The 230,686-nt window shown below is 72.8% G+C and carries 146 protein-coding genes and 3 pseudogenes (2 of these 149 running past the window's edge); 85 read left to right on the plus strand and 64 right to left on the minus strand.

The features are described 5' to 3' along the window. Positions 1-816, plus strand: the 3' end of a protein-coding gene (locus AC4BDD_RS25980) for a mycolysin (protein ID WP_490687872.1). It extends 1,341 nt beyond the left edge of the window; 816 of the gene's 2,157 nt are visible here — the last part of the coding sequence; the start codon falls outside the window, past its left edge; its stop codon occupies positions 814-816. On the opposite strand, the gene AC4BDD_RS25985 is transcribed toward AC4BDD_RS25980, so the two are convergent. From AC4BDD_RS25985 to AC4BDD_RS26000, 4 genes are all read right to left on the minus strand, one after another. Beyond that, positions 702-2,054, minus strand: coding sequence for a PH domain-containing protein (locus AC4BDD_RS25985; protein WP_490687873.1), 1,353 nt, complete (start codon positions 2,052-2,054; stop codon positions 702-704). The genes AC4BDD_RS25980 and AC4BDD_RS25985 overlap by 115 nt on opposite strands. 78 nt (positions 2,055-2,132) lie before the next feature. Beyond that, complete coding sequence (locus tag AC4BDD_RS25990) at positions 2,133-4,088, minus strand: APC family permease (protein WP_490687874.1); 1,956 nt, start codon at positions 4,086-4,088, stop codon at positions 2,133-2,135. A gap of 223 nt (positions 4,089-4,311) precedes the next feature. Next, positions 4,312-5,199: an endo alpha-1,4 polygalactosaminidase gene (locus AC4BDD_RS25995; protein WP_490687875.1), complete on the minus strand. Its 888-nt coding sequence runs from the start codon at positions 5,197-5,199 to the stop codon at positions 4,312-4,314. Between the two features lie 114 nt (positions 5,200-5,313). Beyond that, entirely contained in the window at positions 5,314-6,033 is a 720-nt protein-coding gene (locus AC4BDD_RS26000) for an SDR family NAD(P)-dependent oxidoreductase (protein ID WP_490687876.1), read from the minus strand. A 76-nt stretch (positions 6,034-6,109) separates the two neighbouring features. On the opposite strand from AC4BDD_RS26000, the gene AC4BDD_RS26005 reads away from it, so the two are divergent. Together AC4BDD_RS26005 and AC4BDD_RS26010 are read left to right on the plus strand one after the other, a co-directional pair. Further along, the gene (locus AC4BDD_RS26005; protein ID WP_490687877.1) at positions 6,110-6,655 is read left to right on the plus strand and encodes a MarR family winged helix-turn-helix transcriptional regulator; all 546 of its coding nucleotides are present in this window, start codon (positions 6,110-6,112) and stop codon (positions 6,653-6,655) included. A gap of 101 nt (positions 6,656-6,756) precedes the next feature. Continuing rightward, positions 6,757-9,753, plus strand: coding sequence for an AfsR/SARP family transcriptional regulator (locus tag AC4BDD_RS26010; RefSeq protein ID WP_490687878.1), 2,997 nt, complete (start codon positions 6,757-6,759; stop codon positions 9,751-9,753). Between the two features lie 10 nt (positions 9,754-9,763). On the opposite strand, the gene AC4BDD_RS26015 is transcribed toward AC4BDD_RS26010, so the two are convergent. From AC4BDD_RS26015 to AC4BDD_RS26040, 6 genes are all read right to left on the minus strand, one after another. After that, positions 9,764-11,968: an outer membrane protein assembly factor BamB family protein gene (locus AC4BDD_RS26015; RefSeq protein WP_490687879.1), complete on the minus strand. Its 2,205-nt coding sequence runs from the start codon at positions 11,966-11,968 to the stop codon at positions 9,764-9,766. Next, the gene (locus AC4BDD_RS26020; protein WP_490687880.1) at positions 11,965-14,223 is read right to left on the minus strand and encodes a protein kinase domain-containing protein; all 2,259 of its coding nucleotides are present in this window, start codon (positions 14,221-14,223) and stop codon (positions 11,965-11,967) included. The genes AC4BDD_RS26015 and AC4BDD_RS26020 overlap by 4 nt, the downstream gene beginning before the upstream one ends. A gap of 20 nt (positions 14,224-14,243) precedes the next feature. Next, positions 14,244-15,020 carry a hypothetical protein gene (locus tag AC4BDD_RS26025; RefSeq protein ID WP_490687881.1) on the minus strand — a complete coding sequence of 259 codons (777 nt, stop codon included), beginning with the start codon at positions 15,018-15,020 and terminating at the stop codon, positions 14,244-14,246. Positions 15,021-15,140: 120 nt separating this feature from the next. Continuing rightward, complete coding sequence (locus AC4BDD_RS26030; protein ID WP_490687882.1) at positions 15,141-16,718, minus strand: class I adenylate-forming enzyme family protein; 1,578 nt, start codon at positions 16,716-16,718, stop codon at positions 15,141-15,143. Continuing rightward, positions 16,702-18,657, minus strand: coding sequence for an ABC transporter ATP-binding protein (locus tag AC4BDD_RS26035; protein WP_490687883.1), 1,956 nt, complete (start codon positions 18,655-18,657; stop codon positions 16,702-16,704). Before AC4BDD_RS26035 ends, AC4BDD_RS26030 begins: the two co-directional genes overlap by 17 nt. After that, the gene (locus AC4BDD_RS26040; protein ID WP_490687884.1) at positions 18,657-20,426 is read right to left on the minus strand and encodes an ABC transporter ATP-binding protein; all 1,770 of its coding nucleotides are present in this window, start codon (positions 20,424-20,426) and stop codon (positions 18,657-18,659) included. Before AC4BDD_RS26040 ends, AC4BDD_RS26035 begins: the two co-directional genes overlap by 1 nt. Before the next feature lie 430 nt (positions 20,427-20,856). Here AC4BDD_RS26040 and AC4BDD_RS26045 point away from each other — a divergent pair, with 430 nt between their 5' ends. The 21 genes and pseudogenes from AC4BDD_RS26045 (at position 20,857) to AC4BDD_RS26145 (ending at position 43,266) form a co-directional block, all read left to right on the plus strand. Further along, positions 20,857-21,531: a helix-turn-helix domain-containing protein gene (locus tag AC4BDD_RS26045; protein WP_490687885.1), complete on the plus strand. Its 675-nt coding sequence runs from the start codon at positions 20,857-20,859 to the stop codon at positions 21,529-21,531. 126 nt (positions 21,532-21,657) lie between these two features. Then, positions 21,658-23,082 (plus strand): condensation domain-containing protein, encoded by a 1,425-nt coding sequence (locus AC4BDD_RS26050; protein ID WP_490687886.1) that lies wholly within the window; start codon positions 21,658-21,660, stop codon positions 23,080-23,082. Between the two features lie 118 nt (positions 23,083-23,200). After that, a complete protein-coding gene (locus tag AC4BDD_RS26055) occupies positions 23,201-24,589 on the plus strand; it encodes an aldehyde dehydrogenase family protein (RefSeq protein WP_490687887.1) in 1,389 nt (462 codons plus the stop codon). Then, positions 24,586-25,131 carry a hypothetical protein gene (locus tag AC4BDD_RS26060; RefSeq protein ID WP_490687888.1) on the plus strand — a complete coding sequence of 182 codons (546 nt, stop codon included), beginning with the start codon at positions 24,586-24,588 and terminating at the stop codon, positions 25,129-25,131. The genes AC4BDD_RS26055 and AC4BDD_RS26060 overlap by 4 nt, the downstream gene beginning before the upstream one ends. Then, a complete protein-coding gene (locus AC4BDD_RS26065; protein WP_490687889.1) occupies positions 25,128-26,069 on the plus strand; it encodes a dihydroorotate dehydrogenase in 942 nt (313 codons plus the stop codon). Before AC4BDD_RS26060 ends, AC4BDD_RS26065 begins: the two co-directional genes overlap by 4 nt. Further along, complete coding sequence (locus tag AC4BDD_RS26070) at positions 26,045-26,794, plus strand: creatininase family protein (RefSeq protein ID WP_490687890.1); 750 nt, start codon at positions 26,045-26,047, stop codon at positions 26,792-26,794. The genes AC4BDD_RS26065 and AC4BDD_RS26070 overlap by 25 nt, the downstream gene beginning before the upstream one ends. A 36-nt stretch (positions 26,795-26,830) precedes the next feature. Further along, the gene (locus AC4BDD_RS26075; protein WP_490687891.1) at positions 26,831-27,964 is read left to right on the plus strand and encodes a hypothetical protein; all 1,134 of its coding nucleotides are present in this window, start codon (positions 26,831-26,833) and stop codon (positions 27,962-27,964) included. 51 nt (positions 27,965-28,015) lie between these two features. Further along, entirely contained in the window at positions 28,016-29,335 is a 1,320-nt protein-coding gene (locus AC4BDD_RS26080) for a nucleotide sugar dehydrogenase (protein WP_490687892.1), read from the plus strand. Further along, positions 29,328-30,311, plus strand: a complete 984-nt coding sequence (locus AC4BDD_RS26085) for an NAD-dependent epimerase/dehydratase family protein (RefSeq protein WP_490687893.1) — start codon at positions 29,328-29,330, stop codon at positions 30,309-30,311. Before AC4BDD_RS26080 ends, AC4BDD_RS26085 begins: the two co-directional genes overlap by 8 nt. Before the next feature lie 5 nt (positions 30,312-30,316). Continuing rightward, positions 30,317-31,387 (plus strand): glycosyltransferase family 4 protein, encoded by a 1,071-nt coding sequence (locus tag AC4BDD_RS26090; RefSeq protein ID WP_490691939.1) that lies wholly within the window; start codon positions 30,317-30,319, stop codon positions 31,385-31,387. Continuing rightward, complete coding sequence (locus tag AC4BDD_RS26095; RefSeq protein ID WP_490687894.1) at positions 31,384-32,148, plus strand: nucleotidyltransferase family protein; 765 nt, start codon at positions 31,384-31,386, stop codon at positions 32,146-32,148. Before AC4BDD_RS26090 ends, AC4BDD_RS26095 begins: the two co-directional genes overlap by 4 nt. Next, on the plus strand, positions 32,145-33,293 hold the full coding sequence (locus AC4BDD_RS26100; protein WP_490687895.1) for a DegT/DnrJ/EryC1/StrS family aminotransferase: 1,149 nt from the start codon (positions 32,145-32,147) through the stop codon (positions 33,291-33,293). The genes AC4BDD_RS26095 and AC4BDD_RS26100 overlap by 4 nt, the downstream gene beginning before the upstream one ends. Further along, the gene (locus AC4BDD_RS26105) at positions 33,278-35,170 is read left to right on the plus strand and encodes a beta-galactosidase (RefSeq protein ID WP_490687896.1); all 1,893 of its coding nucleotides are present in this window, start codon (positions 33,278-33,280) and stop codon (positions 35,168-35,170) included. The genes AC4BDD_RS26100 and AC4BDD_RS26105 overlap by 16 nt, the downstream gene beginning before the upstream one ends. Then, positions 35,167-36,027: an amidohydrolase family protein gene (locus AC4BDD_RS26110; RefSeq protein ID WP_490687897.1), complete on the plus strand. Its 861-nt coding sequence runs from the start codon at positions 35,167-35,169 to the stop codon at positions 36,025-36,027. Before AC4BDD_RS26105 ends, AC4BDD_RS26110 begins: the two co-directional genes overlap by 4 nt. A gap of 9 nt (positions 36,028-36,036) precedes the next feature. After that, a complete protein-coding gene (locus AC4BDD_RS26115; RefSeq protein WP_490687898.1) occupies positions 36,037-36,843 on the plus strand; it encodes a class I SAM-dependent methyltransferase in 807 nt (268 codons plus the stop codon). A 2-nt stretch (positions 36,844-36,845) separates the two neighbouring features. Then, positions 36,846-38,159, plus strand: coding sequence for a condensation domain-containing protein (locus AC4BDD_RS26120; RefSeq protein ID WP_490687899.1), 1,314 nt, complete (start codon positions 36,846-36,848; stop codon positions 38,157-38,159). Beyond that, on the plus strand, positions 38,156-39,202 hold the full coding sequence (locus tag AC4BDD_RS26125) for an alcohol dehydrogenase family protein (RefSeq protein WP_490687900.1): 1,047 nt from the start codon (positions 38,156-38,158) through the stop codon (positions 39,200-39,202). Before AC4BDD_RS26120 ends, AC4BDD_RS26125 begins: the two co-directional genes overlap by 4 nt. Further along, positions 39,199-42,414 (plus strand): amino acid adenylation domain-containing protein, encoded by a 3,216-nt coding sequence (locus AC4BDD_RS26130; protein WP_490687901.1) that lies wholly within the window; start codon positions 39,199-39,201, stop codon positions 42,412-42,414. Before AC4BDD_RS26125 ends, AC4BDD_RS26130 begins: the two co-directional genes overlap by 4 nt. A gap of 65 nt (positions 42,415-42,479) precedes the next feature. After that, the gene (locus AC4BDD_RS26135; RefSeq protein WP_490687902.1) at positions 42,480-42,776 is read left to right on the plus strand and encodes a phosphopantetheine-binding protein; all 297 of its coding nucleotides are present in this window, start codon (positions 42,480-42,482) and stop codon (positions 42,774-42,776) included. Between the two features lie 3 nt (positions 42,777-42,779). Beyond that, positions 42,780-42,968 (plus strand): annotated as a pseudogene (locus tag AC4BDD_RS26140) (MbtH family protein); the annotation flags it as partial. Between the two features lie 121 nt (positions 42,969-43,089). Continuing rightward, positions 43,090-43,266 carry a hypothetical protein gene (locus AC4BDD_RS26145; protein WP_490687903.1) on the plus strand — a complete coding sequence of 59 codons (177 nt, stop codon included), beginning with the start codon at positions 43,090-43,092 and terminating at the stop codon, positions 43,264-43,266. A gap of 53 nt (positions 43,267-43,319) precedes the next feature. Here AC4BDD_RS26145 and AC4BDD_RS26150 read toward each other — a convergent pair whose 3' ends face one another. After that, entirely contained in the window at positions 43,320-43,691 is a 372-nt protein-coding gene (locus AC4BDD_RS26150) for a peptidoglycan-binding domain-containing protein (protein WP_490687904.1), read from the minus strand. 208 nt (positions 43,692-43,899) lie between these two features. Between AC4BDD_RS26150 and AC4BDD_RS26155 the strand changes: the two genes are divergently transcribed. Then, complete coding sequence (locus AC4BDD_RS26155; RefSeq protein WP_490687905.1) at positions 43,900-45,339, plus strand: serine hydrolase domain-containing protein; 1,440 nt, start codon at positions 43,900-43,902, stop codon at positions 45,337-45,339. Positions 45,340-45,387: 48 nt separating this feature from the next. Here AC4BDD_RS26155 and AC4BDD_RS26160 read toward each other — a convergent pair whose 3' ends face one another. After that, entirely contained in the window at positions 45,388-45,603 is a 216-nt protein-coding gene (locus AC4BDD_RS26160; RefSeq protein WP_490687906.1) for a hypothetical protein, read from the minus strand. Positions 45,604-45,732: 129 nt separating this feature from the next. Continuing rightward, the gene (locus tag AC4BDD_RS26165; protein WP_490691940.1) at positions 45,733-46,896 is read right to left on the minus strand and encodes an ABC transporter substrate-binding protein; all 1,164 of its coding nucleotides are present in this window, start codon (positions 46,894-46,896) and stop codon (positions 45,733-45,735) included. A 318-nt stretch (positions 46,897-47,214) separates the two neighbouring features. On the opposite strand from AC4BDD_RS26165, the gene AC4BDD_RS26170 reads away from it, so the two are divergent. Further along, a complete protein-coding gene (locus AC4BDD_RS26170) occupies positions 47,215-48,003 on the plus strand; it encodes a GntR family transcriptional regulator (RefSeq protein ID WP_490691941.1) in 789 nt (262 codons plus the stop codon). 9 nt (positions 48,004-48,012) lie between these two features. Here AC4BDD_RS26170 and AC4BDD_RS26175 read toward each other — a convergent pair whose 3' ends face one another. The 5 genes from AC4BDD_RS26175 to AC4BDD_RS26195 all read right to left on the minus strand — a co-directional run bounded on the left by AC4BDD_RS26175 (position 48,013) and on the right by AC4BDD_RS26195 (position 51,123). Then, positions 48,013-48,954, minus strand: coding sequence for an NAD-dependent epimerase/dehydratase family protein (locus tag AC4BDD_RS26175; protein WP_490687907.1), 942 nt, complete (start codon positions 48,952-48,954; stop codon positions 48,013-48,015). A gap of 92 nt (positions 48,955-49,046) precedes the next feature. After that, positions 49,047-49,418: a hypothetical protein gene (locus tag AC4BDD_RS26180; RefSeq protein ID WP_490687908.1), complete on the minus strand. Its 372-nt coding sequence runs from the start codon at positions 49,416-49,418 to the stop codon at positions 49,047-49,049. A 52-nt stretch (positions 49,419-49,470) separates the two neighbouring features. Then, complete coding sequence (locus tag AC4BDD_RS26185; protein ID WP_490687909.1) at positions 49,471-49,920, minus strand: roadblock/LC7 domain-containing protein; 450 nt, start codon at positions 49,918-49,920, stop codon at positions 49,471-49,473. A 37-nt stretch (positions 49,921-49,957) separates the two neighbouring features. Continuing rightward, positions 49,958-50,740, minus strand: coding sequence for a transcriptional regulator (locus AC4BDD_RS26190; RefSeq protein WP_490687910.1), 783 nt, complete (start codon positions 50,738-50,740; stop codon positions 49,958-49,960). Continuing rightward, a complete protein-coding gene (locus AC4BDD_RS26195) occupies positions 50,737-51,123 on the minus strand; it encodes a hypothetical protein (protein ID WP_490687911.1) in 387 nt (128 codons plus the stop codon). The genes AC4BDD_RS26190 and AC4BDD_RS26195 overlap by 4 nt, the downstream gene beginning before the upstream one ends. A 471-nt stretch (positions 51,124-51,594) precedes the next feature. Between AC4BDD_RS26195 and AC4BDD_RS26200 the strand changes: the two genes are divergently transcribed. From AC4BDD_RS26200 to AC4BDD_RS26210, 3 genes are all read left to right on the plus strand, one after another. Continuing rightward, entirely contained in the window at positions 51,595-53,286 is a 1,692-nt protein-coding gene (locus AC4BDD_RS26200; protein WP_490687912.1) for a sigma-70 family RNA polymerase sigma factor, read from the plus strand. A 160-nt stretch (positions 53,287-53,446) separates the two neighbouring features. Then, positions 53,447-55,471 carry an RICIN domain-containing protein gene (locus AC4BDD_RS26205; protein WP_490687913.1) on the plus strand — a complete coding sequence of 675 codons (2,025 nt, stop codon included), beginning with the start codon at positions 53,447-53,449 and terminating at the stop codon, positions 55,469-55,471. A 153-nt stretch (positions 55,472-55,624) separates the two neighbouring features. Then, the gene (locus AC4BDD_RS26210; RefSeq protein WP_490687914.1) at positions 55,625-56,224 is read left to right on the plus strand and encodes a hypothetical protein; all 600 of its coding nucleotides are present in this window, start codon (positions 55,625-55,627) and stop codon (positions 56,222-56,224) included. 55 nt (positions 56,225-56,279) lie between these two features. On the opposite strand, the gene AC4BDD_RS26215 is transcribed toward AC4BDD_RS26210, so the two are convergent. Beyond that, positions 56,280-56,945: a hypothetical protein gene (locus AC4BDD_RS26215; RefSeq protein ID WP_490687915.1), complete on the minus strand. Its 666-nt coding sequence runs from the start codon at positions 56,943-56,945 to the stop codon at positions 56,280-56,282. Positions 56,946-57,147: 202 nt separating this feature from the next. Here AC4BDD_RS26215 and AC4BDD_RS26220 point away from each other — a divergent pair, with 202 nt between their 5' ends. The 3 genes from AC4BDD_RS26220 (at position 57,148) to AC4BDD_RS26230 (ending at position 60,794) form a co-directional block, all read left to right on the plus strand. Continuing rightward, positions 57,148-58,014, plus strand: coding sequence for a DUF8017 domain-containing protein (locus AC4BDD_RS26220; protein ID WP_490687916.1), 867 nt, complete (start codon positions 57,148-57,150; stop codon positions 58,012-58,014). A 167-nt stretch (positions 58,015-58,181) separates the two neighbouring features. After that, positions 58,182-60,263 carry a protein kinase domain-containing protein gene (locus AC4BDD_RS26225; protein ID WP_490687917.1) on the plus strand — a complete coding sequence of 694 codons (2,082 nt, stop codon included), beginning with the start codon at positions 58,182-58,184 and terminating at the stop codon, positions 60,261-60,263. A 279-nt stretch (positions 60,264-60,542) separates the two neighbouring features. Then, positions 60,543-60,794: a hypothetical protein gene (locus AC4BDD_RS26230; protein WP_490687918.1), complete on the plus strand. Its 252-nt coding sequence runs from the start codon at positions 60,543-60,545 to the stop codon at positions 60,792-60,794. A 25-nt stretch (positions 60,795-60,819) separates the two neighbouring features. Here AC4BDD_RS26230 and AC4BDD_RS26235 read toward each other — a convergent pair whose 3' ends face one another. Then, positions 60,820-62,040 (minus strand): RNA-guided endonuclease InsQ/TnpB family protein, encoded by a 1,221-nt coding sequence (locus AC4BDD_RS26235; RefSeq protein ID WP_490691942.1) that lies wholly within the window; start codon positions 62,038-62,040, stop codon positions 60,820-60,822. A gap of 111 nt (positions 62,041-62,151) precedes the next feature. Here AC4BDD_RS26235 and AC4BDD_RS26240 point away from each other — a divergent pair, with 111 nt between their 5' ends. Next, positions 62,152-62,385 (plus strand): TetR/AcrR family transcriptional regulator C-terminal domain-containing protein, encoded by a 234-nt coding sequence (locus AC4BDD_RS26240; RefSeq protein ID WP_490687919.1) that lies wholly within the window; start codon positions 62,152-62,154, stop codon positions 62,383-62,385. Positions 62,386-62,394: 9 nt separating this feature from the next. On the opposite strand, the gene AC4BDD_RS26245 is transcribed toward AC4BDD_RS26240, so the two are convergent. Next, positions 62,395-63,606: a PucR-like N-terminal domain-containing protein gene (locus AC4BDD_RS26245; RefSeq protein WP_490687920.1), complete on the minus strand. Its 1,212-nt coding sequence runs from the start codon at positions 63,604-63,606 to the stop codon at positions 62,395-62,397. A gap of 169 nt (positions 63,607-63,775) precedes the next feature. On the opposite strand from AC4BDD_RS26245, the gene AC4BDD_RS26250 reads away from it, so the two are divergent. Continuing rightward, positions 63,776-64,333, plus strand: coding sequence for a DinB family protein (locus AC4BDD_RS26250; RefSeq protein ID WP_490687921.1), 558 nt, complete (start codon positions 63,776-63,778; stop codon positions 64,331-64,333). A gap of 79 nt (positions 64,334-64,412) precedes the next feature. Here the strand turns inward: AC4BDD_RS26250 and AC4BDD_RS26255 are convergent, their stop codons facing one another. The 5 genes from AC4BDD_RS26255 to AC4BDD_RS26275 all read right to left on the minus strand — a co-directional run bounded on the left by AC4BDD_RS26255 (position 64,413) and on the right by AC4BDD_RS26275 (position 71,375). Beyond that, complete coding sequence (locus AC4BDD_RS26255; protein ID WP_490687922.1) at positions 64,413-65,303, minus strand: carbohydrate ABC transporter permease; 891 nt, start codon at positions 65,301-65,303, stop codon at positions 64,413-64,415. Next, positions 65,300-66,724 (minus strand): ABC transporter permease, encoded by a 1,425-nt coding sequence (locus tag AC4BDD_RS26260; protein WP_490687923.1) that lies wholly within the window; start codon positions 66,722-66,724, stop codon positions 65,300-65,302. Before AC4BDD_RS26260 ends, AC4BDD_RS26255 begins: the two co-directional genes overlap by 4 nt. 19 nt (positions 66,725-66,743) lie before the next feature. Then, on the minus strand, positions 66,744-68,087 hold the full coding sequence (locus tag AC4BDD_RS26265; RefSeq protein WP_490687924.1) for an ABC transporter substrate-binding protein: 1,344 nt from the start codon (positions 68,085-68,087) through the stop codon (positions 66,744-66,746). Positions 68,088-68,138: 51 nt separating this feature from the next. Beyond that, positions 68,139-69,896 (minus strand): glycoside hydrolase family 13 protein, encoded by a 1,758-nt coding sequence (locus AC4BDD_RS26270; RefSeq protein WP_490687925.1) that lies wholly within the window; start codon positions 69,894-69,896, stop codon positions 68,139-68,141. 201 nt (positions 69,897-70,097) lie between these two features. Then, the gene (locus AC4BDD_RS26275) at positions 70,098-71,375 is read right to left on the minus strand and encodes an ABC transporter substrate-binding protein (protein WP_490687926.1); all 1,278 of its coding nucleotides are present in this window, start codon (positions 71,373-71,375) and stop codon (positions 70,098-70,100) included. Positions 71,376-71,561: 186 nt separating this feature from the next. On the opposite strand from AC4BDD_RS26275, the gene AC4BDD_RS26280 reads away from it, so the two are divergent. From AC4BDD_RS26280 to AC4BDD_RS26290, 3 genes are read left to right on the plus strand one after another with little or no spacing between them, the layout of a single operon-like run. Next, positions 71,562-72,068: a PadR family transcriptional regulator gene (locus tag AC4BDD_RS26280; RefSeq protein ID WP_490687927.1), complete on the plus strand. Its 507-nt coding sequence runs from the start codon at positions 71,562-71,564 to the stop codon at positions 72,066-72,068. Further along, positions 72,065-72,823, plus strand: a complete 759-nt coding sequence (locus tag AC4BDD_RS26285; protein WP_490687928.1) for an ABC transporter ATP-binding protein — start codon at positions 72,065-72,067, stop codon at positions 72,821-72,823. Before AC4BDD_RS26280 ends, AC4BDD_RS26285 begins: the two co-directional genes overlap by 4 nt. 5 nt (positions 72,824-72,828) lie before the next feature. Next, positions 72,829-75,189, plus strand: a complete 2,361-nt coding sequence (locus AC4BDD_RS26290) for an FtsX-like permease family protein (RefSeq protein ID WP_490687929.1) — start codon at positions 72,829-72,831, stop codon at positions 75,187-75,189. A gap of 78 nt (positions 75,190-75,267) precedes the next feature. Here the strand turns inward: AC4BDD_RS26290 and AC4BDD_RS26295 are convergent, their stop codons facing one another. Continuing rightward, positions 75,268-76,734 (minus strand): aminotransferase class I/II-fold pyridoxal phosphate-dependent enzyme, encoded by a 1,467-nt coding sequence (locus AC4BDD_RS26295; RefSeq protein WP_490687930.1) that lies wholly within the window; start codon positions 76,732-76,734, stop codon positions 75,268-75,270. 269 nt (positions 76,735-77,003) lie between these two features. On the opposite strand from AC4BDD_RS26295, the gene AC4BDD_RS26300 reads away from it, so the two are divergent. Next, positions 77,004-77,576, plus strand: a complete 573-nt coding sequence (locus tag AC4BDD_RS26300; protein WP_490687931.1) for a GNAT family N-acetyltransferase — start codon at positions 77,004-77,006, stop codon at positions 77,574-77,576. On the opposite strand, the gene AC4BDD_RS26305 is transcribed toward AC4BDD_RS26300, so the two are convergent. From AC4BDD_RS26305 to AC4BDD_RS26315, 3 genes are all read right to left on the minus strand, one after another. Next, positions 77,561-78,205 carry a LuxR C-terminal-related transcriptional regulator gene (locus AC4BDD_RS26305; RefSeq protein WP_490687932.1) on the minus strand — a complete coding sequence of 215 codons (645 nt, stop codon included), beginning with the start codon at positions 78,203-78,205 and terminating at the stop codon, positions 77,561-77,563. The two genes, AC4BDD_RS26300 and AC4BDD_RS26305, sit on opposite strands and share 16 nt — an antisense overlap. Positions 78,206-78,360: 155 nt before the next feature. Then, positions 78,361-79,671, minus strand: a complete 1,311-nt coding sequence (locus tag AC4BDD_RS26310; RefSeq protein ID WP_490691943.1) for a sensor histidine kinase — start codon at positions 79,669-79,671, stop codon at positions 78,361-78,363. 231 nt (positions 79,672-79,902) lie between these two features. After that, on the minus strand, positions 79,903-80,250 hold the full coding sequence (locus AC4BDD_RS26315; RefSeq protein ID WP_490691944.1) for a hypothetical protein: 348 nt from the start codon (positions 80,248-80,250) through the stop codon (positions 79,903-79,905). A gap of 94 nt (positions 80,251-80,344) precedes the next feature. On the opposite strand from AC4BDD_RS26315, the gene AC4BDD_RS26320 reads away from it, so the two are divergent. Together AC4BDD_RS26320 and AC4BDD_RS26325 are read left to right on the plus strand one after the other, a co-directional pair. After that, the gene (locus AC4BDD_RS26320) at positions 80,345-84,775 is read left to right on the plus strand and encodes a cation-translocating P-type ATPase (RefSeq protein ID WP_490687933.1); all 4,431 of its coding nucleotides are present in this window, start codon (positions 80,345-80,347) and stop codon (positions 84,773-84,775) included. Between the two features lie 153 nt (positions 84,776-84,928). Beyond that, entirely contained in the window at positions 84,929-85,402 is a 474-nt protein-coding gene (locus tag AC4BDD_RS26325; protein ID WP_490687934.1) for a VOC family protein, read from the plus strand. Between the two features lie 125 nt (positions 85,403-85,527). On the opposite strand, the gene AC4BDD_RS26330 is transcribed toward AC4BDD_RS26325, so the two are convergent. The 7 genes from AC4BDD_RS26330 to AC4BDD_RS26360 form a co-directional block, all read right to left on the minus strand. After that, complete coding sequence (locus AC4BDD_RS26330; RefSeq protein ID WP_490687935.1) at positions 85,528-85,704, minus strand: CsbD family protein; 177 nt, start codon at positions 85,702-85,704, stop codon at positions 85,528-85,530. A gap of 122 nt (positions 85,705-85,826) precedes the next feature. Beyond that, the gene (locus tag AC4BDD_RS26335; RefSeq protein ID WP_490687936.1) at positions 85,827-86,558 is read right to left on the minus strand and encodes a metallophosphoesterase family protein; all 732 of its coding nucleotides are present in this window, start codon (positions 86,556-86,558) and stop codon (positions 85,827-85,829) included. After that, positions 86,555-86,833 carry a hypothetical protein gene (locus AC4BDD_RS26340; RefSeq protein WP_490687937.1) on the minus strand — a complete coding sequence of 93 codons (279 nt, stop codon included), beginning with the start codon at positions 86,831-86,833 and terminating at the stop codon, positions 86,555-86,557. The genes AC4BDD_RS26335 and AC4BDD_RS26340 overlap by 4 nt, the downstream gene beginning before the upstream one ends. Beyond that, positions 86,820-87,500 carry a nucleotidyltransferase family protein gene (locus tag AC4BDD_RS26345; RefSeq protein ID WP_490687938.1) on the minus strand — a complete coding sequence of 227 codons (681 nt, stop codon included), beginning with the start codon at positions 87,498-87,500 and terminating at the stop codon, positions 86,820-86,822. The genes AC4BDD_RS26340 and AC4BDD_RS26345 overlap by 14 nt, the downstream gene beginning before the upstream one ends. Positions 87,501-87,569: 69 nt before the next feature. Further along, a complete protein-coding gene (locus AC4BDD_RS26350; protein ID WP_490687939.1) occupies positions 87,570-87,812 on the minus strand; it encodes a hypothetical protein in 243 nt (80 codons plus the stop codon). A gap of 164 nt (positions 87,813-87,976) precedes the next feature. Then, a complete protein-coding gene (locus AC4BDD_RS26355; RefSeq protein WP_490687940.1) occupies positions 87,977-89,401 on the minus strand; it encodes an FG-GAP-like repeat-containing protein in 1,425 nt (474 codons plus the stop codon). 207 nt (positions 89,402-89,608) lie between these two features. After that, entirely contained in the window at positions 89,609-90,406 is a 798-nt protein-coding gene (locus tag AC4BDD_RS26360) for a LysR family substrate-binding domain-containing protein (RefSeq protein ID WP_490687941.1), read from the minus strand. Between the two features lie 153 nt (positions 90,407-90,559). Between AC4BDD_RS26360 and AC4BDD_RS26365 the strand changes: the two genes are divergently transcribed. After that, entirely contained in the window at positions 90,560-90,952 is a 393-nt protein-coding gene (locus AC4BDD_RS26365; RefSeq protein WP_490687942.1) for a DUF5997 family protein, read from the plus strand. A gap of 38 nt (positions 90,953-90,990) precedes the next feature. Here AC4BDD_RS26365 and AC4BDD_RS26370 read toward each other — a convergent pair whose 3' ends face one another. From AC4BDD_RS26370 to AC4BDD_RS26390, 5 genes are all read right to left on the minus strand, one after another. Continuing rightward, positions 90,991-93,876 carry an ATP-binding protein gene (locus AC4BDD_RS26370; protein ID WP_490687943.1) on the minus strand — a complete coding sequence of 962 codons (2,886 nt, stop codon included), beginning with the start codon at positions 93,874-93,876 and terminating at the stop codon, positions 90,991-90,993. Between the two features lie 107 nt (positions 93,877-93,983). Further along, complete coding sequence (locus AC4BDD_RS26375) at positions 93,984-94,367, minus strand: ATP-binding protein (RefSeq protein ID WP_490687944.1); 384 nt, start codon at positions 94,365-94,367, stop codon at positions 93,984-93,986. 360 nt (positions 94,368-94,727) lie between these two features. Then, positions 94,728-97,133, minus strand: coding sequence for an Orn/Lys/Arg family decarboxylase (locus AC4BDD_RS26380; protein WP_490687945.1), 2,406 nt, complete (start codon positions 97,131-97,133; stop codon positions 94,728-94,730). A gap of 132 nt (positions 97,134-97,265) precedes the next feature. Continuing rightward, complete coding sequence (locus tag AC4BDD_RS26385) at positions 97,266-98,249, minus strand: LuxR family transcriptional regulator (protein ID WP_490687946.1); 984 nt, start codon at positions 98,247-98,249, stop codon at positions 97,266-97,268. Positions 98,250-98,380: 131 nt separating this feature from the next. Beyond that, entirely contained in the window at positions 98,381-100,063 is a 1,683-nt protein-coding gene (locus tag AC4BDD_RS26390; protein ID WP_490687947.1) for a transthyretin-like family protein, read from the minus strand. A 306-nt stretch (positions 100,064-100,369) separates the two neighbouring features. Between AC4BDD_RS26390 and AC4BDD_RS26395 the strand changes: the two genes are divergently transcribed. From AC4BDD_RS26395 to AC4BDD_RS26405, 3 genes are all read left to right on the plus strand, one after another. Next, positions 100,370-101,155 carry an ABC transporter ATP-binding protein gene (locus AC4BDD_RS26395; protein ID WP_490687948.1) on the plus strand — a complete coding sequence of 262 codons (786 nt, stop codon included), beginning with the start codon at positions 100,370-100,372 and terminating at the stop codon, positions 101,153-101,155. 74 nt (positions 101,156-101,229) lie between these two features. Next, positions 101,230-102,213, plus strand: coding sequence for an ABC transporter substrate-binding protein (locus tag AC4BDD_RS26400; RefSeq protein ID WP_490687949.1), 984 nt, complete (start codon positions 101,230-101,232; stop codon positions 102,211-102,213). Beyond that, positions 102,213-104,270, plus strand: a complete 2,058-nt coding sequence (locus tag AC4BDD_RS26405) for an iron ABC transporter permease (RefSeq protein WP_490687950.1) — start codon at positions 102,213-102,215, stop codon at positions 104,268-104,270. Before AC4BDD_RS26400 ends, AC4BDD_RS26405 begins: the two co-directional genes overlap by 1 nt. Positions 104,271-104,291: 21 nt before the next feature. On the opposite strand, the gene AC4BDD_RS26410 is transcribed toward AC4BDD_RS26405, so the two are convergent. After that, positions 104,292-105,824 carry an MFS transporter gene (locus tag AC4BDD_RS26410; protein WP_490687951.1) on the minus strand — a complete coding sequence of 511 codons (1,533 nt, stop codon included), beginning with the start codon at positions 105,822-105,824 and terminating at the stop codon, positions 104,292-104,294. A 212-nt stretch (positions 105,825-106,036) separates the two neighbouring features. On the opposite strand from AC4BDD_RS26410, the gene AC4BDD_RS26415 reads away from it, so the two are divergent. Genes AC4BDD_RS26415 through AC4BDD_RS26435 form a run of 5 tightly spaced genes read left to right on the plus strand, consistent with a single transcriptional unit; the run spans position 106,037 to position 113,161 of the window. Continuing rightward, entirely contained in the window at positions 106,037-107,824 is a 1,788-nt protein-coding gene (locus AC4BDD_RS26415; protein ID WP_490687952.1) for an IucA/IucC family protein, read from the plus strand. A gap of 12 nt (positions 107,825-107,836) precedes the next feature. Further along, positions 107,837-109,408, plus strand: coding sequence for a pyridoxal phosphate-dependent decarboxylase family protein (locus tag AC4BDD_RS26420; protein ID WP_490687953.1), 1,572 nt, complete (start codon positions 107,837-107,839; stop codon positions 109,406-109,408). Further along, positions 109,405-111,195, plus strand: a complete 1,791-nt coding sequence (locus AC4BDD_RS26425) for an IucA/IucC family protein (protein ID WP_490687954.1) — start codon at positions 109,405-109,407, stop codon at positions 111,193-111,195. Before AC4BDD_RS26420 ends, AC4BDD_RS26425 begins: the two co-directional genes overlap by 4 nt. Next, positions 111,192-111,845: a GNAT family N-acetyltransferase gene (locus tag AC4BDD_RS26430; protein ID WP_490687955.1), complete on the plus strand. Its 654-nt coding sequence runs from the start codon at positions 111,192-111,194 to the stop codon at positions 111,843-111,845. The genes AC4BDD_RS26425 and AC4BDD_RS26430 overlap by 4 nt, the downstream gene beginning before the upstream one ends. Next, the gene (locus AC4BDD_RS26435; protein WP_490687956.1) at positions 111,842-113,161 is read left to right on the plus strand and encodes a lysine N(6)-hydroxylase/L-ornithine N(5)-oxygenase family protein; all 1,320 of its coding nucleotides are present in this window, start codon (positions 111,842-111,844) and stop codon (positions 113,159-113,161) included. The genes AC4BDD_RS26430 and AC4BDD_RS26435 overlap by 4 nt, the downstream gene beginning before the upstream one ends. Positions 113,162-113,226: 65 nt before the next feature. Here AC4BDD_RS26435 and AC4BDD_RS26440 read toward each other — a convergent pair whose 3' ends face one another. The 6 genes from AC4BDD_RS26440 to AC4BDD_RS26465 form a co-directional block, all read right to left on the minus strand. After that, the gene (locus AC4BDD_RS26440; RefSeq protein ID WP_490687957.1) at positions 113,227-114,213 is read right to left on the minus strand and encodes a hypothetical protein; all 987 of its coding nucleotides are present in this window, start codon (positions 114,211-114,213) and stop codon (positions 113,227-113,229) included. Positions 114,214-114,348: 135 nt separating this feature from the next. Next, on the minus strand, positions 114,349-115,503 hold the full coding sequence (locus tag AC4BDD_RS26445; protein WP_490687958.1) for a substrate-binding domain-containing protein: 1,155 nt from the start codon (positions 115,501-115,503) through the stop codon (positions 114,349-114,351). Positions 115,504-115,550: 47 nt separating this feature from the next. Then, on the minus strand, positions 115,551-116,591 hold the full coding sequence (locus tag AC4BDD_RS26450; protein ID WP_490687959.1) for an ABC transporter permease: 1,041 nt from the start codon (positions 116,589-116,591) through the stop codon (positions 115,551-115,553). Next, the gene (locus AC4BDD_RS26455) at positions 116,588-118,123 is read right to left on the minus strand and encodes a sugar ABC transporter ATP-binding protein (protein WP_490687960.1); all 1,536 of its coding nucleotides are present in this window, start codon (positions 118,121-118,123) and stop codon (positions 116,588-116,590) included. The genes AC4BDD_RS26450 and AC4BDD_RS26455 overlap by 4 nt, the downstream gene beginning before the upstream one ends. Positions 118,124-118,257: 134 nt before the next feature. Beyond that, positions 118,258-121,167 (minus strand): SpoIIE family protein phosphatase, encoded by a 2,910-nt coding sequence (locus tag AC4BDD_RS26460; protein WP_490687961.1) that lies wholly within the window; start codon positions 121,165-121,167, stop codon positions 118,258-118,260. Between the two features lie 64 nt (positions 121,168-121,231). Then, a complete protein-coding gene (locus AC4BDD_RS26465; RefSeq protein WP_490691945.1) occupies positions 121,232-122,212 on the minus strand; it encodes a cyclase family protein in 981 nt (326 codons plus the stop codon). 69 nt (positions 122,213-122,281) lie between these two features. Between AC4BDD_RS26465 and AC4BDD_RS26470 the strand changes: the two genes are divergently transcribed. The 5 genes from AC4BDD_RS26470 to AC4BDD_RS26490 all read left to right on the plus strand — a co-directional run bounded on the left by AC4BDD_RS26470 (position 122,282) and on the right by AC4BDD_RS26490 (position 128,487). Further along, the gene (locus tag AC4BDD_RS26470; protein ID WP_490687962.1) at positions 122,282-124,819 is read left to right on the plus strand and encodes a SpoIIE family protein phosphatase; all 2,538 of its coding nucleotides are present in this window, start codon (positions 122,282-122,284) and stop codon (positions 124,817-124,819) included. 26 nt (positions 124,820-124,845) lie between these two features. Further along, positions 124,846-126,084 carry an RNA repair domain-containing protein gene (locus tag AC4BDD_RS26475; protein ID WP_490687963.1) on the plus strand — a complete coding sequence of 413 codons (1,239 nt, stop codon included), beginning with the start codon at positions 124,846-124,848 and terminating at the stop codon, positions 126,082-126,084. Further along, on the plus strand, positions 126,081-126,656 hold the full coding sequence (locus AC4BDD_RS26480) for a 2'-5' RNA ligase family protein (protein WP_490687964.1): 576 nt from the start codon (positions 126,081-126,083) through the stop codon (positions 126,654-126,656). Before AC4BDD_RS26475 ends, AC4BDD_RS26480 begins: the two co-directional genes overlap by 4 nt. Before the next feature lie 114 nt (positions 126,657-126,770). Further along, entirely contained in the window at positions 126,771-127,988 is a 1,218-nt protein-coding gene (locus tag AC4BDD_RS26485) for an acyl-CoA dehydrogenase family protein (RefSeq protein ID WP_490687965.1), read from the plus strand. 40 nt (positions 127,989-128,028) lie between these two features. Then, the gene (locus AC4BDD_RS26490) at positions 128,029-128,487 is read left to right on the plus strand and encodes an RrF2 family transcriptional regulator (RefSeq protein ID WP_490687966.1); all 459 of its coding nucleotides are present in this window, start codon (positions 128,029-128,031) and stop codon (positions 128,485-128,487) included. Positions 128,488-128,527: 40 nt separating this feature from the next. Here AC4BDD_RS26490 and dnaK read toward each other — a convergent pair whose 3' ends face one another. Next, entirely contained in the window at positions 128,528-130,402 is a 1,875-nt protein-coding gene (dnaK, locus tag AC4BDD_RS26495) for a molecular chaperone DnaK (protein WP_490687967.1), read from the minus strand. 255 nt (positions 130,403-130,657) lie between these two features. Here dnaK and AC4BDD_RS26500 point away from each other — a divergent pair, with 255 nt between their 5' ends. The 5 genes from AC4BDD_RS26500 (at position 130,658) to AC4BDD_RS26520 (ending at position 138,294) form a co-directional block, all read left to right on the plus strand. Beyond that, on the plus strand, positions 130,658-133,462 hold the full coding sequence (locus AC4BDD_RS26500; RefSeq protein ID WP_490687968.1) for an alpha/beta hydrolase: 2,805 nt from the start codon (positions 130,658-130,660) through the stop codon (positions 133,460-133,462). A 150-nt stretch (positions 133,463-133,612) separates the two neighbouring features. Further along, on the plus strand, positions 133,613-134,317 hold the full coding sequence (locus tag AC4BDD_RS26505) for a response regulator transcription factor (RefSeq protein ID WP_490687969.1): 705 nt from the start codon (positions 133,613-133,615) through the stop codon (positions 134,315-134,317). A 62-nt stretch (positions 134,318-134,379) separates the two neighbouring features. After that, positions 134,380-135,789, plus strand: a complete 1,410-nt coding sequence (locus AC4BDD_RS26510) for a sensor histidine kinase (protein ID WP_490691946.1) — start codon at positions 134,380-134,382, stop codon at positions 135,787-135,789. 71 nt (positions 135,790-135,860) lie between these two features. After that, positions 135,861-137,906 carry a glycoside hydrolase gene (locus AC4BDD_RS26515; RefSeq protein WP_490687970.1) on the plus strand — a complete coding sequence of 682 codons (2,046 nt, stop codon included), beginning with the start codon at positions 135,861-135,863 and terminating at the stop codon, positions 137,904-137,906. Positions 137,907-138,114: 208 nt separating this feature from the next. Further along, the gene (locus AC4BDD_RS26520; RefSeq protein ID WP_490687971.1) at positions 138,115-138,294 is read left to right on the plus strand and encodes a hypothetical protein; all 180 of its coding nucleotides are present in this window, start codon (positions 138,115-138,117) and stop codon (positions 138,292-138,294) included. On the opposite strand, the gene AC4BDD_RS26525 is transcribed toward AC4BDD_RS26520, so the two are convergent. From AC4BDD_RS26525 to AC4BDD_RS26540, 4 genes are all read right to left on the minus strand, one after another. Then, positions 138,242-139,885 (minus strand): PfaD family polyunsaturated fatty acid/polyketide biosynthesis protein, encoded by a 1,644-nt coding sequence (locus AC4BDD_RS26525; RefSeq protein ID WP_490687972.1) that lies wholly within the window; start codon positions 139,883-139,885, stop codon positions 138,242-138,244. The two genes, AC4BDD_RS26520 and AC4BDD_RS26525, sit on opposite strands and share 53 nt — an antisense overlap. Further along, positions 139,882-142,179 (minus strand): hotdog family protein, encoded by a 2,298-nt coding sequence (locus AC4BDD_RS26530; RefSeq protein ID WP_490687973.1) that lies wholly within the window; start codon positions 142,177-142,179, stop codon positions 139,882-139,884. Before AC4BDD_RS26530 ends, AC4BDD_RS26525 begins: the two co-directional genes overlap by 4 nt. 9 nt (positions 142,180-142,188) lie before the next feature. Next, positions 142,189-148,536 (minus strand): SDR family NAD(P)-dependent oxidoreductase, encoded by a 6,348-nt coding sequence (locus AC4BDD_RS26535; RefSeq protein WP_490687974.1) that lies wholly within the window; start codon positions 148,534-148,536, stop codon positions 142,189-142,191. Positions 148,537-148,643: 107 nt separating this feature from the next. Next, positions 148,644-149,123: an Lrp/AsnC family transcriptional regulator gene (locus tag AC4BDD_RS26540; RefSeq protein ID WP_490687975.1), complete on the minus strand. Its 480-nt coding sequence runs from the start codon at positions 149,121-149,123 to the stop codon at positions 148,644-148,646. Positions 149,124-149,216: 93 nt separating this feature from the next. On the opposite strand from AC4BDD_RS26540, the gene AC4BDD_RS26545 reads away from it, so the two are divergent. Beyond that, the gene (locus AC4BDD_RS26545) at positions 149,217-150,302 is read left to right on the plus strand and encodes a diaminopropionate ammonia-lyase (RefSeq protein WP_490687976.1); all 1,086 of its coding nucleotides are present in this window, start codon (positions 149,217-149,219) and stop codon (positions 150,300-150,302) included. Continuing rightward, a complete protein-coding gene (locus AC4BDD_RS26550) occupies positions 150,299-152,077 on the plus strand; it encodes an MOSC domain-containing protein (RefSeq protein WP_490687977.1) in 1,779 nt (592 codons plus the stop codon). The genes AC4BDD_RS26545 and AC4BDD_RS26550 overlap by 4 nt, the downstream gene beginning before the upstream one ends. 53 nt (positions 152,078-152,130) lie before the next feature. On the opposite strand, the gene AC4BDD_RS26555 is transcribed toward AC4BDD_RS26550, so the two are convergent. After that, positions 152,131-154,224 (minus strand): SpoIIE family protein phosphatase, encoded by a 2,094-nt coding sequence (locus tag AC4BDD_RS26555; RefSeq protein ID WP_490687978.1) that lies wholly within the window; start codon positions 154,222-154,224, stop codon positions 152,131-152,133. A 574-nt stretch (positions 154,225-154,798) separates the two neighbouring features. On the opposite strand from AC4BDD_RS26555, the gene AC4BDD_RS26560 reads away from it, so the two are divergent. Together AC4BDD_RS26560 and AC4BDD_RS26565 are read left to right on the plus strand one after the other, a co-directional pair. Next, positions 154,799-156,673 (plus strand): M6 family metalloprotease domain-containing protein, encoded by a 1,875-nt coding sequence (locus AC4BDD_RS26560; protein WP_490687979.1) that lies wholly within the window; start codon positions 154,799-154,801, stop codon positions 156,671-156,673. Between the two features lie 108 nt (positions 156,674-156,781). Continuing rightward, entirely contained in the window at positions 156,782-158,512 is a 1,731-nt protein-coding gene (locus tag AC4BDD_RS26565) for a DUF885 domain-containing protein (protein ID WP_490687980.1), read from the plus strand. A 70-nt stretch (positions 158,513-158,582) separates the two neighbouring features. Here AC4BDD_RS26565 and AC4BDD_RS26570 read toward each other — a convergent pair whose 3' ends face one another. Continuing rightward, positions 158,583-159,101: a hypothetical protein gene (locus tag AC4BDD_RS26570; RefSeq protein WP_490687981.1), complete on the minus strand. Its 519-nt coding sequence runs from the start codon at positions 159,099-159,101 to the stop codon at positions 158,583-158,585. A 540-nt stretch (positions 159,102-159,641) separates the two neighbouring features. Here AC4BDD_RS26570 and AC4BDD_RS26575 point away from each other — a divergent pair. The 5 genes from AC4BDD_RS26575 to AC4BDD_RS26595 all read left to right on the plus strand — a co-directional run bounded on the left by AC4BDD_RS26575 (position 159,642) and on the right by AC4BDD_RS26595 (position 164,032). After that, positions 159,642-161,933, plus strand: a complete 2,292-nt coding sequence (locus tag AC4BDD_RS26575; RefSeq protein ID WP_490687982.1) for a sensor histidine kinase — start codon at positions 159,642-159,644, stop codon at positions 161,931-161,933. Then, the gene (locus AC4BDD_RS26580) at positions 161,930-162,337 is read left to right on the plus strand and encodes a roadblock/LC7 domain-containing protein (RefSeq protein ID WP_490687983.1); all 408 of its coding nucleotides are present in this window, start codon (positions 161,930-161,932) and stop codon (positions 162,335-162,337) included. The genes AC4BDD_RS26575 and AC4BDD_RS26580 overlap by 4 nt, the downstream gene beginning before the upstream one ends. Beyond that, positions 162,334-162,693: a DUF742 domain-containing protein gene (locus AC4BDD_RS26585; RefSeq protein ID WP_490687984.1), complete on the plus strand. Its 360-nt coding sequence runs from the start codon at positions 162,334-162,336 to the stop codon at positions 162,691-162,693. The genes AC4BDD_RS26580 and AC4BDD_RS26585 overlap by 4 nt, the downstream gene beginning before the upstream one ends. Continuing rightward, positions 162,680-163,300, plus strand: a complete 621-nt coding sequence (locus tag AC4BDD_RS26590; protein WP_490687985.1) for a GTP-binding protein — start codon at positions 162,680-162,682, stop codon at positions 163,298-163,300. Before AC4BDD_RS26585 ends, AC4BDD_RS26590 begins: the two co-directional genes overlap by 14 nt. 123 nt (positions 163,301-163,423) lie before the next feature. After that, entirely contained in the window at positions 163,424-164,032 is a 609-nt protein-coding gene (locus AC4BDD_RS26595; protein ID WP_490687986.1) for a YceI family protein, read from the plus strand. 5 nt (positions 164,033-164,037) lie between these two features. On the opposite strand, the gene AC4BDD_RS26600 is transcribed toward AC4BDD_RS26595, so the two are convergent. After that, entirely contained in the window at positions 164,038-164,469 is a 432-nt protein-coding gene (locus AC4BDD_RS26600; protein WP_490687987.1) for a GNAT family N-acetyltransferase, read from the minus strand. A 14-nt stretch (positions 164,470-164,483) separates the two neighbouring features. Beyond that, a complete protein-coding gene (locus tag AC4BDD_RS26605) occupies positions 164,484-165,410 on the minus strand; it encodes an AraC family transcriptional regulator (RefSeq protein ID WP_490687988.1) in 927 nt (308 codons plus the stop codon). 101 nt (positions 165,411-165,511) lie between these two features. Here AC4BDD_RS26605 and AC4BDD_RS26610 point away from each other — a divergent pair, with 101 nt between their 5' ends. The 6 genes from AC4BDD_RS26610 (at position 165,512) to pstS (ending at position 172,568) form a co-directional block, all read left to right on the plus strand. Then, positions 165,512-166,438 (plus strand): MBL fold metallo-hydrolase, encoded by a 927-nt coding sequence (locus tag AC4BDD_RS26610; protein ID WP_490687989.1) that lies wholly within the window; start codon positions 165,512-165,514, stop codon positions 166,436-166,438. A gap of 97 nt (positions 166,439-166,535) precedes the next feature. After that, complete coding sequence (locus tag AC4BDD_RS26615) at positions 166,536-167,225, plus strand: aspartate/glutamate racemase family protein (protein ID WP_490687990.1); 690 nt, start codon at positions 166,536-166,538, stop codon at positions 167,223-167,225. Positions 167,226-167,409: 184 nt separating this feature from the next. Further along, a complete protein-coding gene (locus AC4BDD_RS26620) occupies positions 167,410-168,834 on the plus strand; it encodes a family 2B encapsulin nanocompartment shell protein (RefSeq protein WP_490687991.1) in 1,425 nt (474 codons plus the stop codon). 14 nt (positions 168,835-168,848) lie between these two features. Then, positions 168,849-170,297: a family 2 encapsulin nanocompartment cargo protein terpene cyclase gene (locus tag AC4BDD_RS26625; RefSeq protein WP_490687992.1), complete on the plus strand. Its 1,449-nt coding sequence runs from the start codon at positions 168,849-168,851 to the stop codon at positions 170,295-170,297. Between the two features lie 34 nt (positions 170,298-170,331). Beyond that, positions 170,332-171,201: a geranyl diphosphate 2-C-methyltransferase gene (locus AC4BDD_RS26630; RefSeq protein ID WP_490687993.1), complete on the plus strand. Its 870-nt coding sequence runs from the start codon at positions 170,332-170,334 to the stop codon at positions 171,199-171,201. A 200-nt stretch (positions 171,202-171,401) separates the two neighbouring features. Further along, complete coding sequence (gene pstS, locus AC4BDD_RS26635; RefSeq protein ID WP_490687994.1) at positions 171,402-172,568, plus strand: phosphate ABC transporter substrate-binding protein PstS; 1,167 nt, start codon at positions 171,402-171,404, stop codon at positions 172,566-172,568. A 30-nt stretch (positions 172,569-172,598) separates the two neighbouring features. On the opposite strand, the gene AC4BDD_RS26640 is transcribed toward pstS, so the two are convergent. After that, entirely contained in the window at positions 172,599-173,654 is a 1,056-nt protein-coding gene (locus tag AC4BDD_RS26640) for a YncE family protein (RefSeq protein ID WP_490687995.1), read from the minus strand. Positions 173,655-173,801: 147 nt separating this feature from the next. Continuing rightward, positions 173,802-174,161: a hypothetical protein gene (locus AC4BDD_RS26645; RefSeq protein ID WP_490691947.1), complete on the minus strand. Its 360-nt coding sequence runs from the start codon at positions 174,159-174,161 to the stop codon at positions 173,802-173,804. A gap of 200 nt (positions 174,162-174,361) precedes the next feature. On the opposite strand from AC4BDD_RS26645, the gene AC4BDD_RS26650 reads away from it, so the two are divergent. The 5 genes from AC4BDD_RS26650 to AC4BDD_RS26670 all read left to right on the plus strand — a co-directional run bounded on the left by AC4BDD_RS26650 (position 174,362) and on the right by AC4BDD_RS26670 (position 179,905). Then, a complete protein-coding gene (locus AC4BDD_RS26650; protein WP_490687996.1) occupies positions 174,362-177,067 on the plus strand; it encodes a glycosyltransferase in 2,706 nt (901 codons plus the stop codon). Positions 177,068-177,100: 33 nt separating this feature from the next. Then, positions 177,101-177,667 (plus strand): SigE family RNA polymerase sigma factor, encoded by a 567-nt coding sequence (locus tag AC4BDD_RS26655; protein ID WP_490687997.1) that lies wholly within the window; start codon positions 177,101-177,103, stop codon positions 177,665-177,667. Then, positions 177,654-178,163 carry a hypothetical protein gene (locus AC4BDD_RS26660; protein ID WP_490687998.1) on the plus strand — a complete coding sequence of 170 codons (510 nt, stop codon included), beginning with the start codon at positions 177,654-177,656 and terminating at the stop codon, positions 178,161-178,163. The genes AC4BDD_RS26655 and AC4BDD_RS26660 overlap by 14 nt, the downstream gene beginning before the upstream one ends. A 112-nt stretch (positions 178,164-178,275) precedes the next feature. Then, a complete protein-coding gene (locus AC4BDD_RS26665; protein WP_490687999.1) occupies positions 178,276-179,424 on the plus strand; it encodes an ankyrin repeat domain-containing protein in 1,149 nt (382 codons plus the stop codon). A gap of 211 nt (positions 179,425-179,635) precedes the next feature. Further along, positions 179,636-179,905, plus strand: coding sequence for a DUF1876 domain-containing protein (locus AC4BDD_RS26670; protein WP_490688000.1), 270 nt, complete (start codon positions 179,636-179,638; stop codon positions 179,903-179,905). Positions 179,906-179,981: 76 nt separating this feature from the next. On the opposite strand, the gene AC4BDD_RS26675 is transcribed toward AC4BDD_RS26670, so the two are convergent. Then, positions 179,982-180,563: a DUF1353 domain-containing protein gene (locus AC4BDD_RS26675; protein WP_490688001.1), complete on the minus strand. Its 582-nt coding sequence runs from the start codon at positions 180,561-180,563 to the stop codon at positions 179,982-179,984. A gap of 395 nt (positions 180,564-180,958) precedes the next feature. On the opposite strand from AC4BDD_RS26675, the gene AC4BDD_RS26680 reads away from it, so the two are divergent. Continuing rightward, complete coding sequence (locus AC4BDD_RS26680) at positions 180,959-182,017, plus strand: mechanosensitive ion channel family protein (protein ID WP_490688002.1); 1,059 nt, start codon at positions 180,959-180,961, stop codon at positions 182,015-182,017. Positions 182,018-182,131: 114 nt separating this feature from the next. On the opposite strand, the gene AC4BDD_RS26685 is transcribed toward AC4BDD_RS26680, so the two are convergent. The 3 genes from AC4BDD_RS26685 to AC4BDD_RS26695 form a co-directional block, all read right to left on the minus strand. Continuing rightward, positions 182,132-183,046 (minus strand): D-alanyl-D-alanine carboxypeptidase family protein, encoded by a 915-nt coding sequence (locus AC4BDD_RS26685; RefSeq protein ID WP_490688003.1) that lies wholly within the window; start codon positions 183,044-183,046, stop codon positions 182,132-182,134. Between the two features lie 121 nt (positions 183,047-183,167). Further along, complete coding sequence (gene tsaD / locus AC4BDD_RS26690; protein ID WP_490688004.1) at positions 183,168-184,235, minus strand: tRNA (adenosine(37)-N6)-threonylcarbamoyltransferase complex transferase subunit TsaD; 1,068 nt, start codon at positions 184,233-184,235, stop codon at positions 183,168-183,170. A gap of 124 nt (positions 184,236-184,359) precedes the next feature. Further along, the gene (locus AC4BDD_RS26695) at positions 184,360-185,355 is read right to left on the minus strand and encodes an FkbO/Hyg5 family chorismatase (RefSeq protein ID WP_490688005.1); all 996 of its coding nucleotides are present in this window, start codon (positions 185,353-185,355) and stop codon (positions 184,360-184,362) included. A gap of 269 nt (positions 185,356-185,624) precedes the next feature. On the opposite strand from AC4BDD_RS26695, the gene AC4BDD_RS26700 reads away from it, so the two are divergent. The 5 genes and pseudogenes from AC4BDD_RS26700 to AC4BDD_RS26720 form a co-directional block, all read left to right on the plus strand. Beyond that, the gene (locus tag AC4BDD_RS26700; RefSeq protein ID WP_490688006.1) at positions 185,625-186,392 is read left to right on the plus strand and encodes a thioesterase II family protein; all 768 of its coding nucleotides are present in this window, start codon (positions 185,625-185,627) and stop codon (positions 186,390-186,392) included. 622 nt (positions 186,393-187,014) lie between these two features. After that, positions 187,015-203,520: pseudogene (locus AC4BDD_RS26705) on the plus strand (type I polyketide synthase); the annotation flags it as partial. A gap of 72 nt (positions 203,521-203,592) precedes the next feature. Next, a pseudogene (locus AC4BDD_RS26710) lies at positions 203,593-210,204 on the plus strand (SDR family NAD(P)-dependent oxidoreductase); the annotation flags it as partial. Positions 210,205-210,254: 50 nt separating this feature from the next. Beyond that, complete coding sequence (locus AC4BDD_RS26715; RefSeq protein ID WP_490688007.1) at positions 210,255-225,803, plus strand: type I polyketide synthase; 15,549 nt, start codon at positions 210,255-210,257, stop codon at positions 225,801-225,803. 54 nt (positions 225,804-225,857) lie between these two features. Continuing rightward, positions 225,858-230,686: the 5' end (the start) of a type I polyketide synthase gene (locus tag AC4BDD_RS26720; RefSeq protein ID WP_490688008.1), read on the plus strand. 5,944 nt of this gene lie beyond the right edge of the window; only the first 4,829 of its 10,773 coding nucleotides appear in the window; its start codon is at positions 225,858-225,860; its stop codon lies off the right edge, out of view.

A 230,686-nucleotide genomic window follows, 5' to 3' on the forward strand; every position in this document is an offset into this window, starting at 1 on the left:
TGGACCGAGGGGTTCGCCAACGCTCTCGCCGGCAGCGTCAAGGGCGACAACAGGTTCGTCTGGCCGGGCGGCTCCTCGATCGACCTGATGAACTCCACCTGGTTCAACTCCGGCCAGCCGGTCTCCAGCACCAACTGGCACAACGGTGACGCGGTGGAAGGGCGCGTGGCCGGCTCCCTGATCGACCTGTGGAACCGCGTCGACGGGGGACAGTCGGGCACGATCAACCTGCTCCGGGCGCAAGGGCAGTGGAGTTTCGGCGAGTACTTCAAGGACGACCGGCCCGCCGCCGGCCTGAGCACGTCGAACACGGCCCGCAACCTGCTGTACGGGCACACCATCGACTACCGGGCCGCCCTGCTGAACTCCGGCTTCGAGAACGGCACGGCCGGCTGGAACTGGACGGCGTCGCCGAGTGGCTCGGTCATCGGCAACTGGTCGACGTACCCGGCCCGCACCGGCTCCATGTACGCGTGGCTCGGCGGCATGGGGGAGTCCTCGACGCAGACCCTCTCCCAGCAGGTCACGCTTCCGGCCAACGTGAACGCCGCGACGCTGGCCTTCTACAGCCGCATCGGCACCTTCGAGACCGACCCGGTGGCGTACGACAAGCTCCAGGTGCAGGTGATCGATGGCGCCACCACCTCCACGCTGGGCACGCTGTCCAATCGGGACGCCAGCGGCGGCTACGTCTACCGCTCCTACGACCTGTCGCCCTGGCGGGGCCGGTCCGTGACGGTCAAGCTGGTCGGCACCGAGGACGCCGCCCTGCGAACCGACTTCGTCGTCGACGACATCTCGGTCACCACCTCCTGACAGGCAGTGCCGTCGGACACCCCCTGGACCGGGGAGCGGCCCAGCTCGCGGAGGACGCGGCTCAGGTCGGCCGGGGCTGCCGCGAGGCGGACCGGCCGGCCCGCGTCATCGAGTTCGGCGACGTGCCAGCTTCTGGGCACGGTGTCGCCGTCGCTGCCGCGGGCCCGCCGTACGTTGGTGACGGTGAGCCGCTCCACCGGTATCCGTCTGGCCGCGAACCGGCCGGGGCCCGAGTGGGGCGTGACGGCGGGCGAGCCGCCTCCGAGGACGATGTGGGTGCCGAAGCCGTGCGGGTTGTAGTCGGTGTCCTCCAGGAAGCGGGCGGCCAGGAACACCTCCTCGCGCCCGGCGGACGCCTCGGCCGCCCCGACCGCTGCGACCGCCCCGGCCGCCTCGGTGGCTCCGGCCACTCCGGCCGTTCCGGTCGCGGCGGGCGCTTGGGGCGTACGGATCCGGGTGGCGCGCCAGGCCCAGGTGAGCAGGGTCAGTGTGGCCAGTGAGCCCGCGGCCGCCCAGGTGATCGCCAGGGGAGAGGAGAGCAGGGAGGTGGGGTGGAGGTAGCACAGCGGCAGTAGCCACAGGGCGGTACCGGCGAGCGCGCCCGCGAACGGAAGCGCCGAGGGCAGGACGTCGTCATCGGGCAGCCGGCGCCCGCGCAGGCGCAGCAGGACCCGGATCGCGGGCCAGCCCGCGGCGAGGGTGAGCACGGCCGTGACGACGGCCAGCTCCCCGGAGGTGGGGACGTGTTCGCGCCACACATGGCCCGCTCCGGCGACCTTCCTCACCTGGCCGCGCCAGACGGTCAACTCGACGCTGTCACCGGCCCGGAAATCCCGGGCGGCGTCGTGCGAGACCGCGAGTCGCTCCAGCGGCCGGCGGTCGGTGAAGTACAGCCAGCTGCGCTCCTTGGGCTGGTTGGCCTCGGTCCGCGCGATCACCGCCGGGAGGGTGGTCAGGCAGTCGCGGCCTCGCTCGGGCAGGCCGGAACCGCCTCGCTCCGCGGCGGGCGTCTCGGCGGCGCACCGGACGGCCGACTTCCACGCCCGCTCGTTTGAGGCGGTGTGCGGCACGAACCAGGCCGCCACGCCCGCGCCCGCGAGCAGCAGCGCGCACAGGGCCAGCGCTCCGGCCCACCCGCTCCCGGCGGTGCGGTGCGAGACGGCGGGGGCGTGGGCCGGGGCCAGGTCCCCGTCGCGGCGGTGCGGCGCGCGGCGCGCCTGGCGTTCCGTCCTGGCCATGCGCGGAATCCTTCCATCAGCCGATTCCCCATGACACCGCGCGGGCCAACCCTGACGTGATCTTTGCGCGTGCCGGCGTCAGCCGGTGTGGACGCGGGGACGGCGGTCCCGGTCCGGTTCTGCCTCGCGGAGCACCTCGCGGGTGACCGGGGCGACCTCGCCCTGGCCGAAGAGGAAGAAGCGCAGGAAGTTGGCGAACGGGTTGCCTTCGGTCCACTCGAAGTAGATGTGCGGCGTGCGGCCGGTGGTGTCGCGGACGTGGAGCAGGAGGGCGGCCAGGGCGTTGGGGATGGAGGAGGACTCCAGGGTCAGGACGCGGTAGCGGCCATGGAGGACCTCGCCGCGCACCGTCAGGCCCGCTTCGAACTCGGAGGGGTCGGTGACCGTCACCTCGACGAAGACGAAGTCCTCCCGCTCCGGCATGTCGTTGTCGGACCGGATCTGCTCGATCTTGTCGCGGTACTCGGCCTTGTCGCGGGCGTCGGGCTCGTTGGCGATGAACCGGATCTTGCGGCTGGCCATGTCCCGGATGAATCGTTCCGCCATGTCGTCGAGCGTCACGCTCGTCACGCGGAGCTCGAAGGCGCGGGCCAGGCGGGAGAGCAGGGAGACCAGGATGATGCCCGCGATGAAGCAGGCGCCGATCTTCACGCCGTCCGGGCGCTCGATGACGTTGACGACCGTGGTGTAGAGGAACACCGCGGAGATGACCGCGAAGGCGATGGTCCAGTTGCGCTGCCCCGCCTTGCGCGCGGCGATGGTGACCGCGATGGCGGCGGAGCTGATCAGCACCAGGACGCCGGTGGCGTAGGCGCCGCCCTGGGCGTCGACGTCGGCGTCGAAGATCCAGGTGACCAGGAAGGCGATCAGGGTGAAGACGATGACCATCGGGCGGACGGCGCGTGCCCAGTGCGGGGCCATGCCGTAGCGGGGCAGGTAGCGCGGCATCAGGTTGAGCAGGCCGGCCATGGCGGAGGCGCCGGCGAACCACAGGATGGCGATGGTGGAGACGTCGTAGACCGTGCCGAAGGTGCCGCCCAGGTACTCGTGGGCCAGGTAGGCCAGGGCGCGCCCGTTGGCCTGACCGCCCGCCTCGAACTCCTTCTCCGGGATCAGCACCGTCGTGATGAAGCTCGTGGTGATCAGGAAGCAGCTCATGATGACGGCCGCGACGGTCAGCAGCTTCTTGGTGTCGCGGATACGGCCCCTGGGGTGCTCCTCGGTGTCGCTGTCGTCCCCCTGGACGTGCGGCATCACGGCGACACCGGTCTCGAAGCCGGACAGACCCAGGGCCAGCTTCGGGAAGACGACCAGCGCCACGCCGATCATGACGAAGACGTTGCCGTGTTCGGCTGTCAGGGCGCTGGTCCAGTCGGTGACCACATGCCCGGCCGTCGCGACGTGCCACAGGCCGACGACCACGACGACCGCGTTGAGCGCGAGATAGACGCCGACCAGGGCGACGGCGACGCCGATCGCCTCCAGGAAGCCCTTGAGGAACACCGCGCCGAGCAGCGCCACCAGCACCAGGGTGATCAGCACCTGCTTGTCGTGGAGCGAGTCGGCCAGGTGGGGGTTCTCGACCAGGTGGGTGGAGGCGTCGGCGGCGGAGAGGGTGATGGTGATCAGGAAGTCCGTGGCCGCGAAGCCCAGCAGGGTGAGGACGAACAACTTGCCCTTCCAGAAGGAGAGCAGGCGTTCCAGCATCGAGATGGAGCCCTCGCCGCGAGGGCTCTCTTCGGCCACCCGCCGGTAGACCGGAAGCGCGCCGGCCAGGGTGACGATGACGAGCACGATCGTCGCGATGGGGGAGAGCAGACCGGCGGCCAGGGCGGCGATGCCCGGCTGGTAGCCGAGGGTCGAGAAGTAGTCCACCCCGGTCAGGCACATCACCCGCCACCAGCGCTGCCCCTTGTGCGGGGGCTCCGGCTGGGCGTGGGGGCCGGTCGCACCGCCGTGCTTGCCCATGTCGGACAGTCCCTCCAGCATCCAGGCCCGCAGGCGACTGGAAGGGGGGTTCTCGTTGGCGGCCATCGACGTGCTCCTGATGTGGGGCTCAGCTTCTTTTCGGCCATCACGCGGACGGCGGCACCAGCGTATGCAGAGAGTGAGGCGTGGGCCCACGGAGAAGCCTCCGGACGCGTCAAGCTTCCGTTAAGACGGGCGAGGGTAGCGGGGGCCGCGCATCAGGACTACGCAGTGTCGATGGCGCGCAGTGCCGTGGGGTGGTATAGGCGCGCGCAGGTCGGCGACAGGTTCAGCAGGTGCGGCGGCGGTATCCGGCGTCGCCGGCCGGGGAGACGTCCAGGTCGCGCAGGACGACCGACAGCCTCTCGCCCCAGGCTTCGCAGGCGGCGGCGAGTCCCGCCTTCTTGTACTCGATGACGAAGACCCGGTCGTCGTACGCCTCCGCGTAGGCGTCGCATTCGTCGTACTGTCCGCACTCCTCGGCGACCGCGAAGTCGAATCCCAGACTCCGCCCTTGCCGTACCAGCTCGGCGGCGTTCTTCTGGCCGATGGCCAGACCGGCCGCGTGGGCTCGGGCGACGAGCGACTTCCCGAAGGCCAGATCATGATCGGCGGTCAGCAGGCCCTGGGAGCGCTCGTGCGAGTCGAGGTTGTCGGCCTCGACCGCCTGGTAGCCGGCCGCGGCGCACCCGTCGATCCACTCGCCGATGATCGCGGCGAGCCGCTCGCGCTTGGCGGGTGTCGAGATGTCCAGCAGCGCCTCGTCCCAGTCCTGGTCGATGACGAGCGCGCCATCGTCGTCGCGGAGCAGCAGGTCGGGGTGGTGGGCCTGCCACCAGTCGGTGGCGTCCGGCTGGGCCTGGAAGGCGTTGACGTAGCAGATGTTGTACAGCCCGGGCGCCGGCTTGTCGGTCCGGTCGCGGGAGACCGCGCGTACGCCCCTCGGCGGCGCGTAGCCCCCGCCGATCTGGTAGTCGAATCCGACGCCCGGCTCCGGCCGGACCACCTTGTCCGTGCGCCCCGGGTCCGCGGTCCGCGGGGCGGTGGTGGAGTGGTCCGGGGCGCTGGTGTCCTGGCCGTCGGAGGCGGAGCATCCGGTCACGGCCGCCGCGAGGGCACCGCACAGAGTCGCCGCCGTCAGCACGCGGTGCAGGGCAAGGCGGAAGCGGTCGACCATGGTTCGGGGCTCCTGTCGGGTATGGGCCCGCGGCGGGCGGGCCTGCCTATCATCCCGCCCCGCCCGCCCGGGCGCGGGCCATCTCCGGTCGCACGCCGACCAGTCGGGCATCCCCTAGCGCGTGGTGAACGCTCCGCCGTTGACGTGGAGGGTCTGGCCGGTGATGTGCCGGGCGCCGGGGGAGGCGAGGAAGTAGGCCGTCTCGGCGATGTCGTCGACCGTGCCCGGACGCTTGTTGTGGGTCTCCTGGACGAGCGCCTCGCGGCGCTCGTCGGTCAGCCCGCCGCGGAAGAAGTTGGTGTCGGCGATGTAGCCCGCGGAGATGACGTTGCTGGTGATGCCGAGGGGGCCGAGTTCGCCGGAGAGCGAGGCGTTCCAGGAGGCCAGCGCGGCCTTGGCCGCTCCGTAGGAGCCGCCTCGGCGCTCGGCGCCGATCGAACCGATGCTGATGACGGAGCCGCCCGGGGTGAGCATCTCTCGCGCCGAGGCGGTGGTCAGGACCGCGCCCAGGAGGTTCTGGGCCAGGTTGGTCTGCCACTGGGCCAGCAGCGCCTCCAGGGGAGATCCCTCGGGGGACGGGGATTCGGCCAGGCCGCCGGCCGCGTTGACCAGGACATCGAGCCTCTCACCGAGCCGGGCGCCGAGTGCCGCGACCTGACCGGGGTCGGTCGCGTCGCAGACCACGCCGTGCACACCCAGCTCGTGGGCGGCCTTCTCGACGGTGTCGGCGTGGCGTCCGGTGATGAAGACCTCCGCCTGGTCGGCGGCGAACCGTGCGGCGATCGCGCGGCCGATGCCGCTGGTGCCTCCGGTGACGAGCACGATGCGGTTCAAGGCTCCTCCTGTGCACTGCTACGTTTAGACCTAAACCCAGGTCCCAACATAGCTGCTCCTGACGGAGGTTCGCACCGTGATCGACGCCGACCCCGCCGAAGGCGACCCCGCGCCGTCCTACCCCGCCGCCGAGATCGCCGCGGCCTGGCAGCGGGAACGACCGGGCACCCCGACCGAGTCCATCGAGATCGTGACGCCCATCTGGCAGTTGGCGAAGCTCCTCGGGGACGACCGCGGCCGGGTGCTGCGCGCGGCGGGCATCGACGCGGCCACCCTCGACCTGCTCTCCGTCATCCGCCGCTCGGGCCCGCCCTACACCCTCAGCACACGAGAGCTCGCCCAGCGGACGCTGGTGACCGCCGGGGCGATCTCGCAGCGCGTCGCCCGGGCCGAAGGCCAGCGACTCGTCCGGCGAACGCCGGGAGGAGCGGGCCGCCGGTCGGTCCTGGTGTCGTTGACGGACGAGGGCCACGCGCTCATCGAGCGGTCCGTCGACGCCGTCCTCGGACGCGAAGCGATGCTCGTCAGCGACCTGTCGGCGGACGAACGCGCCTCGCTCGCCGGATTGCTGGACAAGCTGCTCGCCGACGTCCGGCGACGCACCACCCGGCGAGAGGGCTGAGCCGGCCCTCCAGCCGCGGCCGGCGAGTTTGCGCCGATGGCCGGTGAGGCGCTGGAATGCCGATGAAATCGGGATGACGTTGCGAGCGGAGGCTGTTCGGGATGGGCGGGGGTGCTCCAGGGCGGCTGCGGATCGCGGTGCTCGGGCCGGTGCGGGCCTGGCGGGACGGGACGCGGCTGGACCTGGGACCGGTACGGCGGCAGGCGGTGCTGGCCGCGCTGGTGCTGCGCCCGGGCACGCCGGTCAGCCATGAGCAGCTGCTCGACGACGTGTGGGGTGCACAGCCGCCGGGGTCCGGTCGCCGGATCCTGCCGAGCTACGTCTACCCGCTGCGCAAGGCGCTGGACACCGAAGGCGCCGGACGGTCGGGGTCGGTGATCCGCAGCGGCCGGGAGGGGTACCGCTTCGTCGGCGACGGTGCGCGGCTCGACGTCACGGAGCTGGCCGAACTGGCCGGCGAGGCACGGCGCGCCAGGGCGTCCGGCGACCTCGCCACCGCGCTCGACCGGTTCTCCGGCGCGCGCGCCCTGGGCCGGGGCGAGCCGCTGGCAGGGTTGCCGGGGCCGTTCGCGCAGGGTGAGCGGCAGCGGCTGGCGCAGCGGCAGCGCACGGCGGAGCAGGAGAGGCTGGAGTGCCTGGTCCTTCTCGGCCGGTCCGCCGACGCCCTCGATGACCTCGCCGCTCTGTGCGCGGCCGATCCGTACGACGAGTCGCTCACGGCGCTGCGGATGCGCGCCCTCTACGGCAGCGGACGTCAGGTCGCGGCGCTGAGCGCCTATCAGGAGACCTGCGAGCGGCTGCGCGAGGAGCTCGGCGTGGACCCCGGCGAGGAACTCCTCCGGGTGCACCAGGCGGTGCTGCGCCGGGATGACGAGCGGCTCCTGGGGGCCGCGGCGGCGCGCTCCGTCGCTGCTTCGGCGGTCGCCCCGGCCGGCGTCGGGTCCGCCGGCCCGCCCCAGGCTTCCGCCGCCTCCTCGCGCCGCGCGCCGGTGAACGATCTGCCCGGCGACATCGGCCGTCTCGTCGGCAGAGAGCCCGAACTGGCCCTGCTGACCGCCCCCTCGCCGCACGAATCCCTGTCGATCGTGGCGGTGGACGGCACGGCCGGGGTCGGCAAGACCGCGCTCGTGGTCCGCGCGGCCCGCGCGCTCCGCGACCACTATCCGGACGGCTGCCTCTTCGTGGACCTGCGCGCGCACAGCGCGGAACGGCGCAGCCTCCCACCGGAGCGCGTGCTGCGGCGGTTGCTGCGCTCGGTCGGCGCGGCCGACAGCGAGGTCCCCGATGACCTCGATGACCTCACCGCGGCCTGGCGGGGCGCGACCAGCTCGCTGCGGCTGCTCCTGGTGCTGGACGACGCGCTGAGCGCGGAACAGGTAAGGCCGTTGCTGCCCGCCGGTCCGGGCAGCAAGGTGATCGTCGCCGGCCGGCGGCGGCTGGCCGGACTGGAAGCCGATCGACGCGTCAGCCTGGAGCCCCTGGAGTCCGGCAAGGGCCTCTCCCTGCTCAGGCACCTCGTCGGGGAGGGGCGCGCGGACCAGGAGCCGGAGGCGACACGCGAGCTGGTCCGGCTGTGCGACGGACTCCCGCTGGCACTGCGCATCGCCGGAGCGCGGCTGCAGACCCGCCCGGCCTGGACGCTCGCCTACCTGGTGGACAGGATGGCGGGCGACGAGCGCCGCCTCGGCGAGCTGAGTGCCGGGGACCGCAGCGTGGAGGCGGCCTTCCGCCTCTCCTACGACCAGCTCACGCCCGACCAGCAGCGCGGATTCCGCGCCCTGGGCCTGGCGCCGACGGTCGAGTGCGACGCGCTCACATCGGCGGCCATGCTGGGGTGGCCGGCCCACGACGCCGAGCGGATGCTGGAGAGCCTGGTCGATGCCAGTCTGCTCCAGCAACCTCGTCCCGGTCGCTACCGGTTGCACGACCTGGTGCGGGTGCACGCGCGGCGGCTCGCGGAATCCGCGCCCTCCGAGGCCGAGGCCGAGGTCCGAGCGGCCCGCACGGCGGCACTACGCCTCTATCTGGACGCGGGCCGGATCACCAGCGACTGGGGCCCGGGCGGTTTCTCCACCGGGCCGCAACCCGTCGGATCGCCGTTCGCGGACTGGAAGGAGGCGGACGGATGGCTGGAGGCGGCCGGCGCGGAGCTCGTCGACGTCGTCGGATACGCCGCGGCGCTCGGCGAGGCCGACTACGCCTGCTGGCTCGCCGAAGCGTTGAGCGACTATTTCATACGCCGGGGTCGCCACCATGAGTGCCGAGCCGCCCTCGACATCGCGCTCGCCTGCGCGGACGAGGCCACCGACCGGCGGATGGCCCTCGCCCTGCGCAACGCCATGGGCATCGCCGACATCTACCAGGGCCGGTTCGCCCAAGCGCACGCCTGGTTCACCGAGGCACTCCACCTCAGCCGCCACACGGACCAGCGGGAAGCCGCCCGGGCCCTGACGGGCCTGGGGACCGCCGAACTGAACTCGGGCCGGGCCGAGGAGGCCATCCCGCATCTCACCGCGGCGGTGGAGCTGGCCCAGCGGCTGGACGACACCTGGCTCACCGCGATGGGGTTGTGCGTACTCGGCGCCGTCCACGCCATGCAGGGGCGGCACGAGGAGGCGCTGGGCTGTTTTGACGCAGCCCTTCCGCACGCCGAGAAGAACGGCAGACCCCGCATGATCAGCATGGCCCTGACCAACGCCGCCGACGTCCACCAGGCCCGCGGCGACCACCGCGAGGCCAAGCTGCTGCTCCGCCGCGCGACCGACCTGATCCAGCAGGTCGGGGACGTCCTGCTGCACGCGCTCCTGCTGACCCGGCTGGGCTCGGCGGAGCAGGGCGAGGGGAACCTCAGCGCGGCCGAGGCCTACCACCACCAGGCGCTCACCCGGCACGGGTTGCTCTCCCCGCTCACCGAACCCCACTACGACCGGCTGGAGATGGACATCCGCTGCCGGCTGGGCCGCACCTACCTCGCCGGAGGCCGGGTCGCCGAGGCCGAGGAGGAGTTCCGGACCGCGCTGGCCGTGCCCAGGGCGAACGAGTACCCCATGGAGCAGGCGCTGGCGACCGCGGGACTGGAAGAGTGCGAAGCCCGCTGACGGACACCCCCTACGCCTTGGGGACCGAGAAGCAGAACAGCTTGCCGGACCAGCCCGCGAAGAGGTGGTCACCGACGGGGAAGGCCGACCAGGAGCCGGAGCCGCCGCTGGCCGGGTGGTGCCAGAGCTGTTCGCCGGTGCCGGCGTGGAAGCCGTACAGCCCCTTCGCCGCCGCGACCAGGAACAGGCCGCCGAGCGCGCCCAGGAACTGTAGTTCGCCGAGGCCGGAGCCCGCCGTCCAGCGCTCGGTGCCGGTCTCGGCATCGACGGCGTGCAGGACCTTGTCGAGGTAGCAGACGGTCGCGCCGGAGCGGTCGTAACCCCGGTTTCCCCGGGCGGCGGTCCGCTTGCTCCACAGCGTCTTCCCCGTCTCCGGATCGAAGGCCGCGAGCAGCCCGCTGGTCGCGCCGTTCGCGCCGGTGCCCGGGTAGCAGAACAGCATTCCGTCCTTGAGGCTGAAGGAGTGCCAGTAGTTGAGGACCTGACTGTTGGTCGGAGGCAGTTGGGTGGGTTCGCTCCATAGCGTCTCGCCGTCGGCGGCATCGAGACCGTGCAGTTTCATGTCGCCGTCGACGGCGTAGAGCACCGTGCTCCTGGGCGGCGCGTGGAGGGTGACGAGATCCTTCGACCACAGGCGGTCGCCGGTGTCCGGATCGACGGCGGTGTAGCCGCTGAGCATCGCGGCGGTGGAGGTCTGAGACGCGCTGCCCCGCAGGATCGGCCGCCCCTGAGGGGTGGTGCCGACGGCCGTGGAGGCTCCCATGTCCGGCGTCCGCCACCGCACCCGCCCGTCCGACGCGTCCAGGCACTGGAAGCGCCCGTCGTCGCCGGTGGTCACCACCAGCGAGTCGTCGGCGAACTCCAGCTGGGGCGCGCCGCTCGTCGTCGGGGACGCCTCCCACAGCGGCTTCCCGGTCCGGCCGTCGAAGGCGTGGAGCTTGCCGTCGGTACGTACCGTGTAGACGCGCTTGTCGTCGGCGAAGGCGTCGGTGTTCTGGCCGCTGAGGTCCTGCCAGAGGAGCTTTCCGGTGGACCGGTCGTAGCAGGCCCCCGAGGTCCTCCCCGCGCACAGCAGGGTGGAGGAGGTCACCGCGAGCAGGGACATGTCCGGCTGCGGGACGTCCTTGGACCAGGAGAGTTCCGGCGTGGCGGGCGCGTCCCCGTCGCGCGAGCGGAGCAGGAGCGCGGCGCCTCCCGCGGCCGCGGTGAGGGCCAGCGCCGCACCGCCGAACAGCAGCCGCCGCCGGCCGAACCGAGCGGGGCGTACCTCGTCGTGGAGGCCGCGCTCGTCCTCGGCCACCTGGAGCGCGACCGCTCCGAGCCAGCCCGCCGTGGTCGCCGGCCGCAGCCAGGCCCTCAGCTGCTCGACGGCCGGCCGCCGGGCCGGGTCCTTCTCCAGGCAGGCGGCGACTATGCCGAGCAGGGCGGGCGGGACGCCCTCCAGCTCGGGCGCCTCATGGGCGGCGCGGTAGAGCAGTGCGTGGGCCGCGCCGGTGCCGAAGGGCGGGCTGCCGGTGGCGGCGTAGGCGAGCACGGCACCGAGGGCGAACACGTCGCTCGCGGGCGTGAGTTCCGCCCCGGTGGACTGCTCGGGCGACATGAAGCCGGGCGACCCGATCACCTGGCCCTCGGCGGTGAGCACGGTGCCGTCGACGGCCCGGCTGATACCGAAGTCGATGACCCGGGGCCCGTCGGAGGTGAGCAGGATGTTCGAGGGTTTGAGGTCGCGGTGGATGAGCCCGGCGCGGTGGATGGCGGCCAGCGCCTCGGCCAGGCCCGCGCCGAGCACCCGCAAGGTGGGCTCGGGCATGGGCCCGTGCGTGGTGATGGCGTCAGAGAGTGCCGGGCCGGGGATGTACGCGGTGGCCAGCCAGGGCTGCGGCGCCTCCGGGTCGGCGTCGACGACCGGGGCGGTGAAGGCGCCGCCGACCGCTCGGGCCGCGTCCACCTCGGCCCTGAAACGGCGCCGGAAGTCCGGGTCGGCGCTCAGCTCGGGGCGTACGACCTTGACGGCGACGGCACGGCCGCTGCGCGACGCGGCCAGCAGGACGCGGCCCATGCCGCCCGCGCCGAGTTCCCGGATCACCCGGTAGGGGCCGATGTGGGGGGCCGCGGTGCCGGCCCGCGGGCTTGACGTGGCCTGCGCCGTCGGCGTGTTCGGCGTGTTCGGTGTGCTCGGTGTGCTCGGTGTGCTTGGTGTGCTCGGCAGGGTCATCGGGGGTCGCTCCGGAAGGCGTGGAGGGTGGTGTCGGAGGCGGCGTAGATGGCGGTGCCGGTCGTCTGCACCCGCCATGCCTCGCTCTTGTTCTTCGATGCGGCGCCCTGGTGTGCCCACAGGACCTCGCCGTCCGAGGCGCGCAGGACGATGAAGCCCGGGGTGACGGCGGTGAACAGGGGCAGCACCACCACCGAGGGGGTGACGGAGGGGCCCGGGTCCAGCGCGCCGCCGGGGTCGAGGGTCAGCGGACTGGCGGTGTGCCACAGCTGCTCGCCGCTGCGCGTGTCGAGGGCGAAGACGGTGCTCTGGCCGTCCGCGAGGTAGGCCCGACGTCCCCGTACGGCGGTCGGGTTGAGGCTGGTCGGCTCGTCGACGGCGGTCCACAGCCTGGCGCCGTCGGTGGCGCGGAACGCCCGCACCTTGGTGCTGGTGACGAAGAACGCGTCCCCGTCGGTGGTGATGCCCGGGTAGTCGCCGGGCCTGAGGACCTTCGGGACCGTCCAGCGCACCTCGCCGGTGCGCAGGTCCAGGCCGTGGACGGTGTCGGCGTCGTGCAGGAAGCAGGTCCGCCCGGCGGCGTGGGCGTGGAAGTCGCTGCCGTGCACCGTGCGGGACCACAGCACCTTCCCGGTGGCGACGTCCACGGCGTACACGCCGTAGCCCTCATTGCCGGAGGTGCCGAGGAGGGCGACCGAGCCGGTGACGCAGAAGACGTCATGGATGTGGTCGGCGTAGCCGGACGACCCTTCCCTCACCTTGGTGACCGGGTGGGTGAACACCGGCTCTCCGTCGCCGTCCAGGCCGAGCAGATAGCCGCGTTCGCCGCTCCAGGCCGTCGCGAACAGCGTCGACCCGTGGACGCCGATGAAGTCCGGCTCGCCGCTGGCGTCGGACGGTACCCGGGGCTTGGCCGTCCACCGCCGCTCTCCGGTCGCGGTGTCGTAGCCGACCGCGGTGCGCTGGTCCCAGCGCACCAGGGTGGTCTCGCCCAGGAGCCGCAGTCGAGCGCTCTGGAGGGGCGGCAGCGGGGTCGACCACCGCGGCCTCGGGCCCGCGGGCACCCGGGGGCCGCTGCGGCCGGTGCTGCCCACCCTGCCGCTGCCGTGGGCCGTGGTGCGGCGGGGCGCGGACGGCCACCAGGCCAGCGCCGCGGCGCCCCCGGCCGCCACGGCGGTCCCGCCCGCCGCGGCGATGCCCAGAAAGCGGCGGCGGCTCGGCCCGGCCGGGCCCGCGGTGTCCAGCGGGGCCGGCGGCAGCGGCGGCGCGGCCACCAGGACGGCGGCGTGCGCCGCCCGACGGGCGAGGTCCTCGCGCAGCCCCGGCGTGAGCAGCGCGGCGGGTTCGGCCGAACCCAGCACGGTGAGGACCGCGCCGGCGGCCGGCCTGCGGGCCGGGTCCTTCTCCAGGCAGGCCGTGATCAGCGCACGCAAGCCTTCGGGTACGCCGTCCAGGCGCGGCGGTGCGTGCACGGCCCGGTAGAGGATCTCGGCGGTGTTCCCGGTGCCGAAGGGGCCCTGGCCGGTGCCGGCGAAGGCCAGCACACAGCCGAGCGAGAAGACATCGGCCGCCGGGCCGGCCTCGCGGCTCGAGACGATCTGCTCGGGGGCCATGAACCCGGGCGTCCCGATGACGGCGTTGGTCCGGGTCACCTGGGTCGCGTCGACGGCGCGGCTGATGCCGAAGTCGATGACGCGGGGCCCGTCTTCGGCCACCAGGACGTTGCCGGGCTTCAGGTCGCGGTGGACGATGCCGACGGCGTGGATCGCGAGCAGAGCCTCCGCGAGGCCGGTGCCCAGAGCCCGCAGCGCCGGTTCCGGCAGCACGCCGAAGCGGCGTACGACCTCGTGCAGGGAGGGCGCGGGGATGTAGGCGGTGGCCAGCCAGGGCTGGTGGGCGTCGGCGTCCGCGTCGAGCACCGGCGGGGTGTAGAAGCCGCTCACCCTCCGGGCGGCGTCTGCCTCGCGCTTGAAACGGCCGCGGAAGTTCGGGGCCTCGGCGTACTCGGGCCGGATCACCTTCAGCGCGACCAGGCGCGCCCCCGGTGACCTGGCCAGGAAGACCCGGCCCATGCCGCCCTCGCCCAGCAGCTGGAAGACCTCGTAGGGGCCGATCCGCCCGGGGCTTGGCCGCTGCGGGTCCACGGCGTGCTGCGGGCTCGGGGCCTGCTGCGGGGCTGTGGTGTGCGGCTGGGGGAGGGTGGTGTGCGGCTGCGGGACCGTGGGGTCGCTGCCGCCGTGCGCTGGCGTGTGCATGGTCGCGTCGGGGCGCGCGGTCAGCTGAGCGAGCCGAGCACGTCGCGGGCCGCGGCGATGGCGGCGTCCTCGGCCTGCTGCTGGTTCTTGGTGGAGTCCTCGGTGTCGTAGGTGTAGCCCACGGTCAACACGGCGTTGCCCGAGCGGACGATCACCTTTGCCTCCGCCAAGCCCCCCGGGTCCTTGTCCACGGCGTGGACGACGTGCGCCTCGTCGCCGAGGCCGCCGACCGGCCGGGAGTCGGTGGTCGTCCGCACCTTCTTCAGGGCGGTGAGCGCGGACTTCTTGTTCATGTCGTACATCCCCTGCGCCGCCGGGGAGATCGAGAGGCTCACGTCCACGTTCAGCATCGGGCCGCCGTAGCCCATGGGGGTCTCCCAGCGCGGCATCCTGGTGATCATCGCCGCCATGGTGGCCTGGTCCAACTGCGAGGGCACGCACTCGGTTCCGGGCGCGATGCGTGCGAGGGTGGACGCCTTGATCAGGTCGCACCCTTCGGGCGCCTTGCTGTACGTCTTCGCCGCCGGTACCGCGGGCTTCACGGCGCCGCCCGGGACGCCGGGGGACTTGCCCGACGTGGTGCTCTTTCCGTCACTCCCCGACGTGGCGATGACCACGCCGACGACCGCGGCCACGGCGAGTGCCGCGCCGCCGCCGATCAGCCAGGGCCGCGCGCCGCCGCGCCGCCCCCCGGTCGGCGCACCGTTCTGCGGCGGCGTCGCCGGAAGCTGCTGCGACCAGGCAGAGGGCGGATGCGGCGGCTGGGCCGGGGCGTTCATCTGTGGGGGCTCACTCACGGGAGCGAGCCTTCCGCCGGACGCTGCAATCCCGATGAAATTCCGCTGAAGGGCGGCGGTGCGGACGGCCGGCAGGGTGCCGGGCGAGTGCTCCCGACACCCCTCGACGACCGGGGCGGCTCACTCAGCAGGAGGCGCGGGCCGCCCTCCCGCGCGCCGGGCTCCGGCCTCGGCCACCGCCGCCCGGCGGATCTTGCCCAGCGCGCTCTTCGGCAGCGAGGCGGCGAACTCGATGCTGCCGGGCACCTGGTGGGGCGAGAGCAGCTCCCGGCAGTGAGCGGCGAGCTCGGCCGGGGTCAGCGGCGTCAGCGCCACCACGGTCGCCCGGACCTGCTCGCTGGTGGATCCGGTGGCGCCTCCGGCGGCCTCTCCCCACACCACCGCCTCGGCGACCGCAGGATGGGCCAGCAGCGCCGCCTCCACCTCGGTCGGATTGACCTTCTTGCCGCCCACGTTGATGAAGGAGTCCTTCCGCCCCACCAGGTGCAGACGGCCTTCGGCATCGGTACGGGCCATGTCCCCGGTCACGTACCAGCCGTCCCGGAACGCGCGACGGGTGGCGTCCGGCCGGTCGAGGTAGTGGGTGAACATCGCGGGCGTACGCACCAGCAGACTGCCCGTGGCGCCCGGCGGCACCGGCTCGCCCTCCTCGTCGAGCAGCCGGATCCGCACCCCGCGCACCGGCCGTCCCACCCCCGGGCCCGCCACGGCCTCGTCCTCAGGGAGCTGGGCGGCGATCACGCCCGCCTCGGTGCTGCCGTACACCTGCTGGACGCCCAGCCCGCACCGCTCCTTGAAGCGGTCCGCCACCGCGGCGGGGAGCGCGGCGCCCGAGGAGAGGCACAGCCGCAGGGAGGCGGCGGGTTCGGGCCCATCCGGCGCCGAGGCCGCCGAACGGGCCAGCAGATCGTAGGCGAGCGGGGTGGCCACCAGGACCGTGCAGCGCCGCTTGTGCAGCGTCCGCAGCAGCGCGGCGGGCACGAACCGGCCGAGCAGCACCAGTTGGGCGCCCGCGGACACCGCGCTGACCAGCCCGGCGACCATGCCGAACGAGTGCAGCAGCGGGACCGCGGCCAGCACCCGGTCGGCCGGGGTGATGGCGTAGGTGCGGGCGTAGATCTCCCCGCCGTTCACCAGGTCGCGCTGGGAGTGCACGGCCGCCTTGGGCTCGCCGGTGGAACCGGAGGTGTACTGGTAGAGGAAGGGCTCGTCGGGCCCGGGTGCCGGCAGCGGCAGGGCGGCGGGCGGCGGTGACGCGGACAGCCGGGCCGCCAGCTCCTCGACGGAGAGCAGCGCGCCACCGGCCCCGAGGTCCTGGGCCGCGGTGTCCGATGAGCGCAGTGCGCGCAACCTCGCCTCGTGGCCCATGACGGTCAGCGGTCCCAGCTCGCGGCGCAGGGCCAGCAGCCGGGCGGTGCTGGTGTCGGGTTCCACCGGGACGAGCCGGACCCCGGCGCGGGCCGCGGCCAGGAAGGCCACCGCGCAGTCCAGGGTGTTCTCGAAGAGCAGCACCGCCGTGCCGCTGGTGGCCGCGCCACCGGAGTACAGCCGCCGCGCGGCGGTCAGGACCGCCTCGCGCAGGGCGGCGAAGGTGACCGCCTGGTCGCCGTGGCGCACCGCTGTGGCGTCGGGGTGGTCGCGGGCGGCGCGGCGCACCAGCTCCCAGAGCGTGCCGGGGGTCTCAACCGCTGATGACATCGACCGCACCCGCCTCTTCGTCCGTACCCGCCCCTTCACGAGTACTCGCTTCTTCGTCCGTGCCCGTGCCCGCGGCCCGGTCACCGGTCGTCGCCTCGCCGTGTCGCGCCCCCGCCGGCTCCGCGCCGTCGGCCGCCGGCTCGTCGGCCGGGTCGACATCCGGGTGCTGGTAGCGGAAGTACCGCTCGTACAGCCGGCTATAGGCGCCGCCCTGCCGCATCAGCGCGTCGTGGTCGCCCTGTTCGATCAGCCGCCCGTCGTCGACGACGACGATCCGGTCGGCCTTGCGCACGGTCGGCAGCCGGTGGGCCACCACGATGGTGGTGCGCTCGGCGGCGAGTGTGTCCAGGCCCTCCTGGATCTGCGCCTCGGTCAGCGGATCGACGCTGGCGGTCGCCTCGTCGAGGATGAACACCGAGGCGTCCTGGAGGAAGACCCGCGCCAGCGCGATGATCTGCCGCTGCCCGGTGGAGAGGTTGCGTCCGCCCTCGTCGGTGGGGGTGTCGAGCCCCTCGGGCAACTGGGCGAGCCAGTCCCCGCCGGCTACCGCGTGCGCCGCCGCCTCGATCTCGGCGCGGTCCGCCCCCGGCCGGCCCAGGGCGATGTTCTCCGCGACCGTGCCGGTGAAGAGGAACGGGGTCTGGGTGACCACGCCGAGACACCGCCGGTACTGGGCCAGGTCGAGGGTCCGCACGTCCTGGCCGTCGACGAGCAGGCTGCCCCGCTGGAACTCGTAGGCGCGGGTGAGCAGCCGCACCAGGCTGGACTTGCCCGCACCCGTGTGCCCGACCAGCGCGACGGTCTCACCCGCGGCGATCTTCAGGCTGACGTCCTTGAGCACCGGGCGGTCGGCGCTGTAGCCGAAGCGGACCTCGCGCAGCTCCAGTTCGCCGCGCAGCCGCTCCACCGGCAGCTGCCCGGTCTGCCGCACCGCCGGCTCCCGCTCGATCAGGGAGAAGATGCGCTCGCCGGCCGCGAGTCCCTGCTGGAGCTGGTTCCAGAAGGAGGCGATGCTGGTGAGCGGCGACCAGAACAGCGTCAGGGCCTCCAGGAACAGCACCCACTCACCCGCCGAGAGGTCGCCCGCGTCCACGGCGTGCCCGCCGATGAGCACCACCGCGGCCGTGCCCAGCCCGGTCAGCGAGATCAGCAGCGGGAAGACGCCGCTGAACAGCCGGTTCAGCCGGACGCTCGCGGTGAACCAGCGCCCGTTGACCTCCCGCAGCCCTTCCTCGGCAGCCTGTTCACCGCGGTGGTTGCGCGCCACCGCGATGCCGCGCAGCGTCTCGTGCACATAGCCGCTCACCTCGGCCAGGGCCTGCTGCTGCCGCAGCGACGCGGCGCGCGCCCGGCTGCGGAAGCCCAGGCTGACCGCGACGATCGCCCCGGCCACCGCGGCGGTGACCAGGCCCAGCGGCACATTGATCACGAACAGGGCCACCATGAGCAGCAGCACCATGAGCACCTGTCCGAGCAGCGAGAGCACCATGCTGACCAGCGTCGCGAACGACTGGGTGTCGTTGGTGACCCGGCTGACGACCGCGCCGGTGGGGTGGGTGTCGTAGAACGTCATGTCCTGCCGGGTGGCCGCGTGGAAGGCGTCCTCGCGCAGCCTGAGCACCACGTCGCCGACGAGCGTGCCGGTGAGGCGCTGCTGGAGGAAGGTGAAGAGCCAGGCGACGGCGCCCGCCAGCAGGATGGCGGAGACCAGCAGGGTCACCTTGCCGTCGGAGTCGTCTCCCAGCGCCGAGTCGACGGTGCGGGCGAGGAGGACCGGCGCGGCGCTGCCCGCCACCGCCGCCACCACCACGGCCACGGTGACGAACACCACGGCGCCGCCGTGCCCGCGGAAATAGGGGGCGACCAGCCGGACCAGCCGGCGGTCGCCGTAACGCCGGTCGAAGGCGTCGGCCTCGATGCCGTCCAGCAGATGTGCCATCAGTGGGCTCCTTCCGTGGCCCGCGCACCGGTGCCCGCATAGGGCGCGAAGATCCTGCGGTACAACTCGCAGTCGCGCAGCAGTTGCCGGTGTGTGCCCTGGGCGATGATCCGGCCGGCGTCGAAGACGATGACGAGGTCGGCGCTGCGGATCCGGGACAGCCGGGGGGTGATCAGGAACGTGGTGCGCCCGGCCGAGGCGCCGCGCATCGCCCGTTGCAGATGGTGCTCGGTGACGCTGTCCACGGCGCTGGTCGCGTCGTCCATGGCGAGGATGCGGGGCTCGGAGACCAGTGCCCTGGCGATGGCCAGGCGCTGGCGCTGCCCACCGGAGAGGGTGAGCCCGCGCTCGCCGACGACGGTGTCGTAGCCGTGCTCGGCGGCCGTGATGAAGTCGTGCGCCTGGGCGGTGCGGGCCGCCTCCTCCAGCCGTTTCCGCTCGGTGTCCGGTCCGGAGCCGAAGCTCAGGTTCTCGGCGATGGTGCGGGAGAACAGCACGATGTCCTGCTCGATCACGGCGATCTGGGAGCGCAGCGAGGCCGGATCCCAGTCGGCGGTGTCGACGCCGTCGATGAGGACCCGCCCCTGGTCGGGCGTGTAGGTGCGGTTCAGCAGGTGCAGCAGGGTGGACTTGCCGCTGCCGGTCGGCCCGACGAGCGCCACCGTGCTGCCCGGGGCGGCGCGGAAGGACACCTCGCGCAGCACGGGCTTGCCGCTGTCGTACCCGAAGGTGACGTTCTCCATCACCACCTCGCCCTCGATGCGGGCCGCGTGCCGTCCGCCCTGCTCGTCCTCGCCTTCCCGGTCGTTGATGATTTCCAGGATGCGCTGCGCCCCGGAGAGCCCGAAGTAGATGAGCCCGATGCTGAACGAGGCCAGCTGGGTGGGGGCCCGCAGGGTGCCCATCAGGCCCAGTACGGCGACCAGTTCGCCGACGCTCAGGGAGCCTTCGCGGAGCAGGTGGACGCAGTGGAGCAGAGCCCCGGCGGTGGCCAGCGCCAGCAGCAGCGGCGGGAAGGACAGGGCCTGGGTGTGCGCCTGGCGTACGGCGGCCTCCCGGTACTCGGCGGCGAGCCGGTTGAAGCGCGCCCGCTCCTGGTCCGCTCCGCCGGCCGCCTCGACCACCTCGATCCCGTCGAGGCTCTCGGTGGCCTGGGCGGTCATCGCGCCGAAGCGCTCGCGGGTGAGGTCGGAGATCGGCTCCAGCCGCCGCCCGTGCTCCCAGAGCGCCACCGCGAAGAGCGCGACGAACAGCAGGGGGGACAGCAGCAGCCGCCAGTCGATCAGCGCGATGAAGACGATCGGCATCGCGATGTTGAGCGCCAGGTCCACGGCCATGTCGAAGCCGGGAGAGACCATCAGGTTCAGCGCCTCGGCGTCACCGGTGGCCCGGGCGGAGAGGTCGCCGGTGCGGTGCCGGTTGAAGAAGCCCTGTTTCTTGCGGAGCAGGCCGGCGAAGACACCGGCGCGCGCGTCGCGCTCCAGGCCGCTGGCGAAGGTCTCCAGGGAGTAGGTGGCCGCGATGCCGCATACCCCGCGCACCAGCACCAGGACCAGCAGCCCGGCGCAGATCGCGTGGAAGGTGCCCAGGCCCTGCGATCCGTCGTCGTCCAGGACCTCGTCGAAGGCGAGCCCGACGACCAGCGGGATGGCGGCGGTGAGCGACTGCCACACCACACTGCCGAGCAGATGGCCGGCGATGTACCAGCGGAAACGCCGCATCTGCGACAGCAGCCAGCGGCCCACGCTGTCCGGGGTCCCGGCGGTCATCGGCTCTCCTCACGGGAATGTGAATTTCCTCCGCCGCCGGGGTTCAGCGGGCGGGGGCGATTTTGCGCCAAGGGCTGGCAGTGGGGCTCTACGGCGGTTGCGCCGCTTATTTTCATCGTGTCGTCCACAGGTGTCGGAAAATAGATGTCCGGGCGCGCCGATGCAGGAACGTACTCGTTTTTCCAGGAAAACAAAACCCTGCAGTTCCGCGCCGTGAATTTCGCGGGCGGCCCAGAAAAAAACCGGCCAGACAACCGGTATGCGTTGTATGCGGCATATTTTCATTTCAGGTCGCTGTGGTGGTATATGCTCCGGTACCCTGTGTGACGGAGGTTACTGACTGAAAATTGCTGTTGCACATTGGTTGCAGGTTCAAGGTGGGGGTAAGGGTTGAATTGGGCCGATCGGCCCCCCTGTCCTGAGGAGTGCGGTGAGGCAAGTAGCATGCGAAACCCCCGCGCGGGAGCGGCAACTGGTTGTCACGACCTTTGTCGGTGACGGTGTCCTGCATCTCGGGCTGAAAGCCCTGCTGGCGGAGACGTCCGTCGTCGGCGAGGTCAGACACTGCGAAAGCTGGCAGGATGTCGAATCGGTGCTGGGCGCCGGCGACGTCGATATTCTTTTCATTCACGAAGCCGATTACATTCCCGATCGGGTGCCGGAGAACATTCACGGGACGCGGCCGAAGATACTTCTCCTGTTACGTGGCGCCGATATAGACGAAACGATCCTCTCCGGCCCCTACGCGCCGGACGGATTCCTGGTCCAGACCGAACTGACGCCCACCGCCGTCGAGGACGCCCTCCAGAGCATGGCGGGGAACGAGGTGCCCATACCGGCGTCGCTCGTCCGTGCCCTGCTGGACCGGGCGAGCGGGGTGGGCCGGCTCCGGCGGCGCCGCAAGGTCGCCGTGACCGCGCGGGAGAACGAGGTGCTGCTCCTGCTCGCCGAGGGCCTGAGCAACAAGCAGATCGCCCGGCGCCTGGAGATATCGAGTCACGGCGCCAAACGGCTCGTGGCGAGCCTGCTGCTCAAGCTGGGGGTGCCCAACCGGACCGCCGCCGTGGTCACCGCCATCCAGACGGGCCTCATCGAGCCGCCCTGACCGGGCGTCACCCAAGACCGGCCGGCCAAAAGGGCATGACCACAAGAGCGGGTACACCCGGGTGAATCCGCTGGCTAACGTGAATCCGTTCTCGACAGCAGTCGACGAGCGGAAAGGACGTCAGTCATGGCGGAATTCATGCTGCGCCGCATTCCCTTCGCCGGGAGGCGTTCCGTCACCGCACCGGCCACCTGCGCCCAGCGTCAGATGTGGAATCTGATCCAGCGGAAAATGCCGGACGCCACCTTCTACGATGTGTGCCTCCCGGTCGACCTGCCGGGCGACGGCACGGCACAGGACGTGCTCGCCGCCTGCGGCGAACTCCTCCGCCGCCACGAATCGCTGCGCACCGCCTTCCGGCAGGACCGGGACGGGACGCTGGTGCAGCGGGTACTGCGCTCCGGGTCCTTCGAGGCCGAGATCTGCCCGGCCCGGGCCGAGGAGGACCCGCGCGCGGTGCTGCACGCCTGGCGGCAGCGGATGCGGCGGCGCCCCTTCGACCTCGCGGCCGGCCCGCCACTGAGGGCCATGGTCGTCACCGACGGCGCGAGGCCGGTGCTCGCCGCCTTCTGCGTGTCCCACCTCGCCGCCGACCTGATGTCCATGCGCCGGCTCACCGCGGACCTGCCGCGCCTGCTCGCCGCCCGGACCGCCCTCCCCGGGATGCCGTCCGCCAAGGCCCCCAGCCCCGCGCCGCCCGCCGAGCCGGCCCGCCAGCCGGCCGAGCAGCTCCGGTACGAGCGATCCCCCCGGGGCCAGGCCCTGCTCGCCCGCTCACACGCCTACTGGCAGCGCCAGTTGGCCACCGCCCCGGCCACCATGTTCCCCTACCGCGCCACCTCGGGCCCGGCCGGCGGCCCCGCCCGCTACAGCGCGGCCATGGACTCCACGGCCGCCGCCCTGGCCCTGCCGGTCCTCGCCGCACGCTGGCGGGTCAGCACCTCGGCGGCCCTGCTCACCGTCGTCGCGCTGCTGCTCGGGCAACGCGCCGGGCTGTCCTCCTGCGCCGTCAAACTGCTGGCCGCCAACCGCTCCGGCCCGGAACTCCACGGCGCCGTAGCCAACCTGCACCAGGAGGTGCTGGCCACGGTCGACCTGCGAGGCGAGACCGTCGGGGACATCGCGCGCGGCGCCTTCGCCGCGTGCACCACCGCGTACGCCAACGGGCTGTTCGATCCGGACCGGGTGGAGGAGCTGATCCGCGCGGCCGAGGTGGAGCGTTCGGCCGAGATCAGCCTGTCCTGCTGCTTCAACGACATCCGCGAGGAACACCGGACGAGAGCCGCGGCGGAGCGGGCGCCGGCCCGCCTGGTGCGTGCCGCCATGGCCGACACCGTCATCGAGCGCCACGACTTCGAGGAAGGAGAGACCTTCTTCCTCGTCGCCGACGACGAGGAGCCCGGCCGGCTGCGGCTGGTCCTCAACACCGAGACGGCGGTTTTCCGGCCGGCCGAGGTGCATGCCTTCCTCCGCGATGTCGAGCGGCTCATCGTGGAATTCTCCGAGCGACCGGAAGCCCCGCACCGGCCTTTGGCCGCCCTTTCGGTGTAGCCACATGGCCATACCCCAAAGTGGAGGTGCCGGTATTTCCCGCCCGCGGTGAAACTGTTTCCGCGGCCTATGCCACACGCAACAGCACGGATAAGTCGAACGGGGGATGCGAAGAACCATGTCAGCACAGCGGATACCGGTGGAGAACCCCGCGCTCGGAGAGGTCTTCGCGCACGCTCCCGGCTGCGGCGCCGAACAGCTGGAGACGGTGGTGGACGGCGCGGCCCGCGCCTTCCCGACGTGGGCGGCGCTGCCGCCGGCGGACCGCCGCCGGCACCTGCTCGACTGCCACCGCGCCCTGCTCGGCTCCGCCTCCGAAGTGGCCGAGCTGCTCACCCGGGAGCAGGGCAAACCCCTGCGGCACGCGCGGGCCGAAGTCCAGCTGGCCGCCGAGTGGTTCGCGCACACCGCCGAACTCTCCCTGACGCCCGAGCCGCTGGCCGAGGAGGCCACCGCGCGGATCACACTGGAACGTGTGCCGCACGGCGTCGTCGCGGCCATCGCACCCTCCAACTACCCCATCCTGCTCGCCGTCTGCAAGATCGCCCCGGCGCTGCTGGCGGGCAACACGGTCGTCCTCAAACCCTCGCCCGTCACCCCGCTCTCCACTCTGCTGATGGGTGAGGTGCTGGCCGGGGTCCTGCCGCCGGGCGTCCTCCAGACCGTCGTCGGCGACGGCGAGCTGGGCGCCCGGCTGACCGGCCACCCGGCCGTGCGGCTGGTGTCCTTCACCGGCTCGGTCGCCACCGGCCGGGCCATCGCCCGGCAGGCCGCGACCGACTTCACCCGGCTGGTCCTGGAGCTCGGCGGCAACGACCCCGCCATCGTGCTGCCCGGCGCGGACGTCGAGAGCACCGCACGGCACCTGTTCGAGCAGGCGATGGTCAACAGCGGCCAGTTCTGCGCCGCGGTCAAACGGATCTACGCGCCCCGGGCGCTCTGCGCCCAGCTCACCGAGGTCCTCGCCGAGCTGGCCGAGGCCGCCGTGCTCGGCGACGGGCTCGACCCGGCCACCGAGTACGGCCCGCTGGTCAGCCGCGACCAACTCGACTGGGTGGCGGCGCTGGTGGACGACGCGGTACGCGCCGGAGCGCGGCTCGTCACCGGCGGCCGGGCGCTGGACCGCCCCGGCCACTTCTACCCGCCCACCGTCGTCACCGACCTCCCGCAGGGAACCGGCCTGGAAGTCCAGGAGCAGTTCGGCCCGGTCATCCCCGTCATCCCCTACCAGGAGCCGGCCGAGGCGATCGCGCGGGCCAACGCCTCACCGTTCGCCCTGGGCTGCTCGCTCTGGGGCGACGAGGAACGGGCGGCCGAGGCGGCCCGGGCCCTGGACTGCGGAACCGTGTGGATCAACGACCACGGGCGGCTCCGCCCCGACGTGCCCTTCGGCGGCCACCGGCACTCCGGCATCGGCGTCGAGTACGGCCACTGGGGCCTCCTCGAATACACCCAGATCAAAATCCACCACCTCTCCCTCCGCGGAGGAGATCAGGAGCAGGCATGAGCGACACCACTTCCGGCAGCGCCGACGGCTCACCGCTGGTCGACCTGACCGGGGTCAACGTCTTCGTCGGCGGACCCATCCAGCACGCCATCCAGCCCGGCGGGTTCCACGCACCGCTGCGGCACGCCATCCACGACGTCATCGAGACGGTGTCGGCCGCGGGCGGCAACGTCTTCTCCGCGCACGTCGCCGAGAAGTTCGGCGAGGACACCCCGCTGTTCACTCCGGAGCGCGTCAGCGTGCGAGACCTGGGCTGGATGCGCCGCTGCGACGTGTTCGTCCCCGTTCTCCCGGTCGACGGCGACGGCGACCTGATGCGCACCGACGGCACCCACATCGAACTCGGCTGGGCCTCCGCACTCGGCAGACCGATCGTGGCGGTGACGCCCCTGCCGATGGCCGCCAACGCCAGCCATCTGCTGCGCGGGCTGCCCGCGGTGGCCGACGTCAGCGTCTTCGACCTCGCCGAGGTGCACCGCAACCCCGCCGACCTGCTGCTGCTGTTACGGAAGGTGGGCCGGGAGGTCGTGATGTCGGAGTGAGTCCCGCCAGCCACCAGAATCCCTCGGCCACCGAGATCCTGGGACTCTCCCTGACCTCACCCGTCATCGTCGGCTCGGGCCTCCTCACCGACCAGGAACGCAACATCCGCAGACTCATCGCCGCCGGGGCGGGCGCCGTGGTCACCAAGACCATCCACCCCAATCCGGCGCCCGCCGGCAACGAGCGCCTGCTGCGCCTGCCCACCGGCATGATCAACAGCACCACCTACTCCCGCCGCTCCATCGACGACTGGTGCGCCATGCTGCGCCGCTTCGCCGACGAGCGACTGCCGGTGATCGCCTCCCTGCACGCGGACTCACCCGGCCAGCTCGGCGCGCTGGCCGAGCGGGTCGCGGCCACCGGCTGCCGCGCCCTCGAACTCGGCATCTCCTGCATGAACGAGGAGGGCGGACTGCACGACACCCCGGAGCGCGTCGCCGCGTACACCAGCGCGGTGCGCGAGCGCACCGCCATACCGTTCAGCGTCAAACTCGCGGTGGGGGAGGGGGCGCGCCGGCGCATCGACGCCGCGGTGGCCTCCGGCGCCGACGCGATCACCCTGAGCGACACCCTCCCCGGCCTCGCCGTGGACGCCGACACCGGCGAGGTGCTGCTCGGCGGCGCCTTCGGCTACTCGGGCCCCGGCATCAAACCGCTGGTGCTCGCCGAACTCCACGGCTTGCGCCGGCGCGGGACCACGGTGCCGGTGATGGGCGGCGGCGGGGTGCGCAGCGCGGTCGACGTGGCCGAGTACCTGAGCGTGGGCGCCGACGCCGTGCAGGTCTACACCGCGCTGCACACCCATATGCACCAGACCCTGGCGGCCATCCGCGAGGGCTTCGACGACTGGCTGCGCGGCCACGGCGGCACCGTCGCCGACCTGGCGCTCCGGCAAGGAAAAGGGGGACGGACGTGCGGCAGCGTGTCCAAGACGTGACCTCGTACGGCGATCTGACCAGCCCCGAAGTGGCCGCGGCGATGGCCGGTGCCACGCTGGTGTGGCCGGTGGGCGGCCTGGAGCAGCACGGCCCGCACCTGCCGCTGTCGGTGGACTTCGACATCGCCGACGCCCTGGCACGCCAACTGGTCGCGGAGATCGGCGGTGTGCTGCTGCCCGGACAGCCGATCTCGGCCCGGTCGCTGCCGCAGAGCGGGGGCGGGCTGCACTTCCCGGGCACGCTCCACATCGGCGGCGGGACCTTCATCGACTACCTGACGCACGTCCTGCGGGCCGTCGCCCGGCTGAAGCCGGCCCGGCTGATCGTGGTCAACGGCCACTACGAGAACGAGGGCCTGCTCTTCGAGGCGATCGACGGCTGCGACCCGGCCCGGACCTTCCCGGCCACCGAGATCACCGCCTTCAGCTGGTGGAGCCTGGTGGCGGAGGACTGGCTCGGTGAGCACGCGCCGCGGTTCCCCGGCTGGCACGCCGAACACGCCGGACTGACCGAGACCAGTCTGATGATGTACCTCCGCCCCGAAGTGGTCCGCCCCACGCGGCTGGAGCACTCCACCCCGCCGGCGGCCGGCGTCTACCGCCACCCGGTCGACGTGGACCGCATGTCCAACCAGGGAGTGCTCTCCTCCACCACCGGCTCCAGCGCCGACCTGGGCGAGCGGCTCTTCTGGCACATCGTGGACGGCGTCATCCGAACCCTGTGAGCGAATCCCGGCGAACTTCCGAGCAGAGGTGGACCCATGCGCCTGCCGGCTACCGAGCGCGACGAATTCGAAGCACGTCTGCAGAGCCTCTTCGGAGACAAACTCCGTCCCGTCGAGGAGTCGTTCGACACCATCGAGACCTTCAAGGACGGGTCGTTCGCGATGGGGCATCTCGGACTGATGCTCTACACGAACGGATACAACATCCGTGGCACCAGCACCCGCCATCCATGCGGGCTGGTCTTCCATGACGGCGAGAACCTCTTCGGCGTAGGCTATTTCAGCAAGGAAGCACACCCCGCGAAGCACCTGCACATCGTCGCGCCCAAAGGGCCCGAGCGGGTCGCCGCGGTGAAGTCCTTCATCTCCGCGGTGCGCGAGGCGGGGCTGGCCCGGACCTCGATCTACGTACGGCATCTCTCGCCCTCCGACCAGCGGCTCTTCCTCGCGGCCGGATTCGACCCGGTGGAAACCGATCCCTGGCATCCGGTCGCCCCGGAAGAGGACGAGACCCACCCCAACCGCGTCTACTACCTCGATGAACTCTTCGAGCCGCAATCCGGCGGAAGCCTGCGGGTGAGGAACCTGACGGGACCGGAGCACCGCAAGTACCGGAGCAAGAACCGCCTGGCGTTCCGCAGGTTCGAGAACTTCCTGGCACGGAACGACCACCTGACCTTCGACATGCGCCGTTACGGTCACAGCGCGGCGGAGATGGCGCAGGCCAGGGGGATCGTGGAGGGGTACTTCACGGCCCGCCGGGAAAAGGGCGAGGTGGTCGGATCCACCCCCGAGGACTACCTGGCGATCATCACCCAGCGGCCCGGCGGCGAGAACGAACGCGATTACTTCGCCTATCTGGGCAGCCTCTCCGTCGACGGCGGGGACGAGGTTCCCGTGATGTTCTTCGCCGGAGAGCGCACCGCCCCGCGGCGGGCGTCGCTCTACTGCACCATGTCCATGCGTTTTCCGGAACGGCTGACCGGAATATTCAAGGACCCGACGGGGTTCACCGCGATTCCCCAGTACGTCTGGCTGAACGTGTTCAAGAAGATGTGGGACCAGGGGATCCGCGAGGTGGACGCGGGCGGTTCCGAAGTCAAGGGTCTCGACGACCAGAAGCGGCAGTTGGGCGGCAAGCCCGAAAAGACCTACTGGGTCGTCGGCTGACTCCAGCCGACCGATCCGGACCTTCCCAAGTCGCGCCCAGGGGGTATGTCAATGGAATCGCGCACGCCATACGAGGAATTCGATGTCTGCGTCGTCGGGCTGGGATATGTGGGCGTCACACTCGCCGCCGCGCTGGTCTCGACCGGCAAGCGGGTACTGGGTTACGAGATCAATCCCGAGGTCGCGGACGAGCTCGCCCAGGGCCGTCTCCAGCTGTCGGAGCCCGGCGTCGAGACACTCCTGAAGGAGAGTTCCGCGCGGGGAACCTTCGCGGTCACCTCCGACATCGGCGGAGCCAAGCTGCCGCCGACCGTCATCATCTGTGTCGGAACGCCCATCCGGGCCGGCTCCACCACACCCGACCTCACCCACCTGGAAGCGGCCACCGAGTCGATCGCCGCCGGGGTGGACGAGGAGACCCTGGTGATCGTGCGCAGCACGGTCCCCGTCGGCACCTCGCGCGGCCTGGTGCTGCCCATCCTGCGGCGCCGCACCGCCGAACCGCTGCTGGCCTTCTGCCCGGAGCGCACCATCCAGGGCCAGGCGCTGAAGGAGTTGCTGTCGCTGCCGCAGATCGTCGGCGGCCTCACCGACGAGGCCGCCAAACTGGCCGCCGGCCTCTTCGCGACCGTCAGCGGCGCGGTGGTGCCGGTCTCCTCGCTGGAGGCGGCCGAACTGGTCAAGCTGATCTGCAACTGCCACACCGACCTCATCTACGGCTTCGGCAACGAGGTCGGACTGATCGCGGAGAAGCTCGGGCTGGACGCCATGGAGGTCATCGCCTCCGCCAACCTCGACTACCCCAGGCCCGACCTGCACAAGCCCGGCTTCGTCGGGGGCAGCTGCCTGACCAAGGACCCCTATCTGCTCGCCTACTCCCTGGCCCCGCACGGCCACACACCCGAGCTGGTCAAGGCCGCCCGCACCCTGAACGAGTCCATGCCGCGCCGGGTCGGGGAACGCGTCCTCGCCGCGCTGCGGGAGGCGGGCCAGGACCCCGCCCGGGCCAGGATCCTGATCTCCGGATTCGCCTACAAGGGCCGCCCCGAGACGGACGATCTGCGCGGCGCCGCCTACGAACCGCTGCTGGCCTTCCTCGACGGCCGGGTCGGCGAGATCGTCGGCCACGACTTCGTGGTGCCACCGGAGCGGCTCTGGGAGCTGGGCGTACGCCCGGCGGGACTCGCCGAAGGGTTCACCGGAGCGCACGCGGCGATCCTGCTCAACGACCACGCCAGGTACGGCGAGGCGGACACCGACGACCTGATCTCACGGATGTCCGCACCGGCCCTGGTCTACGACACCTGGCGGGCGCTCCCGCCGGCGACCCATGCGCCCACGACCAAGGTAATGAGGCTCGGCAGTGCGTAAGAAGATCCTGATCACCGGCGGCGCCGGATTCATCGGTCTCCATCTGGCCGCCAAGCTCGCCACCACCTGCGACGTCACCCTGCTCGACGACTTCAGCAGGGGCCACTTCGACCAGCAGGTCACCGAACTCCTCGGCCGGGTCACCCTGGTGGAACACGACCTGACCCGGCCGGTCCCCCAAGGACTGCTCCCCGACGACTTCACCGAGGTCTACCACCTGGCCGCCGTGGTGGGGGTGGTGTACTCCAACCAGGAGCCGCAGCGCGTCCTGCGCACCAACCTGCTCTCCACCGTCCACCTCCTGGACTGGGTCACCACGCTCCCCGATGCCACGCTCCTCTTCGCCTCCTCCAGCGAGGCGTACGCGGGCAGCGTCGCCGCCGGCATCGCTCCCGTCCCCACCACCGAGGACGTGCCGCTGCTGGTCTCCGATCCCGAGGCGGCCCGCTCCTCCTACGGCTTCAGCAAGATCGCGGGCGAGCTGCTGTGCCGGCACTACGCCGAGGCGTACGGGTTCGCGCTGCGCATGGTCCGCTTCCACAACGTCTACGGGCCGCGCATGGGGTACGAGCACGTCATCCCGCAGTTCATCGAGCGGCTGCTCGCCGGCGCCGACCCCTTCCCCGTCTACGGCGCCGACCAGACCCGCGCGTTCTGCTATGTGGACGACGCGGTCGACGCGATCACCGCGCTGACCGCGCTGCCGGCCAAGGAGCCGCTGCTGGTCAACGTCGGCAACGACCAGGAGGAGATCCTCATCGAGGAGCTGGCGGGCAAGGTCTTCCAGGCCGCCGGCCGCGCGCCCGCCCTCGACATCCACCCCGCCCCGCCGCTCTCTCCCGCCCGCCGCCTGCCGGACCTCACCCGGCTCCGGGAACTGACCGGCTACCGCCCCAAGGTGGACCTCGGCGAGGGGCTGCGCCGCACCTACCAGTGGTACGCGGCGGACATCGCGGCCCGCGGAGCGGGGCGGTGAGCCGGATGCGGGTGCGGTATGTGCACCGCGGCTACTTCCCCGCGCGCGCCGGTGCCGAGCTGATGACGCAGTACCTCGCCGAATCCATGAGCCGGCGCGGCGCGGAGGTCGGCGTCTACTCCCCGGCGGCGACGGGGGACTCGGCCCGCCTCATGGCCGCAGCCGGGGTGAGCGTCGAACCCTTCCCCGGCCTCGCCGGCGCGCCCGAGGCGGACGTGGTCCACGCCTTCGACGCCTTCCACCCGCAGGACCTGCGGGCCGGCCTGGAGCTCGCCCGGGCGTGGCACGTTCCCTTCGCCGTCACGCCCGCCTCCGCGCCCGAGGTGTGGCCGGAGAGGGAAACCGTGCTCGAGGTCTGCCGGTCGGCGGACGCCGTCTTCGTGCTGACCGGCGCGGAACGCGACATGCTGCGCGCCGGAGGGGTCCGGGACTGCGTCCTCCATCTCATCGGCCAGGGCCCGCACCTGCCCGGCACGCCCGACCCGTCCGGCTTCCGGCGGACCCACGGCATCACCGGGCCCATGGTGCTCTTCCTCGGCCGGAAGATGCGGTCCAAGGGGTACACCGTCCTGCTGGAGGCGACCCGCCAGGTCTGGGCCCGCCACCCGGACACCCACTTCGTCTTCCTGGGAACCCGCTGGGACGACGACTGCGCACGCCGGTTCGCCGCGCACGCCGACCCGCGCATCACCGAGCTCGACACGGTGGACGAGGACACCAAGCACAGCGCTCTCGCCGCCTGCGACCTGGTGTGCGTGCCGTCCACCGCCGATGTCTTCCCGCTCGTCTACGTGGAGGCGTGGGCCTGCCGCAAGCCGGTCGTCGGCTCCGCCTTCATGGGCAGCTCCGAGGTGATCGCGCACGGTCGCGACGGCCTGATCGCCGAACCGGCCCCCGGGCCGGTCGCGGAGGCGGTGAACCGCCTGATCGCCGACCCGGCCGAACGGGCGGCGATGGGGGAGCGCGGCCACCAGCGAGCGCGCCGCGACCTCACCTGGGACGCGGTCGCCGACCGGGTGCACCGCGCCTACTCCGCCCTGCTGGCCGGCCGGCGACCGACGGAGGAGGTCCGATGAGAGCAGTCGTCCTGGCCGGAGGCGAGGGCCGCAGGCTCCGGCCCGCCACCCTCACCGTACCCAAGCCGCTCATCAGGATCGACGGGATACCGATCCTCCACCTCATCCTGCTGCAACTGCGCAGCGCCGGCTTCACCCACGTCACCCTCTCGCTCGGCTACCGGGCCCACATGATCGAGGCCAGCTTCGGCGGGAACCGTTGGCACGGCCTGGAGTTGAGCTTCTCCCTGGAGCGGGAGCCGCTGGGCACCGCCGGGCCGCTCACCCTGCTGCCGCCGTTCGAGGAATCCACCCTCGTGATGAACGCGGACGTGCTCACCGACATCGACTTCGCCGACCTGTGGTCACGGCACCGCAAGTCGCAGGCGGCCGCGACCATCGCGCTCGCCCCGCAGCACATCGACGTCGCGCACGGGGTGGTGCAGATCGACGAGGCGGACCGGGTGACCGGATTCCGCGAGAAGCCCCGGATGAGCTACCTGGTCAACAGCGGCATCTACGTCCTGGAGCCCTCCTTGCTCACCCTGCTGCCCCCGCGCGGGCGCCACGACATGCCCACCCTCCTGGAGGACGCGCGGGAGCGCGGGGAGCGCGTCGAAGGCTATGTCTTCGACGGCGCCTGGCACGACATCGGCACCCCCGAACAACTCGGCTCCGCCACCGAGGCGTTCCGCGCCGACCGCTCCCGCTACCTCGCCCCCGACGAGCAGCGCCGGCTGTACGCCGCCAGCGGCCCGGCGGAGGAGGTGGTGCGCGGATGAGCCGGTGGAAGATCTCCCTGTACCGCCCGGAGCTGAGCGCGGCCGAGACGGAGGCGGTGACCGAGGTGCTGCGCTCGGGCTGGCTGTCCACCGGACCGGTCACCGAGGACTTCGAGGCCAGATACGCCGCCGCCCTCGGCGTCCCCGACGCCGTCGCCGTCAGCAGCGGGACCGCCGCCCTGCACCTGGCGTTCCTCGCCCTCGGGCTCGGCCCGGGCGACGAGGTGGTGCTGCCCTCGCTCAGCTTCGTCTCGGCGGCCGCCACCGTCGTGCTGTGCGGGGCGACCCCGGTCTTCGCGGAGGTCGGCGGGGCACACGACCTGTGCCTGGACCCGGCCGACGCCGCTGCCCGGATCACCCCCCGCACCCGGGCGATCGTCGCCATGCACTACGGCGGATACGCGGCCGATCTGCGGGCCCTTTCCGCACTGGCCCGGCGCCACGGGCTCGCCCTGATCGAGGACTCCGCCCACGCCCCGGCCACCGCGACCGCCCAGGGCGTCCTGGGCACGGTCGGCGACATCGGCTGCTACAGCTTCTTCGCCACCAAGAACCTGGCGATGGGGGAGGGCGGCGCGGTCGTCGCGAAAGACCCCGAGGTACGCGCCCGGATCAGGCGGCTGCGCTCGCACGCGCTGACGGTGAGCGCCCAGGAGCGCCACCGGGGCGGCCCCGCCGGCTACGACGTGGACGGCTTCGGGCTCAACTACCGCCCGACGGAGATCGCCTGCGCCATCGGACGCGTCCAGCTCGACTCGCTGGCGGCCGGACAGCACCGGCGCCGGGAGGCGGTGCGGGCCTACCGGGAGCACCTGGCCGACCTCCCCGGCATCGTCCTGCCGTTCGCCGGCCGGCCGGTGGAGGAGAGCGCCCACCACCTCTTCCCGGTGGTGCTGCCCGAGGAACTCGACCGCGAGGCGGTGCAGGACCGGCTGCGTGCGGCGGGCATCCAAAGCGGCGTGCACTACCCGCCCAGCCACCTGTTCACCGCCTACCGCCGGCGCCTCGGGCTCGGCCGCGGCAGCCTGCCGGTCACCGAGAGCGTCACCGACCGCCAGCTGTCCCTGCCGCTGCACGCCGGCCTCACGCCACAGGACGCCCTGCAGGTCGCCGAGGCGGTGAGCGAAGCATGGACGACGCGGTGACGGCGGCGCGCTGGACCCGCCTCGTCGACGGCGTCCCGCACCGCGACGGGCGGCCGTTCTTCAGCGTGGGCGTCAACTACCACCCCTCCCGGGCCGGTTGCGACTACTGGCGGGAGTGGGACGCCGAGGGGCTCGACGCCGACTTCCGCCGGATGGCCGACGCCGGCCTCAACACCGTGCGGTTCTTTCTCTTCTGGGCCGACTTCGAGCCCGAGGAAGGCCGTTACGACCCGGTCATGACCGGGCGGTTGCGCGAGCTGGTCGCCCTCGCGGAACGGCACGGACTGCTCTGCCTGCCCTCCCTGCTGACGATCTGGATGAACGGGCAGCTCTTCGACCCGCCCTGGCGCGCCGGCCGCGACCTGTGGACCGATCCGGAGATGGCCGAGCGGCAGCGCGCCTTCGTGCACCACATCGCCGGCTGTCTGCGCGAGGCGCCCAACGTCTACGCCTATGACCTCGGCGACGAGATCATCCACGTCGACCCCGCCGCCTCCGCCGCCGTCGACGCCGAAGGGGCCCGGGCCTGGTGGGCGCTGCTCGCCGGCGCCGTCCGCGAGGCCGATCCCGCGGCGCTGGTGCTCCAGGCCAACGAGGGCTCGGCGGTCTTCGGCGACCACGCCTTCCGGCCCGAGCACGCCCAGCCGCTGGACCTGGTCGGACTGCACGGCTTCCCGCTGTGGACCCCCTACCACGTGGAGTCCCACTCGGCCCCCAAGGCCACTTCCTATGTGCCCTACCTGGTCCGCCGCGGGCGGGCCCACGCCCCGGTGTACGTCGACGAACTGGGCTCCTACGGCTGCGACGAGGCCACCGCGGCACGGTATCTGCGGGCCGCGGCGCACAGCGCCTTCGCGGCCGGCGCGGTCGGCACGGCCGTCTGGTGCTGGCAGGACTTCACCGCGCGGAGCAAGCCGTACGCGCTGCGCCCCGGTGAACGCTTCACGGGCCTGCTGGACGCCGACGGCCGGGAGAAGCCCGCGATGGCCGAGTACCGGAGCTTCGCCCGCCGGATCACCGGCGATCTCGCCGGATTCCGGCCGCTCCCCGCCCAGGTCGGCGTCTTCCTGCCCGGCAGGGGCGGCGGCACGGGCTACCTGGCCTCCACCGAGACCGGTGACGCCGCGGCCTTCCACGCCCACCTGCTGCTGCGCCAGGCCCACCTCTCCCATGAGTTCACCGGCGATCTGGCCGGTGGTGCGGAGTCGGCGCGGTACGCCATGGTGATCTGCCCCTCGGCGCCGGAGCTCTCCCTTGCGGACCAGCAGCTGCTCCAGGCTTACGTCGACTCCGGCGGCGTACTGCTCTACACCGCGGGCGAGCTGATGTGCGGCGCCGGGCGCGAGGAGCTGTTCGGGGTGCGGATGCGGGACTTCACCCTGCGCCCGGCCGAGCAGCGGGGCTTCACCTGGTCCGGGGTCCGCTTCCCGGCGGAGTGGCCACCCGGCCAGATCCCGGTGATCGACACCGCCGGCGCCGAGACGCTCGCCGTCTTCCCGGGCGGCGCACCCGCCCTCACCCGCCACCGCCGCGGCCGGGGCGTCGTGTACTACCTCAACGCCCCGCTGGAGGCCCGGCTGAACGCCCCGTACCGGATGGACGAGGCGCCCTGGCACCGGTTGTACGCCGCCGTCGCCGAGGCGGAGGGGATCCGCCCCGCGTTCTTCGCCGACGATCCGTCGGTGGAGTGCACCGTCCTGGGACGCGGCGACGAGCGCTGCGGGGTGGTGGTCAACCACGCCGCCGAGCAGACGCCCACGACCGTGACGCGGGTGGCCGGGGACGGCCTGCCGGCGATGACCCAGCGGCTGCTGCTGGAGCCGAAGGGCGTCCACCTGGCTCGCTGGCGCCTCGGAGACCAGGGGGCGGGCCGGTGATCATCGACTCGCATGTGCACGCCGGGGAGTACTACCGCCACTTCTCGGCCCGCTTCGCCGGGCAGATGATGGCCACCACAGGCATGCCGCCCGAAGCGCTGTCGGCACCCGAGGCGAGACTGATCGCCGAGATGGACGCGGCCGGTGTCGACCAGGCCTTCCTGCTCGCCTTCGACGTGCGGCGGGTCGAGGGATTCTCGGTCCCCAACGAGTTCGTCGCGGACATGTGCGCCCGCCACCCCGGCCGGTTCATCGGCTTCGCCTCCGTGGACGCGGGCACCCCCGGGGCCGCCGCCCGGCTGCGGCACGCGGTGACCGAACTGGGGCTGCGCGGCCTCAAGACGGCCCCCTGCTACCTGCGCATGTCACCCGCCGACCCGCTGTGGTACCCGGTCTACGAAACCGCGCAGGAGCTCGCCATCCCGGTCCTGGTCCACACCGGATACACGCCCGCCGAGAACGCCGACAGCCGCTACTTCTCGCCGCTGCTCCTGGAACCGGTGGCCCGGGACTTCCCCGAGCTCACCCTGATCCTGGCCCACCTGGGAACCCCGTGGACCACGCACTGCCTCCGACTGCTGGCCCGCCACCCCCGGCTCCACGCCGACCTGTCGATCTTCGGCTCCTACCAGCCGCTCCCGGCAGTGGCCGCGGCCCTGGCCCACGCCCGTGAACTGGGCGTTGTGGAACGGGTGTTGTGGGGCACCGACTTCCCCTTCGCCACCATGACCGAGGCCGTGGCCCGCATGGCGGAGCTGGCCAAGGACACCGCGCCGTGGCCCACGGGCAGCGGCCCGCTCACCGCGGAGGAGTACCGGGCCCTCATGGGCGGCACCGCCGCGCGACTGATCGCTTGAGAGGAAACCATGAACTTCGTCCAGGGATACGAATTCGACGAGATGTCGCGCCGGCCGCTCTACGGCGAGGTGACACAGCGCCTGGTCGACATCTGCCAGACCCCCGCCGGGGGCGTCGTGGCGGACGTCGGCTGCGGCTCCGGGCTCGCCACGGCGCTGCTCCTGGAACGCTCCGCGCACGTCGGCTCCATCGTGGGCGTCGACCCCTCGCCGCCGGAGCTGGCCATCGCCAGGAAGCGGCTGCGCGACCCCAAGGTGCGCTTCGTCGAGGGGCGCGCCCAGGACCTGTCCGACCTGGTCGGCCCGGTGGACGTCGCGGTGCTCAGCAATGTGATGCACCAGATCCCGATCGACGAGCGGGCCTCGGTGGTCCGCGGCTGCCACCGGTCGCTCAGGCCGGGCGGCCGGCTCGCCCTGAACACCCTGTTCTACGACGGTGCCGTGCTCCCCGAGACCCGCCGGTTCTACGCCGCCTGGCTGCACGCCACCCGCAGCCGGCTCCGCGGCCGGGGCAGCGACCTGGTGCTGGAGCGGGGCGCGCCCGTGGCGCTGGAGACCCTGACACCGGCGCAGCACGAGGAGGCCTTCCGCGCGGCCGGATTCTTTGAGGTCAAGTCCGAGGAGGTGGTCTACGGGTGGACCCTTCAGGACTGGGAAGCGCTGTGCGGCTACTCGGTCTTCATCACCGGCGCCACCGGCCTGACCGATCTCGCCCTCGGCTCAGCGGCGCTCAAGGAGGCCCTGCGGGAGACCTTCGAAGAGCTGGGGCTGACCGAGGTGGCGCGCGGCTGGCTCTTCGTGCACGGGGTCAGGTAGCCGTGGCGGACGCGGTGCCCCTGTCGTACGCGCAGCTGGGCATGTGGTTCCTGGAGCGCAGGGCGGGAGGCACGCTCTACGCGGACCCCATGACGTTCCGTCTCGTCGGCGAAGTGGACGTCGCCGCTCTGCACGGCTCCATCGAGGAGCTGGTGCGACGGCACGAGGCACTGCGCACCCGCTTCCGTCACTCCGAGGGCACGCCCGAGCAGTACGTGGTCGCCGACGCTCCCGTGCCGCTGGACTTCACCGACCTGACGGCCTTCGCGCCACCGGAGCGCCAGGCGGCGGCCGGCCGCCTCCTGCGGGCGGACCTGCGGCGCCCGTTCGACCTGGCCAGGGGACCGCTGGTGCGGGCGATGCTGATCCGGCTCGGCCCGCGCGAGCACATCGTCCGCATCACCACCCATCACCTGGTGTCGGACGCCTGGTCCTGGTGGGCGGTGCTCTTCCGCGAGCTGGAGCAGCTCTACACCGCCCGCCGCCACGGCCGCCCGTCGCCGCTGGCACCGGTGCGCACCCACTACGCCGACTTCGTGCGCTGGCAGCGGGAGTGGCTGGACGGTCCCGGCTACCGGCGGCAGCTGGCGTACTGGAGGTCGGCACTGGCCGGCGCGGTACCGCTGCCCGACCTGGCCCTCGCCGACCCGTCCGCCGGCCGGCCCGGGGACCCTCCGGCCACCCGGTGGCTGACCTTCCCACCCGCCCTCCACGACCGGCTCCGGCAGACCGCCCGGCGCGAGCACGTCACGCTCTACATGCTGCTGCTCACCGCCTTCCAGCGGGTGCTGCGGCGCCATGTGCCCCACGACGACATCCTGGTGGGCACCCGGGGCGGCTTCCGCAGCCGGCCCGAGTTCGAGCGGGCCGTCGGCTTCTTCGTCAACGTCCTGCCCATCCGCACCAAGGTGCCCGCGACGGCGGGCTTCCGCGAGCTGCTCGGGCAGGTGCGGCGGAACATGATCGGGGTCTATGTGCACCGGGACGTGCCCTTCGAGCGGCTCGCGGCCGACCTGGGCCTGCGGCGGCCCGGATTCCGGCAGCCCATCAACGTGTGCGTCTCCTTCCAGTCCACCCCCGAGGTGCCCCCCGCCCTCGACGGCCTCGACGTCACCCTGATCAACCACGACCCCTACTCCGCCTACGACCTCGACCTGGGGTTCTTCGAGGAGGGCGGAGCGCTGCGGGCGCTGCTGACACACCACCGCGCCCGGTACGACGACCAGGCGGCCCAGCGGCTGCTCGACGAGCTGACCCAGGCCCTGTGGGGCGCGGTCGAGGAACTCGCCCCGCCGAGGGAGGAGAAGGCCGGATGAGAGCACTGCGGTGGCACGGCCCCTACCGGGTGGAGCTCGCCGAGGACCTCGCGACACCCCGGATCGAAGGCCCCGGCGACGCGGTCGTCCGGGTGGTGGCCAGCGCGATCTGCGGCACCGACCTGCACCCCTACCGGGGCGAGATCGCCTCCTTCACCCCGGGCACGGTCACCGGGCACGAGTTCACCGGAGTGGTCGAGGCGGTCGGTGCCGAGGTACGCCGGTTACGGCCCGGCGACCGGGTGCTGGCCTCGGACGTCATCGCCTGCGGGCAGTGCTGGTACTGCCGCAGGGGATGGCACTACCAGTGCGAGCGGGTGGGCCTCTTCGGATACGACACGGTCGTCGGCACCACAGCCGTCGCCGGCGGCCACGCCGAGTACGTCCGCGTGCCCTTCGCCGACGTGGTGCTCTCCCCGATCCCCGACGACGTCGGCGACGAGCGCGCCCTGCTCGTCGGGGACGTCTTCGCGACCGGCCACGCCTGCGCGACCGGGGGCGAGGTGCGCCCGGGCGACACCGTCGCCGTGGTGGGATGCGGTCCCGTCGGCCTGCTGGCCATGAAGTCCGCCTGGCTCCTCGGCGCCGCCCGGGTGCTCGCCGTCGACCCGCTGCCGGGCCGCCGGGAGCTGGCCGCCGACCACGGCGCCGAGCCGGTCGCCCCGGGGCCCGAGCTGCTCGAACGCGTGGCCGAGCTGACCCACGGGCGCGGCGCGGACGTCGTACTGGAGGCGGTCGGCACGGACGCCGCCCTGCTGAGCGCGCTGGAAATCGTCCGGCCGAAGGGAACGGTGTGCGCGGTGGGCGCCCACGCCTCCGAGGCGATGCCGCTGCCCACGCGCCTGGCGTTCGCCAAGGAGGTCACCGTGCGGTTCGCCGTCGGCGACCCGATCAGCGTGCGGGAGCCGCTGATGGAGCTGGTCCGGGCCGGCCGGATCGACCCCTCCTTCGTCATCTCGCACCGGCTGCCGCTCACCCAGGGCCCCGCGGCCTTCCGGCTGTTCGACACCGGAGAGGCCAGCAAGGTGGTGCTGATCCCGTGAACACCCTGGTACACCAGCTGGTCGAGCGGCAGGCCCGCCGCACCCCGGACGCCGCCGCGGTGCTCTGCGGCGGCGAGCGGATCACTTACGCCGAACTCGACCGGCGGGCCGAACGCCTCGCCCGGGCGCTGCGCCGCCACGGCGTCGGGCCGGAAGTCGCCGTCGGACTCCATCTCTCCCGCTCCACCGGGCTGGCGGTCGCGGTCCTCGCGGTACTCAAGGCGGGTGGCGTCTGCGTACCGCTCGACCCCGCCTATCCGCCCGAGCGCCTGGCCTTCGTCCTCGACGACATCGCCGCCCGGGTCGTGCTGACCGAGCGTCGGGCGGCGCCGCGCCTGCCGGACCACTCCGCCACGGTGCTCTGCCCGGACGATGGGGCGGAGGGCACCGAGGCCCCGGACGACCGGCCACCGCCCGGGCCGCTGCCCGCGCTCCACCCGCGGAACCTGGCGTGGGTGGCGTACACCTCCGGATCGACCGGCAGGCCCAAGGGCGTCGGCCTCGCGCACGGCCCGCTGGCCAACCTCGCGACGGGCATCGGGCAGCGCCTCGGCCTCGGTCCCGGCGACCGGGTGCTGCAGTTCGCCTCCATCGGCTTCTCGGTGGCCGCCGAGGAGATCCTCTCGGCCTGGGCCACCGGCGCCTGCCTGGTCATCGACCCCGACGACTCGCTGACCGACGCCGCCGGCCTGCTCTCGGTCGTCGAGAAACAGGCCGTCACCGTCATGCAACTCACCCCGGCCTACTGGTACGAGTGGTTGCGCGAGCTGGACCGGGATCCTGACGGGACGCCGCGCCCGCCCGCCTCACTGCGGCTGCTGGTCGTCGGCAGCGAGCAGGTCGCCGCCGACCGCGTCGCCGACTGGCTGCCCACCGGGGTGCGGCTGGTGCAGGAGTACGGCGCCACCGAAGGCACCGTGTCGCAGCTGCTGTACGAGCCCCGCGGCAGCGCGGCCGAGATGCGCGGCCGGCCCCGTGTCCCGATCGGCACCCCGCTGCCCGGGGTACGCGTCCACCTGCTCGACGCAAGCCTGCGCCCGGTGCCCGACGGCGAGCCCGGCGAGCTGTACATCGCCGGGGACGCCGTGGCGCGCGGCTATCCGGGACGGCCGGGGCTGACGGCCGAGCGCTTCGTCGCCGACCCGTACGCCGACCGGCCCGGGGGCAGGATGTACCGCACCGGAGACCTCGCCCGGCGCCTGCCCGACGGCAACCTGGAATTCCTCGGCCGCACCGACCACCAGATCACGATGCGCGGCATCCGGATCGAGCCGGGCGAGGTCGAGTCGGCCATCGGCCGATACCCGGGCGTGGCCCAGAGCGCGGTGCTGGCCCGCCGGACGGCGGCCGGAGCCGACCAGCTGTGCGCCTGCGTGGTGTGGCAGGGCGAGCGCGACGACGCCGGGCTGCGCGACCACCTCCGGGCCACTCTCGCGCCCGCGCTGGTACCGAGCCGCTTCATCCCCGTCCCCGACCTGCCGCTGAACCCCAACGGCAAGGTGGACCGCCGGGCGCTGCGGACGCTGCCGCTCGACCCGGCCCCGGACCCTGCCGCCCCTGCCATGGGGCCCGCCGCACCGGAGACCGCACCCCGCAGCCCCCTCCAGGCCGCGCTCGCCGGAGTGTGGGCACTGGCTCTCGGGGTGCCCCGGGTCGGTATCGACGACGACTTCTTCGCCCTGGGCGGTGACTCGCTGACCGCCACCCGGCTGGCCTCCCAGCTCCGCGAGGCCCTGTCCGTGGACATCCGGCAGCGGATGCTCTTCGAGGCGCCCACCGTGCGCGCGCTCGCGGAGCTGCTCTCGGCCCGGCGCGGACCGGAGGGCACGGGCACCCCGGCCGTGGCTGCCGCCGCCCCTTCCGCCGCCGCGCCGACCGCTGCTTCGGCCGCTGTCTTCGACCCCTCCGCGACGGCGGGGGAGCCGGAGCGCGCCCCGCTCTCCCCCTCGCAGCGCCGGATGTGGCTGCTGCACAAGATGGCACCGGCCGGCGCCGCCTACAACGACCCGGTGGCGCTGCGGCTGCGCGGCCCGCTCGACCCGGACCCGCTGCGGCACGCGCTGCGGCAGACCGTGCGGCGGCACGCGGCGCTGCGTACCACCATCGGCAGCGAGGACGGCCATCCGGTCCAGCTCATCGCCCCGCCCGCGGCCGCGACCTGGCCCCTCACCCTCCTGGACCTGACCGGCCGGCCGGACGCCGAGCTGCGGGCTCGGGCGGACCGGCTGGCCGCGACCCCCTTCGACCTGCGGAGCGGCCCGCTGTGCCGCGCGGCGCTGCTGCGCGCCGGAGCCGACGACCATGTCCTGCTGCTCGTCTTCCACCACATCGTCGTCGACGGATGGTCGATGGACGTCCTCTTCCGCGATCTGGCGGCCTTCTACAGGCAAGCCCGCACCGGCGCCCCGGCGCAGCTGCCGCCCCTGCCGGTGAGCTACGCGGCCTACGCCACCCACCGCGGCGAGCAGGGCGCCGGGCCGGCCGATGACCGGCAACTCGCCTACTGGAAAACGAAGCTGCGGGACGCCCCGCAGGTCACCAGGTTGCCTCCGGACGCCGACGGCAGCCGCTCGGGTGGGATCCGCCGCCCGTTCCTCATCCGGGCGGAGGCGGCGGCCCGGCTGCGGGAGCTGGCCGCCGCGGAGCAGGCCACCCCCTTCATGGTGATGCTCGCCGGATTCAAGGCCCTCGTCCACCGCGCGAACGGCACCCGTGACGTGGTGGTCGGCTCGCTGCTCGCCGGACGCGACCGGCCCGAGACCGCGGATCTGATCGGCCTGTTCACCAACACCGTGGCGCTACGCACCCGGTTGCCCGGGGGCGTGACCTTCCGCCGGCTGGTTGGCCGGGTGCGGCAGACCGTCCACGAGGCGGTGGCCCACCAGGACGTGCCCTTCGAGCGCGTGGTGGCCGAGCTCCGCCCGCCGCGCGACCGTCGCCGCAACCCGGTGTTCCAGCTGATGTTCTCCTACGGCAGCACGACGGTACGCCGCCCCGAATTCCCCGGTCTTACGGTGACACCCCTTCAGATCGACACCGGAGCGGCGAAATTCGATGCCACCGTGATGCTGGAGGAGAGCGAATGCGGGGGCTACTCCGGAATGTTCGAGTACGACCTCGCGCTGTACAGCGAATCCGCCGCCCGGCGGTTCACCAAGGACTTCCAGGAAATCCTGGAGCGCGCGGCGGAATTCCCCGACGACCCGCTGTGACCAGCCACGTCGGTGATCTGACAGACGAGATGTGACAGACGAATTCTCACTGGAGAGGGAGAACCATGACCAGCAATCTGACGGCCCAGGACATCGAATCGGCAGCCGAGCGGGTCCGCGACATCTGGGCTGATCTCTTGCAGGTGGAGGCCGCGACGATCGACATCCGGAAAAGCGATTTCTTCGAACTCGGCGGATACTCGCTGCTCGCGCTCCAGGCCATCGGCAGGTTGCTCGCCGAGCAGGGTGTCGACGAGGTGGCGGCCGTCGAGTTGGAGGGAGTCCTGCTCAACCGGCTGTTCGAGGACCCGACGGCGCTGGCGCAGGCGGAGTGCCTGCTGCGGCAGGGACAGGACGGATGAGGGATGGCTCATCCATTCGAGGACGACCGCGCCCGGTACCGCGTCATCGTCAACGACGAGGGCCAGCACTCGCTCTGGCCCGCGGCGGCGGATGTACCCCAGGGCTGGAGCGCGCGCCACGGCCCGGACACACGGCAGGCATGCCTCGACCACGTGGAGGAGAACTGGACCGATATGCGCCCGCGGAGCCTGCCCCGGGACATTCACCCGTTCGCCATTCACCCGGTCAGCCGCGCTCGGCGTGACAACGACCGCGGGGGTGGGCATCAATACCCCCATGATCACAAAAAGGGCTAATCACACTAGGAAGACCGTGGCGCGAGCGCTCGCGGTCAGTACCCTCCTGAGCTTCGCTCTCGTGGCAGGTTCGGCGACAGCGGCATCCGCGGCGCCGGCTCACCTCACCGGGAAGACCGCGGCCGCCCAGCCGACCGGCGGCTTCGACGACGGCAACGGCCAAAGCTGCATCATCGTCCTCCTCTGCAACTGACACACCAGTCCGACCCGGCGCCTCGGGCAGTGGGGCGCCGGGTCGGCGTTCGCCTATCCGTTGCGGAGTCTGGCCCAGGTCATCGGGCCGATGATGCCGTCAGCGGCCAGGCCGCGGCTGGTCTGGAACGACTTGGTGGCGCTGGTGGTCAGGGGTCCGAAGACACCGTCGACTCCCCTCGGACCGACATAGAAGCCCCAGAGCTGGAGCAGGCACTGGGCCTCGCTCACCACGTTCCCCGCGGCACCCTCCTTGATCGTGGTCGGGGTGAGCCGGTTGTCGAAGCCGCAGTAGGCCGGATCGAATGCCGCCGAGGGGCCGGCGGCGGAAGACGGTCTCGCGGTCGCGGTCGTGGTGGCCGCGGAGGCGACAGTGGCCCCGCCGGCCAGCACGACGACGGCGGCGGCCGCTGTGAGACCTCGCATGATCTGCATGACGCTCCTTCGGGGCATTCGGCACCGGGCCGAACCTCTCGAGCCAGGACGGCCGGTCCGGAAGCCCTGCTCCAGGCGGTATCAGGTCCGCCAACGACCAGGCTGTACCAGGTCGCCACCGACCGCACGTCGAAGGCGCCGTGCGGGTGAGGGGGTCCGCTCGCGGCAACCGCCGCAGAGCCTCACCGTAAGGCGAGTGATGACGAGTCCGAACGCGGCCGCAGCCGGCACACCCACCCCCGCTGACGCGCTCCACCCCGGCGGAAGAGACGTCGACCCCGTCCACTGGCAGCGGCGGCTGGAGGAGCTGATCACCCTTCACCGGGTGCCCGGCGCGGTCCTGGGCGTGCTGTGCGCCGGACGGATCACCCCCGTCGGTGCCGGCGTGCTCAACGCGGTCACCGGCGTCGAGGTGACCGCCGATTCGCTCTTCCAGATCGGCTCCATCACCAAGGTGTGGACAGCCACGCTGATCATGCGGCTCGCCGACGAGGGGCTGCTCGGTCTGGACACACCCGTCACCGAGCTGCTTCCCGGCTTCCGGGTCGCCGATCCCCAGGTGACGCGGACCCTGACCATCCGGCAGCTGCTCATCCACACCAGCGGCATCGACGGCGATGTGTTCACCGACACCGGCCGGGGCGACGAGTGCCTGGCTGCCTACGTGGCCCGGATGGCGGAGGTCGGCCAGAACCACCCGATCGGCGCCACCTGGTCGTACTGCAACACCGGATACGTCCTGCTCGGCCGGATCATCGAGCACCTCACCGGGTCGACCTGGGACGCCGCGCTCACCGAGCGGCTCATCGAACCGCTGGGGCTGCGTGCCACCGTCACCCTGCCGGAACAGGCGCTTCTGCACCGCACGGCCGTCGGCCACCTCTGCGCCCCCGGGGCCGGCCCCGAGCCGGCCTCGCAGTGGGCGCTGCCACGCTGCCTGGGGCCGGCCGGGCTGGTCACCGCCTCGGTGCACGACCTGCTCGCCTTCGTCCGGATGCACCTGCGCCAGGGCGCCACACCGGACGGCGGCCGCGTGCTGTCCGCGGCCGCCACCGCCGCGATGGCCGCCGAGGAGGTCCTCCTGCCGCACCCCTACGGGGTCGGCGACTCCTGGGGGCTGGGGTGGATCCGGCACGACTGGGGCGGGCGCCGCCTCATCGGTCACGACGGGACGACCCTCGGCCAGACCGCCTATCTGCGCGTACTGCCCGAGGCGGACCTCGCCGTCGCGCTGCTCACCAACGGCAACCGGACCCAGGACCTGTTCCAGGCGCTGTTCGCCGAGATCTTCGCCGAGTTGGCGGGAGTCACCATGCCGACCGCGATCGCCCCGCCCGCCGAGCCGGTGTCCATCGACCCCGGCCCGTATCTGGGGGCGTACCAGCGCACCGGCGTGCGCACCGAGGTCTTCGAACGGGACGGGAAGGTGATTCTCCGCTCCGTCACGAGCGGCCCGGCGGCCGCCCTCGCCCCCACCATGGAGCATGTCCTGGTGCCCGTCCGCCAGGACCTGTTCGTGCTGCGCCTGCCGGAGACCCGGACCTGGGCCCCGGTGTACTTCCACACCCTGGACGACGGCAGCCGCTACGTCAGCTACGGCGCCCGCGCCAACCCCCGGGTGGACCCGCGTTCCCGGTGAGGCGGGCATTCGGCCCGCCTCACCTCGCCTGACGTGGTGGGTTGTGCGTCAATTGCAGAGCAGGACGATGATGCAGGTCTGGCCGCCGCCGTGGTCGTGGCCACCGGTCGGCTGGGCGGCCGCGGTCTTGACGGTGGGGTGGGCGACGGGGCTCGCGGACGCGGCCGTCGCCGACCCTGCCGCGAGGGCGATGCCCAGGAGAGTGCTGATCGCGAATGCTCGCGAAACGGTCTTCTTGGTGCGATTAACCTTTTTTGTGATCATGGGGGTATTGATGCATGGACCGGTGACCGTTGTCGCCCTGAGTGTGGCCGATCGGGTGAACGCCGCACGGGTGAATCGCGCGTGTGGGCTCCGCCGCCCGGCCCGGGACGGCGGAGCCCACCGGCGACATCAGCCGGAGACGACCGCGTTCCAGCCGCCGGCCAGGGCCTTCTTCGCCCGGGACTGCTGGGCCTCGGTGGGGAAGGACGGGACGCCGATCACCGGCGGCAGCTTGGCCGCGGCCTTCGTGTCCAGGGTGCCGTCCTTGGCCATGGCGACCATCAGCGCCGGACGGGCGTAGCCGTAGAGGTAGCTGTTCTGCCCCTCGGCGCTGTAGACGTACTCCTGCCACAGCCGGGCCGCGGCGGGGTGCGGCGCGTCCTTGTTGATCGCCTGCGAGTAGTACTGGGCGAACATGCCGTCCTCCGGGACCGCGACCTGCCAGTCCACGCCCTTGCTCTTGAGCGCGTCGGCATAGCCGGCGTTGAGGTAGTCCCAGTCGATGGTGATCGGCGTCTCGCCCGCCGCGATGGTGGCGGGGGTGGCCTGGATCGAGGCGAACTTGCCCTTCCTCTTCAGCTCGGCGAAGAAGTCCAGGCCCGGCTGGATGTTGTCGAAGGAGCCGTTGTGGGCCAGGGCGGCCGCGTAGACGGCGGCGAAGGCGGAACCGGCCTTGGTCGGGTCGCCGTTGAGGGCGACCTTCCCCTGGTAGTCCGAATTGAGCAGCTCCGAGAAGGTCTTCGGGCAGTTCTTGACCCGCTCGGCGTCGCAGCCGATGGAGATGTAGCCGCCGTAGTCGTTGTACCAGCGGGCCTTGGGGTCCTTCTGGGCCTCGGGGATGTCGTCGAAGCCGGCGACCTGGTACGGCGCGAGCATGCCCCGCTCGGCGGCGCTGATCGCGAAGGAGGTGCCGAGGTCCACCACGTCCGGCGCCTTGTCCGTCCCCTTGTGGGAGGTCATGGCGCTGATCTCGTCCTGGCTGGAGCCGTTGGGGTTCGCCACCTTCACCGGGATTCCGTACCTGTCGGTGAAGCCGTCGATCAGCGCCCCGTAGTTGGCCCAGTCGCGCGGCAGGGCGATCGCGTTCAGCGTGCCCTCCTTCTGGGCCGCGGCGACGAGGTCGCCCATGCCGCCCATGTCCTCGGCCGAGGTCGCGGTCGCCGCGTTCTTTCCGTCGGACGCGCCGGAATCGTCGCCTGAGCCGCATGCGCTCAGGGTGAGCGCGGAGACGGCGAGGCCGCAGGTCAGCGCGACTGCCTTGGGAAGGGCCGGCCACCTGTTCCGGAACGTGATCACGATGTCTCCTCGATATGAGCCGATGCGAGCGGCCGTCTGCGTGCCGAGCAACTTGTCTGAACAAGTCGCGCTCAGTACGCACGGTATTGGTGTACGGGAGGTGAACACGAGAGGACGATTCAATTCCGGCGAGAAGTCGATCAAGCCGTTCCGCTTCACTGCTCACGCAGTGCGATGCGATGGACACCCGTGGCGGGCGGGTGGCGGTGTGGCTCGGTTAGGCTGATCCGCGACGCGGTGAAACGGTGGAATACGGACACAACGACCATGTGTCGGGCCAGTGTCGAGTCAGTGTCGCAACGGAAGGGGGAGCCGGTGGGGGCGCGCCATGAGGAGATCGCCGACGCGCTGAGACGGGCCATCGACGCCGAGGAGTACGCCGTCGGCGACCTCCTCCCGTCGGAGTCCCAGCTCGCAGCCGAGTACGGCGTCTCGCGGGGCACGGTGCGGCAGGCTGTCGCCGCTCTGGCCTCCCAGGGGCTGATCGGCTCCCGCCAAGGAGCCCGCCGGGTCGTTCTGGCCAGCCGTCGCGGTCAGAGTTTCGCCGAATTGTGCAGTTTCGCCCAGTGGGCGCGGTCCATGGGGCGCACCGCCACCGGCCTGGTGATCGCAAGCCGGCGCCGCCCGGCGACCGGTGAGGACGCCGCCCGTCTGCACCTGGCGGACGGCGCCGAAGTCCTCCAGGTGCTGCGGGTCCGCAGCCTGGACGGGGAACGCGTCCTGCTGGAACGCACCGTCTACGCGGACTGGATCGCCTCCGACGTCGAGCGCATCGAGTCGGAGTGCGAGTCGGTCACCCAGCGGCTCTACGACAGCACCGGTCTGGTGTTCAGCTACGGCGAGCACCTCATCGACGCCGTGGCGGCCGGAACCCGCGACGCCGAACTCCTCGGCGTCCGCCGCAGCAGCCCCCTGCTCCGGGTCCGCCGGGTCACCACCACGCGCACCGGCCGCCCGGTCGAATGGTCCGACGACCGCTACCGCTCGGACGCGGTCAGCTTCAGCGTCCTGAACTCCATCGGCTCCAACCCCCTTGCCCGGCAGGCCGGCCCGGGCATCGCCGCGCCGGACGGATCCCCTGCCCGCGCGGGCCAAAATCCGTGACGGCCGGCCTCAGCCGGTGGTCGCCACTCGCTCCCGCCACCACTCCACCGTTGCTTTGACCTGCTCATCGACCGGGGTGGCCCGTACCGCGAACGCGGCTTCGTAGGCGCTCGAGTCAACGACGAACGGTCGGTCGAACTGGTAGCGGATCTCCTTCAGTTCGCGGATCAGCGGGGAGAAGACCGAGGCGACGCCCAGTACGGCCGGTGAGAGTCCGCGCACCGCGACCGGACCCGCCCCCGACTCGGCGGCCAGGCGGTCGACCATCTCCCGGGTGGACAGCGCCGGCCCGGTGGGCACGTGCCAGGCACGCCCCCAGGCTCGCTCCTCGCCCGCGACCTCGACCAGGGCCCTGGCCACATCGGGGAGATAGCTCCAGCTGTGCGGGGCGTCCGGGTCCCCGAGCGTGGAGACCGGCTTGCCGCGCAGCAGACGTGGCATCACCCGCGCGGCCAGGTGCCCGCCGTCGGTCACGCCGGGCCCGAAGAAGTCCGAGGCGCGCACCTCGACCGCCTTGATACGGCCCTGCTCGTGCGATTCCCGGGCCCGCTCCCACACGGCGGCGCGCACCCGCCCCTTGGGGCCGGTCGCCGCCGCCGGCAGCTCCTCGGTCATGGGGCCGTCCACCGGGCCGTAGCCGTAGAGGTTGCCCAGCATCACCAGGACGGCCCCGGTCGCCTCGGCCGCCGCGCAGAGCGACGAGGCCAGCGGCGGCCACTGACTCGACCAGCGGTGGTAGGGCGGTGCGGCACAGCTGTGGATCGCGGCCGCTCCCCGGGCGGCCTCGATCAGCCGCGTGCTGTCCCTGGCGTCCAGCGCGATGTGCTTGATGCCCGGCTCCGGGGCTCGGCCCGACCTGGTGACCACCCGTACCGAATGGCCCTGTTGGGCGAGGAGTCGAGCGGTGGCCGCCCCGGCGGCCCCGAATCCGATGACGACATGAAGGCTCACCCCCGAACACTAGCGCGAGTGCGGTGTGCTCCTGAAAAGGCATGGGCGCCCGGCTCGGGGGTGTGCCGGGCGCCCAGCCGGTCGGTGCGGGGTCAGACCTCCAGCTCGGCCTCGATGCGCTTCAGCTGGTGCCGGGCCATCGCCAGGTTCGCCCGCGTCTTGTCCAGGGCCAGATAGAGGAACAGCCCGCCGCTGTTGCGGCCCTTCAGCAGCCGGATCAGGTGGTACTGGTGGCCGAGGGTGATCAGGATGTCCTCGATCTCGTCGTTCAGGCCGAGCATTTCCATGGCCCGTACCTTGGCGCGCACCACGTCGGTGTTGGCGGCCGCGGCGACGTTCAGGTCGAGCGCGTTGCCGCCTCCGAGTGTGCCGAGAGCCATCCCGCTCGCGTAGTCCACCAGGGCGACGCCGAGCGCGCCCTCGATGGTCATCGCTTCCTTCAGCGCGGTGTCCGTGTTGGCCATGATCAGTCGGGTTCCTTTCGGATGGGGCTGTGCGAGAGAGCGGGTGCGGTGGTCAGGCGGGCTCGCGGCGCGGCAGGGCGGCGTCGACCAGTTCACCGATGCGGGCGCCGGCGCGGCGGGCTTCCAGGTGCAGGCGGCCGATGTTGATCCGGGGTCCGGCGGTGACGGTGACGACGGCCGTCGCGCCGGCCGCGTAGGTGGCGACATAGCCCTGCTCGCCCCGGACCAGCAGCTCCCGGAAGTCTCCTTGGCCGGTGGCGTCCGTCAGTCGCGCGGCGACGCCCAGAGCGGCCGCGGTCAGGGCGGCCGCCCCTTCCGCCTCCACCGCCGCCGCCTGAGCCGCCGGGATGTCCTGGGCCAGCACGAGGCCGTCGACCGTGGCCGCCAGGGAGGCGGTGAGATGCGGGACGCGGACCCGCAGGCGTCGCAGTTCATCGAGCACCTCCGGCTCGGCCGCCAAGAGCTGCCTCCTCTCCAGGCGTTGCCTCAAGGCGCGCTTCATGACAGCGCGGGCGGTGCCGTGCGGACAGACCGGGACATCACAGTCGAGCCTCCAAAGCGTCACGGAGCCGGTGCAACAGGGCGACGTCCGGGTCGGCGGAGATACCCGCGACCCAGGCGGGCAGCGTGGGAACGCAGGGCGGGGCGGCGGCCGGTGTGCGGACCCGCCCGGCGGCGGCCAGGCGCCGTATGTCCAGCAGGGTGTGGAAGGCCGGGCGCCCCAGCAGCCACGCGATGCCGGTGGCGGTGCGCCGGCCGTCCGCCGCTGCCAGCACGGCCCGCTGGCGGCAGGTCACGGCGGGACCGCCGGACGTGGCGGCCGGGCCGCCGGCGGCCGGGACGGCGACCACCGGTGCGGTGTCGATCTCCGGCCGCGGCCAGAGGCGGCGCAGCAGCTCGCGGCGGCGCCGGGTCTCCCGCTCCACGGCCGGGACCGGCACCGGTCGTACGGGGCCGAGCCAGTGCGCGGCGCCGTAGCGGAACCGGGCCGGCCCGCCGTCCGGGGCCAGGGTGAAGTAGGCGGCGTCGAAGAGCGCGCCGAGGTGGCATATCTCCAACTCGCCGTCGGACACCAGGCGCTCCTCGACCAGGTACCGGGCCACCCGCCGCCGCGCGCCCGCCCGGTCGACGGCCTCCTGCCACCTTTCGGTGGGGAGCCGTCCGCCCCGGGTGAGCAGCGCGTCCAGGCCGGGCGCGGCGGGGCTCTCGGCGTGCACGACCGCGCCGTCGGCGAGGTAGAGGGTGCCGGTGTCCCGCAGCAGCGCACCCGTGGCGCGCTCGGCGGTCAACCGGGCGAGCAGCGCGGATATCCGGCTCGTCACGTGAGCACCAGGCGCTCGGCGAGGTTCTGCAGCCGGAGCCGGGCGAGGGCGAGATTGCCGGTGTCCCGATCGATCCACAGATGGAGGAAGACGCTGCTGTCGAAGCAGGTCTCGACGAAGCAGAGCAGGTGGAAGCCGTCGCGGGTGGTGACGATCACGTCCTGGACGGGGAGCCCCTTGTCCGCCTCGGCCGGGGCGAAGGCGGTGTGCTCGGCGGCCATCCGGGCGAACTCCGCGGTCTCCACCGCGCCGGCCTCGCCATCGCCTCCGGGGGACTCGCCGGCGGTGCCGAGCGCCAGCCCGCTGACCCAGTCGATGACGGCCGCGCCGCGCGCACCCGGCACCGCCATCGCCTCGAGCAGGCACTCGTCGATCCCAGGCACGCGTAACTCCCCTCTCCGCACGACGCGCTGATGCGGACGGCATCTCGGTGACGGAGACGTTACGCATGGTGCTCGCCGTGCGGGGCGGGTTTTGGCAAGTTCCAAAGGAACATGCCGAGAACTGTCTTGAACTCGGCTCTGGACAACCGGTGATGGCCGCACTCGGCCCGGAGTCAGACGGGGGCGGGAAGGCCGGCTTCGTAAACTGTGTTTTAGATCACGCCGGTTGGGTGTTTCGCTCAGTGGTTCGGGTCGAAGCGGGGGTTCCGCATACCCGTCCTGAGCTGTGCTTTCTCGCTGCCCCGGCGGAGCGGGCCGGGGCTCGGTCCGCGGTGCCGTTTCCTGCCTCCGTCACATCCCGAGGATCTCCACGGCTTCTCCTCAGCAAATTCTTGTTATCTGATGATCGCCCTCGGGTCTCCCAGGTATCGGACGTCAGCCGAGTTGGGCACAGGAAGAGGAGCGCGAAGCGTGAACAGTGAGGTCGGGGCGGGGCTCGTCGAAGCCGCGCGGACCGGTGACACCGGCGCGCAGGACCAACTCGTCGCCGTGTGCCTGCCGTTGGTCTACAACATCGTCGGCCGTGCCCTGAAGGGCCACGCGGACGTCGACGACGTGGTGCAGGAGACGATGATCCGGGCACTCAACGGACTCGACGGGCTGCGCGACCCGGCCTGCTTCCGCTCCTGGCTGGTGTCGATCACGATGAACCAGATACGCAGCCACTGGCAGCAGGAGCGCCGGGACGCGCCGATCGGCGGCCTCTGCGAGGTCCACGAAGTCGCGGCACCCGAGCCCGACTTCGCAGATGCGACGATCGTGCGGCTGGGGCTGGAAGGCCAGCGCAAGGAGGTCGCCGAGGCGACGCGCTGGCTCGATGACGACCAGCGGCACGTGCTCTCGCTGTGGTGGCTGGAGGCCGCCGGCGAACTCACCCGCGCCGAGGTCGCCACCGCCCTCGAACTCTCCCCGCAGCACGCCGCCGTACGGGTGCAGCGCACCAAGGAGCAGCTGGAGACCGCCCGCGTCGTGGTCCGCGCCCTCGGCACCACGCCCCGCTGCGGCGACCTGGAGCAACTGGTCAGCCACTGGGACGGGGCGCCCTCGGCGCTGTGGCGCAAGCGGATCGCCCGGCACGCCCGGGGCTGTGCCGACTGCGCCGGCCACTGGTCCGCGCTGGTCCCGGCCGAGGGACTGCTGGTCGCGCTGGGGCTCGTCCCGGTCGCCGGAGCGCTGCTGCGGTGGCGGGCGAGCGAGGCCGCGGCACCCGGCATGGATCCCGCGGCGTACGCCTCGCCCATGGGCGCCGACGCCCCGCCCCCGGCCCCCGACACCGCGACCACGGTCGTCGGCGCCCCGCCCGCGCATCCCCCTCTCCCCTCCACGGCCGACCTCTCCCTGCCGCGCGCCGGCCGGCACCGGGCGCACCGCCGCCCGTGCACCGGGAGCAAGGTCGCCGGCGCCGCGGCGCTCGTCATGGCCGTCGGAGGAGCCGCCTTCCTCCTCAACAACCTGCCCGGGAACAAGGTCGAGCGTGTGGAGAGCGGCGCCGCGCGCGCCGAACCGCTCGAAGAGCGGCTCCCCTCCGCGACCCCGTCCAGCCCCCAGCGGGAGACCGCCGAACCGGCCAGCCGCGCCGACAAGCCCACCCGGCGCCCGGTCACCAAGGCACCCCACACGGCGTCCCCCTCCCCGCGCCCCACGAAGACCGCCCCGGCCACTCCCTCGGCCCGCCCCACGCCGACCCCGACCCCGCGGGCGACCCGATCCGCGGAGCCCCGGACGCCGGTGGTGCAGCAGGTGACGGCCCTGGTCAACGCGGAGCGGGCGAGGGCGGGGTGCGCGCCGGTCCGCCCCAACGACCAGCTGACCACCGCGGCACAGCGGCACTCGGACGACATGGCGGCACGCCACTACTTCGACCACACCGCGCCGGACGGCGCCGGACCCGGCGAGCGGATCACCGCCGCCGGATACCCCTGGCAGACCTACGGCGAGAACATCGCCGCCGGCCAGCAGAGCGCGCAGACCGTCATGGACTCCTGGATGGACAGCCCCGGACACCGGCAGAACATCCTCGACTGCGACGTGACCGAGATCGGAGTCGGCATCAACGACGACTCCGGCAGCCCGCTGTGGACCCAGGTCTTCGCCACCCGCTGACACGCCGGCGCGCCCGCCCGCCACCCCCCTCTCCACACCACCGGGCGGCCGCGCCCTGCCCCCCACGCCCCTTCCAGTGCCCGGCGCCCGCGCCACCGGCACCCCCTCAGCCATCCCCTCCACTCCCATCCCCACACGAGTACAGACGGGATTCCCACCCATGGAAACAAGACGCACCACCCACCGGCGCAGCAAGGCCAAACGCCGTCTGGCGCTGGTGACCGCCGCGACCGCGGCCGCCGCCGGTCTCGCCGTCGGCCTGGTCACCATCGGTTCGGCCGACACCAACGACCGGCCCAGCGCCGCGGGCCGGCCGACGCCCGGTGTGGAACCGCTCCACGAGACGCCGCCGGAGCCGCTCACCGAGGTCCCGCAGAGCAACGAGCGGCGCGGCATGGTCTACGAGGGGCTCAAGCCGGCCCCCGAGGGCGACCCCTGCGTGGGCGTCTACGTCGTCTCCAAGGCGAAGCTGTGCACGCACGGCCCGGACGCCCCGCCCAAGGGCGTCGACATCGCCAAGGACACCCCGCCCGCGGTGCGGCAGGCCGCCCCGCGCCCGACGCTGAAGGGCGGCACCAGCACCACCCCGGCCGCCTCCGACGTGCTGCCGGCCGGCATACCCGCGCTCGACGCGCGTACCGGTGAGGCGGACCGGCCCGCCGCGGCCGCTTCCGGCTCGGCCACCGGCGCCAAGGCCGACGCCGGCTCCAAGGTGGTCTGCGAGGGCGACGGCTCCTCGGGCAACCGCGTCCAGGTGCTCTATGTGCACGGCCCCGGCAACAGCCGGTTCGCGAATTACGTGGCCTCGTTCAAGAAGTGGGCGGCCGAGTCGGACGTCATCTACAACGAGAGCGCCAAGGAGACCGGCGGCAGCCGCCACATCCGGTTCGTCACCGACTCCGACTGCACCGCCAACGTCCTGGACGTCGAGGTCTCCGGCGGCTCCCTGAGCGAGTTCGGTGCGACCAACAACGCGCTGGCCGCCAAGGGCTTCAACCGCAAAGACCGCAAGTACATGATCTTCGCGGACACCAACGTCTACTGCGGCATCGGCTCCTTCATGGGTGACGAGCGCCCCGGCCAGGAGAACCTCAGCAACTTCGGCCCCTCCTACGGCCGCACCGACTCGGGCTGCTGGGGCGGCTCGACCCCCGCCCACGAACTGGGCCACAACCTCGGCGCGGTCAACAACAGCGCCCCGAACACCAGCGGTGGCGGCCACTGCGTGGACGAGTGGGACATCATGTGCTACTCGGACTCGCCGAACTACCCCCAGATGAAGACCATCTGCCCCGACCGCTCCAATGACGACCGGCTCGACTGCCGCCACGACGACTACTACAACACCGCACCCAAGCGCGGCAGCTACCTGGACACCCACTGGAACATAGCCAACAACCGCTTCCTGATAGCCGGCGGCGGCAGCACCGAGCCTGACCCGACGCCCACCCCGACCCCGACCCCGACGTCGACCTCCACGCCCGACCCGAGCACCGGCCCCGCCGCCAAGGTCACCCAGATCACCGCCAACTCCGCCGTGGTGAGCTGGACCAAGGTCCCCTCCGCCGCGGGCTACACCGTCTTCCTCAACGGCAGCGAACTCGCCAAGGTCGACGGCACCGCGATCCGCGTCGTCCGGCTGACCCCCGACACCTCGTACAAGATCGCCATCGCCACCCGGGACGCCGGCGGCAAGGCCTCGCAGCCGGGCCCCGTCAGCACCTTCCGCACCCTCGCCGCCGACGGTGACACGCCCACCCGGCCGGGGACGAAGTACGTGATGGTCAACTCCCTCACCGGGCAGGCCGCCGACATCTGGGGCGGCTCCACGCAGAACGGCACGGTCGCCATCGCCTACCAGCGCCACGGCTACGCCAACCAGCAGTGGACCTTCAAAGACGCCGGCGACGGCGCTCTCAGCGTCACCTCCGCGGTGTCCGGCAAGTGCCTGCAGTTCTCCTCCGACGCCGCGGGCGGCTACGTCGCGCAGCAGCCGTGCAGCGGCGCCGCGTCCCAGAAGTGGCGGCCGAAGAGCGCCGGAGACGGCTCGTACATGCTCCAGCCGCAGGGCTCCTCGCTCGTCCTGGGCGTCAGCAAGCGCTGGTACTACGGCGGCTGGCTGCTCGAACTGCAGAAGCCCAACAACGAGGGCTACCAGAAGTGGACGCTTCAGCGCTCCTCCTGACCGGCCCGCGGCGGTCTTCCGACCGCTGACGGCCAGGTGACCAGCCGGCGGCTGCTGCCCACCCCCCAGCAGCCGCCGGCTCACCGCCGTCCCTCACCACCCCCGGCTTCTTCTCCACTCACCCCCCATCGCCCTCCAGCGCCAGGAGCACCCGTGCGACACCCTCGTTCCCTCCGCATCGCCCCGGCCGCCGCGCTCGCCGCACTGCTCGTCGTCGGCGGGGCCCCGTCGGCCGTCGCGCACGGCGACACCATCGCGTTCGACATCGTCACCTCGCAGCCCGCCGACGGCCATGTGCGCACCGTCGCCACCTGGGAGAACGACAAGGACCCGGTGACCGAATCGATCGCGGGAACGCTGTCCGCCGTCGATGTGAACGGGCGCTCCCTCGGCCCGTGGAAGCTCGTCCCGGTCGACGGCGCCGAGGCCACCTACACCACCAGCCAGGCACTGCCCCCCGGCCGCTGGAAGGTGACCGTGGACTGCGGCTTCCCCGACCTGGGCCACGGCCAGGCCACGGTGGACGTGCCCGCCGCCGGCAAGAAGCCCACCGGCGCGCCCAGCGCGCCCGCGGACCCGCCGAAGGACCGGCCGGCCGGCGAGGCGACGCCCAAGGCGTCAACCCGGAAGGCCGACGGCGACGACACCTCCGACGACTCGTCCTCCGCGCCCGTCTGGGTGGGCGCGGCTGCCGCCGTCGTGCTGGGCGGCGGGGCCGCCTTCCTGGTCGCCCGCCGCCGCGCCCGACGGTGACAGCACGTCGCTCGATCAGCACGGCGCTCGAGACGGATGGCGGCGCGGGGGATCGCTAGGGCGTGTAGACCTGGTCGAGCCGGTGGATCGCTCCGTCGTCGCCCGTCTCGTACTTGAAGACGAGGCCGGAATCGGGGTGTGCCGCCACCCAGTCGACCAGCTCCTGGACTCCGATGCGCTGGTTCTCGGCGCTGTCCGTGATGGGGTTGGTGGCGGATACGTACGCGGCCTGGTCAATCGCCCACCGGGCCTCCTCGCCGGTGGTGACGAACGGGGCCCCGTCCGTGTCCCCGTCGGGGCAGCCCCAGGTGCCGTGCTGGATGATCAGGTTCAGGTGCGTGGGGTCGTCGATCTCTTCGGTGCGGTAGAGGGCGAACTCGTCCGGGTCCACCTCATCCGGGGTCGGCGGCTTGTCCGCGCAGTCGGACTTCTTCGGCGCGGGCGCCTTGGGGGCGGCCGGCTTCTCGGCCGGCTTGCCCGCAGGCTTCGTGGCTGGTTTCGCACCACCCGTCCCGCCGGTACCACCCGTTCCGCCGGTGTTCCCCGAGCCCGCCGGACCACCGGAGACCGTGGGTGCCGCGGTGGACGAGGCGCTCTTGCCCTGCTTGGCGGCGCCCGGCTTCCCCGCGGCGTCGTCGTCCTTCGCGCATCCCGTCGTCACCGCCGCCAGCGCGAGAGGCGCCAGAAGACCGACGACGTATCTGAACCGCTTCGCATGCATGTGGTTGTTCCCCCCACTCAAGACGGCCATTTTCGGCCATGTCCCCTTGGACGGAGGGAAGGTACCAACGAGGGATACATGCGCACATCGGCGGCCTGCCCTCTGTCACAGGTCCGGGACATTTCCGTCGCAGGCCGGAGATCTGCGGCAGCGCGGGGGCCTGTCGAATGGGCCGGGAAACGCTCTGCATAGAGTGTGGGTCATGTCTCGGTCAAAGAATGCCCAGCAAGACCTTCACCACCAGCACGACCAGCAGTCCGCCCCGGCCCCCTCCCGCCGGAAGAAGAAGACCCTGTTCGCGGCCGTCGGCGTGGCCCTGGCCCTCGCCGCGGTGAGCGGATGCAACGAGGACACCGACGCGACCGGCTCCGAGGGCACCCCCGCGGGGTCGAAGGCGCCGTCGGCCGGCTCCTCCCAGCCCGCTACCCCGGACGCGGCCGGCTCCTCCGCCCCGTCGGGCCCCGCGGGCGACCAGCCGCTGGTCGCCGGCTGGCAGACGCAGACCCGGCAGGAGCACCACTTCCGCTACGACGTGCCCACCAAGGCCGAGAAGTGGAAGGTCTTTGACCAGGACGTCTCCCTGTCCTACACGGACAAGAGCGGCAAGCCGATCGTGGTGATGACCGGCGTCTCCAACTACCGCGAGGGTGGCTGCGCCTCCAGCGTCAACCCCCCGCTGGGTGAGGCCGGCAAGGGACAGCTCGCCACGGTGGGCACCACCGGCGGCGGCACCGACGGCACGCTCCAGGAGAACGCCCGCAACTGGGCGGGCAACTGGGGATTCGCCGCGTTCGGTGGCGCGGACCACAAGCCCAAGATCCAGGTCAGCGAGGCCAAGCCCTGGAAGCAGAACGGCATCGACGGCTACACCGCGACCGCCAAGGTCAACGTCACCTACCGCCCGAGCCCCTGCGTCCCGGCGACGGCCGTCGTGCACAGCATCGCTCAGAAGCTCCCCGACGGCACCATGCACGGCTGGGTGATCTACGCGGACCAGGGCGTTCCGAACGCGCTGACCGCCGCCGAAATCAAGAAGATCATGAGCACCGTCCGCTCGACGGACAGCTGACCCGTAGGTCACCGTAGCCGCCGCATCCCCGGCCCCGCGCCCGACGCCCGACAGGCGGCGGGTTCGGGGCCGGGGCCGCTCGCGGTGCCCCGAACCCGGGCCGGCGGCGTCGCCGGGGCGGGTGCGGAATACTGCCGTACACCACTGCTGGTACGGGGGGAGCATCGGTGCGACCGCTGGCGAAGGACGATCCGCGGCAGATCGGTCCGTTCCGGATCATCGGGCTGCTCGGGGGCGGCGGCATGGGCCGGGTCTACCTCGGCCGCGGCGCGGACGGGCGGACGGTGGCGGTGAAGACCGCGCGCTCCGAACTCGCCGACGACCGGGGCTTCAGGACGCGTTTCGCCCGTGAGGTGGCCGCCGCCCAGCAGGTGGGCGGGGCGTTCGTGGCGCCGGTGGTCGACGCCGCGCCGCACGACGACGTGCCCTGGATGGCGACCGACTACGTGCCCGGCGTCTCGCTGACCGACGCCGTGCGTGACGGCGGTCCGCTGCCCGAGCCCGCGGTGCGGCTGCTGACGGCGGGCCTGCTGCAAGCCCTGACGGCGGTGCACGCGCACGGCCTGGTCCACCGCGACCTCAAGCCCTCGAACATCCTGCTCACCGCCGAGGGCCCGCGCGTCATCGACTTCGGCATCGCCCACTCCGCGGCGGACACCGCCCTGACGACGACCGGCACCGCGCTCGGCACCCCCGGGTTCATGGCGCCCGAGCAGCTCGTCATGAGGGGCCCGGAGGTCACGGGCGCGGCGGATGTGTTCGCGCTCGGCGGGGTGGTCGTCTTCGCGGCGACCGGCGGCGGCCCGTTCGGGAGCGCCGACCCGCAGGTCCTCATGTACCGCACCGTGCACGAGGAGCCGCGGCTCGACGAACTCCCTTCAGGCTTGCGGGAGTTGGCGGCGGCCTGCCTGGCGAAGGAGCCGGGGCGGCGGCCCGCTCTGCCCGCCCTCATGGCGCGGGTGGGCGCACCCGGCCCGTACGGCGCATGGCTGCCGGAGCCGGTCGCCGCACAGCTCCGCCGCCTGTCCGCGCGGCTCGGCGACCCCAGGTCCCCGGACGCGCCGCAGGCCACCTACCGCCCCGCCCTCGCCACCCCGCCGCAGCGATCCCACGCATCCGCCCCCGCCACGCCGCCGCAGGAGCCCGGCAACACCGCCCCACCGCAGACCCCGTACAGCCCCGCCCCGCCCCCGGGGCCGGACGACCTCACCCCGGTCCAACTGGCGCACGGCCCTGGGCGGTCCGCCCCGCCGGGGCTGAGTCGGCGCCGGGCGCTCGCCGCGCTGTCTGTCGTCGGGGGCGTAGCAGGGGGCGGAGCGCTGGTCTGGGCGCTGCTGCCGGACGGCGGGGGCGGCAGCGAGAGCGCCGGGGGCGGTGACACCGGGGCCGAGCCCGGCGGCGTCCCCAAGCCGTCCGGCAGTCCCAGGCCCAGCCAGAACCCCTCGGCCCCCGGGGCGCCCTCCCGCCGACTGCCGCAGGAGATACGCGACAGGGGCGTCATCACCGTCGGCTCGGACATCGCCTACCCGCCCATGGAGTTCCGCGAGGACGGTAAGCCCACCGGTGTGGACGTCGACCTCGCCGACGCCCTCGGTCGCGAACTGGGGGTGCGCTTCCGGTTCCAGAGCACCACCTTCGACGCCCTCCTCCCCGGCCTGAACGCGGGCCTCTACGACCTGGTCATGTCGGCGATGACGGACACCAAGAGCCGTCAGGAGGGAATCGATCTGGAGACGGGGAACAAGACGGGCAGCGGCGTCGACATGATCGACTACTTCCGGGCCGGCCTCTCGCTCGTCGTCCGCAAGGGCAATCCGGAGGGCATCGGCAAGCTCGGGGATCTGTCCGGCAGAACGGTCGCCGCCCGGCGCGGCACGCTCGGACAGGATTACCTGGAAGAGCTGAGCCGGAAAGGTCCCAGGAAGGTGAAGCTCCGGCTGTTCGGATCAGCGGCCGAGGCCTGTGACGATGTAGCCAACGGCCGGTCCTCGGCCTGCCTGGATGACTTCCCGGTCGCCGCCCACGCGGCCGCCACCCACTCAGGCGGCGACGCCCTCGAACTCACCGGCGAACAGGTCGACCCCCTCCCCAACGGCATCGCGGTCGCCAAGGCCGATACGGGCTTGCGCGACGCCGTGCGCGAAGCCCTCGACCGCCTCATCGGCAGCGGCGAATACACGAGGATCCTCAAGAAGTGGCACGTCGAGGCGGGCGCGGTGCGGCGGGCGATCGTCAACGGGGGCAGCTAGGGCGTCACCGGTCGAGCGAGACACCGTTCTTCGCCCGCTCCATCGACTCGTCCGAGGGCATGCCGCCGGTGTTCTCCTCCGCAAGTGCCTGATTCAGCTCGACGAACGGCCGCATGCGCGCCTCGTAGCGGGCGAAGGCGGCGGTGTGGTCGCCGTCCCCCGCCTGCCGAGCTCGTCGGCGAGTATGTACCCGCCCACCAGCGCCAGGCTGCCTACCCCGCGGACTCCGGCGCCGACTGGCGGAGCCGCCTGGAGCTGGGGGCCCGTTCCCTCTGGGCGGTGCACCGCGCACACCCATGGCTCCCGCACATCGGACCGCTGACTCGCCCGCTCGCCCTGCCGCACCTGATCGCCTACTCGAAGTGGATGCTCAGCGCCCCGGACGGCCACGGACTCGATCCGGCGACCATGCTCAACGTCCTGATGTGCGCTCACATCCAGGGAACCGCGGTCCACCTGGAGCGGGGGGTGCAGGCCGCGAGCCCCACGGGGCTCTCCGAGGACCAGTGGGTGACTCCACCCCGCCCGTAAACGAGGGGGCTTCCTGCGTCGGTGGCTAAGCCTCCGCGCAGAGGGCCAGCCCGGCCCTGTGCAGGACGTTCAGCGCGCCTACGCGGTCGGCGTTCTCCACCAGGCCGCATTTGACGCACTCGAACTTTGCTTGGGTGACGCGGTTCTCCTTCGCGACGTGCCCGCAGCCGCCTGCGGCGGGTGGGCACGTGCGGGAGGTGTTGCGGGCGTCCACCGGGACCACGCGGCGAGCGGCACTCTCAGCCTTCTGCGCCAGGATTCCCAGGAACAGTCCCCAACCCGCGTCGAGGATACTCTTGTTGAGCCCGGCCTTGGCAGCGGCTCCGTTCGGAAGGAACGCGCCGTCCCGCTCAGGGTCGGGCTTCGGTTGCGGGCTTCTGATCATGCCCGCCGTGTTCAGCTTCTCGTGCCCAATCACGTCGTGCTCGCGGACCAGGGCGAGAGCCTGCTTGTGGTGGTGGTCGAGACGCTGACGCCGGATCTTGGCGTGCAGCTTGACGACCTTCCGAGCCGCCGCCCGATGCTTCTTCGTCCGGCGCTTCGTGCGCTTCGGGAACGTCGCAAGGTGCTGTTGGGCGGCGGTCAGCTCGTCGGCCATCGTCGCCAGGAAGCGCGGGTTCAGGGTGTGCTCCCCGTTGGAGTCGGTGAAGAAGTGCACCGTGCCCATGTCGATACCCACGACGCTGCCCGTTGTGGGAAGCGGCTCGGCCGGTACCTCGTCGCAGGACAGCGCCACGTACCAGCGGCGTCCTTCCCGCTTCACCGAGATCGTCTTGACCCGGCCGCGCACCGGCCGGTGCTGGTGCACACGCACGTGCCCGACGCCTTGCAGGCGAACACGGGTCTGCCGATCGTGCGGGGTGGAGTCCCAGCGGCAGCCGTCCCCGTCCTTCGGGAACGTGACGGTGTCGAAGTGGCCGACACCCTTGAAGCGCGGGTAGCCGGGCGTGAGCCCCGCCCTCACGCGACGGAAGAAGTCTTGGAACGCCTTGTCCAACCGGCGCAACGTCGCCTGCTGGCTGGAGAACGACCAACGCCCCTGACGTTCCGGGTCGAACGCCCGGATCTCCTTGAGCTGCGCGGACTGGTCCCCGTACTTGATGCCCGTCTTCGAACTGTGCCGGTAGGCGTCGCGGCGTTCCTGCAAGGCCCCATTGTAGAGGGAGCAGTGATCCCGCAGCATCTTGCCGAGGGCCTGCTCCTGGCGGGCCGTGGGCCTGAGCAGGAACTTGTATGCCCGTATCAACTGGCCCACCTACCTTTCCGGTTCGCTGCTGTCGTGTCGTTCAAGACGCTAACGGGTCGGTCTGACAGTCCACTCCCTGTGGTCTTGTGGTCTGCAGCACCATCGTTCGTGGTGGACGCGGAACCGGCCCTGGCGGCGTTCCGCCATCCCTGCCCGGAAATCCCGATGGACTCCCAGGCCGCCGCCTTCGCCGCCCTGGTCGCCTCCGGCGCGTACCCCACGTTCAGCAGGGTGATCGGCTCCTTCGGCGACAGCGACTACCGACTGCGTCTGGACGAGGTCTTCGAGCTCGGGCTCACCTCGATGCTCGACGGCCTGGCCACCACCTTGCTCGCGACTGCCTGAGCCGGCGGTTCACCGTCGCAGCAGCGCGTGCGTGCGCAAGGCCAGCAGGGCTTCGAACCGGAAGCGGGGATCGGTGAGCCGGTCGCCGAAGAGCGCGTCGAGCTGGCGCAGGCGCTTCCGGGCCGTCTGCGGATGAATGCCCAGGGCCTGGGCCACCTCGGGCGCGGTGCGGCCCCAGGACATCAGCAGGGCGTCCAGGGTCTCGGCGAGCCGGACGGCCTTGCCGCGCGGCATGTCCGCGAAGGCACCCAGCACCCGCCGGCCGAGCAGCTTGCCGATGGGCGCGCCCCGGAGCAGATGGAGGTCGGCCAGTTCCTCGTCGACGCGAAGGAACAAGCCCTCGCCGGGCGCGACCCCCGTCGGCGGCTTCGCATGGTGGTCGAGGGCGAGGAGGGCGCATTGCAGGGAGAGCCAGGCCTCGTGCGCGGCGACGGCCGGGCCGACCACGGTGCGGCGGCCCCGGGCGGCGCTCCGCACCCGGTCGAGCACTCCGCTCGTCTCCGGGTCGGGGACGACCAGTACCGCGTCGTTCCCGCGGATGACGGTGAGCAGTTCGGTGTCCGCGCCCGGAACCGAGAACCGGCCGGCCGACCGGACCACCACGCACACCACCGTGCGCGGCAGCGGCCACCGGGCACGCTCGGCCAGCGGCTCCAGCGGCGGGCGCTCCTGGCCTCGGGGCTGTTCCAGGAGCCGCTCCGCCAGGGCCCGGCGGGCGCGCTTCGCCTCGCCCTCCAAACGCAGCTGCGCCGCGCGGAAGCCCTTCACCGCCTCGTTGGACAGGGCGTTGATGTGGATCAGCACCGCTTCGTGCAGGGGGACGACCACCTCGGGCGGGAGCGACGCCTCCCGGGCGATCTCGGCGTACCGCCGGCTGCCCACCCGGGCGCCGACCCGGAAGGCGGCCTGGAGTCCGTCCGTCGTACGGCCGTTGAGGAACTCGATGCGGCCCAGCTCCCGGAAGTGGCGGATGTGGTGCGCCTGCGGGCTGTCGGGGTGCTCGGCCAGCTCCGCGAACTGCCGCAGCGCCCGGCGTATCGCCTCGTTGAGGTCGCGGCCGATGGCGGAGTCGAGCGGGCGGCGGTACGCGGGGACCTCCTCGCGGATCGCCTGGACCATCTCGGCGACGATCCCCTCGATCCGGGGACGGATCAACGCGCCCAGTTCCGGGGGGAGTTCGTGCCAGGGCTGACGGGTGAACGTCTCGACCGGTGACGCCATCGCAGTGACTCCGTCTCGGGACGACGCCAGTGTTGATCCGACGTTACGCGGCGGTAGCTTCCATGTCTCGCCGTTGTGTCAGTGACTTGCGATTTAGGTCAAAATCTGACCGCTATGACCTCTACTGTGTTCCTTGTCCGACGGAGAAGTAACAACGGAAGGCGGAGAGATGACTGCCAACGAGCTGACCACCGGCAACCTTGCCGAGGCGCCCGCGGCCACCGGCGAGCGCGCCGACCTGCTGGCGATGCTGGCCAAGCACCGGCAGTTCCTGCGCCTGACCACCCGGGACATCACCGACGAGCAGGCCGGCCTGCGGACCACCGTGAGCGAACTGTGCCTGGGCGGTCTGATCAAGCACGTCACGGCGGCCGAGCGGAACTGGGTCGACTTCATCGAGAACGGCCCCTCGGCGATGGGTGACTTCACCGAGATGACCGAGGCCGACTGGGCCCGACGCAAAGACGACTTCCGCATGCTGCCGGGTGAGACGCTGGCCGGCGTGCTGGCCGAGTACGACGCGGTGGCACGCCGTACCGACAAGCTGGTCGCCGTCCTCCCCGACCTGGACGCCGGCCACCCGCTGCCGAAGGCCCCGTGGTTCGAGCCGGGCGCGCGGTGGTCCGCCCGCCGGGTGCTGATGCACATCCTCGCCGAGACCGCGCAGCACGCCGGCCACGCCGACATCATCCGCGAGGCCCTGGACGGCGCCAAGAGCATGGGATGACCAGGCGCTCGACGCCGTCCCGCCGCACCCCGCCGACCGGGGACATCCCCCGGTCGGCGGGGTGCGGCGCGGAGCCGGCTCACTTCACCGACCCGGCCATCACGCCCTGGACGAAGTGCCGCTGGAAGGCGAAGAACACGATGAGCGGCACGACGAGGGAGAGGAAGGCGCCGGGCGCCAGCACTCCGATGTTGCTGCCGAACTGCCGCATCTCCGACTGCAGGGCCACGGTCAGCGGCTGCGACTCGCTGTCCGCGAAGATCAGCGCGACCAGCATGTCGTTCCACACCCACAGGAACTGGAAGATCGCCAGGCTCGCGATGGCGGGCCGCCCCAGCGGCAGCACCAGCTGGGAGAAGATCCGCCACTCCCCGCCGCCGTCCATCCGGGCGGCCTCCAGCATCTCCCTGGGGATCTCCGCGAAGTAGTTGCGCAGCAGGAAGATGGCGAACGGCAGGCCGTAGGCGACATGGAAGAGCACCACACCGGGGATGGTGCCGAACAGGCCCAGCGCGCCGAACATCTTGGCCACCGGCAGCAGGCCGATCTGGATCGGCACCACCAGCAGCGCGACCACCAGCAGGAAGACCCAGTCCCGGCCGGGGAACTCCAGCCAGGCGAAGGCGTATCCGGCCAGGGCGGCGATCACCACCACCGCGACCGTGGTCGGCACCGAGATCAGCAGGGTGTTCCAGAACGCCTGCGTGATGCCGGAGTTCTTCAGCAGCTCGGTGTAGTTGTCGATGGAGAGCTTCCCGGGCGAGGTGAGCGCGGTCCACCAGCCGCTGGTCGCGTTCTCCTCCTCGGTGCGCAGCGAGGAGAAGAAGAGCCCGGCGACGGGGGTGACCCAGACCACCCCGATGACCAGCAGGAAGATCTGGACCAGCCCGCCGCTGAGCCGCTTGGTCAGCCGGGCGGCCGGCCGCCCGGGGGCGGCGGACGGGCGGGATGCGGTCGGCGTCGGCGTCATGACTGACTCCTGCGGAAGCGTCGGATGTTGAGGACCATCGCGGGGATCACCAGGAGCAGCAGCAGTACGCCGAGTGCGCTGCCCAGTCCCTGGTTGTTGCCGCCGCCGAAGGAGACCAGCCACATCTGCATGGCCAGGACGTTGGCGTCCTGCTGCACCGGGCCGGGGGCGATGATGTAGACGAGGTCGAAGACCTTCATCACGTTGATCACCATGGTCACGAAGACCACGCCGAGGACCGGCCCGAGGAGCGGGACGGTGATCTTCCGGAAGATCTGCCACTCGCTGGCACCGTCCATCCGGGCGGCCTCCAGCACATCCCGTGGCATCGCGGAGAGCCCGGCGCCGATGAGGACCATGGCGAAACCGGTCCAGATCCACATGTACGCGCCGATGATGACCGGGGTGATCAGGGCGGGGCCGAGCCAGGAGATCCCCTCGTACGGCGGCGCGAAGTTCTGCCCGGGAAGCCGCACGGTGTACGACCCCGGCTCCAGACCGGTGAACCGGTAGCCGCCGTCCGCTCCGGTCGTGGCCTTCCCCACGACCTTCCCGCCGGCGTCGACCGCCTCCACCGCCATCTTCGGCAGGCCCCGCTCGGTGGGATCGACGCGGCCCGGCTTGCCGCCCCCGCCGAGGGTGAAGTCGAGGTAGACCGCGCCGCGCAACTCCCCGGCGGCGGCCGGGGCCGCCGCGGCCCCGGCCGCCGGCTTCGCCTCGGCGGGCAGCTCCTTGGCCGGCACACCGACCAGGCCGAGGTTGACCGTCTGCCCGGCCGTGCCGGTGAGGCGGCTGGGATGCGCCGTGCGGTACGAGCCGCCGTCCCCCTTGTCCAGCAGCCTGTCGCCGAAACGGGCCTTGGCGGTGGGGTAGGCGGAGGTCTCCTGGAAGCTGTCGTGGATGCCGACCGCCACCGCGTTGAGCACCCCGCGCTCCGGGTCCTGCTCGTAGGCGAGGCGGAAGATGATCCCCGCGGCGAGGAAGGAGATCGCCATCGGCATGAACATCAGCAGTTTGAAGGCGGTCTTCCAGCGCACCTTCTCGGTCAGCACGGCGAGGATCAGCCCCAGTCCGGTGAGCAGCGCCGGGGCGAACACCACCCAGATGGCGCTGTTGCGGATGGCCTTGAGCGTCGCCGGGTCGCGGAAGATCTCCGCGTAGTTGTCGGTGCCGACGAACTTCTCTCCCGAGGCGTCGAAGAGGCTGCGCCCGACCGAGAAGACGATCGGGTACGCGACCAGGGCGCCGAGCAGGAGCAGCGCGGGCAGCAGGAACAGCGCGGCGATGAGCCTGCGCCGGCCGGCGGCGCGCCGCCGGGGATCGGGGGAGCGTCGCCCGCCTGGACGGCGGTCGGCGCCGGTGGCGTCGGGCGGGGTGCCGCCCGCCTTCGCGGGCGGCACCTGGGGGGTGGTCACAGTCATCGGGGCGCGCAGTCCTTAACTATCGGTAGGCCTTGACCGCCGCGGCTTCCAGCGCGCGGGCCGTGGCCTTCGGGTCGGACGGGTCGCGCAGGAAGTCCTGGAGGAGCTTCCACTCGCCCGCGCCCTGGGTGCCGCCGAACGCGGCCGGGGCCTGGTCGGACATGTCGAAGCGCACCGAGTCCCCCGCCTCGGTCAGCGACTTGGCCGTCTGCCGGGTGGTGTCGTCCCCGTAACGGGAGAGGTTCAGCTGGGAGTTGGGGGAGATGAACCCACCGGACTCGGCCCAGATCCCGGCCGCCTCGGGGGAGGCGAGGAACTTCACCAGCTCCATGGCGGCCTTCCGGTTCTTGCCGGCCTTGAGTACCACGGCGGCGTCACCGCCGCTGACCACCGGGGCCGGGCCGCCGTCGACCGAGGGGAAGGGGAAGAACTTGGCGTCCTGGCCGACCTTCTTGTCCAGCTGGTCGGTGACCAGCCCGCCGACGAAGTCGCCTTCGTAGACCATGCCGGCCGCGGGCTCGGGGCCGAAGACCTGCTCGACGGACTCGGGGAAGTCGGTGCGCAGCGCGCCCTTCCCGCCCCCGGCGACCAGGTCCTTGTCCCCGAACAGCTCGCCGAGTGTGGTGAGCGCCTTCACCACGGTGGGGTGGGTCCAGGGGATCTTGTGGGCGGCCAGCTTGTCGTAGTTCTCCGGGCCGGCCTGGGAGAGGTAGATGTTCTCGAACCAGTCGGTGAGCGGCCAGCCGGCCTCACCGGCGACCGAGAAGGCCGGGACGCCCGAGTCGGAGAGGGTCCGCCCCGTCTTGAGCAGGTCCTTGTAGGTCTTGACGGGCTTGACGCCGGCCTGTTCGAAGGCTTCCGGGCTGTACCAGACCGTCGACTTGTGGGACGCCTTGAAGTACAGGCCGTAGTAGGTGCCGTCGACCGTGCCGTACTCCTTCCACACCGGGGCGAAGTTGATCCCGGCGCTGGAGGCGATCTCCTTCGACAGCGGCTCCAGCCACTTGTTCTCGGCGAACTGCCGCAGGACGCCGACCTGCGGCACCATCACCACGTCCGGGGCGTTGCCGCCCTCGATCTTGCTGCCGATGACGGTGGAGACGTTGTCGCCGGTGGAGACGAAGGTGGTCTTGGCGCCGGTCTTCTCCGAGAAGGCGTCCAGCACCTTCTTGAAGTTCTTCTGCTCCACGCCGGTCCACACTCCGGCGACGGTCACCGACTCGCCCTTGAGCTTCTGGTCGCCGCTGCCGGAGCCGCCGCTGTCGCCGCCGCACGCGGTCGCGGTCAGGGCGAGGCCGAGCGCGGCGGTGCAGGCCGCGGCGGTACGTATACGTCGTGTGCGTGGTGCCGTGAGGTGTCTCATGTCGGTTCCCTTCGATCGGGCGTTGGGGGTGCGGGGTGGGACGGACACCGGCTAGGAACCGGTCATCCACCAGGCGGCGGTGGAGCCGGGGAGGGTGCCGGCGCGGCAGTCGCCGCTGGCCAGCAGGGGGATGCCGGGTACGGGGGCGGGGACCGGCTCGGTGCCGAAGTTGATCGCGCAGACCAGGCCGTCGCCGCGGACGAAGGCCAGCACCTGCGGCGGCGAGGCGAGCCAGCGGAGGGTGCCCTCGCCGAGCTGGGGCAGGCTGCGGCGCAGTTGCAGACCCTCGCGGTACAGGTGCCAGAAGGAGCGGGTGTCGGCCAGCGCGCGGTCGCTGGCGTGCTCGGCGAACCACTCGGGCTGCGGCAACCACGGCCGCACCCCCTCGGTGGCGGTGCTGAAGCCGAACGGCGAGGCGTGCCCGGACCACGGCAGCGGGACCCGGCAGCCGTCCCGTATGTGCTGCCGGCTGCCGGTGCGGTGGAAGATCGGGTCGGTGAGGACCTCGTCGGGCAGGTCCAGCACCTCGGGCAGGCCCAGCTCCTCGCCCTGGTAGACGTAGGCGGCACCGGGCAGGGCCAGCATCAGCAGCGCCGCCGCGCGGGCCCGCGCCGGGCCGAGGCCTCCCCCAGACTCCGTCTGGGTGGGGGTGCCCCCGGCGAAGCCAGGGAGAGTGCCCCCGGCCTTGCCACTGGGCTCGGTCGCGTAGCGGGTGACGGTCCTGACCTGGTCGTGGTTGTTGAGCACCCAGGTGACGGTGGAGCCGGTGCCCGCGATGTCCTCCAGCGCCTCGGAGATGACCGTGCGGAAGGTGTCGACGTCCCAGCGGGCGGTCAGCAGGTGGAAGAAGAACGCCTGGTGCAGCTCGTCCGGGCGGACGTAGGCGGCCTGCTCGGCGGGGGTGCGGACGGAGACCTCGCCGACCAGCAGCCGGTCCCGGCCGTCCCGCGCGGTGTACTCCTCGCACAGCGCCCGCCACTCGCGCCACACCTGGTGCACCTCCGGCTGGTTCCAGGCCAGCGGGTTGACCGAGTCCCGGGTCCGCTCGTCCGCCTCGGGGTCGGGGGAGTCGGGCAGTTCGGGGTGCTTGTACAGGCCCGCCGCCACGTCGATGCGGAAGCCGTCGACGCCACGGTCCAGCCAGAAGCGCAGCACCTGCTCGAAGTGGCGGCCCACGGCCGGGTCACGCCAGTTCAGGTCGGGCTGCTCGGGGGTGAACATGTGCAGGTACCACTGGCCGGGCGTGCCGTCCGGCTCGGTGACCCGGGACCAGGCGGGGCCGCCGAACATGGCCCGCCAGTTGTTGGGCGGCAGCGTCCCGCCCGGGCCGCGGCCGTCGGCGAAGTGGAAGAGCGAGCGGGCCGGCCCGCCCGGGCGGTCCGCCAGCGCCGCCCGGAACCAGGGGTGCTCGCTGGAGCAGTGGTTGGGGACGATGTCGAGGAGCACCTTCAGGCCCAGCCGGTGGGCGTCGGCCACCAGGCCGTCGAACTCGGCGAGGTCGCCGTAGACCGGGTCCACGCCGCAGTAGTCGGCGACGTCGTAGCCGTGGTCATGCTGCGGGGAGGGGTAGAAGGGGCTGAGCCAGATGCCGTCCACCCCGAGCTTCTTCAGATACGGCAGTCCGGTGCGGACGCCGGCCAGGTCGCCGATTCCGTCACCGGTGCTGTCGAGGAAGCTGCGGACGTAGACCTGGTAGATGACCGCGTCCCGCCACCATCGCTGGGCGGTGGAGGCGGAGGAGTGCCGCGCGGCGGAGGCGTCAGACGCGGGGTCGGCCGGGGCGCCGTTCCCAATCGTCGCTGTGAGCATCTGCGGTGAACCGTTCTTGCATGGCGCGTCACGGAGGACACGCCCGGTCGCTGTTATGCATGCATGTTAAGTAGCCGTGTCATTTGGGTGTCAACGAAACTGACAAAAACCGAACCCATTTGTCCGGTTTAAAGGAGGATTGGCAGGGCGCCGAAAGGCGCTTGGCTACTTAACAGGTAACTAGCGAGAGGTGGGGAACGTTCAGCCGCGGCTGACGATGGCGCGCAGCTCGCGCGTCAGCCGCGCCACGGCCGCCGGGGTGCTCTCCCGCCCGGCCAGCGCGTCATGGGCCACGGCCTGCACCGCCAGGCTCACCTGGTCGTACCGGGGGCTCTTGGGCCGCGGCCTGGCCGCCAGAAGGCTGCTTTTCAGCGTCGGGAGGTAGGGGAACCGCCGCACCAGCGCCGGCTCGGAGTACAGCTCCGCCCACACCGGCGGCAGCGACCCCTCGGTGAGCACCCGCCGCTGGACCGGTTCGCTGGTCAGGTACGCCATCAGCTCGGTGGCCGAGGTCCGGTGCCGCGAGTGCGCGTTCACCGCGAGGTTGGAGCCGCCCAGCACACTGGAACCCGGCCCGTCCGGCCCCGGCAGCGGCACGGCGCCGAACTTCCCCGCCACCGCCGAGCCGCGCGCACCGGCCAGCGCGTACGCGTACGGCCAGTTGCGCAGGAACAGCAGCTCACCGTCTTGGAACGCGGCGCGGGACTCCTCCTCCTTGAAGGACAGCGCCCGCTTGGGAATCCACCCCTCGCGCAGCCCCCGGACGAGGAAGTCCAGTCCCCGGCGGGCGGCGGGGGAGTCCACCGTGACCCGCGCGCCCTCGTCGCCGAGCACCGTCCCGCCGGCCGACTGCACCGCCTCCACGACATTGGCGGTCAGCCCCTCGTACGGCAGGAACTGCCCGGCGTACCCGTCCATGCCGTACTCGGGCGCCACGGTCCTCGCCAGCCGCTCCAACTCGGCCCAGGTGCGCGGCGGGCGCTCGCCCTCCCGGTCCAGTACGTCCTTGCGGTAGTAGAGCAGCCCGGCGTTGGTCACGTACGGCACCGCGTACAGCCGCCCGCCGAAGGTGGCGGTGCCGACCACCGGTGGCAGGAAGCGGTGCAGGGGGAATCGGGTGCCGTCCACCGGCGCGATCCAGCCCGCCGCGGCGAACTCCGAGGTCCACGCCACGTCGATGTTGAGCACGTCGAAGCGGTCACTGCCGGACCGCAGCTCGCTGACCATCTGCGCCCGCACCTCGTCGGCGGAGTCCGGCAGCTCGACCAGTGTCACCTTCTCGCGAGGATGGGTCCGGTTCCAGCCGTCCAGGATCCCGCGCAGATAGCCGGTGAGGTCGCCGCCGGTCACCAGCGTGATCGGGCCCCGGCCCGCGGCGTCCGCCGCCGGCCGCGCGGCCCGCGCCTCGATGCCGGTGTATCCCGCGAGCAGCAGGACACACACCAGGAGGGCCCTACCCGCGGCACGCTTCCACCGCATAGGTTCCTCCTCGCACACTTCCGGCGCGCCCTTCCGCTCGCTCGTGGCGAACCGGCGTCCAGCCCCCCTGTATACCGGTTAGGCATGCGCGATACTAGATGGTGCTGGAAGATACGAGGGCGATCCGGCTCACAGCCGGACGAGGACAGCTAACCGTCATATAGGGCTGCGGGGAAGAGGGAGATCGTGCGGCTGCCACTCCTGGCGCTGTTGGCGAGCGGACCCGCACACGGTTACGAACTCAAGCAGGCCCTTGAGAAGCTCCTGGGCGCAGCGTACCCTCAGCCGAACGTCGGCCAGATCTACGTCACTCTGGGCAGACTGGAGAAAGCCGGTCTGATCGAGGGCGAGGACATCGAGCAGTCGGACCGCCCGAACAAGCGCATCTACCGCATCACCGACGCGGGGCGCGAGACGGTGGACGTCTGGTTCGAGGAGCCGACCGCCGAGCCGCGGGTGCGGGACGAGTTCTTCATGAAGCTCGCCCTCGCCGCCCGCACCGGGGCCGCCGACCAGATCGCCCTGATCAACAAGCAGCGCCGCCACTACCTCAACACCATGCGTGACCTGTCGAAGCTGTCAGCGGTAGAGGACCGGGACAACCGGGTCGCGCAGCTGCTGATCGAAGGCGCCATGCTGCACCTTCAGGCGGACCTCGACTGGTTGGAGCGCTGTCAGGAGGAACTGGAGTGAGCGAGCAGCCGCGCGGCGCCATCGTGCGGGCCGAGGGCCTGGTCAAGAGCCACCGGCCGGAAGGCGCCGCCCCGGTCCACGCGGTGCGCGGCGTGGACCTGCACGTCGAGCGCGGTGAGTTCGTCGCCGTCACCGGACCCTCCGGCGCGGGTAAGTCCACCCTGCTGCACCTGCTGGGCGGCCTGGACCGCCCGGACAGCGGCTCCATCTGGCTCGACGGCCGGCAGGTCGACACCTGCAGCGAGGCGCGCTGGGCCGTGCTGCGCCGCAAGCACATCGGGATCGTCTTCCAGTTCTTCAACCTGGTCTCCAACCTCACCGTCGCCGACAACGTCGAACTGCCCGCCCTGCTGGCCGGCAGCTCCCCGCGGCAGGCCCGGGCCGCCCGCGAGGAGCTCCTCGCCGAGCTGGGCCTGGAGGGCAAGGGCAACAGCACACCGAGCGAGCTGTCCGGCGGTGAGCAGCAGCGCGTCGCCCTGGCCCGCGCCCTGGTCAACACCCCCAGCCTGCTGCTTGCCGACGAGCCCACCGGCAGCCTCGACAGCAAGGGCACCCGCGAGGTGCTGCGGCTGCTCTCCCGCTTCCACCAGCGCGGCCAGACCATCCTGCTCGTCACCCACGACGCCCGGATCGCCAGCGCGGCGGACCGGGTGATCAGCTTCTTCGACGGCCGGATCGTCGACGACGCGACCCTGGACGACGGCCGGGACCGGCGCGCGACCGGAGTCTCCGGCGTACTCAGGCTGAAGGGCTGACCGGCGTGTGGGCCACGGTGCGCTGGGCACACGCCGACCTGCGCGCACACCGCGGCGCGGGCCTCTTCCTCGTCCTCGCCACCGCCGGGGTCACCGTCTCGCTGCTGCTGGCCGGCGCCCTGCTGGGTTACGCGGCCGACCCCTGGCAGCGGGTCTTCACCCGGTCCTCCGGCGCGCATGTGTGGATCCACACCAAGGCCGACGCGCCCGCCGGCACCCTCGGCGGTCTGGACGAGGTCCAGGCCGCCTCCGGCCCGTACCGCACGGTGCGCACCACCGCGGCACCCGAGGCGGGTGGCGCGAAGGCGGCGCTGGAGGTGCGCGCGGTGACCGAGCCGCCCGCCACGGCCGCCCCGCAGGTCGGCTCCGGCCGCTGGCTCGAAGCCGGCACCGACGACGCCACCGACGACGGCCGGGACGACGGCCGGGACGGCGAACATGGCGGCGGACGCGGTGGCGGCATCGTGCTGGAGCGCTCGCTGGCCCGGGCGCTGTGGGCCGACCCCGGGGACTCGGTCACGCTGCGCGGCTTCGCGGCGCCGCTGCGCGTGGTCGGCATCGCGGACACCGCCGAGGCGCAGTACCGCGTCGGTGAGACCCCCGGCGTCGCCTGGGTGCTCCCGGCCACCCTCTCCGCCGCCGACGTGGACCGCGACCACCGCGGCCAGACCATCGGACTGCGGCTGACCGACGCGCGGGACACCGACTTCGTGGTGCAGCGCGCGGTCACCGAACTCGGCGCCGGCCGGATCAGCGGGGTCTCCACCTGGCGGCAGGCCAAGTCCGCGGCGGAAGGGGACGACCAGCTGCTGGGACGTCTGCTCGGCCTCTTCGGGCTCGCCGCGCTCCTCGCCGCCGCGCTCGCCGTCGGCGGCGCCATCAGCACCCGGGTCCGCGGCCACCTGCGGGACATCGCCATCCTCAAGGCCATCGGATTCACCCCCGGCCAGGTCGTCCGGATGTTCCTCGCCCAGCACCTGGGCCTGGCCCTGCTGGGCGTCGCGCTCGGCACCGTGCTCACCGAGACGCTCGGCACCCGCATCCCCGGCAGGATCGGGGAGGCCATGGCGCTGTGGCGGGAAATGCCCGAGCACACCTGGCTGCCGTACCTCATCCCCGCGGGCGCGCTGGTCTTCATCGCCACGGCGACCTGCCTGGCCGCCTGGCGGGCCGGCCGGGTGCCGCCGGTGCCGGTCGCCCGTGCCGCCCTCGCGCCAAGCCGCCGGATGTCCGGCACCGCCCGCCGGGCGCTGGGCCTGCGCGTCCCGCCCGCCCTGGTGCTCGGCTGGCGCGGCGCCTTCCACCGGCCGCTGCGCTCGGCGACGGCGGTGGGACGGCTCGCCGTGCCGCTGCTGCTGATCACCGTCGCGCTGGGCGCCTGGGCCACCCTGGACCGCTTCGAGTCCCATCCCGAGAAGGTCGGGCTGCCCGCCGCGCTCACCGCCCGCGCCGACGGCCTCGGCGACCGCGAGCTGCGCCAGGTGCTGGCCGCGCGCCCCGACGCCACCGCCTACCCCGGCGCCGAGGTGCAGGCGCTGGTCCCCGGCCAGACCGGGACGATCACCCTGCGCGCGCTGGGCACCGACCGGGCCCGCTACCCCTTCTCCGTGGCCGAGGGGAGGCCCGCCCGCGGACCGGACGAGGCCGTCGCCGGGCAGGGCCTGCTCGACCTGCTGGACGTGACGGTCGGCGACTGGGTGCGGATGACCGTCAGCGGACGACCGCACGTGCTGCACATCGTCGGGCGCAGCATCGAACCGGCGGACGGCGGCCGGGTGATCTCCACGACCCTGGACACCCTGCGCGACGGCGGCACCGCCCCCCGGCCGGACTTCTACCACCTGGTGCTGGACCGCGGCGCCGACCCGGCGGCCGTACGCGAGGCCCTGGCCGACGCCTCGGGCGGGCGGATCGAGGTCCGCGAGATCCCCAACCCGGCCGACCGGCTGTCCGCCGTGCGCGGGGTCACCGTCGGCCTGGTCGCGGTCCTGGCGCTGATCGGCCTGGCCGAGCTGTCGACGACGATCGGCGCCGGGGTGCGCGACCGCGGCCGCGACCTGCTCGCGCTGCGCGCCATCGGACTGACCCCGCGCCAGATCACGGCGGTCATCGTGGCCGCCACCGGCTTCGTCGCGGCGGCCGCGGCCGTCCTCGGCACGTCCCTCGGAGTCTTCGCCTCCGCCTGGCTGATCGACCTCCAGGGCCGCACCAGCGGCATCGGCGCGGGCATCGCCCAGCCACCGCCGCCGGGAGTCCTGCTGCTGGTCGGCGCCGCCGCGGTCACCGGAGCGGTCGCCGTCTCCGTCATCCCCGCCGCGCGCGCCGCGCGCCGCAGATCAGCGGACTCCGCCAGCGACGTGCTCTAAGGGGGTGTCCGCGGCCGAGTGCGCGGCTCGGCGCCGAGCGAAGACAACGGTGGCGGGAGCTCGGCCGGGCGCCGGGCGTCAGCCGCTGCGCCGGGTCACCCGCAGGGTCCGCGCCGTCCGGTCGGAGGCGTCCGGGATGAGCATGCCGGCCGCGGCGCCGGTCAGCAGGTAGTCCACGACGGCCTCGGTGATGACCTCGCCCGGGGCCACGACCGGCACTCCGGGCGGATAAGGGGTGAGCAGCTCCGCGGCGACGCGCCCCACCGCCTGGCGGGCCGGGACGTGTTCGGCCTCGGCGAAGAAGGCCTCGCGCGGCAGCACGGCCTGCTCCAGCTCCAGTTCGCCCACCTCGGGGAGGCGCACCGCGGGGCGCGGCGCGATCGAGCCGGCGTGGTCGGCCAGCCGGCGCAGGGAGTCGACGAACAGGCCCTCGGTGCGGTCGTCGTCCGCGTGCGTGATCTGGCCGCTGATCCGGCAGGTGTCGGACGAGCCGACGTCCACCTGGCAGTTGTCGCGCAGCCATTCGGCCGCCTGCATCCCGCTGATCCCCAGCTCCCGCACATCGACGGTGATCTTCAGCGGGTCCAGCTCCGCGGTGAGGCCGGCGTGCACCACTTCCTGGTCGAGGAGGCGCAGCCCCGTCATGCCGGCGATCGCCTCCCGGATGCGGGCGGAACGGCGCAGCGCGGTCTGGAGGAGGTCATGGCCCTGCTCCACCATGTGGCGGCGCCACCCGTCGAGAGCGGCGTACACCAGCGACGACGAGCTGGTGGTGCCGAGCAGGTCCTCCCGCTGCTTGAGGACGTTCGCCGAGATCCGGTCGCCCTGGAGGTGGAAGACCGAGCTCTGCTCGATGGCGCCGCCCATCTTGTGGACACTGGTGACGACCAGGTCGGCGTCCGCGTCCATGCCCCAGGCCGGCAGCTCGGGGTGGAACGGCAGGTGCGCGCCCCATGCCTCGTCGACGATCAGTGGGATGTCGTACCGGTGGCAGACGTCGGCGACGCCCTGGATGTCGGCGCACGAACCCCAGTCGGTCGGCGTGATCAGCAGCATCCCCTTGGCGTCGGGGTGCGCCCGCAGGGCACTGCGCGCGTCGTCCGGTTCCGGGGGATGGGCGAGGTGCCGTTCGGCGTCGAACTTGGGGTGCACCCAGACGGGCTGGACCCCGTTGACGATCACCGCGGCGATCACCGACTTGTGCGCGTTGCGGGAGAGGAGGAGCTTCTCGCCCGGCCCGGCCACCGCCAGCATCGCCGTCTTCACCGACAGGGAGCTGCCGCAGGTGGAGAAGAACGCCCGCTCCGCGCCGACCGCGTCCGCCATCAGCTCCTGGGCCTGGTCCAGGACGCCCTGTGACTCGCGCCGGTCGTCCAGGCCGTTGAGCATCAGCACGTCGGAGGCGAAGACCCCCTCTCCCAGGATCTCCACCACCCGTGGGTCGGCTCCCCGCCCCTGCTTGTGCCCCGGTGGCCCGTAGACGACGTCACCACGGCGCCGGAAGTCCCGCAGAGCCTCCAGCACGGGGACACGCGAATGATCCATCGGCTCCTCCCTCGCAGACGAGAAGGCATCACGCCCTCCCGGGTACCCGGGAACGCCCGGCGCAACCGGGGCCGGGGGCGAGCCGGGCCATCGGGCACCGGGCGCCGGCTCTGCGCGCTGGGCACCGGGCGATGGGCATCGGGCGATGGGCATCGGGCGCTGGGCATCGGGCGCTGGGCATCGGGCGCCGGGCGTGCACCGCGGTGCCGGACGGGGCGTGCGAGGATCCTTCCGCCGATACGCACTGGTTCCGACCGTGGAAGGTGACGATGTACGCGATATCCCTGGGGGACGACGGCGCCGAGCTGCGCCCGCTGGAGCCCTGGCAGGCCGAGGAGTTCCTGGCCCACATCGACCGGGGACGGGAGTTCATCGGGCAGTACAACGGCCTCCCCGACGTCGTCACCGACCTGGAGTCGAGCCGGGCGTTCCTCCGGGCGTACGCGGAGAAGACCGCGCACGACAGCGGGCGGATCCACGGCATTTGGGCGGACGGCGGGCTGGTCGGCGCCGTCATCCTCCGGACGATGGACGTCAAGCAGGGCACCGCCGAGGCGGGTTGCTGGCTGGAGCCGTCAGCGGTCGGCAGGGGGCTGGTGACCCGGGCCGTGCGGGTGCTCATCGACTGGGCCGTCGAGGAGCGGGGCATCCACCGCGTGGAGTGGTGGGTGGCCGCGGAGAACGAGCCCAGCATCGCCGTGGCCCGGCGGCTCGGCATGACCAGGGACGGCGTGCTGCGGGAGAGCCACCTGTACCGGGGGAAGCGGCACGACGAGGAGATCTGGTCGGTGCTCGCGCCCCAGTGGCGGGCGGCCAAGCAGGCGTCTTACCGGTCGAGGTAGGCCAGCACGGCCAGCACGCGGCGGTTGTCGTCGTCGGAGGGCGGCAGGCCGAGCTTGCCGAAGATGTTCGAGGTGTGCTTGGCGACCGCACGCTCGGTGATGAACAGCTGGGCGGCGATGGCGGTGTTGGACCTCCCCTGGGCCATCAGCTCCATCACCTCCCGCTCCCGCGGTGTCAGCTTCCCCATCGGGGTGTCCTGGGCGCGGCGCGTGAGCAGCTGGGAGATCACCTGCGGATCCATCGCCGTGCCGCCCGCGGCCACCCGCCGTACCGCGTCGATGAACTGGTCGGTGTCGAACACCCGGTCCTTGAGGAGGTAGCCCACCCCGCCGCTGCCGTCCGCCAGCAACTCCCGTGCGTACAACTGCTCCACATGCTGGGAGAGCACCAGCACCGGCAGCCCCGGGGTGGCGCGGCGGGCGGCCAGCGCGCACTGCAGTCCCTCGTCGGTGAAGGAGGGCGGCAGCCGGACGTCGACGACGGCGACGTCCGGCCGCAGCTCGGCCAGCGCCCGGCTGAGTTCCGGGCCGCTCTCCACGGCCGCCGCGATCTCGAAGTCGTACGCCTCCAGCATCCGCACCAGACCGTCTCTCAGCAGGAAGAGGTCTTCGGCGAGGACAACGCGCACGGCAACTCCACGGGGGCGGTAGGCGGCTTGAGGACAGCGAGGGACGGGTCTTCTCCGAACGGCGTCGAATCTACCCTCCGCCGTCTCCGCCGCGTCCGCCACCTGCGACTACGCCTCGCCGCCCGCCCTCCGTGCCGTCGTGCGGGCCCTTGCGGTCACCTGCCGGCGACTCCGTCCGGGGGCGCGCCCAGGGGGTGCTCCGCCGTCCCGGAGAGGGTGCAAGGAATCTCCAGCGTCACCATCGTCGGGCCGCCCGCCGGGCTGCTGACCGCCAGCAGCCCGTCGAACGCGGCAAGCCGCCGCTCCAGACCGCGCAGCCCCGAACCCGCCGCGGCGTCCGCGCCGCCCTGCCCGTTGTCGGTGACCGCGATCCGCAACGCCCCGTCTCCGTAGGCCACATCGAGCCACACCCGCTTGGCGCCGGAGTGCTTCGCCGCGTTCGTCAGCAGCTCGCTGATCGCGAAGTACGCGGCCGACTCCACCGGCTCCGCGGCCCGGCCCGGCAGTTCCACCTCCACCTCGACCGGCAGCGGCATCCGCAGGGCCAGCGCGCGGACCGCGTCGCCCAGCCCGCGTTCGGCCAGCACCGGTGGGTGGATCCCGCGCACCAGGTCCCGCAGTTCGTTCAGCGCCTCGGCGGAGTCCGCCCGTGCGGCGGCCAGCAACTTCTTCGCCTTGGCCGGGTCCTTCTCGACCAGGGCCTCGATCGTGCCCAGGCTCATGCCCATAGCCACCAGCCGCGCCTGCGCCCCGTCGTGCAGATCGCGCTCGATGCGCCGCAGTTCCGCCGCCGAGGTGTCCAGCGCGTCGTGCCGGGAGACGGTGAGCTGCTCGACGCGCCGTGACAGGGCCATCTGCGGGGTGGGCGCCAGGAAGACCCGCGTCATCCGGAAGTGGGCGCGCAGTATCGCCGGGCCGAAGGCCAGCATCAGGGCGATCCACACGGTGCCCAGACCTGCCGCGAGGAACGCCGTGTTCTGGCTGTCGACGGGGACGAAGGCGTACCAGTAGGTGCCGTCGGCGCGGAAGATCGGCTCCCACACTCCGGCGGCCAGCACATGGCCGAAGAGTCCCTCGGCGATCAGTCCGGGCGGCAGGATCGCCGTCAGGCACCCGGCCGTGATGTCGATCTGAAGCCACAGCAGGTCGCGCCAGGTGGCACGGTCCTTCAGCAGCCAGGCGCAGCGGTCCGCCTGGCCGAGGAGCCCGCCGCGCAGGTCCGCGGGGATCGGGCGGTACGGCCGGTCGATAGGCACCCCGCCCCACCGGTCGGCCAACCTCCGCCGGTAGTCGGCGTACTTGCGCAGTGTGGTGACCACGTAGGGGGTGGTGACGACGCCCAGCCCGACCGGTATCAGCGCGATCGACAGCAGCGTGAAGACGGACAGCAAGATCGAGCACAGCTGCGTCATCAGCGCCAGCACCAGGCCCCGTGCGGCGGCCACCAGTGCGCGCCCGATCCTCATCCCATGCCCCCAGGTTGTCTCGCTCACCGCCCGGACCTCGGGCGACGCACCAAGTGTGCGATGCACAGCCATGATCGGTCACGGGCCCCGGCCCCCGTCCCGGGGGTGTAGCCAGCACCACCCCCGGCGCGGGGTGGGCGCGGGGTGGGCGTGAGGTGGGAGCGTCAGGGCACGGGTGGCTTGCCGCTGGGGGCGGATGTGAACGCCTCCCGCTGGGACGGGCGTTGCTGGCTACTGCGCGGGCGCGGTGCGCTGCGTGCCGGTGGTGGCCGGAGCGGGCGGCAGGACCCCGCTGCCCCGGAGGACCGCGTAGCCGATGCCGATGCCCACGGCGACGGGCCATTCGATGACATCGGCGGCGCCCAGCACACCGAGGCCCGCGTACAGGGGCAGGCCGTGCTTGGCGGGGAGGACCCGGCGGGCGAACGTCACAGGGTGCAGCACCGCGTCGGCGGCGCCGGCGGCCACCCGGTCGGCGGCGGGAACGTTGATGGTGAGGGTGTACTGCTTGTTGTCCTTGCCGGCCTTCGCCTTCTCCGTCTTGCCCGTCTTCTCTGACTTCTCCGCCTTGCTTTCCATCACGTCCACCCGGGCATCATCGTGACGTATTTTTCCTCCCTCATCATGGTAAGGATGATTTATCGCGGGTGCCCGATATGGGAGGTCTCCTGTGATGTCACCGGCGTCAGGGCTGCGTCTGCCCAGACCCCCGCTGCTCGGTTCCGCCGCCGGCACCGTGGTGGCGGGCGTGCGGGGCGCGGCGGGAGTGGCGGCCCGGATGGCCGGGCTGCCGCAGCGCGACGTGTGGTCGCGTCCGGGCCGCTGCCACATCGAGGTCCACGGCGTGCACGGCATCGGCGGGGAGCGGGTGGCTCGCCGTGTGGAGCGGGCGCTGGAGCGGCATCCGGGCGTGCTCTGGGCGCGGGTCAACGCGCCGTCCGAGCGGGTGGTGGTGGCCCTGGGACCCACGCCGCCCGCCGAGCGGGAGCTGGTCGCCCTGGTGGCACGGGCGGAGTCGCACGCGGCTGCCCACGAGGAGGGAGAGGCGGACGAGTGGTGCCCGGAGCCGCACCATCCGTGCGAGGGCCCCAAGACCCGGCAGTCCGTCTCCGCCCTGGCCGCCGACACCGTGGGCCTGAGCCTGTCCACCGCGACCGCCCTGGCACCCTGGCTGAAGCTGCCGACCGAGGTCGGAGCGCTCGTCACCGCTGTCCAGTACCACCCGCGGCTGCGCCACCTCGCCGCGGCGATCAGCACCACGGAGCAGGCCGAATCGGTGTTGCCGGTGGTCAGCGCACTGGCCCAGGGGGTGGCGACGCGCGGCGACGGGCTGGCCCTGGACGCGGTGCAGCGGCTCGCCCAGTGGCGGGAGGCGCGGGCGGACCGCGAGACGTGGGCGCGGAAGGAGCCGCAGCTCGTGCGCGGGCCGCAGGACGCGGCGGCCGAGCCGATCGTGGTCGAGCGGCCCGGCCCGTCCCCGCGGGACACCACGGCGCGTTACGCGGAGCGGGCCATGGGGATCGGGGCCGCGGCCGGCGCGCTCTTCGCCCCCTTCACCGGGCCCCGCCGCGCCCTGGCCGTCGCCCTGTCCGCGGTGCCCAAGGCGCCGGAGGCCGGGCGCGAAGGCTTCGCGACGAGTCTGGGCCGGTATCTGGCGCTGCGCGGCGTGGTGGCCATGGACCGCGGCGCGCTGCGCCGGCTCGGCCAGGTCGACACCGTCGTACTGGACGAGGACGCGCTGCGCGGCGAGGAGTGCGAGCCCGTCGACCTGGTGCTGCTCGCCGGGGCGGACCCGGAGCTGACCGCCGAGCGGCTGTTCGCCCTCTTCGACCCCGAGGCGCCCGGGGACGTCCGCCGCGACGACGACGGCTGGGTGCTCGGGCCGCTGGACCGGCTGGAGCTGACCGGCCGTACCGGGCGCAGGGCCGAGGGGCGGCTGCGCCGCAAGGGCAGCGAGCAGGCGCTCGGCCTGGCGAAGGGGAAGCGCCTCCAGGCCGTGGTGGGGCTGGCCGTGCCGACGGCGCCGGGCGCGGAGGCCGTGGCGGCGGCCGCCCGCCGGGCGGGGGCGCGGGTCGTCCTGGCCACCGGCCACGCCACACCGGCGTTCTCCTTCGCCGACGCGGTGATGCCCACCGGCCGCCGGCTGGTGGCCTCGGTGCGCGCCCTCCAGGCCGACGGCGCGGTGGTTCTGCTGGTCTCGGGCAACCGCCGGGCACTGGGGGCGGCCGACTGCGGCATCGGGGTGCACCGCGAGGGAGAGCCCCCGGCCTGGGGCGCGCACCTGCTGGTCGGCGCCGACCTGGAGTCGGCGGGGCTGATCGTCGACGCGGTGGGCGTGGCCGCGCGCGTCGACCAGGACGGCGCGGTCCTCGCGGCGGGCGGCAGCGGCGTCGGCGCGGTCGCCGCGCTCCGCTCGCCCCCCGCGCGGGCCTGCGCCCGGGGCATGGCGGTGAGCAACGCCGCCGGGACACTCGCCTTCTTCCTGGGCAACTGGCGGGCCCGGCAGCTCCTGGCCCGCCCCATGGCGCCGCGCGGCCCGGTGGTGCCCTGGCATCTGATGCCCGCCGACCGGGCGCTGGAGCGCCTGGGCACCAGCGCCCAGGGCTTGTCCGGCAAGGAGGCCGCCGCCCGGGCCGGGAGCGCCTCGCATGCCGACTCCCCGGCGCGCACCGGTCTGCTGTCCGCGTTCATCGAGGAGTTGGCCAACCCGCTGACCCCGGTGCTCGCCGCCGGAGCCGCCCTGGCCGCGGCCGTCGGGTCGCGCACCGACGCCGCGCTGGTGGCGGCCATCACCGGCACCTCCGCGCTCGTCGGCGGATTCGAGCGGGTCAGGACCGAGCGGGCACTGGCCGAGCTGTTCGCCCGCTCCGCGATCGGCGCACGGGTGCGCCGCGGCGGCACCGAACGACTGGTCACCGCCGGCGACTTGGCCCCCGGCGACGTCGTCGTGATGCGGCCCGAGGACGTGGTGCCCGCGGACTGCCGGCTGCTGGCGGCCGAAGGGCTGGAGGTCGACGAGTCGTCACTGACCGGCGAATCGCTGCCCGTCGCCAAGGACCCCGCCCCGGTGGTCGCGGCGCACCTCGCGGGCCGCCGCTGCATGCTCTACGAGGGCACCACCATCGCCGCCGGCCGGGCCGAGGCCGTCGTGGTCGCCACCGGACCGGCCACCGAGGTCGGCCGCAGCCTGGCCACCGCCCGGCAGGCCGCGCCCGTCACCGGTGTGGAAGCCCGCCTGGCCTCGCTCACCCGGGCCAGCCTGCCCATCGCCATCGGATCGGCGATCGCCGTCGCCGGATCGGGGCTGCTGCACGGACGCCGGCTGACCGACCCGCTCGCCTCCGCCGTGAACCTCGCCGTCGCCTCCGTACCCGAAGGACTGCCCTTCCTGGTCAACGCGGCCCAACTGGCCGCCGCCCGCCGCCTGGCCGACCTCGGCGCGCTGGTGCGCAACCCGCGCACCATCGAGGCACTCGGCCGCGCCGACGTCCTGTGCTTCGACAAGACCGGCACCCTCACCGAGGGCAACCTGCAGCTCGCCACCGTCAGCGACGGGGAGCGCACACTGCCCGTGGAACGGCTCGACACCCCGCGGAAGAAGGTGCTCGCCGCCGCGCTGCGCGCCACCCCGCCGGCGCGGCAGGCCGAGCCCATGGCCCACCAGACCGACCGGGCGGTGACAACCGGAGCCCGCCGCGCGGGAGTCGCCGTACGCCGTGACGCCCCCCGCTGGCGGCGCACCGACGCGCTGCCCTTCGAGCCCGCCCGCGCCTACCACGCGACCGCCGGCACCACCACCCGAGGCACGCTGCTGAGCGTGAAGGGCGCCCCGGAGAACGTCCTCCAGCGCTGCGACCGCAGGCAGCTGGACGGCCGGACGGCCGGCCTCGACGAGGCGGCGGCAAGGGAGCTGGCCGCGACCGCCGAGGAGCTCGCCGGAGCCGGGCGCCGCGTACTGGCGGTGGCCGAACGCCCCATGCGCGCGGGCGAGCAGCTCACCGACGAGACCGTGCGGGACCTGGTCTTCCTGGGCTTCATCGCGCTGGCCGACCCGGTCCGCACCGGGGCGGCTCCCGCCACCGCGCGGCTGCGCGCGGCGGGCGTGCACACCGTCATGCTCACCGGCGACCACCCCGCCACCGCCGACGCCATCGCGGCCACCGTCAGCGACAAGCCGGACCTCACCGTGTGCACCGGACCCGAACTCGACGAACTCGACGACAGCCGGCTCGACGAACTGCTGCCGACGGTGGACGTCATCGCCCGGTGCAGCCCTCACCACAAGGTCCGCATCGTCCAGGGATACCAGCGACTCGGCCGGGTCGTGGCGATGACCGGCGACGGGGCCAACGACGCCCCCGCCATCCGGCTGGCCGACATCGGGATCGCCCTCGGGCGGCGCGGCACCCCCGCCGCGACCGCCGCGGCCGACCTGGTCGTCAGCGACGACCGCCTGGAGACGATCGTCTCGGCGCTGATGGAGGGACGCGCCATGTGGGCCTCGGTCAGAGCCGCCCTGGCCATCCTCATCGGCGGCAACTTCGGAGAGATCACCTTCAGCGTGCTGGTCGCCGCGCTCACCGGCAGCACGCCGCTGAACGCCCGTCAGATCATGCTGGTCAACCTGCTGACCGATCTCGCCCCCTCCCTCGCCATCGCGGTGCGCGAGCCGACCGGGCACGTCCGTGAACGGCTGCTCGGCGAGGGCCCGCACCAGTCCCTGGGCACCGCGCTGACCAGCGAGATGCTGCTGCGCGGCGCCGTCACCGCGGTCGGCGCCGGACTGGCCTGGGGCGCCGCCCGCGTCACCGGCGGCCGACGGCGCGCCGGCACCATCTCCCTGGCGGCGCTCGTCGGCACCCAACTGGCCCAGACGCTCGCCACCGGCGGCCTGGACCGGCGCGTCCTCCTCGCGGGCCTGGGCTCGACCGCCGTCCTGGCCGCGGTCATCCAGACCCCCGGCGTCAGCCAGTTCTTCGGCTGCACCCCGCTTGGCCCCGCCGCCTGGGGCATCGCCCTGGGCGCGATCGCCACGGCCACCCTCCTGGGGCTGGCCGCGTCCCCGCTGGTCCGCGGCCTGGCCGGCGGCGAGCAGGGCGGCTGACGGGCGCCCGCCGGCGTCCGCCCCGGGTGGTGTCCGGGTGGTGCCCGGGTGGCGCCCGGGTGGTGCTCCGTCTGGCCGCGGCGGGCTGCGGCATGCCACGGGCCATGGCAGCCTGGCGGGCAGGGGGAGCGGAGATCATCAGGAGGTCACGCGGTGAGCGTCGAACCGATTCCCGAGGGCTACCCCCGCATCACGCCGTATCTGGCAGTCGACGGGGCGGCGGCCGCCATCGACTTCTACTGCCAAGTGCTGGGCGCGACCGAGCGCATGCGCATGCCGGCCCCCGGCGGCAGGGTCGGCCACGCCGAGCTGCAGATCGGGGATTCGGTGATCATGCTCGCCGACGAGTTCCCCGAGATGGGCGCGCGCGGGCCGAAGAGCGTCGGCGGCACGCCGGTGACGCTCTATGTGTACGTGGACGACGTGGACGCCGCCTTCGCCCGGGCGATCGCCTCGGGCGCCAAGGAGCTTCAGCCGGTCACCGACCAGTTCTACGGAGATCGCGCGGGCCACTTCGAGGACCCCTTCGGACACCGCTGGAACGTCGCCACGCACATCGAGGACGTGCCCCCCGAGGAGCTGGCCGAACGCGCCGCCCGGGCCATGCAGGACATGCAGGGCAGCTGACGCGCCACGCGGGGCGTGCGGGGCGACCGAAGACCGCCCCACCGGCGCTAGTGATCGGCGCCGGTGGGGCAGTTCGCCGGACGAGACGACGTCGGGTGGCAGGAGCCACGGCTCAATGGCAGGAGCTACGGCTTGAGCCCCCGGCGGGTCCGCTCGGTCGTCTCCTCGGCAGCCTCCTGAGTCCTGCCGCGAGCCTCCTCGGCCCGTCCCGTGGCCTCCATGGACTTGTCGCCCTTGACCTTGCCGACGGTCTCCTTCAACTTGCCCTTCAGCTGCTTGGACTTGGCCTTTCCCTTGGCCATGACGTCGACCCCCTAACTGCGGTCGGGATGGCTTCCACACCTTCACCCTGCGCCCGTCCTCCGGTCCCCGCAATTCGTGGCCGACCGGCGGCCCCGAAGCGACAGCCACGCTCTCCGCCGTGTCAGCTCTCCTCCTCCGGCAGGTTGTAGACGGCGAAGGCGCGCCGGATGACCGGCTGGGCCACGTTGCGCACCCGGACACCGCCACTGGTGGTCCCGCGTTCCGTCCCCAGATGGGCATGGCCGTGCACGGCCAGATCGGCCCCCGCCTCATCCATGGCCTCGGCCAGCAGATAGCTGCCGAGAAACGGGTAGAGCTCCGGCGGCTCGCCCGCGAGGGTGTCGGGCACCGGCGAGAAGTGGGTCAGGGCGACACGCACCGCGCAGCCCTGGCGCGCCAGCTGTTCCAGGGCGGCGCGCAGGCCGTCCGCGCAGTGGCGGGTGTGGCGCACGAATGCCTTCATCTCACGCTCGCCGAACTCACTGCCGCTCCGCCCGGAGAACCCCCCGCCGAAGCCCTTGGTGCCGGCGACACCGACGGTGGTGCCGCGCACCTCAAGGGCCGTTCCCTCGCCTTCCAGGACCGTCACACCGGCTGACCGCAGCACCTCGGTCACCTCCGCGGGCCGGTCCGCGTGGTAGTCGTGGTTCCCGAGCACGGCGATCACCGGCGCCGCCAGCCCCGCCACCTCGTCGGCCACGACCCGCGCCTCCTCGGGCGTCCCATGACGGGTGAGATCCCCGGCGAGCAGCAGGAAGTCGGCGTGATCGGCGACGGTGTCGAAGGCGGGGCGCAGCAGCCCCCGGCTGTCCGGGCCCATGTGAATGTCCCCGACGGCGGCGACCCGGATCATGGAAGCTCCTCCGGGTGGTCCGGGGCGGTGAGGTCGGCCACCGCGATGTCGGCCCGTACCGGCACGTCCGGCAGCTCCTCGGCGGCGAGCCGGAGGATCTCCTCACGGACGCTCTCGGTCGGCGCGGTGCCGGTGATGTGGACCGTGTCGCCGTGCGCCTCCACCCGCATGCCGAGCTCGGCCAGCCTCTCCCCGGCGAGCCGCTCCTGAAGGTGCGCGATCCGGTACTCGGTGCTCCGCGCCGGGTGACCGCCCCCGGCCTCAGACCCCGCCATCGCCCTCCGCCTCCGGCTCGATCACATCCAGTCGTTCCAGCAGGTAGAGGAAGGCCGCGGGGATCGCTTCCGCGCCGCACTCGCGCCGCACCCGCGGCCAGTCGACCTTCTCCCGCAGGGTCCGGGCGATCGGCAGCAGCGTGCCGAAGTCGCAGTGGTGCTCGGAGAATGCCGTGAGCCGTCCGATCAGCAGATCCGTCGCCGTCAGGACGGGCATCCGCACCGACTCCACCGGCAGCACTTCGGCCCGCTCCAGCAGCTCCCGGCTCACCGGAGCGCGCGACTGCTGCAGGAGCAGGTCGATGTCCTGGTTCCGGCACCTGGTCTTGAGCAGCCAGTCCTCGGGCGGCTTGAAGACCTCCAGACCGGCTTCGTTCAGCGTCGCGGTGACGGCCTCGGCGTCCTCCGGACGGACACAGAAGTCGACGTCGTGCTGGAGGGTCGCCGGACCCCCGTGCGCGTACGCGGCGACGCCGCCGGCCAGCGCGAAGAGATGGCCGCCCGCCTTCAGCAGGCCCGCGACCTCCACCGCCGCCACCAGGATGGCCTGGGTACGGTCGGGGGGCAGCTCCTCATCCGCCGGGCCGGTGCCTGCACCTGCACCTGCGCCCGTACCGGCACCTGCACCGGTGCCGGCCGGTCGGCCACCGCCTTCCTGGTCCCGCACGCCGTCACTCCGGGTGGAGAAATGCCGCGGGTGGCCGCGGGCCGCCCGGAGCCGGCCGCAGAGCGCCGCTCACCGGTCCTCTTCCCGCTTCTCGACGCCTTCCAGCGCCTCCCCGTGGGCCGTGCCGCCCTCCGTCTGGTAGCCCTCGCGGGCGCTGGCGGTCCCTGGGATGGTGCGGTCCCGCGCCGGGCTCTCCGCACCGGAGTGCGCTCCCGGCTCCTCCGCGTCGCGGGCCCGCTGCCGCGCGCGGGTGGAGCGACCGGGCTCCGGAGTCTGCTTCGGGTCCTTGTCCTTCGAGGGCTTGGGGTTCATGGCAGCCTCCTGACGGTGATGACCCGGTCGTCGGGTAACCCGTGGCGTCGGCGCCAAACGGGGCGACGAGGAGGGAGCCCGGGCGGGGCATCGGGGCGGGTGGACCGCCGCCCGGGACGGGGTGGGCGCGAAGGCCGCGACCCACCCCGCCCATCGGACGCCTTCTAGCGGTTGATCGTCCCGCCGAACTCGACCGCTCCGCGCAGCCCCAGGCTGCCCGGCGTCACCGAGACGACCGGGAGCGGGGTGCCCTCCTCCCAGGACTGGGAGTCCCAGACGCCGCCCGAGCTCGCGTTCTCGCCGGGCGCGCCCACGGCGACGTCGGCGTAGCGGTCACCGTTGTAGTCGCCGCTGGCGACAGCCCCGCCGAAGCGGTCGCCCGCCTCCGCCGTTCCGGGCACACCCGCGGAGTCCTGGGTCCTGGGGGAGGCCACCATCGTGCCGTCCTGGAGGATGGAGGCGGAGTACCAGGAACCCGCCTTCGCCCGCGTGCCGACGCCCTCGTTGCCGACCCCGATGATCAGCTCGTCGTAGCCGCTCCGGTCGACGTCGGCGACGGCGAGCGCCGCGCCGAAGTCGTCCTCCGCCTCGGCGGTACCGCCGACGGCCCGCGAGGACTGCGTGGAGCATCCGGCGACGCCGCCGAGGATGGTGCCCGGCTTGCCCAGGATCACGGCCACCGCGCCGCCGAGGCGGTCCTCGCAGAGCGTGCTCTCGGCCTCCGGGTTGGCCTGGACGAGACCGATGGCGAGGTCGGTCGCCTGGTCGCCGTTGAGGTCGCCGGCGACCAGGGCCGAACCGTGGTCGCCGGTGGCCCAGATCGTCTTCCAGTCGCCCGACGCCTTGCTGAGGACGTGCGTGCCGGCGCTCTCCATGCCGTCGTACGTCACCGCGAGGTCGTCGCCGCCGTCGCCGTCGAAGTCACCCGTGGTGACGGCCCGCGGAGCGGCGAAGGAGTACCCCTGGATGAGGGAGGTGGCGGTGGACGAGCCCGCGGTGAACGGCCCGCGGCGCAGCTGCAGCGTGCCGCCCTCCTCACCGGCCGTGCTCAGGGCGAGGTCCTGGTGGCCGTCGTGGTCGTAGTCGCCCACCGCCAGCAGCCTGCCGAGCCGGCCGTCCGCCTCGCCCTTGGCGGCGGTGAGCCCGCTCTTGAGGCCGGTCGCCGAACCCCACAGGACGGTGGCGGTGCCTTGGCGGTCGGTGCCGGTGTCGGTGAGCTGTTCGCCCGGCGCGGTGACGGCCAGGTCGCTGTAGCCGTCGCCGTTGAGGTCGGCGGCGGCGACCGCCGTTCCGAACAGGTCGCCCGCCTCCGCGGTGCCCGGCACCCCGGTGGAGTCCTGGCTGACGGTGGTGGAGCCCTTCCCGCCGAGGCCCTTGGGGCTGCCCCACACCACGCTGACGGAGCCGGCCTTGGCCTTGCCGCCGACGGCTGCCTTCGGCATGCCGACCGCCAGGTCCGCGTACCCGTCGCCGTTGAAGTCGCCCTTGAGACCGGAGGGCGCCGCGGAGGCGCTGCCCACGCTCAGTCCGGATATGGCGAGGACGGCGGTCGAGCAGAAAATGGCCGCCGAAAGTGTCTTTCTGCGCAAAGGAATCTCCAGGAAACGACGAGGTGTCAGGGGTGTGACACACGAGCCGTGCGCAGGGTTGTATCCGGGTGTCGTCCAGGTGAACGAAGGTGAACGCCGCCCGCCGCCCGCCGCGCGATCGTTTCCGGGCGCCCGCGCGGCAGCCGCCGGCTGCTCAGCGCGGGCTGCTCAGCGCGGGCTGCTCAGCGCGGGCTGCGAGCGCGCGGGCTACGAACGGCGGCGGGGTTTGCCGCGCCCGCCGCTCTTGGAGCCGCCGCCCCTGGAGCTGCCGCCTTTGGAGCCGCCGCTCTTGGCGCTGCCGCTCTTTGGGCCGCCGGAGCCCTTCCGCGGGGTCCGCGTGGCCGAGCCGCCGGTGCCGGTGCGCTTCTCCTTCGGCTGCGCCGCGGCGGCGGGGCGGCGGCCCCGGGTGCTGTTGACGGTGCGTCCGCGCACGATCCCGATGAAGTCCTCCACCAGGTCGGTGGTCGCGTCCTCGCGCCAGGAGAGCGCGACCTGCGACTGCGCCACGTCCGTGACCGGGCGGTAGGTGAGGTCCCGGCGGTGGTGCAGGCGGGCGAGGGACTGCGGCACGACGAGCAGTCCCACCCCGGCCGCCACCAGTTCGATGGCGTCCGCCGTGGTGGCGGGACGCTCGATGGCGGGCCGGCCCGGCGGCTGCTCCCAGCCGAGGGTGTCATCGAGGGGATGGAAGACGATCTCGTCGGCCAGATCGGCGGCGGACACCTCGTCGACCGCCGCGATGATGTGATCCTTCGGGATCACCACCACCGTCGTCTCGGTGTAGAGGGGGATCGCGCTGAGATCCGTCCGGTCGATCGGCAGCCGCACGAAGCCGGCATCGGCGCCGCCGTCGCGGAGCGTGCCGGGCGCCTCGGCGGCGGCCACCGCCACGAGGGTCAGCGGGATGTCCGGCAGCCGCTCTCCCCAGATCCGCACCCACTTGGCAGGTGTCACGCCCGGGACGTACGCGAGCCGGAACGAATGGGGAGCTTCCGAGCCTGTCACCTGGCCAGGTTACCGGGCGTGGCCGAAGGCGGGGTCACCGGGCGGGTCCGTCGGCGGTGACCGGGCCAGGGCCGCCGGTGGTCACCGGGCGTGGGCCGTCGGTGGTCACCGGGCGTGGTCGGAGGCCGGGCATACGCTCGATATCCTTGACGCATGACGTCGCACCGCAGCACCCAGACCATGAAGCCCGCCACCGCGGCGAAGAAACTGGGTGTGTACCTCGAGGCCACCCCCAAGGAGTTCCAGGAGGGTGCCGTCTCGCGCGACGAACTGAACGCGCTGCAGGCCGACCCGCCCGAGTGGCTGCGGGAGCTGCGACGCAACGGCCCGCACCCCCGGCCGGTGGTGGCGGCGAGGCTCGGCATCTCGATCTCCGGTCTGGCGCGCGGCGGAGTCACCGAGCCGCTCACCACGGAGCAGATCGACGCGCTGAAGCAGGAAGCCCCCGAGTGGCTGGAGAAGGAGCGCGCCACCCAGGCCGAGGTGCGCAAGGAGTCCGCCCGCATCAAGGCCAAGCACGCGGAGCAGGAGCAGTCCGGCCAGTGAGGGCCCGCGGCTGAGGGCTCGCAGCCCCCTGCCCGGTCTTATGTCGTGCCGGAGAGGGCGTCGCGGACGTGTCTCCGGGTGACGCCCAGCTTCTTCAGCACATGCGCCACGTGCTGTTCGACGGTGCGCGGGGACAGGAAGAGCGCCTGGGCGATGTCCTGGTTGGTCGCGTCTCGGGCGAGCAGCTCGGCGACCTGTCGTTCGCGCGGCGAGAGCTGGTCCCCGTAGCCGCGGCGGCCGCGCGGCGAGGGACGGGACAGGCCGAGTTCGCGCAGCGCCCGCTGGCAGCGGGCGGCATCGGAGGTGGCGCCGAGCCGCTGGTAGACCTCCACGGCCTCGGTGAGCCGCTCGACGACCGCGTCGGGGCGCGCCCGGCCCCAGGCGCACCCCTGGCGTTCGGCCGCACGGGCGGTCTCGTACGGGCGGCCGATGCGCCGCCACATGTCACGGGCCACTCCGAACTCTTCCGCGGCGGCTTCGCCGGCCCCGGCGTCCTCGGCGTCCTCGGTGAGCAGCAGACCCCGGGCCAGGTGGAGTTCGGCGAGCGCGCCCGGGGCGTCCCGGCCGCGCAAGCCCTTCCCGGCGTCCTCGGTGAGCTGTCCGGCGGACCTCCGGTCGCCGCCGGCGAGCGACGCTTCGACGGCCACCGGCACCAGCCCGGTGGCCCTCGGCCAGGCGGCCGCCCGGCGCAGCGCCGCCACCGCGGGGGTGGTGGCCGCCAGGGCGGCTTCCGGGTCCCCCTCCGCCAGCCGGATCGCGGCGGTCGCGGCGGCCGCCCGGCAGGCGTTGGTCACCTGGGACTCCCGTTCCGCGGAGGCGGAGGCCACCTCAAGCCACTCCAGGGCCCGGGCGTGCTGCCCGCGGGCCGCCGCCAGGCGGGCGTTGACCATGGCCTGCTCCCACACCGCCATGGTGATCTCGGGGAACTCGTTCTCCAGCGCGGCGAAGCGCTCTTCCAGGTCGGTCCAGTCGCCCGCCAGCCCGGCCAGCCGCAGCAGGGCGATGCGGCTGTAGCACTCCAGGTAGGGGACGCCCGCGCGCCGCGCCAGCTCCCGGCTCTCCTCCAGCAGGGCGACGGCCCGCCGGTCGTGGCCCAGCTCGGTGGCGATGTCGCCGACGTTGTACAGGGCGCGGGCGGTCTGCCGCAGCACCTCGGGGTCCTCCGCCTGCCGGGGCAGCCGCTCCAGCAGGGGCCACACCTCGGGGTTGCCGTCCCGGGCCAGCAGGGTGAGCCGGGTGGCGCGGACGGCCGCGCGGATGGCCTCCTGGGAGCTGTCGGGGAGGGTGTGTTCGGCTCGGCCGAGCCAGGTCCAGGCCTGGTCGGAGGCGCCGTCCTGCTCGTTTATGGCCAGCGCGACCATGGCCCGCGCGGCCCGTTCGGGGCGGCTGCTCAGCTCCTCGACGGCCTGTTCCAGCTCCGCGAAGCCGGCCCGGTCGCCGACGTGGTTGACCATGATGATGCCGAGGGTCAGGCGGATGTCGCCGCGGGTGGCCACCGGCAGCTGCGGATCGGCGAGGATCCGGCGCAGCACGGCGGCGTTCGCCGCGTAGTCCACTCCGTTGAGGGCGATCCGCGCCAGCGCGAGGGCGGCCCGGGACCGCAGGTCGGCCTCGAGCCGCGGCTGGTCGAGGATCTGGTGCAGCAGCGCGGCGGCGGTGCCCTGGTCGCCCAGGGCGATCGCCTGGTCGGCGGCGGCCTCGGCCTGCCGTAGCCAGGTCTCATGGTCGCCCAGGGCGAGCGTGTGGTGGGCGATCTGCACCAGCGGTGCGGGCGACTGGGCCTGGAGTGCGCTGATCGCCCGCTGGTGCAGGCGGGTGCGCTGCGGGCCGGGCACGCGCTGGTAGGCGGCCTGCTGGGCGAGGACGTGGCGGAAGACGTACTGGCTCGATCCGGTCTCGCGGAGCAGGGAGGCGGCCAGCGCCTCGGTGAGCCCCTTGGCGCCCTCGTCCGCGTCCAGCCCGGCGACCGAGGTGAGCAGGGGTTCCGCGGCGGGCACGGCCAGCACACAGGCGGCCTCCACGATCGCCGCCGCGGCCGGGGACAGGGCGGTCAGCCGCTCGGTGACCGCTTCGCGCAGGCTGCCGGGCACTTCGGCGTGTTCGAGGTCGGCGCTGAGATCGCCGCCCCCGTTCAGCCGGCCGTGTTCGCCGAGCGTGATCAGGTCCTCCTCGGCCACCAGCGGCAGGCCCTCGCTGCGGTGGTACAGGACGTGCCCGAGAGCCGGGGTGGCCCGCGTACCGAGCGCGGCGACCGCCAGCTCCCGTACGTCCTGCTCGGACAGCGGTTCGAGGTGGATAGCGGTTCCGCCGGTCCCGGGCGGGCGGCGGTACGCGGCGCCGAGCGGCGGTGTGTCCGCGGGCAGGTCCTCGGCCCGGTAGGTGAGCACCAGGCTCAGCTCCTCGGGCAGATCCCGGGCCAGCAGCAGGAGCAGCTCCCGGGTGGCTTCGTCGACCCAGTGCAGATCCTCGATGACCAGGACGGCCGGGCCCAGCGCCTCCAGGAAGGACCGCACCGCCTGCACCAGCCGGTGCCGCTCGGAGGGCACGCCCTCCGGCTGAGGCGGTGGCGGCGGAAGCCGGTCCGCCAGATCCGGCAGCAGCGGGGCCAGCGCCCCGACCGTGGGCGGAACGCGGCCCGCCGGCGGCAGCCAGCGGCCCGCCTTCCGCAGGGCGTCCACGACCGGGCCGAAGGGGAAGGGCTCGCGGAGCGGGTGGCAGAAGCCGGTGAGCACCCGGCGGTCGCGCGTCGCCGCCACGGCCTCGCGGACCAGCCGGGACTTTCCGATCCCGGCCTCACCCTCGACCAGCACGACCGCGGGCGGATGGCGGAGCGCGGCCAGCAGCAGGCCGGACTCCCGCTGCCGGCCGACGAACCGGAAGCTCCCGCCGGCCGCCGTGGCAGCCTGCCCGGGACCGATGGCCACGCGATCACCTGCCTCGCCGCGGCACTCGGCGCCAGGTGGTCCTCCACCGGTCCCGCGGCCCTGTGCTGCCACGCTAGACCGGCGTACGATCTGCGGCAATCCGCTGCTCAGGCCATCGGAAGCAGCAGCTCCGCGATGACCCGGGTGCCGCCCGCGGTGACCGTGACCGCGCACGAGTCCGCGTAGGCCTCCACCATGCACAGGCCGCGGCCCGAGCAGGCCGGTTCATCGGCGGCCTGCCCGTACCCCCGGTGCGCCGCCGGCCGGGCGCGCCACCGCCCGGTGTCCTGGACCTGGAGGGTCAGGGTGGTGTCGGTGACCGCCAGCATCACGGCCACGTCCATGCTGCCGCTGTGCCGCACCACGTTGGCGACCAGCTCGGTGATGATGACGGCCAGCGCCTCGTCGACCGCGTCCGGTGCCTGCCACCGCCGGGCCAGGTCCCGGGCGAACCGCCGCAGCACCGGCACCGACTCGCTGGCCGCGGGCATGACACACAGGGCCGATGTCACTCCGCACCTGGTCACCGGGGGTCCTGGAGGTCTGAGGGTGGGGGAGGGGGTCTTTTCGATGGTGATCACGTGGAGCTCCTTCGCGCCCCTGAGGAAGCATCTGCCGCCACCCTCGCCGCCGGACCCCGGCCGGAACAATCCGGGGGCGCTCGCTTAGGGATACGTAAAGAAAGCGGGGCGGGGATGCTCACCGGGGCGCGAAGGGCCCGGGATCGGCGGGCCGACCGCGGTCAGTGCCAGGTCAGCCCGCCATCAGCACCCGGCCAGTGCCAGGTCAGCCCGCCATGCTCTTCCGCCAGTGCCCGGTCAGTGCCCGGTCAGTGCATGGTCGGCGCCCGGTCAGCCCGCGGCCGGGCGGGCGTCGGCCGGGCCCGCCTCCGGCAGCTCCCGGCTCGCCGTCTCGGTCCGCGCGGCCTGCTGCGCCGGGATCCGGCGGACACATTCGATGAGGTAGTCGCCGGTGTCCGCATCGAGGGTGACGCCGTGCGTCTCGCTGTGGAAGCCGGGGAAGCGCCGGTCGAAGGACTCCAGCGCCCCCAGGTAGCGCAGCAGCGGGCCGTCCGGAGAACCGGTGCTCTCACCGGGCATCAGGACCGGGATGCCGGGCGGCGTGACGGTGACCATCGCGGCGGCGACCCGGTCCGCCGCGTCGGCCAGCCGGACCCGTTCGGTGCCGCCGCGGATGAGGCGCTGGTAGCAGGCCTGCGGCGGGGTGACGGGCTCGGGCAGGTCCTGGAAGGCGGTGTCGAGCAGCTCGACCAGGCGAGCCTCCCGCAGGTGGTCGTGCATCTCCTGGCACAACTCGCGCAGCGTCCGGCCGGTGTAGCGCTGGGGATGGGCGTCGACCAGCTCGGGCAGTACACGCTCCAGCGGCGCGTCCTGGTCGTAGAGCGTCTTGAAGTCCATCAGGGCGTCCAGCAGGGTCCCCCACTTGCCCTTGGTGATGCCCATCGAGAACAGGATGAGCGTGGTGTAGCTGTCCGTCTTCTCCACCACGATGTTCCGGGTGGCCAGGTAGGCGGTGAGGACGCGGGCTGGGATGCCCCAGTCGCCCATCCGCCCGGCGGCGTCGATGCCGGGGCAGGTGAGGGTGACCTTGATGGGGTCGAGCAGGCAGTAGCCCTCGTCCAGGCCGGTGAAGCCGTGCCAGTCGGCGCCGGGCTCCAGCTGCCAGCAGGACGGCTCGGAACGGAGCAGCTCGGCGGGGGCGTCGGCGAACGGCAGCCGGTCGCCGGTGGCCGGGTCGGTCACCGTCTCGGGCTGCCAGACGCCGAAGAACCAGCCGGGCCGGTCACCGGCGGTCGCGATGCGCCGGCCGACACGGACCACGGTCTGACGGAAGCGGACGGCCTCGGTCACCGCCTCGTCGATCAGCCAGCGGCCCTGCGGCCCGTCCATCATCGCCGCGGCCACGTCCAGGGAGGCGATCATCGGGTACAGCGGCGAGGTCGTGCCGTGCATCATGAACGCCTCGTTGAACCGGTCGTGCTCCACCGGCGCTCGGGGCGCGGGCTTGACGTGGACCATGGCGCTCTGCGACAGCGCGGCCAGCAGCTTGTGGGTGCTTTGGGTGGCGAAGACGGTCGGGCGGTCCGGGCCGGGGAAGGTGTCCGGGCCCACCGCCATGCCGTACCGCCCGGCATACAGGGGGTGGAAACGGGCGTAGGCGAACCAGGCCTCGTCGAAGTGGAGCCGGGGGGTGCTGGGCGCCAGCGCCCGGGCGACCTGGAGGGCGTCGTAACACAGCCCGTCATAGGTGGAGTTGGTCAGCACCGCGTACTGGGCGTCGGTGGAGACCGCGCCCTGGGCCAGCGGGTTGCGGGCGACCCGGGACGCGACCGAGGCGGCCGCGATCTCCCCCGGCGGCAGCGGGCCCGCCAGCCCGTAGCCGTTGCGGGTGGGGACCAGGTAGACCGGCCGGGCGCCGGAGAGCACCAGACCGTGCAGGACCGACTTGTGGCAGTTGCGGTCCACCAGCGCCACCTCGTCGTGGGTGACGCTGAAGTGACCGACCATCCGGTCGCAGGTCGAGTCGCCGTGCAGGACGAAGTAGGTGCGGTCGGCGCCGAAGACGCGGGCCGCGTTGCGCTCCGCGGCGCCGATCGGACCGGTGTGCTCGAAGAGCGAACCCAGCTCCTCGACGGAGATGGAGAGGTCGCTGCGGAGCAGCCGCTCCCCGAAGTAGTCGTGGAAGGCCCGGCCGACCGGGGACTTGAGGAAGGCGACGCCGCCGGAGTGGGCCGGGGTGTGCCAGGAGTACTCGTGGGCGTCGTCGAAGCGGCGCAACGCCCTGAAGAACGGCGGAAGCAGGCCCTCCAGGTAGCCGCGGGCGGCGCCGGCGATCCGCCCGGCGATGAACGGCGCGGTGTCCTCCAGCGGCCAGATGTAGCCGACCACGGTCTCCGCGACCCACAGCGGCAGGTGATCCAGGTCCTCGCCGGCCGTCACCAGGAAGACCGGGAGGTCCTGGAAGCGGCGGCCGACCAGCCGCAGCACGTCCGCGCCGCCCGGCTCGCCGTTGGTCTTGCCGGCCGCGGGCAGGCCCCACTCCACCACGGCGGCGGCCAGCCCCGCCTCGGTGGCCAGCACCGCCGCCGCGTCATCGCCGGTGGCGGCCCAGCGCACTTCGAAGCCGCGGGCCTCCAGTTCCTTGTGGATCCTGTGCAGTTGATCCCCTCCGACGCCTCCGCCGGCGGGGAACTCCCGTACCGCGAAGAGAACCGTCCCGACCGTCCCGTCCGCCATGGCTCCTGCCACCCCTTTGTGTGAATCGGCGTATGGTCCGCACAACGTGCGGCGCCCCGCCAGGCAAGCGGAGGCGAAGCGGCGGCCGGGCCGCAACGGCGGCCAAACCACCCCGACGAGGGAAAACGGTGGTCAGAGCCAGCCGCGGCGCTGCGCCTGGAGCGCCATCTGGAAGCGGGTGGTGGCACCCAGCCGGGCCATCAGGACCTCGACGCGGCGGAACAGCGTGCGGCGGCTGACGCCGATCTCCCGGGCGATGACCTCGTCGTGCACACCGCCGGCGAGCAGCGACAGCAGGCGGCGGTCGGCGGGGGTCAGACGCTGGGGGCCGGGGGCGTGCCCGTGGAAGGGCAGCGCGTTCTGCCAGGACTGCTCGAACAGCGCCACCAGGGCGGAGAACAGGCCGCACGGCTGCACGATCAGCATGGTGTTGTGCGCGTCGGTCTCCTTGATCGACAACGACACCAGGGCGTACGCCTCGTCGATGATGATGAGCTTGACCGGCACCGAGGGCAGTACCCGGGCCTGTTCACCGGCCTCGATACACGGCTCGATGGTGTCGGTGAGGTTGCCCGGGTAGGCGAGCGAGGCGCGCGAGTACACCACGCGCTGGATCACCCCGCGGGCCAGGGTGGCGAGCGCCTCGGCGGTGGCGGTGGCGATGGGGAAGTACGGCGGCGAGTCGAACTGGCGGATCTGCTCGCGGGCGCTGGCCCACGCCTGGCGCATCCGGGGGCCGATGTCCTCCCCGGTCACCACCTCGACGAGGTTGTCGTTGTACTCGGCCAGCCGCAGCCGCCGGAAGGACTCGAAGGCGCCGGTGACGGCGATGCGGGACTCGTCGAGTTCGGCGGCGCGGTGCCGGCGCAGTATCTCCAGGCCGGCGGCGGGCGGCAGCGGCGCGACGAGGTCCCGGCCGTCGACGGCGGGGCTGGCCAGGCCCGCGTCGACCAGCTCGGCGTACGCGTGGCGGAACTCCGCGTCGTCCAGCCCGGCCGCGGACCGGAGGGCGCCCAGCGGGGCGGGCGCCAGCTCCAGCAGCGCCAGGTAGGCGCTGCTCGCCGCGGTGCCGACGCCCAGCCGCCGAAGGGCCTCCAAGAGCTTCGCGTTCGCCATGGGCCGGATTATCAACGGCGGTCGGGTGTGTACGGGAGTGGTGGGAGGGGCGGCGGAGCCGGCGGGGGCGCGGCGGAGCCGGCGGGGGCCCGAAGGGCCTGGGGGTGTCCGACGGGCCCCCGCCGGTGCGGTCAGGACCGGTAGTCGATCGTGTTGTGGTAGAGGCACTCGAGCGCGGTCGGCCCGACGTCATGGCCGTCCGCCGCGCGCTGCGCCCAGTACTGGCGGAAGGTGTCGGAGACGTGGCTGAGGAAGGTGTTCCACAGCGGGCCGGCCGGGTCCTCGGTGCAGGTGTCGCCCGGCTCGTCGCCGTCGTCCGCGAGGTCGATCATCGAGCCGAGGACGCGGCCTTCGACGGTGTCGCCGTTGTCCCACTCGGGGGTGCCCCAGGTCGGGCCTTCCAGGTCCCGGGTCCTGCCGTCCGGCCAGCGGAAGGTGGGGTCGTCCAGCACCGTCGCCCCGAACCAGGTGGCGAAGCCCTCGGTCCAGGCGCACCCCTCGGAGCTGGTGCGGTGGATGTAGTGCGGGCTGCAGTTGGGCGCGGGCGGGAAGTCGTCCTCGTACACGTCGTCCATGAGCGCGTGTCCGAACTCGTGGAGGACGAGGACGTTCGCGTCGGGATCCGCCGCGGCGAGGTGGACGGCGTTGTCCTGGAGCGAGTAGTAGGTGCCGTCGGTGGAGTCGGGCGCCCAGTTGACGACTCCGCGCCGGCAGGTGGTGTCCCGCGCGTCCCAGCAGCTCGTGCCGGGCGTCCAGTCCCACCCGGCGGCCACGGTGTCGAAGGCCTCGACGCCGCGCATCAGGGCGGGGTCGGCGGGCTGGAAGGCGCCGAAGTCGACGGTGGTGCCGGTGCCGACGTCGGAGCGCACCGCCGTGCTGAAGCGGAAGGACTTCCTCGTCCGGCCCTCGCGTATGATCCAGCGCTCGTTCTCGGTGGCGAACTGCGCGTAGACGTCCTGTCCGCCGCCTTCCTCGTCGGTGTTGTCGAAGCACAGCTTGAAGCGTCCGTCGGCCCCCGTCAGGCCGGTCGCCAGCAGGTCGGGCCGGCCCGCCGCGTCCCGGTCGAAGACGCTCACCTGCGCGTTCGCCGAGGTCCGGGCGGCGCCGGTGTGGTCGGTGTAGCCCCAGGTGCCGGTGGCGCACGCGGTCCCGGCGGACGCGCCGGTGGCGGCCGCGCGGGCGGGCGGGGGAGCGGCGGGCTTGTGCGTCAGGTGGGCGTGGGCGCGGGTGCCCGCATTCCGCACCGGCGCCGCGGGGTTGACGTCCCGTACCGCGATGCCCGGGGACGAGCGCCGGGCGCCGACGGTGAGAAAGACGCTGTCGGTGTCCGCGTCACCGTCCGAGGGGCTGGTCGCGACGGCGCGGATCTGCGCGGAGCCGGGGCTGACCGCCTTGACGGTGCCGCTGAGCCGCCACGGCCGGTGGCTGGTGGCACGTCTGAGGCCTTCCGCGTGGTGCAGCCGCCCGCGGTCGGCGGGGACGGCGGAGGCGGCCGACCTGGCGTGCAGGCCCTTGGGAGCGGTCACCCAGACCAGTCCCGCGGGGAGTTGGACGTCGAGCCGCACGTCCGCGCGCGCCGCCGTGGTCTCCACCTCGATGTCCAGCCGGGCCTGTGCGCCGACGGCCGGGGTGCCGGCAAGGCGCAGGTCCACCTTCAGGCAACTCGCCTGTTCGTCCGTCCGGTCGGCTGCCGCACCCGGATACGGCGTGCAGGGCGCGCTCCGGGGCGTGTGGGGTGCCGCGATGCCGGGCGTGGAGAGCGTGAGCAGGGCTCCGGCCACGGCGGCACTCGAAGCGATTCGGCGAAAGTACATCTGGCACGGTTCCTTTCGAGCCAGTGAACTCCGGATAGGGAGCGCGTTTCTACCTGATCCGCGGCCGCCTGGTGGCCGATCCCCGCCAGTGGCACATTTCGGCAGAGGAGCCGGCGCGCCGACGTTGGCGCTGGGCGCGCGCGGGGGGCGTGCACTGGGGGCGCGACGGCGCACGGGGGGTCTCGGGGCGGTCACGGCTGGAAACAATCGGCGTAAGATCTCTTAGGTTTGGCTTACCTAAGCTGTATCGTGTCGCCGTCAGCAGGAGCGGGGAGGTACGTGGTGTCCATGGGGGACGTTCGTCTGGTGGCGACAGGGCTCGAGGTCGGGCACGCGAGCCGTACGGTGCTCAAGCAGGTGGAGTTGGAGCTGAAGGCCGGTCAGATCACCGTGCTGGTGGGTCCCAACGGCTGCGGCAAGTCCACCCTGCTGCGCACCGTGGCCGGATTGATCCCGCCGCTCGGCGGTGAGGTCAGCGTCGATGGTGATCCGCTGAACTCGCTGCCCAGGCGCGCCCTTTCGCAGCGGCTGGCCTTTCTCCCGCAGTCCTCGCTGGTGCCCGCCGGCGTCACCGTCCGCGAGCTGGTGCGCCACGGCCGGTACGCCCACCGCGGGGCGTTCGCCCGGCACACCGGCGAGGACGTCGCCTCCATCGACTGGGCGCTTGAGGTCACCGACGCCGCCCCGCTGGTCGACCGACGGCTCGACGAGCTCTCCGGCGGCGAGCGCCAACGCGCTTGGCTGGCCACGGTGCTGGCGCAGCGCGCGGGCGTGCTGCTGCTGGACGAGCCCACCACCTACCTGGACCTGCGCCACCAGTTCGACGTGCTCGACGTCGTCCGGCGGCTGGCCCGGGAACACGGCATCGCCTGCGGCGTCGTGCTGCACGACCTGATGCAGGCGGCGGCGTACGCCGACGAGGTCGTGGTCGTCGCCGACGGTTCGGTCACGGCCACCGGGGCCCCGGAGGAGGTCCTCACCCCGGACACCATCGAGCGCGCCTTCGGGCTGCGGGTCGATGTGGTGCGCGACCCGGAGACCGGTCATCTCGCCTGCTTCCCCCGGCGGTCGGAGGCTGCCGCCACTTCCTGATCGTTCCTCAACCCCCCATGTTCGTCCTGTCACTCGCATCAACAGCACAACAGAGAGGTTTCACCATGCGGAGAATGCTGCGCGCCCTGGCGACGGGCGGCACCGCCGTAGCGCTCATGCTGACCGCGGTCGCTTGCGGCTCCGGGACGGCCGGGGACACCGCGGAGAAATCGGGGGGAGACAAGGCGGGGAAGGGCAAGATCACCGTCGAGACCGCGCGTGGCAAGGTCGGCCTGGACAAGCCGGCGACCAAGGTGGTGACCCTGGAGTGGACCTACACCGAGGAGCTGGTCGCTCTCGGTGTGACCCCGGTGGGCAACGCCGACAACAAGGGCTACGGCACCTGGATAACGGCCGAGGGCGCCGACCTTCCGGGCAAGGTCACCGACGTCGGTGACCGCAACGAGCCCAGCCTGGAACGGATCAGGGCCCTCCAGCCGGACCTCATCGTCGTCGACGACGACCGGTCGAAGGCGAACCTGAAGCAGCTCAAGGGCATCGCCCCGGTGCTGTCGTTCAAGTACACCACCAAGCCGCAGCTGGAGACGATGAAGAAGAACTTCACCGAGCTGTCGAAGGCGGTGGGCAAGGAGGACAAGGCCACCGAGGTCATCGGCCGGATCGACGCCAAGGCGGCCGACCTCAAGGCCAAGCTGGCCAAGGCGGACAAGGGGGGCCTGAAGTACGCGCTCGCGCAGGGCTTCACCGCCAACGGCGCCGCCTCGATCCGGATGCTCGCCGACGACGCGTTCGCCGCGCAGGTGCTGAACCTCGCGGGCCTGAAGAACGGCTGGCAGGGCAAGCCCGACGCGTGGGGCATGACCACCGTCGGCGTCGAGGGGCTGACCAAGGTCGATCCGGACGCGACCTTCCTGTACGTGGCCAGCAAGGAGGACAACCCGTTCACCGGGGACCTCGCGGGCAACGTGGTGTGGAAGGGCCTGGACTTCGTCAAGAAGGACAAGGCGCTGGCGCTCGACCCGGGCACCTGGCTGTTCGGCGGACCGCTCTCGGCCGTGCAGATCCTGGACGAGACCGGCAAGGCGCTCAAGGTCTGATGACGTCCACCGCTCATGCGGACGGCAGCCGCCCACGAGCCCTGCTCGTGGGCGGCGCCCTGTCTGTCGTCCTCTGCCTGGTCGGCGTGGTCCACCTCGGGCTCGGCGCGTCCGGAGTCGGCGTCCCCGACATCCTGGACCTGCTCCTGGGCCACGGTGACTCCCACACCGAAGACGTGCTGGTCGGCGCCCGGCTGCCGCGCACCGTGACCGGACTGGTCGTCGGCCTCGCGCTCGGCGTCTCCGGCGCCCTCGTCCAGGGCGCGACCCGCAACCCGCTGGCCGCCCCCGACACCCTGGGGGTCAACGCGGGCGCCTACTTCGCCGTGGTGCTGGTGGCCTTCACCGGCGTCGACCTGGGCCCGATCCCGGCCGGCGGCGCGGCGTTCGTCGGCGGACTCCTCGCCATCACCGTGGTCTACCTCCTCACCAGCGGCGGTGTGCTCACCCCCGGACGGGTGCTGCTGGCCGGCGCCACCGTGGCGCTGGCCGGTACCTCGGCGGCCGAACTGATGCAGATCCTCGACGTGCAGGCGACCCGGGGACTGTTCTTCTGGGGCAACGGCACCCTGATGCAGTCCGGCCTGGAACGGCCGCTCACCCTCGGCGCGGTCATCGCCGCCGGAGCCGTCATCGCCGTGACGCTGGCACGCCCGCTGGACCTGATGGCGCTCGGCGACGAGACGGCCCAGGCGATGGGCGTGCGCGTGGAGCGCATCCGCCCCGCCGCCTTCCTCGTCGCGGTGCTGCTGTCCGCCTCCGCGGTCTCGCTGGCCGGCCCGATCGGTTTCGTCGGGCTCATCGCGCCCGTCATCGTGCGTCAGCTGGGCATGCGCCGGCACGCCCTGCTCATCCCGATGGCGGGGCTGCTCGCCGCCGCCCTGGTGCTCTCCGCGGACGCGGCGGCGCAGCTCACGCTGCCGCCGTCGGCCGGCTACGCGGAGATTCCGGTCGGCGTGGTCACCGCGCTGATCGGCGGACCGGTCTTCATGGCGCTCGCCCGCCGGGTGACCACCGGTGACGCCGACACCGGGGCCGCGGTCGCGGTCGCCGGGCAGCGCCGCCTCCCCGGCTACGGCATCGCGCTCGGCACCGGGCTGCTCGTACTCGCCGCCGCGATGGCGGTCGGTCTGCGCATCGGCGACGTCCAGATCAGCTGGAGCCAACTGGGCACCGCGCTGTTCGGCACCGGCGACCCGATGACCGAGGCGGTGGTGGACTACCGGCTGCCGCGGATCCTGGTGGCCGCGCTGGCCGGTGCCTGTCTGGCGGTGGCCGGTTCCGCGGTGCAGGCGGTGGTGCGCAATCCGCTGGCCGAGCCGGGCCTGGTCGGGGTGACCGGGGGTGCCTCCGTCGCCGCCATGCTGGTGATCCTCGTCGTGCCCTCGGCGCCCGCGGTCGCCCTGCCGTTCGCGGCCGGGATCGGCGGCGTGCTGATGCTCGGGCTGGTCGTCCTGGTGGCCAGGGGCCCCAAGCACGGGGGCCGCCGCGCCGGACTGGACCCGACGCGGGTGGTGCTGGTCGGACTGGGCGCCGGGGCCACGGCGATGGCGCTGGTGAACATCATGGTGGTCAGCGCGCAGATGAACATCTCCGCCGCGCTCACCTGGCTCAACGGCAGCACCTACGGCCGTGACTACTCCACGCTCAGCTGGCTGATCGTGCCCGCGGTGGTCGCGGTGGTGCTGGTGGTGGCCGCGCGGCCGGTGAACATGCTCGCCCTCGGCGACGAGCTGCCGCGCGCCCTCGGCCTGGAACTGGGGCGCGTCCGGCTGCTCGTGCTCGGCGCGGGCGCGGTGCTGGCGGCCGGCACCGCCGCGGCGGTCGGCGCCATCGGCTTCGTCGGGCTCGTCGCCCCGCACCTGGCCCGCCGGGTCGTCGGCAACGGCACCGCCCGGATGGTGCCCATGGCCGCGGTGCTGGGCGCCGTCCTCGTCGTCGCCTCCGACGCGCTGGGCCGCTGGCTGATCGCCCCGACCGAGATCCCGGTCGGCATCGTCACCGCGCTGATCGGCGCGCCCTACCTGGTGTGGCTGCTGCGCCGCCAGGAGGCCTGACCAGGGAGGAAGAGGGCGCCGTCAGGACGCCTGAGCAGGGCCGGAGAGCGCGCCCTGCACCGCGCCGCCCGTGCGCCGCGCCCCGGTCCTGCCGGTGCGCGGCGTCTCGGGTTTCAGGCTGCGGGCGGCCAGCGCGCCGAGCAGGCAGACGGCGGCCGATGCCAGGCAGACGGTGCTGAAGGCGTCGGCGAAGGCCGACCGGGCCAGCGGCCGCAGCGCGGGCTCGATGTCCTGGAACCGCCCGGTCTCGGTGGCCGGGCGGAGCGAGGCGGCGGACTCCGCGGAGTCCAGCCCGGCGCCGACGCGGGCGGAGAACAGGGCGCCGAAGACCGCGACCCCGGTGGCCGTGCCGAGCGGGTAGCAGGCGTTGGTCAGCCCTGAGGCCATTCCGGCCCGCTCGGCGGGCACCGCGCCCACCGCCACCCCCATCAGGGGCGGGAAGATGACGGCGCTTCCGATGCCGAGCAGTACCAGTCCGGTGACCGTCCATCCCTGCGCGTCGCCCGATCCGGCGGCGGCCAGGGCGAGCAGCCCGACGCCCTGTGCGGCGAAGCCGCCCGCGACCAGGGTGTCGGGGGAGAACCGCTTCTGCAGGCGCGCCATGAAGAGCCCGGCCAGCAGCAGCGAGCCGGTCAGCGGCAGCAGCCGCACACCGACTTCCCACGGCGCGTACCCGTGCGTGCTCTGCAGCCACAGTGTGACGAAGGCCAGCACGCCCAGGCAGGACATCCGGGCCAGGAACCCCAGGACGGCGGCGCCGGAGAGCGCGCGGAGCCGCAGCAGCGCCATGTCGACCAGGCCGTCGCCGCGGCGCTGGCTGGCCACCAGCGCGGCGACGAGTGCCAGACCGCCCGCCGCCGAGGCGAGCACCTCGGGCGCCGTCCAGCCGGCCTCCGGACCGGCGATCAGCGGATAGTGCAGCGCGAGCAGCGCGCCGATGGCGAGGGCCGCGCCCAGCGGATCGACGCGGCGCCGGGCCTCAGGCGCCGCCGACTCCGGCATCCGGGCCAGCGCGCCGGCCACGACCAGTACGCCGATCGGCACATTGACCAGGAAGATCCACCGCCAGCCGAGCGTCTGGACGAGCACGCCGCCGATCACCGGTCCCAGCGCGCCGGCGGCCGAGGCGATGGCGGCGAAGGAGGCGATCGCGGCCTGGCGGCGGGTGCCCTCGTAGGCGGCCGCGATCAGGGCGAGGGCGGGCGCGAACACCATGGAGCCGCCCAGCCCTTGGGCGGCTCGGGCGGCGATGAGCGTGCCGGCGTCCGGCGCCAGCCCGCAGGCCGCCGAAGCGAGGGTGAACAGGGCCATGCCCGCGGTGAACACGGCCCTGCGGCCTATTCGGTCCGAGAGCGCCCCCGCGGTGAGCAGCAGCGCACCGAAGGCCAGCGAGTACGCCGACACCGTCCACTGCACCCGGTCCAGCCCGACGTCCAGGTCGCGGGAGATGGTGGAGAGGGCGACGTTGACGACGGTCACATCGAGCGTCATCACGACGCCACCGGCGCTGACCAGCGCGAAAGTCCATCGGGCAGTGCTACGGGAGGAGGGCACCGCTGATCTCCTCGGCGAGAGGGAAGTGGGAAGTTTGGTTAGGTTAACCTAAGTATCAGTATGACGGTATGTCATCTGTCACAGGGTCACGCGAGGGGTTGCCGTTAAGGTAAGGCTTACCTAAACTCCCCGTGGCCCGGCGTCCGTTGTCGGCGCCACGGTTCAGATCGACATTCCGGAGCTGCCAGATGCCCATCCCGCAGAACCATCCCGTGCCTGATCTGCCGGAGGTGACCCCCGCGGCCTGGCGGGAAGCCAACCAGCAGTTGCTTGCCAAGGCCATCGGTGAGTGGTGCTTCGAGGACATGCTCAAGGTGGTGGAGGCCGGCGACGGCGGCTACCGCGTCGACCTCGACAGCGGGACCTCCTACGCGTTCCGGGCCGTGCCGGGAGCGTTCGGCTGGCTGCGGGTCGACCCGCACTCGATCACCCGCACCGCCACCAGCATGCTCGGCAACTCCATCGCCGAACCGGCCTGGGACGCCCAGCAGTTCCTGCTGGAGGCGGCCTCCACCCTGGGCAGCGACCCGTCGACCATCGCCACCTACTTCACCGAGCTCTCCGCCACGCTGGCCGTCGACGCCGCACGCATCACCCATGGCGGCGAGACCGTCGCCGAGATGCGCGGGCTCGGCCACACCGAGCTCGAATGCCGCATGACCGGCCACAACCTGCTCGTCGCCAACAAGGGCCGTATCGGCTTCTCGGCCACCGACGTGCGTCAGTACGCCCCCGAGTCCGCGCAGTCGCTGAAGCTGAAGTGGGTGGCCGTGCACCGCGGCCTCGCGGAGTTCCGCGGCACCTCGGAACTGTCCGAACAGGAAATCACCGCCCGCGAGTTGGACGAGGTCACCCGCGCGCGCTTCACCGCCGTGCTGGAGACCGCCGGCGTCGACCCGCAGAGCTATGTGTGGATGCCGGTCCACCCCTGGCAGTGGGACCACGCCGTCCAGACGCTGCACGCGGCCGACGTGGCGCAGCGGCGCATCATCCCCCTTGGCGAGAGCCCGGACGCCTACCTGCCCGGACAGTCCATCCGCACCATGGCCAACGTCACCACCGCGGACCGGTACGACGTCAAACTCCCGCTGAAGATCCTCAACACCCTGGTCTGGCGAGGCATTCCGCCGCACTGCACCATGGGCGCGCCGGTGGTCACCCAGTGGCTGCGCGGCATGGTGGAGCGCGACTCCTTCCTCACCGACGAGTGCCGGACCGTCTTCCTCGGCGAGGTCGCCTCCGTGACGGTGCGCCACCCCTACCTGACCAAGCTGGAAGACGCGCCCTACCAGCACCTGGAGACCCTGGGCTGCATCTGGCGCGAGTCCGTCACCTCCCGCAAGGACCCCGACGAGCGGGTGCGCACCTTCGCCTCCCTGCTCCATGTCGACCACACCGGCGACGCGTTCGTCGCGGAGCTCGTACGCTCCTCGGGCCTGGACCCGCAGGAGTGGCTGCGGCGCCTGTTCGACACGCTGCTCGTCCCCGTGCTGCACGTGCTCTACCGCTACGGCGTCACCTTCAACCCGCACGGGCAGAACACCCTGATCGGCTACGACGAGAACGACGTGCCGGTCCGCCTGTACCTCAAGGACTTCGTCGACGACGTGTGCGTGTCCTTCACCGACGTCCCCGAGCGCGGCCCGGAGCCGGACGGCCACGACCACGTGCTGCCCCGCAAGCACCCGTCCATCATCAAGCAGCACGTCATGGACCAGATCTTCGTCGGGCACTTCCGCTACCTCGCGCCGCTCGTCGCCGACCAGCTCGGCGTCCCGGAGCGGACCTTCTGGCGCCTGGCGCGGCAGACCATCCTCGACTTCCAGAAGCGCTTCCCCGAACTCGCCGAGCGCTTCCGCGAGTACGACCTGCTCACCCCGGAGATCCCCCGCTACGGCCTCAACCGCGACCGGATCGTGGTCACCCGCTACACCGACCGGGCACTGCGCCACGCGCTGTACCCCAACGGCACTCACCCCAACCCGCTCGCAGAAGGCTGAGGAGATCGGCGCGTGATACCGCTGACCGAAGCACCACCTGTCACTTCCCTCTTCCCCGCGTCCCTGCTCGCCGGCTCCCCCGAGGGCCTGGCCGAGGTCCGCGCCGCGTTCGCCGAGGCGGTCGACACCGCGCTGACCGCCCGCCGCCCGGCCGGACCGATCCCCGCAGGCACCCCGGCCGACGTCCTCGCCGCGGCGGCCGAGGCACTGGGACCCGCCCACCTCCCCGCCGAGGGTCTCGGGTCCAAGGCCGCACTCCAACTGCTGGCCACCCTCCTCGTCGAGCACGGCATCGACCTGGCACACCCCCGGGCAGCGGCCCACCTGCAACCGCCGCCGCTGGCCGTCGCGGTCGCCGCGGACACCCTGGCCAGCGTCGGCAACGCCTCGCTGGACACCTACGACTCCGGCCCCGCGACCATCGCCGTCGAACGCTGGCTGATCGGCGCACTCACCCGGCTGGCCGGGCTCGGCGAGCGCGCCGACGGCGTCATGACCCCCGGCGGCTCGCTGTCCAACCTGATGGGCCTGCTGCTCGCCCGGGACGCCGCCGCCCACCGGCGGGGCATCGACGCCCGCCAGCACGGGATCGCGGCCCTGCCGGGCCCGGTGGTCTTCTGCTCCGAACTCGCCCACTTCTCGGTGCACCGGGCCTGCGCCGCCCTCGGGCTCGGTGAGGCCGCCGTACACCCGGTGCCCGTCGACGAGCGGCGCCGCATGCGCCCAGAGGCACTCGCCGCCGCCCTGGACGCGCTCGGCCCCGACCGGACGCCGCTCGCGGTCATGGCCACCGCCGGAACCACCGACTTCGGCTCCATCGACCCGCTGCCGCAGATCGCGGAGATCGCCGCCGGGCACGGCATCTGGATGCACGTGGACGCCGCCTACGGCTTCGGCGCGCTCTTCTCCGACCGGCTGGCCGGCCGCCTGGCCGGGCTGGAACTCGCCGACTCCATCACCCTGGACCTGCACAAGATCGGCTGGCAGCCCGCCGCCACCAGCGTGCTCCTGGTCTCCGACACCACGGCCTTCACCGCCCTGGACCGCGAGGTCGCCTACCTCAACCCGACCGACGACTCCGAGGCCGGCTACGACGGGCTGCTCGGCCGCAGCCTGCAGACCACCCGCCGCCCGGACGCGGTCAAAGCCGCCGCCACCCTGCTGACCTACGGCCGCACCGGCCTGGGCCGCATGGTCGACACCTGCCACGACCTGGCCCGCCACGCCGAGCGGCGGATCCTCGCCGAGCCCGAGCTGGAGCTGGTCTCCCCGGCCGAGCTCACCACCGTGCTGTTCCGCTACCGGGCCGCCGACCCGAAGGCCGCCGACGAGCTCAACGGCGCCCTGCGGCGGCGGCTGCTGGAGACCGGCAGCGCGCTCATCGGCCGCACCGAGGTCCGCACCGGCGCACCGGGCTCGGCCGGCCGGGTGTGCCTGAAGTTCACCCTGCTCAACCCCACCACCACACCCGAGGACATCGACGGGCTCGTGGACGCCGTACTCGACGCAGGCCGGACCTGTGCCCGTCTCCTGGACGACGGCACCCAGGGCGGCGGAGACACCAACGAAGGAGACGCCGCATGAGCACGACCACCGCGGCCTCGGCCCCCGCCACCCTCACCGACCCGCTGCACGAGCTGGACCCCCGGGGCGCCGCCGAACACGCCCACATCGAGGCCCTGCTGCGGTGCTGGCTCCGGGAGACCGGCACCCCCGTCACCGCCGGCCCGCTGCGGGTCGAACTGCCGACGGCCGGACTGACCCTGGTCACCGAGGTGACCCACTGCTCGCCGACCGGCTGGCACCGCTTCGCACCGGCCCGCCTGGAGGGCCCCGGAGGACCGCTCGGTCCGACCGCGGACCCCGTCACGGCCGTCGCGCTGCTCTCCACCGAGGCCGCCGTACGCGGCGGCAGCCGCGCCGGAGGCGTCCCGCAGGGCGAGGTGGCCGACCTGGTGGAGCGCACCGCGGAATCGGTGCGCCGGGTGGCCTCCTTCATCGCGCACCGCCGCGCCAACCCCACCCCGCCGGCCGGAGTGGACGGCTTCCTCGAGGCCGAGCAGGCGCTCCTGCTGGGCCACCTCAACCACCCCGCGCCCAAGAGCCGGGACGGCGTCTCCGACAACGACGCCGCCGCCTTCTCGCCCGAACTGCGCGGCTCCTACCGGCTGCACTGGTTCGCCGCCGACCCCTCGCTCGTCTCGCACGACGCGGTCGCCGGAGCGCCCTCGCTGGCCGGCAAGGACACCGTCGCCCTCCTCGCCGAGCTGGCCGAACACCGCCTGGACGACGGCCGGGTGCTGGTCCCCGCACACCCCTGGCAGGCCCGCGACCTGCTCCACCGGCCGCGCATCGCCGCCCTGGTCGCCTCCGGCGCGCTGGAGCCGCTCGGCGAGCTGGGCCCGCACTGGTGGCCGACCTCCAGTGTGCGCACGGTCTACCGGCCGGACGCCGACGTGATGCTGAAGCTCTCCCTCGGGCTGCGGCTGACCAACTCCCGCCGCGAGTCCACCCGCACCGAGCTGCGCCGCGGGCTGGAGATCAACCGGCTGCTGGACGCCGGATACGCGGACGCCACCTTCAAGGCCCACCCCGGCTTCGCCATCACCCGCGACCCCGCCTGGCTCGCGGTGGACGAGCCCGGGCGCCCGGAGGGCCCGGAGGTCACCGGTCTCGACGTCGCGGTGCGCGAGGTGCCGCGGGGCATCGCCGATCTGCGCTGCCTGGTGGGCCTGGTGGCGCCCCGGCCCGGCCTGGGCCGCAGCGCGCTCGGCGAACTGGTGGCCCAGCTCGGCAGCGGGGCCGCCGAGCAGTGGATGGCCGACTACGCCGACAACGTGCTGGTGCCCATGCTGCACCTGTACGCCGCCACCGGCATCGGCCTGGAGGCCCACCAGCAGAACACCCTGGTCCGGCTGGACGCGCGGGGCCGGGTGACCGGCAGCACCTTCCGCGACAACCAGGGCTACTACCTGGCCACCTCCTACCTGCCGGGGCTGCTGGGGCGGCTCGGCGCCGACTCCTCCACGCTCGCCGTGGTCGACGACGCGCTCGTCGACGACCGGCTCTCGTACTACCTGCTGCGCAACCAGGCGCTGTCGGTCGTCGGATGCCTGGCGGTCGACGGCCTGGCGGACGAGCGCGACCTGCTCGCCGTGCTCGCCGGCCGGCTGCGCGCGGCCCTGCCGGCCCTCGCCGAGGCCGGGCCGGACGGCGACCGGCTGGCCCGCCGCTGGCTGCAGGCCGACACCCTGCCGTGCAAGGGCAACCTGCTCACCCGGCTGCACGGCATCGACGAGGTGCTGGCCCCGCTCGACGCCCAGTCCGTCTACCTCGACGCCCCCAACCCCTTCCGGGAGGCCGCGGTATGACGCGGGTGAAGCCCGAACAACCGGTACCCCCGGCGCGCCCGGGTCAGGAGCAGCCCGGCCCGCAGCGGTCGGGCCAGGGGCAGCCGCCCGCCGCCGTCCCCGGCCCGCCGCTGCCCCGGCTGGGCGGCCGCTGGTCGGCACGGGTGGCCGAGGCCGACGGCGCGGACCTGGACCTGGTGCACGGCTGGATGCGGTCCCCGCACATCGACGCCTTCTGGCACCAGGCGTGGCCCCGCGAGCGCTGGGCCGAGGAGATCGCCGGGCACCTGGCCGGCGACGCCATCCTGCCCGTCCTGGTCAGCCATGACGGCAGCCCACTGGCGTACATCGAGGTGTACCGGGTGGAGCGGGACCGGCTCGCCGGCCACTACCCGCACCTGCCGCGCGACCTGGGCGTGCACATCGCCATCGGAGAGGCGAGCCGCACCGGCAAGGGCCTGGGCCGGTCCCTGCTGCGGGCCCTGGCCGAGGGCCTGCTGGCCGCCGACCCCGAGTGCACCCGGGTGGTCGCCGAGCCGGACGTGAACAACGAGCCCTCGCTCCGGGCGTTCGCCGCGGCCGGATTCCGCCCGGCCGGGGAGGTCACCTTCCCCGACAAGACCGCCGCACTGCTCATCCATCCGCGCGCAGACAAGGACATGCCCCGATGACCAGCGACATCACCAGCGACCATGACGTGGTGGCCATCGGCTGCGGACCGTTCAACCTCGGCCTGGCCGCCCTCGCCTCCACCGTGGACGGGCTGGACCTGGTGGTGCTGGAGGAGCAGCCCGAGCTGACCTGGCACCGCGGCATGATGTTCGGCGACGCCTCGATGCAGGTGAACTTCCTCGCCGACCTGGTCACCCTGGTCGCCCCGAGCCACCCGCTGTCGTTCCTGTCCTACCTGCACGACATGGACCGGCTCTACACCTTCACCGTCCGGGAGAACTTCTTCCCCTCCCGCCGGGAGTACGAGGACTACCTGCGCTGGGCGGCGGCGAAACTGCCGTCGGTGCGCTTCTCGCACCGGGTCGAGGAGGTCCACTGGGACGCGGCGGCCGACCGCTTCACCGTGCACGGCGTGCGCGGCGACGGCACCCGGCTGCTGATGCGCGCCCGCAACCTCGTCCTGGGCATCGGCACCGCGCCGCACCTCCCGCAGGCCCTGGCGGGTCTGCCGCCGGAGAAGCTGCTGCACACCGCCGACTACCTCTACCGGGCGTCCGACGTGGCCGCCGCGGGGAGCGTCACGGTCGTCGGCTCCGGCCAGTCGGGTGCCGAGGTCGCGGTGGACCTGCTGGGCCGCAACCTCGACGGCGGGCCCGCGGTGAGCTGGCTGACCCGCACCACCTCGTTCGCGCCGCTGGACTACACCAAGATGAACCTGGAGCTGACCACTCCGGCGTACATGCAGTACTTCCACTCCCTGCCGGAGGGCACCCGGGACCGGCTGGTCCGCGAGCAGTGGCAGTTCTACAAGGGCATCTCCACCGACACCCTCGAGGAGATCCACGAACTGCTCTACCGGCGGCAGCTGGAGCACGGACTGGCCGACGTCGAACTGCGCTTCGGCATCACCGTGGAGTCCGCGGACGTGGACGCCGCCGGCCAGGCCGTCCTGACCTGCCGGCACCGCGACACCGATCAGCTCTTCACGCACACCACCGACCTCGTGGTGGCCGCCACCGGCTACCGCAACCGCCCGCCGGCGTTCCTCGCCCCCATCGAGGATCTGCTGCTGCGGGACGCAAGCGGCCGCCACCGGGTGCGCCTGGACCACTCCGTCGAGCTCGCCGACGGGATCAGCGGCCGGGTGTTCGTGGCCAACGCCGAGATCCACGCCCACGGTGTCTCCTCGCCGAACCTGGACATCGGCGCGGTGCGCAACGCCACCATCCTGAACGCGATCACCGGGCGGGAGACCTACCGGCTGCCCAAGCGCAGCGCGTTCACCACCTTCGACGCCCCGGGCCGGATCTCCTGACCCGCGGCGCCCGGTGGACCTGAGGGTTCCGGTCCGGCGCACGCCGCCGGACCGGAACCCTCACCTCACTGGTAGTCGGTGATGGCGATACGGGCCTTGTAGGTCACCGCGCCGCGGCCGCAGCTGCGGCGGTCCGCCGGCGGGTGGAAGTGGATGTCGGGGCCGCCGAAGTGGCTGTCGCTGCCGTCCGGCACCCCCGCCCACACGTACTCGCCGGAGCGGTGGCGCACGATCGACTTCACATGGTGCCGGCCGCCGAGCGGCGCGGGCAGCGGCGCCGGCTGGAGCGTCCGCTTGTCCAGCGCGTACACGTGCCGGGTGTCGCTCAGCAGCAGCCGGTGCTTGTCGGTGTAGTCCGGCTGGAGGTCGTGGCCGTTGCCGCCGATCCGGATGGGGGCGCCCACCTGCTCCAGCCGGATGTTCCGGAAGCTGCCGAGGACCTTGTACCGCCGCACCTCGGTACGGCCGATGGCCCACAGCAGCTGGTGCTGCGGATCCCACAGCACCCCGTGCGCCTCCTGGAGCGGGTAGGAGCGGATGTAGCCGAGCGAATCGATGTGCCCGTCCCGCGGGCCGTAGAGGTGGAGGCTGCCGCCCGGCCGCGGCCGGCCCGGGCCGGGCCTGGCCGTCCCCGCCCCGGCCACGATCACCGCGCCGCTGCCCTGCACCCGTTCGATGCTGTGCGGGTAGTTGGTGATCGGGGCCGACCACAGCAGCCTCTTGTCCCGCTTGCGGAAGATGCCGGCCCGGCCCCGGGAGGGGCTGTCGCCCGCGGCGACCAGGACGACGTCGCCGTCGTTGGCGGTGCGCCGGTAGCGCGCTTCCAGGACGTCGCCCCAGCCGGGCCTGAGCTCCCACTTCACGTGCGGGCCGGTGAAGGACGGCGCCGTCCGCTCGAACTCCATGATCCGGTCGTTGCCACCGTCCACCCGGGTGACCAGGACGCGGTACGAGGGCGGGGCGGCCTGCGCCGTGCCGCTCAGCAGCCCGGCCCCCGCCGGCACCGCCACCGCCCCGGCGATTCCCGCGCGCAGCAGATTCCGCCTGTCCATGGGTGTCCCCCTCCTGTGCCGGGGCCCGTGTGGCCCCCGCGGTGGAAGAGGGGCCGTGGCGGCGGACGGGTTCCCTCAGCCACCGGCGGCGCCCACCGGCCATGTCCGTCGCCGGGCCGGCCAGCGGGGCTCGCGCTAGCGGCGGTCCCAGATCTTCCGGTAGGCCGCGCGGTAGCCGGGCGGGTCCCAGGTCGTGGCTCCGCGGCTGTTGGCGGCCGTGGCGATGTGCGCCGGCGCGACGTATCCGCTGGCGGGCCGGTCGGCGAAGGCGCGGTTGAACTCGTCGACGATCTGCCAGCCCTGGAGGGAGAGCGGCTCGGGGACGGTCGCCGCCTGGAACTGCCTGCTGTTGACGCGCTGGAAGGCGGAGGGATCGCCGTCGCCCGCGCCGATGTTGAAGGGCGCGGCGCCGCCCTTCTTCCGCGCGGCGCGCAGCGCAGGGGCGGCGTCGGCGAAGTACACGTCGTTGATGGCGACGGAGTGGGTCCACCGGTCGCGGAAGCGGGCGAGCAGGGAGGAGACCTCCTGGGGAGTGCGGCTGCTGGTGTCCGAGATCGGGATGTTCTCCTCCGCCAGCACTCTCAGGGAGGGGCAGGCGGCGAGCTCCTCGGTGATCAGCTCGGACTTCCTCCTGGCGAAGGGGATCGAGGCGTCGGTGAAGACGACGACCCCGGCGCGGCCGTGGGAGTGGCTGATGATCCAGTCCGCGCTGATCCGCGCGACGTCCTCCACCCGGGTGGTGACGTTGGTGAAGAGTTCGGGGTCCTCGCTGGGGCCGGGGGAGTCGACCGCGTGCCAGCCGATCAGCGGGATGTGCTCCGCGTGGGCCCTGGCGACCTGCTGGGACGTCAGATGGGGGTCGAAGCCGCCGATCACGATGCCCGCGGGCCGCAGGGTGATGGCCTGGCTGAACGCCGCCTGGATGCCGGCCGGGGTGCCCTGGCCGTCGATCACCCGGACCCGCCAGCCGATGGCCTTCGCCGCTTCCCGCACCCCCTCGGCGGCCCCCGCGACACCGGGGTTGGTCATGGTCTGCGCGACGTAGACGATCCGGCGGGAAGCAGCCGCCCTGGGGCCGCCGCGGGGCCCGTGCCACGCCGGGGTGTTCCGCTCGGCCCGCTCGACGGCCGCCTGGGCACGGGCCAGCACGGCGGGGCAGCCGGGCGTCGCCGGCGCGGTGGGCGGGGGCCCGCCGCCGGTGGAGGAGCCGCGCTCGCAGCCGGCGACGACCGCGGCCGCCACCGCCAGGACGACCGCGCCGGTGAGCGGGGTGTTGCGCTTGGCGTGCACGGGCCCTCCTGGCGGCGGTTGCTCGAAGCGGGCGGTCAGACGACCCGTCAGGGAGTGACCCGGGGCAGGTCGTGGAGGGTCCGCGGAGGCTCCGCAGGCCCTCGGCGCAGCTGCCGGCGGGCGGCATAGCCGGCCAGCCCGACCGCGATGAGCAGCGTCGCCCCGTTGAACAGCGGGGTGACCCAGAACTCGGCGCCGAGCTGACCGATTCCGGCCAGGCCGATGGCGAGGACGGTGACGGCGATCAGGGTGCCCAGGGCGTTGGCGCGGCCCGGTCGGATCGCGGTGGACCCCAGCAGCGCCCCGACGAAGGCCGGCAGCAGGTAGTCCTGGCCGACGCTGGGGTTGCCGATGCGCTGCTGCGCGGCGAGCAGGGTCCCGGCGATCCCGGCGACCAGGCCGGAACCGGCGAACGCGTGGATGACGTAGCGCCGGGTGGGGATGCCGACCAGGTCGGCGGCGCGCGGGTTGGAGCCGATGACGTACAGGTAGCGGCCCAGCGGCAGGCGTTCCAGGAGCAGCCACAGGGCGAGGGTGAGGGCGAGGACGTAGAAGGCGGGAACCGGCAGATTCAGGAACCGGGAGTCGTAGAGGTCGGTGAAGGCGGCCGGCAGGCCCTCGGGGCCGGGGACGATCCGCGCCCCTTCGGTGATCCAGCCGGTCAGTGCGTACAGGATGCTGCCGGTGCCCAGGGTGGCGATGAAGGAGTCGATCCTCGCGAATTCCACGACGACGCCGTTGAAGACACCGACGACCGCTCCGCCGAGGACCACCGCCAGGCAGGCCAGTGGCCAGGACCAGCCCTCCTCGACGATCAGATGCACCGTCATGACGTGCCCGAGGCCGAGCCCGAAGCCGATGGACAGGTCGAAGTTGCCGGTGACGATGGGGATGGTGGCGCCGAGCGCGAGGATGGCGGGGATCGACTGGTTGGACAGGATCGCGGAGATGTTGTCCAGGGTGGGAAAGGTCTCCGGCAGGGCGAGGGAGAAGGCCAGGAACAGCAGGGCGGTCAGCACCGGCAGACCGTAGGCGCCGATCAGATGTCCCAGCCGGCGCGCCGACGGGCGAGAGGGGGAGCCGGTCACGGTCCGGTCGTCCCGGTGAGCGCGGACATGTCGGAGCAGGCGCGGGTGAGTCCGGTGACGTTGAGGGCTTCGCCGCTGAGCTCCACGGTCACCGCGCCGCGGACGAAGACCAGGGCCCGGTGGCACACGGTGGCGACCTCCTCGAAGTCGGTGGAGACCAGCAGCACGGCGAGCCCTTCGGCCAGCGCCTCCTGGAGCAGGCGGTGGATCGCCGCCTTGGCGCCGACGTCCACCCCGGCGGTCGGCTCCTCCAGGATCAGCAGCCTGCGGCTCACCCTGAGCCACCGGCCGATCATGACCTTCTGCTGATTGCCGCCGGACAGCGTGGAGATCGGCACCTCGCTGTCCTCCGGGTGGACCGCGAAGCGCCTGATCAGGGCGGTGGCCTCGGCGCGCTCGCGCCGGGGGCTGATCCAGTGTGCCCGCGGCGCCCGGCCTGCCCGGGGGTTGGCCAGGAAGTTCTCCCGCACGGTCAGTTCGGCGGCGCAGCCCTCCTCCTGACGGTCGCTCGTCACGAAGCCCACACCGGAGGCGACCGCGGCGGTGACCGTGCGCGGGCGGTACGGCCGGCCGTGCAGCAGCGCCCGCCCCGCCACGATCGGCCGGGCGCCGGCGAGGGCGCGGCCCAGCTCCATGTGCCCGGCGCCGGTCAGGCCCACCATGCCGAGGATCTCCCCGGCGCGCAGCTCCAGGCTCACTGGCGCGGTGGCCGGCGTCCGCAGGCCGTCGAGGCTCAGCACCGGCGGGCCCGCGGCGGGCACGAGGCGGTAGCCGCCCGGCTGCCGGCCCACGATGTCGTGCACCAGCCGGGCGGGGCTGTGGCCGGCGAGCGGGCCCTGGCTGATGAGCCGGCCGTCGCGCAGCACGGCGAAGACATCGGCGACCTTGTACACCTCGTCGAGCCGGTGGGTGACGAAGACGATGCCGTGGCCCTGGTCGCGCAGGGTGTGCAGGACTTCGAAGAGCCGGGCGCAGTCCGCCGCCGGGAGGCTGGCGGTCGGCTCGTCGAGGACGATGAGCCGGGCCCGGGTGGCCAGTGCGCGGGCGATGGCCACCAGGGAGCGCTCGGCGCGAGGCAGGTCGGCGAGGGTGGCGCGCGGATCGAGGTGCGCGGCGACGATGCTCAGCGCCTCGGCGCACCGCCCGCGGGTCATCTTCCAGGACAGCAGCCCCGCGCGGCGCGGATAGCCGGTGCCCAGGGCGATGTTCTCGGCGACCGTCATCCACTCCACCAGCCCCAGGTCCTGGTGGATGAAGGACATGGCGCGCGCCGCCGCCTCGCTGCCCAGCGGGTGCCCGGCGACGGTGACCTCGCCCTGGTCCGGGTGGTGGATGCCCGCGAGCACCTTGATGAGGGTGGACTTCCCGGCTCCGTTGGGGCCCAGCAGGGCGAGGACGGACCCGGAGCGGACGTCCAGGTCGACGGCGTCCAGCGCGAGCGTGCCGCCGAACCGCTTGCTGAGACCGCGTACCCGGACGAGCGGCTCCGCGCCGTGGCGTGCGGGAGGGATGGGGTCAGGAGCGTCGCGCACAGACTTCTTTCGAGGGGTCGGCCTCGGCACCGGTTGCCTTTCCGTCATGCTACGTCCCGTTTCGTCCCCTGTGTCGGATCGGCTGCCGGATGGGGTGTCAGACCGGGTGTCCGGTGGGTGTCCGGTTCCGGGTGTCAGATGGCCGGGATGTCGTCGAAGGAGGTTCCGGCCACGCCGGCCATCGCGCCCGGCATTCCCAGCGCGCACTCGGCCCAGATGACCTTGCCCGCCGCGGTGTAGCGGGTGCCCCAGGCCCGGGCGAGCTGCGCGACGAGGAACAGGCCGCGGCCGCCCTCGTCGGTGGAGGCCGCGCGGCGCAGGTGCGGGGCGGTGCTGCTGGTGTCGGACACCTCGCAGGTCAGCGCGGCGTCGTAGAGCAGGCGCACCTGGATGGGGCCGGTGCCGTAGCGGATGGCGTTGGTGACCAGCTCGCTGAGCACCAGTTCGGCGGCGAAGGCGACCTCCTCCAGCCCCCATTCGGCCAGTCGGCGGGTGACGGCGGAGCGGACGCCGCAGACCCGCGACGGGTCGGCGGGCAGCTCCCAGGTGGCGATCCGCTGCCGGTCCAGGGCGTGGATGCGGGTGACGAGCAGGGCGATGTCGTCGGTGGGGTGGTCGGGCACCACGGCCTGGACGACCGCCTCGCAGGTGTCCTCGGGTGGGCGGCTGGGGTGCGCCAGCGCCCGGCGCAGCCGGTCCAGGGCGGTGTCGAGGTCGCGGTGGCGGCCCCGGACGAGCCCGTCGGTGTAGAGGACCAGCTGGCTGCCTTCGGCGAGCGTGAACTCGGCGGTCTCGAACGGAAGGCCGCCCAGGCCCAGCGGCGGGCCGGCGGGCAGCTCCGGGAAGCCGACGGAGCCGTCGGGATCGACCACCGCGGGCGGCGGGTGACCCGCCCGGGCCATGACGCAACTGAGCGAGGTGGGGTCGTAGATGGCGTACAGGCAGGTGGCGCCGATGATGCCGGTGCCGCCGCCGGCGGCCTCCCCGCCGCCTTCGTCCCGGTCCAGGCGCCCCACGAGATTGTCGAGATGGGTGAGGACCTCGTCCGGGTGGAGGTCGAGCTCGGCGAAGTTGCGCGCGGCGGTGCGCAGCCGGCCCATGGTGGCCGCGGCGTGCATCCCGTGGCCGACGACATCCCCGACGACCAGGGCGACGCGGGTGCCGGAGAGCGGGATGACGTCGAACCAGTCTCCGCCGACGCCGGATTCGGCGGGCAGGTAGCGGTAGGCCACCTCGACGGCGTTCTGCTCGGGGAAGCCCTGCGGCAGCAGGCTGCGCTGGAGGGCCAGCACCATGGCGTGCTCGCGGGTGTAGCGGCGCGCGTTGTCGATGCAGATGGCGGCGCGAGTGGCGAGTTCCTGGGCCAGGGACCGGTCGTCGTCCCCGAACGGGGCGGGGTCCCGCGCGCGGTAGAAGCTCGCCACGCCCAGGGCGATGCCGCGGGCGAGCAGCGGGACGGCGATGAGGGAGTGGACGTTGTGGTCGAGGAGGCGCCGGGCGTTGCCGGGGTCCTGGGCGATCCAGCCCGCGGCGGTCCTCAGGTCCGGTTCGAGGACCGGCCGCCCGCCGGCCAGGCAGCGCAGCTGGGGTGTGACGGGGCGCAGGTCGACCCGCTCACCGGCCGGGTAGAAGGGGCAGTCGTCCCGGATGCCGTGGAGCACCACGCGGTGCAGGTCGGTGCGCGGGTCGGTCGGCTCCTCGCCGCGCAGCACCGCCTCGGGGAGGTCGACGGTGACGTAGTCGGCCAGGCGCGGGACGGCCATCTCGGCGAGCTCCCGGGCGGTGCGGCTCACGTCCAGGGTGGTGCCGATGCGGGTGCTCGCCTCGGACAGCAGCTCCAGGCGGCGCCGGGCCGCCACAGCGTACTTCCCCACCCCCGGCTCGCCCACCAGCACCAGCCCGCTGGTGCCGCCGGCGCTCTCGGGCGCGCCTGCCGCGGCGCTGCCGGCCATCCGGCCGGTGCTCGTGGCCCTGCTTCCGGTGGCGCCGGGTGGGCCGGCCGCGTCGGCCGCCGGGCCGGGACCGGCGCCGGTGCGGTGGCCGGCCGGCGGGACGGTGAGCGCGAGGCCCTGCCCGGCCGGGAGGCCGGGTGCCGCGTCGTCCCCGGTGGGGACGGCGAGTGGCTGACGGTGCGTGGGCAGGATCGCCTCGATGACGACCCCCTCCACCCCGGACGGGCTGGTCACCGGGCGGCTCAGCAGGGTGACCCGGCGGCCGCCGGGCAGCACCACCTCGACGGCGGCCCGCTGGGCCGCGGCGATCAGCTCGGCGGCCCGCTCCTTGAGGATCATCTGGTCGCGCCAGTCCAGCCCGCTCGCGGCGAGCCCGCCCGGCGGCCCGCTGTCCACCGCGTCCTCGCTCGGCGAGCGGCGCCTGGCATCGAGGTAGGCCTGGAGCAACGAGCGCTCCCGCGCCGAACTCAGCTCCAGCAGCCGCCGTTCGATGGCGCGCGCCGCCTTGCGGATCACGGTGTTCAGCGCCCGGTCCGCCTCGCTGAGCGGATAGCCGAAGCAGAGGATGCCCTCGATGCGTCCGCTGAGCAGGTCCCGGACGGGAATGGCCGCGCACGCGTTCGACTGGGAGCGCTCGGCGAAGTGTTCGGCGCCGTGGACGTTGACCAGCTGCCGCTCCGCGAGGGCCAGCCCGATGCCGTTGGTCCCGGCGAACCGCTCGGCGAACACGAAGCCGGGAACGCTCTGGATCGCGGCCAGGCGCCTGACCAGAGACGCCGTACCGAAGCGGCGCTCCAGCACCGCGCCGTGTCCGTCGGCCAGGGAGACGTTCATGTTCCGGCCCGCGAACCTGGCCTCCAGCCGGTCCAGTACGGGCCCGGCGGCACGGATCAGCCGGCCGTCCGGATCGAGATCCTCAAGGAAGGGAAGCTCGCATCCCTCCGGGGTGAGCCCCAGCGACAGCGAACGCTGCCAGGAACTCAGGATCGGGCTGCGCACGGCGTCCTCGACCGACCCACCGCGAAGGAACCGCTCACGGGCGCGGACGGGGCCGATGTCACCTGCCGTGAGCCCCATTCCCATCACTTCCATGCCGCAGAAGCTGGACCGGATGATCCAATTGTAGGGCTTTGTCCATGTGGGCAGCGCCGCGGTGTCACAGCACCGCGACCGGATTGACCGGAGAGCCCGTGCCGCCGGGGATGTTCAGCGGAGCCACCAGGAGGAGGAACTCATTTCGCCCCGCTTCCGAGGTCGCGTCGGAGAGCGCTTCGAGGTCGAGATTGTCCAGCAGCGGCACCCCCATCGCGGCGATGGCGAGCGCGTGCACCGGGGAGTGCACCCCGTCCACCGGCGAGGGCCGCACGTCGCTGTCGCCGTCGCCGCCGAGCAGGGCGATGCCCCGCTCGGCCAGCAGCGGCATGGCGTCCACATGGAGTCCCGCACTGGCCGTCCCGGGGTCCCAGGCGCCCAGCTCCCGCCGCCGGCGGAGGCTGCCGGACCGCAGCAGCACCGCGTCGCCCTCGCCGATCCGCACCCCCAGCGCCCGCTCCGCCGCCGCCACGTCCCCGGCGCGCACGGCCCGCCCCGGCTCCAGCCAGGCGCACCCCAGCACGGCGGGCAGGTCGAGCAGGACACCCCTGGTCACCAGGGCGCCCAGTGCCGGTACGGCACCGAAGCGGGCGCCTGCGGCGTCCACCAGCCGGCGCGCCGGGCCGCCGCCGTAGAGGCGCCCCCGGTAGGCGATGTGGGAGAGCGCGTCCAGGTGGCTGACGGCCTTGCCGTGGTAGTCGACGGCGATGAAGTCCTTGTGGGTCGAGGGCTCGGGATCCTCCACATCGCCGAGGTCGGACATGTAGTGCAGGGCGGGCCTGCTGTTGTCCGGGCCGGGCGCGGTGTCCCAGGGGCGGCCCAGCGGGATCACCGTCCCGGAGCGGGCCAGGGAGGCGGCGTGCCGCACCCGGTCGGCGGTCACCCGGTTCCAGGCGCCCCGGTCGGCGCGGGTCCAGCGGCCCCAGGTGCGGACCCGCTCGAACAGGGCGTCGAACTCGGCACGTGAGACGGCGGGCCCGTTGCCGGGGCCGGGCTCCGGCGGAGTCGGGGGGTCGGCGGTGCCATCGGCGGGGTCGCTGGTCATCATCACCCTTGGATAACCGTCGGAAAGCGCCATCGAAAAGGTCGAACAAATCGGTCTAAAGTGGTGGCGATGCCGGGAAGAGCGACGGATGAGAGCGTGGCGCCCAGCCGGAGCGAGAGCAGTGGGCACCACCCGCTCGGTGCTGCGAGCCCGCAAGGGACCGCGGAGCGCGACGACGCGCTGGCCGACGCCGTCGTCCGGGCCGTCGAGGCGACCGGGGCCCACGCGGGAAGCGTATTCCTGGTCTCCCGGGACCGCGACTCGCTGGTGCTCGCCGCCACGGCCGGCACACCCCCCTCACTGATCGGCGGCTGGCAGCGGATCCCGGTGAACAGCCCCATCCCCGTGGCGGAGGCCTTCCGCTCCGGGCGCACGGTCCACCTGGCCGACGCGGACGAGACCATGCGGCGGTTCCCCCAGCTCGCGATGGCCCTGCCCTATGCCTTCGGCTCCGCCTCGGTACCGGTGCGCGCGGGAGACCGGACCTTCGGAGCCATGGCCGTGGTGTGGGCGCCCGGCCCCGCCAGGGCGGGGCTGTCGAAGGCGGAGCGGCGCCATCTGCGCGCCCTGGCGGGGCGGCTCGGCGCCCAGCTCGCCGCCCTCCGGGCGCGCGGGGCGCTCGGCGAGTGCGACCAGACCACCGCTCCGGTGCAGGTCCCGGTGGCCTCCGGGCAGGCGGTACGGGTCGGCCTGTTCGACTGGAACCTCGACACCGGCTCCCTCACCGCCGACGACGAACTCTGCGCGATCTTCGGAATCGCGCCCCAGGACTTCGACGGCCGGGCGACCACGCTTGCGGCGAAGATCGACCCCGCCGACCTCCCGGGCTTCCGGGCCACCGCCCGTGCCGCGGTCGCCAAGGGCCGGGTGCTCGCCCAGACCCTGCGGATACGGCAGGACGGCGGCGGCCACCGCACCGTCGAGCTGTGGGGTCGCGTCCCGGAGACTCCCGACGTCCCCCAGGCCCGCTCCCATCTGGTCGGCGTCGCCCTCGACTCAGGCGCCGGCCTCGCCGCCGTCGCCGCGATCGAACGGCTCGCGGACGGCTTCTTCGCCCTCACCGCGGACGGCCGTCTCACCTACGCCAACCACAGCCTGGAGGGACTGTTCGGGGTCTGCCAGGAGGAACTGCTGGGGCGGCGCCTGTGGGAGGCGCTGCCATGGCTGGCGGACCCCGCCTACGAAGACCGGTTCCGGGCCGCCATGGTCTCTCAAGCGCCGGTCTCCTTCCTGGTCCGCCGGTCGCCCGAGCAGTGGCTCGCCCTCTCCCTCCACCCGGGCGCCCAGGGCATGACCGGATGGGCGGCCCCGGTCGGGCAGCCGGCCCCGGACGCGGCCCCGCCGGAACCCCTCCTCGTGCAGGAGGCGCCCGCCGCCTCGTCCTCGGTGCCCCTCGCCCCCGCCCGCCTCGGCGCCATCTACCGCGTCCTCCAGCTGAGCAGCGCCCTGACCCAGGCGGTCACCGCCCGTGAGGTGTGCGATGTCGTCGCCGACCAGCTGCTGCCCGCGTTCGGCGGCCGGCGGCTGGCCGTCTACGTGGTGCACGAGAAACGCCTGCACCTGCTCGCGCAGCGCGGCTACCCGGCCGGCTCACTCGACCGGTTCGAAGGCTCACAGCTCCACGCCCCGCTGCCCGTCACCGACGCACTGACCTCCGGAGCCCCCCTGTTCATCGAGGACCGCGAGGACTTCCGGGCGGCCTACCCGGACATCGGCACCCTCGAATCCAGCTCCTGGGCCTTCCTCCCGCTCATCGCCTCCAGCCGCCCGGTGGGCGCCTGCATCCTCGGCTTCGACGAGGCCCGGCGGTTCCTCGTCGAGGAGCGCGGCGTGCTCACCGCGCTCGGCGGGCTGATCGCCCAGGCCCTGGAACGCGCCCGGCTCTACGACGCCGAGTTCACCCTCGCCCGCGGCCTCCAGGACGCGCTGCTCCCGCACCGGCTGCCCACCCTGCCGGACGTCCGCGTCACCGGGCGGTACCTCCCCGGCACCCGCGGCATGGACATCGGCGGCGACTGGTACGACGTCATACCCACCCGCCACGGTGTCGTGCTGGTCGTCGGCGATGTCGAAGGCCACAATGTCGCCGCCGCGGCCACCATGGGGCAGCTGCGCAGCGCGGTACGCGCCTTCGCCACCGAGGGACACCGGCCCGGCGATGTGATCGCCAGCACCAACCGGCAGCTCCTCGACCTCGACCCCGGGCTCCTGGCCAGCTGCTGCTGCATCCGTCTCGACCCGCGTTCGGGCGACGCGCTGATGGTCCGCGCGGGCCACTGCCCACCGCTGCTGCGCCTGCCCGACGGGCGGGCCGAGGTCCTGGACCTGCCCGGCGGCCCGCTGCTCGGCGCTGCGGAGACGGCCGAGTACCCGGAGTGCGAGCTGCGCCTGCCGCCCGGCTCGGTCCTGGCCCTGTACACGGACGGGCTGATCGAGCGCCGCGAATCGGACATCGGCGTCGGCATGGACTGGCTGCGGGCCTCGTTGGCCCACGCGGGTGTGGAGTCCCTGGAGGAACTGGCCGACGCCCTGCTGCACGACGCCCTTCAGTCCCCGTCCCGGGTGGACGACATCGCGCTGCTCCTCACCCAGTACGCCCCAGCGTGATCGTCGAAAGCCCGTCAGGAGGTGCGATGCGCACCAGCGAGGAGATCTACCACCGTGTCCGCTGGGACCCGCGGTTCGACCCCGAGCGGTTCGTGCTGGGGATCAACCAGCGGGGGGCGGAACCCGAGCGGATGCCGCTGCCCGACTTCGTGCCCGGCGGCGAGATCCCCTGGCACCGGGTGCAGTTCGTCGAGGCGGACGGCGAGCTGCTGTGGGACCGCGCCACGGGAACGGACCGCATCGACGCGTCGGACGCCGGGCGGGTGCACGACCCCCGCCACCTGCGGGAACCGTTCTTCGCGGCCAGGACACCGTATGGCTGGGACCCGGCGGCCTCCGCCTGGCGGCCGGTGGACCGCACACCCCGCTCGGCCTCGGCGTCCGCTTCGTACCCGGTTCCGGCACAGGCACCGGCACCGGTGGCCGCGGCGCTGCGCGTACTGACCTGGAACACCCTCTGGGACCGGTACGACAGCGCGCGCATCTCCACCGCCCGGCGCCGTCCGCTGCTGCTGGAGGCCCTGCGGGACGCGGCCGCGGACGTCATCGCGCTCCAGGAGGTGGAGCGCGAGCTGCTCGCCCTGCTGCTGCGGGCGCCCTGGGTGCGCGCCGGCTACACGCTGGGCAGCGACCCGGCCGGCGACGACGTCGAGGAGTGCGGGTTGCTGCTGCTCAGCCGGCTTCCGGTTCGGGAGGCCGGGTGGCACCTCCTCGGGCGGCACAAGGCCGTCACCGCCATCGCCGTCGACCCCGCCCCCCGGCCTCCTGGCGCCGGGACCCAGGACCCCGGCTCCGGCTCGCTGGTGGTGGCCGCCACCCATCTGACCAGCGACCACTTCGGCGGCGGGGCGGAGCGGCGGGAGGCCGAACTGGTCCAACTGGCCGAGGGGTTGGCCGAGGTGCACGGTGACCTGATCCTGCTGGGCGATTTCAACGTCGGTGAGGACGGTGCGGCAGGGCCGGCCGCCGCGCTCGGGCTGCGGGACGCGTGGACCGACGTCCATGGTCGCGGCGACCGGACACCGACCTTCGATCCGCACGTCAATCCGCTGGCCGCCGTCTCCTCGCTGTCGGGCCGGGCCGCGAGGCTGGACCGGATCCTGCTGCGCACCGGCGAAGGGGAGACGCCCGGGTGGCGGGTGACCGCGGCGGCACTGCGCGGCGACGCGCCCGCCCCGGAAGGGCTGTATGTGTCGGACCACTACGGCGTGGCGGCCGACCTGAGCTTCGCGGCCACCGCACCCGCGGAGCCACCGGGTCGATGACGCTCTCCCGACCCACCGATGTCCTCGCCGTACCGCCGACGGCGCGCACCGCGGTGGCCTGGGTGCCCCCGTCCGAGTTGTGGCCGCCGATCCAGCACATCCGGCTGGAACACGATCGGCAGATCCGCCGCTGGCCGCCCCATGTCAACCTGCTCTTCGGGTTCGTGCCGGAGTCCGCGTTCGAGCGGGCGGCTCCGCTGCTCGCCGCGGCGGCGGCCGGAATCCCGCCCTTCACCGCCCGGCTGGAAGGAGTCCGCTTCTTCCGGCACCGGCAGGACGCCACCATCTGGCTCGACCCCGCCGCGGCCGACCCCGCCCCCTGGGCCCGGCTGTATGACGCCCTGACAGAGCGGTTCCCGCTCTGCGAAGGCCGGGCCAGGGGCTTCACCCCGCACCTCTCGCTGGGCCGCACCCGGGATCCGCGCGGCCTGGCCGCCCAGTGCGAGGCCCTGCTGGGTGCCATCTCGGTGCGGGTGGCCGAGGTGGTCCTGCTCTCCCGCCGGGGCGAGGAGCCCATGCGGCCGCGAGCCACCGTCGCGCTGGGTACGGGCGAGACGACCTGGCAGCGGTGAACAGGGATTCCCTATTTTTCCTACCGGTTTCCTAGGAAAATCATTGACGCAGGTCGGCCCGGGTGAGCAGGATGATGACGCAGAGGTCGGCGGCACCGGCGAGGGGAACCTGGCGTGACGGGTGGGGAACAGGCGGCGGACGAAGGCGCCGGCCGCGCACACTGGCTGCGTATCGCCCGCGAGGCGGCGGATGACCTGGCCACCGACGCGGTCGTGCGCGACCAGGCCGGAAAGGTGCCGTTCGACGAGGTCGCCCGGCTGCGTGAGGCCGGGCTGCTGACCCTGCTGATACCGGCCGAACACGGGGGCGGCGGCGCCGACTGGCCCACGGCGTACGCGGTCGTGCGGGAGATCGCCGAGGCCGACGGCGCGATCGGCCAGCTTCTGGGCTGCCACTACTTCCTGTCCTTCAGCGCCCGGTTCTTCGCCAGGCCCGCCCTCGCCGCCCAGGTCGAGCGGGAGGCCGCGGCAGGCCGGTGGTGCTGGGGTGGCGGTCTGGCCTCCCACGAGCCGCATCTGACGCTGACTCCGACCGCCGGCGGCTTCCTGCTGAACGGCCGCCAGAGCTACACCACCGGGACCCGGGTCGCCGACCGGCTCGTGGTCCGCGCCGCTCGGGCCGACACCGGCGAGCCACTGGCCGTCCTCGTCGATCCCGCCCACCCCGGAGTCGTGTGCGACCACGGCGACACCTTCGGCCAGCGGCTGGCGGCCGGCGGCGATGTGGAGTTCGACGGCGTGCTGGTCAGCGGCGATCAGGTGTTCGGCTCGCTCTCCCCGGACGAGGGGATCCTCTCGCCCTTCGCCGCGCTGGCCGCGCCCGCCGGTCGTCTGGTCTCGGTCCAGCTCTGTCTCGGCATCGCCGAGGGGATGCTCGCCGAAGCCCGCGAGTACCTCAGGGCGGCCAACTCGCCCTGGCAGTCGGTGTGGCCGCCGTCCCTGCCGGGCAGCTCGCCCCAGGATCCGTATGTGCTGAACACCTACGGAGAGCTCACCGTCGCCGCCCGTTCCGCCGCCGCCCTCGCCGACCAGGCGCTGGCGGCCCTGGACGGCGGGCTGGCCCGAGGCGAGGACCTCACCGACGACGAGTGCGCCGAGATCGCCGTGCTCGCCGCCGCGGCCGAGGCCGCCGCCTCCCGGGCCGCGCAGGAGATCACCACGCGGGGCATGGAGGTCACCGGCGCCCGCTCCGCCTCCGCGCGGTACGGGTTCGACCGCTTCTGGCGCAACGCCCGCACGCACACCCTCTACGATCCCGTCGCCCGCCGGCTCCGCGACGTCGGCGACTACTTCCTCAACGGCTCGCATCCGCCCTTCACCCTCCCCGCCTGATCGCGCCCCCTGAGGCAGGCAGGTGGCGGATAATCGCCCCATGCGTATCTCGGCGAGGGCGGACTATGCGGTGCGCGCGGCATTGGAACTGGCCGCGGCGGGGGAGGACACTCCGGTCAAGGCCGAGGTCATCGCCACGGCGCAGGGCATCCCGCACAAGTTCCTGGAAGGGATCCTGAACGACATGCGCCGGGGCGGCCTGGTGTCCAGCCAACGGGGCGGCAAGGGCGGCTACCGGCTCGCCGCCCCGGCGGACTCGATCGCCATCGCCGATGTGATCCGCGTGGTGGACGGACCGCTGGTGTCGGTCCGCGGGGTGCGCCCGCCCGAGCTGTCCTACACCGGCCCCGCCGAGTCGCTGCTGCCGCTGTGGATCGCGGTACGCGCCAACGTCCGCATGATCCTCGGCGAGGTCACGCTGGCCGAGGTCGCCGCGGCCAAGCTGCCCGGCCATGTGCTCAGCCTCGCCGAAGACCCCGAGGCGTGGACCAACCCGTAGGCCGACCCGTAGCCCGGAGCCGTGGACGGGGCCCGGTGGTTCAGCCGCCGCCCTGCTCGCGCTGCTGCTCGTCGTCGACGATCTCGGCGTCCACGACCTCCTCGTCCGTCCCCGACGGCCCGCCGCCGGAAGCCGGGCCGGTGGCCGGGCCCGGGGTCTGCGCCGCCCCCGCCTGGGCGTAGATGGCGGTGCCGATCTTCTGCGCGGCCACCGCGGCCTTCTCGGTCGCCGCCCGGATGGCAGCGGTGTCCTCGCCCTTCAGCCGCTCCTTCAACTCCGTCAGCGCCGCCTCGACCTCGGTCCTGATGTCACCGGCGATCTTGTCCCCGCTGTCCTGCAGGAGCCGCTCGGTCTGGTAGACGAGCTGCTCGGCCTGGTTGCGGGTCTCGGCCTCCTCCCGCCTGCGCCGGTCCTCCTCGGCGTGCTGCTCGGCCTCCCGGACCATGCGGTCGATGTCGTCCTTGGGCAGGGCCGAACCGCCGGTGACGGTCATCTTCTGCTCCTTGCCCGTGCCCAGGTCCTTGGCGGAGACGTGCATGATGCCGTTGGCGTCGATGTCGAAGGCGACCTCGATCTGCGGGACACCGCGCGGGGCCGGGGCCAGACCGGTCAGCTCGAACATGCCGAGCTTCTTGTTGTACGCCGCGATCTCCCGCTCGCCCTGGTAGACCTGCACCGAGACCGACGGCTGGTTGTCGTCGGCGGTGGTGAACACCTCCGAGCGCCTGGTCGGGATCGTGGTGTTGCGCTCGATCAGCTTGGTCATGATGCCGCCCTTGGTCTCGATGCCCAGCGACAGCGGGGTCACGTCGAGCAGCAGGACGTCCTTGACCTCACCCTTGAGCACACCGGCCTGCAGCGCCGCGCCGACGGCCACCACCTCGTCCGGGTTCACGCCCTTGTGCGGGTCCTTGCCGGTCAGCTCCTTCACCAGGTCGGTCACCGCGGGCATCCGCGTCGAACCACCCACCAGGATCACGTGGTCGATGTCGGAGACCTCGATCCTGGCGTCCTTGATCGCGTTGTGGAACGGCGCCGTGCAGCGCTCCAGCAGGTCCGCGGTGAGCTGCTGGAACTGGGCGCGGGTGAGCTTCTCCTCCAGGTGCAGCGGGCCCTCGGGCGAGGCGCTGATGTACGGCAGGTTGATGGTGGTCTCGGTGGCGGCCGACAGCTCGATCTTCGCCCGCTCGGCCGCCTCGCGCAGCCGCTGGGTGGCCATCTTGTCCTTCGACAGGTCCACCCCGTAGCCGTCCTTGAACCGCTTGACCAGGTGGTCCACGATCCGCTGGTCCCAGTCGTCGCCGCCGAGCCGGGTGTCGCCGTTGGTGGACTTCACCTCGACCACACCCTCGCCGATCTCCAGCAGCGACACGTCGAAGGTCCCGCCGCCCAGGTCGAAGACGAGGATCGTCTGGTCGTTCTCCTTGTCCAGCCCGTAGGCGAGCGCCGCGGCCGTCGGCTCGTTGATGATCCGCAGCACCTTCAGCCCGGCGATCTCACCGGCCTCCTTGGTGGCGGTGCGCTGCGCGTCGTTGAAGTACGCGGGCACCGTGATCACCGCGTCCGTCACCTGCTCACCGAGGTACGCCTCGGCGTCCCGCTTCAGCTTCTGCAGCACCCGGGCCGAGATCTCCTGGGCGGCGTAGTGCTTGCCGTCGATGTCGCCGGTCTCCGGGAAGCGCCACCCGGTATCGCCCATGTGCCGCTTGACCGAACGGGCGGTGCGCTCCACGTTCGTCACCGCCTGGCGCTTGGCGATCTCGCCGACCAGGACGTCACCGCCCTTGGCGAAGGCCACCACCGACGGGGTCGTCCGGGCGCCCTCGTTGCTGGAGATGACCGTGGGCTCGCCGCCCTCCAACACGCTCACCACGGAGTTCGTGGTGCCGAGGTCAATACCGACTGCGCGTGCCATGTCCCTACTCCCTCCTCCACCTCCGCGTCGGCGTGACCGCCTCCACCCGACTCCCACTGGCCTTCCTGACTTCTGTAATAAAACCTGAGTCGACCATTGTCAAAGCTGGGGGTCTGGGCGGGTTGCGGATGGGTTTCGGACGGCACCGCGCGGCACGAGGCAACCCCTGGTGATCAGTCACCGTCTCCCCGGAGTGGGGGAGCTCCCGGAGATCTCCGGGGTGCTTGGGCAGGGCTGATGACAAGGAGGACCACCTTGATCCGTGTCCCGCGCATGGTGACCGCCACCGCGGCGGTGCTCGCGCTGGCGGCGGGGACGCCCGGTTTGGCACACGCGTCGCCGGAGTCGGCGGACGGGAGCCGAGCCGCCGGACCACGGCTGTCGGCACCACCGGGGAACCCCGGCGGCACCCTTCCGGCCGGCTGGCAGATCACCGGCACCGGCGCCGGCAGGCAGCTGGTGTGGCGCTCGCCCGACCCGGTACCCGTGGGCGACGCGCGCGTAGAGTTCTACGCCGGGGACCGGCTGCTGGGCCGGCCGACCGCCGACGGCGACCGGCGCGGCTTCCGGCTGGCGCTCGGCGACGCGCGGCTCGGGCCCGAGACGGAGCTGAAGGTGCTGGCCGGCGGGCGCCGCCTGGACGCGGCCGGGGCCGCCCGGACCCCGCACCCGCTGCGCCCCGGCACGCCACCCCGGCTGCCGGCCCTCCCGCCAGCAGGCGAGGTCGACCCCGGCGTCCCGGGCCACTACCGCACCACCAGCGGCGAGTACGACCTGAAGTCGGTGAAGCTGCCCGGCTTCCGCGCCCCGGTGGAGATGCGCGCCACCGTGGTGGCGCCCACCGACGCCCCCGGCCGCCGGCCGCTGGCGCTGTTCCTGCACGGCCGCCACTACACCTGCTTCAACGCCCGTGGCAGCGAGGACATCGGCTGGCCCTGCAAGAACGGCATGCGGCCGGTGCCGAGCTACCGCGGCTATCTCAAGGACCAGAAACTCCTGGCCTCCCAGGGCTATGTGACGGTGTCGATCTCCGCCAACGGCATCAACGGGCAGGACGAGACCGCGGTGGACGGCGGCGCGCAGGCCCGCTCGTCCCTGGTGCGGCAGCACCTCGCCCACTGGGCCCAGTGGGCCGCCGACCTGTCCGGCGCGCCGAAGGCCGTGCGCGAGTCCGCCCCCGCCGACCTGGACCGCGTGCTCCTCGTCGGCCACTCCCGGGGCGGGGAGGGCGTCAACCGGGCCGCGCTCGACAGCCTCAACCAGCCGCCCGCGGACGAGGACGGCTACCACGGCCCGGTGCGCTGGAACATCCGCGGCAACGTGCTGATAGGCCCCACCCTCTTCGGGCAGAACCCGGTGCCCGACGTGCCCTCCATGACCATCCTGCCGGGCTGCGACGGCGACGTCTCCGATCTGCAGGGCCAGATCTACGTCGACGGCACGCGCGGCGTCAGCCGCGGCACCGCCCTGCACAGCGCGGTCTACGTCAACGGCGCCAACCACAACTTCTTCAACACCGAGTGGACGCCGGGCAAGTCGACCGCGCCGGCCGAGGACGACTGGGGCAACGACGAGCCGGACGCGGTCTGCAAGCGGGGCACCAGGACCCGTCTCACCGCCGACCAGCAGCACGCCGCCGGCGCCACCTACATCGCGGCCGCGGCCCGGCTGTTCCTCGACGGCGACGACCGGGTGCGCCCGCTGCTGGACGGCTCGAACCGGCGCGCGCCCTCGGCGGACCCCGCACGGGTGGCCACCCACGCCCTCGGCGCCAACCGCACGCCGGTGATCGTCCCGGACACCTCCCTTGCCATCGACGGCGGCCGGCTGTGCCGGCAGGTGGACCGCGACCCGGCCAAGGCCTGCCTGCCGCCGGACAAGCCCGGCGCGTCGCCGCACTTCGCCGGTTGGATGGGGCCGGAACCCGCGCGGTACGCGATGGCGATGAGCTGGTCACGGCCGGGTGCCACGACGAGCATGCGCCCCGCGCGCCCGGTCTCCGTGGCAGGCGCCGAGTCACTGGCCCTGCGGCTGATCGTGCCCCCGAACACCACCGGCACCCAGGCGGACGTCACCCTCACCGACACCGCCGGGCGGAAGGCGAACCTCGGCCGGGTGCGCCTCGACGGACTGCCGGGAACCGACCGCACCACCTCCTACTGGGCGCGCGAGGCCCGCGTGCCGCTGACCGCCGCCGTCCGCGGCGGCCTGGACCTGAAGCAGGTCAAGAGCGTGGAGCTGACCTGGCGCAACCGGTCCGGGAAGGCCTGGCTGATGGACGCCTGGGGCTGGCGCCCCGGCACCCCCGAAGCCCACCCGACCGCGCTGACGCGGGTCGATGTCGGCCGGCTGACGGTCAAGGAAGGCGACTCCGGGACCCGGACCTACCGTGTCCCGGTGCGGGTGACCGGCGAGGGCGTCGGCCAGGTGCGGGTGTTCACCATCGACTCGCTCACGGGGAAGTCCACCACCCGCACGGTGACGGTCCATCCGGGCGGCCACGAACTCGACGTGCCGGTCACGGTGCGCGGCAACACCCGCTACGACCTGGACTACTCGCACGACGTCAGCGTCAAGGCGGTCCGCGGCACGGTCGTCGGCGCCTACCACGGCGGGGTGACCGCGCTGAACGACGACAAGATGCCCAAGGCCACCGTGAAGCCGGTCGCGGACCGGGTCACCGAGGGCAAGCGGCTGAGCTGGCGGGTGTCGCTCTCCCAGCCCGCCGACATGAAGATCGAGGTCCGGTTCAAGCTGCTGCCGGTGCGCGGCGGCAAGGAACTGTCCACCAAGGACGTCGACCGGCGGTGGCTGAAGGACGCCTTCGGCCAGTCGCCGAACCCGGCCCGGCCGCTGTCGAAGGTGATGGACGAGGGCGAGCCGTACCTGTACTTGGAGATCCCCGCCGGGAAGAAGAGCATCACGGTGAGCGTGCCCACCCTCAAGGACCGGGTGAGGGAGCCGGAGGAGTCGCTGCGGATGCGGCTGATCACCCTCGACGAGCACTGGATGGAGCACGACGGCCCGGTGGTCACCGGCAAGGTGAAGAACGCCGCGTAGCCCAGTTGCGGACGCAGGACGGGCCACCGCTCCCCTCGGGGCGGTGGCCCGCCCCTGTACGCGCCCCGTGGCGCCCGCTCTAAGAAGGATCTAAGAACCGCTTCTGGCAGGGTATGGACACATCCATGCCCGCTTCGGGAGGCCCCGCTGATGTCTGCCGCCGCCAAGGCCGTGCTGGTCGTCGACGACGACCCCGACGTCCGGGCCGCCGTCGTCGACGGGCTGGCCGTCGAGGGATACACCGTGCGCGAGGCCGCCGACGGGCTGACGGCCCTGTCCTCGGTGGCCGCCGAGCCGCCCGACGCCATCGTGCTGGACGTGGCCATGCCCGTGCTGGACGGGCTGGGCGTCTGCCGCAGGCTGCGCGGACTGGGCGACCGCACCCCGGTCCTGGTGCTCACCGCCCTGGACCAGATCAGCGACCGGGTGGCGGGTCTGGACGCCGGCGCCGACGACTATCTCGTCAAGCCGTTCGCGCTCGACGAGCTGCTGGCCCGGCTGCGCGCGCTGCTGCGCCGGGCCGCGCCCGACGACGCACCGCAGCAGACGGCCGACGCGGTGCTGTCCTTCGCCGACCTGACCGTGGACGCCACCAGCCGCACCGGGGTCCGCGCCGGGCGGCGGCTGGAGTTCACCCGGACCGAGTTCGCGCTGCTGGAGGTCTTCCTCCGCCACCCGGGCCAGGTGCTGCCGCGCGAGCTGATCCAGGAGCGGGTGTGGGGCGCCGACTTCGGCCCCGGCTCCAACTCGCTCGCCGTCTACATCGGCTATCTGCGCCGCAAACTGGAGGCCGGCGGCGCCCCAAGGCTGGTCCACACCGTGCACGGCATCGGCTACGAACTGGCGCAGCGGTGACCACCGCACACACCCGCCGGCCCCGCCGCCGGCTGCGGCTGCCCCGGCCCGGCCGCAGACCGCTGCGCACCCGGCTGGCCCTGATCACCTCCGCCGCCGTGGCGCTGGTGGCCCTCGGCGGCTGCGCCGCCGCGTACGCCGTCATCCGCCACGAGCTGGTGCGCCAGCTGGACCTCCAGCTCACCCAGCAGGCCACCCTCATCAGCAACGAGAAACGCGGCGAGGGACCGGGAGCACTGTACGGGGAGTGCGTCTGGCTGGCCGCCCCCGCCTGCGCGCAGATCGTCACCGAGCGCACCGGCACCCCGGGCGGCCGTGGCGGTCGGACCGGCGAGAACGCCGAAGAGCTCGTGCTGCCGGTCGGCGACGCCACCCGCCAGGTCGCGGCGGGCACCCGCGCCGCCTACTACAGCGACATCACCCTGCGCGGCCACCGGATGCGGATGCTCACCACCCCGCGGCCCGGCCGGCGCGCGCTCCAACTGGCCATCCGCTCCGACACCGTCGACCAGGGCGTCGAGCAGGCGGGCCGGCTGCTCGCCGCGGTCGGCGCCGCCGGGGTGCTGCTCGCCGCCGTCCTCGGCTACCTCGCCTCCCGCGCGGCGCTGGCCCCGGTCACCCGGCTGACCGCCACCGCCGAGCGGATCGCCGCCACCCGGGACCCCGCCCACCGCATCGAACTCCCCGCCGCGAAGGCCCGCCGCCAGGACGAAGTCACCCGGCTCGCGGACAGCTTCAACACCATGCTCGGCGAGCTGGAACAATCCGTCGCCGCCCAGCGCCGCCTGGTCGCCGACGCCTCCCACGAACTGCGCACCCCGCTCACCGCGCTGCGCACCAACGCCGAACTGCTCGCCCGCGCCGACCGGCTCAACCCCGCCCAGCGCGAACGCGCCGCCGGCGCCCTCGGCCGCCAGCTGCGCGAGGTGACCGGGCTGGTCAACGACCTGATCGAGCTGGCCAGGGACGAGGAGCCGCAGCCGCTGGTGGAGCCGCTCCGGCTGGACCGACTGGTGGCCCGCTGCGCCGAGGAGGCCCGCGGCCACTGGCCGGACACCCCCTTCGGTACCGAGCTGGAGGAGTGCGTGGTGTACGGCGTCCCGGCGCGGCTGGCCCGGCTGCTGGCCAACCTGCTCGACAACGCCGCCAAGTTCAGCCCGCCCGACGCCCCGGTCGAGGTGCGGCTGACCGCCTCCGGCCGGACCCTGGACCTGACCGTCCGCGACCACGGACCCGGCATCGCCGCCGAGGACCTGCCCTACGTCTTCGACCGCTTCTACCGCTCCCGCGCCGCCCGCGCCCTGCCCGGGTCCGGCCTCGGGCTCGCGATGGCCCGACAGATCGCCCGCGCCCACGGCGCCGAACTCACCGCCGAGCGGCCCGAGGGGGGCGGGGCCTGCTTCCGGCTGCGGTTCCCCGATGCCCGCCCCGCCCCGCCCACCGCCGCTCCGCCCGCCCAGCGCCCGGCCTGACCGGTCTCACCGGCGGGTTCCCAAGCGGCTTTCTTAGAAAGCCTCTTACCACCGCTCGTTATCAACATCCCATGAGCATCGAGACCTCATCCCACACCGCCCGTACCACCCGTGCCGCCGCCGTGGTCCTGGCGGCGACCCTGGCCTGCGTCCCCTTCGTCTCCACCGCCGAGGCCGGGCCGGCGGCCGCCGCGCCGGGGGCCTCGGCCCCGGCCCGCGTCCACGGCCACCTGGTGACCCTCCCGGTGCACGGCGGCACCGTCACCGTCGACACCACCTCGCTGCGGATCACCGCCCACACCGGCCGGGGCCGGGCCCTGGAGCTGTCCGGTCCTGCCGCCGGCCTTGCCGCCGGCCGCACCGACACCGGTCTCGGCACCCCCGGCCCGGTGACCGCCACCCGGGACGGCGCCCGCTGGAGCTATCCGGAGCGCGGGCTGACCTTCACCGCCCGCGCCGAGCGCGGCCGGCTCCGCGTCTCCGCCACCTCCACCGGCACCGCCGAGCGCAGCCTGTCCTGGCCGGTCACCGGCACCGACCGCGGCTCCTCGGCGGTACAGCTGCCGCGCGGCGAAGGACTGTCCATCCCCGTCGCCGACCGCTTCTGGAACTCCGACCGGGCCCAGCTCACCGACGCCGACATGCCCATGGAGTCGGCACTGTCACTGCCGCTGTGGGGCTACACCCTCGGCGCCCGGCAGGGCGTCAGCTACCTCGTCCCCACCGACATCGGCACCTCCCTGCGCATGACCTCCGAGCGGGGGCGGCTGCGCACCACCGCCACGCACCACTTCTCCCGCGCGGAGGGCACCACCGAGTACACCGTCACCTTCGCACTCACCGACGGCTCCCCGGCCGCCCCCGCCACCGACTACCGCGGCTGGCTCCGCGAGCACGGCCGGCTCGGCAGTCTGCGGGAGAAGATCCGCCAGGTGCCGGCCACCAAGAAACTCCTGGGCGCCTTCCACGCCTACCTGTGGGGCGACGCCCGCACCGCCGACGGCGTACGGGCCCTGCGCGCCCTCGGCGTCGACCGCATGTGGCTCGGCTACGACGCCGACGACCGGCCCATGGACGCCGCCGCCGTCACCGCGGCCAAGAAGGCCGGCTACCTGGTCGGCCCGTACGACTCCTTCGCCAACGGCCAGGACCCCAAGACCGCCGACGCCCCCACCTCCGTCTGGCCCGACCCGGTCTACCCCGGCTTCTGCGTGGAAGGCGCCGACGGCAAGCCCGTCCCCGGCTTCCACGACCGCGGCTGCTACCTGAGCACCGAGGCGTTCGAGAAGGCCGAACCCACCCGCCACTACCTCGCCGACCGCACCCGCGCGATGACCGCCAACGGCGCCGACAGCTACTTCCTCGACGTGGACGCCGCCGGCGAGCTGTTCCGCGACCACAGCGCCGCCCACCCCATGGAGAAGGGGCGCGATCGCGCCAATCGTCTCGCCCGGATGGAGCGGCTGTCCGCCGGCGATCGCCTGGTGCTGGGCTCGGAGTCCGCCGGCGCCTGGGCCAACCAGGTCCTCGCCTTCGACCACGGCTCCGGCACCCCGGTCGCCGACGGCCTGTGGAAGGCCCAGCGGGACAAGGAGAAGTGGGGCGGCTACGCACCGGCCGACGCACCCGCGGTCTTCTTCAAGCCCGCCGAACTCCCGCCGGCGGTGGCCAAGGCGATGTACGACCCCGCCTACCGCGTCCCGCTGTACGAGACCGCGCTGCACGACTCGCTGGTCAACACCGAGCGCTGGGAGCTGTCGTACGACAAGCTGCCCCGGCAGAAGACCACCCGCGCGCTGCTGGCCATGCTCTACAACACCCCGCTCAACTTCGTCCTCGACGGCGCGTCGATAAGGAAGCAGGGCGGTGAACTCGCCGCGCTGCAGAAGTACTTCGCGCCACTGCACCGCGCGGCCGGCACCGAGCCGATGACCGGATTCCGTACCCTGACCGCCGACCGGATGGTGCAGCGCACGGAGTTCGGCGACGGCACCCTCACCGTCACCGCCAACTTCGGCACCACCGCCCACGACGGACTGCCCGGCGGCTGCGTGGACGCCCGGCTCCGCGGCGAGAAGCAGCCGCGCCGGCTCTGCCCCGGCACCGTCAACCGCTGACGTCGCCTGAGGGTTGTCCTCCGCCGGCCAGGGCCGGTGAATCCCTGCTCGGGGCCGGTCGCGGCGCATGCCGGCCGCATGGCCGTGGCCGGTCCCGGGTGGGCGCTGTGGGCTCGGCTGATCATGCCCCCTACACTCGTTCACCGCTTCCCGCCGTCGGCACGGGAAGCACCCAAGGCAGCAGCCGTCTGACGAAAGGCATCCCGACGTGAGCTACGCAGCGAGAACCGACGCACCGATCTACGACAGCCTGGTCGAAGAGCGCGGTGACGTACCGGCCGAGGCCCGGCGGGTCGCCGAGCAGACCCAGCAAGAGGTCGCCTTGGCCATGGACTTCACCTCGGTGCACGCACCGCCGGCGAACCTTCCGGCAAGCCGCGGGAGGTGACGCGGGGCGGGCCGGGCGCCGCCACGACCGGTGGCGGCAGGCGGTATTCGGCGCACGTCGCGGGGAGGCGCACGCCGGACAGGCGCAGTCCGGCGACCCGGCTGTGGAAGGCGGCGCCCCGCAGCAGATGTCCCGCGACGGCGGTGGCCTGCCGACCTTCCGGGTCGGCCAGCGCACTGCCCGCCGCCCAGGCGTTGAAGGCGCCCATCGCCGGCCCGCACCACACCTGCCAGTCACCGGAGCGCTCGGCCTCACCGGAGAGGGCCCAGCGTGAGGCCATCGCCAGGTACCAGCGGAAGACCAGGGCCATCCGGTACCGCGGATCCCGCTGGGCGCGCGGCAGCTCACCGGGCTGATGAGCCTTCAGATAGGCGGCGCACTCCGCCATCACCTGCTCCACCGGGCGGCGCAGGATCCGCTCGGTGAGCACCCGGCGCTCACCGTCCGGCAGACTCTCCAGGTCGTCGTGCTCCCGGTAGAGCCGGTACAGCCGGGCGGCGTTGCCGGGGAACCGGGTTCCGCGGCCCAGCACCTGCACCTGCACGCCCTGTTCGAACATGTCCGCCGCCGGAGCCATGGTGCAGTCGGCGAGATCGGCCTGGGTCAGCAGCCGCTTCACCCCGGGTGAGGTGCCCGCTTCCACGGTGGCCTGGTTGACCGAACCGGTGACCACATAGGCCGCGCCCAGGGCGAAGGCGGCCACCATGGCGTGCGGGGTGCCGATGCCGCCCGCCGCGCCGATCCGCACCGGGACGCCGTGCGGGTGCGGGTGCTCGCGGGCGATCCGGTCGCGCGAGGCGATGAGGGCGGGCAGCAGGACGGCGAGTGGCCGGCGGTCGGTGTGCCCGCCGGAGTCCGCCTCGGCCGTGATGTCGTCGGCCATCGGCACCGTGCGGGCGAGTTCGGCCTGCTCGGCGGAGACCAGACCCCGGGCCTGGAGCTCGGCGACGATCTCCCGGGGCGCCGGGCGCAGGAACAGCTCGGCGGTCTGCGGACGGGACACCTTCGCGATCAGCCGGTGCCCGGCCCGGACCCCGGTGACGGGGTCGCGGCGCAGCCCGGCGACCCGGTAGCGCACCAGGTCCTCGGTGAGCTGGACGAACGCGGACGCCTCCACACAGCGCACCCGGTGGCGCAGGCACGCGTCGACACACGCCCGCTCCATATCCGGCGCGAGCGGGCTGTGGATGAGGTTGCAGGCGTACGGGGTCTCGCTCGCCCCCAGCTCGCGCTCCAGGCGTCCCAGGGCCTGGTCGATCCGGTCCTCGGGCAGCCCGGCGGAGCCGAAGGAGGCGAGGTGCCCGGCGCGGGCCAGCGCGGTGACCAGCTCCACCGAGGCGATGCCGCCCGCCATCGCCCCGGCCATGTGGGCGTGGCGGACGCCGTGATGGCGCCGGAAGTCCGCGGATCCCAGCTGCCCGGGGGTGAGCGGACCGACGGCGGCCAGCAGACCGGCCCCGGAGCCCGGCGCGGGCGGCTGGTGGGTGGCGCCCACCCGGCCCTGGACGCTGACGATGTAACAGGGGCGGTCGAGCGCGGAGAGCACCGCGTACAGCCCCTCCGGGTCGTGCCGCACGGCCGCCGCCGTCACCGGGACCCCGCCGCGGGTCCGGCCTGCACGGCGATGTTCTCGACGTGGTAGATGCGCAGATCGTCGCGGTACACGCTGCCGTCGGCACGGATCAGGACCCGGTCACCGTCCCGGCGAACCTCGCGGACGTGCACCTCGCCGCGCACCCGCCGGTGATCGCGGAGGATCTGCCCCCGGTAGGACCACCGCAGCTCCTCGCCGACGGCGATGGACCAGCGCGGGGACGGCAGATGGTCCAGCAGGCCGCTGTGCAGCGCGTAGGCGTACGCGGCCCGGCAGAGCATCTCCACCCCGGCCGAGCCCGGCATCACCGGATCCCGGAAGAAGTGCTGCTCGAAGTACCAGTCGTCCGGGCGCACCGGCTTGTCGCACAGCAGGTACCCGGCACCGTGCTCGCCCCCGCCGGGGACCAGGACGACGTCCTCCAGCAGCGCCATCCGGCCCCGGCCCAGCCGCGCGTCCTGCCGCAGATCCAGCCGGCGCACGTCGGCCGGGGCGGGGGAGTGGCGGTCCAGCCAGGGCGGGACGCGGCGGCCGCCGTCCATGCCCTGCTGCTGGGCCAGCGGTTCCGGGGTGAAGTAGCCGTGGACCGCCTCGCCGGTGTGGAAGGGCTCGCCGCCGGTGGACAGCGTGAAGCCGTAGCGGTGCAGGATGCCGCCGGGCAGGGCGGTGTGCGAGGTGAGGGTGACCCGCTGCTCGACCGTCGCGCCGCGCAGGTCCACCTCGCGCAGCAGCCGGCCGCCGCCCTCGAGGTTGCGGCAGACCAGCTCCTGATCGGGGTACTCCCCGTGGACGCCGAGCGAGCCCCCGAACATGCCCGCCGGCTGGAGTGCCATCTCCATCAGCGCCAGCTGCGGGAGTACGCCGCCGGACTCGCGCAGGTACCAGGGGTCTTCGGGCACGTCGTACTCGTAGACGCACCAGCTGCCGGTCGGGTACTCCCGCCAGGCACCGACCTCTCCCTGACGGCAGCGATCGATCATGAGCAGATCACCGCGTGGCAGCCGGGGGCGGACCGGTGCCGTGATGGGCGCGTCGCGGGAGCCCGTGGCCAGTTCGTTGAGCTCGCCCTCGGCGGCGATGGCAACCTGCACCTCATGGGCGGCCGCCCACCCTCCCGCGGCGCTGCGGCGGCAGCTCACCCGGCCCGGGGCCATGCTCAGATCGTTCCCGGGCGCCTCCCGGAGCGCGATGCCCACGTCGCGTACCCGGGCGACCAGGCGGTCGCCCACGCTCACCCGGCAGTCCGCCACCAGAAACGGCCGCGGCACCATGCCGGCGTCGGTCACCTCCACCTCCAGACGCACGGTGGCGCCCCTGAGCGCCGCGCCGTCGACCACCTCGACCAGGAAGGGGCGGTCGGTCAGCGGGACGGCCCGTGCACCCGGCAGGCACAGATGCGTGCCGCGGTGGAACGCGTGGATCCGCAGCAGCTCGGTGGTGGCTGTGACCAGCGGCGGCCACGCGCCGGTGCGCTCTTCGACGGCCGGCTGGGCGGTGGCGCGCAGCATCCCGTGGGCGTACCGGCCGCCGCCGGGCTCGATACGGGTCACCTCGTCCAGCAAGCGGGCGGGCCAGGGGGCCGGGAGCGCGTCGGGTGGCAGCCCACGCTGGTCGAAGGCGGTGCCGAACACCTCGGCGAACTCGCCGGCGGCCAGGGCGTCCAGCTCGGCGGCGGAGAGCCGGTCCACCGAGGTGCGGGCCACCGGACGGGGGTCGCGCGGGAAGCGGGGTACCGGTCTTGCCGGCCAGGCCGCGCCCTGCGGATGCCGGGCGAGCGTGGCGATCAGCCGGTCGCCGTCGCGGACCTGCCACGCGGGCGGGGTGGTGGCGGGGGCTGGGTCCACGCGCAGCGCCGTGGGCCGCTCCGGGGCAGTGCCGAGCCAGGTCACCACGGTGGCGTCGCCCGGGCCGGTGGCGCTGTCGCGCAGCGCGGTCGCCGCCGCGGCGAGGACGGCCGCCGCTCCGTCGAAGACCTCCCGCTGCCCGGCCGCCGGCGGCCCACCGGCATGCACGCCGACCGGGCGCCGTGCCGCCTCGGCGGCGGCCCGGTGGGGTGCCGTGCGGGCGATCTGCCAGGCTCTGATGGCCTGATGGGCGTCGAGCACGGCGGCGTGGGCTCGCTGGAGCTGGTCGGCCATCCGGACGGGCAGCGTCGCCGGGACTGTGCTGCGGGGATCCGGGGGGCCGAGGGCAGCGCCACCAGGGGGTGCGGCCGCCGGCCCGGTCGGCCGGGGATCAGGCGGGGCGGTGAGATCGCCGAGCGGAGTTCCCTCGAAGGCGAGTTCGTCCATCACCGTGCGTCACCCTGTCCCCGGAAACACCTGGCTGAGGATGGTCGAGCCGGTACGCGAGGCGGCGCCCCGGGCGACGTCGACCGGATCGGCCCACAGCGCGCGCACGTTGCGCCAGCGCTGGTGGACCCGCCCGTCGGGTGTGCAGGCGGTGAGCGTGCCGTACGAGAACAGCGGGGTCTCGGCCGGGTGGGCCTCGGCGATGATCACGAACGGCTCGTCGTCGGGGAGCGGCGTGAAGAGCTCCACGCCGTCGACGCTGACCGGGACCGGGATGCCTTCGCCGTCGGCGCGCCGCAGCATCACCAGCAGTCCGGCCTGGAGCAGCAGGTCCGCCGGCCCGGGGCTGTAGAGGCGGCCCGCGTACGCGCCCTTGGCGAGCGGCGTGTCGGGCATCCGCGCGGCCACGACCAGCCGGCCGGGCTCCTCCACCAGGACGTTGCGCAGACCCACCAGGGACAGGCCGTGGAAGAGTCTGCCGTCGCCGTAACCAGGGTGCGGTTCCTCACCGATCTCGAAGGGCGGCAGCTCCTCGCGCGGCGCCTCACCAGGCCGCTCCGCCCGCCGGAAGACGCCGGTGTAGTGCGGCTGTTCCTCGGGAGCGGCGGACTGGTGGACGGTGACCCGTACGGTCCCCGGGACCGGATCGGGCTCGGGGACCAGCCGGATCCGGAAGCGTTCCGGGTGACCATCGGGGAAGAAGACGCCCCGGGCGATCCGGAAGTCACGGCACTCCACGACCGGCCAGCCACCGCCGTGCGCGCGTTCCACGGTGTGCAGGACCCAGCCCACGGCGGCCGTCATCGGCAGCACCGGCACCTCGCCGAAGCGGTGGTCCCGGAGCACCGGCTCCCCGCCGAGGCCGGTCAGCACCCGGTGCGCGGTCAGCCCGGCCGCGGGCAGCTCATCGACCCGGCGGTACTGCGGTGCGAGGGGCCCCACCAGGGTGACCTGGCCCGCCCCGTGATCCTCGCCGCTCAGGTGTGCCAGGAAGTGCGCGCATCCGGTCTCCCGGGTGAGCACCGGCACACCGGCGTCCCGGAGGATCTGCCGCATCGGGGCCGCCATGCCGCCGGTCCACGGTCCCCAGACGATCGGCACCACCCGGCAGCCGGGGTGGGCCGCCTGGAAGGCACAGCCGAAGCGGGTCAACGCCTCACTGGCCAGGGCGTAGTCGGCCTGCCGCAGATTGCCCCACAGGCCCGACACCGAGGAGAAGAGCACCAGGTGCCGCAGCCGGTCGGCCTCCAGCGCGTCGAGCACGTTCCGGAGGCCGAGCAGCTTGGTGTCGATCACCGGGGCGATCGAGGCGGCGGTCATCTCCGCCAGCGGCTTGTCGCCGAGGACGCCCGCGCCATGGACGACTCCGGTCACGCGGGACGCGTAGGGCGCCAGCACCCGGGTCACCGCCCGGGCGTCACGGATGTCCGCGGCCAGGTACTCCGCCTCGACGCCGTGCGCGCGCAGCTCGTCCAGGGCGGCGCGGATCCGCCGCTGGTTGAGCAACCGCTCGGCGTCCCGGTCGATCCGGCTCCGCGCCGACGGCCCGTCAGGATCCTCGCCCGCCTCCCGCGCGCGGGCCCGCAGTGCGCCGCGCAGCTCCTCGGCGTCGGCCAGCCCGGCCGCCCAGGACGGCTCCTCGTCCAGCGGGGTCCGGCCCAGCAGCAGGTATCCGCACGGGTGCTCACCGGCCAGCGCGGCCACGCACCAGGCGGTGATCCCGGACGCCCCACCGGTGACCAGCAGCAGGTCCTCCCCGGTGAGCTCCGCCGTCCGGCGGGGGACCGGCACGTCGGCGGACTCCGGCCCCTGCGGGGAGGGGAGCAGGGGCGGTGCGGGGTTCTCGGAGAGGTCGGGGGCGCGGCGGCCGGTCGCGTCCCGGCCGACCTCGCGCAGGTCGGTGGCGGCGTCGGTGATCTCGGCGAGGAACGCCTCGCCGAGAGCCTTAGCGGAGAGGCCGGGGGCGAAGTCAAGTGAACGGCAGAACAGCCGCGTCTCCTCCAGGGCGGCCGTCTTGGTCAGACCGCCGAGGCCGCCGGTGAGAGCCAGGGCCGGATCGCCCTGGGCCCCGGCGTAGCCGAGGGCTCCGTCGAGCCGAACCACCGTCACCAGCCCGGCCCGCCGGCCGCGCGCGGCGGCCTCCCGCAGGCGGGGGCAGGTGTGCTTGGCCACGAGCACGGCGTGCCGCAGCCGCTCGACCGCCTCGGCCGTGGCGAGACGGGGGGAGGGGCTGACGGGGAGGACACACAGATCGAGGCGGGACTCGTCGGCGAGCAGCTCGGCGAGGCGCCCGGACAGGGTGTGCTCCTCCCAGTCCTCCAGCCCCGCCGCGCACTGCTCCGTTCCGTTCGCCGTGTTCGCCGCGCCCGGCGACACGCCGGGGACGCACAGGCGGCTGACGCGCCAGCCACCGGAGCGCAGCGCCCCGCCGAGCGTGGCGGACAGCTCGCCGCCGTCGTCCAGCAGCAGGGCGTGCGGCCGCTCCGGATAGGCGTCCGGGCACACGTCCGGCTCGGGCAGCTCGCGCAGGGTGACGAAGGCGCGGCCCAGCCCCTGGTCGCCGTAGGAGAGCTGGAGCTGGGGCTGCGGACTGGTGAGGATCTGGTGCAGCTTGTCCGTCAGCTCCCGCACGGTTCTGACCGTACTGAACTGGTACAGCTCACTCCGGTTGATCACCGGGTAGCGGCGCCACATCTCCGCGCCGATCTCCACCTGCTTCAGCGAGTCGATGCCCAGGTCCGCCTGGATGTCCATGTCGGGCTCGATCATGTCCACCTCGTAGCCCGTCTTCTCGGCCACGATCTCGCGGAAGACCCGTTCCAGCTCCTGCGGATCCACCTCGGCGATGTCCATCGGCGGCCGGTCGTCCTCGGCGCCCTCCTTCTCCACCGCCCACAGTTGCGCCAGCGCCGAGCGGGACGACTCCGGTGGCTCTCCGGTCGCGGGCCGGGGATCGGCCGGTGGGTCACCGACCGGAGCGGCGGCCGGGCGGGCCTCGCCGTCCCCGCGCACCGCCGCGCCTGGGGCCGTGCCTGTGTGCGTGGCCGTGCCTGTGCTGGTTCCTGTGTCTGCGCCCGTGCCCGTGTCCGTGCCCGCGCTCGGCGCCTCAAGCCACTCGCCGATCTCCGGGTACGGGGCCGCCGCCGGCGGCACCCGGCCGTCGTCGTCAAGGCGCAGCAGACCGGTCACCACCTCGCCCGCCTTGGCGTGCGCGTCCCCCAGCGCCAGGCTGTGCCGGGCCACGGAGTGGATCACGGCGGCCAGGGAGTCGTCCAGCGGTCCGGCCGAGGCCCCTTCCCGCAGCAGGCGGGTCAGCTGCTCGGCCGTCCGCAGCTGACCGTCGAGGAAGCGGGTGTGCACGGCCAGATGCGCGGCGGCGGCGCGGGAGAGCGGGTCGGTCTCCGGCGCCCGGACGGAAGGGTCGGACGCGGCGACGGGCAGGGGCGCGGTGATGGGCGCGGTCACGGGGACGGGCGCCGGGGGCTCCGGGGCCTGGGGCGCGGGCGTCTCCCGCTCCGCCGTCCGGGCGGCCTCGGCGAGCTGCCGCTCGTAGGCCGGGCGCAGCGCCAGGGCCGCGAAGTTCGGCCCCTGAAGGGTGCGGGCGACCTTGGAGGGCGTGGCACGCTCCGGTCGCGGCGGGGCGTCGTAGCGGTCGATGCCGCTCACCGGCAGGCCCAGGACGGCCAGCCGCACGGCCGCCTGCTTCAGCGCCGCGCAACTGTCCGCCGTGGGTCCGATGTCGCAGGCGACCGTCTCCACCCCGCGCTCGCCCAGGGTCCGCTGGACCAGGCCGGTCAGGGTGCGCCGGGGCCCGAACTCCACGAAGAGGCGGAAGCCGTCCGCGTACATCTGCTCCAGGCGGGCGGCGAAGTCCACCGGCCGGCGCAGCTGCTCGACCAGGACGCGGCGGTTGGCCTCCGGGTCCCGGCCGTAGACCGCTCCGGCGGTGTCGGCGTAGACCGGCAGCGCCGGGGGCGCGAAATCCGTGGCGGCACAGGCCGCCGCGAACGCGTCGACCGCGTGCCGCACATGGGGGGTGTGGAAGGCGGCGGCGACCGGCAGCCGCTGGGCGGGCACGCCGCGCGCGACGCAGTCGCGCACGAAGCGTTCCACGGCCTCGGTCGGGCCGCCGACCACATGTTCGTCGGGCGCGTTGCGGTTGCACACCGTCAGCTCCAGATGGTCCGACAGGGCCTCCCGGAGCCGCTGCTCCGGCGCGCGCACCGCGGCCATCGCCCCGGCGTCGCCCGCCCGCCCCGGTTCGGGCTCCATCGCGCGCCCGCGCGCGCTCGCCAGGGCCGGATACGCCTCGTCGTCCAGCACCCCGGCCGCCCACAGCGCCGTCAGCTCCCCGAAGCTGTGGCCGAGCAGCCCGTGCGGCGCGAAGCCCATCTCCCGCAGGCAGCGGTACTGGCCCATGGACAGCGCCCCGATCGCCGACTGGGCGTACGCGGTGCGCCGCAGCCGGTCCTCGCGGGCCTGCTCCGTGCGGTCACCGGGGGGCGGGAAGACCGTGCGGGCCAGGCTGTCCTCGGAGGGGAAGAGGGCGTTCGCGGCGTCGAAGGCGGCCCGCACCGGCGGCAGGGCCATCGCGGCGTGCAGGCCCATCTCCACATACTGGCTGCCCTGTCCGGAGAAGAGCGCGCCGACCTTGGTCCCCGGTGGCAGGGCGGCGCGCCGGTAGTGGATGCCGCGGGTGTGGCTCCAGCCGTCGTGGTCGGCGTTGGCCCGCAGCTGCTGGATCGCGGTGGCGAGCAGTTCGGCGTGGTGCTCCTCCCCGGTGGCGACGAAGCCGAGGCGGGCGTGCCCCTGCGGGATCGGGCCGTCGTCCGGCCCATCGCCGCGCTCCAGGCGCCGCAGCAGCTCGCCGGGGTCGGCCGCGTGCCACATCCGGGACCGCGGGGTGCGGTGCAGCGCGTGCTCCCGCTCCGCCGTGCCCCCGGGATGCTCCTCCAGGACGGCGTGGTAGTTGACCCCGCCGAAGCCGAACGCGGAGACACCGGCCCGCCGCACCGGCCGGGACGGGTCGCGCACCCAGGGCCGGGCGGCGGTGTTGATGTAGAGCGGGCTGTCCTCGGCGCAGGCGGCCGGATGCGGGGCGGTGACGTTGATGGTGGGCGGCAGCACCTTGTGGTGCAGCGCCAGCACGGCCTTGATCATCCCGGCGACCCCGGCCGCCGCCTTGGCGTGCCCGATCTGCGACTTCACGCTGCCCACGGCGGCGTAGCGGCGTTCCCCGCGCGGAGGGGCGGCCAGCAGGCCGCCGAGGGTGGTCAGCTCCACGCCGTCGCCGGCCGGGGTGCCGGTGCCGTGGGCCTCGAACAGCTCGACCGACCACGGCGGGCAGTCGGCGTCCTCGTAGGCCCGCCGCAGCGCGGCCGACTGCCCGTCACCACAGGGCGCGTAGATGCTCTGCGCCATCCCGTCGCTGGAGCTGCCCAGGCCGCGCAGCACGGCGTAGATCCGGTCACCGTCCCGCTCGGCGTCGTCCAGGCGCTTGAGCGCCAGCATCCCCACGCCCTCGCCGACCAGCGTCCCGTCGGCGTCGGCGTCGAAGGGGCGCACCTGGCCGCTGAGCGAGAGCGCCGGCGTCTTGCTGAAGCACATGTACGCGATGACGGAGTTGTCCGCGTCGCACCCGCCGGTGATCATCAAGTCCGCGCGGCGGCTGAGGAGTTCGTCGACCGCGGCGCGCAGCGCGGCCAGCGAGCTGGCGCAGGCGGCGTCCACGGTGTGGTTGGCGGCGCCCAGGTTCAGCCGGTTGGCGACGCGGCCGGAGACGATGTTCCCGAGGATGCCGGGGAAGGAGTCCTCGGTCCATGACGGCAGGCCGGCCAGCCGCGCGCGCATGATCTGCCGCGCCCGCTCCTCGGGGATCCCGAAGGCGATCATGGTCTGCACCATCTCGGGGACGAGGAGCCGGGCGGCGAGCGGGATCAGGGTGGAGTTGGTGCCGCACACGCCCAGAACCACCCCGGCACGCCGGGGGTCGAACCAGTCCGCCCGCCCGCGTCCGGCGTCCCGCAGCACCTCCTTGGCCACCACCAGGCTCAGCAGCTGCACCAGGCCCACGGAGTCCACACTGTTCGGCGGCATGCCGAACTCCCGTGGGTCGAACAGCGCCGGATCCAGGAAGCCCCCGCGCCGGCAGTACGTCTTGTCCTCGGCGAAGGGGTCGGGGTCGTAGTGGTGCTCGATGCTCCACCACGCCGCGGGGACCTCCTCGGAGCAGTCCCGGGCGGCGACGATGTTCTCCCAGAACTCCCGCACGTCCCCCGCCTTGGGGAACATCCCGGCGATGCCCACGATCGCGACCGGATCGCGGGCCAGGCGGCGGTCGACGGCACCGGTCTGCATCAGCCTGCACCCCGCTCAGACGGCAATATGTCGCACTTTATCCATGTATCCGACTCGTGCGACGAGCGCCACGCCGACGCCGCCACGCCGGGGCGCCGCCCCGTCGGCTACCGCTCCACGGGAAGCGGCAGCGTCAGCCCCACCTTGGTGGGACGCATCACGACGCTGGTGGTGAACCGCCGTACGTTCGCGTTGCCGAAGAAGGTGCGCTGGGTGAACGCGTCGAAGTCCTCCATGTCGCGGGCGGTGACGATCAGCACGAAGTCGTGCGCCCCCGTCACGTAGTAGCACTGCTGGACGCATCCCTCGGCGTCCACGCGATGGCGGAACTCCTCCAGCACCTCCGGCCTCTCGTGTTCCATCTCGACCTCCACGATGAACGTCATCGAGGGGCCCAGGGCCTTCGCATTGAGCACCGCCACCTCGCGGGCGATCACGCCGGTCTCGCGGAGCCGCTTGATGCGGCGCTGCACCGCGGCGGTCGACAGACCCACCTCGACGGCGATCAACTCGGCGATCGTGCGGGCGTCCCGCTGCAGCCGGTCGAGGATGGCGTAGTCCAGCTGATCGAGCTTCACAGTCGTCACGGCCGCAGATTACTCACCCAGCCCGCGGTTCAGCCGCATGATCGGCCGCGATGTCGACGTTCCGCCGCGCCTCCCGTTCCTAGGCTTTCCTCCATGCGAAGCACGGAGAACACCTGGCTGAATCCGGCGCGCGGGAGCTACACGCCGACCCAGCGCGTACTGATCGGCACAGAGCACGCGGCCCGGGCCCGCGCCTTCTTCCGGCGCCATCCCACCTACCGCCCAGAGCCCCTGCGCTCCCTGCCGGACCTGGCCCGCGCCGCGGGCGTGGGCACGCTCGATCTCAAGGACGAGAGCGCCCGCATGGGACTGGGCAGCTTCAAGGCGCTGGGCGCGATGTACGCCGTCGACCGGCTGGTGAGGGCCGAGGCCGAGGAGAGCTTCGGGCCGCTGCCCGCCGAAGGACAGCTGCGGGCGGTCGCCGCGCGTACACCGTTCGTCTGCGCCAGCGCCGGCAACCACGGGCTGTCCATGGCCGCCGGAGCCCGCGAACTCGGCGGCACCGCCATCGTGTTCCTCAGCCACCAGGTGCCCGAGGAGTTCGCCGACCGCCTGCGCTCGCTCGGCGCCCGGGTGCGGCGCGGCGGGGACGACTACGAGGAGAGCATGGCCGCGGCCCGTCAGGCCGCCCGGCAGCACGGCTGGCGGCTGGTCTCCGACAGCTCCTGGCCCGGCTACACCGCCGTGCCGCTCGATGTGATGCGCGGCTACACCGTGCTGTTCGACGAGATCGACTCCGCCCCCACCCATCTGTTCGTCCAGGCGGGGGTCGGCGGGCTTGCGGCGGCCGCCGCCGGATACCTGCGCGACCGCTGGGGCGAGGCCACCCGGATCGTCGTCGTGGAACCGCGGGCCGCCCCGTGCCTGCTGGCGAGCGCACGCGCGGGCCGGCCGACCCGGGTGGAGGGCGGGCGGACCGCACTCGGGCGGCTGGACTGCCGGGAGCCGTCCCTGCTCGCCTGGCAGCTGCTGTCCCGGCTGGCCGACGCCTTCGTCACCATCGGCGACGAGGAGGCCGAGGCCGCGGCGCGGCTGCTGGCCGGCGAGGGCGTACCGGTCTCGGCCTGCGGCGCCGCCGGGGTGGCGGGTCTGCTGTCGCTGGACCCGGCGGCCCGCGGCGCACTGGGACTGGGCCCCGGCTCCCGGGTCCTGACCGTGGGCACCGAGGCGGCACGATGAGGACGGCACGGCTGGAGCGCATCGTCCGCTACCCCCTCAAGGGCTTCGGCGGGCAGGAACTGCACCAGGTGGAGGTGCGGGCCGGAGGAGGGCTGCCCCTCGACCGGGCCTTCGCCGTCACCGGCGGGCAGGTCCCGGTGCGGCCCGGAGGCGAATGGACCCGCTGCGAGGCGTTCGTCAGGCTGACCAAGAACCCGGAACTGCCGCACTTCCGCATGGCCGTGCAGGAGTCGGTCCTCACCCTGACCTCCCCCGGCGGGGAGCGGCTCCGGATCGCCCTGGACGACCCCGACCCGGCCGGCGAGGTGCCGGCCGACTGGTTCCCCGCGCACTCCACCCGACTGGTGCGGGCCGCCGCCGGGTACTGGGACCACGAGGACGCCCATGTGTCGCTGATCAACCTGGAGACGGTCCGCGCCCTGTCGGACACCGCCCAGCGGCCGCTGGACCCGCTGCGCTTCCGCGGCAACCTCTACCTCGCCGGCCTGCCCGCATGGGCGGAGTTCGGCCTGATCGGACGCCGGATCAGGATCGGCGGCTGCGAACTGGAGGTGCTGCGGCCCATCGACCGGTGCCGCGCCACCTCCGTCGACCCGGAAACCGGCGCCGTCGACGTCAACGTGCCGGCTCTGCTGGGACGGGAGTACGGGCACGTCTTCTGCGGTGTGTACGCCCGGGTGGTGAAGGGCGGACGGCTCTCAACGGGCGACCCGGCCACCGCCCTGCCCGCCCCGCCGGCCGGCCACACCGGCCCCGCCTCCGCGGGCGCGCCGGGCCCCGCGGACTGGCCCCGGCCGGCCCGGATTCTCTCCCGGACCCGGGAGAGCCACGACACCGTGAGCCTCTGGCTCCGTGACCCGCTCGCGGACCTGCGCGGCGCGCCGCTGCCCGGACAGCACCTGCGCGTGCACACGCGCGACGAGCACGGCCCGGTCTGGCGGAACTACACCGTCTCCGGCGTCGAGGGCGATCGCCTGCGCGTCACCGTCAAGCAGGTCGGCCGGATGTCCTCCCTGCTCCACTCCACCACCGAGATGGTCCTGATCAGCGGCCCCTTCGGCGAGGTGGTGCTGCCCCCGGCCGAGGAGGCCCCGCTGCTGCTGGTCAGCGCGGGCATCGGCATCACCCCGATGATCGCGATGCTCAGGGCCTGCGCCGAACGCGGCACCACCCGGCAGGTCACCCTGCTCCACACCGCCCGCGACGGCCGCGCCCTGGCGCTGTGGCGGGAGGCGGCGGAGCTGGTCGGCCGCCTGCCGAACGGCACCGCACGGCTGTTCCTCAGCCGCCCCCGGCCCGGTGACCTCGCCGCCCTCGGCGCCACCGCGGGACGGCTCGACGCCGGTCTGCTCGCCTCGCACGCGCCGGCCGCCGCGGCCTTCCTGTGCGGGCCGGCGGACTTCATGCGCCAGGCCAAGGACGTCCTGCTGGCGGCGGGCACCGACCCCGCGGCGGTCCACTACGAACTCTTCACCTCACCCGCCGCCCCGGCGGCCGCGGCGGCCCCGCCGTCGCAGGGGCCCTTCACCGTGCACTTCGCGGAGAGCGGAGTCACCGCCCGCTGGGAGCCGGACGCCGGCAGCCTCCTCGACCTCGCCGAGGCCCAGGGGCTGCAGCCGGACTCCTCCTGCCGGAGCGGCGCCTGCCGCACCTGCCTGCGGGCGGTCTCCTCGGGCGGCGCGGCCTACCTGTGGCAGCCGCTGGCCGACATCCCGCCGGACTCGGTGCTGCTGTGCAGCGCCGTCCCCACCAGCGACCTGACCCTCCGGTGCTGAAAGATGCCGAAGCGGGAGGCCCAGCGGCCTCGAGGGATGAGGAACCCGTCGGTTCACGGCCGGGCCTCCGGGTTCCCTGCCGGGGTCGTCCGGGCGATGAGCAGGGCGACGTCGTCGTGGTGGTCCGGGTCGCGCAGGGTGCCCAGGAGGCGGTCCGCGGTCTCCTCCAGGGGCCGTGGCGGGCCCTTCAGCAGCTCCAGGAGGCTGTCGAGCCGCTGGTCGATGGGGTCGTCGCGGGTTTCCACCAGGCCGTCGGTGTAAAGGACGAGCTGATCGCCGGCGCCGAGCTTCACCGTGGTGCGTTCGAAGGAGATGCCGCCGACGCCGAGGGGGGCTCCGGTGGGCAGGTCGATCAGCTCCGGCGGGTGGTCGGAGCGCACCAGGACGGGCGGCAGATGGCCGGCGTTGGCCATGTGGCACTCGGCGTGGTGCGGGTCGTAGACGGCGTACAGGCAGGTGGCGATGTAGTGCTCCAGACCACGGGTGATCTTGTCCAGGTGCTGGAGCACTTCCTCGGGGTCCAGGTCCAGATCGGCGAAGGCGCAGGTGGCGGTCCGCAGCCGGCCCATGGCGGCGGCGGCGTCGATGCCGCTGCCCATCACGTCGCCCACCACCAGCGCGGTCTTGTCGCCCTCCAGCGGGATGACGTCGAACCAGTCCCCGCCCACCTCGCTGGAGGCCTGCGCCGGCTGGTAGCGGGAGGCGACCTCCAGGCCGACATGGCGCAGCGGCCGCTCGGGCAGCAGACTGCGCTGCAGGGTGACGGCGGTGTTGCGCACGCTCTGGAACCAGCGGGCGTTGTCGATGCAGACGGCCGCACGGGCCGCCAGCTCACCGGCGAGGACGGCGTCGTCCTCGTCGAAGGGCAGCGGATTGCGGGCGCGCTTGAGATCCACGGCACCCAGGACCTCGCCCCGGGCGATCAGCGGCACCGCCAGGTAGGAGTGGACGCCCGCCTGGGCCAGCAGGGCCGCGGCCTGGTCGTTGCGGGCGATGCGCCGCAGATCCCGGTCGTCGACGTGCGGCACCAGGATGGGCCGGCCGGTGTGGACGCACCGGGTGACCAGACGGTCCGGTCCGTAGGCGGCGAGTTCCCCGGGGACGTCGGCGGCGCGCGCGGCCTCGGTGGGGTACGCGGTGGCGACGGCCAGCGCCCGGAACAGCTCGGGTCCGGTGGCCGGGGCGGTGGACCGCTGGAAGGCCAGCACGGAGTCGAGGACGTCCACCGCGACCACGTCGGCGAGCTCCGGCACGGCGACCTCGGCCAGCTCCCGGGCGGTCTGGTCCACCTCCAAGGTGGTGCCCACCCGGGCGGACGCCTCGGCGATGAGGGCCAGACGCCGCCGGGCCCGGGCCGCCTCGGTGGACGCCCGGTACCGCTCGGTGACGTCGACGACGGAGAGAGCCACGCCCAGGACGTGCCCGCCGGCGTCCTCCAGGCGGTGGTACGACAGGGACCACGCGCGCCCGGCGCCCGGGTCGGCCGGTGCGCTGCCGAGGACGTACTGGTCGGTCTCCGGGACGCCTGTGGCCAGTACCCGCCGCAGGGTGGCCTCGATCGCCCCGGCGTCGCGGAAGGGCAGGATCTCCCCGACGTGCCGTCCCAGGTGCTCCGCGGCGGACAGGGCGTCGATGCGCTCCATCGCCCGGTTGATCAGGACGAAGCGCAGGTCGGTGTCGATCACGGCCACGCCGGCCGGCGACTGGGAGACCAGGCGCTCGGAGAGCGCCAGATCCGTCTCGACCCTTTTGAGAGTGCTGTGATCAGCGGCGATGCCCAGGGCGTAGATGTCGCCGCGGTCGTCCAGGAGCCGCATGTTGCGGAACTCCACCAGCCGGCTGCCACCGCCCTTGACCCGGACCGGGAAGGCGCCCGCCCAGCTCTGGCCGGTGCCCATCACCTCGGCGAAGAGCCCGATGATCAGCTCCAGGTGCTGCTCATGGACGAGCAGCCGTCCCGCGTACTCGCCCAGGGCCTCCTGCGCGGTGTACCCGAACAGCTCATCGGCCTGGGGGCTCCAGAACACGATCCGCCCCTCGGTGTCCAGCACCACCGCGGCGACGTTGAGCAGGTCCAGCAGGCCGCTCGGCTGGATCGGCCCGTTGACAGGGTCGCCGGGAGGGGAACGGAAGGAATCTGCGGTCATCCCTGGCGCTCCCTCCGCTTGCCCGCGAGACATGCGCCCCGTCGGCTCCGGCCCGCGTGGACGGCTGTCTCCTCCGTCTGCCCGATGGGTCCATGCTCACCCCTGCGGGGGCGCCGCCGCAGCCCGCGAGGGCGAGCGACCCCGACGACGTCGCGGGGAGGAACCACCACGCTGCGCCGCGTAGCGCCCGCCGGCGGCGCTCCAGGGCCCCCTGGCGCCCCGCTGCCCCTCGCCTTACCGTGATCCCGGTGGGGCACCCCCATCGAACGGCTTGCCATGTTCACGTCCAGTGACTTCAGACATGAGGTGAGTCTTGTTCCTCCACCACGCACGCCTCGGCCGCGTCCGCCGGACACCCCGCACGCCCCCGGCGCCCGGCATATCCACACCGCCCCGAATACCTCCGTTATCCCGGTCCCGCCGCTTACGCCGATCGGGCGCGGTCGCCCTGATCCTCGGTGTCCTGGCCGCCGTCGCCCCGCAACCCGCGCGGGCGATTCCGGACGCCCCCTCCCGAGGCCGGCCGCCGCTGGTCCAGCCGATCGACCCGCAGCACTGGCGTAACCCCGACGACATGACGTGGGACGAGTACCGGCCGGTGCCCGGCACCGACTGGGCGAACCCCGAAGTCAAACCGACCAAGCGCATGTTCAAGGGCGCTCTGGTGCTCCTGGACTACCCCGATGAGGGGTTCTCGGTGAGCCAACCGGCCGGCTCGGCCCCGTTCGGCAATCCGCAGCCCAGCGCCGCCGGCATCCCCCGCGAGCGACTGCCCGCGTACTACCGGGACTTCCTCAACAAGCCCGGTGCGCTCAACCACGGGCACACCATCAACGAGTACTGGATGGAGGACTCCGGCGGCCGCTTCGGCGTCGACCTGACCGCCTTCGGTGTCTACCGCATGCCGGGGAAGTCCTACCAGTACGGCATCGAGCCGGGGATGAACCCCGACTCCTGCCCGCAGGGCGACAACTGCGGCAAGGACATCCGCGCCGACGCCCGGCGCGCCTGGATCGCCGACCAGGGCCCCGGCAAACCCGCGGAGTTCGACTTCGTCTTCTATCTGACCGCCGGGGTGGACGAGTCCTCCGCCTGGCAGGAGTTCGGCCCGATGAGGTTCCGCACCGCCGAGGAGGTGCCGGATGCCTGGGGGCCGCCGGCCCGCACCCCCACCGGCGGCAACGCGGCCAGGACCCGCTATGTGCCCTGGACGTCCTGGCAGGCGGCCGCCCGGATCTGGCCCAACGCCGCGAACGGCTCGTCCACCCAGGCCGAGAGCTCCGGCATGGCCACCTTCGCCCATGAACTCAGCCACATCCTGGGCATCGGCGACAACTACAACAACCCTTACGGCACTCCGCTGAGCCGCGCCTACACCGGCATCTGGGGCATGCTCTCCCGAGGCTCGTTCAACGGCCCCGGCGGACCGCACACCCGCTGGCGGATACCGGCCACCGGCGGCGGATCGATGGGCGCCCAGCACGTCCTGCGGGACAAGATGAAACTCGGCATCGTCGACGAGAAGAACGTCCTGCGCCTCGACCGCGACGCCCTGGCGGACTCCGGCCTCGTCGTCGCCCGTGTCACCGCACGCTCCGCGCCACCGGGCGAGCAGGGACTCAGCGGCGTCAACATCACCATGGACCGCGACCGGTCGCCGGCCTGTGACCGCGAGACCGACCCGCTGTGCGACGGCGGCGGTTACGAGAACTACACCGTCGAGGTCGTCGACCGCATGGGCATGGACTCCTTCACACCCGACAGCGGAGTGCTGCTCAGCAAGACCAAGAACGCCGACCGGGCCCCGTTCGCCTGGGTGATCGACGCGCACCCCGAGGACATCGGCCTGGTGGACTTCACCCGCCCCGACGGCACCCCGCAGAACATCACCATCGGCGACTACCGGCAGCTCAGCGACGCGCTCTTCCACGCGGGAGCCGACTCCGGCAGCTCGTATGAACACATCGACCAGGCCAACCGGCTGCACTTCTACATCCTCGACGTGCGGCGCGACGCCTCCGGCGTGCTCTCTTACACCATCGGCGTGAAGTCCCTGGACGGCTCGGGCGAGCGGCGGCGTGGGGTCGACCTCGGAGCGGGCACGGCGACGGGGAAACCGGCGGACGGCCGGGCGGTGTGCACCTTCGACCTCGCCAACACCGGGAGCGCCGCCCCGGGGGATCGAGGCGGCCACCCCGTGGCCGCCGACCGCTATCACTCCTCCGATGTGTACCGACTGGCGGCGAAGGTCTCCGGGCGCGGCTGGTCCGCCTGGCTCCCCAACCGGCTGGCCACCGCCGCGGCCGGTGACTCGACCCGCGTCCAGGTCGCGGTGACCGCCGGGGCGGACGCCGCGCCCAAGGGCAGGATCACCCTCACCGCGCGTTCGGAGAGCGACCCGGGCAAGACCGCCAGGGCCACCTGCTCGCTGACCGCGTCAGGACGCTGAGAGCACATCACGCCGGGCGGTCGTGGTCGGAGTGCGGCCACGACCGCCCGGCACCGGTGCCGGATGATGGTGCCGGGACGGCGACGACGGATCGGGAGAGGAACCGACATGGCTGACAGTGCGTTCGACGGTCACGGCGCCGCCGGGCGGGCGGCCCGGGGCGCGGCCGACGGCGAGCTGCCCCGCGAGGTCGCCGACGCGTACGTCGACGCCTTCGTCCGGCACGATCCGATCGCCGGAACCCTCCTCGGCGTGCCGGAGAGCGCGAGCGAGCTTCCCGACTTCTCCCCAGAAGGCCGGGAGGGCGTCGCCGAGCTCGCCCGCGCGACCCTGGCGCGACTCGGCGCGGCCGAGACCCGCCCGGGCGCGGACGAACCCGCGGAGCGCCGCTGCGCGCGGCTGCTGCGCGAGCGGTTGACGGCCGAACTCGCCCAGCACGAAGCGGGTGAGCACCTGCGCGAGGTCAACAACCTCTCCTCCCCGCTGCACCGGGTCCGCAAGGTCTTCACCCTCATGCCCACCAGCACCGAGGACGACTGGGCCGCGATCGGCCGGCGGCTGCGCGCGGTGTCCGACGCCTTCGACGGCTACCGGGACGCACTGGCCGAGGGCGTGCGGCGCGGCCTGCCCGCCGGAGCCCGGCAGGTGGCCGCCAACATCGGCCAGCTGGAGCAGTGGCTGGGCCCGGACGGCCGCTGGTTCGCCGACTTCGTCGCCGCCGGGCCGGAGCCCTTGCGCGCCGAGCTCGACGAGGCCGCGGAGGTGGCCACGGCCGCCGTCGCCGAATTGCACGACTGGTTCCTCAACGTCTACGGACCGCGAGTCACCGGCGCCCCGGAGGTGGCGGGGCCCGAGCGGTACGCCCGCTTCGCCCGCTACTACACCGGCGCCGACCTCGATCCGGGCGAGGCGTACGGATACGGCTGGTCCGAGTTCCACCGGCTGCTCGCCGAGATGCGGGCCGAGGCGGAGAGGATCCTGCCGGGGGCGGGCACCCCCTGGGAGGCGCTGGCCTGGCTGGACCGGCACGGCCAGGCCGTCGAGGGCGCCGAGGAGACCAGGGGCTGGCTCCAGGAGCTCATGGACGAGGCGATCGAGGCGCTGGACGGCACCCACTTCGATCTGGCCGGGCAGATCAGGCGCGTGGAGTGCCGGATCGCCCCGCCCGGCAGCGCCGCCGCGCCGTACTACACCGCGCCGTCCCTGGACTTCTCCCGCCCGGGGCGGACCTGGTTGCCGACGCGGGGCCGCACCCGCTTCCCCGTCCACGGCCTGGTGTCCACCTGGTACCACGAGGGCGTGCCCGGCCACCATCTGCAGCTGGCCCAGTGGACCCTGGCCGCCGGTGACCTCTCCCTGTACCAGACGAGGGTGGGCAGGGTCAGCGCCGACTGCGAGGGCTGGGCGCTGTACGCCGAGCGGCTCATGGACGAACTGGGCTTCCTCACCGACCCCGAGCGCCGGCTCGGCTATCTCGACCACCAGATGATGCGCGCCATCCGGGTCGTCATCGACATCGGCATGCACCTGGAGCTGCCCATCCCCGCGGACTCCCCCTTCCGGCCCGGTGAGCGCTGGACCCCCGCGCTGGCGCAGGAGTTCTTCGGCTGGTACTCCGGCCGCCCCGCCGACTACATCGAGAGCGAGATCATCCGCTACCAGGGCAGGCCGGGACAGGCCATCGGCTACAAGCTCGGCGAGCGGGCCTGGCTGCGCGCCAGGGAGACCGCTCGCGCCAAGCACGGCGCCGGATTCGACCTCAAGGCGTGGCACATGGCGGCGCTCTCCCAGGGCTCGCTGGGTCTGGACGACCTGGAGGCCGAACACTCCGCCCTCTGACACCCACCCCGGCCCGCGCCCCCGGCCCCCGGCGTCACCCGCCGGGGGCCGGGGGCGGGCAGCGCCGGGCTCAGGCGAAGTCGATGTTCACCGGGCCGGAGGTGCTGTCGAGGCCGTCGGACACGCAGTCATACGGTGTGGTGGTGGTGCCGACGTACTCGCCCACGACCGTGTCCCCCCGGAACTGCCCACCGGAGACCGTGCCGCGGATCGCGGTGACGATCTCCCCGCTCGGACGCAGGCTGACCAGGAACTCGCCGGAGACCGTGCTGGACGCGCCCGTGTTGTAGTCGAACCGCGCCGTGCCGGTGGCGGTCCCGCCGGTACAGCTGAGGGTGCCCGAGCCCTGGATGTTGACCGCGGCGTTGGTGATCTGCAGGTCCGCCGCGGAGGCGCAGGTGATGCCTCCGGTGCCGTGCAAGGTGGCCGGCTGCGCGGTGAACAGCAGCTCCGGGCTGTACTGAAAGCGCATCGTCCCGTTGCAGTGCAGGTCGCCGGGGGCCGCGTTGGCCGGGCTCGCGGCGGTGCCGGCCAGACCGGCCGAGCCCGCCAGCAGTACCAGTGCCGCCAGGGTGCGTCCTGTCCTCATGAACTGACCTCCTGTGTCGAGGGAGCATCCGGTGACCGCGGCCGATTGGCCCAGCCCTCTACCAGACGCCGCTTGAGCGCCTCTTGAGCCCGGATGCGCCACGCATCGTGTCGCCCGGGGCGGGGGGCGTCCAGGCGTCCGGTCGCCGCTGCCGCCCGCGCTCGCGGCGCCGCCTGGCCCCGGTTGTGCGCCTCGCGCGCTCGCGACGGCGCGGACGCCCGCGCGAGCGCCCCGACGCGTCGCCCAGCCGCGCTGGCCTGAACGTATCGATCATGGTCATCGGTCAAAGGTGTCGGTTTGCGGCGCTCCCCGGCCGAACCGGTCCTTCTGGCCTGAGTCATCGCAGATCAGGGCGGTGTGGCGGGCGTGGTGGCACGAAGAGGCATCGATCACGGCCGCAACCTCTCCCCACCTCTGCATGGCTGGATATGATCGGCCCTCCTCAGGCATCACCGAGCCGGACCGCAGGGCCACCGCGTCCCCAGGCGGTGCGTCATGTCCTGCTGGTGGTTGTCCCGTTCGTTCCGCTCACGAGGATTGATGACTCCGACACCGACCGAAGGCTCCGGCGAGCCGCCGGCACCACGACGACGGCGCACCATACGGCTGCGGACCATGCTCATCGGTCTCGCGGTGCTCACCACCGTGGCGATGGGTGCCCAGGTCCTGATCACCACGGACCGTCTGCTGGAGCAGTCGGACAACCTGCGCGCCGACGTCGCGGCGGGGGACCGCACCGGCGTGCCGCTCTACCAGCTCATGGTCGAGATGCAGGCCGAACGCGCGATGACCGCCGCGTGGTGGGCGGATTCCGGCATCTCCGCGCAGGAGCTGCGCAGCCAGCGCGCGGCCACCGACCGGGCGGTCGCCACCTTCCGCCGGTCGTCCGGCCCCGGCGAGGGGACCAAGCGCGCGGACCGTTACGTGGCGGGTGTCCGCGACCACCTCGACGAGCTTCAGGCCCGTCGGGAGAGCGCCGACTCCCGCCGCGGCAGCGCGGACCGGATCGTCGACTACTACACCGACGTGATCGACCAGATGATCCGCGTCTACCAGGCGTTCAGCCAGATGGACGACGCGGAACTCACCCAGGAGAGCCGGCCGGTGGTCGCGCTGCTGTCGGCCTCGGAGCAGCTGGCGCGTGAGGACACCACGCTCGCGCTCGCCGGCCCGTCCGGGGGCCTGACCACCGCGCGGTTCGCCCGGTTCATCAACGCCGTCGGCGCCCACCGCTTCCTGTACGAATCATCGATCGCCCCCGAGCTCCCCGCCGAAGACCGCGCGGTCTACGAGCGGTTGGCCGCCTCCGACGCATGGCAGACCCAGAACGCCGTCGAGGACGCGGTCATCTCCCACCACGAGGACCACGAGCACGGCGTCAAGCTGCCCGACGCCGTCCACGACTGGCGGTCCGCGCGCGAGCAGATCTCCCGGCAGCTCACCGAGCTCAACTCCAGCCGCCAGCAGGGCGTGCTCGCACACGCCGACGCCAAGGCGGACGAACTGGAGCGGGAAGTCACCTGGCTGGTCGCGGGAAGCGGCGCGGGACTGCTGTTCGTGGTGGTGGTCGTGGTGCTCATCACCCGCTCGGTGCTGCGCCGCATGAACAACCTGCACCGGCGCACGGTGACCGTCGCCGAGCGGACACTGCCGGAGATCGTGGCCCGGTTGCAGCGCGGGCAGTCCGTCGACGCCGGCACACTGCCCAGGCTCAGCGGCCGGCGGGACGAAGTGGGGCGCATCAGCGACGCCTTCGCCCAGGTCGTCGCCGTGTCCGTCGACGGCCACCGGCAGCTCGCCGACGAGCGGCACGGGTTCGGCCTGTTCGCCGCGGGCATCGCCTCCCGGACCGGAAACCTGGTCAGCCGGCAGCTGAGCCTTACCGAGGACCTCCAGGACGCCTTCGGCAACGACGAGGCACTCCTCGCCCAGCTGATGAAATCCGACCAGTTGACGGTGGGTATGCGGCGGCAGATCGAGAACCTGATCATCCTCACCGACGGCGAGGTCCCCGACCCGCACACCGATCCCATGCGCGTCGCCGACCTGCTGCGCGAGGCCGCGTCCGAGGTCGAGGATTTCCGGCGGATCGACCGGCAGGCGCTGGACGAGATCAGCGTCGAGCCCCGCGTGATCAGTCAGATCAGCCATCTGCTGGCCGAGCTGCTGGACAACGCCACCCGCTTCTCCCCGCCGGCCTCCAAGGTCGTCATCCGGGCGGAGACCGTCGCCGACGGGCTCTCCATCGAGGTCGAGGACCGCGGCCCGCGGGTCGCACCCGAGCGCTACGAGGAGATGAACGGCCGTCTGCACTCCGCTCCGCCCTACGCCGTGCTGGCCCAGAACGCCCACCGGCTCGGCCTCTTCGTCGTCGGCCACCTCGCCGACCAGCTCGGAGCCCGGGTCACGCTGCGCCGCTCGGCCTTCGGCGGGACGTCGGCCGTCGTGATCATTCCCTCGGAGCACCTGGTGCCCACCCCAGGTGAACCGGCGCCGCGGGCACCGGAGCCCGCCCCCGCGCCCCAGCCGCCCGGCGACGGCAAGCGCGAGCGCGTGCTGCACCTGCGCCCCGCTCCGGCGGACGAGACCCCGAACGACCGGCCGCGGACCGAAGCGGCCGCCGAACCGACCCCCAAGGAACACCGCCCCGCGCGGCCGACCCTGCCCCAGCGGGTCCCGCAGACCCATATCGCCGATCAACTGCGCGCGCCACGCGACACGGAGACGGTGGGCCAGGACACCGCGACACCCGAAGAGGTGGCCGACGCCTGGGCGGACTACGAGCAGGGCACCCGGACAGTGGAAGCAGAGCAGGGACAGGACCAGCGATGACGACGACACCCAACGACGCGATCTACAGCATCCTGGACAACAATCTGAGCCGGATCGCCGGCATCCAGGGCGCGGTTCTCCTGTCCAACGACGGCATAAAACTCAGCGCCTACCTGCTGGAACGGGACCAGGCCGAGCGGGTGGCCGCGGCGGCCTCCGGCATCGCGGCCACGATGAAGGCGATCTCCCGGGAGGTCGGCGGCGGTCAGGTGATCCGCCAGCTGGTCGAGATGGCCGACCGGTACCTGTGCATCGTCGGATGCGGCGAGGGCAGCACGCTCATCGTGGTGACCTCCCGCAAGGCCCGGCTCGGAGAGCTGGGCGGTGAGGCCGTGCGCGCCGCGCAGGCGCTCGGCGAGTGGCTGGGCACCCCGGACCGCGCGCCGACCCCGCACTCGTCATGACCGCTGAGCCGCGGCGCGGACCGCGCCGCACGCGGCTGTACGCCCTCACCGACGGGCGTACGGCCGCCTCCGGCACCGTCCTGACCATGGACACGATGATCACGGCGACGACCGCCGACGCCCCGGAAGGACTGTCCACCGAGTGGCAGACCCTCCTCGCGCTGTGCCGGCCGCCGGACGGAAGGGCGGTGGCCGAACTCGCCGCCCGCATGCACATGCGCCTCACCCCGATGACCCTGCTCCTCGGCGAACTCGCGGACCGCGGCCTGATCCGCCACCGGCCGCCGCTGGAGGTGTCCGAGACGTCCAATGTCCACCTGCTCATGAGAATCAGGGACAGCCTTGCCCGCATATGACACCACCGCAGCTCCGGAAGAGTCCCCGGTCAAGATCCTCATCGCGGGGGGTTTCGGCGTCGGCAAGACCACCCTCGTGGAGTCGATCTCCGAGATCGAGCCGCTGCGCACCGAGGAGCGGCTGACCACCGCGGGCGTGGGCGTCGACGACCTGGACGGCATCGAGTCGAAGACGTCGACCACCGTCGCGATGGACTTCGGGCGGCTCACCCTCACCGACGCGGGGGTCGTCCTCTACCTGTTCGGCACCCCGGGCCAGGAGCGCTTCTGGTTCATGTGGGACGACCTGCTGCGCGGGGCACTGGGAGCGATCGTCCTGGTCGACACCCGGCGCCTGGACCGCGGATTCCCGGCCGTCGACTTCTTCGAGAACCGCGGTCTGCCGTTCGTCGTCGGGGCGAACTGCTTCGACGGCGAGCAGGCGTACACCGCCGCGGAGATCCGGGCCGCGCTGCACCTCAGCGACCCGGACACGCCCGTTCTGATGCTCGACGCCCGCTCCCGGGAGGATGTCCGCGGCGCCTTGCTGGCCCTGCTGGAGCTGCTCATCGCCAAGGCGGGGACCACCTCGCCGCAACCCGTTCCGCAACCGCCTGACCTGCGGTGATCCCCGGCGGACGGCCGGCGGCGGAAGGCGGGTGCGCCGGGCGGCGGGCCGAGCGGCACCCGGCTCCAGGCCGTCCTATCCTGGGTGCGGGGCGGATCGGCAGCGGCGCCCAGGGGAGTCACCATGGCCACCACGAGATGGTTCTTCGAGCCCGGCCACACCAGCGCCGAATTCCGCGCCCGGCACATGATGGTCACCTATGTGCGCGGGCAGCTGAAGAACGTGCGCGGCTCGCTCGAGGTCGACCCGGACGCCCCGGAGGGGGCGCGGGTCGAGGCGACGATCGACGCCACCCAGGTCTACACCGGCCAGCCCCAGCGTGACGCCCATCTGCGCAGCGCCGATTTCTTCGACGTCGAGCACCACCCGAGATGGACCTTCGCCGGGACCGGCGTCCGTCAGCTGAGTCCGACGGAGTTCCTGCTCACCGGGGATCTCACCGTGCGGGGCGTGACGCGGCCGGTCACGCTCGACGTGACCTATCTGGGGCAGTGGGACACGCCGTGGTGGGAGGACGGCCGCGACCTGGGGCCGCGGCGGCGCGCCGGGTTCGCCGCGACCGCACGGATCAACCGGCAGGACTTCGGGGTGAGTTGGAACGACGTCGTCGACCGGGGCGGGGTGGTCGTCAGTGACATGGTCGAGGTGATGGTCGACGTCGAGGCGGTCCGCGAGGCGGAGCCGGAGGCGGGCGAGGCAGCGGGCCACCAGGCCGCCGAAGCGGCCCGGTGAGCCGGTCAGCCCAGCGGCTTGTCGAAGTTGAAGGCGGTGACGGCCAGCCGCTCACGGAAGTAGAAGCGGTGGGCGTCGGTGCGATGCGTCCCCGAGTCCAGGCTGAGGTTGGCGCAGCCCGCCTTGCGGGCGTGGTCTTCCAGGTGCGCGAGGAGGGCGTGGCCCACACCGGTGGAGCGCGCGGCGGTCGTGGTCACCAGGTCGTCGACGTACAGCTTGCGCAGGGTCGCGGTGGTGATCATCACGCGCCAGCCGGCGACGCCGAGGCAGGCGCCGTCATCGGCGAACGCGGCGGTGAAGCGCAGGCCCTGGCCGTGGCCCTGCTCGCAGACCTCGCGGAAGGTCTCCTCGGTGAGGTGCGGGCGCAGTTCGCGCAGCACCGGCAGGACGTCGCCGGTCAGGCGGGGGTCGCCGGGCTCCAGGTCGATGATCTTCATGCGCGCACTGTACGTCATCGGGATCGGACCGCGGCCTGCGCCCGGTACCGCCCGGGCGTCGTCCCGAATTCCCTGCTGAAGGCGTGCGAGAGGGCGTACGGGGTGCCGTAGCCGACCCGGCGGGCTATGGCGGCCAGCGGATCGGCGGTGTTACGGAGCAGGGCGGCGGCGGAGGTCAGCCGCCACCAGGTCAGGTAGGCCATCGGAGGGCGGCCCACCAGCGCGGTGAACCGCCGGGCCAGGGTCGGCCGGGAGACGCCTGCCTCGGCGGCCAGGCGCTCGATGGTCCACGGGGCGGACGGGTCCGAGTGCAGCGCCCGCAGAGCCGCGGACGCCACCGGATCGCTCAGCGCGGCCGGCCAGCCGCCGCCGGCGCTTTTCGCCAGCCAGGAGCGGATCATGTACACGAGCAGGAGGTCGAGCAGGCTGGGGACCGCCACCTGACTGCCGGGCCGACGCGCGTCCAGTTCCCCGCCCAGCAGCTCGATGGCGGCGCGGAGTTCGGGCTGGCAGCCCACCCGGTTGGGCAGGTGCACGACCTTCGGCAGCTCCGCCATGAGCGGGTGCACCCGCCGGTGGTCCAGCCGGTACTTGCCGCACAGCATCTCCACTTCCCCCGTGGTGGCCCCGTCGCCGCGTGGCTCGCGCCCGTCGAGCCAGCGCTCGAAAGGCACCGCCCGCGCCACGTCCGCCGGCTCCCGCGGGGAGTCGGCGATCACGTGCCCGGTGCCGTGCGGGAGGAGCACCGCGTCCCCCGCGCCCAGCGCGACCGGGTCACCGCCGCCGTCCGGCAGCAGCCAGCAGCCGCCCTCCAGGACGACGTGGAAGCCCGCGCCGTCGTACGGGGCGAAGCGCGTGCACCAATCCCCGCCCACCCGCAGCCGGTTGGAGGAGGGCTGTCCGATGCGCACGGCCGCGATCGCGTCACTCACCACATCCACCGGCCCAGCCTATCGAGTGGCATCAGTGATGAGACGAGCGCGTATCCGCATGAGCCGGAGAGACATTGAGAGGCTCAATCGATCTTCCTAGGGTCGATGGCATGAAGAGTGAGAGCGTGCCGGGCATGATGCTGGGCGAAGTCGAGGTCATCCGGGTCATCGAGTGGCAGGGCCCCCTGGTGCCCGCCCGCGGGCTGGTGCCGGAGTCCGGGGCCGAGGTGTGGAAGGACAACGAGGGGTGGCTGGCCCCGGACCACTGGGAGCCGGGCAGCGACCGGGCGGTGCTCGCCCTGCAGACCTGGGTGCTGCGCAGCGCCGGGCGGACCGTCCTGGTGGACACCGGGGTGGGCAACGGACGCGAGCGGCCCGGCATGCCGGAGTTCCACCACCGGCAGGGCGACTTCCTGGGCGAGCTGGCGCGGGCCGGCATCCGCCCGGACGATGTCGACGTCGTCGTCAACACCCACCTCCACGCCGATCACGTCGGCTGGAACACCGTCGGCGCCGACGGGGAGTGGGTCCCGGCCTTCCGCAATGCCCAGTACCTCATCCCGGCCGCGGACAACCACCACTTCGGGCCGGGCAACGGGTATGGGAAGGGGCTTCGGGAGGACGACCGGCTCATGTACCAGGACAGTGTCGCGCCGGTCCTCCGGGCCGGGCAGGCCGTGCTGTGGGACGGCGCGCACCGCATCGACGAGCACCTCACCCTGGAGGCCGCCCCCGGTCATACCCCGGGCTCCGGCGTGCTGCGGCTCGCGTCCGGGAGCGATCGGGCGGTCTTCGTCGGCGATCTGCTGCACAGCCCGGTGCAGATCCTCGACCCCGCCCACAACAGCTGCTTCTGCATGGATGCCGAACAGGCGGTGGCCAGCCGCCGGAGGATTCTGGAACGGGCCGCCGACGAGCGGGAGTTGGTGGTCCCCGCGCACTTCGGTGGGGCGGGCGCGGCGGAGGTCCGGCGAGCAGGGGGCGGGTTCGAGCTCCACGGCTGGGCGGCCCACGAGGGCATGAGCGGATCACAGTAAGCCTTATGGATCGGGCTCTGACATGCTCAGCGCCTTATAGGTGAGCGGTTCCCGGCGAGCCCGGGGCCGCTGGGAGTCGGCGTCAGGAGCGTGGGCCATGCGGACGATCGGGCTGATCGGCGGGATGAGCTGGGAGTCGACGGCGGAGTACTACCGGTTGCTGAACGAGTTCACCCGCGACCGGCTCGGCGGACTCCACTCCGCCCGGTGCGTGCTGTACTCGCTGGACTTCGCGGAGATCGAGGTGCTGCAGGCGGAGGGTCGCTGGGCGGAGGCGGGCGAGGTCCTGGCCGGGGCGGCGCGCTCGCTCGAGGCGGCCGGCGCCGACCTGGTACTCATCTGCACCAATACCATGCACAAGGTCGCCGACCGCGTCGAGGCGGCGGTCTCGGTGCCGCTGCTGCATCTGGCCGACGCCACCGCGGGTGCCGTGCGGGCGGCGGGCCTGCGCCGCGTCGGCCTGCTGGGCACCGCGTTCACCATGGAGCAGGACTTCTACCGGGGCCGCCTCGAGGCGCGCGGGCTCGATGTGCTCGCCCCCGAAGCCGACGGCCGGGCGCTCGTCCACCGGGTGATCTACGAGGAGTTGTGCCTGGGCGTCGTGCGGGGGGAGTCGCGCGCCGCGTTTCAGCGGGTCATCGAGGACCTCGTGGCGGCCGGCGCGGAAGGCGTCATCCTCGGCTGCACCGAGATCGAACTGCTCATCGGCTCCCAGGACAGCCCCGTCCCGGTCTTCCCCACCGCGCGCCTGCATGCCGAGGCGGCCGTGGACGCCGCGCTGACCTGATGTTCGTCGCACTAACGCCTCGTTGGGACGAGCGCAGGGGCGCAGCCCGCCAGTCGGGCGCGCGTCCGTGCGCCGTCGCAACCCATCACTCTTCGTGATCGATATGCACTAGAAATTACCGAGCGTGACGTCGGTAGAGCGTCGGTCACGGTCATCACGACAGCGAAGAGAATGAGGTAGCCCGATGTCGGTCGAGACGAGTGCACGCCCCACCGCCGGGGCCGCGGAGGAAGAGCGGGAGCAGCTGAGCCTCAGCACCGCGGCAGCGCGGAATCTGGCGACGACCACCAAGTCCGAACCTCAGATGCAGGGCATCAGCTCCCGCTGGCTGTCGCGCATGCTCCCCTGGGTGAACGTGGCGGGCGGCACCTACCGGGTCAACCGCCGGCTGTCCTACACGGTCGGCGACGGACGGGTGACGTTCCTCAAGACTGGCTCCAAGGTCCAGGTCATCCCCGAGGAACTGGCCGAACTGCCGCTGCTGCAGGGCTTCTCCGACGGCGGTGCGCTGGGCGCGCTGGCGGAGAAGTTCGCGCAGAAGGAGTACGAACCCGGCCAGATCATCGTGCACGAGGGCAAGAAGGCCGACCACGTGTACCTGATCGCGCACGGCCGGGTGGAGAGGATCACCGAAGGCCCGTACGGCGGTGAGAACATCGTCGGCGTGCTGGCCGACGGCGACACCTTCGGTGGGAAGGTCCTCGCCGGCGCCGGCGACAAGTGGGAGTTCACCGCCCGCGCGGCGACCCACACCACCGTGCTGGCGCTTCCCCACTCGGCGTACAAGGCGATCGCGGACCGCTTCGCGGCGCTCCGGGAGCACGTCGAGACGCGCGCCAACGGGCACCGGCCGGTGAACAGGCACGGTGAGGCGGACGTCACCATCCACTCCGGGCACAGCGGGGAGCCCTCGCTGCCGGGCACCTTCGTCGACTACGAACTCAACCCCCGTGAGCTCGAGCTGCAGGTGGCCCAGTCGGTGCTGCAAGTGCACACCCGCGTCGCCGACCTCTACAACCAGCCGATGAACCAGACCGAGCAGCAGTTGAAGCTCACGATCGAGGCGCTGCGTGAGCGCCAGGAGCACGAGCTGGTCAACAACAAGGACTTCGGGCTGCTCAACAACTGCGACTTCGACCAGCGCATCTCGACCCACGCCGGTCCGCCCACCCCCGACGACCTCGACCAGCTGATCAGCATGCGGCGCGGCACGAAGTTCATGTTCGCGCACCCTAAGACGATCGCCGCCTTCGGCCGCGAGTGCAACAAGCGCGGTATCTACTTCACGCCCATCGACATCAACGGCCACCACCTGCCCGCCTGGCGGGGGGTGCCGCTGCTGCCCTGCGGCAAGATCCCGATCTCCAAGAACAACACCTCGACCATCATCGCCATGCGTACCGGCGAGGACGACCAGGGTGTGGTGGGCCTGAACCAGATCGGCCTGCCGGACGAGTACGAGCCGGGCCTGAACGTCCGGTTCATGGGCATCAGCGAGCAGGCCATCATCTCCTACCTGGTCAGCACCTACTTCTCCTGTGCCGTGCTGGTGCCGGACGCGCTGGGCCTGCTGGAGAACTGCGAGATCGCCTGGGCGAACGGGGGCTGACGGCGGTGTCGTTGATGTCACGGTCCGCCGCGCCCGCGGCAGACCACGAACTGGCGCGGATGGTGGCGGCGCTGCTGTCCGACCCGAGGCGTCCCGGCAGCAGGGACATCCTCGCCGCCCGGCGCAGACCTCCCGCACCGGCGGTCTCCCGGCTGCGGGCCGGCCCGGCGGGGCTGGGCACCTCGGCGGCGCGGATCCCTGCCCCCGCGCCGCCGACGGTGCCCGCCCGGCCGGGCGCCGCTCCTGGCCGGCCGGCTGCGCCCCTGCCCGGCACCGCCACTCGCCGCACGGCGCCCCGCACCGCCGCCACCAACGGCACCGCGCCGCCCGGCGCGGGCGCACTCGGCGCCGCCGGCCAGGGCGTACCGTCCCGCATCCCCGGCGGGCCCACCGGGCTGGGCAGCTCCGCCGCCCGCCTGGCGGCCGCCGGCCGTCCGGAGACCGGTCGCCCGCGGGCCGCGGAGCAGCGGCGCGACGGCGCACCGGCGGCGGAGCGGAAGCAGGAGCCCGCGTCCAGGCCGGTGCTGTACTGCCCGCCCGCCTTCCGCGACGACCCCGCCCTCGGCGAGCTGGTCAACGAGCGGCTGGTCGAGTGGGCCGAGGAGGTCGGGATCTATCCCGGCCGGCTGGACATGGTGCGTTCGGCCAACTTCGGGCGCCTGATGATGCTGGCCCATCCCGAGACGGACGACCCGGACCGGCTGCTGGCAGCCGCCAAGTGCGGCCTGTCCGAGTGGGCCGTCGACGACCACATCGTCGACTGCGAGGTGGAGGAGCCCCGGCACGAGGAGATGGGCAGGCGGCTCGCCATCTGCCACTCGGTGATCGACCAGGCCCAGCTCCCGCTGGCCTACGCGCCCCAGCTGGAGCGGGTCGTGCGGCAGGACCCGGTCGCCAGGGCGCTGCGCTCCTCCCTGGACAACCTCCTCGACCACGCCTCGACGACACAGGTGCGCCGCCTCCGCCACGAGCTGGCCATCATGTTCGTGGCGTACAACCAGGAGGGGGTCTGGCACACCCAGCGGCAGACCCCGCCGGTGTGGGAGTACCTGATGCACCGGCACGAGAACAGCTTCATCCCGTGCATGGTGCTGGTCGACGCCATCGCCGGCTACGAGGTCCCGATGGCGGAGTTCTCCGATCCCCGGGTGCGCCGCGTGTTCAACCTGGCCGGCACCGCCACCGTGCTCATGAACGATCTGTACTCGATGGGCAAGGAAGACCCCACGGACTTCAGCCTTCCCATGCTGATCGCCGCCGAGGAGCAGTGCTCCATGGAAGAGGCGGTCGAGCGGAGCGTCCAGATCCACGACGAGCTGATGCACACCTTCGAGGCGGAGGCGGCCGCTCTGGCCGCGGCCGGCTCCCCGGAGCTGGGCCGCTTCCTGGCCGGGACCTGGGCCTGGGTGGGCGGCAACCGGGAGTGGCATGCCGGAAGCGCCCGCTACGCGATGGCCGACTGACCTCATCACCGCCCCCCACCCATAAGGAGCCCCCATGCCCATCACCCAGACGGAGATCGCCGCCATGGACGGCGTACTGCGCACCGACTACCAGAGATCCGTCGCCGAGTACTGGAACACCGAGAAGGACCCCGTCAACCTCCGGCTCGGCGAGGTGGACGGCCTCTACCACCACCACTACGGCATCGGCGACTACGACCCCTCGGTCCTGGAGGGCCCCGAGGACACCCGGGACCAGCGCATCATCGAGGAGTTGCACCGTCTGGAGACCGCCCAGGCGGACGTCCTGCTGGACCACCTCGGCGCCGTCGCGGCCACCGACCGGCTGCTCGACGCCGGCTCCGGCCGGGGCGGCACCAGCATCATGGCCAACGCCCGGTTCGGCTGCCAGGTGGACGGCGTGACCATCTCCGAGGCGCAGGTCCGCTTCGCGGGCGATCAGGCCGAGCGGCGGGGCGTGGCCGACCAGGTGCGGTTCCACTTCCGGAACATGCTCGACACCGGGTTCGACAGCGGCTCCCGGCGCGGCATCTGGACCAACGAGACCACCATGTACGTGGACCTCTTCGAGCTCTACGGCGAGTTCTCCCGGCTGCTGGAGTACGGCGGCCGGTATGTGTGCGTCACCGGGTGTTCCAATGACGTCACCGGCATGCGGTCCAAGGCCGTCAGCCGCATCGACGAGCACTACACCTGCAACATCCACCCGCGCAGCGAGTACTTCCGGGCCATGGCGGCCAACAACCTGGTCCCGATGCAGGTGGTCGACCTGACCGCCGCCACCATCCCGTACTGGGAGCTGCGGGCCCGGTCCTCGGTCGCCACCGGCATCGAGGAGGCGTTCCTGACGGCGTACAAGGAGGGCAGCTTCCACTACCTGCTCATCGCCGCCGACCGGATCTGACCCGCTGCCGGGCCGTTCCCGTCCGCCCCTCGAAGGGCCCAGGTCGCCGACCTGGGCCCTTCCGCGCGAGGCTGCCGCCGCCGGCCGGGGGTTCGGCCATCGCGGCAGGTTTGCACAAGGCGCGCCTGTCATATCGCAATAAAAGGTGACTCACTGTCCTATGGTGACCCGCGAGACGTCTGCGGAAGGGACTCCAGGGAGTGAGGCTTTTGCGGAAGAGCGGGCCGGGCGCCGTGACGGCGGGCGTGGCGGCGGTCGTCCTGGGCGCCTCGGCCCTGACGGCCTGCGGCTCGGACGGCGACTCCGAGCCCTCTGGCGGACCGTCCACCGTCACCACTGCCACGACCGCCACCACCACGGCCACCGCCGGTGCCGACGGCATCGACTGCGGCAAGGCGGCCGCGCTGCGGGCCTCCGGTTCGACGGCGCAGGCGTACGCGATGCGGTTCTGGATCCGGAACTACACCCGCGCCTGCCCCGGTACCCGTATCGACTACCGGGCCACCGGTTCCGGGACGGGCCAAGCCGACTTCCTGGCCGGTCGGACAGCGTTCGCCGGCTCCGACTCGGTGCTGAGCGACGCTCAGGTCAAGCAGTCCAAAAGCGTCTGCTCCGACGGCGGCCACGCCGTCCACCTGCCGGTGCTCGGGGGCCCGATCGCGGTCGGCTTCCACCTCCCGGGCGTCAGCCGACTGGTCCTGGACGCCCCCGCCCTCGCCCGGCTGTTCACCGGGGAGATCGACAAGTGGAACGACCCGGCGATCGCGAAGCTCAACCCGGGCGTGAAGCTGCCGTCCCTGCCGGTGACGGCCTTCCACCGATCCGACTCCTCCGGTACGACGGACAACTTCACCGCCTACCTGAGCGCCGCCGCCCCCGGCGCCTGGACACACGGCCACAGCAAGGAGTGGAAGCCGGCCGGCGGCCGCTCCGCCGACGGCTCCGCCGGGCTCGCCGCGCAGGTGAAGCGGACCGACGGCGCGATCGGCTACTTCGAACTGTCCTACGCGGTGGCCCGGTCGGTCCCCACCGCCTCCATCGACACCGGCGCGCCCTCCCCGGCCGAGGCCAATGTCCTCGCGGCCTCCAAGGCGATCGCCGACGCCAGGATCGCCGGCAGCGGCAGCGATCTGGTGCTCCGGCTCGACTACGCGACCAAGGAATCCGGCGCCTACCCGATCGACCTGGTCACCTACGAGATCGTCTGCGACAAGGGGAACAAGGCGTCGACCTGGCCCGCCCTCAAGTCGTTCCTGACCTACATCGCCGGTTCCCGGGGCCAGGAAGACCTGAGTTTCCAGGGCTATGCGACGCTTCCGGCTCCCATCGTGGACCGGGTCCGCAAGGAGATCGCCAAGCTGTCCTGACCCCCGTGCGCCCCGGGAGCGGCGGCAGGCTCAGCGCGCGCCGGGCAGGAAGGCCAGGCCGTGGGCGCCCGGCTCGCCCGCCCGGTCGACCGTGAGGGTGGAGACCACCCGCAGCTGCCGCAGGTCCACCACGGTCACCGTGGAGGACATGACGTTGGAGACATAGCCGAAAGCGCCGTCCGGCGACGAGGTGATGGTGAGCGGGAACTGCCCGACCCGCACCTGCCCGACCTGCTCGAAGGTGTCGGGGGCGAAGACGGTCAGCACACCGTCGGTCTGCGCCCCCAGGCGCCCGCCGGGGCCGTCGGCCATCCGCAGCTCTCCGGCGAGAATCGCGCCGGTCGCGGTGGCGTGCACGGGGAAGACCACCCCTTCGGTGGGCAGCACCCGCACCACCTGGTCCGTGGCGGTGTCGATCACCCGGACGCCCGGGCGCGCGCCGGCGGTGGCGCCGAAGTCGCCCTTGGGCGCGGCGGCGTACACGTACCTGCCGTCCGGGGAGACGTCCAGCCCCTCGCTGCCCGGCACCTCGATCCGGCCGGTCATCCGGTCCTGTTCCAGGTCGACGACGGAGATGAAGGGCGCCTCCTTGTTGGTGGTGTAGCCGCGACGGCCGTCGGGCGTGATCGCGAACCAGTGCGGGCCGGGCGCCACGGTGGAGATCCGGCCGATCCGCTTCCGGTCCCGGGTGTCGAGGACGACGACGCCACCGGGTTCGTCCGACGTGGCCTCGACGCTCACATACAGCCGGGACCGCGCCCGGTCGAGGGCGAGCCCGTGCGGGGCGTGGTCGGGGGCGAGGTCGATGACGTCGACCACCTCGCGGGTGTCCACGTCGATGACGCTGATCTGCGTGGCCCGGCCCTGGTTGGCGTGGTAGTAGCCGGAGACGTAGGTGCTCGCGGCGTACAGCAGCCGCTGGTCGGGGTCGAAGCACAGCTCGTGCGGCTCCGGCGGCAGGGCCAGCACCCCCTGCCGGGCGAAGGTGGTGGCGTCGAAGAAGGTGACGGAGGGGCCGCTCTGGCTGACCACCGCCAGCGTGTCACGGGAGGCGTGGGTGTCGGTGCTGGTGTCGGTGTTGTCCATGTCCGGCATCCTCGGCACCCCGGCCCGTCCCACGCCAATGCCGCCGGGGCAAGGACGAGTTGCGCCCGCCGCAACAATCCTGGTCGCGCCCGGCGGCCGCGATGCCGGCAAGTGACCGGGATCACGGCCGCCGGAAGCGAGGTTCCGTCACGACACGCGCTGGAGCGTCCATGCGTTGGGGTTGAAGCTGGACACGGTGGCGTACCGGCAGCTGTCGCTGTAGTAGGAGGAGCCGGTCTTCACCCAGCCGGCGGGCTGGTACGTGGAGGCGCAGGCGTTGACCGTGGTGCCCACCGGAAGCCCGTTGAGGTCCTTGACCTGCTTGATGTTGGGGCTGCTGCCGGAGCCGCACGACAGGCTGGTGCCCCAGCTGACGTCCACGAAGCCGCTGGGCGTCACTGAACTGGCGCACATGGTGTAGACGTCGCCGGGCGCCGCCGAGGCCGCCGGAGCGGCCAGTGCCAGCCAGGCCGCCGGGCCGAGGAGGACGAGCCCTGTCGCGCGCATGCGTCTCACGTTTGTGTCTCCTGTCGTCAGAAAGAATGGAGTTCGTGTAAAGGAAGCGCTTCACTTAATCGGTTGAAACCCCTCCACCGGGAGCCCATTTCCGGCCGTATCGGGGCACTCGATCACGCCACGCAGGCGGACGGAACGGGCTCAGGGGGGTGGTCGGCGGGACCGCACCCGCCCGGCCAGTGATGTGACGCATGCCATACAACCCCGCGGTGGCCCGGCGTGGTCCCCGGCGTGTGCTGCACTTCTCTGCCGTCCCCGCCACCAGCCGCCTGCCGGCGGCGGGCACCGTCGACCTGACCGTCGTGGTGCCCGCGTACAACGAGGAACGCCGGCTGCCCCGGACCCTCGACGCGATCTGCCGCTATCTGCGCTCCTCGCCCGGCCGGCACGCCGAGTGGGAGGTGATCGTCGTCGACGACGGCTCCACGGACGCCACCGCGGCCGCGGTCCGCGAGGCGGCCGCCGCCGAGCCGCGGATCCGGCTGCTGGGCGCACCGCCGGACTCCGCACCGTCCGCACCCATCACGGGCAACCACGGCAAGGGCCACGCCCTGCGCCTGGGGGTCCTCGCCTCGCGCGGCCGCCGGGTGCTGGTCACCGACGCCGATCTGGCCACCCCCATCGAGGAACTGGCCCTGCTGCACGACCGGCTCGACGCCGGCAGCGCCGCCGCGATCGGCTCCCGCGCCCGGCCCGGCGCCCGCGTCGAGGTACGCCAGCATCGCCTGCGGCAGTGGTCCGGCCGAGCCGGCAACCGGGTGATCCGGGCGCTCGCGGTGCCCGGCGTCGGCGACACCCAGTGCGGCTTCAAGCTCTTCGACGGCGACCGGGCGCGGGCGGCCTTCGGACGCTCCCGGGTCGACGGCTGGGGCATCGACGTGGAAATCCTGCGGATGTTCCAGGACGCCGGCTGGCCGGTGGCCGAGGTGCCGGTGCGCTGGGCACACCAGCCCGGCTCCAAGGTGCGTGCCCTGGACTACCTCCGGGTGCTCCTGGAACTCCTCCGCCTGCGGACCCGGGGCGCGCTGGACCGGGTACGGCCGGCCGACCGGGTGGTGGTGCTCGGCTATCTGCTGGCTTCCGTCTGGCTCTTCAAAGGCCTGTGGGCCGACCTCGACCGGGCCTATCTCGCCGACAGCGGACAGGACCAGAACCAGTGGGAGTGGTTCTTCGCGGTCACCGCCCACCATGTCGTCGAGTTGCACGACCCGTTCTTCACCACCCTGCAGAACCACCCGCTCGGTGTGAACCTGATGGCGAACACCGCCATGCTGGGGCTGTCCATCCCACTGGCGCCCGTCACCCTGCTCCTCGGCCCGGCCGTCACCTGGGCCCTGGTGCTGACCTGCGGCATGGCCGCCACCGCGGCCGCCTGGTACTGGCTGCTGGTCAAACGCTTCGTACGGTCGCGCCGCGCCGCGGCCGTCGGCGGCGCGCTGTGCGCCTTCGCGCCCCCGATGGTCTCGCACGCCAACGCCCACCCGAACTTCGCGGTGCTCTTCATGATGCCGCTGATCGTCGACCGGCTGCTGCGACTGTGCGAAGCGCGTCTCCCGGACGCGCCCAGCCGCTGGGGCGAGGACGGCGGGGGAGCGCCGGACCGCACCCTCCGGGACGGCGTGATCCTCGGCCTCCTCCTCACCTACCAGGTCTTCCTCGGTGAGGAAGCGCTGCTGCTGGCCGCCGTCACCCTGCTGATCTTCGCCGTGGCGTACGCCGCCGCGCGCCCCGCCGTGGCCCGCGCCGCGCTGCGCCCGCTGGCCCGCGGCCTGGCGGTCGCGGCGGGCGTCAGCCTGCTGCTGCTCGCCTATCCACTGGGCCGCCAGTTCTTCGGCGCGCAGAGCTACACCAGCGTGCTGCACGGCTCGACCGGCAACTCCCCGCGCGCACTGGTGGAGTTCGCCGGCCGCTCGCTCGCCGGAGATCCGGCCACCGCCGACACCCTCGCCCTCAACCGCACCGAGCAGAACGCCTTCTTCGGCTGGCCGCTCCTCGCGCTGGCCACCGTCGTGGTGGTCTGGCTGTGGCGGGAACCGAAGGTGCGGGCGCTGGCGGGGGCGGCGTTCGGCGCCATGCTGCTCTCCCTGGGCCGCACCATCCCCGTCCCCGGCACGGACGCCGAACTGCCCGGGCCATGGCGGCTGCTCGCGGACCGCCCGCTCTTCGAGTCGGTCATCGAGTCGCGGATGGCCATGGCGGCCGCCCCCGCGCTCGGCATCCTCATCGCCCTCGCCTGCGACCGCCTGCACGCCCGGCCCGTCCCTTCCACCGGCCGCGCCGCCCCGGCCGGGCAACCCGAAGCCTCCGCCGAGCGCCGCACCGCCGGGGCGTGGGCGCTGCCGGCCGTGGGATGGCTGGCGGTCGCCGCCGCCCTGCTCCCCATCGCGCCGACCCCGCTGACCACCGTCGCCCGGCCCAGTGTCCCCGCGTTCGTCGCCGACGGAATCTGGCGCGACTACGTACCGGACGGCCGCACCCTGGTCCCCGTGCCGGTGCCCGAGCCCGGCCGCGCGGAGGCCCTGCACTGGCAGACCACCGCCGACCTCGGCTTCTCCCTCCCCGGCGGCTACTTCAACGGCCCCTACGGCCCGGACCGGATCGGCATCTACGGACCGGTGCCCCGCTACACCTCCTCCCTCCTCAGCGAAGTCGCCCGCACCGGACGGATCCCCGCCATCGGCCCGGAACAACGCCGCGCCGCCCGCGAGGACCTGCGCTTCTGGCGGGCGGGGGTGCTGGTGCTCGCCCCGCAACCAGGCGACGGAGCGCTGCGTGTCACCGTGCAGCGGCTGCTGGGTGCGCCGGGGCGGTGGATCGGAGGGGTCTGGGTGTGGCAGGTACGGATGCGCGAGCCGGGCGAGCGCGGGATCGAGAGCGGCGCGGGCGGGGCGGGGTGAGCCTCGGATGCGGGGGAACGTGAGCGGGACGACATGATCGGGGCCGGACCGGCGGAGCGGACGGAGGCCGAGCGGGCGTACACCGAGTACGTCACCGCCAGGCTGCCCGCGCTCCGCCGGGTCGCACACCTGCTCTGCAAGGACGCCCACCGTGCCGACGACGTCGTACAGGCGACGCTCACCAGGCTCTACGTCCACTGGCGGCGCGCCCGCGCGGCCGATGACCTGGACCGGTATGTGCACACCATGCTCGTCCGGTGCTTCCTCAACGAGCAGCGGCTCGGCTGGGCCCGGGTCCGGCTGTCCGGGGCCCCACAGGAGACCCCGGGGCTGCCACCCGCCGCCGGGGTGCCGGACATCGAGACGCGCGCCGTGGTGCACACCGCCCTTTCGCGTATCCCGGCGCGGCAGCGCGCGGTGCTCGTGCTCCGCTTCCTGTGCGACCTGCCCGTGGCGGAGGTGGCCCGGATCCTCGGTTGCTCGGAGGGAAATGTGAAGAGCCAGTCCGCCCGCGGCCTTACCCGGCTGCGAGCCCAACTCGGCGGTCAGCTGCCCGCACCAGCGGCCATGGGGGAGAGTGGCGGCCGTGCACGACGATGACCCGGAGCGGGACGCCCTGGAACGGGAGGCGACCCGGCTGCTCTCCCCGCTGCGCGACCTCCGGCCGGGCCCCGACGCCCCAGGAGTGGACGTGGCCCGCGCCGTCCGGCAGGGCCGGCGCCGCAGACGAGCCCGCCGTGCGGCGGTGCCGGCGGTGGCGGCCGTCGGCACGGTGGTGGCCGCGGCCCTGGTCCTGGCCCTGCACGCGCTGCCCGGCAACCGCGGCGCGCCCCCCGCCGACCGCCCGCCCGCCACGGCCCCCTCCCACGTGCGGACCGGGAGCCCGACGTTCCCGGACACCACCTCGCCGCCGGCCCCGTCCGCGACGACGCCGGGCTCCGACCAGTCCACGACCTCACCGGGCGGATCCCCCTCGGGCCGGCCGACCTGGTCCGGCACGGCGACGGCGGGCGCCCCGGGCACGTCCTTCCCCACCACCCCGACGGAGACCGCCACCCCGACGGACGCCGCGCCTCCGGCCACGCCCACCGACTGAGGCGCCAAGGCCCGGCCGGCGGACCGGCGTTGTCAGAGCCTGCTGCCACCATCGCTGTGACGACACGGTCACGGCCGTACGCCCACCCGGGGCGGGCGGCGGGGGAGGAACGATGGGTTCAGCAGACGAGCAGCCGCTCTGCGCGGCATGCGGCGATCCGGCGGCGAGCGGGCAGGGCGAGGAGTTGCTGTTCGGCCGGATGCGCGCCCTGTTACATCAGGGCATCCGCACTTCGCACGCCGTGGCGCACGCCCAGGGGGAAGCCGACAGGGAGGCGGAGGAACCGCCACCGGACTGGCGGGGGATCGGCGCCAACGACTGGCTGGACGCGGAGCTGATCCGTGAGCGGCTGGCCGCCGGCGCCGACCCGGACCGGTTGGCCGACGGCGCGACGGACACCCCGCTGCACCTCGCCGCCACCTACGGCTCGGGCGAGGCGGTCGCCGAACTGGCGCGCCGGGCCCGGGAGGTGGACGCGCCGGACGACGACGGGTGCACGCCCCTGTGGCACGCGGTCTGCCACGGGCGCCGCGGCGCCGCGGCCGCGCTGCTGGCGGCCGGGGCCGACCCGTGGCGCGCCCAGGTGGCGGGCCGCTCACCGGGGCGGTTGGCCCTGACGACCGCACTGGCCCCGCTCTTCGCCGGTCTGCCGGGCGCGGTGCCCCTCACCCAGCGGGAGCGGGCCGCGCAGCGGGAGGCGGACCGGCAGATCGGCGTCTTCCGTGAGCTGATGACCGAGGGGCTGAGCGCGGCCTTCGTCGCCGGGCTGGAGGAGGACGAGGTGATCCGCAGGCTGGGCGCCGCGCCCGAGTCCTGCCCGGTGCTGGATCTCGGCCCGATCCACTTCGAGTGGGACATGCTCGACGACGACCTGGGGGTGGCCGTGACCGGTGTCGACGGCGGCTGCGTCCTCGTCGGATTCGCCGCCTCCGACGACGGCGTACTGCGCCGGTTGTCCGTCGACACCGTCGCCTACGCCGTCTTCTTCAACGGCAAGGGCGGCACCTTCGGCACCCTGGCGCGCGACGGCGACCTCACCGGAGAGGAGATAGGGCTGACCCCGGCGCTCGGCCCGATCGGCGACGAGATCTGGCCGGAAGGGCACTGGCTGTACCGCTTCTGGCAGTCGGGCGAAGGCGCTCCGCACGGCGCCGCGGAGCTGGCGTACGGGTGCGCCGCCGCCGGGATGCGGCTCACCGACGCCCGGCCCCTCAGCGGCCCGCCGCGGCGCTGGGTGCCGCTGGCGGGGGATCCGAGCTGAGCCTCCGGCACCGGCCGACCGCTCGCCCTTCGAAGGGCGCCGGAGCCGGGGCTTGGCACGGTCGGTAGCGGGCTGTCGGCAGGGTGTTGCCGGTTGCCGCGGTGAGTGCGCTCTCCGGGTGCGGGCGAGGGCGGGCCTGGGACGGGCCAGGTGGTGCGGATGCGGAGGAGTGGATGCACGCTGGTAGCAGAAATCGCCGGAGGTGATCGTCATGACGCAGACCGCGGGATGGCATGTGGAGCTGGAATTCGACGAGAACACGGAGCGCACCCGTGCGGCCGCTCTGCTGCGACTCGCCGACGGGACCGAGGTGCGGGCCAAGGGAAACGCACACCGGGCACCCGCCGACAAGAATCAGCCACGGGTCGGTGAGGAGATCGCCGGGGCCAGGGCGCTGAAGGACATCGCGACGCAGCTGCTGACCAAGGCACACGACGAGATCGACGAGGCGTCCGGCCGGACGTCACACCCGCTCACCTGAGCGCCGGCCGGTCCGCTGACACGGTCTGACCCGGTGCCCCGGCGTGCCTGCCGCCGGGGCGCGGGCCGGGCCGCGCTCAGACCGGTTCGGGCTTGGTCCCCCGCCACATCCCGGCCCGGGCACGCCTCCCCGCCGGCAGGACCTTCGGCCGGCCGACGCGTCCGCGGCCGAAGGGCCTGAGAACCAGGTACACGGCCCATTCGACGAGCGCGTACAACCCGAGCCAGACGAGCAGGACCACGGCCGGCACGGCGAGGAAGGCCACCGAGAAGGCGGAGACCAGGAACCACAGCACGGCCTCGCCCGGCTTGATCCTCGACAGCCGTGACGCGGCCCGCACCGCCGCCCACATCATCCAGCGCCGCAGCAAAGGCACCTCGAGTTCACCCATGGCGCGGCGGAAGATGCCGTCGGCGTCCGACCGGTCGGCCAGTGAGGGATTGCGGCACAGGAAGTCGTGGAGGATGGCGGCTTTGGTGTACCGGCCGTACGTCGGGAACAGCCAGACGAAGATCCGTGGCACCGAGGCGAAATCGGTGACGAATCCGGCCGGAACCCGGAAGGTGGCCTCGGCCGCCTCATATGTCAGCGGACCGAGCAACCGCCAGTCGGTGTCGGTCACCTGTGCCACTTCGACATCGCCGTCGGTAAAAGGCATGGCGCGGCCCTCGCTGCAGAACTCGGTGGAACCCTTGATAAGGGCGAGAGGGAATTCTCTGACAACTCGATGCCCATTTCCCCGGCTGTTTTAACAACTCACCGCCATCGGTGACGGCTTGGCGCGACGCCGGTCCGCCGAGCGGGTCCGGTGCGGCGGGGTGGGCCCGGCCGCGAGGGCCGGGAGGCGTACGGCAGGATGACAGATCACGTCGGGCCGCCGTCTTCACGTGCCGCGGCGTGGCCGCACACCCCATGCACAAGCAGGTGACGAGTGAGAACACAGCAGGCCGACATCCCGGCGGTCCCAGCCGCCACACAGCCGGAAGCCGTCCGCGGCGGAGCGTGCAGCGCCTCGGCGCCGGCCACGCCTTCCGGCATACCGGGAGGGGACCGGTGAACCGGGGGCTCACCCTCCATGACCTGATGATCGTCGGGGCCGCGCTGGCCGCCGGCGTGGTGGTGGGCCAGCTGCTGCGCATCGCGCTGCGCTGGCTGGGCGAGCGGGCGCGCCGGACCCGGTGGAAGGGCGACGACATCATCGTCGACATCCTGAGCGCCCTGGCGCCCTGGGCCGCGCTGGCCGCCGGCGCGTCGGCGGCGGCCGCCGCCCTGCCGCTGACCGGGCCGGTCCGCCACACCGTCGACCAGGTGCTGGTCGCCGCGCTCATCCTGATCGTCACGATCACCGCGGCCCGCGTCGTCGCCGACCTCGTGAGGTCGATGGCGCTCTCCCGCTCCGGAGTCGCCGGAACCGCCACCATCTTCGTCAACCTCACCCGTATCGCGGTGCTGGCGATGGGCTCCCTCATCCTGCTGGAGACGGTGGGCATTTCCATCGCCCCGCTGCTGACCGCGCTGGGCGTGGGAGGACTCGCGGTCGCCCTCGCCTTGCAGGACACCTTGGCCAACCTCTTCGCCGGGGTGCACATTCTGGCCTCGAAGACGGTGCAGCCCGGCCATTACATCCGGCTCAGCAGTGGCGAGGAGGGCTATGTCGTCGATATCAACTGGCGCAACACCGTGATCCGGCAGTTGTCCGACAACCTCGTCATCATTCCGAACGCGCGGCTCGCCGACGCGATCACGACCAACTGCCACCAGCCCGATGAGCAGATGTCGATACTCATTCAGGTGCGAGTCGGCTACGGAAGCGATCTCGAACACGTGGAGCGGGTGACCATCGAGATCGCCGATAAGGTGATGGCCGAGGTGGCCGGTGGCGTCCCCGGTCATGAACCGGCCGTGCGATTCCACACCTTCGGGGAATCCGGCATCGGTTTCTCGGTCATTCTGCGGACCGTGGAGTACGCCGATCAGTATCTGATCAAGCATGAATTCATGAAGCGGCTGCACCGGCGCTACGGCGAGGAGGGCATCGAGATCCCGCTGCCGGTGCGCACCGTCGTGCTGCACCAGCAGGAGGACGTGCCGCTGTCCTCGCTCACCTGCTGACCGCGCGTGCCGATGACGCCGGCTGAGCACACCCGCTGACCGCGCCCGGAGACGACGAGGGCCTGCCGGTGACCCGAAGGTCACCGGCAGGCCCTCATGGCTGTGCCGGGTGGACTACCGCTGGAAGGCGTAGTCCATCAGCTTCTTGGCGTCGGTCGCCCGGTTGGCCGGCGAAGAGGAGGCCAGGACCGTGCCGATGACCGTCTTGCCGTTCCGGGTGGCGGCGAACACCAGGCAGTACTTGGCCTCCGGGCCGGAGCCGGTCTTGACACCGATGGCTCCGGAGTAGCTGCCGAGCAGCGGATTGGTGTTCTCCCAATCCATGTAGCGGTAGCCGCCGTTGCTCGTGGTGACCTTCTGCCGGGTCGACTTGGTCTTCACGACGGTGCGGAAGGTGGAGTTCTTCATCGCGCTGCTGGCGAGCTTCGTCAGGTCGCGCGGTGTCGAGTAGTTCGCACCGTGCCCGATGCCGTCGAACGAGTCGAAGTGCGTGTTCCGCATGCCGAGGCTCTCGGCGGTGGCGTTCATCTTGCCGATGAACGACTTCACCCGCGCGGCCCGCGTCGAGCCGGTGCCGAACTTGTCGGCCAGCGCGTACGCCGCGTCGCAGCCGGACGGCAGCATCAGCCCGTACAGCAGCTGGCGGACGGTGACCTTGTCGCCGACGATCAGACGGGCCGAGGAGGCCCAGTTGTTGTCGACGATGTAGTCGCTGTACGCCTTCTGGACCTTGACCTTGGCGTCAAGGTCGAGGTTCCGCTGGGCCAGCACCACCCGAGCGGTCATGATCTTGGTGGTGGAGCCGGTGGAAAGGCGGGTGTCCGCGGCCTTGCCGTAGAGGGACGCCCCCGTCCCGTTGTTCATCACGAAACCGCCCTTGGCGGTGATCGAGGGTGTCCTGAGGGCCGCGGCCTGTGCCGTGGTGGTGCTCGTGGCCGTCGCGGCCTGCGCCGGTGCGGTGAACGCGCCGGCCGCCAGGACGGCTCCCGCGGTGACGGCAACCGCTGAGGCGCAGCGGATGCCCTTCATGCCAGTCTTCAAAATGAGTACTCCAAGTGCCCTGCCATGGGGCCACCGAAAAGTGTGGCTGACTCCTAAGACGGGCGAGAGGCGCGGAAGGATGTGCGCGCCGGGGAGGTTTCTTCGACCGTCAGGCGGCGCGCGCGGCGGGCCGGACGACCGGGTGCAGCGCGGCGTACTCCAGGGGTGCGGAGGGGTCGATCGACACGTCCAGCGGTGCGGGCTCGGCGCCCGCCCGGACCAGCAGGTCCCCGATGGCGGCGATCATCGCGCCGTTGTCGGTGCACAGCCGCAGCGACGGCACGCGCAGTGTGATGCCGGCCGCGGCGCACCGCGCCTGGGCCAGCGCCCGGACACGGGAGTTGGCGGCGACGCCCCCGACCACGACGAGGGTGCCGACGCCGTGGTCGGTGCAGGCGGCGACCGCCTTGCGGGTCAGGACGTCGGCCACCGCCTCCTGGAGCGAGGCGGCGCCGTCGGCCACCGGCAGCGCCATGCCCCGGTGCCGCTCCGCCCATCGGGCGGCGGCGGTCTTCAGCCCGGAGAAGGAGAAGCCGTAGGCGTCGTCCCGGGGGCCGGTGAGCGGGCGGGGGAAGGGCACGGCGCGCGGGTCGCCGTCCCGGGCCGCCCGGTCGACGGCCGGTCCGCCGGGATAGGGCAGGCCGAAGACGCGGGCCACCTTGTCGAAGCACTCGCCCGCCGCGTCGTCGAGGGTGTCGCCCAGGTGCGTGATCGGGTCGCGGGCCAGATCGCGCACCAGCAGCAGCGAGGTGTGGCCGCCGGAGACGATCAGCACCACGCAGGGGTCGGGCAGCGGTCCGTGCTCCAGGGTGTCGGCGGCGACGTGTCCGGCCAGGTGGTGCACTCCGTACAGCGGCACCCCGAGCGCGTACGCCAGCCCCTTGGCGCCGGCCACCCCGACCTGGAGAGCGCCGGACAGGCCCGGACCGGTCGTCACCGCGATCGCCCCGATGTCGGACAGCCGCAGCCCGGCCTCGTCCAGCGCCTTGCGCACCACCGGGTTGAGCGCGTGCACATGGGCGCGCGCGGCGATCTCCGGCACCACCCCGCCGAACCGGGCGTGTTCGTCCATGCTCGATGCGACCGCGTGGCCGAGCAGCCGGCCGTCGCTGACCAGCCCCGCCCCGGTCTCGTCACACGAGGACTCGATACCGAGCACGATCCGCCGAGCAGCCATGAGCGCCTTCCCTGCCGTCCGAAGCATTTATTGCCCACATAGTGTAGTTGCATATGAATTGCAACAAGGGACGAGAAAGCGGCCTGCCCCGGATGGGACAGGCCGCCTGCTCGGACCGCGGGCGTTACGCGATGACGCCCTCGATCTCGACGAGGAGGTCGGAGCGGCAGATGTCGACGTGGAAGTAGGCGATGTCGACCGGCTCCGGGAACACCTCCTGGCACGCCTCGCGGACCTGCGGCATGTCCTCCAGGTGCCGCACGTAGACCTTCACCTGGGTCAGGTCGGACAGCTCATGGCCCCGGTCGATGCCGTGCTCCTTGAGGTTCCGGTCGCCGATGAGGTGCTCGATGTTCTCCAGCGCCACCCGGCACTGCTTGTCGATGCTGTCGGAGTGGACCGTCTGGTGGCCGAGGATGGCCGCGGTGCCGGAGATGTAGAGCTGCGCCGCACCGGACTCGGCGTCACGCGGCGTCAGATGGGTGGCCCGGGCGAAGCTTGGCGACTTCGGCCCGTACTGCTCCGGGTAGTGGTAGGCCGGGACCTGGCGGGTGTTCTCGATGTTGACGCGGGAGCCGGTCCGGGAGGCCAGGAAGTAGAAGGCGATGCCCTCGCCGCGGGAGCCGATGCCGGTGGCCGAGGGCATGTCCCGCCCCTGGGCCGCGTACAGCTCGAACGCCTCGGCGCGGCCCCGGCAGAAGTCCTGGTAGACCTCGAGCCCCTCGGCGTTCGGCTCATTGATCCGGCCGATCAGGTTCCACATCCGGAAGATGCTCGGGTAACCCAGCCGCTCGACCAGCTCGAAGACCGCCGTGTAGGCGGCCCGGGTCGCCTCGGTGTAGGTGCCCTGCCCGGGTATGAAGCCCGCGCAGAACAGGTAGTCGTCGGTATAGCCGTACACCAGGCCGTTCTCGGTGCCCGTGCGGACCGGCTGGTCCACCGTCCACCGCTCGGTGCGGACCTCCGTCTCGTCGGCCGCCATGTGCGTGCGGAGCACCGGCACACCGTCCAGCACAAGCGGATTCGAGCCCTCCAGTCCGTACGTGACCTCTCCGAGGACGAAGCGGCCAGGCCGGCTCTCGGGCAACTGGCCGGGGACGATGTAATCGCATCGCAGCATAGGAAACTCCAACGCGCCGCAGATCACGGCTCGGTGATGAGGGACCAGATAATTGCGGGAAGAATGCGTAGGAATACGCAGAGTGAAGGCTGGCCAGGGGTGTGGGTCGGAGGGTCGCCGCGCGACGCATGCCGATCCATGCCAACGCCCCCACCATACGTCAGTGCTTGTCTATGCGACTTGCTTTCTGTGATGGGGTCGACATTGAAGCTTCCTGACGGGTTTTCGTAGGCTACCGACGTTGCCCGACTTGGAGGACGAGAAGCCAGATGCCCGCTAGTGCCGCCCGAAACAGCGCCTGGATACAGCGATTTGGCTCCGCGCCCTCCGGTGACGTGCGCCTGGTCTGCCTTCCGCATGCCGGAGGCGCGGCGAGTTTCTACCACCCGTTCGCACGTTTGCTGCCGCCCACCGTGGAGATGCTGGCGATTCAGTACCCGGGGCGTCAGGACCGGCGTCTGGAGCCGTGTATCACGGACTTGCGGGAGCTCGCGGACCGCGTACTGGAGGAGTTGCGGCCGTGGACCGGTGAGTCCCTGGCCCTGTTCGGCCACAGCATGGGCGCCACCCTGGCCTTCGAAGTGGCCCGCCGTCTGCAGGAGCAGGACATCCCTCTGGAGCACCTGTTCGTCTCCGGCCGGCGCGCGCCGTCCCGCTCCCGCCACGAAGACGTGCACCTGCGCGACGACGAGGGCCTCATCTCCGAGCTGGCGGAGCTCAGCGGCACCGACCCCCGCCTCCTGGAGGACGAGGAGATGCGGCGCATGGTCCTGCCCGCTCTCCGCGGCGACTACACGGCAGCCGAAACCTACGTCTACCAGCCCGGACCGCCGCTGGCATGCCCCGTGACCATGCTCACAGGAGAGGCCGACCCCAGGGTGGACCGGGACGAGGCAGCGGCCTGGGAGGAGCACACCACCGGCCCGTTCGAGCTGCTGACCTTCCCCGGCGGCCACTTCTACCTCAGCGACCACCGCACGGAGGTCGCCCAGGCCGTGGCCGCCAGGCTGCTGCCCGGCCGCACCACCGACCACTGAACCGCCCGGCGCCCTTCCACCGAAGGCCCGCCGGCTTCCGCCCGCCGAGCCGAGGCGCCGTCAGGCCGCCGACCACACCCACGACCTGACGGCGACCGTCGAATATGCGCTCGAGCGGGAGAGGTACACTACGGAAACGCACCTGCAAAGTGCTGAAGTTATTGTTGGTCGCGGGGGTGGCGACAGCACACACGGGGGAGAAGTACGCATGCTCGACCGGCACGACCTCATTGCCATGGAGCAATCACGAGGAGCCGAGGCAGCGACGCTGTTCATGGGGTCACGGAGTTCTGGCGTGGCCATCAGAGCCTCGCAACTTGCCCGCCACACTTGTCCCCATTCTTAGGCGGGGCATTCACTCGGCGCTGAACGGCGCCGTCATACACATTCCCTGACAGGCGCCGGCCTGCCGTGAGAAATGTCGCGGCATGCCCTCACAACACATCCATGGGCTGGTGCGCCCATTGCCGGGACCCGAATCCCGGCACGTGCTGTCAACGAGGCGAGGAAAAGGAATCCCAAGGTGCGTGCAGAGCTGATTCAGCCATTGCCCGAACTGCTGCGTGCCCACGCCGGACAGCGAGGCGACCAGATCGCTTTCGCTGACGAGCGGCGCAGCGTGAACTACCGGGAACTGGAGCGGCGCACCGCTCGCCTCGGCGGACACCTGGCCGGGCTGGGCCTGCGGCGCGGCGACCGCGCGGTGATCCTCCTCAACAACAGCGTCGAGGTGATCGAGAGCTACCTCGCCGTCACCCGGGCAGCCGGCGTCGGCGTGCCGGTCAACCCCCAGTCCGCGGACGGCGAAGTCGCCCACGTCCTCGACGACAGCGGCGCCCGCGTCGTCATCGCCGACACCGCCCACCTGGAACAGATCACCCGCATCCTGGGCGGCGGCCGTGAACAGGTGCGCGTGGTGGTCGTCGGCGAAGACGACTCCGAGGCCGGACACGCTTCCTTCGAGGCGATGGCCTCCTCCCAGCCGGCCCAGCCCGCCCGCGACGACCTCGGACTCGACGAGACCGCCTGGATGCTCTACACCTCCGGGACGACCGGGCGGCCCAAGGGCGTGCTCTCCACCCAGCGCAGCTGCCTGTGGTCGGTCGCAGCCTGCTACGCGCCGGTACTGGGCCTCTCGGAGCGGGACCGGGTGCTGTGGCCGCTGCCCCTCTTCCACAGCCTCGCCCACATCCTCTGCGTCATCGGCGTCACCGCGACCGGAGCCACCGCGCGGATCATGGGCGGCTTCGTGGCCGAGGACGTGCTGCGGCTGATGCGCGCCGAATCGTTCACCCTGCTGGTGGGCGTGCCGACCATGTACCACCACATGGTGCTCGCCGCCGACCAGGAGCCGCTGGACACCACCGAGCTGCGCGCCTGCATGGTGGCCGGAGCGGTCACCGCGCCCTCGCTGGCCCGTTCCTTCGAGGACACCTTCGGCCTGCCCCTGCTGGACGCCTACGGCTCCACCGAGACCTGCGGCCTGATCACCATCAACCCGCCCGGCGGGAAGCGGGTCACCGGCTCCTGCGGACAGCCGGTCCCCGGCCTCGGAGTGCGCCTGGTCGACCCGGAGACCGGCCAGGACGTGCCGGCCGGCGAAGAGGGCGAGGTGTGGGTCAGCGGACCGAGCCTGATGGTCGGCTACCACAACCAGCCCGAGGCCACCGCCGCGGCACTGCGCGACGGCTGGTACCGCACCGGAGACCTCGCCCGGCGCGACGAGAACGACTACTTCACCATCAGCGGCCGCATCAAGGAACTCATCATCCGCGGCGGCGAGAACATCCACCCCGCAGAGGTCGAGGAAGCGCTGCGCGCCGCCCCCGGCATCGCCGACGCGGCGGTGACCGGCAAGCCCCACCAGACCCTCGGCGAAGTCCCGATCGCCTACCTGATCCTGGACGAGCCCGGCGCCTTCGACCGCGACCAGGTCCTCGCCGTCTGCCGGGAGCGACTGGCGAACTACAAGGTGCCCGCGGAGCTGTACGAGGTCGACGCGATCCCGCGCACCGGCTCCGGCAAGATCATCCGCCATCTGCTGGCCGAACGGCCCGTCCAGCTCCTCGCCCTCGGCGACACCTCCCACGAGTCCCTCTTCCGGCTCGACTGGACCGAGGTGACCGGCCCCGGCACCGCCCCGGCCGCCACCGACGACGCCGACGCCACCGACGACGCCGCGCACCCGGCCACCGGCTGGGCGCAGATCGGCCCCGACGCGCTCGTACCGGACGCCCCGACCTACCGGGACCTCGACGCGCTCGGCGCGGCCATCGCCTCCGGCACCCCCGTCCCCGGCCACGTGGCCATCTGGCACCGGCACATCACTCCGGCCGACGCCCCCGAGGCCGACGGCCCCCAGACCGGCACGACCGGCACGTCCGACACGACCGGTGAGAGGTCGCCGGACCGGATCCGCCGATGGCTCGCCGACCCCCGCTTCGCCCCCTCCCACCTGGTCATCGTCACCCAGCAGGCGGTCTCCGCCGCGCCCGGCGAGGACGCACCCGACCCGGCCGACGCCGCCCTGGTCGACCTCCTGCGCGCCGTTCAGGAGGCGCACCCCGACCGGCTGACGCTGCTCGACCTCGACGCTGACGAAGCGTCACGGGCCCTGCTCACCACCGCCGCCGGCTGGGCGGAGCCGCAGCTCGCGATACGCGCCGGCACGGCCTACGCCCCCCGGCTGCGGTCCGTCGGCCACACCGACCCGCTCCACGGGGACGGCGACGCCGTCCTGTCCGCGCTGCGCGACCGACTCGCCGGCATGTCCGACGCCGAACGGACCCGCACCCTGCACGAGCTGGTGCGCGAGCAGGCGACGGCCGTCCACGGCGACCTGGGCCAAGCCGCCTTCGAGCCCCGCCGCAGCTTCCGGGAGCAGGGCTTCACCTCGTTGACCGGCGTGGAGCTGCGCAACCGCCTGGCGGCCGCCACCGGCCTGCGCCTGCCGGCCACCCTCGTCTTCGACCACCCCACCCCGCAGGCCGTGGTCCGCTACCTGCAAGCGGAACTGCTGGAGAGCAAGGACGCCCTCACCGGCCCGCTCCCGAGCGGCCCGCTCGCCGCCGCCGACGACCCCATCGCCATCGTCGGCATCGGCTGCCGCTACCCGGGCGGCATCACCTCCCCCGAGGAGCTGTGGCGCCTGGTGTCAGGCGGCGACGACGCCATCTCCGCCTTCCCCACCGACCGCGGCTGGGACCTCGACAAGCTCTACCACCCCGACCCCGACCACTCGGGTACCAGCTACGCCCGCGAGGGCGGATTCCTCTACGACGCCGCCGACTTCGACGCCGCGTTCTTCGGGATCTCGCCGCGTGAGGCGCTGGCGATGGACCCGCAGCAGCGCCTTCTCCTCGAAACCTCCTGGGAGGCGTTCGAGCGGGCCGGTATCGATCCGCTGTCGGTGCGCGGCAGCCGTACCGGCGTCTTCGCGGGCGTGATGTACCACGACTACGCCAGCCGCCTGAACGCCCTCCCCGAGGGCGTCGAGGGTTACCTGGAGACCGGCAACGCCGGCAGCGTGGCCACCGGCCGGGTGGCGTACACGCTGGGCCTGGAGGGCCCGGCGGTGACGGTGGACACGGCCTGCTCGTCCTCGCTGGTCGCCCTGCACCTGGCGGCGCAGTCGCTGCGCCAGGGTGAGTGCTCGATGGCGCTGGTCGGCGGTGTGACCGTGCTGTCGACGCCGGATGTGTTCGTGGAGTTCAGCCGCCAGCGCGGCCTGGCCGCGGACGGTCGCTGCAAGGCGTTCGCGGGTGCCGCGGACGGCACCGGCTGGGCCGAGGGCGCGGGCATGCTCCTCATCGAGCGGCTCTCCGACGCCCAGCGCAACGGCCACCCCGTCCTCGCCGTCGTCCGGGGCAGCGCCATCAACCAGGACGGCGCCTCCAACGGCCTGACCGCGCCGAACGGCCCGTCCCAGCAGCGGGTGATCCGCCAGGCACTCTCCAACGCCGGCCTCGCCCCCCAGCAGGTGGACGCGGTCGAGGCGCACGGCACCGGCACCACCCTCGGTGACCCGATCGAGGCCCAAGCGCTGCTGGCCACCTACGGGCAGGGCCGTGTGGACGACCGTCCGCTGTGGCTGGGTTCGGTGAAGTCCAACATCGGCCACACCCAGGCGGCGGCCGGTGTCGCCGGAATCATCAAGATGCTGATGGCGATGCGGCACGGTGTGCTGCCGCAGACCCTCCACGTCGACGAGCCCACCCCGCACGTCGCCTGGTCCGCCGGAGCCGTCCAGCTGCTGACCGAGCAGGTCGCCTGGCCCGAGACCGGCGAACCGCGCCGAGCGGGCGTCTCCGCCTTCGGCGTCAGCGGCACCAACGCCCACGTCATCCTCGAAGCCGTCCCGGCGCCCGAGCAGCCCGAGGACGCGACCGACCGCGCGGGTGACACCGAAGCCGCCGTGGTTCCGTGGGTCCTCTCCGCCCGTGGCCCGGAGGCCCTGCGGGCAGCCGCGGAGCGCCTCGTCCAGCTGGTGGAGAGCGAGACCGACGCATCGCCGGCGGACATCGGCCTCTCACTGGCGACCACCCGCGCCTCCCTGGAGCACCGTGCCGCCATCGTGGCCTCGGGCCGCGAGGAGTTCACGGCTGCTCTGACCGCTCTCGCGGCAGGCGAAACCGCCGCCGGCGTCCTCCACGGCCAGGCGAACCACCCCGGTGGTGTGGTGTTTGTCTTCCCCGGTCAGGGTTCGCAGTGGCTGGGTATGGCGGTGGAGCTGTTGGAGGCTTCGCCGGTGTTCGCGGCTCGTATGGCCGAGTGTGCGGCGGCTCTTGCTCCGTTCACGGACTGGTCGTTGCTGGACACGGTTCGGGACGAGTCGGGTGTGTGGCTGGAGCGGGTTGATGTCGTTCAGCCTGTGTTGTGGGCGGTGATGGTGTCGCTGGCCGCGGTGTGGGAGTCCCATGGTGTGGAGCCGGCGGCGGTGGTGGGTCACTCGCAGGGTGAGATCGCCGCGGCGGCTGTGGCCGGTGCGCTGAGCCTGGACGATGCCGCTCGGGTTGTGGCGTTGCGGAGCCGGTTGCTGCTGGACCTCGCGGGTGATGGCGGCATGCTGTCGGTGGCGTTGCCGGTGGAGCGGGTCACCGAGCGGATCGGTGGATTTGGGTCGCGGGTGTCGGTGGCTGCGGTCAACGGCCCGGGCTCGGTGGTGGTTTCCGGTGAGCGCAGCGTGCTGTTGGAGCTTCAGTCGGGTTGGGAGGCTGAGGGTGTTCGGGCGCGGTTGGTGCCGGTGGACTACGCCTCGCACTCGGCGCAGGTGGAGGAGATCGAGGACCGTCTGCTGGAGGTCCTGGCCCCGATCCAGCCCCAGGCCGGCCGTATCCCGTTCTACTCCTCGGTGACCGGTGCCCGGATCGACACCACTGGTGTGGACGCCGGGTACTGGTACCGCAACTTGCGGCAGACGGTGGAGTTCGCGAAGGCGACCGAGACGCTGCTGGATGAGGGTCATGGCGCGTTCATCGAGACCAGCGCGCACCCCGTCTTGCTGATGGGTGTGCAGGAGACCGCGGATGCCGCGGACCGTCCGGTGGTCACCGTCGGCACGCTGCGTCGTGAGGAGGGCGGGCAGCAGCGGCTGTTGACGTCGTTGGCGGAGGCGTACACCCAGGGCGTCGAGGTGGACTGGGCGTCGGTGTTCGCGGGCACCGGCGCACGCCGGGTCGACCTGCCGACGTACCCCTTCCAGCGCCAGCGCTACTGGCTCGACGCTCCCGAAACCGACCAGCACCCCACCACCGGCCAGTCCACCAGCGCCGCCGAGACCACCTTCTGGGACGCGGTCGAGCGCGAGGACCTGGCGTCGCTGGCCTCGGCCTTGCGGGTCGGGGACGAGGAGCCGTTCAGCGCGGTGGTGCCGGCGCTCTCGTCGTGGCGCCGCCAGCAGCGGGACGCCTCGACCGTGGACAGGTGGCGCTACCGGATCGACTGGCGGCCGCTGCCGGGTGCGCAGGCGCGTTCGCTGGCGGGCACCTGGATCGCGGTGCTGCCGTCGAGCGGCGGCGGCGAGCAGTGGGTGGCGGCGCTGGAGGAGCGCGGCAGCCGCCTGGTGCGCGTCCAGCTCGACGCGGCACCGGACCGCGCCTCGCTGGCCGACCGGTTGCGGGACGCCTGCGCCGCCGGTCCGGTGGCGGGTGTGCTGTCGCTGGCGGCCCTGGAGGACGGCGCCCATCCGCTCCATGCCGGCCTGCACGGCGGCACGGCGGCCACGGTGGTCCTGGCACAGGCTCTCGGAGACGCCGGGGTGGACGCCCCGCTGTGGCTGCTGACCGAGGGCGCGGTCGCCACCGGCCGCGCCGACGAGCTCACCGACGCGGAGCAGGCCCAGGTCTGGGGTCTGGGCCGGGTGATCTCCCTGGAGCACCCGGACCGCTGGGGCGGCCTCATCGACCTTCCGCGCGCCGCCGACGAGCGGGTTCTGGACCGGCTGTGTGGCGTGCTGACCGCCGCGGGGGACGAGGACCAGCTCGCCATCCGTCCGTCCGGCGTCCAGGTGCGCCGACTCGTCCGCGCGCCCCTGACCGACACCCCCGGCTCCCGCACCTGGAAGCCGAGCGGAACCGTCCTGGTCACCGGCGCGACCGGCGGGCTGGGGCCGCACATCGCACGCTGGCTGGCCCGCAGTGGCGCCGAACACCTGGTCCTGACCAGCCGACGAGGCCCCCAGGCCGCGGGCGCCACCGAGCTGGCCGACGAACTCACCGCCCTCGGCGTGCGGTTCGACATCGTCGCCTGCGACATGACCGACCGGAACGCCGTGGCCACGCTCGCCGAGCGGCTCGTCCACGAGGGCACCCCGGTACGCGCCGTGCTCCACGCGGCGGCCTACACCGAGCTGGCGGCACTGGCCGAGACGAACGTCGCCGACTTCGCCGCCGTGGTCGAGGCCAAGGCCCGAGGCGCGGAGTACCTGGACGAGATCTTCGGGCCCGAGGTCGACGCCTTCGTGCTCTTCTCCTCGATCTCAGGCGTCTGGGGCAGCGGCAACCACGCCGCCTACGCCGCCGCCAACGCCTACCTGGACGCGCTGGCCGAACGCCGGCGGGCCCGGGGCCTGACCGCGACCTCGGTGGCCTGGGGCATCTGGGACAGCGGCGCCGACCGCGCCGAGGTCCTCCCCGAAGCACTGCGCCGGCAGGGCCTGCCCTTCATCGAGCCGGAGCTGGCGTTCACCGCGCTGCAGCAGGTCCTCGACCACGACGAGACCTTCATCGCCGTGGCCGACGTCGACTGGGAGCGCTTCGTCCCGGCCTTCACGATGGCACGCCCGCGTCCGCTGCTCGACGGGGTGCCCGAGGCGCGCGCGGCCGTGGAATCCGCGGACCGCGCCGACCTGGCCGTGGCGGCCGGAGCCGGCACCGGCGCCGGTGCCGGGGAAGCCGAGGGCAGCGCACTGGTGCGGCGGCTCGCTCCACTGTCCGAGGCCGAACGCGACGCGATCCTCGCCGAGTTGGTCGGCACCCACGCCGCGGCTGTGCTCGGCCACGCGTCCGCCGACGCCGTGACGACCGACCGCGCCTTCCGCGACCTGGGCTTCGACTCGCTCACCGCCGTCGAACTGCGCAACCGGCTGCAGACGGCGATCGGCGTCCGCCTCCCGGCGACCATGATCTTCGACCACCCGAACCCGCAGGCGCTGGTCCGGTATCTCGCCGACACGCTCCTCGGCTCGGAAACGGACCGCGCGGGCGCCACCTCGGCCCCCGTGCCCGCCGTGGCGGTGGACGACGAACCCATCGCGATCGTGGGCATGAGCTGCCGCTACCCGGGCGGCGTCAACTCGCCCGAGGAACTGTGGCAGCTGCTGTCCACCGGCGGCGACGCGATCTCGGCCTTCCCCGGTGACCGCGGCTGGGAACTGGACGGCTTCTTCGACCCGGACCCGGACCGGCCCGGCAAGAGCTACGTCCGTGAGGGCGGCTTCCTGCACCAGGCAGCCGAGTTCGACGCGGCGTTCTTCGGGATCTCGCCGCGCGAGGCGCTGGCGATGGACCCCCAGCAGCGCCTCCTCCTCGAAACCTCCTGGGAAGCGCTGGAGCGCGCGGGCGTCGACCCGCTGAGCCTGCGCGGAACCCAGGGCGGAGTCTTCGTCGGAGCGGCCGCGCAGCGCTACGGCGGCGACCCCGCGTACGCGCCGGAGGGCGCGGAGGCACACCTCGTCACCGGAACCGCCGCCAGCGTGCTCTCCGGCCGGGTGTCGTACACCCTGGGCCTGGAGGGCCCGGCGGTCACCGTCGACACCGCCTGCTCGTCCTCGCTGGTCGCCCTCCACTGGGCGGTCCAGGCCCTGCACCGGGGCGAGTGCACGATGGCGCTCGCCGGTGGCGTGGTGGTCATGCCCACCCTCGACCCGTTCGCCGGATTCAGCCGCCAGCGCGCCCTCGCCGCCGACGGCCGCTGCAAGGCCTTCTCCGCTGCCGCGGACGGCATGGGCCTGGCCGAAGGCGCCGGCATGCTGGTGCTGGAGCGGCTCTCCGAAGCCCAGCGGAACGGCCACCAGGTGCTGGCGGTCATCCGTGGCTCGGCGGTGAACCAGGACGGCGCGTCCAATGGTCTGACGGCGCCGAACGGTCCGGCCCAGCAGCGGGTGATCCAGCAGGCGCTGGCCAGCGCACAGCTGTCCCCCGCGCAGGTCGACGCCGTCGAGGCGCACGGCACCGGTACGGCGCTGGGCGACCCGATCGAGGCGCAGGCGCTGCTGGCGACCTATGGGCAGAACCGCCCCGAGGACCGTCCGCTGTGGCTGGGTTCGGTGAAGTCCAACATCGGCCATACCCAGTCGGCCGCCGGTGTCGCCGGGATCATCAAGATGGTGATGGCGATGCGGCACGGTGTGCTGCCGCAGACCCTGCACGTCGACGAGGCTTCGCCGCACGTGGACTGGTCGGCGGGCGCCGTCGAACTGCTGACGGAGCAGGTGTCCTGGCCGGAGACCGGCGAGCCCCGCCGGGCGGGTGTGTCCTCCTTCGGGATCAGCGGCACCAACGCCCACGTCATCCTGGAAAGCGCCCCGGCCGTCGAGACCGAGGCGCCCGAGGAGGACGTCCGCGTCATCGACGGTGCGGTGCCGTGGGTGCTCTCGGCACGGACGGGGACCGCACTGCGCGCCCAGGCCGGGCGGTTGGCCGCACTGATCGAACGTGCGGATGACGTGTCGCCGGTGGACGTCGGCTATTCGCTGGCGGTGTCGCGGGCGGCGTTGGAGCACCGGGCCGCGGTGGTGGCCTCCGACCGTGCGGAGTTCCGTGCGGCCCTGGAGGCGCTGGCCGCCGGCGAGACCCCGGCGGGCGTGGTCGAGGGCGTTGCGGGTTCCGGGAATCTGGCCGTGTTGTTCACGGGTCAGGGTTCGCAGCGGGTCGGTATGGGCCGTGAGCTGTATGAGCGGTTCCCGGTGTTCGTGGAGGCTTTTGACGCGGTCTGTGTGGAGCTGGATCGTCATCTGGAGCGGCCGCTGCGTGAGGTGATCTTCGCCGCTGACTCCGAGCTGCTTGATCAGACGGGGTTCACCCAGCCGGCGCTGTTCGCGATCGAGGTGGCGCTCTTCCGGCTGGTGGAGTCGTGGGGGATCCGCCCGGACTTCGTGGCTGGCCATTCGATTGGTGAGTTGTCGGCCGCGCATGTGGCGGGTGTGTTGTCGCTGGCGGATGCGGCGACGTTGGTGGCTGCTCGTGCCCGGCTGATGCAGGCGTTGCCGCAGGGTGGGGCGATGGTGTCCATCGCTGCTCCCGAGGAGGATGTCCGGGCGGCGCTCGATGACGTTGCGGGTGTGTCGGTCGCGGCAGTCAACGGCCCCGCGTCCGCGGTGATCTCCGGTGACGCCGACACCGTGGCGCGTATCAGTGAGGGTTTCGCCGCTTCGGGTGTGAAGACCAAGCAGCTGCGTGTCAGCCACGCTTTCCACTCGTCGCACATGGATGGGATGCTCGCCGACTTCCGTCAGGTGGCGGCGGGGATCGCCTTCGAGGCTCCGCGTATCCCGGTGGTCTCCAATGTCACGGGTGAGGTCGCGTCGGCTGAGGAGCTGTGCTCGGCGGAGTACTGGGTCCGCCATGTGCGGGAAGCGGTGTTGTTCGCCGCCGGTGTGCGCACGCTGGAGGCCCAGGGTGTGACCCGCTTCTTGGAGCTGGGTCCGGACGGGACGCTCTCGGCGATGGCTCGGGAGTGCTTGGCTGAGGACAGCGAGGCCACTCTCGTCCCGGTCCTGCGTCGTGACCGTGGCGAGGAGCAGACGCTGCTGACGGCCCTTGGACAGCTGTACGTCGATGGTGTCGCCGCCGACTGGGAGGCGGTCTTCGCCGGTACCGGCGCGCGCCGGGTCGACCTGCCCACCTACGCCTTCCAGCGTGAGCGGTTCTGGATCGTGCCCGGCCAGGCCGACCAGCGGTCCGCCGACGCGGCGGACTCCGCCTTCTGGGAGATCGTCGAGCGCGATGACCTCACCCTTCTGGCCTCCGCGCTCCAGGTGAACGATGAGGCCCCGCTCAGCAGCGTGCTGCCCGCGCTGTCTTCGTGGCGGCGGCAGCACCGGGACCTGTCCGCTGTGGACGACTGGCGCTACCGCATCAGTTGGACCCCGCTCACCGGTGCCGGCGCCTCGACGCTCTCCGGCACCTGGCTGGCCGTACTGCCCTCCGGCGAGGCCGGCGACTCGTGGGTGACGGCGCTGGAGTCACGCGGGGCTCACATCGTGCCGGTTCGGCTCGATGAGTCCGCCGATCGCCACGTGCTCGCCGATCAGTTGCGCGGCATCGCGGACGCGCAGCCGGTCACCGGCGTGCTGTCGCTGCTGGGACTGGGCGACGAGGCCGAGGCGCCCCACTCCGCGCTTCCGACCGCCACCGCGGCCACGGTGCTGCTGACCCAGGCTCTGGGCGACGCCGCTGTCCAGGCCCCGTTGTGGCTGCTCACCGCGGGTGCGGTGACCACCGGTCCCGCCGATCGGCTCACCCGTCCCGGCGCGGCCCAGCTCTGGGGGCTGGGCCAGGTGATCGCGCTGGAGCACCCGGACCGCTGGGGCGGGCTGATCGACCTGCCGCAGACGGCCGACGAACGGACCCTCGACCAGCTGTGCGGGGCGCTCACGGCGACGAGCGGCGAAGACCAGCTTGCCGTTCGCGCCTCGGGCATCCATGCCCGTCGGCTGCTGAGGGCACGCAACACCGGCGCCACCTCCCGTGCTTGGACGCCGAGCGGCACGGTCCTGGTGACCGGCGGCACGGGTGCCCTGGGCGCGCACGTGGCGCGCTGGCTGGCCGGCGCGGGGGCAGAGCATCTGCTGCTGCTGAGCCGGCGCGGCTCGGACGCTCCGGGCGCGCAGGCGCTGCGGGACGAGCTGACGGACCTGGGCGCTCAGGTGACCGTCGCGGCCTGCGATGCCGCCGACCGCGACGCGCTCGCCGGGGTGCTGGCGGCCGTCCCGGCCGAATACCCGCTGACCGCGGTGGTGCACACGGCCGGTGTGCTGGACGACGGCATTCTTGACGCGCTCACCGGGGAGCGGGTCGAGGCGGTGCTGCGGCCGAAGGCCGAGGCGGCGCTCCACCTGCATGAACTCACCCGCGAGCTGGACCTGTCGGCGTTCGTGCTGTTCTCCTCGTTCTCCGGCGTCGCAGGCAGCGCCGGGCAGGGCAACTACGCGGCGGCCAACGCCTTCCTGGACGCGCTGGCCCAGTACCGGCGGCAGAACGGCCTCACGGCCACCTCGATCGCCTGGGGCGCCTGGGCGGACGGCGGCATGGCCGCCGACGGACGGGCGGTCGAGGAGCGGCTGTCCCGCAACGGTGTCTCCGCGATGGCCCCCGAGCTCGCCCTGACCGCCCTGCGGCAGGCGCTCGACCACGAGGAGACGGCGATCGCCGTCGCCGACCTGGACTGGTCCGTCTTCACCAGCACGCTCGCCACCCCCGCCCGCCCCGGCTCGCTGCTCGGCGAACTCACCGAGGCCCAGGAGGCGTTGGCGGCGTCGGCGGCGGCACACGACGACCCGTCGGACGCGCTCACCACCCTCCGGCAGCGGCTGGCGGGGCTTGTCCCCGCCGACCGCGAATCCGAGCTGCTGGACCTCGTCCGCGGGCAGGCCGCCGCCGCCCTCGGGCACGCCACAGCGGACGCGGTACAGGCGACCCGCGCCTTCCGGGACCTCGGGTTCGACTCGCTCACCGCGGTGGAACTCCGCACCCGCCTGCAGCGGATCACGGGCCTGACGCTGCCGGCCACCCTCGCCTTCGACTACCCGACCCCGCAGGCCCTGGTCCAGCACCTGGCCGAGCTGCTCGTCGGCCCCGACGCGGACCCCGCGGGCGCCGCGCCGCTCGACGCGCCCGCCGGGGCCGTGGCCGACGAGCCGATCGCCATCGTGGGCATGAGCTGCCGCTTCCCCGGCGGGGTCAGCTCGCCCGAGGAGCTGTGGCACCTCCTGGCCGCGGGCGGCGACGGAATCTCCGGATTCCCCACGGACCGCAGCTGGGACATCGACGGGCTCTACGACCCCGACCCGGACCACCCCGGCACGAGCTATGTCCGGGTGGGCGGCTTCCTGCACAACGCCGCGGACTTCGACGCCGGGTTCTTCGGGATCTCGCCGCGTGAGGCGCTGGCGATGGACCCGCAGCAGCGGCTGCTGCTGGAGACCTCCTGGGAGGCGCTGGAGCGCGCCGGCATCGACCCGCAGTCCGTACGCGGCAGCCGGATCGGCGTCTTCGCCGGCACCAACGGCCAGGACTACGCCACGGTCGCGATGAGCGCACCGGAGAGCACCGAGGGCTATCGGGGGATCGGCAACGCCGCCAGCGTGGTGTCGGGCCGCGTCGCGTACACGCTGGGCCTGGAGGGCCCGGCGGTCACGGTCGACACCGCCTGCTCGTCCGCCCTGGTCGCCCTGCACTGGGCGGCGCAGTCGCTGCGGCAGGGCGAGTGCTCCATGGCGCTCGCGGGTGGTGTGACGGTGATGGCGACTCCGGCGGCGTTCGTGGAGTTCAGCCGTCAGCGCGGTCTCGCCGAAGACGGCCGCTGCAAGGCGTTCGCGGGTGCCGCGGACGGCACCGGCTGGTCCGAGGGCGTCGGCATGCTGCTCGTCGAGCGGCTCTCCGACGCCGAGCGGAACGGCCACCCGGTGCTGGCGGTCATCCGTGGCTCGGCGGTGAACCAGGACGGTGCGTCCAACGGTCTGACGGCGCCGAATGGTCCCTCGCAGCAGCGGGTGATCCAGCAGGCGCTGACCAACGCCCGGCTCTCTGCCGATGAGGTGGACGCGGTCGAGGCGCACGGCACCGGTACGGCGCTGGGCGACCCGATCGAGGCGCAGGCGCTGCTGGCGACGTATGGTCAGGGCCGTCCTGACGACCGCCCCCTGTGGCTGGGTTCGGTGAAGTCCAACCTGGGTCACACGCAGGCGGCGGCCGGCGCGGCCGGGATCATCAAGATGGTGATGGCGATGCGGCACGGTGTGCTGCCGCAGACCCTGCACGTCGACGAGCCCACGCCGCATGTGGACTGGTCGGCGGGCGCGGTCGAGCTGCTGACCGAGCAGATCGCCTGGCCGGAGACCGGCCGGCCCCGTCGGGCGGGCGTCTCGTCCTTCGGCGTGAGCGGCACCAACGCGCACGTCATCCTGGAGAGTGCCCCGGCCGTCGAGACGGAGGCGTCCGAGGAGGACATCCGCGTCACCGATGGCGTGGTGTCGTGGGTGGTGTCCGCGCGGAGTGCGGAGGCGTTGCGGGGGCAGGCGCGTCGTCTGGCCGCGTTTGTTGAGTCCCGGCCGGATGTGAGCGTGGCGGATGTCGGTTATTCGCTGGCGGTGTCGCGGGCTGGGTTGGAGCACCGGGCCGTGGTCGTCGCCTCGGATCGTGCGGAGTTCCGCGCGGCGCTTGAGGCGCTGGCTGCCGGCGAGACCCCGGCGGGTGCCGTGCAGGGTGCGGTTGGTAGCGGGAAGCTGGCCGTGTTGTTCACGGGTCAGGGTTCGCAGCGGGTCGGTATGGGCCGGGAGTTGTGTGAGCGGTTCCCGGTGTTCGCGGAGGCGTTTGACGCGGTCTGTGTGGAGCTGGATCGTCATCTGGAGCGGCCGCTGCGTGAGGTGATCTTCGCGTCTGATGCGGGGTTGCTGGATCAGACGGGGTTCACCCAGCCGGCGCTGTTCGCGATCGAGGTGGCGCTGTTCCGTCTCACCGAGTCGTGGGGGATCCGCCCGGACTTCGTGGCTGGCCATTCGATTGGTGAGTTGTCGGCCGCGCATGTGGCGGGTGTGCTGTCGCTGGCGGATGCTGCGGCGTTGGTTGCTGCTCGTGCCCGTCTGATGCAGGCGTTGCCGCAGGGTGGGGCGATGGTGTCCATCGCTGCTCCCGAGGAGGACGTCCGCGCGGCGCTTGACGGCGTGGCCGGTGTGTCGGTCGCGGCCGTCAACGGTCCGACCTCGGTGGTGATTTCCGGTGACGCTGACGCCGTGGCGCGTATCAGTGAGGGTTTCGCCGCCTCGGGTGTGAAGACCAAGCAGCTGCGCGTCAGCCACGCTTTCCACTCGCCGCACATGGACGGGATGCTTGCCGACTTCCGTCAGGTGGCGGCAGGGATCGCCTTCGAGGCTCCGCGTGTCCCGGTGGTCTCCAATGTCACCGGTGAGGTCGCGTCGGCTGAGGAGCTGTGCTCGGCGGAGTACTGGGTCCGCCATGTGCGGGAAGCGGTGTTGTTCGCCGCCGGCGTGCGCACGCTGGAGGCCCAGGGTGTGACCCGCTTCCTGGAGCTGGGTCCGGATGGGACGCTCTCGGCGATGGCCCGGGAGTGCCTGTCCGAGGACACCGAGGCCGTGCTCGTCCCGGTCCTGCGTCGTGACCGTGCCGAGGAGCAGACACTGCTGGCGGCCCTCGGGCAGCTCTACGTCCACGGTGTCGCCGCCGACTGGGAGGCGGTCTTCGCCGGTACCGGCGCGCGCCGGGTCGACCTGCCCACCTACGCCTTCCAGCGTGAGCGGTTCTGGATCGTGCCGGAGGAGACCGACCGGCAGACGGCTGACGGGGCGGACTCGGCCTTCTGGGAGGCGGTTGAGCGCGAGGACCTCAGCGCGCTCGCCGATGTGCTGGAGGTCGGCGACGACGAGCCGCTCGATGCGATGCTGCCGCTGTTGTCCCGATGGCGACGGCAGGGCCGTGAGCGCTCGGCCATCCGGGACTGGCGCTACCGCGTGGACTGGCTCCCCGTGGCCGAGCCGACCGTGTCGCCGTTCTCCGGTGCATGGCTGGTGGCGGCCGCCGGATCCGGTGCGGACACCGACCGGATCGCTGACGCCCTGGCGGCGCGCGGCGCTGACGTCGTGCGCGTCGACCTGACGGACGCGGTGGGCGACCGGGCGGCGCTGGCCCAGCGGATGAAGGAGGTCGGGGCGGAGTACCCGGTGCTCTCCGGGGTGGTCGCGCTGCCCAGCAACGCCGCCGACACGGCGCTGGTGGCGCAGTCGCTCGGTGACGCCGGGGTGCAGGCGCCGCTCTGGCTGCTCACGCGGGGCGCGGTGTCCACCGGACCGGCCGATCACCTCACCGACGTCACCCAGGCTCAGGTCTGGGGTCTGGGCCGGGTCGTCGCGCTGGAGCACCCGGACCGCTGGGGCGGATTGATCGACCTCCCGCAGGCCGTGGAGGAGCGGACCCTGGACCGCTTGTGCGGTGTGCTGACCGCCGCGGAGGGCGAGGACCAGCTCGCCATCCGCTCGTCCGGTGTGTACGTGCGCCGGCTGGTGCGGGCTCGCAACACCGGCACCGCGTCCCGCGATTGGGCGCCGAGCGGCTCGGTGCTGGTCACCGGCGGCACGGGCGCCCTGGGCGCCCATGTGGCACGCTGGCTGGCCGCCGCGGGCGCGGAACACCTGGTGCTGGTCAGCCGGCGCGGCGCCGAGGCGCCGGGCGCCGAAGCGCTGCGCGAGGAGCTCTCCGGGCTCGGCGTGAGCGTGACCCTGGCCGCGTGCGACGTGGCCGACCGGCAGGCGCTCGCCGGTGTGCTGGCGGCCGTGCCGGCCGAGCATCCGCTGACCGCGGTGGTCCACACCGCGGGGATCCTGGACGACGGCGTCGTGGACGGGCTCACCGAGGAGCGCATCGACGCGGTGCTGCGGCCCAAGGCGGATGCCGCATGGCACCTCCACGAGCTGACCCAGGACCTGGACCTGTCGGCCTTCGTGCTGTTCTCCTCGCTGGCGAGCACCGCGGGAAGCCCGGGGCAGGGCAACTACGCGGCGGCCAACGCCTTCCTCGACGCGCTGGCCCAGTACCGGCGGCAGAACGGCCTCACGGCCACTTCGGTCGCCTGGGGCGCCTGGGCGGACAGCGGCATGGCCGCCGACGCCCAGGTCGTGGAGGAGCGGCTGCGCCGCAGCGGTGTGGTGCCGATGGCACCGGAGCCGGCGCTGGCGGCGCTGCGGCAGGCGCTCGACCATGACGACACCGCGGTCACGGTCGCCGACCTGGAATGGCAGCGCTTCGCCCAGTCCTTCACCGCCACCCGCCCCAGCCCGCTGCTGGGCGAACTGCCCGAGGCGCGCGAGGCATTGCGTGCCGCGTCGGACGTCGACGCGTCCTCCGCCTCCGGGTCGGCGGGCACGGACCTGGCGCACCGCCTCTCCGGTCTGTCCGAGAGCGGGCGGGAGCGCGTCCTGCTGGACGTGGTCCGCAACCACGCCGCGACCGTCCTGGGACACGCCTCGGCGCGGACCGTGGATCCCGAACGCGGCTTCCTGGACCTGGGCTTCGACTCGCTCACCGCGGTCGAACTCCGCAACGGGCTGCAGCGGCTGACCGGACTCACCTTCCCGGCGACTCTGCTCTTCGACTACCCGACGCCGGCCGCGCTCGCCGCGCACCTGCGTGCCGCGATCGTCCCCGCCGACCACGACGGTCAGACGGACGATCCGGCCTCGGCCGACTCCGCGCTGACGGAGCTGAACAAGGTCGAGGCGGCCCTGTCGTCCATGGAGTCGGACGAGGACCGTACGAAGGTCATCGCCAGGTTGAACGACATGCTGACGAAGTGGCGCAGCACCGTGCGCCCAACGGAAGAGGACGACGACGGCCTGATTGACGCGGCCACGGACGAGGAGATCTTCAAACTCATCGACGATGAGTTCGGAGACTTCTGAACCGACGAATCCGATCCGATGAATCCGACCGTCTCGAAATTCCAGCTGGGGTGATGTGTTGTGTCCAATGAGGTGCCGAACGAAGAGAAGCTCCGCGAATACCTCAAGCGGGTCACGAACGACCTGCGGCGGACGCGCCGTCGTCTGTCCGAGCTGGAGGAGGGAGCGCAGGAGCCCATCGCGATCGTCGGGATGAGCTGCCGGTTCCCCGGCGGGGTCAGCTCGCCGGAGGAGCTGTGGCAGCTGCTGGCGGCCGGCGGCGACGCGATCTCGGAATTCCCGACGGACCGCGGCTGGCCCCTTGAGCAGCTCTTCGACGCCGACCCGGACAACTCCGGTACGAGCTATGTCCGCGAAGGCGGATTCCTGCACGACGTCACGGAATTCGACGCGGGATTCTTCGGGATTTCGCCGCGCGAGGCCGTGGCCATGGACCCGCAGCAGCGGCTGACTCTGGAAACCTCCTGGGAGGCCCTGGAGCGGGCGGGCATCTCTCCGCTGTCGCTCCGCGGCAGCCGTACCGGAGTCTTCGCCGGCACCAACGGCCAGGACTACATGCAGCTCCTCTCCGACGCGGAGGAGGACACCGGCGGCTACCTCGGCACCGGCAACGCGGCCAGCGCCATGTCCGGCCGGGTGTCGTACACCCTCGGCCTGGAAGGACCCGCGGTCACGGTCGACACGGCCTGCTCGTCCTCGCTCGTCGCGCTCCACCTGGCGGCCGAGTCGCTGCGGCACGGTGAATGCACCCTGGCACTCGCCGGTGGCGTCACCGTGATGTCCACCCCGGGAGCCTTCATCGAGTTCAGCCGCCAGCGCGGCCTGGCCGAGGACGGCCGCTGCAAGGCGTTCTCGGATTCGGCTGATGGCACGGGCTGGGCCGAGGGTGTCGGCATGCTGGTGCTGGAGCGGTTGTCGGACGCTGAGCGCAACGGCCATCGGGTGCTGGCCGTGGTGCGGGGTTCGGCGGTGAACCAGGATGGTGCCAGCAGTGGTCTGACGGCGCCGAATGGTCCCTCGCAGCAGCGGGTGATCCAGCAGGCGCTGGCCGCCGCCCGACTCTCCACCGGCCAGGTGGACGCGGTCGAGGCGCACGGCACCGGCACCACCCTCGGTGACCCGATCGAAGCCCAGGCGCTCCAGGCCACCTACGGGCAGAACCGCCCCGAAGGCCGTCCGCTGTGGCTGGGCTCGGTCAAGTCGAACCTGGGCCACACCCAGGCGGCCGCCGGTGTGGCGGGTGTCATCAAGATGGTGATGGCGATGCGGCACGGTGTGCTGCCGCAGACCCTCCACGTCGACCAGCCCTCCTCGCAGGTGGACTGGTCGGCCGGCGCGGTCGAGCTGCTGACCGAGCAGGTCGCCTGGCCGGAGACCGGCGAGCCCCGCCGGGCGGGCGTCTCCGCCTTCGGCGTCAGCGGCACCAACGCCCACGTCATCCTCGAAGACGCGCCGGAGGCACAGCCCGCCGAGACCGGGCCGGAGACATCCCCGACCGTCGTTCCCCTGGTGTTGTCCGCACGCAACGCGGCCGGCCTCAACGCCCAGATGGCACAGCTGGCATCCTTCGTCGGCGACCGCCCGCAGACCGCGCTCGCGGACCTGGGGTACTCGCTGGCCACCACCCGGGCCGCTCTCGACCACCGCGCGGTCGTGCTCGGAACGGACCACGAGCAGCTCCTCCACGCACTGACCGCAGGCGAAGGCGCGGCCGATGTGATGCGGGGGGTGTCGGGCTCTCCCGGTGGTGTGGTGTTTGTCTTCCCCGGTCAGGGTTCGCAGTGGCTGGGTATGGCGGTGGAGCTGTTGGAGGCTTCGCCGGTGTTCGCGGCTCGTATGGGTGAGTGTGCGGCGGCTCTTGCTCCGTTTACTGACTGGTCGTTGCTGGACACGGTTCGGGACGAGTCGGGTGTGTGGCTGGAGCGGGTTGATGTTGTTCAGCCTGTGTTGTGGGCGGTGATGGTGTCGCTGGCCGCGGTGTGGGAGTCCCATGGTGTGGAGCCGGCGGCGGTGGTGGGTCACTCGCAGGGTGAGATCGCCGCGGCGGCGGTGGCTGGTGCGCTGAGCTTGGAGGATGCTGCTCGGGTTGTGGCGTTGCGGAGCCGGTTGCTGCTGGACCTGACGGGTGATGGCGGCATGCTGTCGGTGGCGTTGCCGGTGGAGCAGGTCACCGAGCGGATCGGTGGCTTTGGGTCGCGGGTGTCGGTGGCTGCGGTCAACGGCCCGGGCTCGGTGGTGGTTTCCGGTGAGCGCAGCGTGCTGTTGGAGCTTCAGTCGGGGTGGGAGGCTGAGGGTGTTCGGGCGCGGTTGGTGCCGGTGGATTACGCCTCGCACTCGGCGCAGGTGGAGGAGATCGAGGACCGTCTGTTGGAGGTGCTGGCCCCGATCCAGCCCCAGGCCGGCCGTATCCCGTTCTATTCCTCGGTGACCGGTGCCCGGATCGATACCACTGGTGTGGATGCCGGGTATTGGTATCGGAATCTGCGGCAGACGGTGGAGTTCGCGAAGGCGACTGAGACGCTGCTGGATGAGGGTCATGGCGCGTTCATCGAGACCAGCGCGCACCCCGTTCTGCTGATGGGTGTGCAGGAGACCGCGGATGCCGGGGACCGTCCGGTGGTCACCGTCGGCACGCTGCGTCGTGAGGAGGGTGGTTGGCAGCGGCTGTTGACGTCGTTGGCGGAGGCGTACACCCAGGGCGTCGAGGTGGACTGGGCGTCGGTGTTCGCGGGCACCGGCGCACGCCGGGTCGACCTGCCGACGTACCCCTTCCAGCGCCAGCGCTACTGGCCGCGTGCCACCGCCACCTCGCTGCGCGACGTGTCGTCCATCGGTATGCGATCGGCCGAACACCCGCTGCTGGGCGCCGGGGTGCGGCTGGCCGACACGGGCGGATTCCTCTTCACCGGCCGCCTGTCGCTCCAGTCGCACCCGTGGGTCGCCGACCACGCCGTGGCGGACGCCGTCCTGCTGCCGGGCACGGCCCTGCTGGAACTGGCCGCCCACGCCGGTGACCAGGTCGGTTGCCCCACGGTCGAGGAGCTGACCCTGGAAGCTCCGCTGGTACTGCCCGCGGAGGGCGCCGTCCAGGTGCAGCTGGTGGTCGACGGGCCCGAGGAGGGCCAGGACGCGTCCCGGGCCCTGCACCTCTACTCGCGCCTCGACAACGCCCCGGACGACCAGCCCTGGACCCGGCACGCCAGCGGTCTGCTGGCCCCCGAATCCGCCGATGACAACCTCGCCCGCACGGCCGAGGCCCTGGTGTGGCCGCCGGCGGACGCGGAGGCCGTGGACGTCAGCGGCTGCTACGACGACCTGCGCGATCGCGGCTACGGCTACGGCCCGGCGTTCCAGGGGCTGCGCCGGGTATGGCGGCGAGGCGACGAGGTGTTCGCCGAGGTCGCCCTCCCGGAAGAGGTCGCCGACGCCGAGCGGTACGGCATGCACCCCGCACTGCTCGACGCCGCCCTGCACGCGATCGGCCTCGGGGAGGGGCTCAGCGCCGAGGCGGGCAGCGGCCAGGCCCGCCTGCCCTTCTCCTGGCGCGGGGTCTCCCTGCACGCCACCGGCGCCTCGGTCCTGCGGGTCCGGCTGTCGCCGGCCGACGACGACGGCATCGCACTGGCCGTGGCCGACGGCACCGGCCGGCCGGTGGCCACCGTGGAAGCGCTGACGCTCCGCACCGTGGAGCTGGACCAGCTCGCCGCGCCGAGCGCGCACCACGACGCCCTGTTCCGCGTCGACTGGACCACCCTGCCGACCGGTGACGCCGCCCCGGGGGCGACGCCCGAGGCGAGCCGCTGGGCCGTGGTCGGCGACATCGCCGAGCAGGCGGGCAAGGTCCTCGCCGACGTGAGCGGCTACCCGGACCTGGCGTCCCTGGCGGCAGCCGTCGCCGCGGGCACCACCGTCCCCGAAGCCGTGCTGGTCTTCGCCCCGCCGTTCGACGCGCACGGCGGCGAGACCGTCGCCGACGCGGTACGGGCGTCCACCCACCGCACCCTCGCGCTGGTGCAGGGATGGCTGGCCGACGACCGGTTCGCCTCCTCCCGCCTGGTGCTGGTGACCCGCGCGGCGGTGGCCACCGAACGCGGCGAGCACGTCACCGACCTGGCCAACGCCCCGGTCTGGGGCCTGCTGCGGTCGGCCCAGTCCGAGCACCCGGGACGGTTCGCGCTGCTCGACGTGGACGGGCAGGACAGCTCCTACCCGGTGCTGCCGGCCGCGCTCCGGACGGACGAGCCGCAGCTCGCCATCCGGCGTGGCACCCTGCGCGCACCCCGGCTCGCCCGCGCCACCGCCGGTGCCGGAGCGCGGCTCTCCCCGCCCGCCGGTGCCGCCGCCTGGCGGCTGGACATCCCGGTCAAGGGAAGCCTGGACAACCTCGCCCTCGTGGAGAACGCGGCGGCCCTGGCACCGCTCACCGAGGGCCAGGTCCGGGTCGCCGTCCGCGCCGCCGGCCTCAACTTCCGGGACGTGGTGCTCGCCCTCGGCGTCGTGCCCAACGAGCAGACCATGGGCAGCGAAGGCGCCGGCGTGGTCCTCGAAGTCGGCCCCGGCGTCACCGACCTGGCCCCGGGCGACCGGGTGATGGGCCTGTTCGTCGGCGGCTTCGGCCCGGTGGCCGTCACCGACCGCAAGGTCATCGCCCGGATGCCCGACGACTGGTCGTACGTCCAGGCCGCCTCCGTGCCGGTGACCTTCCTGACCGCCTACTACGCCCTCACCGACCTGGCCGGTGTGCGGCCGGGCCAGGCGGTGCTGGTCCACGCCGCGGCCGGCGGAGTCGGCACGGCCGCCGTGCAACTGGCGCGCCACCTCGGCGCGGAGGTCTTCGGAACCGCCAGCCCCGGCAAGTGGGACACCCTCCGCTCCCTGGGCCTGGACGACGCGCACATCGCCTCCTCGCGGACCACGGACTTCCAGGACCGGTTCCTGGCCGTCACCGACGGCCAGGGCATGGACGTGGTGCTCGACTCCCTCTCCGGGGAGCTCGTCGACGCCTCGCTGCGCCTGCTGCCGCGCGGCGGCCGGTTCCTGGAGATGGGCAAGACCGACATCCGCGACGCCGACGAGATAGCCGCCCGCCACGAGGGCGTCCGCTACCGGGCGTTCGACCTCGGCGAAGCCGGCCAGCCCCGGATCGGGCAGATGCTCGAGGAGATCCTGGAGCTCTTCGCGCGCGGCGTGCTCAGCCCCCCGCCCGTCACCGCCTGGGACATCCGGCGCGCCCCCGAGGCATACCGGTTCCTGAGCCAGGCGCGGCACATCGGCAAGGTCGTACTGACCCTGCCGTCCACCCCCGCGCCCGAGGGCACCGTGCTGATCACCGGCGCCACCGGAACCCTCGGCACCCTGCTCGCCCGCCATCTGGTCACCCGGCACGGCGTGCGGAGCCTGCTGCTCACCAGCCGCCGCGGACCCGACTCGCCCGGCGCCGGTGAACTGCTGGCCGAACTCACCGCCGCCGGCGCCACGGTCAACCTGGTCGCCTGCGACACCGCCGACCGCCAGGCAGTGGCCGAGCTGCTGGCAGCCGTCCCCGCGGAACACCCGCTGACCGGTGTCGTCCACGCCGCGGGCGTCCTCGACGACGGCGTCATCGAATCGCTGACCCCGGACCGTCTCGACGTGGTGCTGCGACCGAAGGTCGACGCGGCCGTCAACCTGCACGAGCTGACCCAGCACCTGGACCTGGACTCCTTCGTCCTGTTCTCCTCCGCGGCCTCCACCTTCGGCAGCCCCGGACAGGGCAACTACGCGGCGGCCAACGCCTTCCTCGACGCGCTGGCACAGCACCGCCGCGCCCGCGGACTGCCCGCCACCTCCGTCGCCTGGGGACTGTGGGACCAGGCCAGCGACATGACCGGCCACCTCGGCGAGACCGACCTGAGCCGTATCAAGAAGAAGGGCGCCGCGCTCCTCACCTCCGAGCAGGGCCTGGAGCTGTTCGACCTCGCCGGCTCCTCGGACGAGTCGCTCATGGTCGCCGTGCCGCTCGAGGTGGCCTCACTGCGCACCCCCGACGGCCAGGTCCCCGCCCTGTTCCGGGCGATCGCCGGCGGCAGCCGACGCCCGCGCCGGGCGGCCGGCGGACCGGCGACCGCCGAGGGGCCCACCTTCCTGGAGCGCCTCACCGCGCTCCCGGCACCGGAGCGCACCGCCGCACTGCTCGACCTGGTGCGGACCCAGGCGGCCGGGGTCCTCGGACACTCCTCCCCGGACCTGATCGAACCCGACCGGGCCTTCCGGGAACTCGGCTTCGACTCGCTCACCGCCGTCGAATTCCGCAACCGGCTGGGCACCAGCACGGGCAAGCGCTGGCCGGTGACCCTGGTCTTCGACTACCCCAACCCCTCGGCGCTCGCCGATTACCTCGCGGCCAAGCTGCTGCCCGAGGGAGCGGCCGCAGCCGGCGGAACCGGCCGGCCCGCCGGGCAGGGACCGGGCCAGACCCCGGCCTCGCTCTTCGCGGAGCTGGACCGGCTCGAGGCCGCACTGTCCTCGGCCACCCCCGACGAGCCCACGCGCACCGGCCTCGCGGAACGCCTGCAAGCCCTGCTGACGCAGCTCACCGAGTCCGCCAACCCGACTGGTGTCACCAGCTCGGACGACGAATCCGGGAAACCGGTCACCGCAGAGTCGCTGTTCGCCTACATCGACCAGAAGTACGGCAACAGCTGACCGACCCGCTCGACCGCCCTCCTCGACCACTCACACAGGTGACACAACCCATGGAAAACGAAGACAAGCTCCTCCAGTACCTCCAGCGGGTCACGGCCGACCTCGACCAGGCACACGCACGCCTGAAGGAGATCGAGGACACGGCGCAGGAGCCGATCGCCATCGTGGGCATGGGCTGCCGCTACCCCGGCGGCGTCACCTCGCCCGATGAGTTGTGGCAGCTGGTCACCGCCGGTCGGGACGCGATGTCCGCGTTCCCGACCGGCCGCGGGTGGAACCTGGAGGAGCTGTTCGACCCCGACCCGGACCGGCCGGGCACCAGCTACGTCCGCGAGGGCGGCTTCATCCACGACGCGGACGGCTTCGACGCGACGTTCTTCGGCATATCGCCGCGCGAGGCACTGGCGATGGACCCGCAGCAGCGGCTGTCGCTGGAAGCCGCGTGGGAGGCGCTGGAGCGGGCCGGCATCACCCCGCAGTCGCTGCGCGGCAGCCGGACCGGTGTCTTCGTCGGCTCCAGCGGCCAGGACTACGCCACCCTGCTCAGGCAGTCCGCCGAGGACGTCGAGGGCTACCTGATGACCGGCAACACCCCCAGCGTGGTGTCCGGTCGGGCGTCGTACACCCTGGGCCTGGAAGGCCCCGCGGTCACCATCGACACCGCCTGCTCCTCCTCCCTGGTCGCCCTCCACCTGGCCTGCCACGCGCTGCGCCAGGGCGAGTGCACCATGGCCCTGGCGGGCGGCGTGTCCGTGATGGCGATCCCGAGCGTCTTCGTGGAGTTCAGCCGGCAGCGCGGCCTGGCGGCCGACGGCCGCTGCAAGTCCTTCGCGGGTGCGGCTGATGGCACGGGCTGGGCCGAGGGCGTCGGCATGCTGGTGCTGGAGCGGTTGTCGGATGCCGAGCGCAACGGTCATCGGGTGCTGGCCGTGGTGCGGGGTTCGGCGGTCAACCAGGACGGCGCGTCCAACGGCCTGACGGCGCCGAACGGTCCGTCGCAGCAGCGGGTGATCCGCCAGGCGCTGGCCAACGCCCGGCTCTCCGCCGGCCAGGTGGACGCCGTCGAGGCGCACGGCACCGGCACCACCCTGGGCGACCCCATCGAGGCCCAGGCCCTGCTGGAGACCTACGGCCAGGACCGCCCGCAGGACCGGCCGCTGCTGCTCGGCTCCATCAAGTCCAACTTCGGCCACTCCCAGGCGGCCGCCGGTGTGGCGGGTGTCATCAAGATGGTGATGGCGATGCGGCACGGTGTGCTGCCGCAGACCCTGCACGTCGATGAGCCGTCGCCGCACATCGACTGGTCGGCGGGCGCCGTCGAGCTGCTGACCGAGCAGACGGCCTGGCCCGAGAGCGGCGAGCCCCGCCGCGCCGGCGTCTCCTCCTTCGGCGTGAGCGGCACCAACGCCCACGTCATCCTCGAACAGGCCCCGACCGCCCCCGAGACGCCGCAGCCGGCCGACGCGGAGCCGACGCCCGCGCCGCTCGGCGACGCCACCTGGGCCCTGCCCTGGGTGCTCTCCGCCCGGAGCACCGAGGCACTGCGCGCCCAGGCCGGTAACCTCGCCGCCCACCTGGCCTCCTCGCCCACCCTCTCCCTCGCCGACGTGGGCCACTCGCTGGCGACCACCCGGACCGCCTTCGAGTACCGGGCCGCCGTGGTGGCCGCCGACCGCGAGGAGTTCCGCACCGCCCTCGAGGCGCTGGCCGCCGGCGAGACGCCGGCCGGCACGGTCCAGGGCGCGGTGGCCCCCGGCAAGCTCGCCGTCCTCTTCACCGGCCAGGGAGCCCAGCGGCTCGGCATGGGCCGGGAGCTCTACCAGCGGTTCCCCGTCTTCGCGGAGGCCTTCGACGCGGTCTGCGCCGAGCTGGACCGATTCCTCGGACAGCCGCTGCGCGAGGTCGTCTTCGGATCCGATGCCGACCTGCTGGACCAGACCGGACACACCCAGCCCGCCCTGTTCGCCATCGAGGTCGCCCTCTTCCGGCTGGCCGAGTCCTGGGGCATCCGCCCCGACTTCGTGGCCGGACACTCCATCGGTGAACTGTCGGCCGCCCACGTGGCCGGCGTGCTCTCGCTCAAGGACGCCGCGACCCTGGTCGCCGCACGCGCCCGCCTGATGCAGGGCCTCCCACAGGGCGGTGCCATGGTCTCCGTCGCCGCCCCCGAGGAGGACGTCCGGGCGGCGCTCGACGGCGTTGCCGGCGTGTCGGTGGCCGCGGTCAACGGCCCCGCCTCCGTGGTCATCTCCGGCGACGCCGACGCCGTGGCGCGCGTCAGCGAGGGCTTCGCCGCCTCGGGCGTGAAGACCAAGCAGCTGCGCGTCAGCCACGCCTTCCACTCGCCGCACATGGACGCGATGCTCGCGGACTTCCGCCGCTTCGCCGACATCCTCACCTACCACGCGCCCCGCATCCCCGTCGTCTCCAACGTCACCGGAAAGATCGCGACGGCGGAGGAGCTGTGCTCGGCGGAGTACTGGGTCCGGCACGTGCGGGAAGCGGTGCTCTTCGCCGCCGGTGTGCGCACGCTGGAGGCCCAGGGAGTCACCCGCTTCCTGGAACTCGGCCCGGACGGCACCCTCTCCGCCATGGCCCGCGACTGCCTCACCGAGGGATCCGAGGCCATCCTCGTCCCGGCCCTGCGCCGCGACCGGCCCGAGGAGCGCGCGCTCCTCACCGCCCTCGGCCGACTGCACGTCCACGGCGTCACGCCCGACTGGGACGCCGTCTACGCCGGCACCGGCGCCCGCCGCGTCGAACTGCCCACCTACGCCTTCCAGCGCCGGCAGTACTGGCCCAAGCCCTCCGCCACCCAGGCCGGGGACGTCTCCGCAGCCGGCCTGGCACGAGCCGAGCACCCGCTGCTGGGCGCCGCCGTCGGTCTCGCCGACGGCGACGGCTACCTGTTCACCGGACGCCTCAGCGTCGAGACACACCCCTGGCTCGCCGACCACAGGATCGGCGGCGCCGTCGTCGTCCCCGGCACGGCGATCCTCGAACTCGCCGTACGAGCCGGGGACCAGGTCGGCTGCGACCGGATCGACGAACTGACCCTGGAAGCCCCGCTGGTCCTGCCCGAGCAGGGCGCGGTGCAGCTCCAGATCTCGGTCGGCGCCCCCGACGACTCCGGGCGCCACCCGTTCAACCTCTACTCCCGGCAGGCGACCGCCACCGCCGACGGCCCCTGGACCCACCACGCGGGTGGCGTCCTCGCGGCCGCCCAGCCCGGCACCCCCGCCACCGACCTCGAAGCCTGGCCCCCGGCAGAGGCCACCGAGGCCGACATCGACGGCGTCTACGAACGCCTCGCCGAGAACGGCACCCTGTACGGCACCACGTTCCGCGGACTGCGACGGGTGTGGCGACGCGGCGAGGACGTCTACGCCGAAGTGGCCCTCCCGGAGAGCGCCACGGCCGACGCCCCTCTCTTCGGCCTGCACCCCGCGCTGCTCGACGCCGCCCTCCACCCGGTGGGCATGGGCGACGGCCTGCTCGTCCGGGACACCGGCGGCGCCCGCCTCCCGTTCGCCTGGACCGGTGTGTCACTCCACGCCACCGGCGCTACCTCCCTGCGGGTACGCCTGCGGTCGGTCGGCACGGACACCCTCTCGATCGAGGCGGCCGACGCCCGCGGCGCCCTCGTCGCCTCCGTCGAGTCCCTGGTGCTGCGCCCGGTCGCCCCCCAGGACCTCGCCACCACCCCGCAGCAGCAGTCGCTCTACCGGGTGGACTGGCAGTCGCTGTCGGTGGCTGAGGCTGGTGCTGCTGGTTGGGCGGTGCTGGGTTCGGGCGATGGTGTTTCTGGTCTGCCGGCGTCGTTGGGCGTGGGTGAGGTCGCCTCTGATCTTGGTGCGTTGGGTGCTGGTGGTGAGGTGCCGGGTGTGGTGTTGGTGCCGTGCCTGTCCGGTGGTTCCAGTGCCGCGGATGTGCGGAGTGTGACCGGTCGCGTTCTGGGGTTGGTGCAGGAGTGGCTGGGCGATGAGCGGTTTGCGTCTTCGCGTCTGGTGGTGCTGACGCGGGGTGCGGTTGCCGTGGACGCGGGTGAGGGTGTCGCGGATCTGGCGCACGCTGCCGTGTGGGGTCTGGTGCGTTCGGCGCAGTCGGAGAACCCGGACCGGTTCGTCTTGGTCGATATCGACGGGGACGAGGCTTCTGCGGCTGTCCTGCCGTCGGTTGTGGGCTCGGGTGAGTCGCAGGTGGCGGTGCGGGCGGGTGCGGTGCGTGTTCCGCGTCTGGCGCGTGCGACGGCCCCCGCGTCGTCTGATTCCGCTTCCGCTGTGTGGGATGTCGATGGCACGGTTCTGGTGACCGGTGGTACGGGTGCTCTGGGTGCGTTGGTGGCCCGGCACTTGGTGGCCGAGCACGGGGTGCGGCATCTGGTGCTGACCAGCCGCCGGGGCCTGGAGGCTCCGGGCGCGGCCGAGCTGCGCGATGAACTCGCCGCGCTGGGCGCTCAGGTGACGGTCGCCGCCTGCGATGCGGCTGATCGTGAGGCGCTGGCCGGTCTGCTGGGCGGCATCTCCGCCGAGCATCCGCTGACCGGGGTGATTCACACCGCGGGTGTGCTGGATGACGGTGTGATCGAGTCGCTCTCGCCGGAGCGGTTGGAGACGGTGCTGCGGCCGAAGGTCGACGCCGCGCTGAACCTGCACGAGCTGACCCGCGACCTTGACCTGTCCGCGTTCGTCCTCTTCTCCTCCGCGGCCGGGCTCTTCGGCGCCTCGGGGCAGGGCAACTACGCTGCGGCGAACGCCTTCTTGGACGCGCTGGCGCAGCACCGCCGCGGCCTGGGCCTGGCGGGGCAGTCGCTCGCCTGGGGCCTGTGGGCTCAGGCCGGTGGCATGACCGGTGGTCTCTCTGAGGCGGACGTCTCGCGGATGACGCGTGCGGGTCTGCGTCCGCTGTCGGAGTCCGATGGCCTGGCGCTGCTGGACGCCGCCCTCACGGCGGGCGATGCGGTCCTGGCTCCGATCCACCTGGACCCGGCCGGATTCGCGGCGCAGGCCGGGCTGCCCGCGGTTCTCCGTTCCCTGGTCCGTACCCCGGCACGCCGCACCGCCCATGCCGGTGCTGGTGCGAGCACGGGCGGGGCCGACGCCGAGAAGCTGATGGGGCGACTGGCCCAGGCATCCGCCGCGGAACGGGACCGGGTCTTGCTCGACCTGGTCCGTACGCGAGCAGCGGCCGTGCTCGGCCACGCCGGCGCGGACGCCATCCCCGCCCGTCTGGGCTTCCTGGACGCGGGCTTCGACTCGCTGACCGCGGTCGAACTGCGCAACGCGCTGGGCTCGGCCACCGGCCTGCGGCTGCCCCCGACGCTGCTGTTCGACTACCCGACGCCCATCGCCCTCGCGGAGCATCTGCGGGAGGAGCTGGTCGGCGAGGCCCGGGGTCCGCTGCTTCCGACCCCGTCGCAGTCGACCGGCACGGACGACGACCTGATCGCCATCGTGGGGATGAGCTGCCGCTATCCGGGCGGGGTCACCTCCCCGGAGGAGCTGTGGGAGCTGCTGGCAGCGGGCGGGGACGGGATCTCGGAGTTCCCGTCCGACCGTGGTTGGCAGATCGACCGCCTCTTCGACGCGGACCCGGACCGCACCGGCACGAGCTATGTGCGTGAGGGTGGATTCCTGCACGACGCGACCGAGTTCGACGCCGGGTTCTTCGGGATCTCGCCGCGCGAGGCGCTCGCGATGGACCCGCAGCAGCGGCTGCTGCTGGAGACCTCCTGGGAGGCGCTGGAGCGGGCCGGTATCGATCCGCTGTCGGTGCGCGGCAGCCGCACCGGCGTCTTCGCGGGCGTGATGTACCACGACTACGGCGCGCGGCTGCATGAGGTGCCGGAAGGACTTGAGGGCTTCCTCGGCAACGGCAGCGCCAGCAGTGTGGTGTCGGGCCGGGTGGCCTACACCCTGGGTCTGGAGGGCCCCGCGCTCACGGTCGACACCGCGTGCTCCTCTTCGCTGGTCACCCTGCACCTGGCCTGCCAGGCCCTTCGGCAGGGCGAATGCACCATGGCGCTGGCCGGTGGTGTCACCGTGATGTCGACGCCGGGTGTCTTCGTGGAGTTCAGCCGCCAGCGGGGTCTGGCGGCGGACGGCCGTTGTAAGTCCTTCTCGGATTCGGCTGATGGCACGGGCTGGGCCGAGGGTGTCGGCATGCTGGTGCTGGAGCGGTTGTCGGACGCTGAGCGCAACGGCCATCGGGTGCTGGCCGTGGTGCGGGGTTCGGCGGTGAACCAGGATGGTGCCAGCAGTGGTCTGACGGCGCCGAACGGTCCCTCGCAGCAGCGGGTGATCCAGCAGGCGCTGGCCGCCGCGCGGCTCTCCACCGATCAGGTGGACGCGGTCGAGGCGCACGGCACCGGCACCACGCTCGGTGACCCGATCGAGGCGCAGGCGCTGCTGGCGACCTATGGCCAGGGCCGTCCGGACGACCGTCCGCTGTGGCTGGGCTCGGTGAAGTCGAACCTGGGTCACACGCAGGCCGCGGCCGGTGTCGCCGGGATCATCAAGATGGTGATGGCGATGCGGCACGGTGTGCTGCCGCGGACCCTCCACGTGGACCAGCCCTCGTCGAAGGTGGACTGGTCGGCGGGTGCCGTCGAGTTGGTGACCGAGCAGATCGCCTGGCCCGAGACGGGCCGGCCGCGCAGGGCGGGTGTCTCGTCCTTCGGTGTCAGTGGCACCAACGCCCACGTCATTCTGGAAGGCGTTGCGGCTGCCGAGCGGTCCGAGGACGCGACCGCTCCGGCGGCCGGAAGCGCTGGCGTGGTGCCGTGGGTGCTGTCGGCGCGCAGCGCGGAGGCGCTCCGGGCGCAGGCCGAGCAGCTGGCTTCCTTCGCTGCGGACCGGCCGCGGCTGGACCTGACGGACGCCGGCTTCTCGCTGGCGACCGGCCGAGCCAACCTGGAGCACCGCGCGGTGGTGCTCGGTTCCGACCACGACGAACTCGCTCGCGGGCTGACCGCTCTCCTCAACGACCAGGCCACCGCCCAGGCCGTGCGGGGGGTGTCGGGCTCTCCTGGTGGTGTGGTGTTTGTTTTCCCGGGTCAGGGTTCGCAGTGGCTGGGTATGGCGGTGGAGCTGTTGGAGGCTTCGCCGGTGTTCGCGGCTCGTATGGGTGAGTGTGCGGCGGCTCTTGCTCCGTTTACTGACTGGTCGTTGCTGGACACGGTTCGGGACGAGTCGGGTGTGTGGCTGGAGCGGGTTGATGTTGTTCAGCCGGTGTTGTGGGCGGTGATGGTGTCGCTGGCCGCGGTGTGGGAGTCCCATGGTGTGGAGCCGGCGGCGGTGGTGGGTCACTCGCAGGGTGAGATCGCCGCGGCGGCTGTGGCTGGTGCGCTGAGCTTGGAGGATGCTGCTCGGGTTGTGGCGTTGCGGAGTCGGTTGCTGCTGGACCTCAGTGGTGATGGCGGCATGCTGTCGGTGGCGTTGCCGGTGGAGCAGGTCACCGAGCGGATCGGTGAGTTCGGTGAGCGGGTGTCGGTGGCTGCGGTCAACGGCCCGGGCTCGGTGGTGGTTTCCGGTGAGCGCAGCGTGCTGTTGGAGCTTCAGTCGGGGTGGGAGGCTGAGGGTGTTCGGGCGCGGTTGGTGCCGGTGGATTACGCCTCGCACTCGGCGCAGGTGGAGGAGATTGAGGACCGTTTGTTGGAGGTGCTGGCCCCGATCCAGCCTCAGGCCGGCCGTATCCCGTTCTATTCCTCGGTGACCGGTGCCCGTATCGATACCACTGGTGTGGATGCCGGGTATTGGTATCGGAATCTGCGGCAGACGGTGGAGTTCGCGAAGGCGACTGAGACGCTGCTGGATGAGGGTCATGGCGCGTTCATCGAGACCAGCGCGCACCCCGTCTTGCTGATGGGTGTGCAGGAGACCGCGGATGCCGTGGACCGTCCGGTGGTCACCGTCGGCACGCTGCGTCGTGAGGAGGGTGGTTGGCAGCGGCTGTTGACGTCGTTGGCGGAGGCGTACACCCAGGGCGTCGAGGTGGACTGGGCGTCGGTGTTCGCGGGCACCGGCGCACGCCGGGTCGACCTGCCGACGTACCCCTTCCAGCGCCAGCGCTACTGGCTCGACGCCGCACCCGGCGCGGGAGACATCGGTTCGGCGGGGCTGACCCCGGCCGACCACCCGCTGCTGAGCGCCGCCATCGGCCTGGCCGACGCGGACACGTATCTGTTCACCGGACGCCTCTCTCTGCACAGCCACGCCTGGCTCGCGGACCACGCGGTGATGGACACCGTGCTGCTGCCCGGCACCGCCTTCGTGGAGTTGGCGGTCCGTGCCGGCGACGAGCTCGGCGGGGCACGCGTCGAGGAGCTGACACTCGAAGCACCGCTGACCCTCCCGGAGCAGGGCTGGGTCCGGCTGCAACTCGCGGTCGGCGCGGCCGATGAAGCGGGCCGGCGCTCGCTGACCATCCACTCACGTGTCGAGGGCGGAGCCGCTCCGGCCGACGAGCAGGCATGGACGCGCCACGCCAGCGGTGTCCTCTCCGCTGACGTGAAGCCGGCCTCCTTCGACCTCGCGGCATGGCCTCCGGCCGATGCCGTGGAGGTCGCCGCAGGTGACGCCTACGAGCGCTTCGCCGCGGCCGGCTATGTGTACGGCGATGTCTTCCAGGGCCTGCGACGGGTGTGGCGACGCGGCGACGACCTCTTCGCCGAGCTCGCGCTGCCCGAGGACGCGGTGGCGGAAGCTGGCCGCTTCGGTCTGCACCCCGCCCTGCTCGACTCCGCACTGCACGCCTTCGCGCTGGAGAACTCCGGGGAGGCGCGGCTTCCGTTCGAGTGGCGAGGCGTCTCCCTGCACGCCTCCGGCGCCTCCGAACTGCGGGTGCGCATCTCGCCGGTCGACGACGGAGCGGTGACGCTGGCGGTCGCGGATGGTACCGGTGCTCCGGTGGCCTCCGTCGACGCGCTTTCCCTGCGGCCGGTTTCCCGAGAACAGCTCGATGGCGCACGGCGCGGCGCCGACCTGCCCCTCTACCGGGTGGACTGGCAGTCGCTGCCGGTGTCGGTGGCTGAGGCTGCTGGTGCTGGTGCTGCTGGTTGGGCGGTGCTGGGTTCGGAGGCTTCTGGTCTGCCGGCGTCGTTGGGCGTGGGTGAGGTCGCCTCGGATCTTGGTGCGTTGGGTGCTGGTGGTGAGGTGCCGGGTGTGGTGTTGGTGCCGTGCCTGTCCGGTGGTTCCGGTGCCGCGGATGTGCGGAGTGTGACCGGTCGCGTTCTGGGGTTGGTGCAGGAGTGGCTGGGCGATGAGCGGTTTGCGTCTTCGCGTCTGGTGGTGCTGACGCGGGGTGCGGTTGCCGTGGACGAGGGCGAGGGCGTCGCCGACCTGGCGCACGCTGCCGTGTGGGGTCTGGTGCGTTCGGCGCAGTCGGAGAACCCGGACCGGTTCGTCCTGGTGGATGTGGACGGCGACGAGGCTTCGGCGCTGGTGTTGCCGTCGGTTGTGGGCTCGGGTGAGCCGCAGGTGGCCGTGCGGGCGGGTGCGGTGCGTGTTCCACGCCTGGCGCGTGCGACGGCCCCCGCGTCGTCTGATTCCGCTTCCGCTGTGTGGGATGTCGATGGCACGGTTCTGGTGACCGGTGGTACGGGTGCTCTGGGTGCGTTGGTGGCCCGGCACTTGGTGGCCGAGCACGGGGTGCGGCATCTGGTGCTGACCAGCCGCCGGGGCTTGGACGCTCCGGGCGCGGCCGAGCTGCGCGATGGGCTGGTCGAACTGGGCGCTCAGGTGACGGTGGCTGCCTGTGACGCGGCTGATCGTGAGGCGCTGGCCGGTCTGCTGGGCGCCATCTCCGCCGAGCATCCGCTGACCGGAGTCGTCCACACCGCCGGTGTGCTTGACGATGGTGTGATCGAGTCGCTGTCTCCGGAGCGGTTGGAGACGGTGCTGCGGCCGAAGGTCGACGCCGCGCTGAACCTGCACGAGCTGACCCGCGACCTTGACCTGTCCGCGTTCGTCCTCTTCTCCTCCGCGGCCGGGCTTCTCGGCGCCTCGGGGCAGGGCAACTACGCGGCGGCGAACGCGTTCGTGGACGCGTTGGCTGAGCAGCGTCGTGCGGAGGGTCTGACGGGCCAGTCGCTGGCCTGGGGCCTGTGGGCCCAGGCCAGCGGCATGACCGGCGACCTCGATGACGAGGATCTGCGGCGCCTGACCCGTATGGGGCTGAGCCCGCTCTCCACCGAGCAGGGCCTGGCCCTGTTCGACGGTGCTTGCGCGGCCGACGAGGCCGTGGTGGCGCCGGTGCGCCTCGACACCGCGGCGCTTCGCGCCCAGGCAGGCGCTGTCGGTCTGCCCGCACTGCTGCGCGGGTTGGTTCGGGAGCCTGCCCGGCGCAGTGCCGCGTCCGCGGCGGGAGCGGAGTCCGGTGCGTCGGCGCTCCGGCAGCAGCTGGCGGGTCTCTCCGGCACGGAAGCCCACCGCGTCCTTCTGGACCTGGTGCGGACGAACGCGGCGGCCGTCCTCGGCCATACGTCCGGCGGAGGCATCGAGTCGACGCGGGCCTTCCGCGAGCTGGGCTTCGACTCGCTGACCGCCGTCGAACTGCGTAACCGGCTCAGCGCCGTCACCGGGCTGCGCCTGCCCGCCACCATGGTCTTCGACTACCCGACGGCGGAGGCCCTGGTCGGCTTCCTCCAGGGCCAGCTGCTGGATTCCGCGCCGGAATCCGGCCCGGCGACGCCGGTTCCGGTCGCTGCCGCCACGGACGACGACCTGATCGCGATCGTCGGCATGGGCTGCCGCTACCCGGGCGGGGTCACCTCCCCGGAGGAGCTGTGGCAGCTGGTGTCGGCCGGCGGAGACGCGGTCTCCGCCTTCCCCACTGACCGTGGCTGGGTGCTGGACGGCCTGCACGACCCGGACCGTCAGCGGCACGGGACCTCCACCACGCTAAGTGGCGGATTCCTCTACGACGCGGCGGACTTCGATGCGGAGTTCTTCGGGATCTCGCCGCGTGAGGCGCTGGCGATGGACCCGCAGCAGCGCCTCCTCCTCGAAACCTCCTGGGAGGCGTTCGAGCGGGCCGGTATCGATCCGCTGTCGGTGCGCGGCAGCCGTACCGGCGTCTTCGCGGGCGTGATGTACCACGACTACGGTGCGCGGTTGACTTCCGTCCCGGACGGTGTCGAGGGCTACGTCGGCAACGGCAGCGCGGGCAGTGTCGCCACCGGCCGGGTGGCATACACGCTGGGCCTGGAGGGCCCGGCGGTGACGGTGGACACGGCCTGCTCGTCCTCGCTGGTCGCCCTGCACCTGGCGGCGCAGTCGCTGCGCCAGGGTGAGTGCTCGATGGCGCTGGTCGGCGGTGTGACCGTGCTCTCGACGCCGGATGTGTTCGTGGAGTTCAGCCGCCAAGGCGGTCTCGCCGGGGACGGTCGCTGCAAGGCGTTCGCGGGTGCCGCGGACGGCACCGGCTGGGCCGAGGGTGCGGGCATGCTGCTCGTGGAGCGGCTCTCCGACGCTCAGCGCAACGGCCACCCGGTGCTGGCCGTCGTCCGGGGCAGTGCCATCAACCAGGACGGTGCGTCCAATGGTCTGACGGCGCCGAATGGTCCCTCGCAGCAGCGGGTGATCCAGCAGGCGCTGGCCGGCGCGCGGCTCTCCGCCGACGAGGTGGACGCGGTCGAGGCGCACGGCACCGGCACCACGCTCGGTGACCCGATCGAGGCGCAGGCGCTGCTGGCGACCTATGGGCAGAACCGCCCCGAGGACCGTCCGCTGTGGCTGGGCTCGGTCAAGTCGAACCTGGGTCACACGCAGGCGGCGGCCGGTGTCGCCGGGATCATCAAGATGGTGATGGCGATGCGGCACGGTGTGCTGCCGCAGACCCTGCACGTCGATGAGCCCACGCCGCATGTGGACTGGTCGGCGGGCGCGGTCGAGTTGCTGACCGAGTCGGTGGAGTGGCCCGAGACGGGCCGGCCGCGCAGGGCGGGTGTCTCGTCCTTCGGTGTCAGTGGCACCAACGCCCACGTCATCCTGGAAGGTGTTCCGGCCCCCGAGCAGCCAGAGGACGCGGTTGCTCCTGCGGTCCTCGTGCCGTGGGTGTTGTCGGCGCGTAGTGCGGAGGCGTTGCGGGCGCAGGCTGGGCAGTTGGCGGCTTTCGTCGGGGAGCGGCCGGGGCTGGGTTCGGTGGATGTGGGCTATTCGCTGGTGACGTCGCGGTCGGTGTTCCGGCACCGTTCGGTGGTGCTCGCCGAGGACCGTGAGTCCGCCTTGTGTTCGCTGGTTGCGCTCGCTGAGGGCAGTGATGCCCCTGGTGTGGTCCGTGCCGAGGCGGATGCCTCCGGTGGTGCTGTCTTCGTCTTCCCTGGTGGGGGCTGGCAGTGGGCCGGTATGGCGGTGGAGTTGCTGGAGTCCTCGCCGGTGTTCGCCGCTCGTATGGCGGAGTGTGCGGCGGCGCTTGCTCCGTTCACGGACTGGTCGTTGCTGGACACGGTTCGGGATGAGTCGGGTGCGTGGCTGGATCGGGTGGATGTGGTCCAGCCGGTGATGTGGGCGATCATGGTGTCGCTGGCCGCGGTGTGGCAGTCCCATGGTGTGGAGCCTGCTGCGGTGGTGGGTCACTCGCAGGGTGAGATTGCCGCCGCGTGTGTGGCGGGTGCGCTGAGTCTGGAGGATGGTGCCCGGATCATCGCGCTGCGTGGCCGGCTGCTGACCGATCTGCCGGGCGACGGGGTGATGCTGTCGGTGGCGCTGCCGCTGGAGGAAGTCACCGAGCGTATTGCCGAGTTCGGTGACGCGGTGTCGGTGGCAGCGGTCAACGGCCCCGGCTCGGTGGTCGTCTCCGGAGACCGCGAGACGGTGCAGGCCCTGCAGAGTGAGTGGAAGGCCGCAGGCGCCCGGACAAGTTCGGTGCCGATGGGCTACGCCTCGCACTCGGCCCAGGTCGAGCAGATCGAAGACCGTCTGCTGGAGATCCTGGCGCCGGTTGAGCCGCGCAGCGTCCGTATCCCGTTCTACTCCTCCGTCACCGGCACCCGGATCGACACCTCCGGTCTGGATGCCGGGTACTGGTATCGCAATCTGCGGCAGACGGTGGAGTTCGCCGACGCTGTCAGCACGCTCCTTGACGAGGGCCATGGTGCGTTCATCGAGGTCAGCGCGCATCCGGTGCTGCTGATGGGGGTGCAGGAGACGGCGGAGACGGCCGACCGGCCGGTGGTGACCGTCGGTACCCTGCGGCGTGGTGAAGGCGGCCGGGAGCGGCTGCTGACCTCGCTGGCCCAGGCACACGCGCACGGAGTCGACGTCGACTGGACATCGCTGTTCAACCACAGCGAGGCCCGCCGGGTCGACCTGCCCACCTACCCCTTCCAGCGCCAGCGCTACTGGCTGGACGCCTCCGCTCCGGAGCCCGAGCCCGTCGCCGGGCAGAGCGCGGGGGCCGCGGAGACCCGTTTCTGGGAGGCGGTCGAGAGCGAGGATGTCGCCGCGCTCGCCGGCACGCTGGCGATCGACAGCGACGACGCGCAGTCCGCGCTGAGCCCGCTGGTGCACGCCCTGTCATCCTGGCGGCGGCGCCACCGCGAGCAGGAAGTGGCGGACTCCTGGCGGTACCACACCACTTGGCAGCCGCTCCCCGGCACACCGCAGGGTGCGCTGTCCGGGACCTGGCTCGTGCTGACGGCGACCGGCCACCAGCACGACGGAACCGTCAGCGGCGCCATCGAGGCGCTGACCGCGCACGGCGTCCGCGTCGTCACGGCCGAGCTGACCGAAGCCGACCTCGATCGCACGGCCCTGGCCGAGCGCCTCACCGGCCTGGCTTCCAGCGCCGATCAGGACGGCGCTGACCCGCTCCGCGGCGAGGCGTCCGCCTTCACCGGCGTGCTGTCGATGCTGGCGCTCGCCGAGCAGCCGCTGAAGGAGCACCCGGACACGCCGGCCGGCTTCGCCCTGACCGTGGCGCTCGTCCAGGCGCTCGGCGACGCGGGGATCGAGGCACCGCTGTGGAGCGCGACCCGAGGCGCCGTCGGTGTCAGCCCTGCCGACCCCGTCACCAGCCCTGCCCAGGCCCTGGTCTGGGGCTTCGGCCGGGTCGCCGGTCTGGAGCACCCCGAGCGGTGGGCCGGCCTGGTCGACCTGCCGGAGACGCTGGACGAGCGGAGCCGGACCCTGCTGTGCGGGGTGCTGGCCGGAAGGGCCGACGAGGACCAGCTCGCGGTCCGTACGTCGGGGGTCTTCGGCCGCAGGCTGGAGCGTGCCCCGCTGGGCGCGGCCCCGGCGGTGCGGGACTGGCAGCCCTCCGGCACCGTGCTGATCACCGGTGGCACCGGCGCGCTGGGCGCCCACACCGCACGCTGGCTGGCCCGTGCGGGCGCCGATCACCTGCTGCTGGTCAGCAGGCGCGGCCCCGAGGCACCCGGCGTCGCGGAGCTGGAGGCCGAACTCGCCGAGAGCGGCACCCGCACCACCGTGGCCCGCTGCGACGTCACCGACCGGGAAGCCCTCGCACGGCTCCTCGACTCGGTGCCGGCCGAGCACCCGCTCACCGCGGTGGTGCACACCGCCGCGGTCCTCGACGACAGCTTGGTGGACTCGCTGACGCCCGAGCAGCTGGACCGGGCCCTGCGGGTCAAGGTGGGCGGTGCGGTGAACCTGCACGAGCTCACCCAGGACATGGACCTGTCCGCGTTCGTGCTCTTCTCCTCGGTCGCCGGCACCATCGGCGCCTCGGGGCAGGGCAACTACGCGCCCGGTAACGCCTACCTGGACGCGCTGGCGCACCACCGCCGGAGCCGCGGCCTGCCGGCCACCTCGGTGGCCTGGGGCGCCTGGGACGGCGACGGTATGGCCGAGGGCTCGTTCGGCGAACTGCTGGACCGGCACGGGCTGCCCGCGATGGACCCCGGTCTCACCACGGCCGCCCTGCGGCGGGCCCTGGAGCACGACGACACCTGCGTCATGATCGCTGACGTCACCTGGGAACGCTTCGCCGTCGCCCTGACCGCCGGCCGGCCGAACCCGTTCATCAGCGGCATCGAGGAAGTGCGCCGACTGCGCGGCTCCGGAACCGACACCGCTACCGGCACCGGCACCGAAGCGGCCACGCAGGTGCCCGAGCTGGCGGCGCAGCTGGCGAACACCCCGGCGGAGCAGCGACGTGCGCTGCTGGTCGAGGCGGTGCGCGCCCAGGCGGCCGCCGTACTCGGATACACCTCGCAGGGGGCCATCCGAGGCGACCGGGCCTTCCGCGAGCTCGGGCTCGACTCGGTCACCGCCGTCGAACTGCGCAACCGGCTCGGTGCCCTCACCGGCCTGCGCCTGCCGACCGGCCTCGTCTTCGACTACCCGAACCCGGAGGCCGTGGCCGACTACCTGGTGCGGGAACTCGACCCGGACGCGGGCGAGGGTGGCGAAGGATCGTCCGCCGCTCTGGAGGAGTTCGAAAAGCTGGAGACCGCGCTCCTGGGGATGGAACCCGACAACTCCGTGCGCACCCGGATCATGATGCGCATGCAGGCGCTGGTCTCGCAGTGGCGGGAGCCGGGCGACCTGGAGGCCGGGCCGAGTGAGACCGACGACCTCCAGTCGGCCACGGATGACGAGATGTTCGACCTGCTCAGCAAGAAGTTCGGAATTTCTTGACCTCACCGCTCTCTTCTGCTGTGACGTGTCGAGTTCCCAAGTACGGAGATTTTGATGGGGAATGAAGAAAAGCTTCGTTACTTCCTCAAGCGAGTAACGGCTGACCTTGAGCAGGCGCACGAGCGGCTGCGTGTGCTGGACGCCAGGGATCAGGAGCCGATCGCTATCGTCGGCATGAGCTGCCGTTTCCCGGGCGGTGTCAGCACCCCCGAGGAGCTGTGGCAGCTGCTCGCCACCGGCGGTGACGGCATTTCGGATTTCCCGGCGGACCGTGGCTGGGGCCTGGACGGGCTGTTCGACCCGGACCCCGACAACCCGGGCACCAGCTATGTGCGGCAGGGCGGTTTCCTCGACGACCCCGCCGGATTCGACGCCGAGTTCTTCGGGATCTCGCCGCGTGAGGCCGTGGCCATGGACCCCCAGCAGCGGCTGCTGCTGGAGGCGTCCTGGGAGGCGCTGGAGCGCGCCGGTATCGACCCGCAGTCCGTACGCGGCAGCCGGATCGGCGTCTTCGCCGGCACCAACGGCCAGGACTACGCGGCCTGCATGGAACGGTCGTCCGACGAGTTCGACGGCTACCTGATGACCGGCGCCGTGGCCAGCGTGCTGTCGGGCCGGGTGTCGTACACCCTGGGTCTGGAGGGGCCGGCGGTCACCGTCGACACCGCCTGCTCGTCCTCGCTGGTGACCATGCACCTGGCGGGCCAGGCGCTGCGCCAGGGCGAGTGCACGTTGGCGCTGGCCGGCGGCGTCACCGTGATGGGCACGCCCAGCATCTTCCAGGAGTTCAGCCGCCAGCGCGGACTGGCCCTCGACGGCCGGGTCAAGGCGTTCGCCGACGCCGCCGACGGCACCGCCATGGCCGAGGGCGTCGGCATGCTCCTGCTGGAGCGGCTGTCGGACGCGCAGCGCAACGGTCACCCGGTGCTGGCCGTCATCCGTGGCTCGGCCGTCAACCAGGACGGCGCGTCCAACGGCCTGACCGCGCCCAACGGCCCCGCCCAGCAGCAGGTGATCCAGCAGGCGCTGACCAACGCCCGGCTCTCCGCTGACCAGGTGGACGCGGTCGAGGCGCATGGCACCGGGACGTCGCTCGGTGACCCGATCGAGGCGCAGGCGCTGCTGGCGACCTATGGGCGGGAGCGTGCCGAGGGCCGTCCGCTGTGGCTGGGTTCGGTGAAGTCGAACCTGGGCCACACGCAGGCCGCGGCTGGTGTGGCGGGTGTCATCAAGATGGTGATGGCGATGCGGCACGGTGTGCTGCCGCAGACCCTCCACGTCGACGAGCCGTCCACGAAGGTGGACTGGTCGGCGGGCGCGGTGCGCCTGCTGACCGAGCAGGTGGCTTGGCCGGAGACCGGCCAGCCCCGCCGCGCCGGTGTCTCCTCCTTCGGCGTCAGCGGCACCAACGCCCACGTCATCCTCGAAGGCGCCCCGGCACCTGCCGAGACTGAGCCCCCGGCGGAGCGGCCCGCCGGGGATGTACGCCCGGTCGTGCCGTGGGTGGTGTCCGCGCGGAGTGCGGAGGCGTTGCGGGGGCAGGCGCGGCGTCTGGCCGCGTTCGTGGAGTCCCGTTCTGACGTGAGTGTGGCGGATGTCGGCTATTCGCTGGCGGTGTCGCGGGCTGGGCTGGAGCACCGGGCCGCGGTGGTGGCCTCCGACCGTGCGGAGTTCCGTGCGGCCCTGGAGGCGCTGGCCGCTGGCGAGACCCCGGCGGGCGTGGTCGAGGGCGTTGCGGGTTCCGGGAAGCTGGCCGTGTTGTTCACGGGTCAGGGTTCGCAGCGGGTCGGTATGGGCCGGGAGTTGTGTGAGCGGTTCCCGGTGTTCGCGGAGGCGTTTGACGCGGTCTGTGTGGAGCTGGATCGTCATCTGGAGCGGCCGCTGCGTGAGGTGATCTTCGCGTCTGATGCGGAGTTGCTGGATCAGACGGGGTTCACCCAGCCGGCGCTGTTCGCGATCGAGGTGGCGCTGTTCCGTCTCACCGAGTCGTGGGGGATCCGCCCGGACTTCGTGGCCGGGCACTCCATCGGTGAGTTGTCGGCCGCGCATGTGGCGGGTGTGCTGTCGCTGGCGGTTGCTGCGGCGCTGGTTGGTGCTCGTGCCCGTCTGATGCAGGCGTTGCCGCAGGGCGGGGCGATGGTCTCCATCGCTGCTCCCGAGGAGGACGTCCGCGCGGCGCTCGATGGCGTTGCGGGTGTGTCGGTCGCGGCCGTCAACGGCCCCGCGTCCGCGGTGATCTCCGGTGACGCCGACACCGTGACCAGGGTCGTGGGGGAGTTTGCCGCTTCGGGTGTGAAGACCAAGCGGCTGCGCGTCAGCCACGCCTTCCACTCGTCGCACATGGACGGGATGTTGGAGGAGTTCGCGCAGGTCGCGAAGGGGCTGGAGTTCACCGCCCCGCGTATCCCGGTGGTCTCCAATGTCACGGGTGAGGTCGCGTCTGCTGAGGAGCTGTGCTCGGCGGAGTACTGGGTCCGCCATGTGCGGGAAGCGGTGTTGTTCGCCGCTGGTGTGCGCACGCTGGAGGCCCAGGGCGTCACGCGCTTCCTGGAGCTGGGTCCGGACGGGACGCTCTCGGCGATGGCCCGGGAGTGCCTGTCCGAGGACAGCGAGGCGACTCTCGTTCCGGTCCTGCGTCGTGACCGTGCCGAGGAGCAGACGCTGCTGGCGGCCCTCGGGCAGCTGTACGTCGATGGTGTCGCCGCCGACTGGGAGGCGGTCTTCGCCGGTACCGGCGCGCGCCGGGTCGACCTGCCCACCTACGCCTTCCAGCACCAGCACTACTGGCCCAAGGACCCCGCTCCTTCGTCGGGTGACGTCACCGCGGCCGGACTCAACGCCGCCGATCACCCGCTGCTTGGCGCGGCCATGTCGTTGGCCAACGACGACGGGCTGCTGCTGACCGGCCTGCTGTCGCTCCGCACCCACCCCTGGGTCGCCGACCATGAGGTGATGGGCTCGGCACTGCTGCCCGGCACCGCCTTCGTGGAACTGGCCCTTCAGGCCGGCGACCGAGTCGGCTGTGATCGTGTGGAGGAGCTGACGCTCGAGGCTCCTCTGGTCTTGCCCGAGCAGGGTGCGGTGCAGCTTCAGATCTCCGTGTCGGCGGCCGATGAGAGCGGCCGGTGCGAGTTCGCGTTCTACTCGCGCTCGGCTGAGTCGGGGGTTGAGGAGCCGTGGACGCGGCATGCCAGTGGGTCGTTGGTCGCTGGTGGTGCTGTGGGATCGTCGGTTGGTTTGGTGGAGTGGCCTCCGGTGGGTGCGGAGGCGGTGGACATTGCCGGCTTGTATGAGCGGTTCGCGGATGCGGGTCTGGCGTATGGGCCGTCGTTCCAGGGGCTGCGTTCGGTGTGGCGGCGTGGTGAGGAGACCTTCGCCGAGGTCGCGTTGCCGGATGTGGTGAGCTCCGAGGCCGACCGTTTCGGTCTGCACCCGGCCCTCCTCGACTCCGTCCTCCACGCCATGGGCGCCGACGGTCTTCAGGGCCCCGGTGGCGCGCGCCTGCCGTTCTCGTGGGGCGGCGTGCAGCTCTACGCCGTCGGCGCGTCCGTTCTGCGGGTACGGCTCGCCCCGGCCGGCGCCGAGGCGGTCTCCCTGACGGTCAGTGACGGCACCGGAGCGCCGGTCGCCGAGGTCGATTCCCTCGTACTGCGCCCCGTATCCCGTGACCAGCTCGCGAGCGGGCAGCAGCAGTCGCTGTACCGGATGGACTGGCAGCCCCTGGCGCTGCCGGCCACCTCGGAGCCCGCCGCTGAGCGGTGGGCGGTGCTGGGTTCGGGCGATGGTGTTTCTGGTCTGCCGGCGTCGTTGGGCGTGGGTGAGGTCGCCTCTGATCTTGGTGCGTTGGGTGCTGGTGGTGAGGTGCCGGGTGTGGTGTTGGTGCCGTGCCTGTCCGGTGGTTCCAGTGCCGCGGATGTGCGGAGTGCGACCGGTCGCGTTCTGGGGCTGGTGCAGCAGTGGCTGGGCGATGAGCGGTTTGCTTCCTCGCGTCTGGTGCTGGTGACCCGTGGCGCGGTCGCCGTGGACGAGGGCGAGGGTGTCGCCGACCTGGCGCACGCCGCCGTATGGGGTCTGGTGCGTTCGGCGCAGTCGGAGAACCCGGACCGGTTCGTCCTGGTCGACCTGGACGAGGACGAGACGTCGATGGCCGTCCTGCCGTCGGTTGTGGGCTCGGGCGAGTCGCAGGTGGCGGTGCGGGCGGGTGCGGTGTCTGTTCCGCGTCTGACGCGTGCGATGGCCGCCTCGTCGTCCGATTCGGCTGGCTGGGATGCCGACGGCACGGTGCTGGTGACCGGTGGCACGGGTGCCTTGGGTGCTCTGGTGGCCCGGCACTTGGTGGCCGAGCACGGCGTTCGCCATCTGGTGCTGACCAGCCGCCGGGGCCTGGACGCCCCGGGCGCGGCCGAGCTGCGCGATGAACTCGCCGCGATGGGCGCTCAGGTGACGGTCGCCGCCTGCGATGCGGCTGATCGTGAGGCGCTGGCCGGGCTGCTGGAAACGGTCCCTGTCGAGCATCCGCTGACCGGAGTCGTCCACACCGCCGGTGTGCTTGACGATGGTGTGATCGAGTCGCTGTCGCCGGAGCGGTTGGAGACGGTGCTGCGGCCGAAGGTCGACGCCGCGCTGAACCTGCATGAGCTGACCCGCGACCTCGACCTGTCCGCCTTCGTCCTCTTCTCCTCGGCTGCGGGTGTGCTGGGCGCGTCCGGGCAGGGCAACTACGCCGCCGCCAACGCCTTCCTGGACGCGCTGGCGCAGCACCGCCGCGGCCTGGGCCTGGCGGGGCAGTCGCTCGCCTGGGGCCTGTGGGCCCACAACAGCGGCATGACCGGCGGCCTCTCCGAAGCGGACGTCTCGCGGATGACGCGTGCGGGTCTGCGTCC

The organism is Streptomyces sp. JLBT605, from assembly GCF_058215555.1.

Coding starts and splice junctions, on each gene's coding strand:
- AC4BDD_RS26700 (WP_490688006.1), top strand. CDS start 185,625: ATGCCCGCTAGTGCCGCCCGAAACAGCGCCTGGATACAGCGATTTGGC.
- AC4BDD_RS26315 (WP_490691944.1), bottom strand. CDS start 80,250: ATGGAAAGCAAGGCGGAGAAGTCAGAGAAGACGGGCAAGACGGAGAAG.
- dnaK (WP_490687967.1), bottom strand. CDS start 130,402: ATGGCACGCGCAGTCGGTATTGACCTCGGCACCACGAACTCCGTGGTG.
- AC4BDD_RS26115 (WP_490687898.1), top strand. CDS start 36,037: ATGAACTTCGTCCAGGGATACGAATTCGACGAGATGTCGCGCCGGCCG.
- AC4BDD_RS26565 (WP_490687980.1), top strand. CDS start 156,782: ATGGCTGACAGTGCGTTCGACGGTCACGGCGCCGCCGGGCGGGCGGCC.
- AC4BDD_RS26535 (WP_490687974.1), bottom strand. CDS start 148,536: ATGCAGACCGGTGCCGTCGACCGCCGCCTGGCCCGCGATCCGGTCGCG.
- AC4BDD_RS26320 (WP_490687933.1), top strand. CDS start 80,345: ATGTCACCGGCGTCAGGGCTGCGTCTGCCCAGACCCCCGCTGCTCGGT.
- AC4BDD_RS25990 (WP_490687874.1), bottom strand. CDS start 4,088: ATGGCCGCCAACGAGAACCCCCCTTCCAGTCGCCTGCGGGCCTGGATG.
- AC4BDD_RS26340 (WP_490687937.1), bottom strand. CDS start 86,833: ATGGCGGGGTCTGAGGCCGGGGGCGGTCACCCGGCGCGGAGCACCGAG.
- AC4BDD_RS26625 (WP_490687992.1), top strand. CDS start 168,849: ATGTCACGGTCCGCCGCGCCCGCGGCAGACCACGAACTGGCGCGGATG.
- AC4BDD_RS26270 (WP_490687925.1), bottom strand. CDS start 69,896: ATGCTCACAGCGACGATTGGGAACGGCGCCCCGGCCGACCCCGCGTCT.
- AC4BDD_RS26020 (WP_490687880.1), bottom strand. CDS start 14,223: ATGCACACGCCAGCGCACGGCGGCAGCGACCCCACGGTCCCGCAGCCG.
- AC4BDD_RS26685 (WP_490688003.1), bottom strand. CDS start 183,046: ATGAAGGGCATCCGCTGCGCCTCAGCGGTTGCCGTCACCGCGGGAGCC.
- AC4BDD_RS26575 (WP_490687982.1), top strand. CDS start 159,642: ATGACTCCGACACCGACCGAAGGCTCCGGCGAGCCGCCGGCACCACGA.
- AC4BDD_RS26300 (WP_490687931.1), top strand. CDS start 77,004: ATGTACGCGATATCCCTGGGGGACGACGGCGCCGAGCTGCGCCCGCTG.
- AC4BDD_RS26105 (WP_490687896.1), top strand. CDS start 33,278: ATGGACGACGCGGTGACGGCGGCGCGCTGGACCCGCCTCGTCGACGGC.
- AC4BDD_RS26205 (WP_490687913.1), top strand. CDS start 53,447: ATGGAAACAAGACGCACCACCCACCGGCGCAGCAAGGCCAAACGCCGT.
- AC4BDD_RS26490 (WP_490687966.1), top strand. CDS start 128,029: ATGCGTATCTCGGCGAGGGCGGACTATGCGGTGCGCGCGGCATTGGAA.
- AC4BDD_RS26460 (WP_490687961.1), bottom strand. CDS start 121,167: ATGGAAGTGATGGGAATGGGGCTCACGGCAGGTGACATCGGCCCCGTC.
- AC4BDD_RS26080 (WP_490687892.1), top strand. CDS start 28,016: ATGGAATCGCGCACGCCATACGAGGAATTCGATGTCTGCGTCGTCGGG.
- AC4BDD_RS26380 (WP_490687945.1), bottom strand. CDS start 97,133: ATGGCGGACGGGACGGTCGGGACGGTTCTCTTCGCGGTACGGGAGTTC.
- AC4BDD_RS26030 (WP_490687882.1), bottom strand. CDS start 16,718: ATGTCATCAGCGGTTGAGACCCCCGGCACGCTCTGGGAGCTGGTGCGC.
- AC4BDD_RS26015 (WP_490687879.1), bottom strand. CDS start 11,968: ATGACCCTGCCGAGCACACCAAGCACACCGAGCACACCGAGCACACCG.
- AC4BDD_RS26425 (WP_490687954.1), top strand. CDS start 109,405: ATGAGCACGACCACCGCGGCCTCGGCCCCCGCCACCCTCACCGACCCG.
- AC4BDD_RS26465 (WP_490691945.1), bottom strand. CDS start 122,212: ATGACCAGCGACCCCGCCGATGGCACCGCCGACCCCCCGACTCCGCCG.
- AC4BDD_RS26385 (WP_490687946.1), bottom strand. CDS start 98,249: ATGGCGAACGCGAAGCTCTTGGAGGCCCTTCGGCGGCTGGGCGTCGGC.
- AC4BDD_RS26645 (WP_490691947.1), bottom strand. CDS start 174,161: ATGCGCGCGACAGGGCTCGTCCTCCTCGGCCCGGCGGCCTGGCTGGCA.
- AC4BDD_RS26475 (WP_490687963.1), top strand. CDS start 124,846: ATGCGCACCAGCGAGGAGATCTACCACCGTGTCCGCTGGGACCCGCGG.
- AC4BDD_RS26365 (WP_490687942.1), top strand. CDS start 90,560: ATGACGTCGCACCGCAGCACCCAGACCATGAAGCCCGCCACCGCGGCG.
- AC4BDD_RS26185 (WP_490687909.1), bottom strand. CDS start 49,920: ATGAAGCGCGCCTTGAGGCAACGCCTGGAGAGGAGGCAGCTCTTGGCG.
- AC4BDD_RS26350 (WP_490687939.1), bottom strand. CDS start 87,812: ATGAACCCCAAGCCCTCGAAGGACAAGGACCCGAAGCAGACTCCGGAG.
- AC4BDD_RS26245 (WP_490687920.1), bottom strand. CDS start 63,606: ATGGCGTCACCGGTCGAGACGTTCACCCGTCAGCCCTGGCACGAACTC.
- AC4BDD_RS26600 (WP_490687987.1), bottom strand. CDS start 164,469: ATGAAGATCATCGACCTGGAGCCCGGCGACCCCCGCCTGACCGGCGAC.
- AC4BDD_RS25985 (WP_490687873.1), bottom strand. CDS start 2,054: ATGGCCAGGACGGAACGCCAGGCGCGCCGCGCGCCGCACCGCCGCGAC.
- AC4BDD_RS26180 (WP_490687908.1), bottom strand. CDS start 49,418: ATGGCCAACACGGACACCGCGCTGAAGGAAGCGATGACCATCGAGGGC.
- AC4BDD_RS26715 (WP_490688007.1), top strand. CDS start 210,255: ATGGAAAACGAAGACAAGCTCCTCCAGTACCTCCAGCGGGTCACGGCC.
- AC4BDD_RS26585 (WP_490687984.1), top strand. CDS start 162,334: ATGACCGCTGAGCCGCGGCGCGGACCGCGCCGCACGCGGCTGTACGCC.
- AC4BDD_RS26275 (WP_490687926.1), bottom strand. CDS start 71,375: ATGCGGTGGAAGCGTGCCGCGGGTAGGGCCCTCCTGGTGTGTGTCCTG.
- AC4BDD_RS26595 (WP_490687986.1), top strand. CDS start 163,424: ATGGCCACCACGAGATGGTTCTTCGAGCCCGGCCACACCAGCGCCGAA.
- tsaD (WP_490688004.1), bottom strand. CDS start 184,235: ATGGCTGCTCGGCGGATCGTGCTCGGTATCGAGTCCTCGTGTGACGAG.
- AC4BDD_RS26480 (WP_490687964.1), top strand. CDS start 126,081: ATGACGCTCTCCCGACCCACCGATGTCCTCGCCGTACCGCCGACGGCG.
- AC4BDD_RS26375 (WP_490687944.1), bottom strand. CDS start 94,367: ATGCCCGCGGCCAGCGAGTCGGTGCCGGTGCTGCGGCGGTTCGCCCGG.
- AC4BDD_RS26550 (WP_490687977.1), top strand. CDS start 150,299: ATGAGGACGGCACGGCTGGAGCGCATCGTCCGCTACCCCCTCAAGGGC.
- AC4BDD_RS26220 (WP_490687916.1), top strand. CDS start 57,148: ATGTCTCGGTCAAAGAATGCCCAGCAAGACCTTCACCACCAGCACGAC.
- AC4BDD_RS26095 (WP_490687894.1), top strand. CDS start 31,384: ATGAGAGCAGTCGTCCTGGCCGGAGGCGAGGGCCGCAGGCTCCGGCCC.
- AC4BDD_RS25995 (WP_490687875.1), bottom strand. CDS start 5,199: ATGGTCGACCGCTTCCGCCTTGCCCTGCACCGCGTGCTGACGGCGGCG.
- AC4BDD_RS26470 (WP_490687962.1), top strand. CDS start 122,282: ATGCCGGGAAGAGCGACGGATGAGAGCGTGGCGCCCAGCCGGAGCGAG.
- AC4BDD_RS26570 (WP_490687981.1), bottom strand. CDS start 159,101: ATGAGGACAGGACGCACCCTGGCGGCACTGGTACTGCTGGCGGGCTCG.
- AC4BDD_RS26400 (WP_490687949.1), top strand. CDS start 101,230: ATGCTGCGCGCCCTGGCGACGGGCGGCACCGCCGTAGCGCTCATGCTG.
- AC4BDD_RS26430 (WP_490687955.1), top strand. CDS start 111,192: ATGACGCGGGTGAAGCCCGAACAACCGGTACCCCCGGCGCGCCCGGGT.
- AC4BDD_RS26655 (WP_490687997.1), top strand. CDS start 177,101: ATGATCGGGGCCGGACCGGCGGAGCGGACGGAGGCCGAGCGGGCGTAC.
- AC4BDD_RS26555 (WP_490687978.1), bottom strand. CDS start 154,224: ATGACCGCAGATTCCTTCCGTTCCCCTCCCGGCGACCCTGTCAACGGG.
- AC4BDD_RS26135 (WP_490687902.1), top strand. CDS start 42,480: ATGACCAGCAATCTGACGGCCCAGGACATCGAATCGGCAGCCGAGCGG.
- AC4BDD_RS26010 (WP_490687878.1), top strand. CDS start 6,757: ATGGGCGGGGGTGCTCCAGGGCGGCTGCGGATCGCGGTGCTCGGGCCG.
- AC4BDD_RS26040 (WP_490687884.1), bottom strand. CDS start 20,426: ATGACCGCCGGGACCCCGGACAGCGTGGGCCGCTGGCTGCTGTCGCAG.
- AC4BDD_RS26260 (WP_490687923.1), bottom strand. CDS start 66,724: ATGACTGTGACCACCCCCCAGGTGCCGCCCGCGAAGGCGGGCGGCACC.
- AC4BDD_RS26215 (WP_490687915.1), bottom strand. CDS start 56,945: ATGCATGCGAAGCGGTTCAGATACGTCGTCGGTCTTCTGGCGCCTCTC.
- AC4BDD_RS26335 (WP_490687936.1), bottom strand. CDS start 86,558: ATGATCCGGGTCGCCGCCGTCGGGGACATTCACATGGGCCCGGACAGC.
- AC4BDD_RS26405 (WP_490687950.1), top strand. CDS start 102,213: ATGACGTCCACCGCTCATGCGGACGGCAGCCGCCCACGAGCCCTGCTC.
- AC4BDD_RS26515 (WP_490687970.1), top strand. CDS start 135,861: ATGAGCATCGAGACCTCATCCCACACCGCCCGTACCACCCGTGCCGCC.
- AC4BDD_RS26640 (WP_490687995.1), bottom strand. CDS start 173,654: ATGGACAACACCGACACCAGCACCGACACCCACGCCTCCCGTGACACG.
- AC4BDD_RS26440 (WP_490687957.1), bottom strand. CDS start 114,213: ATGGACAGGCGGAATCTGCTGCGCGCGGGAATCGCCGGGGCGGTGGCG.
- AC4BDD_RS26670 (WP_490688000.1), top strand. CDS start 179,636: ATGACGCAGACCGCGGGATGGCATGTGGAGCTGGAATTCGACGAGAAC.
- AC4BDD_RS26330 (WP_490687935.1), bottom strand. CDS start 85,704: ATGGCCAAGGGAAAGGCCAAGTCCAAGCAGCTGAAGGGCAAGTTGAAG.
- AC4BDD_RS26545 (WP_490687976.1), top strand. CDS start 149,217: ATGCGAAGCACGGAGAACACCTGGCTGAATCCGGCGCGCGGGAGCTAC.
- AC4BDD_RS26435 (WP_490687956.1), top strand. CDS start 111,842: ATGACCAGCGACATCACCAGCGACCATGACGTGGTGGCCATCGGCTGC.
- AC4BDD_RS26160 (WP_490687906.1), bottom strand. CDS start 45,603: ATGATCACAAAAAAGGTTAATCGCACCAAGAAGACCGTTTCGCGAGCA.
- AC4BDD_RS26090 (WP_490691939.1), top strand. CDS start 30,317: ATGCGGGTGCGGTATGTGCACCGCGGCTACTTCCCCGCGCGCGCCGGT.
- AC4BDD_RS26150 (WP_490687904.1), bottom strand. CDS start 43,691: ATGCGAGGTCTCACAGCGGCCGCCGCCGTCGTCGTGCTGGCCGGCGGG.
- AC4BDD_RS26250 (WP_490687921.1), top strand. CDS start 63,776: ATGACTGCCAACGAGCTGACCACCGGCAACCTTGCCGAGGCGCCCGCG.
- AC4BDD_RS26035 (WP_490687883.1), bottom strand. CDS start 18,657: ATGGCACATCTGCTGGACGGCATCGAGGCCGACGCCTTCGACCGGCGT.
- AC4BDD_RS26665 (WP_490687999.1), top strand. CDS start 178,276: ATGGGTTCAGCAGACGAGCAGCCGCTCTGCGCGGCATGCGGCGATCCG.
- AC4BDD_RS26620 (WP_490687991.1), top strand. CDS start 167,410: ATGTCGGTCGAGACGAGTGCACGCCCCACCGCCGGGGCCGCGGAGGAA.
- AC4BDD_RS26580 (WP_490687983.1), top strand. CDS start 161,930: ATGACGACGACACCCAACGACGCGATCTACAGCATCCTGGACAACAAT.
- AC4BDD_RS26310 (WP_490691943.1), bottom strand. CDS start 79,671: ATGAGGATCGGGCGCGCACTGGTGGCCGCCGCACGGGGCCTGGTGCTG.
- AC4BDD_RS26390 (WP_490687947.1), bottom strand. CDS start 100,063: ATGTACTTTCGCCGAATCGCTTCGAGTGCCGCCGTGGCCGGAGCCCTG.
- AC4BDD_RS26505 (WP_490687969.1), top strand. CDS start 133,613: ATGTCTGCCGCCGCCAAGGCCGTGCTGGTCGTCGACGACGACCCCGAC.
- AC4BDD_RS26265 (WP_490687924.1), bottom strand. CDS start 68,087: ATGAGACACCTCACGGCACCACGCACACGACGTATACGTACCGCCGCG.
- AC4BDD_RS26060 (WP_490687888.1), top strand. CDS start 24,586: ATGAGCGACACCACTTCCGGCAGCGCCGACGGCTCACCGCTGGTCGAC.
- AC4BDD_RS26055 (WP_490687887.1), top strand. CDS start 23,201: ATGTCAGCACAGCGGATACCGGTGGAGAACCCCGCGCTCGGAGAGGTC.
- AC4BDD_RS26560 (WP_490687979.1), top strand. CDS start 154,799: ATGACGTGGGACGAGTACCGGCCGGTGCCCGGCACCGACTGGGCGAAC.
- AC4BDD_RS26050 (WP_490687886.1), top strand. CDS start 21,658: ATGGCGGAATTCATGCTGCGCCGCATTCCCTTCGCCGGGAGGCGTTCC.
- AC4BDD_RS26100 (WP_490687895.1), top strand. CDS start 32,145: ATGAGCCGGTGGAAGATCTCCCTGTACCGCCCGGAGCTGAGCGCGGCC.
- AC4BDD_RS26675 (WP_490688001.1), bottom strand. CDS start 180,563: ATGCCTTTTACCGACGGCGATGTCGAAGTGGCACAGGTGACCGACACC.
- AC4BDD_RS26630 (WP_490687993.1), top strand. CDS start 170,332: ATGCCCATCACCCAGACGGAGATCGCCGCCATGGACGGCGTACTGCGC.
- AC4BDD_RS26610 (WP_490687989.1), top strand. CDS start 165,512: ATGAAGAGTGAGAGCGTGCCGGGCATGATGCTGGGCGAAGTCGAGGTC.
- AC4BDD_RS26530 (WP_490687973.1), bottom strand. CDS start 142,179: ATGGACGAACTCGCCTTCGAGGGAACTCCGCTCGGCGATCTCACCGCC.
- AC4BDD_RS26650 (WP_490687996.1), top strand. CDS start 174,362: ATGCCATACAACCCCGCGGTGGCCCGGCGTGGTCCCCGGCGTGTGCTG.
- AC4BDD_RS26295 (WP_490687930.1), bottom strand. CDS start 76,734: ATGGATCATTCGCGTGTCCCCGTGCTGGAGGCTCTGCGGGACTTCCGG.
- AC4BDD_RS26155 (WP_490687905.1), top strand. CDS start 43,900: ATGACGAGTCCGAACGCGGCCGCAGCCGGCACACCCACCCCCGCTGAC.
- AC4BDD_RS26255 (WP_490687922.1), bottom strand. CDS start 65,303: ATGACGCCGACGCCGACCGCATCCCGCCCGTCCGCCGCCCCCGGGCGG.
- AC4BDD_RS26125 (WP_490687900.1), top strand. CDS start 38,156: ATGAGAGCACTGCGGTGGCACGGCCCCTACCGGGTGGAGCTCGCCGAG.
- AC4BDD_RS26615 (WP_490687990.1), top strand. CDS start 166,536: ATGCGGACGATCGGGCTGATCGGCGGGATGAGCTGGGAGTCGACGGCG.
- AC4BDD_RS26695 (WP_490688005.1), bottom strand. CDS start 185,355: ATGCTGCGATGCGATTACATCGTCCCCGGCCAGTTGCCCGAGAGCCGG.
- AC4BDD_RS26075 (WP_490687891.1), top strand. CDS start 26,831: ATGCGCCTGCCGGCTACCGAGCGCGACGAATTCGAAGCACGTCTGCAG.